This window comes from Paenibacillus sp. W2I17 (assembly GCF_030815985.1).
Lineage (GTDB): Bacteria > Bacillota > Bacilli > Paenibacillales > Paenibacillaceae > Paenibacillus.
Map to the genome: position 1 here is coordinate 4,957,581 of NZ_JAUSXM010000001.1, position 230,686 is coordinate 5,188,266.

A 230,686-nucleotide genomic window follows, 5' to 3' on the forward strand; every position below is an offset into this window, starting at 1 on the left:
CACCAGTTACGAATACATCTGAAGTAAAACAGGCAACGGATTCTCTGGTTGGCAAAGTAGATGCCTTCTACATTACGCTTGATAATTCTGTCGTGAGTGCGGTTGATACGATCATCCAAACGGCAAACAGTAATAAAATTCCGTTCTTCTCCAGTGATCGGGATACCGTTGAAAAAGGAGCTTTCGCAACGGTTGGCTTCAAATATTATGACCATGGATATCAGGTGGGTGAGATGGCCGCGGACATTCTGAAAAATGGTACGAATCCTGGTGATATGAAAGTCACCGTTCCGGACAAACTGGATCTGATCCTGAACCTAAAAGCGGCTGAAGCCCAAGGAATCACGGTTACGGATGAGATGAAAGCGGAAGTAAAAGACCAGGAAAACAACGTTATTCAATAATCTGACCGGAGTGTAATCCGGCTGTATGGATGCGAGGCGAACATGCAACGGGTTCGCCTCATTCTTTTCGATAGACAGGGAGGAAGTAGTGTGAGTATAAGCTGGAATTCAATTGAAGGGGCGATCGAGCTGGGGCTTCTATACGCACTGATGGCACTTGGTGTGTATATTACGTTCCGCATACTCGATTTTCCTGACCTTACCGTAGACGGAAGTTTTACAACAGGAGGCGCAATCGCGGCGGTTATGATCTCCAATGACTTCTCTCCTTGGCTTGCCTGTTTGGCGGCAATGGCTGGCGGCATGGTGGCTGGGGCTTGTACAGGTCTGCTTCATACCAAAGGCAAAATCAACGGATTATTATCCGGGATTTTGATGATGATCGCGCTCTACTCCATTAATATGCGTATTCTTGGCGCACCGAATAAATCCATTATGGGTATGGATAATCCATTCTCAGGTGAGCATGTCATGGTGTTAATTATCATCGTCGTGCTGGTGTTTAAAATTATGCTCGATCTGTTCATGAAAACAGATGTTGGACTGGCACTCCGCGCGACAGGTGATAACAAACGTATGATTCGCAGCTTTGGTGCAAATACGGATGTGACTACCATTGTAGGTGTCAGCCTATCCAATGGATTGGTCGCACTATCTGGTGCATTCATTGCACAGCAATCAGGTTTTGCAGACATCACGATGGGCATCGGTATGATCGTTATTGGACTGGCTTCCGTGATTATCGGTGAGGCCATTCTTGGAGCAAGAACGGTATTCTGGGCTACACTTGCAGCGATCGTTGGTTCAATCATTTACCGGATTGTGGTCGCACTTGCCCTACAGGTCGAATGGTTCGATACATCTGATCTGAAGTTGATCACCGCGGTGATCGTCATTATTGCTCTTGTATTCCCAACGATGCAGCGCTCCATGAAGCAGCGAAGTCTGGCTCGCAAACGAACGGAAGAGTTGATGCGATCCGGTGGTCAACAAGCGAAGGGAGGTATGTGATCATGCTGGAGATTACGCAAGTAACCAAGCTGTTCAATCCAGGCACAACGGATGAGAAGACCGCGCTGGTCGGTGTGAATCTGACAATGAATCCGGGAGACTTTGTGACAGTGATTGGCAGTAACGGAGCGGGTAAATCCACGCTGATGAACATCATTTCGGGTGTGATGAAGCCGGACATGGGTGATGTGCTGATCAATGACCGCTCCATTAAAAACCTGCCGGAGCATAAACGTAGCAGCTGGATTGGCCGGGTATTTCAGGACCCGATGGCAGGAACAGCACCACATATGTCCATTGAAGAAAACATGGCGATGGCATACAAACGTGGCAAAGGACGCGGACTGGGCTTCGGAGTTACCCGTGCCAGACGGGAGATTTTTAACACGCAACTGGAGAAGCTGGGAATTGGACTGGAAAAGCGGCCGAATGCAAAAGTGGGTCTCCTGTCTGGCGGGGAGCGGCAAGCACTCAGTCTGTTGATGGCTACCTTTACCCAGCCGCAGATTTTGCTATTGGATGAGCATACGGCGGCCCTTGACCCTTCACGTGCCGAACTGATCACGGAACTGACGGAGACACTTGTGCGTGAGATGAGACTTACTACATTGATGGTGACGCACAATATGGAGCAGGCCATTCGTCTGGGTAACCGTCTGATCATGATGGACAAAGGCCGAATTATTCTGGATGTCAGCGAAGAGCGCAAGCGTACGTTGACTGTACCTGAGTTGCTTGGTGAATTCGAACGGATTAGCGGCAAAAAAATGGCAGATGATCGTGTCGTGCTGGGTTAAGACAAGTGAATACTTGTTGGAAGAACAGATATACGTAGCGTGATCTATAATCTAAGCCAGCTATAAGATAGACGATAAAAACCTTTTGCGTTCTCGCAAAGGGTTTTTATGGTATGTTGAACACGTTGAAGAAAATGGAATGAATCTATACGATTTCGGATTAGCGAATTATACATAGTAGGAGGAACCAGGCATGTCTTTGCAATTGGATGAAGGGACATATACGGTCGCGCGGCGTACAGAGTCCATTCGCCTGCTCGCCAAGGAATTTGCACTGCTGCATTTTCTGTATGAAAACAAGGAAAAAGCCTTCACCCGCAGCCAACTGCTGGATCGGGTCTGGCCGCTTGAATATCCGGTTGAACGCACCGTGGACGATCATATCTATCGCCTGCGCAAGAAGCTGAAACGCTGGGATGAGATCCGTCTGGATACAGTACGGGGCTACGGTTATCGGCTTGCTGTACAAGAGAACAAGTCCGTTCTACCTTCTAGCCCTTCTGCTCAGGACCCAGAAATGCAGGAGGTCATTCACGGATTACTTCGTAAATATCATGTGTTTGGGCAGGGAAACGCCATACAGACCCTGGTTCAACAACAGGAAGCACTCGGTATTCAGATTGCCCCTTATTATCAGTTGTATATCCGTTTTATAGAGGGAGATCTGGAATGGCTGATTACAACGAAAGAAATTGCTTTTGAAGAGCGACTATATTGGCTACTGATTTTCGTGCACCCGCTGATCGAGCCAGCGGATAGTATTCAGTTGTATGAACAGGCGCTGAATTCAGCTGCATTGTCTGCCGATCAGCTTCGCGAACTCCGCATTCTGAATATCGTTGAAGTCTATGTAGAGGTGGGCCAATATCAACGGGCGAAAGAGCAGCTGGAAGAAACATATCGTGTAATAGACACAGATGAGCTCAAGAATTTCAGACTGCCTGTAGCACTTGCAGCGTTGTATGTGGAACTGTGGGGTGGCAGCGGTGAAGCTGTTGAGGCCCAGATGGCAGTTCTGCGGTTAGGATTGAAGGATGCCCCGTATCTGCGGGAGATCGGACGTTTTCAGGTGATGGAAGGATTATGGTTACTTCGGCAGGGACGGATTCGTGAGGCAGAGTTAAGAATGGATGACGGTCTGGATGTATTGAAAATGTCGCTGAACGTACCGCTATATCTGAATGCTGCATATCAGATTCTCCTATTCCTGGGTCATCATCGAATTGAAGGTAGAATTCGCAGTAAGTATCGTCAAGTGTATGTAGAGATCGGCAAAAGTTACGGTGTACCCGCATATGGACAACAAATTGTAGATGAAATACGTAACTTTTTATCTCCTACCTCCCCATCCTCTGATCTTCCTCTGATATAACTCCTTTATGATTACAGCCAAGGAACATACAGGCCACAAGCGGCTGTAATCAAGGGAGGAAGTACATGTATGACCGTCATTTCAAATGAACCCACATCCAATGAATCCACCGAATCACCCGCCTCATCTGCGGAATCTTCCAAAAGCTTATGGACCAACCTCCGGTTTGTCCGCATGTTTATCGCATACTCTCTGGCTACGTTTGGAGATTGGTTCGATGCACTCGCCATCCAGGTGATGGTGGCCTACCGCTGGGGCGCCGATCCGCTGATCATTGCACTTATTCCTGTATGTATGGCTGTCCCGGGCATACTGCTGGGCTCCTTTGCAGGTGCCCTGGCTGATCGACTGCACAAAGTAAAGATCATGATCCTTTGTGATGTGATCACCGTGGGATTAACCGTTGCTATTTTATTCGCACCAAGCCCGGCATGGTTGCTTCCACTGCTCGCTCTGCGTGCCATGATGGGAGTGTTCCATGTTCCGGCCCAGCAGGCGTTAACCCGTCAGGTGGTGGCAGAGGAGCATCTGTTTCAGGCATCGTCCCTAAACGGTTTTGTGAGCCAGTATTCTAAAGTGGCGGGACCACTTCTGGGTGCAGTCATTTTGGCCTTCTTTTCACCACAAATCTGTATTGTCATTAATGCCTGTACCCGCCTGTTGTCGGGTGCGGTATTATGGCCCTTGCGGCGTTTGATAGAAAAGTCGGAGTCCGTTGAATCAGACGGAAGTGCTGCAAGTGAAAAGGATGGATCGGAATCTTTGTTCTCCCAGTGGAAGCAAGGCTGGCGTTTTATACAGAGCAGTCGCACCGTGCTGAGTACGATTTTGTTCGGCTGTTTTGGACTCATGGCCATTCTGATGATTGATTATCAGTTTACGACCCTGTTTCGGGAGATCAAGCCAGGTAATGAATCACTGCTCGGATGGTTGGGGTCTTCGGCAGGAGCTGGGGCAGTCGTCACCATTTTGTTGTTAAATCGCTTGCCGAGAATTGGGTATGGGTGGGGACTGGGTGGAGGATATCTGTTCGTGGGTGCCGGAATCGCTGCGCTGGGGTGGATCGGCCCACAAACACCCGAAATTTGGGTTATTATCTGGGGCCTCTGCATTGGGCTGGGTAATGGGCTCTTTATGGTAACTCTGAATTATTTGCTGCAAAAGGAGACCCCTCCTGCCTATGTAGGGCGCGTCTTTGGCATTCAAAACTCGTTATCCAGTGTGGTGCTTGTTATTGCACCGATTGCCGGTGGTGCCCTGATTCGTGCCACAGGGGCGAGTCCTACTTTTCAGTATATTGGTCTCACTACGTTAGTCATTGGCTTGGCAGGCATAATGCTGCAGCGTATCTTGTGGGGAGTGAAGCAACCCTCCATGTCTGAAGCCAAAGAGATCATTCCGCAGGAATCGGCCTGACTGCTTTGACCCGATTCCTAACATCATTGTATCTACAGTCAGACAAACAGCGGCTTCCGGTAGTTACCGAAGGCGGCTGTTTGCTGTGCTGGAATGTTGGATATTGAGCAATCACACTTCCGCCTGCGGCACGCTCGCGCTGCTCGCCGGGCGGCAGAACCTGGCGGGTGAATGGGCCGAATCGGCCCAGCGGCAACCTACCGCCACAGGTCGCCCGGCGACGACAATCCCGCCGGGCCTGCAAACCCTGCTGCGCCTGACAGCACCCGGCGCAGCCTTTGCTGATGAATACACCAACCAGTGTAATCTTTAATCTTTAATCACTAATCACTAATCTCTGATTGCTAGTCTCTAGTCTCTAGTCCCCAACCCCCAATCCCTTTAATCCCGAACTGTTTCTCAATTGGTCTCCGATTGAAATTGCAAAAGCAACGGAGCTACCGGTAATCGGAGCATTGCCCGAACCGTGTATTGTTCCGTTGCTAATGGGTCGAGCCCTCAAGCCCTCAATTTTCCACTCTGCACTTAACTCAACGTAACCCAATTCGTCTCAACCTTTGCATATCACCGCTCGAAAACAGCGGATCGGCGTGCCGTACATGTCAGACCAGATGGCATCGTCTGGCTCTTTCACATTCAGCTTATCTTCAATGGTTAATCCGGTGACAGCCATGATTGTCTCCAGCAGATCAGGCCGCATCTCGGGCACATCGAAGGTAGCGATTAACTGTCCGTTTGGTTTCAGCACCCGAGCGAATTCACGAAACGCTCGCAGCATCGTGCCTGTATCCAGATGCTCCAGTACAGAGATACAGAACACCCGATCAAACTTACCCGACTCGTACGGAAGCTGGGCCAGATTAGCCTGTGCACGGTGCAATCGGACGAGAGTTGATTCCGGCAGATCCTGAGCGGCTTGCTCTCCAAAATCAGAAACAATATCCAGTCTTATCGCCTCTTCAGACAAAATACGTTCATCCCAGTCACAAGCGTGAACCTCGCGGCAGTGTTCTGCAAGCCAGAATTTGAACGGATGGGAGATGCCGCAGGCTGCATCAAGGACGACATCATCTGGACGTGCAAACCGCCGGGCCCATTCATATTCGTAGGGACGGCTCCACCATGCCGGATGCAGCGGGAAGACCAATGTGTCCGTTTTAGGATCACTTTGCCGAATGTATCTTGATTCCATGAATTCCGTTGCCTTGGGCATATCCATCATCCCCGAATTCCCTCCTTCAATCCTGTCTCTGCCAAAAAAGATTCCAACACCGTGCTCCAACGGCTCCGCCACCTGGCAAGATCATAGGACAGTGCGGTCTCGCGCGCATAGATTCCCAGTCGTTCTCGCTCGGCCCGATCCTGTACAAGACGTACCAGTGCGGCGGTTAGTTCCTGCTCGCCAGGAGGTACCAGTAGCCCATTAAAACCATCCTGAATCAGATCATTCAATCCGCCAACATTGGAGGCAATTACCGGAAGTCCACAGCTCATCGCTTCCAGACAGGCATAGGAGGTGCCTTCCGAGAACACAGTTGGAATCACAGCGATATCTGCCTGATGGTAGGCCTCCCGAATATCCCGGAAATCATACGTGCGCTGGTTAATTCGTTCCGCATGTGGATGAGTACGATGCCAGTAACGAAAGACTCTCCCGACCGTACTGCCTTCGACCAGTTCCCCGGCAAATTCAATCTCCAGATCCGGAAAGGCTCCAAGTAGTTTATCCGCCGCCAACATCATTGGAATAATACCCCGCTCCATGCTGATGCGGCGCGGATAGATAATGCGAATTGGGTGGGGAGAGGACACAAGGGCATCCACAGTTTTCTTTTCAACCTGTCCCTGAATCGGACCTTTAACCTGATACTCAGCATCTGCTTCTACTAGAATCTCCTTAGCCCAATCCGTTGAATTCCGGTGGTTATGAGCAAACCTATACGTTTCGCCATCTGCCTCGACTTCTTCCAGTTTCGATAAATTCAAATGGAAATCTACCGTTCCTTTCCCCTCTCGTTCTGGATCGCTATCTGTATCCCCACCTCCATCTCTGTTAGCCTTACCACTGTTCGCTCCAGCACCACTCGTTCCATCCTTGCCTTCTACAGCTTGCACTCCTGATATAACAGCACCAACATTTTCTTCATGACTTGCCAGATCATTCTTCCATGCGACAAGCCATTCGTCTTCCTGTTCTTGCTCAAAGGTTCGCGTTGGTGGGGCAGGTGTGAAATAGGACGTATCCACCGCATTGGGAATCAGGACAACCTGCCTTGGATCGGTATAGGTGCACGCAGCCCGGCAAAAGGTCTGGAAATGGGAATCCACGGATACAATGCACACGAGTCCATCCAGAGCCAGTTGAATATGTTCCGCGACTTGTTGTTTGGTCTCCAGTGGCAGTCCGGGACGATCCCAGTTAATGCCGTGACAGATGCCAAGACTGCCGGGTTTGTAGGTGATGGGTTGCCACAGACAGCTGGCATAAATCACTGGGCCGCGCGCTGCTGCTGCCATCCGGTCAAAGGCTTCCGGTACATTATCCATGTCGTACGAATAACCAAATACGTCAATCTGCTCCGTCCGAGTCTGGAATGCTTCAAAATAAGAGAGCTGATGAACTTCGGGAATATGCCCGAGTCCACGGATGACACTGCACAGATCCAGAATGTAGCGTTCCAGTCCACCCCCAAATACACGACCGAATTCCCGGTTGTACCCGTCGGTGAAACTATGCGTCAGAATACTCACCACGCCCATCTCACGGTCCCTCCTTCCAGGGGATCAGCCGAGGTTCCGGATCGAGAATAGACTCGTAATGTGCAAGATTGCCCCACTCACCGCTCGGATCAATACGTTTGTAGCGCAAATATTTACGAACCCGGTCCTCCAGACTGCCTGCCCAGCCGAGATGCTGAACCTTCAGTTCCGTGCTGACTCCAGGCAACACGGTGCAGGACAAGGGGAGGCGGGGAACATGATGATTCTGTTGTGGATAAAAATAAGGATATCCAGGCATATACCGTACAAGTGAAGCGGTATGCCGTTTGTGCAGACACCAGAGATCATCTTCCCGGTAGTGGGTCCGGCCACCCCACATATCGTAGAATCGAAATGCAAACCAGTCCGCATACTCCTGATTAATCAGAGTACGTATGGCTTTCTTGGCCTCTGTGCTGTACAGCTCATCCGCATCAACTGAGAGCAACCAGTCGGGACATGTTCCCGCCGCCGCTTGCCATAAGGTGTTGCGAAGCCGCCATTCCTCGGCGAACAGCGGTTTCTCCAATACCTCCAGACGGACCACCTTTGGATAGGCTTTGCATATGTCCGGGGTTCCGTCTGTGCTGGCATCGTCCACAATCACGATCTCATCTACGAACTCACTCAGATCATGCAATACTTCTTCAAGGTATCGGCCACGTTCATTGCGAACCTGGAGCATAGCTGTCAGCTTGTTGCCTTTGCTTTTGCGAACCCGACGAATGGAGAAGGGCTCTTTGAATACGCTCGTTTCCTCCTCTATGGAAGTAGTGTCCTGTTCGAATTGACCATGTGCGTCAGTCCAGAGATGCACTTGGCTTCGGGAGTCATGTGATGGTTGTGCATGATCCGGCGTGTGATCGCCATTTTCCAATAAGTTTATATGTGTCCTATCCACTGTTTCCGTTGGCGTGAAAGTGGTTTCGGTTCGGATATCCCTGTGCACCATTGGCCCATTCAACTGTTGTCTACGCTTCTTCGGGTCCAGCATCATGGCACCTCCCCAAGCAATTGCTGTACAGCATGATCCAACAGCTCCAGCTCGACAATCCGGGCTAGCGCATCTTCATCCTCCAGTGCTGTCTCAAGGAAATGTCGGACTGCCCCGTGTCGTTCCCCTCGCAGTGCCAGCGCACTGCCGGATAATTGCTGGTAATCCCGGCGACTGGCATCATCCTGAATATCGACTGCATGCACCAGAGCCAGTGCTTCTTCCACACGTCCAGTCTCCTGGTAAATGCGGAATTTCCAATGTCTCGCCGTTTCTCCGCCAAGTTCGTCCAGGATACGCAGGGCGTTTCCGTAATCATCATTCATACGCAGTAGTTCCGCTCGTACAAGTTGATCTTCTCCTGCCTCAAGCCAGCGACAGAGCTGTTCATAATGATGCCGTTCCTGTTCGTCGGCTGCACTGATTCCATACACCAGCAGGGCGTCCTCCAACTTGCCGGTCCGGGCATGAATGGCAGACAGGAATCTATAGTGTGAGACTACACAGTCACTGCGACCATTCAAGACCGCATGGGAGAATGCCTCTTGAAGTGAATTGATAGCCCGAGGATCTTCAAGCAAGTACTCATAGGCTGCCAGCAAAAAGGATATCGTCTCATGTGCACCTGCTTTGGCACGGAGCTGTTGGTAGAAGTCGGCACGTACACTGCATTGAAGCAGTGTGACGCTATCTGGAGTGCCTGACAGGATCTGCCGCAGCGCATGCAGGAAGAGCAGTTCGTAGTCCCGGAGGGGGACTTCGAGATCATCCTTTTGCATCGTCCCCGCAGGTGCAGGGTCTTCGCCGCCCAGCCAGATGGCACGTACGCCTTGGAATAACAGCTTCATATAACGTGTTTCGGAGGATGTGCCGACCAGATCGGCGATGCCGACGAGTTTGGAAATACTGCTCTCCCATAACGGAGATTCTGCTTCGTTTCCAGCAGGCTCAGGGAGCAGGGCAATACATAGCTCAGGCTCCAGCGAAGCTGTAGCCATTAGCCAGTAGGGATGGGCGACTACGGCTACGGTGCGAGGTTCCAGCAATAGCTGCTCGGCTTCAGGGAGGGAGATGACGGTAATGACCGGAGGTACATCTTCTGTTTGCGTCAGGCTGCTGACATAGTAGACCTCTCCCTCGATCGACAGCAGTGCAGCAATATCGGGATAGGGAAAGGATGACCAGCCTCCTTTGCGAGGGAAGAGAACATACCGGACAGGGGGCTGTGTTGTACTGGCCTTATCCAGGCTGACTTCGGAGTCTTCACCTGGTAGTGGTGCAGGTTTTTCCATAAATAGTTCACCTCACCTTGACTGTAATATGGTGCGTCATTCACTCTGCATGTACTTCATGCTTTCACTTCATATGTAAAGCCCTCACGGTACTTCGCATGATATGCCTGAGACTAACATATGGGCATTCCGTCCCAAACATGAGTATCTTCCATGAATAGATGCAGTTGGCAAGCTGTGATAATAGGCTGAATTTTATCTTTTATGTGACCAGGATCACTTTTTTTTGCGCTAGAGACGAAGATTGTGATAATTCTCACATGTATAAAATAGGTAATCTGGCACAATACGTTCATCAACGTATTTGGCGGACAGACAGCGAAGGTGCAGCTTCAATGCCAAATACGCATACTGCGAAGTGAACAGAAAGAAGGGGTAACGGTATGGATCCGATTATGTTATCGCGTATCCAATATGCACTTACAACGATTTTCCATTTCTTTTTTGTCCCGCTATCCATCGGTCTTGTACTGTTGGTTGCAATCATGGAGACGTTGTACGTTGTTAAGGGTAAGGAGATTTACAAAACGATGGCCAAGTTCTGGGGCAAGCTGTTCCTGATTAACTTTGCCGTCGGGGTTGTCACAGGTATTCTGCAAGAGTTCCAGTTTGGCATGAACTGGTCCGAGTACTCCCGATTTGTCGGAGATGTGTTCGGTGCGCCACTGGCTATTGAAGCGCTACTGGCGTTTTTTATGGAGTCTACATTTATTGGATTGTGGATATTCGGATGGGATCGTTTGTCCAAAAAAGTGCATCTAGCCTGCATCTGGCTGGTGTTTGTCGGCACATTCCTGTCCGCGCTGTGGATTCTGGCAGCCAATTCGTTTATGCAACATCCTGTTGGGTTTGAGATTAACAATGGCCGAGCCGAGATGAATGATTTTTTTGCACTCATCACAAATGGTCAGCTTCTCGTTGAGTTCCCACATACAATCTTTGGGGCATTGATGACAGGGGCCTTCGTTGTAACCGGGATCAGTGCCTACAAATTGATGAAAAAGCAGGATGTGGAGATCTTCCGCAAATCGTTTAATATCGCGATCATTATCGCTCTTGTTTCCTCATTTGGCGTCGCTTTCTCCGGGCACTTCCAGGCGCAATATCTGGTGGAGACACAGCCGATGAAGATGGCAGCCAGTGAGGGCACATGGACAACGACAGAAGATCCGGCACCATGGACGGTGGTCGCTTTTATTGATCCGGATAAACAGGAGAGTACGGGTGAGATCAAAATCCCTGGATTGCTCAGTTATCTGTCCTACAGCAAGTTCTCCGGTAGTGTCAAAGGCATGAAGGAGCTTCAAGCTGAGTATGAACAGATGTATGGACCGGGGGACTATATCCCGCCGGTACGGACAACATTCTGGAGTTTCCGCATCATGATCGCAGCGGGTGGTTTAATGATTGCACTGGCGCTATACGGTACGTTCCTAGCCATGCGTAAGAAGCTGGAGGTCGCTGGAAAGTGGTTTATGCGTCTGATGGTGTTCGCCATATCTTTGCCGTTTATCGCCAATACGTCAGGTTGGATTATGACCGAGGTAGGAAGACAGCCATGGACAGTATTTGGCTATATGACAACCGAAGCCGGGGTCTCGCCGAACGTATCCGCAGGAATGATCCTGTTCTCGACCATCGCTTTTACCGCTGCGTATACGGTTCTCGGAATCGTGATGGTATACCTGTTCGTACGTGAGATCAAAGCAGGACCGTTTGCGGTCGAGAACCCAGAAGATCACGATGAATCGGCCGATCCGTTCGGCGTGGATGGAGGTTATTCCGTTGTCACTAAGTGAGTTGTGGTTTTTGCTGATTGCCGTATTGTTTGTTGGTTTCTTCTTTTTGGAAGGTTTTGATTTTGGTGTGGGGATGTCTACAGGCATTATCGCCAAAACAGACCGTGAACGTCGGACTCTGATCAACTCGATCGGTCCGTTCTGGGATGGTAATGAAGTATGGCTGATTACGGCGGGGGGAGCAATGTTTGCTGCCTTCCCGCACTGGTATGCCACGTTGTTCAGTGGTTTTTACCTGCCACTTGTGGTGGTGTTACTCGCCTTGATTGGCCGTGGAGTTGCTTTCGAATTCCGCAGTAAAATGAAACAGCAGCGCTGGCGCAAAACATGGGACATCATCATTGTTGTCTCCAGCGCGCTCTTGCCTTTCCTGTTCGGAGTGGTCTTTGCCACGTTGATGAAAGGTCTGCCCATTGATGGGGAGATGCAATTGCGTGCAGGATTCCTCGATATTGTTAATCCGTACACCGTGATTGGCGGCTTGAGCGTAACCCTGTTATGTCTGGTGCATGGATTGCTGTTTGCCTCACTACGGACAGTAGGTGATCTCAGAGAGCGTGCCTTGAAGACAGCGCAAAAATTGATGCTGCCGCTGGCTGCACTACTCGCTGTTTACGCGTTAATGACGTATTTCATGACGGATGTGTTCGCCGTACGCGGCTGGGCTCTCTGGATCATGGTTGTACTTGGTGCAGTTTCGCTTGCACTTGCGGCATACTTTGTTCGTCAGAAGCGTGAAGGCTGGGCTTTTGGTATGACTGGAGCAGTTATTGCAATTGCCTTTGCCTCGGTCTTTATCGGACTTTTCCCAAGAGTGATGGTGAGTTCCTTTGGGGCGGCGTATGACCTGACTGTATACAATGCCGCATCGGGTGCGTATTCATTGAAAGTAATGACCATTGTAGCTTGCACATTGCTGCCGTTTGTTCTTGGCTATCAGATCTGGAGTTATTATATCTTCCGCAAACGTCTGAACGAGCAGCACCACCTGGAGTACTGATATGGGACGGGGGCTGCTGAAGCTGCCGGGCATCCGGCCTGTACTTGCGCTGGCATCAGCGCTGGTGTTGCTACAGGCGATGACGATCATTATGCAAGCCAAATGGCTGGCACAGGCCATCACGGCATTGTTTGAAGGTTCATCCGTAACGGAGCAGTACCCGGTACTGCTGCTGTTCCTGGCTGCTTTTGCCGCCCGCTACGCCCTATCCTTCTGGTTACAACTCGTGACTTCACGATATGCGGAGAAGACAGGGACTGATCTGCGCAGACAGATGGTGGAGCAGTGGTTCAGACTTGGACCGCGTTATGCCAAGACGGAGGGCACAGGACATCTGGTTACACTGGCACGTGAGGGAACAGCCCAATACAAGACGTATCTCGAACTATTCATTCCTCGCATGCTGGGCATAGCATTCACACCCATCGTCATTCTGCTGTATGTGTTCAAGCTGGATCTGATGTCCGGGGTTATTCTGATGCTGACACTCCCAATCCTGATCGTGTTCATGATTCTGATTGGCCTCGCTGCGCAGCGCAAGATAGACGGACAATTCAGATCCTACAAAGCACTCGCCAACCATTTTGTTGATACCCTGCGTGGGCTGGAGACGCTGAAAACATTGGGACAGAGCAAAACACACGAAGGGTCCATTCTGCGGGTCAGTCAGCGGTATCGGAAGGCAACGATGTCTACCCTGCGCATGGCTTTTCTTTCTTCGTTTGCACTCGATTTCTTCACCATGCTGTCCGTTGCTTCCGTAGCAGTTGGTCTGGGATTACGTCTGACGGAAGGGCATATGCTGCTTGGCCCTGCGCTGACAGTACTGATTCTGGCACCGGAATATTTCCTGCCTGTACGTATGCTCGGCGCTGATTATCATGCCACATTGGACGGTAAGGAAGCCGGAGCGGCCATTAATCAGGTGATTGAACGGGGGAAAGTCGCCGAACAGAAACAGAAAGAAGCCTATGCAAATGTTGTTGCACATCCGGTTACGTTAGAGGACGAAGTTGGATCTGTTGGATCTACATCATCATTATCTTCGGGTAAAAAGAAAGCTACTACTTCAGCCATACGCGTCGTGTTGAATGATAAAACGGCTGCGGGGCATCTTGCTCCTGATCCTGTTTCTACTACTCCTGAGCTTGTTTCTTCCTCTTCCTCAGTGTTCTCTTGGAATGAGAATAGTAGATTGGCTCTAACGGATGTACAGGTACGACACGATGATGAAGGTCCTTATTCGCTAAAGGATGTCACATTTCAGATCACAGGTCTTGGCAAAATCGGTATTATTGGCGCCAGCGGAGCAGGCAAGTCCACGTTGATTGACGTATTGGCTGGATTTCAGCTTCCTACTTCAGGCCAAGTATTAGCCAACGGACAGCCTGTGACACAGGATATGCTTGAATCCTGGCGAAGACAGATGGCAGCTATCCCGCAGCATCCGTATATTTTCAGTGGAAGCCTGGCCGATAACGTTCGTTTCTATATGCCGGAGGCTTCGGATGCGGAAGTGACCAAGGCCATTAGCGCAGCTGGATTAACCAAGCTACTGTCTTCATTATCCGGTGGGCTGCATGAGCTCATTGGGGCTGGTGGCAGACAGCTCAGTGGTGGGCAGGAGCAACGGGTGGCTCTGGCAAGAGCTTTGCTTAGTAAACGAAACATCCTGTTGCTTGATGAACCGACAGCTCATCTGGATGTGGAAACAGAGTATGAACTGAAACAGACGATGCTGCCACTGTTTGAAGGCAAACTTGTATTTTTGGCTACCCATCGTCTGCACTGGATGCCACATATGGATCAGATCATTGTCATGGATGGCGGCACGGTGGCAGAGACGGGAACACATCAGGAATTACTGGCACGACAAGGTGTATATTATCAGATGATTCAGGCCCAGATGGAGGCGATATAAAATGAAGTCCGGATATGAGCATATGGAGACCGTCCGTAACGGAAAAGAAAAAAATAGCTGGATTGCTCCGTATGTGGCACAGTACCGGTGGAGATTCATTGCAGTCATTGCGCTAGGTACATGCGCTGCCTTGTGTGCGGTACTGCTGTTGTTCACCTCCGGATTTCTGATCTCCAAGTCTGCGCTGCGTCCTGAAAATATTTTGATGGTGTATGTACCTATTGTTGGGGTACGTGCATTTGGGATATTCCGCGCCGTGTTTCGATATATCGAGCGATTGGCAGGACATGATGCCGTATTGCGGGTGTTGGCCGATCAACGGGTGAAGCTGTATCACATTCTGGAGCCACAGGCCCTGTTCCTGCGTTCTCGCATGCAGACCGGAGATGTGCTCGGAGCACTGGCCGATGATGTGGAGCGGCTGCAGGATATTTATCTGCGTACAGTCTTCCCCGCCGTTACCGCGCTTGTTATGTACGGTGGGGCTGTGATTGCCTTTGGCAGTGTTGATCTGGGATTTGCGGTGTGGATGGGCTTGTATATGTTATTTCTCGCTGCCGTGTTACCTGTAATCTCTCTGAAAGTGACGTGGAAATGGCGTGTGCGGCTGAAAAAGGAAAACAGCAGGTTGTATACCCGTCTGACCGACGGTGTACTTGGACTGGGAGATTGGCTTGCAAGTGGACGAGCAGCAGAATTTGTTCAGCAGCAGGAAGAAGCGGAGGAACAGGTCGACGCAGTTCGTCGCAAGTTGCGGCGTTGGACACGCTGGCGTGATCTGATGGCCCAGTGCGTCATTGGCCTGCTGGTGGTATCGGTTACGTTATGGGCCGGAAATGCCGCTTCTGTCGGACAATTGCCTGCCGTGATGATTGCTGCTTTTGTGCTGGTACTATTTCCGCTCACGGAAACACTCCTGCCTGTAGGGGATGCTGTGGAGCATCTTCCACAATACCGGGAATCGCTGGACCGCTTGAAACAGCTCGAAGAGAAAGAGCATCTTCCGTTGCAGAATGGAGCCGGTGATGCTGACGGAACGGGCGAATCGATCTCTGTAGTAAAAAACGGCAACGGATTGGCTGGACAGCCATCGGAGTCCTTGCCAGCTGCGAATGCTATTCTGGACAGACGAATTCGTCTTCGCATTCCACCCAAACTCAGAGCAGACATCGAGATTAATCGCGTAAGTTACCGTTATGCAGCGGATGATGCTTATGCCGTACAGGACGTCTCCCTTCATCTGCCACAAGGTAAACGATTAGCCATCCTTGGACGAAGTGGCGGCGGCAAATCGACCTTGTTGAAGCTGATACAGGGGGCTTTGCTGCCGTCTGCGGGGAAAGTTTTAATCAATAATATGTCTGTGCAGACCTTGGGTGAGAGTGTCACTGATGTCATTGCGGTGTTGAATCAGAGCCCACACCTGTTCGACACCACGGTAGCCAATAATTTGCGGATTGGTCGTCCACATGCAACAGATGAGCAGATTCGTCAGGTGGCCGCGCAAGTAGGGTTATCCGGTCTGATCGAATCCTTGCCGCAGGGATATGATACACCGATGCTGGAGACGGGGCTGCGTTTCTCCGGTGGGGAAAGGCAACGGATCGCTCTGGCCCGGGTACTGCTTCGGGAGACACCTGTTATTATATTGGATGAACCAACCGTAGGGCTTGATCCGGTGACGGAACGAGAGTTGATGCGCACCATTCTGGACAGCTTGCAAGGCAAAACGATGATCTGGGTCACCCATCACCTGATTGGTGCGGAACAGATGGACGAACTTATTTTTATGGAAAATGGAAAGATTGTCATGCAGGGTTCTCACGAACAATTGCTGGCTGGGGAAGAGCGATACCGCCGTCTCATTGAACTTGATCGGCCGGGGTGGTCTGACTTGCAGACAGTAGAGGGCAAGCTGCCTACTGCCGCTTCCAGATAGCAGGAACTTTCTCGGCAAATGGAAGCGAATAACGTGTCTCAGGTTCATTAAAACAAAATAAAACGAACAAGGGATGTCCCCTGTCATATTCATGACTTATGGGACATCCCCTTTTTGCTTTTTGGTGTGGAGTTTTATGAGAAATCGCTATGTCTATGATGTGAATTGATCTGCAGCAGCCAGTCCCAAAGACTTAACGCTCAGATCTCCTTTGCCAGCAGCATGGCTGTGCCACAGGATTGACGCACAACCAGTTCCGGCTCTACTTTAATGCAACGATTATCCATTTGTTTGTTCATCAGATCGAACAGAATCATGGCAGCAAGGCGTCCAATTTTATCCGTATCCTGCTTGACGGTTGTTAGCGGAGGATCGGTATAACGGCAGGCTTCGATGTCGTCACAACCTGCCACAGCTATATCTTCTGGAATGCGTAACCCCACTTCCTTAAAGGCGCGAATAGCTCCAAAGGCAAGTAGATCTGTGGCTGCAAACACGGCACGTGGCAGAGTTTTGCAGGCGAGCATTTTCTTGGCCGCTTCGTATCCATCCGCTGCGGCATAATCTTTGCTGTATACAACCCACGCGGGCTTTTCATCAAGACTAAACTGATTTAGTGAACGTTTGAAAGCCATCTCTCTCTGTTGCATCACAAGAGAGGCGCGCTCCAGCCCGATAAAACCAACATCTCGATAACCGTTCATATAAAATTGTTCTACAACTTTGGTTGAGATCTTATCGTTATCGGACATGATGTAACAGGAGCTTTGTCCTGTTAGCTCGATATCTATTCCGATACAAGGAATCGGGCTGGCATCCAGGTCGAATATGCTGCTCTCGACCTCATCCCCCGCAATAATAATACAGCCATCCACTTGAAAATACTTGGATCTCGCCAAGTAGTCCTCACCCTGATCCAGAAACTTCTCATTCGAGAAGAAGAGTAGGTCGTATCCAAGCAAGCCAATTTGTTTTTTAAACGCATTGATAACCTGTACGAAGAAAGGGTGGCTGAAATCCACGTTCAGCTTCCCTGCAAACACGACGCCAACGAGGCTGGATTTTTTGGTTGCCAGTGTTTTGGCTGAAGAAGATGGACGATAGCCTGTCTCTTCCATAATTTTAAGCACGCGCTGGCGCGTTTCCTCGCTAATATCTGGATAGTTATTGATAATCTTGGACACCGTGGCTACAGACACGCCGGCTAAACTTGCTATCGTTTTGATATTCATAAATATCCCTCGGATTCCTAAACTGGTTTCGTAAACTGGGGCTGTATCGGTTTTTTCGCTTTCTTGCAAGTATTCTATGCTACATAGACCGGAGAGTCAACAGAAGAAGGGGGGGATCACACTTGAAATAATATGCATCCATAGGTTTGAAGCGATCAAGGAGGTTTGTTGCGAAAATAAAGACTAATTTTAGCTCGTAATCTTAATTGTTTTACAGATTTTGAATCCATTTAAAGGGAATACCGGGTTATCTGGGGTTGTACATGAATTTATGTAATGTGCTGTGTTTCGTAACTTTCGTAAAGGTTACCTTGATTTCAACGTATACAGCAATAAATAAAGCTTTTATCAAGCGGGTTGGAGCATGGAAATCAAAAAAACAAAATGACTATTTACAAAATAAAGATCTGAAGTCATAATAAGGGTGGAATTAACGAAACTAATTTCGTAGATTTAATTCAAAAATATGGGGGACAACGAAAATGAAGAAAATGACTTTAGCCATTGTACTTGTAACCGCTTTATTATGTGTGCTCGCCGCTTGTAGTAGCAGCTCTTCGGAATCAGAAGGAACTCAGGCTACAGACAGCAGCAAAAAAGTTACCTTGAAGATCATTCACTGGCAGCAAGAGAATATTAACAACTACATCAAAGAGTTTAATACGAAATTTGAAGCGAAATATCCGGACGTAAAGGTGGAATATACTACGGTTCCGGCAGACGCGACTTACGATCAGTTGATGCAAACACGGATGAACGCCGGAAGTAATGGGGACGTAGATATCATTCCACTCAAATCAAGCTTTGTAGGCGCTCCGCAGGAATGGTCCAGTGGTGCTGCTGATCCGATGTGGAAGCAATGGATCGATGCCGGGTTAATCAGTGATCTGTCTGATCAATCTTTTATCAAAAACTACAATGAAGCGGATGTACAGAACGCAATGACGTATAACGATAAGGTGTACGGTGTAAACATGGGCAAGGTGGCATTCACAGGACTGTTCTACAATAAGGAACTCTTCGCAAAATATAATCTGGAGATCCCTACAACCTGGGATGAATTGCAACATGTTATCAAAGTGTTCAAAGACAATGGTGTCGAAGCGCTGGGTCTGGCGGGTAAAGATGTATGGCCAATAGGTCTTGCGGTGCAAGGGCTTCAGGCCTCTATTCATGATGATCAGCTTGCTTATATCAAAGGTCTATGGACTGGTGAAACCAAGCTGACTGATCCGGTTCAACTTGAAGTCTTGCAGAAATCTCAGGATCTGATGAACAATGCAATGCCTGGTTTCATGGGTATTGACTACGGAACATTGCCCAGTTTGTTCGCTACAGGCAAGGTGGCTATGATTGCTGACGGCACTTGGGATGCAACAACAATTCAAACGGCCAACCCTGATTTGAAGTTTGGATATTTCCCAATTCCAGGTAGCAATGATGCAGCCAAGAACAAAAATCTGGCGGGTAAATACGATATGACCTGGATGGTGGTGGATAACTCACCTAACAAGGATTACGCAATGAAATGGCTTGATATGTTATCGGAGAAAGAGAACTACACGGAATTTGTGAATGCAGCCGGATTCCTGCCAACACAGCCTGATGTGGAGATGACAAGTGAGTTTATCCAAGGCATTCAGCCTTACCTGGAGGACTTTAAACTTTCTTGGGATCAGTTGTTCATTAACCGTCAGAATGTAGGACAGTACATTTCTGAGGCCAGCGTTCACGCAGAGATGCTGAAGCCAGCCGGACCGATTGCAACACCGGAAGAGCTTGCAGGTAAATCCCAAGCGGACTGGGATGCTGCTGCTCCAAAGTAATTCATAATCATTCATATTCATGGCACAAGTTGGCCGCATGCGCCGGAATAGCGCTCGGGTCTGAGCCTTCAGGCCAGACAAGGCTGTTATTCCGGTTTTCTTATGTCTTAGTTTTACCCCATGAAAGGTGTGAGGACGATGTATCCGTTTGGGAAAGGTAAGGCAAGACTTATTCCTTATCTGTATTTGAGCATTCCGTTGTTACTTTATGTCGTGTTTGGCTTCGGTCCATCACTTGTGACGATACTGTTTTCGTTTACAGATGCTACTGGTGTTCGGGGCCAGGAATGGAGCTTTATCGGCTTTGAAAACTATAAAACATTTTTTGGTGCATCCAATGCTGGAGACCGAATGGATGCTATTGGGCGATCCTTATACTTTGCGTTTGCTGTTGTGATCATACAAAATGCAGTGGGTTTGTTTATAGCGATTTTGATCAATAAAAAGCTTAGAGGCGATAAATTATATCGCGCGGTATTCTTTTTGCCAGTGGTGCTGGGGGTTACTGTGTCTGGACTCATTTGGCAACTCGTTGCAAATCCGCTGGGCGGACCGGCCCAGTCCTTTCTGAATTTCTTTGGTACCAGTTCCAACTTTTTTGGCGATTATAATATCGCTTTTGAACTGATTATTTTTGTTCAGATCTGGATGTACATGGGTTACTCCATGACGATTTTTCTTGCAGGTCTGCAGTCCATTCCGAGCGATCTGTATGAGGCGGGTTACATGGATGGTGCTTCGGGGTGGAAAGCATTTACGAACATTACATTCCCCATGATTGCTCCTGCATTCACGGTTAACATGCTCTTGTCTATCATAGGGGCATTGCAAACCTTTGATATTATCTATGTACTTACAGGCGGCAAGTTCAATACAACGACGCTTGCGTTTGATGTTTATGCTACGGCATTTGGCACAGGAACGGCTGATTACGGTTTGGCTTCTGCTGTCGCGATGATTCAGTTCCTCTTTGTATTTACCATATCGATGGTCGCTTTATTTTACCTTCGCAGAAGAGAGGTGGAAGCGTAATGAAACAGAGCCAAACGTCCAGAATGGTCAGCTACGTTATCGTTCTGCTCATGCTTGCGTTGTACGTTTTCCCTCTATTCTATCTGTTCAATGTATCCATGAAGACACAGACAGAGTATCTGCTCGATCCTGTAGCTCTTACTGAAGGGATCCGGCTTGAGAACTTTTCCGAAGCATGGAACAAAGGGAACTTCTCTCAGTATATGTGGAACAGTGTGCTCTATACAGGGATGTCCACCCTGCTGACGTTGATTTTATCTATATTTGCTGCATTCCCGCTCGCACGCAGATATGTTAAATTCAGCACACTCATTTATATTTTCTTTCTGATTTCCATGTACCTTCCCAACCCGCTCATTCCGCAGTTTTCCCTGATCAATAATCTGGGTCTTTACAACACCCAAATCGGGTACATCTTATTGAAGACGACAGGTACGGGCATTGCCTTTCTCATGTTTGTGGGTTATATCAAATCAATATCGCGTGAACTGGATGAGGCCTCTGCCATGGACGGGTGCGGGTATACAAGGTATCTGTTCACCATCCTTGTTCCGTTAATGAAACCAATCCTGGCAACAGGTATTATTCTTACCGCGATTGGTGTATGGAACGATATTATCGGGCCGACCATTTATTTATCTGATCCGAATTATCAGCCGGTAACCAAAGGACTCTTTACATTTTATGGACAGTACATGAACAACTGGCCGCTGCTCGCCTGTGGCATTCTGATTGTTACCTTGCCACTGGTTGTCCTGTATGTTGCTTTGCAACGTTTCATTGTTGGAGGTGCTATGGCAGGGGCTGTTAAATCGTAAGTTAGAATCACTCCGCTTTAACTGAAACGAAAAAAAGTAAGCGATCCAAAAAAACATCATAAGAAAGCCACCCTCAACGCTATGAAGGTGGCTTCTATTATTTTCATCGTTATTTTGGTTTTATAACTCCACTAACATCAGAATAATGGAGGATAGACACAGACATGTGCTGACTAGATACAGCACACCCACCACCTGATTTTGATTCAATCCGGCACGCAGCAGTCGATAATGGGCTTGACTTGCATCGGCCTGATAGATCGCTTTACCTTGAATGAAACGTTTGATAACGACAAAGATGTTGTCGAAGATTGGCACACCCAGCGCCAGAATCGGAATGAAGATGGACAACATGGTTGCTTGTTTGAATGCACCATCCAGAGCGATAACCGCCAGAATGAAGCCAAGGAACGTAGCGCCTGCATCACCCATGAACACTTTGGCAGGAGCTTTGTTGTACTTCAGATAACCAATCGTTACACCGACCAGAATGATCGACATGAGTGCGGAATCACTTTGACCTTTGGCAAGTGCCACGATGAACAGGGTGATCGCCGAGATGGCCGATAATCCGCCAGCCAGTCCGTCCATGCCGTCCGAGAAGTTGATGACTGTTGTCACCCCGAAGATCCACAGGATCGTGAGAATGAATTGCAGCCAGATTGGAAGCATGACATATTCCGCGTTGAAGGGATTCACGAATCCGGTGAACGCAATGCCAGAAGCAAATACGAGTACTGCCGCAGAGACCTGTACGAGCATTTTGGGCAGGGCAGGAAAATCTTTGCCTTTTGTTTTGTACCAGTCGTCGACGGTACCAATCGTTAGCAGAAGCATACCACCAGCTACCAGAGCCGCTGTTTCCCATGTGATTTCTTTGGTCAGAGCAATGTATGTCAGGAAAAATCCAGTAAATATCGCGTAACTCGCCGTGAGCGGGATAGGTTGCCTGTGTAGCTTACGCTCCACATCTTCCCGAGGCTTGTCCACAAAATCGAGCCGGTGAGCCAATCGACCAAGCGGCGGAATAAGCAGAACCACGACAGCAAATGACACTATAAAAGCCAGTATGTATACCATAAACTCGCTTGTTTCACTCCCATCTACCAATTTCCCCTTATTATACGAGTTAAACAGGAAATCTGTCGATGTCATTATTGTAACCAGACGTACGCAAAGGTGAGCAAAAGTTCAGGTTTTATTGTATTTGAGGAAGATAGGAGCAGAAATAATGTTTTACGGCTTCTGCATGATATCCATCATCACCTTGCCAGGTTGCTGCAAAGACAAAATCACTGGAACCACCTTTGCGTTTTCTCGGTTTATCTCCAGGAGTCAGTATGCCGGCTGCCGCCCAGATTTCCAGCAGGGCATCTCGCTCCTGTTTGCTGGAAGGGAAGAGATCCTTCCACTTTTTCTCAAGTGAGCGAGCACTGTCTTTGGGGTCTTCCGTCTGAGCTGCTTCAAGCAGGTTGACCAGGATGGCTTGGTCTTCAGGAGTTACTTCATAGTTTGCATCGTTGTCCTGAAGCAGTAATTCCAGATCCATCAGGCAATAGAGAAGCCAGCCGTGACGCACGCCGCCCCACTTGATCCGTTCAAAATTAAGGACGTTTAAGTCGACGTTGAAATATTCCTTGTCTGACTGCAAACGCAGGAAGTTACAATCCCCACAGGCACTGGTGTTAGGGTGAAGGGCAGGGCGTTCCGCATAGGCGTGTAAAGGCATGTTCGATGTTAAAGCCCAGCTGGATAATGCGCTGCGTAGATAGACTTTTTTGGTGGACAGACTATGTAAAAAGGCCGAAATCACCCGTTCCTTAAACGAGTCATCCTGATGCATGTCGTATAGACGCTGGACAATCTCGTCATGCGTGATCGTGAGTGGATCGAACATGACACCTTTGCTTTTGGCATATTCAAATTCATCTCCGGAGAAGGGTAGAGAGGTTGTTTTCCAGCCACCACCTCCCCAGAAGGTGCTCAGCAGTATCTTTGCCGCTTTTTTGTCCATATGGTTAGCCTCCTTTATGGGAATTGCGATCATCATGAAAGTAGTTCTTCAATCTCAAACCTGCTTACTTTAATATACGTATTCCTCGGTTGAATTCAGAATCATCTCGACGAGGCCTGGAAAACGTGCGTTTAATTCTTCCTTTCGTAGGGAGTAAAAGTGCTGTTTACCTTCAATGCGTGGCTGGATCACGCCAGCTTCACGTAAAATTTTGATGTGATGGGACAACGTGGATTTGGAAATATGGTCTACTTCGAAGGCGGAACAGTTTTTCTCGCCAGAGCTGGCCAGACAGTGTGCAATTTTCATGCGGATCGGATCGCCCAATGCATTGCAGACCGTGGTCAGCTTCAATTCCGAAGCCATAGGTATCGTTGGAGTTCTCATATCTATGACGTTAGCATATTCGGCTGTACCTTTCAATGTTTGAAAAATTTCGAACTATCTCTTGCAGGCAGTATAAGAAGTATGATACATTTCTTTTCAATAGTTCGAAAATATTCGAACTGAAAGATTGGAAAACGGCTTTTTATTTTAGGAGGAATATAAATGAGTACTATGAGTACCACTACACTGTTGAACAACTATTTCCGTTTATTTGATGCTTCACGTACAGACGAGCGCGCCATGCAGGACTTATTGTCCCTGTTTACACCTGACGCAGAGATTGTGCTTAACGGCACCAGCCGAACAGGATTCGATGGTTTTATGAAAGCTTTCTACGAATACAATAAGGATGTTAAACATATGTGGGACGCGTGGGTGCAACAGCCTGACGGCAGCTACCAAACTAACTGGGCGGTGTGCGGACAAGCGGCAGACGGAACGGTATATGCCAAAGCAGGCATTGATATCGCGCGAGTAAATGATGCGGGGCAGATTGTGTATCTGGAGAATGTACAGGCCGATCAGAATGCGTTCAGCAAGTATAATCAGTAATTAAAATCTAGGATTTCAGTTCTATAGTTGTTAGAAATCTGAATCCATAAAAGATAGGAAACCTTAACTCCACCGTTTTTTCAAGCTGTGGGGTTTTGTTATGCTCAATCATTCTTTTTAGGGTAGGATTAGAGTATAGGGATGAACGTTATAATTCTTATTTGTTGGAATAAAGAGGAGTGAACTACATGAACGAAGTTGGGAAACGAAACGTCATGGAACCTTTAGAGGTCATACCCATGGTCGGCATTGGACCATTTAAGTTGGGAATGAGTAAACCAGAGGTAGAAGAGATCATCGAGCGCATCACCCCGGAGATTAGTCAGCTCTATAACCGATTGGAGTATAATTTGGAACATAAACTCTATTTCATTGAAGTAAGTAATCCACACGATTATCCACCTGATGAATCTGATGTTGTCCTTACATATGATAATATTGATGTTTTTCGAACAAAGGCTGATGATCTCGTTAAGCTAATAGATAGTAAGACACCATATACTCGAGACATCGATGCGGAGTTGGGATTTTCTTTTATTTTCAAAGACATCCAATTGGCTTTGTGGAGACCTAGCGTGATGACCGAAGAAATGTTGAATTCAGTTGAGTTTCTGACCGAGTTTTCGCCAGAGAATCAGGAACTGGAAAAGAGATTTTTCTATTTTAGGACGGTTGCTGTGGCGTCCCCTGGATACTTTAATAGAACATAAAAGGAAGCTCCAAGTATGCTGAGAGATATATTGATCCAATCTAAATAGAGTTTATATAGTCTGTGCATGAAAAAAAGCCCATCCCATATGGACATAACCATGGCGGGGTGGGCCTCTTTAACTTACGGCATCTCGTATTAATTCTAACGAACTGTACACACGCTATTGGAGGGTATTTGGAGAAAATAATTTTCTAACGAACCAGAAACACGTTATTAGGCTCCATTTTCAGTTCTTGTGCAGGTTTTTACCCTTGTAAGCTATATAAGGTGGCCCATGGACCTATGTCAAAAAAGTAGACACTACGCTGCGGATTTGTCCGTAAATTTCATCGCAAAACGAGCAGGGGAAAGATACCCTAGCGCGCCATGCATTCGCTTGCGGTTGTAATAGAACTCAATGTACTGGTAGATGGCAGTATAAGCCTCTTCCGGTGTCTTAAAACGAGGGTTGCAGTAAATGAGTTCCTTCTTTAAAATACTGTGCCACGACTCAATACAGGCGTTATCATAACAGTTTCCTCGTCGGCTCATGCTTGATTCCATTCCGTATGATTTTAGTTGCTCCACATATTCTTTTGACGTGTATTGAGAGCCCGCGATCCGAGTGATGGAGTAATCCCGGAGCAGGGCGTTTGGCCTTGTAAGCTTCCTCCAGTGCACCCATCACCAAACTGGTTTCCATATGGTTATATAGACGCCAGCCTACAATTTCACGTGTGCACAAATCCAGAACGCTGGCGAGATATAGGCGACCTCCTCGGCAAGGAATGTAGGTGATGTCGGTAACCCATACCGTATTCGGTTTGGACGTTTTAAATTGCTGATTCAGCGTATTTGGTGCAAGGGGATGGTCGTGTTTGGAATCCGTAGTCTGAACGCGATATTTGGGCATGACCACAGAACGTAGATTCATTTGACGCATGTATATACTGACGGTACGGGAAGAGATTCGCAACCCTTCTAAATGGAGCAGATACGTAATTTTAGGGCTTCCACACCGCATCTGGTGGTCGTAAAAATGATACCGAATACGCTTCATGACCTCGTCTTTGCGGTTCTGTCGCATGCTGGTTCGGTCCATTCGCCATTTGTAATATCCGCTCCGTGATACTTGAAAGGTACTGCACATCTTCTCCAAAGAAAACTCGGAGCGATGGTCTTCCACAAACTGAAATCTTAGCTCTTTGGTTTGCTGAAGATGTGCACTGCTTTTTTTACAATCGCCAGTTCTTCTTGTGTATCCGCAAGCGTGTGCTCTTTCTCTTGAAGCAACCGGCGCATCTCTTGGAGCTCTGCTTCCAGTTCCTTCACTCGATCTACACTGGCAACAGGCTCATGTTTTAGTTCGCGGTACTTACTCATCCATTGGTGCAACGTACTTTTTGGAATGTTGAGTTCTTCTGTCAAATCTCCAAGTGTCTTCGTCTGCTCTTGAATGAATTTGACCGTTTGTTTCTTGAATTCTTCGTTATATCGTTGCCGCTGTTCTCCCATGTGGACACCTCCGTTAGTCTTATTATCCTTCCGTCCGTTAACGGGTGTCCACTTTTTATTCTAGCTCCACCAGGTTCGTTAGATTTTGAAAACATGCTAAAAGCTTCAAATAAGACGTCTACGATTCGTTAGCCTATTCCGGTTCGACTTTTTGAATCTCCGACGTGAAACATCCCACGCCTTCCCTACCCCTGCATCGTCTTATTCTGAAAAGCAGCGATATCCGCATACTCCTCTTCAAACTTACGGGAGATGCGGATGAAGATCGGTAGCAGTTCTCGGTAGACGCGGACACTCTCCGGGTCAGGCTGGTGACGATGTGTTGATCCGATCATGCCGGAGACGGCGCTCAGGGAATCGATGCGGCCAAGGGCGTACAAGCCCAGTACGGCTGCGCCGAGACAGGAGCTTTCGATACTTTCAGGAATGATAACATCCTGATCGAAAATATCGGCCATCATCTGACGCCACAACTCAGAGCGGGCGAAGCCGCCTGTGGCTTGGATTTTTTTCGGCCGACCAATCTTTTCTTCAATCGCCAGCATGACCGTGTACAGGTTAAACAACACACCCTCAAGTGCAGCGCGAATCATATGTTCCTTCTTATGGTGCAGCGTCAGGCCGAAGAACGAGCCGCGTGCGTTCGGATTCCAGAGCGGAGCCCGCTCACCTGTCATGTACGGATGGAACAAGAGACCTTCCGAACCGGGAGGTACATTTTCGGCAACACGAGTGAGCACTTCATATGGATCGATGCCAAGTCGCTTGGCCGTTTCCACCTCGGAAGCCGCAAACTCGTCCCGAATCCAGCGGAAAATAACACCGCCGTTGTTCACTGGTCCACCAATCACCCAGGCATCCTCCGTGAGCGCATAACAGAAGAAACGTCCTTTTGGATCGGTCACCGGTTTGTCTACGACTGTACGAATTGCTCCACTGGTACCAATGGTTACGGCCACGACGCCTGGATCAATGGCGTTCACGCCCAGATTGGAGAGCACACCATCACTGGCCCCGATGACAAACGGTGTGGTGACCGCAATGCCCATCTCCTTGGCGTACTCCGGGTGCAATCCATGTTTCAGCACATGTGTGGTCGGTACCAATCGGGACAGATGTTCCGGGGTAATGCCCGCCACATGGAGCGCTTCTGCATCCCAGTCGAGTTTTTCCAGATTCATGAGTCCGGTGGCTGAGGCCATCGAGTGATCAATGACGTATTCAGAAAATAATTTGTAGAAGACATATTCTTTCATGGATATGAATTTGTATGTCTGTCTGAAAAGTTCTGGTTGATCCCGGGTGAGCCACATGATCTTGGTGAGTGGGGACATCGGATGAATCGGCGTACCTGTTCTCAGATAGATTTCGTGACCATTCATCTCCGATTTGAGTGATTCGGTCCACTCGGCACTACGATTATCTGCCCAAGTCATGGCCCGCATCAGCGGTTTGCCGCGTTGATCGACAGGCAGAATACTGTGCATGGCCGAACTGAACGATACAAACAGGATATCCTCTGGCTTCACTCCCGCTTTGGAAGTGGCCTGTTTAACTGACTCGATGACTGCTTTGAAAATATCTTCCGCATCCTGCTCCGCAATCGCAGGTGTGGGGGTGTGTAGCGGATAATCGGCACTGCCTTGAGCCACAATGGTTCCGTTCTGTTCGAACAAGACGGCCTTGGTGGAGGTCGTGCCGATATCTACGCCGATCATATAGGGTGAAGAAGCCATTTTGTCATCCCTCTTTCTTGAATATATAAGTGAAATGAATGCTGTTACACGTTAACACTTCGGGTACAGAAAGCCTTCCGATCGCGTAAATGCGAAGCATATGCTTTCGAAGTAGCTTTCCTCTGGAAAGCTTTTAACTCCATTTCTTCAGGCCCTTTCTGTCCCCTCCGCGCACGTGGCGCTATTCATCCAACTTATATGGCATCTGTTATTTCATATATAGATAAGAATATCAGACTTAAGGGATGGATCAAAATGCCACAATCTTAGTCCTTCACTGCCCCTGCCGCGATATCCGAGATAAACTGTCGGCTGATGAACAGGAACATAACGATGAGCGGAATGACGGCAAGCAACGTACCCGCGATAACCATGGCATAGTCTGTGTTATACAGTCCGTTTAATTGAGACAACGCAATCTGCAACGTATATTTGCGTTCATCCGTCAGGACGATCAAAGGCCACAGATAATCATTCCATACGCCGATGAAGGTGAACGCGCCGAGGAAAGCAAAGGCAGGTCGCAGAATAGGCAGCGCTACGTTCCAATAGAGTCGGAAGAAATTACAGCCGTCGATGCGGCCCGCATCCAGCAGATCGTTCGGAATTGACTCCGTGGCATATTGGCGAATCCAGAAGATACCGAAGGCGTTCACCATGCCGGGAATAATAAGGGCTTTGAAGGAACCGACCCAGCCGAACGTAGCCATCAGTACGAAGGAAGGCACCAGCGACAGCTGCGAAGGTACCATCATGGTGGCGAGCAGCAGGATGAAGAGCCACTTTTTGCCGGGAAATTCAAACTTCGCAAACGCAAACCCCGCCAGTGAGTCAAAAAACAGCACAAGAATCGTTACGAGGCCTGACACAAACAACGTATTTAGAAAAGCTCCCCAGAAATCAATCTGCTGCAACACCCGCGTGATGTTATTCCACAGTTCACCCCCGAACCAGAGCTGGGGCGGAAACTTGTAGATATCAGACGTTGTCCGGGTGGACATTACAATCAGCCAATAGAACGGGAACATGGATATGAGCATGCCCCCGATAAGACCGGTATACAACACCAGCGATTTGAGGTGTTTGGTCGCCATGTGCGCTCCCCCTTATCACATCAGGATGATTTGCCTTGAACAAGCTTCCAGTTCACAATCGAGAACAGGGCGATAATAAGGAACATGCCCCAACCAACGGCAGCGCCATATCCGAAGTAATTGTTAATGAAGGATTCACGGTAGAGGTACAATACAATCGTCATGCCTGCTGCACCTGCGCCACCATCATTACCTACCAATACTTGTGGCTCAGTGAACAGCTGCATACCGCCAATCGTTGATGTAATGACCGTAAACAGGATCACAGGACGCAGCATCGGAATTGTAATTCGGAAAAACGACTGTATCGCTGATGCGCCGTCAATCTTGGCTGCTTCGTATAATGTCTGCGGGATACTCTGTAATCCGGCCAGATAGATGACGGCGTTATATCCGGTCCAGCGCCAGACTACCATGGAGGAGATTGCGACTTTAATGCCCCATGGTGCATTAAGCCACTCCACAACCGGTAGCCCGACCGACTGTAACAGATAATTGAGAAATCCATAATTGTTGGCAAATAAGGCACCGAAGATAATGGCTACCGCCACGATGGACGTAACGTTTGGCAGGAAATAACCGACCCGAAATAATGTACGGAACTTCACAAATGGTGCATGCAGCAGAAATGCAATAATCAGGGCGAAGAAGAGCATCGGAATCGTCGAATAGATCCAGATCATGAACGTGTTACCTACGGCTTGCCAGAACTCGGCATCGGTCAGCATGTATTTGAAATTGTTGAGTCCGTTGTACGTCATGACACCGATGCCATCCCATTTATGAAAAGCCAGATAGAGTGAGAATCCGATCGGGAACAGGCCAAATACCGCAAACAGAATATAAAACGGCGATATCGCAACATAAAGTGCACGATGCTCCCACATTCTCGCCCATAGTGACTTCTGCCGATCCAGATCAGGTCTTGCATTTCCGGGATCGGGAGTAAGACGAGGTTCAGTTACAGCCATATGAATTCCTCCTTTGCGGATAACGAAACCACACGTTCTTCAGGTTAACGCTGCAATTCCCGCTCGACGCGGTGTACCGTATCCGTCCAGACCTGCTGTGGATCGGCATTTTGCTTCGCGACATCATTCAGCCGCCGGGTGATAATGTTGTGTACGGAGGGGTATCTTTCTCCAAAAAAAGCATCCGGCACTTGCTGTGCCGATTCGGCAAATACTGGTCCTGTCGCCTGTCCACCGAAGAAAGGTTCTTTTTCTTTCATGGCAGGATCATCAAACACACCTGGTGCAGAAGGGAACAGGTTCAATGTCTGATATTGCTCCAGTTGATTTTCGGGACTTTGCAGCCAGCGAACCAGTTCGAAGGCTTCCTGAGGATGTTCACTCGACTTCAGGATGGACAGGAATGATCCTCCGTTATTGCCATCTCCCCCCGGTGCCCGAGCGACCCGCCACTTCCCGGATGTATCCGGAGCGGCTTCCTGAAGAACTTGTTTCATCCAGACAGCACCTACAAAAGAGGCGATTTCACCATTATTCATCGCGGCGTTCCAGCCCGGAGTCCAGCCATCTGCATTGGCAAGTAGTCCCTTCTCTTTGAAAGCAACGGCCGTATCCCAGCTCTTGCCCACAATAGGGGAATCCATGCCGATAAAGGACCCGTCCGGCCGGAAATAACGCTCCGCAGACTGCGATATGACTTGGTTGTAAACGGTTGCAATATTGTCGGTTAGAAAAACCTTGCCTCCGAATTTTTCCTTGAGCTGTTCTCCGGCAGCAGCATATGCATCCCAGCTGTTGATCTGGCGTGTAACGTCCTCGGGATCAGATGGCAATCCGGCTTCCTTGAACAGATCTTCTCGGTAGAAGAGGGCTGTTGGCCCTGTATCCATCGGGAAACCGATCATCTGTCCGCTTGGCGTAACGCCTTGCTTCCATTTCCACGGCAGATACTGGTCTTCAATATCTCCAGCACCGAGATCATACAGATTATAGAAACGGTCCTCACTGGGGAATAGCTCCATGATCCAGTCGTTCAATGCCACAATGTCTGGTTCACCTGAGCGTGCAGCGAGTGTTGTTTTGAGCTTTGCTTTGAAATCACCGCCGATTTTCTGAGCTGTCAGTTCGATATTGGGGAACTTTTCCTTAGCCCTGGCAATCAACTTATCGTCGATGGAACGATTCCAGTACCATAATGTAAGCGCTACCTTTTTATTGCTCGCTGAATCGTCCTGTCCGGGCCAGATGGAGCATCCGCTTATGAGCAGGACGCAGACCATCAGTATGGCTGTCCAGCATGTTCTTTTCCGGCGGATCATGTGTATTACCCCCTCATCATTAAGTTCGAGGCATGAAGTGCTTTGGACTACAACATTAGTGTATGAGCAGTTTATAAACTCATACCCAATATTCCTGAAATGAAACACATATTTGTGTCGATTGCGTAACATAAATTGGGTAGTTACTTTAAAAATAAAAGTTACTTGACACATTATAATTTTTATTCTAAACTAACTTACATAAAGTAACTAATGATGATGAGAATAATATAGATACGTACTATATAACATCCAAGTGATCCAATTTCATGCTGGATGCGAATCAATCAACAGACAAGTTGGCCTAAACAGGAGGAACGACAATGATCAATTCACATATTATTCAACTGCTTGCCCCCAAAATTCAGACTTTTCCGAGTGGAAAAGAGTTCATATACCTGGTGGGGCCAATCAAACTCCCGGTTAACCTCGATGGGGAGACCAAGACATTCCAGTGGTATAGCTGGATGAAGTCAGACAAAGCAATGGAGAGCGGCGAGTTAATTGAATCTCTTGCTGAAGCTGAACTGGCAGAGCGTCAACAATCCAGTGTTCTGGTGTATGGTGACTTTGCCGACGCACAAGAAGCGCTGATTCGGATGCATAGCATCTGTCATACAGGCGACATCTTTGGCAGTAAACGCTGTGATTGCGGCTTCCAATTGGAGCAATCCATGAAAATGATCGCCGCTCATGGAGCGGGTGCACTGTTCTATCTTGCGAACCATGAGGGACGTGGCATTGGTCTGTTCAGCAAAGCCATGGCGTACATTTTGCAAGAAGAAGGTCTGGATACGGTAGATGCAAACTTGCAACTCGGATTCACAGACGATGCCCGCAATTATGACGATGCGATTGCCGTATTGCGTGCGCTTCGCTCCGCACCGGTTACATTGATCACCAACAATCCACGGAAGCTCGCTGCTTTGCAGGAAGCGGGATTGAATGTGGGCGGACGTGTGCCACTATGGGGAGATCGCTCTGCTTTCAACGAGAAATATCTGCAAACGAAAGTGAACCGTTCCGGTCATTTGGCAGAAAGTGATGGTTGGGCCGGGGCAGAGACGCTGCTTCCGCATGCGCAGGCTTAATCATTATTTATAGACGTATACGAATAGATGGCTAGCCGTTGATGTACTCTCTGTTATGGAGAAGTACAACAGCGGCTTTTTGCTATGGATGATAGGGTAGCGATCAGGTTTTCCTGATTCACGGAATGGCTTGCCGTTCCCGCAGTGCGGATTATACAATATAGTCATCTGATGAATGCGGGAGGAACCAAGGTGCCATTTGAGGGACAACGTATATTGCCGGCTGCAAAGAGCATGAAGCAGTTTGAAGCGATGATTGAAGGCCCTTATACCTATGGGGTGATGCTGGAAACGCATATTGCACAGCTTCAGAGTGTAATGGACGAGGGTCGGCGGTACGACAAAAAGATACTTTTGCATGCAGATCTGGTCCAAGGATTGAAGAATGATGAGTATGCGGCAGAGTATCTGTGTCAGCACATTCGCCCGGCAGGACTGATCTCTACGCGAGCGAGTGTCATTCAGAAGGCGAAGCAGAAAGGCATTACAGCGATTCAACGTATTTTTCTGCTGGATACCCATGCACTGGAGAAAAGTTATCTGCTGCTGGCCAAAACCCAACCTGATTATATTGAAGTATTACCTGGCGTCATTCCGCATATTATTGCGGAAGTATCTGTGCGTACAGGGATACCCATTATTGCAGGGGGATTGATCCGTTCACCGGAAGAGGTTGAACTTGCGCTTGGCGTCGGGGCTACGGCAGTGACCACATCCAACGCAGATCTGATCCGACACTTCGAGAAATCGCTTACACCTTAAAAAGAACCCACAACAGGAGGTTGGCTGTATGGAAAAATATATATTGGCTCTGGATCAGGGAACAACAAGCTCCCGAGCTATTCTATTTAACCGTGGCGGGGAGATTGTGCACATTGCACAGCAGGAATTCCCTCAATATTTCCCCAAACCGGGCTGGGTAGAGCAGAATGCCAACGAAATCTGGAGTTCCATTCTTGCCGTGATGGCTTCATGTCTGGCAGAGAGCGGAATCAAACCTATTCAGATTGCCGGAATTGGAATTACGAATCAACGTGAGACCGTTGTGGTATGGGACAAAGAAACAGGCAGACCCATCTATAATGCAGTGGTATGGCAATCCAGACAGACCGCAGATATCTGTGAAGAATTGAAGACGCAGGGTCTCGGGGACCTTTTCCGCCGTAAAACAGGATTACTGATCGATCCCTACTTCTCGGGAACAAAGGTGAAGTGGATTCTGGATCATGTCCCTGGTGCCCGGGAGCGGGCAGAGAAGGGTGAATTGCTATTTGGCACGATTGATAGCTGGCTGATCTGGAAACTGAGCGGGGGTACACATGTCACGGATATATCCAATGCCTCACGTACTTTGATCTATAACATCTATGATCTGCAATGGGATGACGAATTGCTGGATATCCTCGACATTCCTAAGGCTATGTTGCCAGAAGTGCGAGGTTCATCCGAGGTGTATGCACACACAACAGACTATCATTTCTTCGGTCATCGGATTCCGATTGCGGGAGCAGCAGGAGATCAACAGGCAGCGATGTTTGGTCAGGGCTGTTACACCAAGGGTAGTATGAAAAATACATATGGTACCGGTTGTTTCATGCTTATGAATACGGGAGAGAACCCGGTACAATCCAATCACGGACTGATTACCACGATTGCCTGGGGGATGAACGGCAAGGTTGAATATGCCCTCGAAGGCAGCATTTTTGTTGCAGGTTCAGCGGTTCAGTGGCTGCGTGATGGATTAAGAATGCTTCGCTCTTCAAAAGATAGCGAGGATTACGCCACACGCGTGCTTTCGACAGACGGCGTTTATATGGTACCTGCATTTGTGGGACTGGGCAGTCCGTATTGGGATAGTGAGGTTAAGGGTGCGGTGTTTGGCCTGACCCGAGGCACGACAAAGGAACACTTTATCCGTGCTACGCTTGAGGCGTTGGCGTATCAGACCAAAGATGTACTGGAGGCAATGGAATCCGACTCGGGTATTCCCGTGCATGCTCTGCGTGTGGATGGCGGGGCGGCGGCCAATGATTTTCTCATGCAGTTCCAGAGTGATATTCTGGGCATTCCTGTCGAACGCCCAACGGTGAACGAAACGACTGCATTGGGTGCGGCTTATCTGGCAGGATTGGCGGTTGGATATTGGACGAGTGCGGATGAATTGACGGATCATGAAAATACCGAACGTGTCTTCCAGCCTGTTATGGCTGAGCAACAACGAACAGAACTGTATGCAGGCTGGAAGCGTGCAGTGAACGCAGCAATGGCTTTTAAATAAGCATTTTGCATAAATCACCTGAGCGTCTTCCAATCAGCAAAATATAGATCGAAATGATTTTGTTCGTCTATATTTTGTACCCGTGAGCGGAATGATTCGAATTATGAAAAATGCTAAATAAAAGAAATGAATATTTCTTGGTGTGGGTATTTGTACTTTTTAACTAAACATATGTTATAAATGATATTTACTGGTGGAAAATGATGCATGATTTACAGGGTTATTCTTCCTGGAGGGGGCAAAATATATACCCACTATAAGGAAAAAAACAAGGTTAGTGGATTCATTTGAAATTCCATCCTTTGGCAGAACAACTTTTTGAATTTTTTTTGAATAATGTGTCATTTCAGGACTTCACGCCGTCAAAAATCTGTGATAGGATAAAGGCACAAGTTAAAAAATGATGTCTGGAGATCGGGAGGGACCACGTGCCGCTCAGCAATTGCTGAGCGAATGACGTGGTCCTTTTTTTGTTTTTTACGGAAATATTAAGGGGATAAATGGGAGGTTCAAGAATGACAGAAACGTTCTCGTCAGCACACCGGACCGAATATTTGCAAAATATGGCGAATGCACATTTTGACGTATTAATTATTGGCGGCGGGATTACAGGCGCAGGGATTGCATTGGACGCGGCTTCCCGTGGATTGAAGACAGCGCTTGTAGAAATGCAGGATTTTGCAGCAGGTACATCCAGTCGTTCGACCAAGCTTGTCCATGGCGGATTACGTTATTTGAAGCAATATGAAGTGAAGATGGTTGCTGAGGTAGGACGGGAGCGGGCTGTAGTTTATGAGAATGGGCCACATGTGACCACACCGGAACCGATGTTGTTACCGATCTATACGGCTGGCACGTTCGGCCGCTTCAGCACATCCATTGGACTGATGGTGTATGACCGGCTCGCCGGGGTGAAGCGCAGTGAACGGCGCCAAATGTTGAATGCTGGAGCGGTGTCAGACAGTGAACCTTTATTACGCAAACAGGGGTTGTTGGGTGGTGGACTCTATGTGGAGTACCGGACTGATGATGCCAGGCTCACCATAGAAGTTATGAAAGAAGCTGTCAAACGTGGGGCACAGGCAGTGAACTACGTTAAGGCGAAAGGTTTCCTGAAGGAAAATGGCAAGATCACAGGTATTGAAGCTATGGATCAGATCGGTGGTCAGACCTATACGCTGAAAGCAAGCAAGGTGATCAACGCTTCCGGTCCATGGGTGGACGGTCTGCGGGAATTGGACGGTTCGCGCCAGGGGAAAACGCTGCAGATGACCAAAGGCATTCATTTGGTCTTTGATGGTGAACGATTCCCATTAAGACAGGCCGTCTATTTTGATACACCAGATGGTCGAATGGTGTTTGCTGTCCCGCGTGATGGCAAAACCTATGTGGGGACAACCGACACCGTATATCAGGACGATCCTGCACACCCCCAAATTTCCGACTCCGACCGTGATTATGTCATTAATGCAGTCAATGGCATGTTTCCAGATGTACGGATTGGTACCGAGGATGTGGAATCTGGATGGGCGGGTGTACGACCACTAATTCATGAGGAAGGTAAGAATCCTTCCGAAATTTCACGTAAAGATGAAGTCTGGGTATCCGATTCCAACCTGATTACGATTGCCGGGGGCAAATTAACCGGATACCGTAAAATGGCCGAGATGGTCGTTGATCTCGTCGCACGCCAGATGGAGCAGGAGAGTGGGCATTCCATAGGCCCTTGTGTAACGAAAAAGATGCCCATCTCCGGCGGTGATGTAGGGGGATCGGCTGGATTTGTATCGTATGCGGAGCGCAAGATCAAGGACGGTGTTGCCCTCGGGCTTGCCCGACCTGCTGCGGAGCGGCTGGTTCGCACGTATGGTTCCAATGTGGAGGCACTGTATGAGCGAATGCCCGATCCACGAACCAAGTCCGAGCTTCATGGCATGCCACAGGAGCTATTGCTGATGCTGCGTTACGCGATTGATGAAGAGATGGCTGTAACCCCGTCTGACTTTTTGGTACGAAGGACAGGTGATTTATTCTTCCGTATTGATGAAGTTCGTCGCTATAAAGCAGCGGTTATCTCATACATGGCAGGTTGTTTGAACTGGTCTGAAGAGCAAGAGGTTAAACATACACAGGAACTGGATCAGCTGCTGCTGGAAGCATCCGGCAAAATCTGAGGCAGGATTTCAAGATCGAGAGTCGAATGGAACATGTAAGCGTGTAACATAGAGAGGGGATTACATCCATGACATTACAGATCGGAATCATTGGAACAGGCTGGTTCAGTAAGGTACACGCGGATATTCTCGCACGGATGGAAGGTGTTCGTGTTGCGAGTGTCTGTGGAACATCGCTCGAAAAGGCAGAGGCTATGGCCTCCGTTTATGATGCTGTTGGTTACGGGGAACTTGAACATATGCTGGATGGTGAGAAGCTGGATGCGGTGTATATCTGTGTGCCTCCGATGTCTCACGGGTCGATTGAGTCCGAATTAATCCGACGCGATATTCCATTCCTGGTGGAGAAACCGCTGAGTACCGGAATGGATGTTCCGCGTCAGGTGTTGGATCAGGTACAAAAGAGCGGATTGTTAACCTCTGTAGGATACCATTTCCGTTATCAGGAGGCCGCGCAGGTCCTGCAGCAAGCGATGAAAGAACAGACGGTCGGCATGGCTCTTGGTCGCTGGATGGGCGGAATGCCAGGGGTCGCCTGGTGGCGGCGTCAGGACGGTTCAGGAGGACAATTCGTAGAGCAGACTACACATATTGTAGACTTGCTTCGGTATTGTGCAGGAGAAGTTACGGAGGTATATGCTGTAGCAGCTCAGCGAAGCATGCATGAGAAGCATGAGCATGTGACCGTTGCCGATGTGGCAAATGTGACGCTCAAGTTGGAAAGTGGAGCGATTGCCAGTATCGCCAATACATGTCTGTTGCCAGACGGAGAGGGCGGCGCAGGACTCCAGTTCTACACGGATGCAGGTGTGTGGGATTGGACGCCAGAACGTTTGCTTCTGCCAAGTGCCGCAAAACATGCGATGGCAGGTCTGGAGATTCCGGCAGGACATAATCCATACGAGCGTGAGAATGAAGCGTTCATTCACGCCCTGCGTACGGGGGACCGTTCACGAATTCTGTCCGATTATGCGGATGCCTGCCGTACACAGGAGATTACGACGGCGGCGCTGGCATCAGCAGATTCCGGTCTGCCTGTACAGCTTCAGCCTTCTAAACATCTCTCTCATTAAAAGGTTGAAGGTAATATAAATACGCCTGAATCAGGGAATGATCCGCAGATCAGCCTGATTCAGGCGTATTTGTGTTGAGTAGAGATTATTGAGCAGCAATTCAACTACTCGGATTTCTGCTGTTTCAACCAGTCAGATGACCAACTGTAGATCTGATCAATGACAGGTTCAATGGCTCTGCCTTTCGGTGTCAATTCATACTCTACACGGGGAGGTATCTCGGGAAACATGTGTCGGGTTACGATACCTTCCGTCTCCATTTCCTTCAATCGCTCCGATAAAAGTCGTCCACTGATCGCCATCTCTGCTTCAAGCTCCGTAAACCGCTTGGGTCCAGACAACAGTTGGTACATGATTAACAGTACCCACTTCTTGCCTATGATGTCTATGGCTTGAGTGATCATACAGGGACTTGGTGATTTTACTTTTTTCAGCTTCAACGTGTTCACCTCGATTCATAATTATTTTCTTCAAAGTTGTATATGAAAGGACATGTTTTCTGCCGCTTTAAGAATATAGGACATCCAAGTAAATGAGGGTTACTACAAAATATACTGTAACATACCTTTTGTATGTATTATACATCATACAGTGAAAAATTACTTGTAGAAATTATATTATTATTATATACTAACTTCACAAAAGTAAGTTGGTGATAAATAATACGTATAATATGAACGCGTACTATTCTGAAAATTGAACTGGGCTGGACGGTTGAAAACAGAGTTACCTTCGGGGGACTTTTACATAGATTCTTTTTTTACTATTTATCGCAAAAATAATCATTACATAGTGGGAACATTCAATTCGCTTTAGGAGGATCTACATATGAACAAGATTTTGGGTTACGTTTTTTTGGTTGTGTTAGCAGGTGTCTTCGTCATGACGGGGTTTAATAAGATTAGTGGAGCAGACATGATGATTCAGACCTTCGAGAGTTTCTCTTATCCGACATGGACCATGTATCTGCTGGGTGCCGTGGAGTTGCTTAGTGCTGTAGGACTGCTGATTCCACGTACTCGCATCTTGGCTTCTGGCATACTGACATTCATTTTGATTGGGGCCGTGGGAAGTCATCTGATCTATGCACAATACGCTGCTGTTCCGTTCCCGGCTGTGTTGTTGGTAGCTAACATCATTGTCCTGGTTGTGGGCATGCGCAGATTGGAAGCGGAAGAAGAAGGCCAGATGGACGCGGTTCAGGCGTAAGTTAAAGATAAGAGGGAACGTTATTGGGCTGTTCATCGTGGAAAAGGTATTCCTGTCAAAAGGAATGTAAACGCGGATGCCTATGCAGAAGATGACCACTGCCAGTGAGCGGTGGTCATCTTTTTTTATGTAAGACTTCGCGTGGCACGTGTAACGATTCGCCGCGTATGTTTGGTATCCGACTGCTGAGTCCAAGTGGCACAGACCTGCCGCACCCACTCTGGATTGGTCTTGCTGGCGTCGTTCAGCCAGTTACTTACCGAATCCTGCACATACTTATGGGCATCGGATTTCACCGCGTCGAGCAAGGGAAGGGCCATGGCGGGGTTTTCTTTTAACTCCTGAATATGCTTGGCCCAGACGCCACGAGGTCTGATTGATTCTATGGCAAAGCGGCGGATCAGTGGATCAGGGTCAACGCTCCATGTGATTAACTGCTGCAGGGCTAAGGATAATTCGGCAGAAATGGACTCCCGTACAGCCATCCAGGCGATTTCTCTTACACCAAAGTGATGATCTGTTGCAAAGGGCCGAATATGCTCCAACTTTTCAGTCAGGTTCAGACCGGAATCCAGCCCAATGATATAAGCCGCCCAGCAGCGAACACTGTCTGAACGATGCTCTGCAATGGAACGAAAGAGATTCGTTTGTTCATTGACTGATGGACGTTTCAACAGATCAAGCCATTGCATGGCTATGGCCGGGATGATTTTCATGATCCGCTGCTCATCCATCTGTGTTAACTGCTCTGTAATTGCTCTGGTTTCGGCATCCATTCCCCATTCATGGGTAACCTTCTGAAAAAGAGAAACGTGATCTACAGCCAGCCATTCGGTCAGATTGACCGATTCGATATGTCCTGCTTGTAGCCAATTGCGGATATGCTCAGGGATTTCCGTTGCTTTACGGGCACCTTTGCGAAGAAAAATGTCTTCAGGGATAAATAGATCTGGCTTAGTATTCAACAGTATATGCCTCCTTGGTTGTATAGCGTCATGCGTTATACAATACAACTGGCTGGAGAACAGGGATGTAAGGCATCTTACAAGTGGGCCGTGATTTTCCGGAGGTTAGCGATTTCGTCACGATGAAGGGAGACTGATTTGAATCCGGTACGAATACGGCCTGCTCTTGCTAACTCTTGCATGACAATCGTAACCGATTCCCGTGTGGCTCCCGCCATCCAGGCAATCTCCTGATGGGTAAGCCCGAGTTGAATCCGGCAGTACTCATCTTCTTCGATCCATCCCATCTGTTCAGCCAGGCGGAAGAGATTATGTATCACCTTTTCATGCAGGTTTCCGAGTGCGAGCGTCTGTGTCAACTCGCTCATTCGTTTGATTCGCTCGCTTAGTACGTTCATCAGTCTCATCATAAATTCCGGATGTTCAATCAGAAACTGTTCAAAACGTTGTTTGTCCATCAGGCAAATATCACACTCCTCCATCGTTTCGATATAAACGGCACGTGTTCCGAGTGAGATTCCGTTCATTTCTCCAAACACGTTACCTTCCGTCAAAATATCGAGAGTGAACTGCTTGCCCTCCGGATTTAATGTATATAAACGAACCTTTCCCCGTTTTACAAAATAGAAACCTTCAGTAAACGTATCGGGTGTCTGGATCTGTCTGTTTTTGGGTATGGTCGTAATAGAAGTCATCCCATCCATTTCAATCAGGTCTGCCTCGGATAAGGAGGACATGAGGTCGAATTGTGATAAATACAGAATTTTATCCATAGAACTCCTTTCCATTACAATATGAATATAAAAAAAAGAAGAACCCACGAAAAACAACGGGTTCTCTTGCAGCGGGACTTCCTGATCGGAAGGTCTTCTGACTATAAATGATCAAATGCCATTTTGATTATAGTAACTTTTTTAATTGAGAGACGCGTCCTTGGCTGATGCCAAGCTTTTCCGCAATTTGCTGTTGAGCCAAACCGGGATTCTGTTCAACAATTTCTTTCATCTGTTGCAGCATGCGTGCCGTCTTCGGCCGCAGATCCGGGTATTCTTGGTTGTCAGCTGTGGTCCCTTCTTCCCTAGCGGGAGATGAGACTGGGGCGGATTTGGAAGCAGGACGCTCCACGGGTGCAGGAGCCTGTTTGTTCTGAGGTACGAACCAGTCGGGAGAGTCATCCGGGTGTTTTAATTGAATTGCACAAGTCCGGCAGATGAATTGTTCTTTGAAATACATTTCCGTATCTACATCACCGCAAAAAATACATAATGTTGATTTGTACTTTCTTAAAATCAACTCTTTCCCTTCAATGAAAAACTCAAGCGGATCGCCGATATGGATTTCCATCGTATCCCGCATTTCTTTGGGAAGGACAATTCGTCCAAGACGGTCCAGAGATCTCTTCATTCCGGTTCTTTTCATCGCATCTCCCCCGCAATATTCACAATTAAAAACCTGTCCTTATTGTAAGGAAGAAAGGGCTTTAATACAACAATAATATTTCAAAAAAGTGGGATAATGCCATCTATTATGGAAAAATAAGTTTGGAAAGGACGGGTGCAACCGCTAAAGTGAACAATGCAGCGAGCACCATGGAGATGCTGGAGATGGTACCGGTCAGGGAACTCAGTTCAAACGCCTTGGATGTCCCTGTGCCATGGGCACCGGTTCCAAACAGGGTGCCTCGTGCAATCTCCCCATCGATGCGCAGCATTTTGACAATCGAAGGTCCCATAATCACCCCTAGCAAACCGGTCATAATAACAAAAACAGCTGTCACTGCGGGTATGCCACCGATTGTGGCGGATACGTTCATGGCAATGGGTGTTGTAATGGATCTTGGGATCAGACTATGAATGAGACCGGAATCCAGGCGCAACCATTTGGCGAGCAGGGCAGAAGAGAGTACTGCAACGACCGAGCCGGTCATGACACTGAAGACAATCTCGGAAATATGTTTTTTGAGTACATGGAAAAAGGTATAGAGCGGTACAGCAAAAGCCACGGTGGCCGGTTGAAGAAGCAAACTCAGCCATTTGCCGCCACTGCTATAAGTGGCATAATCCGTTCCTGTTGCAAGCAATATGCCAACAACAAGCAGCGGCGTAATGAGCAGTGGAGACAGATATACTTTTGGCAGATTACGATACATTCGTTTGGCGACCCCATAGATACCGACGGTTAACAGCAGGCAGAGAAATCCAATCATCCGGTGTGACGCTCCTTTCGTTTGGCGATTCGTGTAGCCACCAGGCCTGTGCAGGACATGACCAGGAAAGTACTAAGTAGTACGATGAATAAAATCTGCAATCCGTCATGCTCCAGCATGGGCATATAGTTCATAATGCCAACGGCTGACGGGATAAAAAATAACAATAGTTCACCGAGCAACCAGGCAGCTCCAACTTCAATCCAGCGCAGCTTCACGACACGAGTCTGAAGCAGAATGAATAACACAACCATACCGAGTATGGAACCCGGTACAGGAAGATGGAGAGTACGGGCCAACAGGTCCATGAGCAGTGAAAAAACCATTAAGAGCGCAACCTGTGCAATACCAAGGCCCCATTTTTTCACTTCAATCCCTCCTTATATAATCAACGTAATCGTTTGAGTTATTATGAAAATGAATGGAAACGTTGCTTGATATCACAAATTTTACATGGCATTCTTTCATGAGTAAAATGCATATTAAGAATGTTTACTATTCCATTTATCTATGAGAGGTGGGGATCAACCGATGGATATCCGCCATTTGCAATATTTTCTGGAAGTTGCCCGGCAGCAGAGCTTCACAAAAGCCGCCGAAGTACTGTATATCACCCAGCCTACGATCAGCAAGACGGTCAAGAGTCTTGAAGAGGAATTGGGTATCACGTTGTTGGACCGTTATGGCAAAAAAGTGGAATTAACCGATGCAGGTCATGTGTTTTTTCGGCAGGCACTGGAGATTGAAAAATCATTCCGCAGTCTGTCGTCCGAATTGGACGATCTGATGAACTTGAAGAAAGGCCATCTGCGGATCGGCTTGCCGCCAATGGTAGGATCAAGCTTTTTCCCCATGATCATTGGTGAATTTCACAAAGCCTACCCGCAGGTGACCATTCAGCTGTTTGAGGATGGAGCCAAAAAAGTGGAGGCCGATGTGATCAGTGGTGCACTGGATATTGGCGTTGCCGTACTGCCAACCGTGGATGAGCTGTTGGATCATTTTGTGTTTGTGAAAGAGAAGCTGAACCTGCTTGTACACCCTTCACATCCACTTGCGGGGAAAGAGTCAGTTGCGCTGCATGAACTGGAAAACGACGCCTTTGTGCTGTTTCGGGAGGATTTTGCGCTGCATGACCGGATTATTGTGGCCTGTCAGCATGCTGGCTTCCAGCCCCGGGTGGTATATGAGAGCTCTCAGTGGGATCTGCTCAGCGCGATGGTTGCCGCCAATCTGGGGGTGGCCTTACTACCGGAGACGATCTGTCGTGAGGTGGACCATATGCGTGTACGCATTATACCCGTGGTGGAACCGGTGATTCCATGGCAGCTCGGCATGATCTGGCGGAAGGACCGCTATCTGTCTTTTGCCACGAGAGAGTGGATCGGATTCACACAGTCAATGCTGGGTGAGTAAGGGAAGCGATCGGAAGGTCGTTCTGACATTGTAATGCTCCGTGTAAATACTCTTTTGTTGACCCCGGATCGTTGTTACAATGGAAGCATAATCATGATGGAGGTGTACGAACATGAAACTGCGGGTATCCGCTGTACAATACCAATTGCACACAATCAGCTCGTTTGAGCAGTTCGCCGCTCAGGCTGAGCATTACATACGGACAGCGAGCGAATATGGAACCGAATTTGTGCTGTTCCCGGAATTTTTCACAACGCAATTAATGTCCATTGGGGACAAACAAGGCAATGCTCTGACAATTGAGGATTTGCCAAACTTTACGGAACAATATGAACAACTGTTCACTTCACTCGCTGCCAAGTACGGCATGCACGTCATCGGGGGAACCCACGTCATTCGCCGTGAAGGGAAGTTGTATAATACAGCCCACATGTTCTACCCAGATGGTCGCATCGCTCGCCAGGACAAGATTCACATTACACCAACCGAAGTCCAGGAATGGAACATGGCTCCCGGAGAGGGACTTGAGGTGTTCGACACCGATAAAGGCCGCATTGCCATGCTGACCTGTTACGATATTGAATTCCCGGAAATTGTACGGATGGCCAAAGCCAAAGGCGCAGACGTAATTTTCTGTCCTTCCTGCACGGACGATCGTCATGGATTCTACCGTGTGCGTTATACGAGTCATGCCCGTGCGGTAGAGAATCAGGTGTATGTTGTGTTAACCGGAACAGTGGGTAACCTGCCGACCTTTGATTTCATGCGTGCCAACTACGGACAGGCTGCAATTATTACGCCGAATGATATCCCGTTCCCGCCACGTGGCATTCTGGCCGAGGGTGAGATTAACAACGATATGATCGTGACCGCCGATCTGGATCTGGACTTGCTGTATGAGGTACGTGAACGTGGATCGGTAACGACCTGGCGTGACCGCCGTACTGATCTGTATACCGATTGGGAGTAGGCAACTACGTTTAAAACCGAAGCAAAACAGAGTTTTGAGTTCATTTGTCAGTGGAAAGGGGTGAACCGGCAACATGTATACCAAAGAAATGCTGATCACCGACCCGGAGCGAAGTGGCAAATGGGTAAAGGCTGTCGTCCGCAATTATGTCGCAGCCGACTTTGAGGAACTCATTCGTATTCAGGCGGAGAGTTTCCCTCCACCTTATCCGGAAGAGCTGCTCTGGAGTCACGAGCAGCTCACCAGTCATGTACAGCATTACCCGGAGGGTGCCATCTGTATTGAAGTGGATGGAGAATTGGCTGGCTCAATGACCTCACTGCGGATGCAGTGGGACCCCGAACATCCAGCAAGTCATACCTGGGCCCAAGTAACGGATGACGGCTATATTCGTAACCACCAGCCGGATGGCAACACGCTGTATATTGTCGATCTCTGTGTTCGTCCAAAGTATCGCAAATGGGGACTGGCTCAGCTTATGATGCAGGCGATGTACCACCTTGTCATCGCTCAGGGGATGGATCGGTTACTAGGTGCTGGCAGAATGCCCGGTTATCATCTGGTTGCAGACCAACTATCTGCGGAGGAATATCTGGATCAGGTAGCAGCGGGAGAGAGGCGTGACCCGGTGATATCGTTCCTGCTTCGCTGTGGCCGCATGCCTGTTGGTGTGACCGCAGACTATCTGGACGATGAGGAATCCTGCAACTATGCTGCCCTGATGGAGTGGCGGAATCCGTTCAAATAAAAAAATATCAAATGAAATACATCATCGATCGAGGAGGCATTAATCCATGGAATTCACGCGTATTACATCTATTAAAGATCCATTGTTTGCCCAAATGCACAAGTTGATGCAGGAGATTTTCCCGCGGGAAGAAGTGCTGGACTTCCCCCTGTGGGAAGAGCCGTTGGAAGATCCGGGTATTCGGGTGTTCGTGGCTGTGCATGAGGGACAGGTTGTTGGAGCGACGGAGTACCGTTATTACGAGGATTGGAACGTGGCCATGACCGACTTTACGATTATTGGGCGTGAAGGTCTGGGGATCGGCAGTTTCCTGGCGAATCACCGCAAGCGTGATCTGCAGAAGCTGGCTGCGGCAAACGGGAAAGAATTGTTCGGTATGTTTGCCGAAATCTATAATCCTTATCTGAGTCAGGATCACGAGTTTGGCGGCATCAAGCCGATGGACCCGTATGTACGTCGTGAAGTATTGTCCCATCTGGGGTACCAGCGTCTGGACTTCCCGTATGTTCATCCATCCTGGCAAGGTGACGGCGAAGCGGTTGGCGGATTGGATCTGTGCTTCATGCCAGGCGATGAGTCGCTTGGTGAACTACCAGCAAGCCTAGTGGCTGATTTCCTGAATCGATATTATACGGTTCTACCGAATAAACCACAAGAATGGCTTGCCATGGTAGAACAATTGACTGCTCGCAAGTCGGTTGCGCTACTGCCGTTGTAAACATATGAACGACCCGAGCCCGGACTAACAGGGTTCGGGTCATTTTTGTTATTTTTCAGAATGAACAAGATACTCTTTTCTTTTATATGGGATATGTTACCATAAATATGGAAGATATGTGTTTGTATTCATTTTTATTAAGGAGAGGATTAGATGAGAAAAAGCAGAATCTTGTTGATATGGATGCTCGCTTTATTTTTAACAGCCTGCAGTTCAAGTGACGATGCTTCACTACCAGATGTACAAGAGAGGGAACGCAAGGATGCCATAGATACCGAACAAATTCGGAAGGAAAATGAACTGCTGAAGGAACAGGTACGGAACAACCAGAAGGAAAAAGATGCAAAAGACGCAAAAGAGCAGGAAGAAGTAGAAATTTTAAGAGAAACGCTGAACATAACGTTTAAACTGATGGCGGCGATGCAATCCAATAACTATACATATCTTGAATCGGTGTCTTCTCCGAATATAGAAATATCGCAGCAGAATAATATCATTATTTCTAAACTGGAACAGGGGGATTACGAAGTCCCTTTTCTGCATAACGTTAGCCTGAATAATTTGGAGTACCGTGGATTTAATCCTCTGGATTCAGATCGTGTCATTTTACATATGGCTACAGTATGGTCTGATGGAAACGGTGCATTGGATTTCTATTTCATTCGTTCTGAGGAAGGCAACTGGCTCTTTGATGGTCTGCTCACGAATGGATAGGCCCCTAGTCTGGTTCTGAAAATAAATAGCGACCGTTCTCTCTATGTTAAAGAGGAAGGTCGCCGCATGGATGCGTTCGAGTGAAAAGATTCAATTATTTAACGTCCTTTCGGTCCGGTAACTGGCTTAAATAACTGTTGGACAAGTGTGCAAGATCCAATGCCCGATCATATTGTTCCTTCGTTATAAACCGTGAAGAAGACTGCCCACTGTTATTGGGTGTGGCGATAGTTGGAGATTCCTCTTCTCCTGAATTCTTCGGCATCTCTTCTGAAGGAACATTCATCTGCTGTTGCTCGGCATCTTGTCTGCCCGCATCAGCTAGGGAATAATGCGTCCCATCCCCGTATCCTTTCGCCGGAATGAAGAGAGAAGCATCGTTTAGCACCGACCCAGAAGGAAGGTAATAACGTTCGGGTAGGAGATTTCCACCTTCGTGTAACAAATCCTGTCCGAAGTGTAATTGGTCCTTCAGCGATACTCCGGTGAGTCCGGCAATCGTTGGCAGAATGTCCACCTGGCCTCCGATCTGTTCCAGTTGTACACCCGGGGTAATGCCCGGGGCCGAGATAATGAGAGGGATATTAATCATATCTGCTGATGTGTATTCCCGACCATACAACTCTTTCATAAGGACTATGTCATCCCGATCCAGTGAGTAGATGGGAAGCCCCAGGTGATCCCCGTACAAGACGAACAAGCTATTTTCCCATAATCCCCGTTCTTTCAATCCAGCAATCAACTGTCCAACTGCCTCATCCGCATAATGCTGTGATATCAGATAATCACCGGGCAACGTATCCTTGTAACGCTCTGGCAGCGTCAGCTTCACCTTGTTTTTAGGCAAAGTGTACGGGTGGTGGGCTGACATGGAGATGATATGGGCATATAAGGGCTTGCCCGAAGAATGCATGGATTCCAGCTTATCCAGTGTTTTGGAATACAGTACTTCATCCGAGGCCGAAAAGGCGATAGAGTCCTGTGTGCCGAAATAATTAATATCATAATACTGGTCAAATCCAAGTGCCTTGTATAACTGATCCCGATTCCAGAAACGAACATCATTTGTATGGAATGTGGCTGTCTGATATCCGTTTGCTGACATCAACTTGGGTAGACTCGGCAGAGCTTTATCCGCATATACGGTTGTTGCTGCCCCGTTCGGTGGGGTGTAAAACGATGTATTCACAACAAATTCTGCATCCGATGTATTTCCCTGTCCCACTTGCTGATAGAAGTTCGGAAAATACAGGCTCTGTCTAGCCAATTGATTCAGATTAGGCGTAATCTCTTGTCCATCTACCTCTAATCCAATCAGAAAGTTCTGAAACGATTCCAACTGGAGCATAATCACATTGCGTCCGCTCGCGGCACCCTGCTCCACAATCGCAGGAAGTTCGGTCGTTTGCTTCAGTTGGTCGATGTCAGTCTGATCAATGTGAGCAATGGGTACAAGTTTATCAGGTCGATCCAGGATGGTATACGCCTCGTAACCAAGGATGCCCATCTGTTCTGCTTGTGTAAGCTCACTCATGCTGGCCCGATTGGGATAGATGTTGAGCATGCACAGGATCATGGACAGGGTCAGTATGACCGAAGCAACCCGTCTTCTGGCACGTCGTTCAAGCGGAATGCGGTTCGGGCGTTCTGTACTCCCGAGCTTGATCCTGCGACGAATGAGTATCCCCCCAATGATCAGAACGTCTGCAAAAATAAACAAATAATAGGGGTCAAGCAAAGAGAACATGCTGCTCTTGACCGAGGTCACCTGATTCACCTGTGCCAACGCGTGATAGTTAACGATTACGCCATAGTATTTGTAGTACATGATGGCTGCAAAGAAAATCCCTGAGAGCAGCAAATTCATGGCAAGGTATATCCACATTCGCCGCTTGGCAGCAAACCACTCAATTAGACAGAAGCCGATCCAGATGAGCGGCAATTCGGTCAGCAGTGGTTTCCAGACAGGGATGTCATCGAAGATAACGATCCAGGCCAGTGAACTTTTGATCATCATAATAATGGTAAAGAATATAAACGGTCCGCTTAGAAATCGGGTGAGTGAACTGCGTGACAAGGTACCGCCTTCCCTTCCGAAGTTTCATTTAACAAGTATTATCCTATCTCTGCATGGCTGTGTCAAAAATGAGAGCCTTCTACAATTGACGGCAAAAAAACCTCTTCCATGCAGGAAGAGGTTTGAAAAAACATGGGCTACTGCGATAAAAGCCAGATGCGACCCAATTTTGTTATTCTATAGTGTACGTTGTGACGTAAGAAGGTCTGGGGAACATGGTGGGCTTCTGTGCAGTCAGCCCTTCGCTTGTACTGCGGTTACGGTGAGCGTGACTATAAGCTTGGGATTCCTGCCAGCCTTTGAAATGTTCTTCCGACTGCCAGAGTGTAAGTACGACATACGTGTCATCCTTCAGAGGACGAAGCACACGAATACCGACAAAGCCAGGCTCGTCTTCTACCTTGCGGGCACGGTTCTTAAACCGTTCTTCGAAATCGTTACGACCATCCTCTGTGACAGGGATATTGTTGAGAACAGCGTAACCACCGCCAGTCCAGGAGCCTGCGGCATCAAAAGCTTCATATGCGGCTACTTTATCATCAGACTCGATATTCATCAGGCGTTCTGCGGATTCAATAGCCAGACGCACGTGCTCTTCGCTTCGCAAAGTCAGATGCGGGTATGCAGCAAGTGCATCCGGAATCGGTGAAGGAACCAAATAGATATACATAGAAGCTGCCTCCTTATTTAACTTATATACCTCAACATAGCATATGGGAATGTGCGAGTCCAATCGGCGGATCAACTGGTTTGAGTACGTCTTTTCATGATAAAGTATAATCACTACAAACAGAACGGGTGATCGTATGACAACAACAATTCGGATATCGGTTAGACCTTTGGTGGAGTATGTGTACCGCAGTGGCAGCATACGTCCAGGGTTCCGGACCAATGCCTCGATGCAGGAGGGAACTCGAATTCACCAGCGGGTACAGAAGGAGTACACCGAAGAGGATCTGAAAGAGATTGTGCTCGAAGCTGAGATTCAACATGGGGATCTGACCTATGTGGTGGAGGGACGATGTGATGGCCTGATCCGGTTGGAGGGTCAGTTGACGGTGGATGAGATCAAATCAACTGCGGGCAATCTGGATGATCTGGGTGAGGGGCTTCCCGTGCATTGGGCGCAGGCCATGATGTATGCCTACATGTACGCCGTTCAGCAAGATGAACCACGTATGCAAGTGCAGTTGACGTATGTGCATTCGGTGACCCATGAAGAAAGACGGTTTCGCCGAATGGCAGAGAGACAGGAACTGGAGCAGTTTGCGGCAGAAGTGATTGCCGGTTATGCGCCATATGCAGAGATGATCGCTGCGTATGAAGAAAAGCGAGATATCAGTGTGAAAGAGCTGCCGTTTCCTTTTCGCAAATACAGGGAGGGACAGCGGAAGCTGGCAGGAGCCGTATACAAGACAATCCGTGAGGGTCAAGGATTGATGGCCAAAGCACCAACAGGCATTGGTAAAACGATGTCCGTACTGTTCCCCACGGTCAAAGCGATTGGCGAAGGCGAAGCCAGCCGATTGTTCTATCTGACCGCGAGGACGACGACACGGGTGGCGGCAGAAGAGGCTTTTGCCCGGATGCAATCGGAAGGATTGAAGATGCATGTGATCAGTCTGACCGCAAAGGACAAGATATGTTTTAAGGAAGAGGAAGCTTGTGATACGGGGCAGTGCGGCATGTGTGAAGGATATTATGACCGTATTAACGGGGCCGTGCTGGACATGCTGGAACATGAGACGTTGATGACACGTCCGGTCATCGAGCAGTATGCGCGCAAACATCGGGTGTGTCCGTTTGAGTTTTCCCTGGATGCGGCGTATGCAGCCGATGCGGTGATCTGCGATTATAACTATATTTTCGATCCACGGATCTCTCTGAAAAGAATGTTGGAGGAGCAGAAACGCAAGACGGTGTTACTGGTGGACGAGGCTCATAATTTGGTCGATCGTGGCCGAATGATGTTTTCCGCTGAGCTGGAGAAGGCTGTGTTCCTGGATGTGAAAAGAGAGTTCCAGTCGCTGGACAGCAGTGTGCCTGCTGCCAAAGCTATTGTTGACTACACCGGGGCCATTGATAAGTATCTGATTACCCTTCGGAAAAACGGTGGAGAAGAAGGGAAGATCATCCAGCAGGAAGCACCGGAGGAACTGATTGAACGGCTGGAGCCTTTTGTCATGGTCGCGGAGCAATGCCTTGTTGAAGGTGGCTCGGGGAATGCCGAGACGGATCAGCTGCTGTTGGATGCTTACTTCACGGCACAGAATTTCCTGCGTATTGCCAAGCTGTATGATGAACGTTTTATTACGTATGCAGAGTGTGTTCGAAGTGAAGTGAGAGTGAAGTTATTTTGTCTCGACCCTTCGGTACTGCTTCGTCAGACGGCCAAAGGATTCCGCTCCCTCATTCATTTTTCGGCTACCTTGTCACCTCTTCGCTATTATCGGGATATGCTGGGTGCAGAGGAAGAGGATTATACATTGCAGATTCCATCACCATTTCAGCGCGAACAATTGGATGTGAGACTCCTGCCCTTATCCGTGCGTTATAAGGACAGGGAACAGTCCCGGCGACCCATTGCGGAGATGCTGCAACAGCTGGTAAGTGAATGGCCGCGCAGCAATCTGATGGTCTTCTTCCCTTCCTACCCTTATATGCGCGAGATATACGAAACCTATGCACAGCTTCCAAGTGAAGCGGATACGGTCATACAAAAGCAAGGCATGAACGAACTGGAACGGGAGCAGTTTTTGGATGGTTTCCAACCCAATCCTGAACGAACAAGATTGGTATTTGCCGTAATGGGTGGCGTATTCTCGGAGGGTGTCGATCTGCCGGGAGACCGCTTGAATGGCGTTGTTGTGGTAGGTGCGGGGCTGCCGCAGATTGGTCTGGAGAACAACGTATTACGTGATTACTATGATCGGACAGGACGCAACGGATTCAATTATGCCTATATTTTTCCAGGTATGAATAAGGTGCTGCAGGCGGGTGGACGGCTGATTCGGACGGAGGAAGACAGGGGCGTGTTGGTGCTGGTCGACGATCGGTTCACGCAGGAACCATATCGTTCCCTGCTGCCCGAGGAGTGGCAGGATTATAAACGAATTTGAATATGATGCATCTCCACAGCAATTTCAATGGAATCAGGCAAATGCTGAACCAAGAAGTTTAACATTTTTCTCAGATTTCTTTCCTTTATATGATTGAAGGGTAGGGTGAAAGGGTTATAACTTGGTTAGCAACGAACGAACAACGGCGAATACCCTATCCGTTCCGCGGTCCGCTTCGAAAGCAATCAAGGAGGTCGGTTTGTAATGAAGAGAAATCATACCATGATGCAGTTTTTTGAATGGCACCTGGCTGCAGACGGAGATCATTGGAAGCGACTGGCTGAAATGGCCCCGGAATTGAAAGCCAAAGGCATTGATACGGTATGGGTGCCTCCTGTGACCAAAGCCGTATCAGCTGAGGATACAGGTTATGGTGTATATGATCTGTATGATTTGGGTGAATTTGACCAAAAGGGTACCGTGCGTACCAAATATGGCACCAAGCAGGAACTGATAGAGGCCATTGCCGAGTGTCAGAAGAACGGAATCGCCGTCTATGTGGATCTGGTCATGAATCACAAGGCTGGGGCAGATGAGACGGAAGTTTTTAAAGTGATTGAGGTTGATCCGAATGATCGAACGAAGGAAATTTCTGAGCCGTTTGAGATTGAGGGATGGACCAAATTCACATTCCCGGGTCGCGGGGATCAATACTCCTCTTTTAAATGGAACTCTGAACACTTCAATGGCACGGACTTTGATGCCAGGGAAGAACGAACAGGTGTATTCCGCATCGCAGGAGAGAATAAAAAATGGAATGAGAATGTCGATGATGAGTTTGGCAACTATGACTATCTGATGTTCGCCAATATAGATTATAACCACCCGGATGTAAGGCGCGAGATGATTGATTGGGGGAAATGGCTGATCGATACCCTTCAGTGTGGTGGGTTCCGGCTGGATGCAATTAAACATATCAACCACGAATTCATCAAGGAATTCGCAGCAGAGATGATCCGCAAACGCGGTCAGGATTTCTACATCGTAGGCGAGTTCTGGAATTCGAACCTGGATGCATGTCGTGAATTTCTTGATACGGTAGACTATCAGATCGACCTGTTTGATGTGTCTCTTCACTACAAGCTGCATGAGGCTTCGCTTGCAGGTAGAGACTTTGATCTCTCCAAAATTTTTGATGATACCTTGGTGCAGACACATCCTACCCATGCGGTAACCTTCGTAGATAACCATGACTCCCAACCTCATGAAGCGTTGGAATCATGGATTGGTGATTGGTTTAAGCCGAGCGCTTATGCGTTGACGCTATTACGTCGCGATGGTTATCCGGTTGTATTTTACGGGGATTATTATGGTATTGGTGGACCTGAACCTGTGGATGGCAAAAAAGAGATTTTGGACATTCTGCTGTCTGCCCGTTGCAACAAGGCATATGGAGAGCAGGAAGACTACTTCGATCACGCCAATACGATTGGCTGGGTACGTCGTGGCGTTGAGGAAATCGAAGGTTCCGGTTGTGCAGTAGTCATCTCCAACGGGGATGACGGTGAGAAGAGAATGTTCATCGGAGAGCATCGTGCTGGTGAAGTCTGGGTGGATCTGACGAACAGCTGTGAGGATCAGATTACTATTGAGAAAGACGGCTGGGCCACCTTCCATGTGTGCGGTGGAGGCGTCTCGGTATGGGCCCTTCCTGAACAGAATGAGGACTGCGCTGACGCTGAGTAACGGCATGTGCCAGGCAGGATAAGAAAAGGTACACCGATTAATATGACAACAGTATATGAATAGATCGTTAAACCATCTGAACAGGAGAGCATGCATGCCTGTGTTCAGGTGGTTTTTTTGCATTTTTCTTGGTGCAACTAAAACTCCATCCTAACGAACTCAGCACGCCTTATTTGCACTGAATTAGCGTTATTGGAATTCTAACGAATCTCAGTAACCTTATTACTCTCAAAAACGATTGATTTAGCGCCAATAGGAGCAAGATCACCAGATTAACGCGTCTAAGATTCGTTAGAATATTGAAAACTCGGATTTCAGCCGAATAAGGCCTCTCAGATTGCTAGCTAACGTGGGTTAAGTGTCGCCGCCATAGGCAAACGAATCACTGCTGCAAGTGAAAACATGAAATGAGAAAGAAACAGTTCGGTTCCACATCTTAATACATGGTACAATAATCCAAATATGGAGTGTTAGAAAACAAAATGAGAGAACGTAATAAGCGATATTCTTTACAGAGGATTGGAGAAGAGGAGGGATGACATGACTCCCAAAAGAGAGATGAACCGTTTCTTCCCGTTAGTCATGTATCTATTTGTAATAGCCGTGTGTATGGGGGCTTGCAGTTTGGTACCAAACCAGGGGCCAGCGGGTGAACCGAAGCGGAGCGATGAGTATACGTTGAATTCGGAGCGAAGAGATTTAAATGAGCGGGTTACGAAGAACCATGAGTCTTTTCAGACGAACTCGCCAGATGATTATAATTTGACTGCAACGGTGGATGTGAGTCATGAATCCGGAGTTCACCGAATTTCTTATGAGATTTTGGTGAATGAGGCTCGGGTGCCCATGGTTAATGTCATTCAGTCCTTCACCCTCGATCCCAACATGATAAATCGAATAGATGCCGGAGAGTTATTTCATTCCAATGTGAGCAATACACACGAGATTAGTTTAGAGTCTGACAAGGAACCGCTTGGATTGAGTCTGAGCAGAAGTTATGTCTTGAAGCCCAAGGCGGAGATCGACAGCAATATCCTCCAGCGTTATGCAGATATGTATATCAAAATTTCCTATGGCCCAAATAATCAGCGAACGGAAGATTATTTTTATATCCATGCCGAGCCCTCTCCGAGAACGATTAAGTATATGAAGTCATGGGAGAAAGAAAAATAGGAAAAAGCAACGCCCACCAGTTCCATCAGAGGAATTTGAGTAGACGTTGCCGGTTCATCTATTTGAGATAGTAAGGTTATTACTTTTCAAAATATTGATTCATCGTATCCCACATTCGATTGAACTCACTTCGTTCCATTGAAAATGCTCCAGGCTTCTCAGGTTTATGATGAGAAGTTGGCTCAAAGTTTAAGTATTCATGGTGTGTAGTACACTCATAGTTTTTGCTGTTAATAAGGAATTCAATTCTATCCTTAAAGGGTCTTTCCAGTAATTTAACCACCATGATGTCTCCACTACTGGTGCTTCTTGCAGGAGAATATATCAGAAAGTAACCTTGTTCAATTCGATATTCCATAGCAATGACCTCCATTAGAATATAGGTCCAAATACTATAATATCCGATGCCCTCTCTCCGTTTACCTACTCCAGTTCAAATGATTCCAACGTACCAACCATCCGTAGATCATGCGCGCGGTTGAACTGTTCCCGTTTGTCCGCATCCGCGTACTCATCATGATAATGCATCAGTACGGTTTTCTGTCTCACTTCCGCGGGTAACTGCTCCAGATCCTTCAATGAGGTATGGGATTTGATCACCAGATCGTGCATATGACATTCATGGAAAATCAGCTGCACATCAGCGGCAACCTGCTCCACCCGTTCCTGATCGAGTGTACTGTCTGCACTGTAAAAGAAGTAAGGCTTGGCGAGTAGCCCATTGCTGACCATACCGGGAACATGCTGCGTCCGAAACGTCTCAAACGTCACGCCGCCCAGTTCGAATGTGCCTCCATCTGGCAGGGGGACGACATCGTAGTAATCGCTCATGGTACGTTCACCATCCGTTGTGTAGCGCATGCCGGGGGATAGAATGTTCCAGAGTGGCTCTACCAATTGTTCGTGGATGAACAGACGGGGTTTGCGGTCGCCTACGATCTGTGCGTAATAACCCAGCATCTGTACACCATTAATATGATCTTCATGCAAATGGGTAATGAACACATTGTGGATATCGGTCATGGCGAATCCATATTCCTTGAGTGCTTTAGCATTTGATTCTGGGAAATCAATGACCAGATGCGTTCCTCCAAATTCGGCCAACATACTATTGTGGTGCTGCTCCATGCTGAACATATCTCCTGTGCCGAGAAAAGTGATTTTCAATTCATTTCATCTCCTTGTGTGATCTTCAGATCAGCATCCTTGCGTTAAATCCAGTATACCTTGTTCCCGAATATATGCCTAAATCAACCTTTTTTGATAACGCTATCATTTTATATTGAACTTTGATGATAAACAGTGTAGCGTAAAGATGGGAAGTGAACCCATATGAACGTAAACTCACCTAAAGGGAGCGTGCGAGGCGAATGAAATCTTTTCTGGATGAACAATTTTTACTGCACAATGAAACGGCGATCAAGTTATATGAGGATTATGCCAAAGACATGCCGATTATTGATTATCATTGCCACCTCAGTCCTCAGGAGATCTACGAGAACAAAACCTTTGGCAATCTTACAGAGGCTTGGTTATACGGTGATCACTATAAGTGGCGGCTCATGCGCGCAAACGGAATTGAAGAGCAATATGTGACCGGCGGCGAAGGAGTGACCGATTACGATCGTTTCCTGGCTTATGCCAAAACGGTCCCTATGATGATTGGTAATCCGCTGTATGCCTGGTCTCATCTGGAATTACAGCGATATTTCGGCGTCTACGAAGTATTGAATGAGACAAGCGCACCGGCCATCTGGGACAAAGTAAATGCCAAACTGAACAGTGACGGATTCGGTGCACGTGATCTGATTACCAAATCCAATGTCACTGTTGTGTGCACAACCGATGATCCAACGGATTCTCTGGAGTATCATCTGAAAATTCAGGAAATCGAAGGTTTTGATACGGCGGTATTACCTTCTTTCCGCCCGGATAAAGGTTTGGAATTGAACCGGGATACCTTCGTGGAATGGGTGGGCAAGCTGTCGCAGGCATCTGGCACTGCCATTTCAGATTATGAATCCTTCCTTGCTGCGCTGGAGTCACGTGTGGAATTTTTCCATTCCGTCGGCGGCAGAGTCTCTGACCATGCACTTGATTATGTTCCTTACGGCGTGGCTACACGCGAAGAAGCAGCTGCCATCTTTGCAAAGGTACTTGCGGGTCAGAAGGTAACTCGTGAGGAAGAGGACAAGTACAAGACGGTAACGCTGACGTTCCTTGGCAAACTGTATGCAGATCGGGGCTGGGTGATGCAGTTCCACATTAATGCAGCCCGTAACAACAACACACGGATGTTTGCCAAGCTTGGGCCGGATACTGGTTACGATGCCGTGAATGATACGCCGCTTTCCGCAGCGATGATTGGATTGCTCGACGCGTTGGAGCAGCAACAAGCACTGCCCAAAACGATTCTGTATTCTCTGAATCCAAGGGACAACGAGGTGCTCGCGGCGATCATCGGCAGCTTCCAAGGCGGAGGTATTCCAGGCAAAATCCAGCTTGGCGCAGCATGGTGGTTCAATGATACGAAGGACGGCATGCTTGCTCAGATGAAGGCACTGGCGAATGTTGGTTTGCTCAGCCGTTTTGTCGGCATGCTGACCGATTCACGCAGCTTCCTGTCCTACACCCGGCATGAGTATTTCCGTCGTCTGGTCTGCAACCTCATCGGTGAATGGGCCGAACAAGGGGAGGCACCGCAGGATCTGGAGCTGCTTGGTCAGATCGTACAGGGCATTGCCTACAACAATGCAAAAGAATATTTCCCGTTTGCCTCAGTGCCTAAAACAGTCTCTGCTTCACAGTCTTAATGAGTAACAAACGCATTTAATCATGCAAGTTATGCAACTTAGGAGATTCTCTAGTTTCTAATTTTCAATCGTAATAAAATGCTCCCATTTCTTACCCACGGGTCATCATCCACCGGAGTAAGGAATGGGAGCTTCTTTGTAAGTTGAATTTATGGAATGGCACATAATAAGTATAGCGGGCTCCAATGAATGCCAAATGACAAAACCCTAATCAAGCGCGTATAGGCTTTTGGTTATGGGTTTATATTGGTTATTTTTAGATGTTTGACATTCGTTTCTTACGATAATATACTTAGTACACCTAATTAATTGTGCATCTATTTAATTGTACTGCTATTTAATAGATGTCCTATGATGTTGGATGTCTATGGATTGATAAAGAAAGAAGGAGGGACCCATTATGACTGGCATAGATCCGGTCGCTCAGAAGCTTTTGTACTCCATTATGCAGTTTAATAAAGGCAAATGGAGGCAGCATAAACCTCATGGGCGCAATCACAATGAAATTATGGTGCTGGGTTGTTTACTCCACGGGATGCATCCGGGAGAACAATTGAACTGGCAGGACAATCCGCCTGATTTCAATGACACGATCGAATCCAATCATCCCGGGATGAAAGTCTCGGAAATCAGCGCATTGCTACGAGTGAAGTCACCGACCATTACACCTGTTATTCGTGGCCTTGAAGATGAGGGGCTGGTCAAACGGACGATGGACCCGGAAGATCGCCGTGCTGTCCGCATCACGATTACTGAAGCAGGTCGTGAAATTATTCGGGCTGCTCACCAAGAGCGCATGGAAATATTCAATAAGTTAGTTGAGCATTTGGGTGAACAAGACAGTACTCAGCTGGCTGAGTTGTTGACAAAGGTATACACCTTTTTTGATACATTAACTTCCTTGCAAAAGGATGATTCGACAAGAGGAGATGATACGCCATGATGAAACTGTTTCGCATGCTGAAGCCATACCGAATTCCGATTATTTTCATTCTGGTTTTGGTACTGTTTCAGTCGCTTGCTGAATTGTACCTGCCTACGTTAATGGCAGATATTGTGAATGACGGCATCATTAAAGGGGATATCCCGTATATCTGGCAGATTGGTGGATGGATGTTGGTCATTGCGATTGGCGGAACAGCGTGTTCGGTGATTGCAAGTTATCTCTCATCTCGAACAGCGGGTGGATTTGCCAAACAACTGCGGAGCAGAGTATTTCGCCATGTGGAGAACTTTTCTCTCCAGGAGTTCGATAAGATGGGTACTGCTTCACTGATTACGCGTACGACGAATGACATCACACAGGTACAGAATGTACTTACGATGATGCTGCGCATGATGATTATGGCTCCGCTCATGTGTATCGGGGGTATCTTCATGGCGGTATCTCAGGACGCCAAATTATCTACGATTTTCCTGGTCGTGCTTCCGGTACTGGGTGGAGCTATTGCGCTGATTGGTGCCAAGGGTTTACCTTTGTTCAAAACCATTCAGAAAAAGCTGGACCGACTCAATCTGGTGCTGCGTGAGCAGTTAACAGGGATTCGGGTTGTTCGTTCCTTTAACCGTGGGGAGCATGAGAAAGTGCGCTTTAACGGGGCCAATACAGAACTGAGAGATTCATCGATCAAAGTTAATGTGCTCATGGCGACCATCATGCCTGTGATGATGCTGGTTATGAACTTTTCGATGATTGCCATCCTTTATTTTGGTGGAATGCGGATCGACAGCGGCAATATGAACATCGGTGCGTTGATTGCCTTCATCCAATATGCAATGCAGATCATGTTCTCACTGATTATGGTTTCGATGATCTTTGTCATGATTCCTAGAGCTTCAGCATCGGCAGAACGGATCAACGAAGTGCTTGATATGCAGCCGGATCTTAGCAATCCCGAGCTGCCTCGTGGTATGAAATCCATGCAGGGTATGATTGAGTTTGATAATGTAACTTTCCGTTATCCGGGCGCAGAGAATCCAGCTTTGTCCGATATCTCCTTCACAGCTCGCTCAGGTGAGACGACAGCCATTATCGGCGGTACGGGTTCCGGGAAATCGACATTGCTGAGTCTTATTCCACGATTTTATGATGTGACCGAAGGCAGTGTCCGGGTAAATGGTACGGATGTGCGTGAAATTCGGCAGGAAGATCTGCGTGCCAAAATTGGCTTTGTACCACAAAAGGCAGTCCTCTTTACGGGTACGATTACGGAGAATATCCGTCACGGGAAAGACGATGCCACAATGGATGAAGTTGTTCATGCGGCCCGCACGGCTCAGGCGGAGAACTTCATTACCGAGATGAAAGAGGGATATGACAGCCTTATCGCTCAAGGTGGTAACAACGTATCTGGTGGACAAAAGCAACGTCTGTCCATCGCTCGCGCACTTGTTCGCCGGCCGGAAGTTTATATCTTTGATGACAGTTTCTCTGCTCTCGATTTCAAAACGGATGCTAAACTTCGTGCTGCACTGAAGTCCGAAACGACAGAAGCGGCTGTGCTGATTGTTGCGCAACGCGTAAGTACAGTAATGGATGCCGATCGCATTCTGGTTATGGATGAGGGCCGAATTGTCGGTTCAGGAACACATAAAGAGCTGCTGGAGCACAATGAAGTGTATCGGGAGATTGTATCCTCCCAGCTGACAGAGGAGGAGATCGCATGAGTGAACGTACAGAACGTAAGTCGCCTCGTCCCCATGGTGGGCCGGGTCCAGGTCCCGGAATGGGCATGCGACCTCCCGCTGAGAAAGCAAAAGATTTTAAAGGCACACTGCGTCGCTTGATTCGTTATCTCCAGCCCCATAGTTCTCGTCTGTTAGGTGTGCTGGTTGCAGCCATTTTGAGTACCGTATTCAGCATCATCAGTCCAAAAATCATGGCCGAAGGAACGGATATTCTCAGTAAAGGCGCCATTGCCATCCTTCAGGGTGTACAGGGAGCGGGGATTGATTTTCCTGCATTGATGAAAGTATTATACCTGCTGGGCGGACTCTATCTGTTCAGTGCTGCATTTATGTATGTTCAGCAATACCTGATGGCCGGTGTGGCCCAGCGTGTTGTATATGACATGCGTGAGCAGATCAGTGCGAAGGTTGGACGTCTTCCTTTGAAATATTTTGACTCCCGCACAACTGGGGAGACACTTAGCCGTGCAACGAATGACGTGGACAATATCAGTAACACACTTCAGCAAAGTTTGGCACAGTTCATTACTTCCATCGTCACAATTGTCGGCGTAATTATCATGATGTTGACGATTAGTCCATGGATGACGCTGATCACGATTTTGACGCTGCCACTCAGTGTGGTTGTTGTCATGCTGGTCGCATCCCGTTCGCAAAAACACTTTGCGGGTCAACAGAAATCCCTTGGGGAACTGAATGGTCATGTTGAAGAGATGTACACGGGACACAAGGTTGTCAAAGCCTTTGGACGTGAAGAACAATCCGTACAGCAATTTGAGAAGGTCAATGAAGAACTGTATGAATCTGGCTGGAAAGCCCAGTTTATCTCTGGTATTATTATGCCGCTCATGAGTTTCGTTGGTAACTTGGGTTATGTGCTGATCTGTGTGGTTGGTGGGATTTTTGTTACACGCGGATCTATCTCTATCGGGGATATTCTGGCCTTCACACAGTACTCCCGTCAATTCACACAACCGATTAACCAGATTGCAAATATCTCCAATATCATTCAATCAACGATTGCTTCGGCAGAACGGGTATTTGAGTTGCTGGATGAAGAGGAAGAAGTTCCGGAGTCCAAACAACCCGTGCAATTACAGCAGCCTAAAGGTGCGGTTGCATTCCAAGGTGTTAATTTTGGATATAAAGAAAATGAACTGCTCATTCATAACATGAATATTGATGTAAAACCGGGACAGACGGTAGCCATTGTTGGACCAACGGGAGCCGGTAAAACAACCCTGATCAACCTGTTAATGCGTTTCTACGAAATTCAGGATGGTCGGATTACGATTGACGGTGCCGACATTAAGGACATGGAGCGTGGCAAGCTGCGCAGTCTGTTCGGCATGGTGCTTCAGGATACCTGGTTGTTCAACGGAACGATTCGGGACAACATCGCCTATGGTCGAGAAGGTTCTACGGAAGAGGATGTAATCAAGGCAGCCGTTGCGGCACATGCGGATCACTTTATCCGTACACTGCCTGATGGTTATGATACGGTGCTGAATGAAGAGGCGTCGAACATCTCTCAAGGGCAGAAACAGTTGCTGACCATTGCACGAGCGATTCTGGCGAACCCGGCCATCCTCATTCTGGATGAAGCGACGAGTAGCGTGGATACACGGACTGAAGTATTTATCCAGAAAGCAATGAATGATCTTATGAAAGATCGCACAAGCTTTGTCATTGCACACCGTTTATCTACCATTCGCGGCGCCGATCTGATCCTGGTTATGGATCATGGTAACGTGATTGAACAGGGTAATCATGATGAATTGATGGCAAGTCAGGGCTTCTACGCGGATCTCTACAATAGTCAGTTTGCGGAGCAGCAACCGCAGGCGATCTGATTACAGATGTAACTAACAAGAATAGCCAGGAGTACCCCTAGGGATGCTCCCGGCTATTTGTCGTGTATCCAGAGGAGTCGATTCCAATGTGAAACTGATTGGATTCGTTTGGATACGATGGATCTATAAGATGTGATGGAACGTTGCATGGTAACTGGGTTAAGGTGCTCGTCAGCCTTTCAGTTGTTTGCGTGAGGTGGAGACAGACCAGGGGAGTCTTCAACTTTCGTCCATGCTAACGAATCGTAGACACCTTGTATGGAGGATTATCAAGCACTCCCAATTCTAACGAACTTGAGACATGTTATTTCTCGGTTAAGCAGCACAAAGCGGTAAAAGAAACCGCAGAATGAGGAAATAAAGTGTCTACGATTCGTTAGAATGCCGGAATTGTGGAATTGGGCCTATTAGAGTGTGCTGAGTTCGTTAAAATATTCTAGTAAACCTTAGTCATAATTGTCTTACATATGCCATACGTACAAAAGTAAAAACGGGACTAAGCGGTGTAACTACACTGCTTTGTCCCGTTTGTTTATATTTTGAATTCGTTGTACATCAATCTAGATACAAGCATACGAGCATAAGCTCACCGAGTGGGACATCCAGCTTGGTCATGAGATACTTTGTAAGCCTCTGTTTGAACAGGGCATGACCCGCATTTTACTGTTCCTTAGAATCGTTCGCAGGTTCATCAATGTCATTGCTAGAGACCGACTTTACTTCTGCCTTCACGTCGTCGCTGTTAGCTTCCTCCAGCGCAGACGGAGCGGGTTCACCCGGGATTAATTCGCGCTGCTCAATCATACGTTTGACGACTTCATAGCAGTCATCGACATGTTTGTTACCCACATAGCGCATGGCTGTGAAGCTGAGTGCGGCAGCCAATCCCTGTCCTGCAAAGGGAACAAATTTGGCGACGGATTTGGTGGCTACGCGTACGCCGACTCTTTTCAGAACCTGTACCACCAATTCCTTGGTGATCATACGACCGATGACTTTGCTTCCAATGGACATGACGAATCCATAGATCATGGACTTGGTCTCGGGGTCCATGCCGTCCAGCTGTTTTTGTGATAATCCGAATTTATTGTTAATGGCAGGCAACAACTGCATCAGCATCCCCACATCAGCCAGTACATCTGTACCGGGCAGCGGAACGAGTGTTGTACCGGCGGAAGCGGTAGCTCTTTTGCGAACCATGGTACGGCATTCCTTGCGAACTTGCTCCAATTGTTCCAACGTTGCCGGAATCATAGGGAATCCCTCCATTCGTATATGGTATAGATATAACCGTTTTGACTCGATTTGAATGGGTTCTCACCAGCAAAATTTACAGCCTTATGACATTAAAGTGCGGAGAAACCCTTTTTCTCATGCATACATCTGGTTAAACAAGGAAATGGTTTTATAAGATAAACGGGCCATCTAGTTATTACGAATGAATGAGGATTAGGATGCATACCTGATTGGGAAACCTATTTGGAATCATGATGAGTGCTTAACGAAGGGCTTGTTTACAGCTTCAACCTTTGTGGGTAAAGGGTAACAAGCATTGGAATGGAGGAAGAGGGATGGAGTTTAACAAAGCGTTGTTAATTCATCATCATCATTCGGGCAAGGCCAATCGTGAGAATACAGTGGGTCTTGTGGCTGGTGTGCTGGCTCCTGCTGTTCATGAACTCGTCATTGTACGCACAGATGAACCGGGTGAGGGAGAGAAGCTGTGTCGTGAGCGCGGGGAACAATTCGATGTGGTGTTTATCCTGGGTGGGGATGGCACGGTGCATGAATGCGTGAATGGACTGGCCGATCTGCACCATCCTCCGTTGATTGGTATATTGCCTGGAGGCACATGTAATGACTTTGCGCGTTCGCTCGGGATTTCACCGGATGCAGAGACTGCGGCACAAGAAATGCTGGCAGGTCGGGTGGCATCCATTGATGTTGGACGGGCTAATGATCGGGTGTTCACGAACTTTTTCGGTATTGGCTTGATCAGTGATGCTTCGCAGAATATCAACGAGAATCTGAAAGGCGCGCTGGGTAAGCTCAGTTATTTTATCAGCACCTTACAGACAATTAGTCATACAGAGCCGTTTCGATACCAACTGGAGGCGGATGGGAAAGAGATGGAAGGCGAAGCGGTGATGATCTACGCAGCCAATGGCCGTTTTCTGGGAACGAATGCCCTGCCCTTTGCACCGGATGCGTTGCAGGATGGCGAACTGGACGTGCTCATTATTCATGAGACAGGCATTCCGCTGCTGCGAGAGATTCTGTCACACAAGCCGGAGGGCGATTGGCAACCTCAGAGTGAGAGCATTTCATACTTCAAGGCATCTACGTTAAAAGTGAAGAACGATGCTCCGATGTCAGCTGACACGGACGGCGAATTGTATATGAAAACACCCGCCGAGCTTTCGGTGCTGACGGGTCATCTGAAGTTTCTAACCGGGGAGGGTTATTAGATCCCCCGGTTTTTTAGTTTGATTTTGACTGATCGAAAAATCAAACATTCCCTGCTTGATCTTTCATATGACGTTGTCTGAACTCATCCTCCAGCATGCTCATCTGAATCGCATCATGATATTGATGATTGTAGAACAAGACATCCCGCTTCACACCCTCGCGCTGGAATCCAAGCTTCTCATACGTGCGAATGGCTCGCTCGTTGAAGGCGTACACCTCAAGCTCGATTCGATGCAAGTTACAGATGCCGAAGCCGTAGTCCAGCATAAGTAGCAACGCCTCGCTACCGTAGCCTTTTCCTTGATGCTCGGCCTGATCGATGGCAACCCGAATATGTGCACTGCGATTCTTGGCATGCATGTCCATCAGGACGACATCTCCGATGATCTGGTCATTTTCCTGTAAAGCAATAAGTAGCATGAGTCTGGTGTCATCTTGTGCAGCGCTCTCAACATAACGTTCAACCTGAGCGCGTGTGAAACTGTTCTGTGTTCCCGTCAGCCTGCGCATCTCGGCGTCAAACAGGCCAGGGAAATAAGCATCCACATCTGTAATCTCGAAAGGGCGCAGGTATATGCGCGACGTTTCTAGCAGACGTGGGATACGTGGGGATGGTTTTGAATGTGACATGGTTATTTCCTCCTATAGGTTCCAGGCTAGTATTATTCATGTCATGTATCGTATTAATCAACGGGAAATAGATAATTAACAACACTTTACCATATTTTCTCATGCTTGTAGCTATAATGGTCGATATAAGTATTGTCGTGCTTGCTAAGTCGAAGAGAAACTTATTTTTGAGATTCGTATTACTCTGCTCGAATTACATATTTTGATTTGCTGTACTGTATACATAGCTGCGTTGTAGTAAACCAGACATTCATAGTCTTAAAGAGACGTATCAGTTTACCTTAGCAGGCCGATAGATTTTATATAATAGAAATGGGGATTTAACGAAATGCGAAAGTTAGAGAATTATTTGAAGTGGTTTACTGTTTTTTTAATTTTGGCTACACCGCTGTTTACTTCACCTGGACAGGTCTTAGCAGCGAAAAAAGAAATCTATATTACTCTTTCTGGTGAGAAACACAGATATGTGGGAGAAGTCAAAAATGGTGTTCCTAATGGTAAAGGAATATCCTACTTTCCAAATGGGAAGAAGAGCTTTGAAGGTAAGTTTGTAGCGGGAATGCCTCATGAAGGAAAAAGGTATAACGCAGATGGAAAGCTGTACTCGGATATTTCTAATGGACAGGGAAAGACTTATTACCCAAATGGAAAGTTTAATTATGTTGGTAAGGTGGATAAGGAAACATGGCTTCCTTCAGGTAAGGGTACCGAATATTATCCAGATGGAACGGTTAAATATAAGGGTGATTTTTTGAATGGTTCGTTTCATGGTCAAGGTAAATGGTATACAGTTAATGGTGAGATTTTCTATCAGGGCACATTTAAGAATGGGTTGCCACAGGGACAAGGAAAAGCATATCAATATGGAGAAATTGCCTATGTTGGTGCATTTGATAAAGGAGTACCCACGTATTCTGGCAAAATTAAATTGTACGAAGATGGTGTAATCATCTATGATGGGCAGGCTAAAAATGGAGCCATTACCGGCAAAGGTAAAGGGTACTTGAACGGTAAGTTAGTCTATGTGGGCATGTTTAAAAACGGAAGACCAACGGGTGAAGGTAAATTCTATACGGAGAATAGTAGTGATGGCCCTAATATATCTATTTATATCACTGTTGACTAAGTAACAGGTAAGTAATTACAGAATCAATTCAAAATTTTCAGGAGCAGAGTCCTATAATCATGATTAGATTTCAACAAATAAACCATCGGTAGGTGTGTTCATTGCATCGGTCCGATGGTTTTTTTGGCATAACTGCTTTTGAGATACAGCTATATATTTTAGTTCCGCTTAACCGCTCCATCCAGAAATAGCGCCACTAGTTCCTGCGCGAGTTCCTCAATGCTGCCGCCATTCATGTTGCGTACATCTTCGCGGTTCGCGAGCATGAGCAGTGACGTAAACGCATGGGCAAGCAGCATGGGGTTCCCGACCCGCAAATAACCATTGTCCATCTCCTTCTGAAAATGGGTGGCTAGTACTTCAAATATGCGAACCTCTGCTTCCCGAATCTGAGCGAGTTGCTCCGGGTCCAGATGTTTCTCGGCTTCTCGCATCATGGTCTCCGTTTCAATATGGGAGTGCTGCATCTTGGCTTCAGCAACCTTAACCAGACGTTCTTGCAATAGACCGGGTTCATCCAGACGAAGCGAAGTCTGCTGCATGCCCATCGCCATCATGCGGGTAATGGCAACGGTGAACAGATCGGCTTTGCTGGTGAAATGATAATAGATTGATGCTTTGGTCACATTACATAACGAAGCGATCTGCTGGAGAGAGACGGGTTCATACCCGTATTCCATAAATAGACGTGAAGCGGTCATCAATATGTTGGATTGCACAGATGCTTGATCCACACCTGCTTTGGGTCTACCCGGTGAACGGGGAATGTTTGTTTTTTTGCTCATAAGTACATACCTCTTTACGTATTTAATTGCTTGTTAGAAGTGTTCACAAAATTAGGCATTGCAAAATTAACCTTCCGGTATATATAATTAACTCGATTATACTATGACCCGTGGTTCATTACTACACCATCATATATATTAGGGCTTCATAGAAACAGAATAGGGAGATGAAGAGACAATGCAGGAAGGTTCGGGTTACGGCCGCTGGGTTGCCGGCAAACGAAGCAAATGGATTACGCTGTTGGTATGGATCATTATCGCCGTTGTGCTTGGCATGGTATGGCCTGCTGTAGGTGATCGTGAAACCAATAACGCACAGGATCTGAGTGAATCCAAACCATCGGTTCAGGCAGCTGCACTTGCCGAGAAGGAATTCCCTGGCGGTGAAGGATTGCCCGCGCTAATCGTATGGCGTCAAGCCGGCGGTCTGACGGATGAGCAGATTCAGAACATTCAGGCATTAACGGAGCGACTGGATCAAGATCCGGTAGAACAACAACAGTCCGTTGTGCCACTCTATCAATTACCACCACAGGCATTGAAAGGCCAGCTTTCGGAAGACGGAAGTACTTTGGTTATGCCACTTTTCTTCAATGAAGGTGCCGATTCAGAACAATTGAAGGAAGCTATTGAAGCACTTGAGCAAAAAACACAAGACATCTTCGGGGCAAATCCGTTCGATGTAGCCATAGATGATACAAATACACTGATTGCCCGTGTGACAGGGCCAGTAGGGATATCCATTGATGCGAGCGGGCTATTCTCCTCCGCCGATGTATCCTTGCTGATCGCTACGGTTGTACTGGTATTAGTACTGTTGCTGTTGATCTACCGCTCGCCTGTACTGGCAATTATTCCGATCATTGCCGTTGGTTTCGCGTATATGGTGACAAGCCCGATTCTGGGATTCATGGCGGATAAGGGCTGGATTACGGTAGACGCACAGTCGATCTCAATCATGACCGTGTTGTTATTTGGAGCAGGAACGGATTACTGTCTGTTTATGATCTCCAGATACCGCCAAATTCTCTATCATGAGCCGGACAAAAAGAAAGCCATTTTCCAGGCAATTACCGGATCTTCCGGCGCTATTGCCATGAGTGGATTCACGGTCGTTGCAGCACTACTCGTGTTGTTGCTGGCTGAATATGGTGCATATCATCGCTTTGCCGTACCATTCAGTCTGTCCATCTTTATCATGTTTATTGCAAGTCTGACACTGGTTCCGGCGCTTCTGGCGATCTTCGGTCGGGGTTCATTCTATCCGTTCGTACCACGTACACATGAGATGGAAGTGGAGCGTGCGAAGAAAAAAGGCAAACCGGTTCCTGCCCCGCGCAAAGTGAAGGAAAGCTGGATTGGCCGTGTTGTAGTAACAAAGCCATGGACCGTTCTTGCAATTACGTTGGTATTGCTGGGAGGACTGGCGGCATTCTCTACTCAGGTTAAATTCACGTATGATCTATTGTCTTCCTTCCCGGAGGATGTGCCTTCCCGCGAAGGTTTCACCGTCATCGGCGAACAATTCTCCCAAGGTGAGCTGGCTCCAGTGAAAGTGATCGTTGATGCCGAAGGCAAAGAAACTGATCTGAGGCAGCGTCTCGAATCGCTGGATTACATTAGCAAAGTAGGCGATGCTCAGCAGGGTGCCGAGAATGCCAACATTACCGCCTTTGACGTGGAATTCAATCTGAATCCATATTCCATGGAAGCAATGCAGCATATCCCGGATCTGCGGGCTACTGCCGAACAGGCGCTTCAAGATGCTGGTGTAGCTAATGTGGACAGTCAGGTCTGGATCGATGGTCAGACGGCTGAACAGTATGACATTGAAGTAACCGGAGAACGGGATGCCAAGATCATTATTCCAGTGGTCATCGGCATGATTACCTTGTTATTACTATTATATCTGCGTTCAGTTGTAGCTACGGCGTATCTGATTGCAACGGTTGTTCTGTCGTATTTCTCTGCACTGGGTCTGGGTTGGATCATCATTCACTACGGACTTGGCGCAGATGCCATTCAGGGAGCGATTCCGCTGTATTCCTTCGTATTCCTCGTGGCACTGGGTGAAGACTACAACATCTTCATGATCTCTAGCATCTGGCAGAAACGCAAAACGATGCCACTTCGTCAAGCAATTAGAGAAGGTGTTGGCGAGACAAGTTCGGTTATTACATCTGCAGGTCTGATCTTGGCAGGAACATTTGCGGTACTTGCTACATTACCAATTCAGGTTTTGGTGCAGTTTGGTATTATCACAGCCGTTGGTGTGATGTTGGATACTTTCCTGGTTCGTCCGTTCATGGTACCAGCTATCACCGTATTGCTGGGCAAATGGGCCTTCTGGCCAGGCAAGTATGTGCCGATTGCAGAGAAGGATGAGGAGAAACAAAACCAGTCCATGTAATGCATGGATTGGGTGAGATGGATGGCAGGGCTTCAAGCCTGCTGTCCATTTTTTTATTTTCTGAACGATATTGGCCTCTACCAGTTGTCCTCCTGAGATGGAATGGTGGAACTGTAAAATATCCGCAGGATGAGGCGTGATCCTTGTTTTCTTTGCATGGGGAAGGTTTACGTAGCCAAGGGTTATGGGACATAATAGAGAGAGCGTCGGCCTTGGGCAGACGGATGATCAACATCAATGGGACAACCAGGGGAAGGATGAAAGCAAGCATGACGAACCAACTTAATGTGTATTTTAACCATGACGGCGGCGTGGATGACCTCGTATCGCTGTTCATGCTTCTGCAAATGGACAATGTACATGTAACCGGCGTATCGGTTATTCCGGCAGACGGATATCTGGAGCCAGCAACAGATGCCAGCCGTAAAATTATCGATCGTTTCGGTACATATTCCGTAGAGGTATCCAAATCCAACTCCAGAGGGAAAAATCCATTTCCTGCGGCGTGGAGACTGCATTCCTTCTATGTAGATGCACTTCCTGTACTGAATGAATCCGGCAAAATGGAAGCACCACTCTCTGCCGTTCCGGCACACCAGCATCTAATCGAGAAAGTGCGCAATACCGAAGGCAAAACGTTGCTCCTGTTCACAGGCCCACTGACTGACCTTGCGCGTGCACTGGACGAAGCACCAGACATTGAAGAGAAAATCGACAAGCTGGTATGGATGGGTGGTACATTCGAGCGTGGTAACGTAGAAGAGCCTGAGCATGATGGCACAGCAGAGTGGAACGTATTCTGGGACCCGGAAGCGGCTTACCGTGTGTGGCAGAGTGGCATCCAGATCGATCTGGTTGCACTGGAAAGCACCAACAAAGTACCTCTGACTCCAGCCGTTCGTAACCGCTGGGCAGCAGAGCGTCGCTTCGAAGGCGTTGATTTCCTGGGTAACTGTTACGCAGGTTGTCCGCCACTGGTGTACAGTGAGACAAATTCCACATACTATCTGTGGGATGTGCTGACAACGGCTTCCGTTGGACGCGAGGACATCGTGAAGAAGAAAACCGTAAACTGTATTGTCATCCCGGATGGTCCTAGCCAGGGCCGCACGGTGGAGCAAGCAGACGGACGTCCAGTACAACTGGTGTATGATACCGATCCGGAAGCGTTCTTTACGTACATGACGGATTTGGGTAAAAAAGCTGCTCCGCAGCGCTACTAATTCAGGCAGCCTGAGGGCTTGCCAACATTCAAGGTACAACAAAAATAAAGCCGCAGGCAGTGGTCTGGGTATGGGGTTGAACCCCATGATCCCCTCCCTGCCGTGCGGCTATTTGTTTTGGGCTGATCTATATAAATTTTACTAATCATTTTACACGAGAACGTAGAGGACAGAAAAAAGCTGGAGAAGCGGAGCGTTCGCCTTTATCCTCAGATTTTCACCATTGTAAAATTGAATCAAAAAATCTGGGGATAACAGCGATCGGAAGGTTGTTCTGTCATCGAAGTGGCATGTGTGAATATTCTTTAGTTCAATCTATATAGCCGATCTATATAGTAATCTAGCTACCCGCATATTTTAAATCGACTAATCAATCCGTTCAGCTCACTGGACAATACCCGCAGAGATTCGGCAGATGCACTCATCTCATCCATGGATTGCAGTTGGCTTCCGGTAGCGTGCGATACCTTCTGGATACTTGAAGAGGATTCGCGTGAGATATGTTCCATATCCTCCACAGAAGCGGACACTTCTTCTGCACTGGCAGACAGCTGCTCAGATGCTGCGGATACTTCGTGCAGACGTTCATTCATCGTCTCAATCCCGGTATGAATGGATGTGAATGAACGGCCTGCCTCCTGAACAACAGCGAGACCGGATTGGACTGCTGATGTGCTGGCAGACATATGTTCTGACAACAGGGCAGTCTGGCGTGTCATCTCGGCGATCAGTTCGGTTACATGCTGGGAAGATTGCTCTGATTCCCCCGCAAGCTTGCGAACCTCTGAGGCAACCACGGCAAACCCGCTGCCATACTCTCCTGCACGAGCCGCTTCAATACTTGCATTAAGTGCGAGCAGATTGGTCTGTGAAGCGATGCCTTTCATCAGATGTGCTACCGACTCAATTTTACCTGAGTACTGCTCCAGCTGAGAGGTGGAGGCCACCATCTGCACATTTGCTTGATGAATTTTGTCCATGCTGTCAATCGCCGTGTTGATGTTGGCTTGACCTTGCACCGCGTTATTGGTCGTTTCCTGTGATACATCCGCGACCATAGAAGAAGAATTCGCAATGTGCTGCATGCTGCGTGTGATCTCTTCCATGGCTACCGTAACTTCGCCAGCACGAGCCACCTGTTCAGCAGCTCCACTGGCCGTATGATTGGTATGCTCGGCAATGCGCTGGCTGGCTTCAGCAGTCGCCTGTGAATGTTTCGATACTCCTTCTGCAGCTTGTAGCAGAGAGTCGGAGCTTTGACGGATGCCCGTCATGACATCACGGGTACCTGTAACCAGATGTTTGAACTCGGAAGCGAGCTGTCCAACCTCGTCCTTGCGACTAAGTTCAACGTTGACGGTCAGATCGCCTTTTCCTACCTGGGTGATTAACTTCTTCAACTTCACCAATGGTCGGGTCAAGTAATGGGCGAATCCATACACCAGCAAGACACTCAGCAGAACAATAGCCAAGGCTGTCCAGATCATGGTCATACGGTTGCGGGACATCAGTTCATAGACCGCAGTGGAATCAAGATCCGCACCGACCAATCCAAGTACTTTCCCGTCAGCCCCATGGATCGGCACATATGCTGTAATGGTAGCGCCATATTCATCCTGTGTGAGTTCGCCCCGAATAGGCTCATTCTGTTCAAAAGCTTGCAGCATTCCTTCATAATGGGTCTCTTCTGCGGAACCGTAAGAGGAGAAATCATCCTCTGCCACATCCGCAGCAGCCCCATCTACAACGTAGAAATATGTATCTGTTCCATTTTCTTCGCGTGTACCAAGGGTGTACAGATACTTGAGTCCATTGGCCTCGCGCAGCTGACTAAGCTGCTCACGCAATATGCCGTAATACGCTGTCTCGTCCTGTCCGGTACTGAGTGGTGCATACAGAGAGGTGTCAATTAATGCAGCTGCCCGTTCACCCACAGCCTGTGCCTGCATCCCCATGGATTGCTCGACCAGTTGGGCTGATGAACGGTACATGGTAATGCCAAGAACCGCACCCGCGGCCAGCATCAGACAGGAAAAAAATAAAAAGATCCTCATAAACAAACTGTTCATTGGTAAAAGTGTTCCCCCTTGATCTGTTAAATCAATCGTCTTTTTGTCCCTTTACTTGGTACTTGTCGTTCTTCTTTGGTTCGTATGTATTGTATATCAAATATACAGTTTTCTACTTGAAATATCGGCATCCGGTCCATAAAGAATTAGCCCCCGAGTCAATTTGATCCGGGAGCTAGTTTCGTTTCAATCCTATATTGACCATGCCCATCATTGGGACACACCTCATTGTTACTACTTAGAGGGGCTTCATATGACTGAGTGATTAAGTCATTACATCGTTCCGCCGCCCTGGCGAACAGAGGCAGGAATCTTTTCAGGTCCCTGATTAATATATTTATTGATAAAAGTACCTACCTTGGCATCGTCGAATTGGTCGAGCTTCATTGTTTTGGTCCATGCGGTCACCACGACTTCACTGCCTTCGGGAATATCCTTGTTGGGTACAGCCAGTATACCGGCTCCGGCTTTGCGGAATTTAGCGAGGTATTTCAGATGTTCCTTCAAATCCTCACTTGCGTTCTCACGATAATAGATGATGATATCCCCGTGCTCCAGATTGTGTACCAGGTAATTGTAGCCCGGGAAGTCGGTGTAAAATCCAAACTTGATATCATGCGGATTATGCGGCCCCGATGTTGGAATTGTCATCTCATACTGGATAGGGCCCTCCGTATGGTCAGCCCCATAATATTTATCGTCTGTAACATCGATGGTCGCGTTGGATGCCAGATCGGCTACATTATATGTTTTACCTGCTCCTTGCATGAAGAACAGGCCAAACATAATTATCGACACAGCTATCATTACATGTGCAGCCAGCCGAAGGGATCGACTTTTTTTCTGGATGTCCGCCCGTTCTTTCTTTTTCATGTGGCCCAGGATTTTGCCCTGTGTGCGTGATGCCCAGATATAGGCGGCGATGGAGAACAGCAATACGATTACACCTACGATGAGCCACAGGTAGGATGTACCTGCCTCGTGCTCCATTTGCATATGATTCATATGAGTCATGTCCATAGAGAGTTCCTCTGCTTTCTTTGTAAAATGAGTGATTAATACACTACATAGTGTAGTGTTAGTGGCAATGGTGAATCCACTCATTACGTAACGTGAGTTGCTTGTTCCGTGTTTGTTACGTAAATAAGAACATACCTGTTGCACTACACATTATAGTGTATGAAACATGCTCGGCGCAATGCTGCCTTAGAAAACCAAAAAAGACGTTCCCCGAGTGAGCAGGGAGCGCCTTAATATAAATCAAAAGAGTCAGGAAAATTTATATCTATTGGAATAATCATTTACACGAAAACGTAGAGGACAGAAAGAACCTGAAGAAGCGGAGCGTTCGCCTTTATCGCCAGATTTTCACTTTGCAAAAAGTGAATTAAAAAAATCTGGAGATAACAGCGATCGGAAGGTTGTTCTGTCATCGAAGTAACAAGTGTAAATAATCTTTAGTTCAACTTATATAATTCACAGACGACCAAACGGTGAAAGCATCATGCCAATCAGTCCAATGATAATCTCACCCAACAATCGATACACGATAAAGAACACGACCACATTGGCGATCAGCACGCTGTACATGCTGTCGATGGCTGCTTTGGTACGATTCAGTGGATACTGGAACAGCACCGAGTTCAGAGCAACAAAGATAATGATAAACGAGACAGCAAGCAATGAGATCGCGATGGAATACGAGATGATAATAAACAGATTCGCCAGAACAAGGGATACGACAGCAGGAACAAGCAATGTACCAAACTGGGCAACCAGTGTTTTGGGACGGAAGGGTTATTTTTTCAATCTTCAGAATAGCGTACATCAGTGCAATAGAGGCAATCAGGATAATGACGGTGAACAACAGTGGTCTTAAAAATCCACCAATGAACAAGCCGTCCATGCCTATGCGACTAAAGGTAATTAAGAAGTATGTAGAAGATAGAACTGCAATCAGCGCCATCGTTAGCCATCCGTTTAGTGAATGCTGGTCACCAACGGTTTTCATCGTCTGATAAGGACGGGCCAATACACTGAGGAAATAGGATAGATACTGTTTGCTTACTTCTTTGGCTTGCTGAACTTTCTCATTCTGCACAATATTATTCCACTGATTGGAGCTATTGTCTCCTGCAGAAGCATGGTCATTGGTACCTGTTGATTCTCTCGCCTGTTCCTTGTGGATGGAGACGGATGGTGTGTTGGATGGAACGGATGCCTCGGAAGAGGTAGCCTGCGTGCTGGACCAACGGGTATATTCGGGTTCAGAAGCAGCAGATTCCGGGTTCGGTACAGGAGTTGGTGATGAGGTTGTTTGCGTTAGATTAGAGCCGCACCTCTCGCAAAAATGGGCATCTCCATTTTCATGATTACATACTGGACATTTCATGGTATAAGCCTCCAATTTCTAGAAAATAAAAACATGTCAACATTGTGTCTCATTTTAACGGTTAATGACGAAGTTTGTCTATGTTTCGCAGGAATTAGTACCCATTTAGGGAAAGTAGAAACAAAGCCTCGAATCCTGTGTATGAAAACGGAGCGTAGAAGCAACAATAGTATAGGAATGACATGCAGGTATATTAATGTAAATTCACTGTGGTATAAGCCGAATTGTTTTCGGCGGTTAATGTCTTATCGTTCGCTTTTATGTGTTATTATCATGTTAACTATATCTTTTGGGTTGCCTATAATCGTATATTTATGTATAATCAATCGTGTTAACACGTCGAATGTACGGTAGTAAGAGATGTGGGTGAGTTCATGGAACTACTGGACAGCAATGAGAGCAAGAAGAAGATGTGCCAGTATTATAACGAAATTTCGAAGGAACTGTTCGGATTTGGCACCACTCTCCTGAGAGTGACCATTGACCAGAATATTGTGACCTTCTACGCGAAGCACCGACGTTCACCGCGCTCTGACGCCCTGGAAGGGGAGGCCCCCGGCTTAAAGCTGGAAGTGGACTTCCGCATGTCTGTCTTATATAAGAAGAAATTCCGGGAGAAGCTCGAGCAACACATGGGTTTGCCAATTGAAGCTATATTGCGGGATTATGATGCGTCCACTCAGTGGGCAATCACAAATGTGATTCTGGAACAAGCCTAAGGATGGATCGGCAGGATTGATTCTTGTTGATGTATACGGAGGTTATGGCCCGGATTCATGATCAGGTTCCGTACAATTTCATATGATGGCGTCTGTCTTTGGATTGATTCTGAAGCAGAAACCGATGATGTACCGGCAGCGGGTGTCGCTTTCCTTTGTTTACGAAGAAAAGTGTTCTTGTTTATACAAGAGCACTTTTCTTTTTGTTTTTTCATACACATCACACATATCAGGGGGAATAAGGATCATGATGAAAAAGTGGATTAGCGGTTTGGCAGCAGTGGCAATGACATCAGTATTACTTGCAGGTTGTGGCAGCAGCACGGATGATGCAACAGGCGGATCAGGCAGTGGGGGGACCGCAGCGAACAAACTGGTGATCTCCACTTGGGGCTTCTCCGAAGATTTCTTTAATGAAGAAGTATTTGGTCCCTTTGAAAAAGAACATAATGTAGACATCGTGCTCGAAGTCGGCAATAACGCTGAACGTCTGAATAAAATTCGTCAAGGTACATCAAATGTCGATGTCATCTACCTGTCTGATTATTATGCACAACAAGGTATTGATGAAGGTCTGTTCGAGAAAATCGATCGTTCCAAAATTCCAAATGTAAATGAAATTTATGATATTGCCAAAGCACCACTTGGTGAAGATTATGGCCCGGCCTACACGGTTGGACAGCTCGGTATCGCTTATAACCCGGATCTCGTATCCAAAGAAGTGACTTCATGGAGTGACCTGTGGGACCCGGCGTTCGAAGGTAACCTGACTATCCCGAATATTACAGCAACAGCAGGCCCAATGATTGTGGATGCAGCTTCTCGTGTAGCTGGAAACGATACGTTTAATGAAGATGCGGCATTTGCTGAACTGAAAAAACTAAGCGGGAATGTGGTGAAATTCTACAGCCAAACATCCGAATTCGTGAACATGTTCTCCCAAGAAGAGATTGCAGGCGGACCAATCATGGAAATGTATTTCAAAGATCTGAAAGCAGCCGTGCCTAATGCAAAGTTTGTTACACCTAGCGAAGGTGCATATGCCGTGATGAACACGATCAATGTCGTGAAAGGCAGCAAAAACAAAGAGCTGGCTGAAGAGTTCATCAACTGGCAGCTTAGCCAGGATGTACAAGCGAAATCTGCCAAAGCTAAAGTCGATTCCCCGGTTAACACAAAGGTTGAACTGACTGCTGAAGAAGCAGAAGGCGTAACATATGGCGCTGAAGTTGTTGAGAAGCTGAACAAGCTGGATATGGAATTCGTGAATCAACAGGTTAAAGGCTGGACAGATCGCTGGAATCGTGAGATTGCACAATAAACAAGTAACCGACTAAATAGTTATCTTTGATCTATATAGTTTAACTAAACTTTTTACACGAGAACGGAGAGGGCAGAAATAACGTGAAGAAGCGAAGCGTTCGCCTTTATCCCCGGATTTTCCCCTTGAAGAAGGGATTCAAAAAAATCTGGGGATAACAGCGATCGGAAGGTTATTCTGTCATCGGAGTGGTAAGTGTAAATATTCTTTAGTTCAACTTATCATTTGCAGCAAGCAACCATATCACCGTATAGGAGTTGAGAACGGATGAGTGAAGCGCAAAATCGCATCATTCTGGACGTGGACACGGGGATTGACGATGCACTGGCGATTTTGCTGGCGGTCAAAAGCCGGAAGCTGGACATCCTCGGCATCACCACAGTCTGTGGGAACGTATCACTCCAGCAGGCAACAGAGAATACGTGCAAAATTCTTGAACTCGCGGGTGCACCGACTATCCCGGTCATTGCCGGAGCAGCTGGTCCGCTCACTCGCAAGTCTCATTACGAACATCGGGTACATGGACAGGATGGATTGGGCGGTGCGCTGCCTGATCCGGCCGTGTCCAAGAAAGCCGAGGAAGGTTTTGCGCCAGACTTTATCGTGGATCAAGCCAAGCGATATCCAGGCGAACTGACATTAATCATGACCGCACCATTAACGAACTTGGCCCTCGCGCTGATGAAGTGTCCTGAACTGCCTTCTTTATTGAAGGAAGTCATCTTCATGGGTGGTGTTGTTCGCGGACATGGCAATATTACACCGACTGCCGAATACAACACCTACGCTGATCCGGAAGCAGCTCGCATCGTACTGCACGCAGGCATCGAGAAGCTTACTCAAGTCGGACTGGATGTGACGCGTCAAACATTGCTGAATGAAGCAACGATTGAGCGCCTCACAGATCCTGTAATACGTGCATACGTCGCTCAAAGCACAGAGATTTATATCAACCGATATGAACAAATGAACGGCGTCCGCGCTTGCGCGTTACATGATCCACTAGCCGTGGGCGTAGCCCTTGCCCCGGAACTGGTAGGACGCAAATCGTATTACGTCGATGTCGAAACCGCCAGCCGCCTGTGCGATGGTCAGATGGTATGCGACTTCCAAAACCGTTTGGGCGAGCCGCCCAACACCCTCGTCTGCGAAACCGTAGATGCGGAAGGCTTCCTTGAACTGTTTATCAACGCGTTAAACGCGTAGTTATGATCTTCACGGCATTGGGGTTCAGTCTAAAATCAATCCTTACGTATTCAGCTGGTAGTGTAGGGGACGAAATCGATTCTGAAGAAGCGAAGCGTTCGCCTAAAAGCTTTCTGAAAGAAAGCTGCTTCGGAAGCATACGCTATCCTTGGATTTTTCCTTCTATTAAGAAGGAGATCAAGAAAATCCAAGGATAACAGCGATCGTAAGAACGATTCGTAACCGGAACGGCTGGTGCGATAAACATGGACGTTTATTTTTGAAATGTGTGCCAGTGAAACGTGTGAATAAAACCATTTTACAAGTCAGGAGTATCGCGATGAAGAAATCAGTAATCTACTGGCTATTGCTGCCGGGGTTCGTGTTTTTGGCGGCATTTATGATCATTCCGATTGTCCTGACGATCGGGTCGACGTTTTTCCAAGAAAACTCCTTCACGTTTGAAGGATACATGCATTTTTTCAGAGACCCATACTTTTTGAAAATATTGCTTACGACGCTGCAAGTCAGCGTGGTCACCACCATCGTCTGTGTGGTGCTCGGATTCCCGACAGCTTATTATATTTCGCAGAAAGCGCCGCGTCGCAAAGGCATTTTGCTGGCACTGGCGATCTTCCCACTGCTGACGAGCCCGGTCGTGCGCTCGTTTAGCTGGATGATTATCCTTGGACGCAAAGGGCTGATCAACAACACCCTTGTTGGCCTGGGCATCGTGGACAAGCCGCTGGATATTCTGTACACACCGGCAGCGATGATGATCGGTCTGACGCACCTGTTCCTGCCACTGATGATTATCTCTCTGGTGGGAGTGCTTGAGAACATTGACGGTGACCTGCTCAAAGCAGCACAAAGTCTGGGTGCATCACGCATTACGGCATTCCGCCGGGTCGTGTTCCCACTGGCTGTGCCAGGACTTGTGATCGGAGCCGTGCTTGTCTTTGTCGGAAGCCTCACGGCGTATACCACACCTGCTCTCCTTGGAGGCAAGCAGCGTGTAATTGCTACGTTCCTGTATCAGAACGCCATGACTCTCAACGACTGGTATCTGGCCTCGGTTGTTGCCGCGATTATGATTGTGATTACATTTGTCGTGGTCGGTGTCATGAACAAAATGGCCAAAACTTTAAATCCGAAGGGGTAGACATATGCGGGAGAAACATATCGGGCTGGGCCTGTTCAGTCTGCTGGTCTTTATCTTTCTGCTGGGCCCGCTTCTGATCATATCGGTCACTTCGTTTGAACCGGGAACGGTACTCAAATTTCCGCCGGAAGGGTTCTCCTTCCGCTGGTATGAGAATATTTTCAACACAGGCGGATTCCTCCGCACATTCCAGACGTCCATCATCATTTCCCTGCTGGGGAACCTGTTGGCGCTGGTGCTCGGAGTTCCGGCTGCGTATGCACTCAGTCGTTACGATTTCAAAGGCAAGTCTGTGCTGAACGCACTGTTCCTGTCCCCGGTACTGATCCCGGGAATCGTGCTCGGTTTTACATTGATGAAATACCTGATCGTAATCTACCATCTGCCGATGTACCTCGGATTGTTGATCGGTCATACGATTATCATGCTTCCATTTATCATTCGGGTTATCGCGTCGAGTCTGTCGAGCTTTGACTTTGCAGTGGAAGAAGCTGCGCTGAGTCTTGGTGCGGGACGGGTAAGAACGTTCTTCACGATCGTGCTTCCCAACATCCGCTCAGGAATTATCGCTGCGGTGCTGATTGCCTTCTTGGAGTCCTTCAACAACGTGGACATCTCGGTGTTCATGACCGGACCAGGGGTAAGTACATTACCGATCCAGATGCTGACGTATGTGGAGAATTATTTTGACCCAACGATTGCAGCGATTTCCGTGCTGTTGATGGTACTGACCGGACTCTTAATGTTCGTGATCGAACGGATCATGGGCGGATTTTCATACTTTACTAAACGTTAATTGGAGGCGCAGAACGCTATGGCATTGCTGACATTAGACCACGTATCCGTGGCATACGATAAGCAGACAATCCTGAAGGATTTTCAGTTGGAGCTGGAAAAAGGTAAACTGCTCTCCCTGCTCGGACCGAGCGGTTGCGGCAAAACAACTACGCTGCGCCTCATCGCCGGATTTCTGGAAGCATCACAGGGCAAGTTTATGTTCGGCGGCAAGGATTATACGAAGGTTCCGGCGAACAAGCGGAACTTCGGATTTGTATTTCAGAGTTATGCGTTATTCCCGCATCTGTCTGTCTATGACAACGTGGCCTTTGGCCTGCGGATGCGTAAGGTAAAAGACAAGGATATTTCTTCCCGTGTAATGCGAATCTTGGAAGTCGTTAACCTGAATGGATTTGAGAAACGTTTTCCACAAGAACTGTCCGGTGGACAGCGTCAGCGTGTAGCCATTGCTCGTGCATTGGTCATTGAACCTGACCTGCTCTTGTTCGACGAACCGCTCAGTAACCTGGATGCCAACCTGCGCCTCAACATGCGGGTGGAAATTCGCCGGATTCAGCAAGAGCTGGGCATCACAACGCTGTATGTCTCTCATGACCAGGAAGAGTGCTTCTCGATCTCGGATCAGGTAGCGATTATGAACAAAGGCGTGGTTGAGCAGCTCGACCGCCCGGAAACCATTTTCAAATATCCGGCAACGGAGTTTGTAGCACGATTCATCGGGTTCCATAATTTCATTGAATTCGCGGAGCGCAGTGATGCAGGTGAATTAATCACACTGAGCGCAGGTGGACGCACATTTACAGCAACCGCACATCCTGGAACAGCACGTCCTGGTGCACGTAAAGGCGCGATTCGCCCGGATGATCTGATCGTTAGTGGAGATACTTCTGCGGATGTGGTGAACGCCTTGCCGGGCATTATCAAAGTCAGCACGTATCTGGGACGCAGTTATCAGTATGTAATTGAGACGGAACTGGGTGACTTTACAGCAAATCAGGAGATGGAAACACCATACCTTAGCGGGCAACGTGTTAGCCTGATCTTCCCACAGGACAAGCTTGTGCTGGTGGAGTAGTCGTGAATGTAAGTAACAGTAGTAAGAAATAAGAGCAGCAAAGAAGGCATTTCATGCGATGATTCCCGGACGATGGCAGTGGTGCGCAGTCATGTGCAGTACAGCAGATTAAAGTGCAGGTTCATTGTCCGGTTCGCATCGTGGTGAAATGCTTGTGAAGAAGGAGATTATGCCCCATGCGTGCAGATCAACTAATTGTGAATGTATATGTGTATAACAGTTATTATAAACGGTTTGAAATGAACAACGTTGCTGTGTTGGGCGGCAGATTCCTGTATGTTGGACCCGGTGGACCTGAGTTGATTCAGGCAGACGAAGTCATTGATGCGCGGGGAAGATACATGATTCCTGGCTTGATCGATATCCATCTGCATATCGAAAGTACGATGGTGACACCGGAAACCTTTTCTCATGGTCTGATTGGCTGCGGGGTAACATCCATTGTCGCAGAACCGCATGAGATGGCGAATGTATTCGGGCTGGAAGGTGTGCAGGAGATGATGGCTGTGAGTCGGGACACCACCGTGGATATGTTCTATGCGATCCCGAGTTCCGTTCCGGCAACCCCGATGGAGACAACAGGTGGTTCGATCGAGATCGAAGATATGGACGTGCTGCTCGCCACTGGCGAGATCATCTGTCTGGGCGAGATCATGAACTATGTCGATGTCATCCGTGATCCGGAATGCAAGACGAACCAGATTCTACAGCATATCCGCAAAAACTATCCCGATCTGGTGATCGAAGGTCATACACCGAAACTGCTTGGACTCGATCTGCATCGACTGATCTACGCAGGCATCGATTCCGACCATACCCATCAGAGCATTGAAGGATTACAGGCGCGGATTGCGGCAGGTATGTTTATTGAAATTCAGGAGAAATCGATGACACCTGAAGTCATGAAGTACCTGATTCAACATGATGTGGCACAGCATTTCTGCTTCGTAACAGATGATGTAATGCCGGATTCACTTGTGGAGCGTGGTCATCTGGATCATATCGTACGCAAAGCAATTCAGATGGGCATGCGTCCCGAAGACGCAATCTATGCAGCAACATCTACCCCTGCTTCCCGGATGAAAATGACCGATCGTGGCAGCGTAGCCCCAGGCAAAGTGGCCGATTATGTGTTGCTATCCAACCTGGAGGAGCTCGCTATTGATCAGGTGTACAAAAACGGCCGCAAAGCTTATGACGATTACGAACCGTATAAGCAGGAACGGATTACCGGGCAGTTTCCACCTCATTTCTATAAGAGTGTACAGTTGGAGAAGCTGGGCGTAACAGATTTTGCAATTCAGTTGTCAGACCCAAAAGTCAGTGGATCAGGTGTTGATCTCGCTAATGAAGGTGAGCACCAATGCCGTGTCATGATGGTCAAAGATGGTTCTACTTTTGTAGAAGAACATATTGCACCGGTTCAGTCATTGGATGGCGAATTGTTATGGGAAGAAAGCGGATATGCGCAGATCGCGACATTTGAACGTTATGGCGTGAATGGCAATCGTGCACATGGTCTGATCGGTGGAGACACCATCAAACGCGGCGCCATTGCAACGACATATTCACATGATAATCACAACCTGCTGGTTGTAGGACGTAATCGTGAAGATATGATATTGGCAGCTAACACAGTGATTTCGAGCCAGGGTGGCTTCTGTGTGGTGGAAGATGGCAAGGTGCTGTCCCATCTGGAACTTCCCGTAGGTGGCATTTTGACGGAAGAACCACTGGCAGTGGTGTCCCATCAAGTGAAGGAATTGCGAGCAGCGATGTTGTCTCTTGGATATGTGCATTACAATCCGATCATGTCGATTAGCACGCACTCCCTTGCGGTAAGTCCCGCGCTGAAGATTACGGATCACGGTCTGATTGATGTGAATGCAGGTAAGGTTGTATCGTTGATTGTAGAATAGAGTTTATTAAAAAATAGCGTCACCCCATTTCATGACCATGAGTTGTGAAATGGGGTGTTTTTATGTATAAGGATGACTATTTAATGCTTCTTTACCAGACAGAGGTCTTTGGCTATGGTTTAAGCTGGATAGGGCTGCAAGAAATCCTCCTTTGGATGGGACAAATGAATACATATATAGTAAGAAGAGAATGTTTGGACGCAGAAGCAGGAGGATAGACAACTATTATGAATGAAATAAATGATGCTAAAACTATATTTTTCGACGTAGATGATACCTTATATGATCACTTGCAGCCGCTTCGTGGCGCATTACAGGATGTTCTTGGCCTGCCAGATGATTTTCCTTATGCTGAGGCATATCACCGTTTTCGCTATTATAGTGACTGGTTGTCTGCACAAGAAGATCTATCCGCTGTACCGGAGCCGGATGCGGTGGAGCGAGTGCGCCGTCGGAGGTTTGAGCTGACGATGGAAGAGTTTGGACTCCCCTTACAGTTGGGACAGGCTGAAGAACTGCAAGCACAGTATCTGAGCAGACAGTTCGAGATTGTACCTTTTGAAGGAGCATACGAGCTGATTAGAAGGCTTCAGGCAGAAGGCCATACCGTTGGTCTAATCACCAATGGAGAAGGGCAGCATCAGCAGCGCAAGCTTGAAGCACTGGATGTGCTTAGTCTCGTGGACGAGCATCTGATTTTCATCTCCGGTACGACTGGTTATGCGAAGCCGGATCGCAGGTTGTTTGAATATGTGAGTAAGCAGTCCGGGACAGATGCCCGTTCCAGCTATTACATTGGAGACTCGTGGCGTAATGATGTGGTAGGTGCAGTGGATGCAGGGTGGACAGTCATCTGGTTCAACCATCGGGAGGCATTGCCGGAGTCCGATCATCAACCTCATTTTGTAGCACGGAGCTATGAAGAGATCAGTCGTATCCTGACTTTTGAGTTTGTTAAGCAATAAAATTGTACAGGTGGGTTCATGCAGTCCTATCATCTCGCGGAGATGAAGGGCTGTTTTTACGTTATTTGAACTGTGAGAATATTCGCAGTATGTGAGCGTAATTAAAGGTATAAATAAAAAGTGGGATCTGGTGCAGGCAGTACTACACACCCTCATTAATCAGCCGTGTGGGCAGTGTAACTCCACCTTTTATAATGATATAGGATGAAGCTGTACTTCATGGAATCTTCATGTACAAGACAGTGCAAAAGCCTTCCCAAACGGGATATGCGGTGTTATAATTAAAACAAGATTTAGATTAAGTCTAAATTAAAATGAACGAATCAAAGTAGTCCATAACAATCAATCAAATTCTATTTGTATATTCGAGAGGGGATAAATTCCATGAGCACAATCCAAACTAGAAACAACACTTTTACTAACAACGCCACAGCACTTCAAAATGTTTTGAACCGTCAGATCGCAGGTTGGTCCGTACTATACACGAAACTGCATAACTTCCACTGGTATGTCCAAGGACCACATTTCTTCACACTGCATGCCAAATTCGAAGAGTTGTACAACTTGGCTACGGCAAATATGGACGAAGTTGCAGAACGTTTGCTTGCTATTGGTGGACGTCCGGTGGCTACGATGACTGAACAGCTACGTCTTTCTCCAATTGAAGAGGCACAAGGACAGTTGTCTGCTGAGCGTATGGTAGAGTCGGTGGTTGCTGATTTGCACACGATGGTGGAAGTCATTCGTCAAGGCATTCACGAAGCAGGAGAAGCGGAAGATAACGCAACAGAAGATATGCTGATTGGATTCACCGCTGCGCTGGATAAAGAGGTCTGGATGTTAACCGCATTTCTGGGCAAATAAGCAAAGTCACCCTGCATCCTGACAACGATATGTAGAGTCCGTGAACAAAGTGTCCGTTCGCTTACAAATCCGGTGTGCTTGCCGTATAATGATGGCATTCAAGATGTACAGAATGGTGGAATGAACAATGCGGTCAGACCTGGAACAATTGCAGGAAGAAGCTGAACGGTTTATATATACATGTTATGAAGAGCTGGGCCATTCGCGTGAAGACGCAAAGGCCCGGCTTGTTGCCGTTATGGGCGAGATCGAAGTAACGGGGACCTATGTGCATACCACAGAGGAATTGGAGCAGGGTTGTAAAATGGCATGGCGTAACAGCAACCGCTGCATCGGGCGACTGTTTTGGGATAAATTGCGGATCGTGGACGCCCGTCACGCTGATACGGTAGGAACGGCAGCGGATGCTGTGCTGAATCATATCCATGTGGCATCCAACGGTGGCAAAGTAATCCCGATGATTACCATCCTTCCACCGGATGGGCCGAATGGAACTCCGGTACGTCTCTGGAATCATCAGCTCATTCGATATGCAGGATATGAGACGGAGCAAGGCATTATTGGAGATCCTGCTTCGGTGGAACTGACCAAGGCGGCGATGTCACTTGGCTGGCAGGGGGCAGGTAGCTCCTATGATGTGTTACCGCTCATTATTCAGGCAAAAGGACAAGCTCCAGAGTGGTATGTTATACCCGAAGAAGAGATTGTGGAAGTGATGATTGAACACCCGGAGCGAGCGGAGATTGCTGAGCTTGGCATGCGCTGGTACGGTGTGCCGATGATCGCCGATATGCGACTGGAGATTGGCGGTATATCTTATCCGACGGCGCCGTTCAATGGTTGGTATATGGGTACCGAGATCGGCGCCCGTAATCTGGCAGACACGTTCCGATATAACAAGCTGCCTGCGGTGGCGGCAGCATTTGGATTGAATACGTCGAGTGAAACGACATTGTGGAAGGACCGTGCGTTGGTAGAGCTGAATGTGGCTGTGCTGCATTCGTTCAAAAAAGCAGGCGTGAGCATTGTGGATCACCACACGGCAGCAGCGCAATTTGCTATGTTTGAACAGCGGGAAGAGAAGGCTGGACGTGAGCTGACCGGAGATTGGGTGTGGCTGATTCCGCCGGTATCTCCGGCGACAACGCATATTTTCCACAGCTCTTATCGTAATGAGATTGTGAAGCCGAACTTTTTCCGTCAGGATCAGGCGTATACCCTGAAAGATGGCGTGGCATCTGCCGCAGAGCTGCGAAGCAGCGAGCAGCAGAATGCACAGGTAGAGAATCACCAACCACAGGCTGGGGATACACCAATGAAATGCCCGTTTGCACATTAAATTGTGCAGACGGGTTATTTTTTTATGATCCTTTTTTATCAAACGAAGAACTTAAAATAGGAAAAAAAATGAAAATATTCTTTCTCTATATGGAAATATATAACACACCTATAATGAAGCCATGACTTTGACTTCACATAGGGGAGGGAACAATCCATGGGTTACATTGAAACGTTGCGAGGAATGGTTGGCAATGCTCCTGTTATTTTGGTGAGACCGAGTATATTGATCTTGAATAAGACGGGTGAAATTCTATTAGTTCGACATCTGGATGATACTTGGGGAGTACCGGGTGGATTTATGGAGCTCGGCGAATCAGTGGAAGAGTCTGCAATAAGAGAGGTCAGAGAAGAGATTGGGATAGAGATCAAGAAACTTCATCTTTACGGCGTCTTCTCAGGAAAAGAGTTATATACGAAATTAAGAAATGGGCATGAATACTACAATGTGGTCATTGGTTATATTTGCACGGAGTATGAGGGAGAACTGAAGCCAGATGGGATTGAAGTTCTTGAAGCGGAATTTTTCAAACCAACGGAATTGCCTGAAAGGACCGACCCTTACTTAAAAAGAAAAATCCAAGAAAATGCAGTGCACATAGCAACATTATTAGGAAAAGCATAATCGAGAGGTTGCCATCAAAATGGTATCTCTCACGAGTTGTAGAGCTAACGAATCGAGCGCGCCTTATAGGGCAGATTATTGTGGAATGATAAATCTAACGACCTTCAGAGGCGTTATTCCGGCATCTACCTGCCTGAAACCGATGCAGGAGCAACAGATCAAGGAAATAGCGTCTCTGTGATTCCTTAGACTATAGCCTTGTGGAAATTGAAGCGAATAACACTTGCATAGTTCGTTAGAAAATAATTACACCAATAAAGGGATGTCCTCCGTCATATTCATGACTTGTGGGACATCTCCTTTTGCGTTTACAACCGTTTTGTCTTGTACCGACTGCGCATCGCGGCCTGAACTACAATGGCAACAGCAATCAGCACCAGATTGAACACAAAGACGGAGTACAACGAGCCAACCTCCATAAGTAGTGCTGCAACCAATGGCGACACGATGGAGCCGATCTCGGCAGCAGAGACAATTTTGCCTATGACAGAACTTCGACTCTCGTCTGGTATGTGATCACCAATATGAGCAAAGAACGAATCCATGTAACATGCACCGCCAACCCCGCCAATCAACATGCCAACGTAGACCCATAGATGGGAGGACGTGCTTAGAAATACAACGACCTCAATTCCAATGAGGAACATGCCGAGCATACAAAGCAACAGACGATCGCCCATCCGGTCAGAGAGATAACCAACAAAGGGAGCAGCGGCTAGTGTAGAGATCCCGGAGACGGTGAAGGCAAGACTGGTGGCAAAGGGGTCCCAGTGCATGATGTGAACTGCATACAGTGCGAAATAGGTGAGGAATACCGCATAGGCACTCATCTCCAGAAAATGCACCGTACCGTAGCCAATCAGCTGTTGCCGCCGGGTGAGCTCTGTAGTTGGGCCAATCGTTGTTGATTCGGGAGCTTGATTGGATAGGGAGGTATACTCAACTTGAGAATGCTTTGCATCAGACCGTGATGAAGATAAAGGAGCAGCAGTTATAGTAGTATGAGGAGGGGAGTCAATAATAGTGTCATCATCTGAAACGTCATCCATGTAGAGCACTGAGTGTGTTAAGTTGTCCAGAGGTTCTTGTTTCACAGTAGTCGAAGGTTCTTCTAATTGATAATCACTTAACATATCCCCAGATTCATGACTAGCTCTAGCTTGTGCCGTCGTCTTCATCCCCATTGCAGCGACCACAGCCATCAGACAACATACGGTAACGAGCAGAAAAGGAACCGACAAGGGCCAGTGCAGCGCGAGCCAGCCACTTATGACCGGACCGAGTACCATACCGCCGCCCTCACTACTGCTAATATATCCATTGTACAGGCCGCGGTTGTCTACATTACCGCCATCTCCGATGATGGAACGCACGACCACGGTTAGGCCCGTGGAAGCGAGTCCTTGCAGCAGTCGGAGCAGGCCGAATAATACCGCAGCAGAAGACAATGCGAAGCCACCCATACAGACAGCGAGCAGGATCAGCATCAGGATGAGCGCATTTTTCGCTCCGAGCTTTTTATAGATTGCTGCTGCAGGAACGCCACCAATCACTTTCCCCACATAAAAAAGTGCAAAAATAACCCCCATCATCCAGCCGGACAGGCCGAATTCCTCGATAAACAAAGGAAACAGGGGCAAGATCATGAATCCGCCCATCTGACTTAGGAAACAAATGGTCATCAGCAAAGGCAGGTTACGACGAATATCCAAGAGCCAAGACTCCTCTCACACATAAAATGGAATCCTAAAAATCCTTCATTTACTCCATATGGGTACGTATTATCGACATTACCCGTAATGTATGCAGAATTTTTGAAAATAAGAAGAAATGACACGCGGTGTTTACATCAAAACCATTGCGGATATACCTGAATCATATATAATAGATGGGTTATCTATAAGGATGCATGAACGAAAGTGTACAGACTTAAGAGGTACCTCAAGTATAAGGGGGCGATGTGAAGCATGTCAGAACAACAACCGATTATCCGCTTCGAAGCGGTGACTCAGCAATACGATCAGGATGAAGCCGTATTGAAGGCAGTCAGCTTTGAAATTGAGCGGGGTAAATTTTATACGCTTCTTGGCCCATCGGGCTGCGGGAAAACAACGATATTGCGGCTGATTGCCGGTTTTGCGGAGCCGACACAGGGCAGTATTTATTTTAACGGTGCGCTTATCAACCGGGTGCCTGCCCACCAGCGGCAAGTGAATACCGTATTTCAGGATTACGCGTTATTTCCACATTTGAATGTATTTGAGAACGTAGCTTTTGGTTTGCGGATCAAAAAGATGAAAACGGCTGAAATTCGCAGCAAAGTGTTGGAAGCCCTCAAATTCGTCAATCTATCCGGGTATGAAAACCGTGAAATCGGCGAAATGTCTGGGGGACAACGACAACGTGTTGCGATTGCTCGCGCCATTGTGAACGAACCTGAAATTCTGCTGCTGGACGAGCCGCTCTCGGCACTTGATTTGAAGCTGCGGACCGAAATGCAGTATGAGCTGCGCGAGCTGCAACAGCGACTGGGCATTACGTTCATTTTTGTTACGCATGACCAGGAAGAGGCCTTGGCGATGTCCGATGAGATCTTTGTCCTGAATGGTGGCGTGATTCAACAAAGCGGTACACCGAATGATATCTATGATGAGCCGATTAACCGCTTTGTAGCAGACTTTATCGGGGAATCGAACATTGTATCGGGCAAAATGAAGCAGGACTTTGTGGTGGAGTTTGCTGGCGCACAGCACGAGTGTGTCGATCAGGGTCTCCAGCCGGACGAGCCGGTAGAGATTGTCATTCGCCCAGAGGATCTGGAGATTACAACCGAAGACCAAGGCAAGCTCAAGGTTAATGTGGACTCCCAGTTATTCCGCGGGGTGCATTACGAGATATCCACGTACGACGATGCGGGCAATGAGTGGCTTGTTCATTCAACCAAGAAAGCCGTTGTAGGCGCGCGGATAGGGCTCTATTTTGACCCGGAAGCGGTACACGTCATGCGCTTTAACGAGACCGAGGAAGAGTTCGACAAACGACTCGAAGCCTACCAAGAGGCCGCTCATGCAGACTAAGGCCAGCACACGCAATGCGTATCTGATTCCATATGTATTATGGATGGTGTTGTTCGTTGTGGCGCCGGTTCTGCTGGTCATCTATTATTCATTCTTCGATGTGGAGGGTAACTTCACGTTTGGCAACTACGCCCGGTTCTTCACACCGGTGTACTTGCAGATGACGCTCAGTTCGTTCTGGTATGCATTTCTGATTACGGCCTTCTCGCTGTTAATCTCGTACCCGACGGCTTATATGCTGACCCGGACGAAGCACAAGCAGCTATGGTTGCTACTGATCATTCTGCCAAGCTGGATCAATCTTTTGTTAAAAGCGTATGCCTTCATCGGCTTGTTCGGAACGTACGGTTTGACCAACTCCCTGCTTGAAGTCGTGGGTATTGGTACACAGCAGATTTTGTTCACCGACTTCAGTTTTATCTTTGTCTCGGTGTACATCTTCATTCCATTCATGATCCTGCCGATCTTCAATGCGCTGGAAGAGATGAATCCATCGTTGATCTATGCGGCGCGTGATCTGGGAGCCTCATCGTGGCTGACCTTCCGCCGGGTTATCTTTCCACTGACGATTAGTGGAGTAAAATCAGGCTGTCAGGCTGTATTTATTCCTGCGCTGTCTCTGTTCATGATTACCCGCCTTATTGCGGGGAACCGTGTAATTACGCTGGGTACAGCGATTGAACAGCATTTTCTCGTCACCCAGGACTGGGGGATGGGTTCTACGATTGCCGTCTTTTTGATTATTGCGATGGCGATTATTATGTTCCTGACTGGGTCAGGCAAGAAGGAGGTGCGTAATGGGAAGAAACGGAAAGCTGTCTAACGTCTATCTAGCCGTTGTATTCGCCATACTGTACGCACCGATTGCGTATCTGATCTTCTACTCCTTCAACAGCGGCGGTCACATGCGCAGCTTCGAAGGATTCACGCTTGAATGGTACAGAGAGGTGTTCGCTGATACTCGGCTGCTCATCATTGTGCTGAATACATTTATCATCGCGCTCTTGTCATCAGCGATCTCAACGATTCTTGGTGTAGCAGGAGCACTGGCGATCTACCATGTGCGTCGCAAACGGACCAAAAATACGCTGCTGTCACTCAATAACGTGCTCATCGTTAGTCCGGATGTCATCATTGGTGCGTCATTCCTGATTCTGTTCACCATGATTGGCATCAAATTGGGCTTCACTTCGGTCCTGTTGTCTCATATCGCATTCAGTGTACCGATCGTTGTAATCATGGTACTGCCGAAGCTGCAGGAGATGAGCCCAACACTGATGGATGCGGCACGCGATCTGGGCGCTGGTTCATGGCAGATTCTGACGCGTGTGGTGCTGCCATACGTGAAACCGGGTATTTTTGCCGGATTCTTCATGGCATTGACGTACTCGCTCGATGATTTTGCAGTAACATTCTTTGTCACGGGTAATGGATATTCCACACTCTCGGTAGAGATATACTCCAGAGCAAGGCAGGGCGTTTCGTTGTCCATCAATGCTTTGTCTACCCTGCTATTCCTGCTCACGGTGCTGCTGGTGGTCGGATATTACTTCATTAACCGCCGTGCAACACGGATACCTCCCGGAGGAAAGGGGCTGCGACCATGAAGCAACTGGTACGGACATTTGCGCTTGTTTTTGTGGCCGCGTTTGCCCTGATGATCCTGGCTTCGTATCTGAATAAGAGTCAGGGGTATTCTGGTGGCAACACGCTGACCATCTATAACTGGGGCGATTATATCGACCCCGATCTGCTCAAGGAGTTTGAGGACGAGACAGGTATTAAGGTTATCTATCAGACGTTTGATTCCAATGAAGCGATGCTGACCAAGATTGAGCAGGGCGGTACTACGTTTGATGTGGCGATTCCTTCCGAATATGCGATTAGCAAAATGAAAGAGGAAGACCTGCTCGTTCCAATTGATCACAGCAAATTGACTAACCTGAGCAACATCGATCCGCGGTTCTTGGACTTGTCCTTTGACGAAGGCAACAAGTACTCGATCCCTTATTTCTGGGGAACAGTGGGGGTTGTGTTCAATCCTGAGCTTGTGGATGGGTTGACGTTTGATAGCTGGAATGACCTGTGGGACCCACGTTTGAAAAATCAAATCCTGCTCCTTGATGGCGCACGCGAAGTCATTGGGATGGGGTTAAACAGTCTCGGGTATTCCCTGAACGATACCAACGAAGGCCATTTGCAAGAAGCGCTGAAGAAGCTGTCTACACTGACGCCAAACGTCAGAGCAATTGTCGGAGACGAGATCAAGATGCTGCTTGCGAACGAGGAGGCAGCGGTTGGACTCGTGTGGTCTGGGGATGCATCCGAGATTATGGATGAGAACGACAAGCTGGATTACATGGTGCCAGAAGAAGGCTCGAACCTCTGGTTCGATAACATGGTTATCCCGAAGACGGCGAGTAATATTGAAGGGGCACACCAGTTTATCAACTTCATGCTGGACCCGGATCATGCCGCTCGCAATGCGGAGTATGTCGGGTATTCCACACCGAACGCCGAGGCGCTTAAGCTACTGCCAGAGGACATCTCGGAGGATGAACGCTTCTATCCGGATGAGACACTGACAGGTAAGCTGGAGGTCTACGATAATCTGGGTAAAAAAATGCTCTCGCATTATAACGACCTGTTCCTGGAGTTTAAAATGCACAGCAAATAACCGCCAATAGCGTATGTACAGTTCGTTAGATTTGCAAAAAAACAAAAAGGGGTGCTGCTCGTCATATCAATTGATGACGAGCAGCACCCCTTTTTTATTACTTCAGAGCAATAGCGCTTGAAGTGCCATATAAGATGAACATTTAAGATCACACGTTAACGGAGGGGACAGAACAAACGAAGGAAGCGAAGCGGTCGCCTTTATCAACGGATTTTCCCATTGCTAGATGGGATTCAAAAAAATCTGGGGATAACAGCGATCCGAAGTTGTTTTGTCACCGCAGTGGCTCAGTTGATCCCACCTAATCATCTTATATGAATGACACTACATGCGCTTTTTGCGACCCACCATGATCCATGCCCCACCCATAATCAGCACAATCGCCACGAACGGTTGAATAAAGCTCAAGCTGCTCAGCATCGTGCCAATCGACATCACAGCGAAGAACAGCAACGATATAACTGTTAGAATGTTGATGGGGATCAGCAACCATTTATTCCGACCACCGAACCAATACAATTCGAACAAACCAACAGCTACAGCCAGAATGAAGCCCGGCCACATCGTACCCCAGTTGTTAAACAGCATGGCGATCTGACAGACGATACCAACCGTGAGCAGCAACCCACCAGGAACCAGAAGTCCAACCCCTCTGCCAATCATGGAGAAGTAGAGCCAGTGGAAGAACAGTCCTAGTGGAATCACGAATAACGTGGGCCAGAAGGTCGCAAAGATCGTACCCGGACCGAGTGAACCTCCTTGGTTCAGAATCAGGTACACGCCCAGCAAAATGAGAACAGGCGCAAGGATCGTACGTTTAGCCATAATATCTCTCCTTCTCAATACAAAATCAATTTTCCGAACGGTTGTATGTAGAGCAATTACTTTCGTTATTCACAGCATAGCATGAAATGGAAAAGTCTATCCTCCGTCTTTGGAGTTAAAGTGGACCTAGACCAAAGTCTAGGTAAGCATTTTGGGCAACTACCTCTCCCTAGATGAGGGTGTAGTTGAACATGCTAAAAACCCACTCTGTTGAAGAGTGGGTTCTTTCATTCTTTTTATCAAAAACGAAGCTCGTTATTTCACCACATCCGAATGTTTCTTGCCCCAGCTGTTCACACCGTCATCCTCAATAATGGAGATGGCAGCGTCGGCGATGTCGGGGTTTGTCATCAGTTTCTCCTGAATACGGAACTTGATGTCATCCGCATCAGCAAGACTGAGTCCTTTGGTCAGTTCAATCAGACCTTCGACATGATAATAACGGCCTTCCTGAATGATACGCATCATCTGAATATCGGCAACGTGTGTGTCTGCGAGAATGGTTTGGGATACTTTGTCCTCAATATCCTGCGGAGCCGCAACACCGATCAATCCGATCATATTATCGTAACCGACACGGAAAGCTACAGCGATCATCAGACATCCAATAATTGTTGTCACAATGCCATCGAGCAATGCAAAATTGGTCAATGCAATGACTACAACGGAGATCAAGGCGAGTGTCGCACCGAGTACTGCTACAACATCTTCGTAGAATACAAGACGGGTTGGTGGCGCAGCACGGCCTACATTTTTGATGGCAGCAGGGACCAAGGCAAATCCGGCGGCTTTGGGTGCGCGTGCTTCTTTGAGAATTTCCTTCATGGCTTTGATCAGAATGGCCCCGTCAATGACAATGTTCAGAACAAGCACTCCGATGTTAATCCAGAGACCGCCGGTATGACCAACAGGATGCTGCAACAGATGGATGCCTTCATGGATCGTCTCATAGGCCATAATCGTCACGACAATAACGGCGATCATGCAGAAAATGTTGATGACCCGTCCGAATCCGGTTGGGAAGCGGCGTGTAGGTTTTTTCTCGGACAACACACTTCCGACAAAGACAAACCCTTGGTTAATGGCATCAGCGAGTGAATGCATCGCCGAAGCGAACATGGCACCACTGCCACTGAATAGGAAGGCTCCCCCTTTGCACACAGCAAGTACGGCATTCCCTGCCATCGCTACGGCGGAGGATGTGTTTCCTTTTTTGACGAGAGACATAAAGCTCTCAGACTTCGGTTGTTCAGCCACTTCGTATGTTCCTCCCAGATCAATGTATTAGGTGTAGAAAAGGCAGTTTATCTATACAGCATGTGCATTTCCACTAAATGTTATTATAACCGCTTTGAAATATCCCAGCATTATGCAAAAAAGGTCATATCATCATGTGCAACTCAGTACTCGATAGCCTCCAAGGCACGTAAATTCCGATTGGATTGTTCCAACAGTTCCGTAAACGTCCCAGCGACATAATATACAAAATCCGGGTCATGCACGTACATAATAATCTGCCCAACTGTTCCTTGCTCTGTCGGATCAAAGTCGAACATCAGATACAAGGACCCGCCTCCAAGCTTGCCAAACGTAACCCATCTCTTTTGAAAAAGGTAGGGTTTGATTCGGGGATCAAGCTCACGGATCTCTTCGTCGGTAAAATAATCATCCATGCGGTTCTCCACCAGCGTGGACTGCTCCTTTTGAATCTTTTCCAGGGATAACAGGTAAAATGGCTCGGACTCTCGTCCTTCCTCAAGCCTTGGGTACAAGACGTGAAAGCCATAACCACTCCCGTTTTTACGTTTATAAAAGGCACGAAAATCAGCAGGTAATCGAATACCGTGCTCCTGCTCGAATGCGTCAAGCTGCTCATCTGTCACGCCTTCAAACTCGCGATATTCGTTGAGCAACTCCCGGTTCTCCTCATCCTGTACCTTCTCCTCCAGCAACATATCCAGTTCATCCATCAATTCATATATACGCTGTTCTGGCATCCAATTCCCCTCCGTATGAGCTATTCAGATAATATGGTGAGTGATGTCAGCAAACTGTGCCTGATTTCACCTCATATTATAGTTATAATCCGTAAAAGCACACAAGAAACCGGAGTCCTTGCTTACGTACTACAATGGTCTCATTATTTAAAGGCGGTTGTTGCATAATCAGCACACCTGGCTCCATCCTAATCAACATCTACAACCATCATGAAAGTCGCTCCTAACAACAAATAAAGCGTGGGTTACAGGGACAATCCTGTAACCCACGCTTATTTTTTATCTACTATATAAATGAAACTAATCTTTTACATAGTCCTCTTATTCAAACTTCCAACAGGACAAGCTCAGGTTACCATATTGGTAGGCTTTGAACAGGAGTGATGCCCGCTTGTTCTGATCTCCCGCACCCATGGCGAGTAACAGCGGTACAAAATGTTCCGGCGTAGGCACGGCGGCTTGAGCTGAAGGTGCCAGTTTATCATAGGAGAAGAGAGACTCCGTATCCCAGCTCACCAGCTTGTCATGTAGCCAGTTGTCGAACTCTGATGCCCACGGGTCAACGCCGTCACTTTCCCAGTTCAGTCGACGCAGATTGTGGACGGTTCCGCCGCTGCCAATGACGAGAATGTCCTGCTCACGCAAGGAAGTGAGTGCCTGTCCGACCTGATATTGCTGCTCACCTGTTAGATAGCGATTCACGGACAAGGCAACTACGGGAATATCCGCATCTGGGTAGAGCAGGCGTAGAACAACCCAAGCGCCATGATCCAGGCCACGAACGTCATCTGTCTGTACCGGAATCCCGGCTTCTGCAAATAAACGCTCCACCTCGGCTGTGGTCTCTGCCTGTCCTTGAGCCGGATACTTGATCTGATACAGCTCGGGCTGGAAACCGCCGAAATCGTAGATGGTTTCGTAATTGGCTACCGAGGATACAAGCTGGCTTGTGGATTCCCAGTGAGCAGAGAACAATACAATTGCTTTGGGTTTTGGCAGTTCCTGTCCTAGTTTTTGCAGAAATTCAGTGTACACATTCTCCTCCAGTGCCAGTGACGGGGCACCGTGAGCAATAAACAGAGATGGCATCATTATGAATTCAGTCCTTTCGGGTCTTCGGTAGTCAGATTTGCATCCGTCCGAAGCCAGTGTTGAAATTGTTGATATAGATCGGGTGTCACTTGGTGTCCACCGTTGTAAGGTACATATGTGACGTGATTGGTGTGTTGATGGAAGAAATTGGCGTTATCTTCGCCCAGTTGCAGCGGGAATAGATGATCCTGATCCCCATGCGAGATGAACACAGACAGCTTCGAATCGGGTTGTAGCTTGTAATCGTCTTTCACAAATTGCGGGATGTACCCACTCATCGCTACAATGCCTTTAATTGCATCTCCCATCACCAGCGATAAAGTCATTGCCATAATGGCGCCCTGGCTGAATCCGGCGATATAACGCCGCGTAGGATCAATAGCATATTTGGCGGACAGATCAACAATCAACTGTTGCAGTCCCAACACGGAGGCATCATACAATTCACGGATGGGGTTGCCAATGCTTTTAATCTGAAAATAAGCATAACCACTACCCTGAACGATAGGCCCACGGATGGCAACATTAATAAAATCAGACTGCATAGGCTCCATCAAACGAAGCATATCTTGCTCATCTGATCCCATACCATGTAAGGCGAAGATTACGGGATAACGCTGATCTGAATTGTAATGGGACGGTAATCGGACTTCATGTATATAAGGAGAATTCATTGAAAACACCACCTGATGAGGAATGAGTTAGATATATCGTTCTGACAACTAAGTTCACTAATATGAAATAAATATTCTTATTTATGAACAAAATTTATCATGGTTTCATTGTAGGGTCAATACTTTTTTTGTATGATGAATATATGTTTATTTATAAAAAATCTTGAATGGTTCTACAATAAATGCCGCTGCGCATGGTTCATATCTTATTCCCGAGGACGTGATCAGGATGTTAAAAAGTATCGTGCCTATTTTGAGAATATTTGATGAAAATAAAGCTAGAGAGTTCTACCTTGAATACCTGGGTTTCCAATTGGATTGGGAACATCGATTTGAGCAAGATATGCCCTTATATATGCAGATTTCACTTGATTCCATCGTGATTCATTTATCCGAACATCATGGAGATTGTACACCTGGAGCTGCCTTGCGCGTGGAGACGGATAACTTGGAAACATTCCATGGTGTACTTCGTCAGAAAAAGTACAAAAATGCGAGACCCGGTATAGAGGAGACCCCTTGGCAATCAAGAGAAATGACCGTGACAGATCCGTTTGGCAATCGGATTATATTTGTTGAGGCAAGCGCCGAATAGATAACCTGAAGAAGCGACGCGGACGTCTAGTGTTTAAAAATCAATAGAAGGGAGGGACGCGATATGGATATTGGCTTGGCTATTCGTACGATCCGCAAACAGAAACAGATTACGATCATGCAGATGTGTGAGGGAACGGGGTTGTCCAAAGGTTTTATCAGCAACGTAGAAAATAACAAAACGTCACCTTCCATTGCTACGCTTGAAAGTATTGCGGATTATCTGGAAGTGCCACTTCCTTATTTGCTGCTGACACCAGAGCAACGGATGAACGTGGTACGCAAAAACGAGCGTAAGGAAACGACGGCTGGAAGTGGACAGATTAAAGTGCAGCAGCTTACCGCCAAAGGTGCGATGCGTATGTCCATTGTGGAGTTACCGCCAGGTGCATCGACCGGGGTTAGCAAACATGCCGGGGAGGAAAGTCATCTGGTGTTGCAGGGCAAGATTCGTGCGGAGCAAAGCGAAGATGTGGAAGTTCTTGAAGTGGGTGATTCGTTTACCTGGAATGCGATCGTGCCCCATGAAGTGACCAATATCGGTGAGGAACCTGCGGTGGTGCTCATTGCGGTGTCCAAAGAATTGGGTCTGGATCATTTGTAAAATACAAAAAGGACGGCTCCCAAGTCATGAACATGCGAACCTGCATACATGTACAATGGGAAACGTCCTTTTATATTTCTAACGAACTGAGCGAACCCTATTAGATGATTCTAAGCAGATCTCGAGATGTAACGAATCTCAGACGCTTTATTTCACTCTTGTGTGTGTAATTTGACTGCACTCCACAGGCTTCTGGCGAAATAATGTCGCTGAGATTCGTTACGTTTCTCATTTCCTGCAAAAGAGCACAATAAGGTGCGAGAGATTCCTTAGAAAGGTCAGAGGGCCTCTGTCTATTGTGGATTAGTCGTCCAGATACCTGCTGCTTTAACGAAGACACGGTCGGACAGCTTGAGCGTTGCGAGTGCAAGTTCAGCTACATCTTCCGCTTGCATCATGCGATCTTCGTCGCCAATTTTCAGTCCGGCATTGGTCGCAAGCTCCGTATTAACGGTGCTTGGTGTCAGTGCGGTCACACGAATGTTGGACTTACGCACTTCCTGCATCAGAGATTCGGTCATGCCAAGCAATGCAAACTTGGATGCACAGTATGCCGAACCTGTAGCGAATCCGCGTTCACCTGCAGTGGAAGCAATATTGATAATGCTGCCGCTACTTTCCTTGATCATGCTCGGAAGGACAGCGCGTGTAACGTAATATGTACCCATAACGTTAACATGCAGGATGCGCTCCCACTCTTCCGGCTCCATCTCCATGAACGTCCCGAACTTTCCGATCCCCGCATTATTGATAAGGATATCCACAGCACCGAGTTCCATCTCGATGGCTGCTACAGCGGCTTCCGCCTGCGTACGATCCGAGATATCTGCTACAGCACTGGTTACTTTCACACCGTATTCTTGACTCAGAGACTGTTGCAGAGCCTGAAGATCCGAAGCGGTACGTGCGATAAGGCCGAGGTGCACTCCTTCTTTGGCAAGAGCTTCAGCGATCGCACGGCCGATACCTTTTCCGGCACCTGTGATGATCGCTGTTTTATTTTTAAGTTCCATGTGGGTAATTCCTCCTTAGAAATGGACTAGCATTCAATTATACTATTATTACCCACAGTTCGGAAATTGGCTTCATCACTATTTGGTAATCTCGATGCTGCCAGAAGAAGTACGGGCCTTGATCACTTCCCGGCTCACCATTGGCGATTCAGGTACATCGACACTTCCGGAAGTAGCTTTAGCGTCATAAATTCCGTCAAAATCAGGTGCAGCTTGAATGAAAATATCTCCTGATGTTCCCGACGCATTAATCGGGGCGGAATGGGACTGTTCAATATGAATGCTACCCGAAGTGAATTGAACATCAGCTGCGCCGTATAATTCAGTAATCTCAATATCTCCTGATTTAATCTTACTGTTTACATGACCTGCAATCTGATCTGCCGTGAAACTTCCGGATGTCTGTTTCACGGTCATGTCTCCATTAATCATGGAAGCGGTAATGTCACCCGAAGTTAGAGCCAGCTCAATATTGGGTACCTTGATGTTTTCCAGACGTATGGAACCTGAGGTATTATTCAGCTCAAGCTGATTGGCACTCAGATCCGTTAGATCCCAGTCACTTGAAGAGGATTCCAGCTTAACCTCATTTAATTGGTGTCCTTCAGGCAGAGCAACCGTTATTGTGGAGTCTTGTTCATTCCAATACAGGGTGAAAAATTGCAATCGGTCACGTTCTGTCTGAGACAGTTGGAATGTGCCGTTAGATAAAGTGGCTTGTTCGAAGCTTTTTACTACGGCAGGGTCCCATTTGCCATCCACTTCGATATAACCATTCGAATCCGGGCTTACAACAAATTCAATATCTGCACTGAAATTAGCATTCATGATAATGTTCTGCAATTCATCTTCTTTGAAATCCCATCGTTTAGAATAATGCTCCCGTTCATCCCCGAACTGAACGCCATAGATGGATGTCCCGAGCAAACCTATTCCGATACATATCACGGCAAGCGCAAGCCATTTTTTGGTACTCATGCGGAAACATCTCCTTTCATCGTGTTTTTATTCCATCTAATATATTGAAGAGTGACGATTTTGAAGGCTCTAAAGACATACTTCGATGCGATGGCAAACAAAATACCGACACCGAAGGCGCCAATCGCAACGAAAATCTCCGGTTTATCAAGTTGGCTCAGGAATAAGGAATCCACAACCGCTGCCACAGGAGCCAATACCAGCAAGGAAAGGCTGGCAATAACAAGCCATACCGACCACATCATGAGACCAAGAGGAATGCCAAGAATCAGATTCAGGAATAAAAGGCCGATGGCTGTGAAAAATTTGCGAGTGGCTCTGGTGTTGTTTCTAGGTGACCGCATTTCGCGATACGTCGGTGCATAGAACGCATCTGAACCCGGCGTATGCATGTCATAACGATCACCGAGTGCTTCCTTGGCGATTTCTTCCGGGTGTCCCAGTTCCCGAGCGATCTCTTCTTCCAGCCTGCCTTCTCGTAGTCCAAGCTCGAAATGTTGATCATAGTCGGCGAGCAACTCAGCCCGTTCGAATGGGTCCATCGGCCGTAGATGAATTTCCATGGCTTTCATAAATTGTTGTCTATTCATTAGGGGTTCCTTCCTCAATCAGATTTGCGACATTGCGCACAAATTCATTCCATTCTGTCGTCAGTGCCGTCATGTAGTCGCGACCTGTATCGGACAGTCGGTAATACTTGCGCGGCGGGCCTTCAGTTGATTCTTGAAGGTAGGTGGTGCAGTAACCGTCATTCACAAGCCGGCGAAGCAAGGGATACAGTGCACCTTCAGCAACTTCGATATGTTTGGAGACCGCCTGAGCCAGTTCGTAGCCATACCGATCCTGGCGGTTAATTAATACCAGGACGCACAGCTCCAATACTCCTTTTTTGAACTGGATGTTCACATTCACACAGGTTCCTCCTTCGTAGCTTCATTTATAGCTAGTGTATATTGTTCAGTAGTGGTGAAGTCATCATAGCATCCAGTACTGTTTAATGCAAGGTAGTGACTTTAAAATAGTTCCGTACCACGATTGATCGATAATAAGTTCGTTTAATGCGGATGCTTAGCCGAGGCTGTCTGTTTAGCTATATAATTCAGCATACGCAAAAACCGGATCGGTTGCTTCCGTCTGAAGGCTGATTCCGATCCGGTCTGTGAGATGAACTTTTGTTTCTTTTGTTTCTTTGGTTTACAGGTTAATCGCAAATGTCGGTTATTCTTGTGCATCCAGAACTTTAAGGTCTTCCACAGCAGGGCCCTCAATGACATGGCCTGCATAATCGAAGCGGGAACCATGGCATGGGCAATCCCACGAACGCTCGCCCTCGTTCCATTCGACTTCGCAACCCAGATGGGTGCAGGTGGTATCCACCAGAAACAGCTTGCCACTGGTGTCCTTGTAGGCACCAGCACGTTTGCCATTATGACGAACGACGGCTCCTTCGTCTTCGCCAATATCGCTAACGTTTTTGTGCACAATGCCTACTTTACCGGAGATTAATTCCTTGGCTACATTCATATTTTCCACAATAAAGTGTTTCATGCCAGGATCAGCTTTGAATCTTGCCGGATCGAATATGGCAGCATGAGGGTTGTCACGTCCAGTGATGCGATCCGCAAGAAGGTGTCCTGCCATCGTACCAGTCGTCATTCCCCATTTGGCAAACCCGGTCGCCACATAGACACGTTCATGTCTTCCGGTAATCGGTCCAATGTAAGGCACCTTGTCGATAGAGATCAGATCCTGGGCTGACCAGCGAAAAGGGATGTTGCGAATGCCAAATGTCTCAGCTGCGAACTGCTCCAGACGTTCATAGTGACCGAAGGTGCAGATGCCTTGTCCGGTTTTGTGGTTTTCGCCGCCAAAGAGGATAAGTTCCTTACCGTCATGTAAGACGGTACGCAAGGAGCGGTATGGTGTATCGTCCGAGATGTACATGCCGCCCGCATAGGGTTTCTCCGGTTCGACTAATACAGCGTAGGATCGTTCGGCGTGTAATCGTGTGAAATAAAATCCGGGATCATAGACGGGAAAATGAGAAGCCACAACAATATGTTCCGCTGTTACAGATGGGCCATCTCCATAAGTTCTGACATGTAGTGAAGCGTCTTCCTCTACATCCGTAACTGTCGTATGCTCGTAGATCTGTACCCCTTGTTTCACAGCGGAATCGAGCAAGTAGTGCAGGTAGGCCAGCGGATCAAAGCGTGCCTGACCCGGCATGCGGATACCCGCTCTGGCAGGAACTGGAATAGGGAGTGGATCTACCCACTCACCAGGGATATTGAGTTTGCCATAGGCGGTCAGCTCGATCTCCAGTTTTTTGATGTTTTCCTCGGACTGAATATAGACGTAGGCATCTTCCTCTGCCCACTGGCAATCAATCCGTTTTTCCTTCACCAGATTGCGCATCCAATTAGCGGCATCGGCATTGCCTTCATAGTACATCCGAGCCTGTTCTTGTCCGAAGTGATGCATAATTTCATCAAATATGACGCCGTGCTGTGCAGATACCTTGGCCGTGGTATGACCGGTCGTGCCATCCAATACTTTTCCAGCTTCCAGCACGACTACACGCATACCCGTCTGCGCGAGCAGATAGGCTGTAGTGATCCCGGCAATACCGGCACCAATAATCGCTACATCAGCGGTGATATCTTCGGTCAGTTTTGGATAGGCATCGAATTGATGCGTAGCACGCCACAGCGATTCGGGGACCGGGGGCAGACCCGTCTTGGGCTGCTGATTGTCGCTCATTTTTTTTCCTCCTTGATTATCTTCAATCTATCGCATGGGATGTTGTTCAGCGCACATCGTTGTACTCTTATTCATGATTGCCAGACTATGCCAGGAAAAAACGGTGTTGTTCAGATTTTGCAGAGGGGATGTTCACAATTTCCTGCACAGTACCTCTGTTTTTTTTGTTAAACATGCTATATGATAGGATTACCGAAATCGTTTTAGGTTTTGAAAAGGAGATCAAGTTTTACACCTGTAAACGTTGATTATAAAAGGATTAATCTATCCATCGGAAGAAAGATTTCATCCGAATTAATCCCCGTTTTTTCTTGATATATGTATTCGCTATCATTTTAATTTACTACCGATAACCAAAGGAGATTCTATATGACCACCAACCAAACGAAATATCCGTTTCAAGATACAGCACTAGAGTTAGACACCCGTGTGAAGGACCTTGTATCCCGCTTGACGGAAGATGAAAAAATTGAATCCATGCTGCAATATCAACCGGCAGTAGACCGTTTGGGTGTGCCTGCATACAAACACGGAACAGAAGCGGCCCACGGCTTGGCCTGGCTTGGAGAAGCAACATCTTTCCCACAACCGGTGGGGCTAGCATGCACATGGGATGCAGATCTGATGAAGGAGATTGGCTCCGTGCTTGGAGACGAGGCACGTGCATTTTATAAACGCAATCCGGCAGTGAACGGTCTTACGCTGTGGGCACCTACAGTGGATATGGAACGTGACCCGCGCTGGGGACGGAATGAAGAGGCGTATGGCGAAGATCCTGAACTGACAGCCGAGCTGACAACAGCATTGGTCAAAGGAATTCAAGGCGACCATCCGAAGTATTACAAAGCGGTCGCTACCTTGAAGCATTTCCTCGCCAACAATAACGAAGTGGATCGCGGAAGCGGTTCGTCCAGCATTGATCCGCGCAATATGCGTGAATATTATCTGAAAGCGTTCGAGAAGCCGTTTAAGGAAGGCGGCGCACAGTCCATGATGACGGCGTACAACTCCATTAATGGTACGCCAGCGTTGTTGCATCCTTTTGTGAACGAGATTGTCAAAGGCGAATGGGGCATGGATGGTTTCATTGTCAGTGATGCAGGTGACGTAATGGGCATCAAGAACGATCATAAATACTATGATTCCCACACACCAGGTACCGTAGAATCTGTGAAGGCAGGAATTGATAGCATCACCGATGATGCTGAGCTGTCCAAACAGGCACTGCGTGAAGGATTGGAACAAGGTACACTCACGATGGATGACATCGACAAAGCGTTGTTTAATACGTTCCGTGTGCGTTTCCGTCTGGGCGAGTTCGATCCGGAAGAAGGCAACCCGTACGCTGCTATTGGTGAAGAGTCCATGATGACAGAGAAAGCAAAAGAACTGTCGCTCAGAGCCGCAAGAGAACAAGTGGTATTGCTCAAAAACGACAAAGGCACGCTCCCGCTGGACAAAACAAAAGCTGGTAAAGTGGCTGTGATTGGTCAATTGGGCGGAACCGTCTATCGTGACTGGTATGCAGGCACCATGCCGTATAACGTATCCCCGCTTGAGGCGATCCGTGGCAAAGTAGGCAGCGATAAAGTATCGTTCAAGGATGGAAATGATCGCATTACGTTAACTTCCGTAGCCAATGGGAAGAAGATTGGACTAGCAGATGGTGAGAAATCACCTGTTGTTGCTTCGGGAGAAGCGGAGACGTTTATGGTGTCCGACTGGGGCTTCGGAAGTTATACCTTGCAGGCGGAAAGCAACGGCAAATATCTGACCACAGATGAAGAGACCGTAACGGCTTCCGCAGATGAAGTGTACGGCTGGTTCGTGAAGGAAGTATTCCACCTGTTGCCACAAGAGGACGGCAGTGTAGGTCTGACCACTTGGAATGGCAAAACGGTGACTGCACCTAATGGTGGAAACGATGCATTTGCGGTGTCCAAAGAACTGAAAACCTTTGGTGCCACAGAGACGTTCAAGCAGGATGTGGTTGTGAATGGACTTGAGGAAGCAGTAGAAGCTGCCAAGGCTGCAGAAACGGCAATTGTCTTTGTGGGTAATAATCCGCTTGTAAATGGTAAAGAAGAGATTGATCGTCCAAGTCTGGATCTGGCCGAATCCCAGCAACGTCTGGTTGAGGCGGTCTATGCCGCAAACCCGAACACGGTAGTCGTTATCGTGGGAAGTTATCCATTCACATCGAATTGGGTTCAGGAGAACATCCCGGCGGTATTGTACACTTCACACGCAGGACAGGAACTGGGTAATGCAGTAGCAGACGTACTCTATGGCGACTATGCGCCAGCAGGCCGTTTGAACATGACATGGGTACAATCAGCAGATCAACTGACCGACATCAAGGATTATGATATTATTCAATCCGGTCGGACATATCAATATTTTGAAGGTAATGTATTGTATCCGTTTGGACATGGTCTGACGTATGCAACATTTAAATACAGCAATTTGGAACTTAGCCCAACTCAAGTGGGTACAGAGGGCAACGTTACGGTAACTGTAGATGTGACTAATACCGGTACAATCGCCAGTGACGAAGTTGTACAGTTGTACGTTCGTGCAGGCAAATCCCGGGTGAAACGTCCACTCAAAACGTTAAAAGGATTCCGTCGTCTTCATGTCGAAGCGGGAGCTACAGCGAAAGTCAGCTTCACCTTGCCTGTTCAGGAACTGGCAATCTGGGATGTAACTCGTGATCGGTATGTCGTGGAAAGTGGAACTTACTCCATCATGGTTGCCAAGTCATCCTCTGATGTCCAACTGGTTGCAGACCTGACGGTAGAAGGAGAGACAATCCCTGCCCGTAATCTGGGTGTGGCTACTCGTGCCGAGAACTATGATGCTTACCTGGGTGTTGACCTGGATGAGAGCAAAGAGGGCGGAAGTGCTGTCCGTGTAATTGGAGAGCAAGGATGGATTGCTTTCAAGGATGCCGATCTGGGTAGTGGGGCAGTAGCAATTGAAGCTCGTGTATCCGCAGAACAAGCAGGCGCTGTGTTAGAAGTTCGACTCGGTTCACCAGACGGTACGTTCGCAGGACGTGTGGAACTGGCACAAGGTGAAGCTCAGCAGTGGTCTACCGTGAAGGCGGAACTCACAGGTGCATCAGGTGCGCAGGATGTATACATTGTGTTGTCAGCAGGTGTACGTATCAGTCACTTCGAGATCCGTTAAGTCAAATAGCTCATGAAAAAGCCTCCGAATGTATTCGGAGGCTTTGTTTGTTGTTTGCTATGAACCGTGCTTGTATTGTCCATTATACGTATTTTTACTTACCGTCAAACGTAATCATTTTTTGCACAAATTGCTTCAATTGTTTGTTGGTTTCATTCAGTTGCTCAATTGTACTCATAAAATTGTTTACGAGTTCAGCCTGCTCTTGGGAGCTTGCAGTGATCTCACCAAGTTCATTCTCCATGCCTTGAATGGATTGCCGAACTGAGAGAAGAGAATCTTCAATACGTGCCGTCGCTTCTTTGGTATCCACAGACAGTTTGCGAATTTCTTTGGCAACAACGCCGAAACCTGCACCTGCTTCACCTACACGAGCAGCTTCAATGGCTGCGTTCAAGCCGAGCAGATTGGTTTGTTCGGAGATTTCACGAATGAAGCTGGCGACTTGAGTGACATTGCCTGATTTCTGTACGGCTTGTTTGGAGTTATTCCGGATTTCTTCAGTTGTGGCACTGAGTTCCTCGGAGTGCGCAGCTACATGCTGTACACTGTCAATTAACTGGTTGGTCAGATTTTCGGTAGCGTCCATGAGCTGTTGCAGCTGGTTCTGGTCATCCATACTGTAGAGCAGGTTAAACAGGGCGATGACTTCACCTTGTTCATTTTTAATGGGAATAAAAGCTACGTCAAAAGGAACACCGAATAAATCTTTAGGGTAGTGATCGAATCGTTTGACTGTACCGCCGTTGAGATCAGCAAAATTTCGATTTCCATCCAATAGAGGGTCGCCGGGTTGATAATTCAGTTGTTTTAACGATTCCCCCGCTGAGAAATATAGGAACTTCTCATGATCAATAACGGAGAGGGTTACATCCTGACGAATCGTATCTCGAAAGAAAGGCATACATGTAATTAATGCTTGAACAATATCCATATAAAAGATGATTCCTCCCTGGTTACCTTATGTAAACGGTTAAATTTTAAATGCTAACTTAATAACTACCTATATTATATATCGTCATGCAATAGAGAAGAAAATAGAGAGAATGGATAAAACCTATTTCTTAAAGAAGACCGCTATACGCCAAAAAGACACGAGTCCGCTGGGGACCCGTGCCTTGTTAGTTGGTGAGGGGAGTAAAACCAATGTTTACCGCATACTGAGCTGCATTGTAACGATGGTTCGAGTGGCTAGTGTTGCACTGACATCAATCAAACGCTGATTCCGACTGCCGCGGAAGGGCAGGGAGACATCACGCTCCGCTTCAACGTATCGACCGTCAATAATCACATCGCATAACCGGGCAAGCTCCGCTCTTGCAGGGTCGGTAATCAGTTCTTCATATTCGAATCCCGTGTAGGCCCATACCGTCAGATCAGGACGTGCAGCGCGGAGCTGTCGGACCCAAGACGTACATTCTGCTGCCGAGAAAAAGGGGTCACCACCACACAATGTAACGCCATCCAGCAATGGATGGGTCGTCACTTCATGCAGAATCTGCTGCTGCCGCTCCTCGGTAAAGGGCTCACCCGCTCGAAAGCTCCATGAATCTGGACTGAAGCAGCCCGGACAGGCGTGACGACATCCGCTGATGAACAACACGGCACGCAGGCCTGTCCCTTCATTCACCGATTCCGGGATGTAACCATATAGATTCACCGGTGCTTCACCCGATCCCGCACTTCGGCCTGCTTCGCAGCATTGAAGCGTACTTTGTAATCTCCGGTCAGATAGCCGGTTACGCGGCGCAACCGCTGGAAGTGTACATGGTTCTCGTGGGCTTCACAGCTTGGGCATACATCCCCGATGACGCCTTCATAACCACATGCAGGGCAGCGATCAATCGGGTGATTAATGGAGAAATATCCGATATCCTGCGCCAGTGCATACTGTACAATTCGCAGGAAAGCTGTGGTGTTGGCCCGAACGTTTCCGTCAAGCTCCACATAGGAGATTGCACCCGCGTTACATAATGTATGGAACGGGGCCTCCAGTTCAATCTTCCGATAAGCTGGAAGAGTGTGGTATACCGGGATATGGAATGAGTTCGTATAATACTCCCGATCATTAACTCCAGGAATGAGACCATAATGCTCTCTGTCGATCTTCGTGAATTTGCCGGACAACCCTTCAGCAGGTGTGGCAAACAGTGTGATGTTTAAGTTATGCTGCTCGCTCATCCGGTCACAGAACTCTCTCATGGTCCGAATAATGTTGAGCGCTTCGCGGTGTACATGAGGGTCCTGCCCGTGATGACGCCCATAGAGAGCTGTCATACATTCAGCGAGGCCGATAAAACCAAGGGATAACGTGCCGTGTTTCAGCAGATCCGCAACGGGTTCATTGGGAGCGAGCTGCTCTCCACCTTCCCATACACCCTCCCGCATCATGAAATCGGATGCCTTCGCAGGTTGCGCGGTCTGGATTCGGTAGCGATGTAACAGACCGTTAGCAGCATTATGCATCACGGATTCCAGTGCGGTGTAGAATCCTGCCCGATCCGCAACGGCTCTGCTGCCTTGGCAGATACCAAACCGGATGCCGAGCTTGACGAGGTTAATGGTGTTGAAGGACAGATTACCTTTACCACTTTGACGATTGCGACCAAAGCGGTCAGCCAGTGTACGTGTGCGGCATCCCATAGTTGCGATGATCGTATCCGGATCTTCTGGATGATAGAAAGGCAGATTGAAAGAGGCATCCACATTGACAAAGTTGGGATACATCCGCCGGGATGAACAGGTGACTGCGAGCCGGAACAGATCATAGTTCGGCTCTCCTTGAGCCTGATTGATCCCCTGTTTACATTGGAAAATATGTTGAGGGAACACGGGAGTCTCCCCGTTGCCCAGGCCACGGATGGTTGCTTCCAGCAACGAGCGTGATACCAACCGACCTTCTGCTGATGTACATAATCCATAGTTCAGTGAAGTAAATGGAATCTGACCACCCGCCCGGCTGCTCATCGTATTCAGGTTATGAATCAGTGATTCAGCAGCTTGTCCTGTCTCCAATTCAGTCTCTTCATAGGCGAAGGCATATGCCCACGGACACTGATTCTTCGCTTCGATGCTGTCCAGATGAAGCTGTTCATCCTCGAGCAGGGCATGCTCACCAAAGAGCCGTTGCCCTTTGCGATAATGTTTGCGGAAGGATCGCTGTACATAAGGGGCCAAATCCCAGTCAATTTTATTGGCCGATACACCGCCATATTGACTGTTCTGCTGGGATTGGAAGATGATCGCAACCAGAGCCATGGCAGACATGATCGTCTGAGGTGTACGAACCGATCCGTTACCAGTGTTGAAACCCGCAGCGAGGAGACGGTCAAACGGGATAAAGATACAGTTGGTCGTTCCGAGTGCATACTGATCCAGATCGTGTACATACAGATCTCCGTTCTCCACAGCTTGAGCAAGCTCTTCCGGCAACACATGACGCAGAGCATGCCACTTGGCGGTCTCCGAACCGAGCCTGCTCATCTTACCGCTGAAGGAGTCTCCGTTCAGATTGGCATTTTCCCTCAGCGTATCGGCGTCTTCTGCGCCAATAATTCGTCTTCCCAGGTCGGATAATAGATCGGATGCCGGTGGAGTGGCATACTCAAGCATGTTCATATAAGGTTCCTCCTAAAATGATTTGGTTATCATTCAATTCACGTTAAATACTATATGTAGATTCGTATTATCCATTTATAAACTATATGTGGTTTTTTGGGTGTGATAATGGTCACACAACGTAGTGGGCAAAATGGACTTTCCTTTAATTGCTGCGGATAAAGGTTCCCAAAGTTTGAGTAGAAGCGTATAATTTCTAGTTATCCTGCAAGGATAATTATCCGAAGTCGGACAAGATAGACTTTAATCAAGCTGAAAAGGCGATTGCAATACATTTTCGGTCTTTAAACTATCAGTTCAAGACCTGCTTTTGTCCAAAAACGGGCTATCGGCAGGCAGTATGATTCTCTTTTACTTCTACGGTGTTAATCATATAAGTATAGATTGTGACAGCTATTCGGAATCTTGATGAACCCTTGTACGTGATTAAACATTCTGATATACAGATTAGAAAGTGCAGCTAAGACAAAAGGGGTGGATCATGGGGACGGCAGAAGGCATTACGAGAGGCTTCTATGAAGATATAAAGGAAGCTGCGGCCCATATCGTAGACGTATTAAGCGGTATATTGAAGGTCAATACCATCTTTGTTGCCACGAATGACGGGGTGACCAATGTCATTTTGGAGGCCTTTAATCGTACGGAAGAGTTAGTTGTTAAAGGCAGTGTACTTCCATTTACGGATTCATATTGCAGTCTGGTATTAAGAGACAACGGTAGCGTTCTTACGATTCCGGATACATGTGAACATCCGATGACACGATCCATGGGCGTTACGAGCGGACTTGGCAATCGCTTCTTCGTGGGCGTGCCTATTATGAGAAGATCGGGCGAAACATTTGGTACCATCTGTCTGATGGATGATCCTGGTTATGTGATCAGCGAAACCGATATGAAGACAATGAAGGCGATGGCTGTATTCCTGGGCTATGTTGACGATCTGGAGAGCACGTTGCATGTTCAAGAGCGGAAATTGAGTGATTCGGAACAAATGCAAGAACAGCTCCAGGCAGAGAAAGAACGTGCCGAATCTGAGGCCATGACCAAAACACAGATGTTGAAATTGATGAGTCACGAGATTCGCAATCCTTTGAACGGTATTTTGGGACTGACAGATCTGATGCGCACACCGGATATGCCCGAGGAGCAGTCTGAATATGTGAACATGATTGAGACGAGCGGTAATATTCTGCTTTCCTTGCTGAATAATATGATGAATTTCAACATTAATGAAGCAGGTAAAACGGTTATACATGATGATCCGTTTGATCTGGTAGGTACCATTGAGAATACCGTGTATCTCTATGCCGGGATTGCGACAGGCAAGAACATTGAGTTGGGATTAAATCTTGAACTGAATGTATCTCAAGTGTTCGTTGGTGATGAAGTCAAGATTGGACAGTTGCTTGCACACGTCATTCAATATGCTCTCGATTCAACGCGTGAAGGTTCGGTTCTGATCACAGCAGTGGTGAACGGAGAAGAATTGGAAGAGACCGGAACACTTCTGCTCAAGGTGAAGTACACGGGTCAGATGTTATCGGACAAGAAGACACAAACTTTTAACAGCCAAGATGAAAATTTGAATATCCAAAAACTGATTGGAAGCAATCTGGGTTTAGCTGTAAGCCAGAATCTTGCCATTCTCATGCATGGCCGTATTCAGGTGAGCAGTGTGAAGGAAAATGAGACGGAATTCAACATTTCCCTTCCGTTACGCAGATACTGGGAGTTACCTCAACTCGCAAGTGTTCAGCAGCGATTAAAAGGGAAAAAGGTGTTACTTGCCAAGGATCCTGACATTCTGCAAGGCGTCTCTTCCCTGATGCGTAGGTGGGAGATGGATGTACACATGACCTCGGGTTTGACATTAGCGCATGATTGGATCAAGGAAGGATTCATGCCGGATGTAGCCGTTGTGGATATGGGATTACTGGAAGGCGGCGCGGTTGATTTTGTACATGAACTGAAACAGCGACTGGAGAATCTGCCTGTCATTGTTCTTGTTCCTTATGGTATGCACATTGAATTGCATGAAGCAGAAGCCTTTGATGCTGTTCTGACCAAGCCAGTCAGACAGGCTGATCTGTTGAATGCATTGAGTATTACTTTGCCTTAAATCATAATCATAGATAAATCTTTATGCGGCGCACCCTATAGGTGCGTTTCTTTTCATTTTCCATTTTCTGAGCCAAAGCCCTTTTATTCCGAGCTGGTTACGTTACAATAGAAAGTGAACTTCATCTTTATAACCAACAGAGGAGGATATGCAATCAATGGATTATCGCAGATTAGGTGGAAGCGGACTGAAAGTAAGCGAGATCAGCCTGGGAAGCTGGCTGACGTACGGAGGGTATGTGGAACGTGAGAATGCGGTGAAATCAATTGAAACTGCATTTGATGAAGGAATTAACTTTTTTGATACTGCCAATGTATACGAACGGGGTGCAGCAGAAGAACTGCTGGGGCAGACGCTCAAAGCATATTCCCGTGACTCTTATGTACTTGCAACCAAAGTATTTGGCAAAATGGGTGATGGTCCGAATGACCAGGGGCTGTCTCGCAAACATATCAAGGAGCAATGTGAAGCCAGCTTGAAGCGCCTGGGCGTTGAATATGTGGATATCTATTACTGCCATCGTTATCATACCGAAACACCTATTGAAGAAACACTCCGCGCGCTCGATGATCTGGTACGCCAAGGCAAAGTGTTATATGTAGGTGTCAGCCAGTGGACTGCGGCTCAGATGGAAGCTGCGTTGGGTACAGCAGATCGTCTGCTCCTCGATCGTATCGTGGTCAATCAGCCGGTGTACAACATGTTTGACCGTTATATTGAAAATGAGATTATCCCGCTCGGCGAGCGTAAAGGCATCGGACAAGTTGTATACTCCCCGCTTGCTCAAGGTCTATTGACCGGGAAATATACGTCCGTTTCCGATATCCCAGAGAATAGCCGTGCTGCCAAGCTAGGATGGAACGAAGGAAAGATCAATGCGGATCGCATCGGGAAAGTTCGTCAACTGATTGAAGTGGCGGACAAGCTGGATCTGAAGGTTGGCCAACTGGCCCTTGCCTGGATTCTGCGCCAAAACAATGTATCCAGTGCACTTGTAGGGGCGAGTCGTCCCGAGCAGGTAAAAGAGAACGCGGCTGCATCTGGCGTGAAGCTGGATGCTGCCATTGTTGAGGAGATTGAGAGCATCCTTGCTTGATCTGCCTGTCAGTACACAAGCTGAGATGATATGCAATGATCTATAAAAAAAGGGATGTCCTGTACGCCTGAATGGGCGAACGAGACATCCCTTTTTTGGAGAACGTTGAAAGGTTATATCGTATTTTAAAGTGTAAGAGGCAAGGAACGATAAGTTAAGGCACACACACGGTTACGCCCTGTATTCTTGGCTTCATATAAAGCACGGTCGGCCTGTTCGAAGAAATCGTCATCATCATGATCATCACAATGATCCGGATATACGGCTACACCAATGGAGATGGTTAGACGTGTCGTGTGCCCGTCGGGCAGAGCAAAATGGTATTTCTCTACCGCCTGCCGGATAGATTCGGCGGTAGCAACGGCCTGACGGTGTCCACAGTCGAGCAAGAGAATGGCGAATTCTTCCCCACCGTTTCGTGACACGATATCAGCAGAACGTGCATGCTCAATGAGCAGTTGTCCAAGTTGCTTCAGGACCGCATCGCCAGCGGAATGACCATAGGTGTCGTTTACCTTTTTGAATCGGTCAATATCAATGGCAAGCAAGGAAAGCTTCTGTTGGTAATCTCGCGCACGCTGGAGTTCCAGTTGAAGTGATTTTTCGAACTGTCGTCGATTGCTCAGGTTGGTAAGATGATCGGTAGATGCTCTTTTTTCCAATAGAAATAACATTTCATTGGATTTATTAATGAATTCTGCGATGAAATAGATAAATAATCCACCGGCAAAGGAAATGGTCATTTGTAACGGATATATCTTCATTAATGAATTCATGCTGTCTGTATTCAACATAAGGATGATAAAGATTAATGTCATGCCAAGCAGATTCATTGTAATTATTTTGGTCAGTCTGGACCAGGGAGCATAGGCGAAGTATACACCGGACAGTCCGATCAGAGTCATGACAAAACCTGCATCTATGGCAGAGGATGATAAGCCGAACATCAGAATACGAAGGACCGAGATCATGAGTCCCGTAACAACCGAAGCCAATCCTCCCATATATACCGCTGCGGTAACGATGGCCAGATGCCGTAGATCTACAATTGTAGTCTCGTTCAGAGGGAAGGAATAGTTCATGAGTACTGTGCCATATATACCGAATAATAAGCCGCCGATCAACTGAACACGTAACGAGGGAAAAGGCAATCGGATACTATAGAACTTTGCGATGATCCCGGATACATACATAAACGTAATCATGACACAGATATTAATGAAAAAAGTGCTAAACAACCGACATTCCCCCTTTTTACGCACATCTCTATATTTTATCTGAAAAGTGGTGGTGTAGCGAACCATATTATCCCAAAATTATGAGGGGATTGCTGGGAAAGATGTTTTATTTGCATATACAGGATGTTAGAGTGATATTGACTTCAATATACAATGAGATTTATACTTAATCTAAGTCAAAATGTATTCCTTCTTTTTGGGAAGACCATCATAAGTAGAAGATCAGCGTCTGATTTCATATAAAATGGATCAATAATAAAGGAGAAATGGTTGTGAGAACTTTAAATCTGACGATACAACGGCAAGCGGTATATGATGTGGTGCGCCATTCAGAGGATCACCCGACAGCTGCTGATGTCATGAATCGACTCGTGGAACAAGGATATAATCTGGCCTATGGTACGGTGTATAATTCACTTCGTTATCTGACGGACAAAGAATTGATAAGGGAGCTTAAACTCGGAGAGACAGCAAGCCGGTACGATGCCCGTATGGATGATCATCAGCATATTATGTGTGAAGTGTGCGGCAAAGTGGACGAGGTGATGACAGAGGTTCCTCCACAATGGATGAAACAGGTAGCTGAAGAAACCGGATATGCAATCGATCATGCTCATGTGGTCTTTGGAGGTGTCTGCGGGGAATGCAGAAACAAACGGATCAAGTGAAAATAAAACTGCCTGGCCGCCGTTTACCCCTAAGGGTTAAACCAGCCTTGTCTGACTCAACACCACTTGTGGACAATTGTCCTGTTACACGGCGTGTTATTCTGATCAGCCCGATGCCGGGGCAGGTTCATGAACTGGTAAAGGCCTTAACGGATAGCTGCTTTGATGTACTGGTCTTCCATCGCTGGGAACCGGATCTGCATGAGCGTCTTGTCTTTGATCTGTTAATCTATGATCTGTCTGTTGCTGGAACTATCGATGCATTTGCCGGCATTAGCAGCCGATTGAATCGTGAGGCTGAGCATACAACCCCTTGTCTGTATCTGGTCGGTGAGAAGATGATTGGCAGCGCAAGTGGACCGATGCTTCAGGAGGAATTGCTGGTGTGGCCTGCACGCCCGCAGGAAGCACTTTACCGGGTGCAGCGCATGATTGGCAACAGCCCTGCTTTGCCCAACCGTGGTTTTTTGCCTGAGGAAGGGCACCGTATCGGGTTTAAGGATCTGTGGCTTGATCGTGAACGGATGAGTGTACAGCGCGATAATAACCGAATTCATCTAACCAAGACCGAATATGATCTGTTACTCAAGCTGATTGATGCCAAAGGTGCAGTCATTTCCCGTGAGGAGATGCTCAGCGATATCTGGGAAACGGACTTTACGGGTGGAAGCAATGTGGTCGATGTTCATATCAAAAGCTTGCGCAAAAAATTGGGCGATAACGCATCTTCGCCGCAATATATTGTCACTGTAAGAGGAGTGGGCTACCGCCTGGCGGATTAGTCCGCTTTTTTTTTTGCCTAATGTTATCGTTCCCCTCATGTATTTTCGGGTAAAACCTAATGGATATAGTAAATCCGGATCACTTCCTTAAAAGCATGTTCATAGTTCATTCATGAAGTGTTGAAGAACCTCATCTTAATCTCATGTGAACCTCATGCAAGAGTAGAGAGGGACATGTTAGAATCAATTTAACAGTTAGATCAAGTCTAAATGTATATTTAAACCGAAGCCGAATATGATCTTAATAGTAGATATATAACAGCCGTGAGACCCATTAGAGGAGGACGACATGATGACAGAACGTATGACTACGAATCAGGGAGCACCTGTAGGTGACAACCAGAATTCTCGCACAGCAGGCAGACGAGGGCCAACACTGCTTGAAGACTACCATCTCATTGAGAAAATAGCCCACTTTGACCGTGAACGTATTCCCGAAAGAGTTGTACATGCGAGAGGTGCTGGAGCCCATGGTGTATTCACGCTGGAGCAGAGCATGAAGGCTTATACAACAGCGGACTTCCTGCAAGATCCGGGTACGGAGACGGATGTGCTGGTTCGTTTTTCAACCGTTATTCACGGTACGGGATCACCAGAGACTGCACGAGACCCGCGTGGATTTGCCGTCAAATTCTATACACGTGAAGGCAACTATGATATCGTGGGCAACCATCTGCCCGTCTTCTTCATTCGTGATGCCATGAAGTTCCCTGACATGGTTCACTCCCTGAAGCCAGCTCCGGATACCAACATTCAGGACCCAGCTCGCTATTGGGACTTTATGACCCTCTCACCAGAATCGACACATATGATGACCTGGTTGTTCTCTGATCTGGGCACACCGGCGAGTTATCGGGAGATGGATGGATTCGGCGTACATGCTTTCAAATGGATTAATGCACAGGGGCACGTTCACTATGTGAAATATAAGTGGGAGTCTGCACAAGGGGTTCGAGGCTTCTCACGTCAGGAAGCTGCCGAAGTACAGGGCCAAGACTTTAACCATGCTACGCGTGATCTGCGTGAACATATCAAGAACGGGCAATACCCGCAGTGGAAGCTTCAGGTGCAACTGTTGAAGCCTGAACAGATGGATGATTTTGCTTTTGATCCACTCGACCCTACGAAGACCTGGCCTGAGGATGTACTCCCGTTCCATACGGTGGGAACCATGACCCTGAATCGTAATCCGCAAAACTTCTTTGCTGAAGTGGAGCAGGCTGCGTTTTCTCCTAGTGCGGTTGTACCTGGAATTGAGCCTTCTGAAGATAAGTTACTGCAAGGACGCTTATTCTCCTATCCAGATACACAACGTCACCGGCTTGGAACGAACTATTTGCAAATTCCGGTGAATTGCCCGTACGCACCCGTTCGTAATCATCAGCGTGATGGACTCATGAATGTGAATCAGGACCCATCCCCGGTGAACTATGAACCCAACAGTTCCGGGAACAGCCCGCAGGAAGATCCGGCATACCGGGACAGTCAGGTTCCGTTGCAAGGGTACGTTACAACAGAGAAAATCGAGAAGACGGATGATTATACACAGGCAGGGGAGCTCTTCCGTTCATTCACTCCTGTAGAGCAGCAGCATTTGCTGGATAATCTGATCAATGACCTTAAGGGTGTATCTGTTGATATTCAAATGCGTGCCCTGTGCCACTTCTTCCGAGCGGATGGACAGCTTGGCGGACGTTTGGCTCATGGACTCGGCGTGGATATTTCTGCACATATGCCGTCACCGGATGGAAAATAAAGTGCAGTTTGAACTTGTACTCACAACATCATACTGACTGATATTCGTTGAAGACCGGGAAAACCGCGAACGTGCGGAATTTCCCGGTCTTTAACCTTTTTTACTGAAATGGAAAACAAATTTACAAATCATTTACATAAAATAGCTGACATAGAGGTTGACTTCTCATTTGTTGGCACTACAATGGGTAGTGTGAGGGGTGTCAGAAAATGAGAATACACAATTTCAAAGTGGGTGAGCGTGGGCTCAACCGATTTTTCGGTCCGCTGGAGGCCAAGATCATGGACATTTTATGGGCTCGTCCTGGCAGCAGCATCCGTGAAGTGCAGACCGCACTTGAACAAGACAAAGACGTCAATTTTAATACAGTCATGACCGTGATGAACCGGCTCGTAGACAAGGGACTTCTCGGAAAGTCGCAAAAGGGCAGAACATCTTTGTACCAACCGGTACAGAGTAAGGAGGAGTTTATGAACGACCAATCCAAGGAACTGTCACATGAGTTGGTGGATGAATTCGGCGCTTTGGCATTGAATCATATGCTGGATGCGCTGGACGAAGCAGATGCGGGTCTGATTGAACGACTGGAACAGAAGATCAAACAATGGAAAAAGGATAGCGATTAAGATGTGGAAGACCCGCTCGAAACTTTTGTTTACCGTCGGGTTTGGCATTCCGTTACTCGTGTTCATGCAGATGTTCATGTACGCGATGTACAAAATTTTTGGCTGGGACATCCCGTTTAACCTGCTCTGGCTCTGCAATCATTGGATGAGTCGACTCGGTTGGTTATCCGTGGGACATTTCCTGCTGGCACTGGTATTGCTGACATTTGCGGGAACAGGCTGGTTGCTAATGGTGCGTATGATGAAAACCAGGGCAGCCGTACGTAAGCTTCGCTCCATGGAGGTGTGTGCATTGTCTCGCGAACTGGAGTCCAAGTATCACCATCTCGGACAGCCAGGATTCATTGTGGTGGACAAGCATTCTCCGGTTGCATTTACAATTGGTCTATGGAGACCTTGCATTGTACTCTCCACGGGACTTCTGACGATGCTGGATGCAGAAGAGGAGACGGCAGTTGTGTACCACGAAGTCCATCATCTGTGGCACCGTGACCCACTGAAGACGACACTGTTATCGGTATTTGCAATCATGATGCCGTATATTCCCGTATTGAAGCATACTTCGAAACATTACAATATTGTTAGAGAAATTCTGGCAGACAATGAGGCCATTGAGCGTACAGGCAACGTGGCAGGCATTGGCAGTGCTTTGCTCAAGCTGCTCCGTGCTTGTCCTGAACCTTGGGGAGCCAAAGAACTGACCGTTCAATCCTCATTTGCGGATACGTCGGTGAATGTCCGAATTTCACGTCTGTTGGACCCGGAACAGGACGTGACGCTGAGGTTGCCACGTTATGCTGTTCTGATGTCGGCTACTGTTTTTCTATTGCTGTCTATCTTGTTTGTTTGGTCCATCGGATAGATTAATTGGGCTAAATGTGAATTCGAATATAACGAGGAAGGAAGATGAACATGAATAATGTGTAGAGATTGGATTACTTTTCTCAAGGATTATGATCGGTTTGATTTTTGTATTGCACGGCTGGAGTAAATTCGAAGGTGGAATCAGCGGAACGGTAGGTTTTTTCGAAAGTATTGGTATTCCCGGATTTCTCGCATCGGTTGTAGCCATCATTGAGTTGGTAGGTGGTGCAGCGATGATTCTGGGTCTGGGAACACGTGTGTTTGCTGCCCTGTTTGCCATCGTGATGGTTGGCGTTCTGTTTACAGCCAAAGTGGGTGAGCCGTTCCTGAGTGGTACCGAGTTAGATTACCTGCTGCTGGCGGGTTCCCTGACACTGCTCTTCACAGGAAGCCGTCTCCTGGCCGTGGATTATCTGTTCTCCAGACAAGTGAACGCTCGCCAAAATGTGAGTGCTTGAATTGACTAACGATTGCTAAAAAATAATGAATTGCAGGATGAGTCCTGTAACGAGGTTCTTTATTGACCAGGCCGGTTCGGGAATTGATTTGCGAACCGGGCTGATCAGTAGAGAACTTTTTTCTAAATATAGGAAAGTATATCATTTCGCCATTCTTTATCTATATTTCTTCGGAATGAAACACGCTGAGCCGCCAGAGGACGGCGACAGCCGTTTCACCTTGTTTGGACGACATGCCTGAGGTTTGTTACAATGAGAATAAGTACGCTACTAAGAAAAAATAAGGAGGATGCATTTTATGATTAACGTCATTCCATCCGATGCCCGCTCCAGCTTCGATCGAGGCTGGCTCCGTGGTAGTCACAGCTTTTCATTCGGAGAATACCAAGACCCGGAGAATACGGCGTTTGGACCGATGCGGGTAGCGAACGACGATGTGATTGCGCCTGGTCGCGGTTTTGGAGCTCACCCGCATAGTGATATGGAGATTGTATCCATCGTACTGAACGGCAAGTTACGACATGAAGATAACCTGGGCAATGTAGCCGTTACAGGTTTCGGTGGTATTCAGCGAATGTCAGCAGGCAGTGGCATGATTCATACCGAACATAATGCATCCGATACCGAAGAAGTACGATTGCTTCAGCTCTGGTTCATGCCACAGACAAGAGGGTTGGAGCCCTCCTATGAGACCACATCATTTGATCCAGCGGCATTGGCAGGAGCACTCGTGCCGATTGTATCCCCAGATGGGGGGCCGAGAGTTGCGACCATTCATCAGGATATGACGATTTACCTTGGCCGATTAGCCAAAGACGAAACGTTAACCTTTAATCAGGATCCGGGCCGCCGAATGTACATTTTCTCCATCGAAGGCAAGCTGGGATTGGATGGAGAGTACCTGTTGAACGAAGGCGACACGGCTCGTGTGGAACAGCAGGATTCAATCGAACTGCAAGGAAACGAAGATACGTTCTATATGATTATTGATTTGCCGTAGATGGCTGATGAAATGAACTCCAAGATGAAGGAGGATATACACGTATGGCGCAACAGGAATGGTTTATGGTTAAACATGCGGTGACCGGGCGAGGATTAGCTAATAGCAAAACAGATTCCCTGTCCTATCGCTTCCAACAGGAGGGGACAGGCTTCATATTTACCGTTACGGGTCTGGACGAGCAGATTGTGGAACAGATTATGGAGCTTAGACAGGAACTGAACGTATTTCGCTTCGTCCAACGCAAGGACCAGCCCCTTTTGAAACACTGGTACTACGTAGATGGTGAACGGGTAGTGTACGACAGGGAGAGTCACACGCTAAACATCTATGCGAAGTCGGAGATTCGTTATGTGCCTGAAGATTATTTTGCGGATTAACGTGTAAGTAACGATAGAACTGGAACATCCCAGAGGTCTCTGTTAAATACAGAGGCCTTTTTGCTGTCTGAAAACTCAGAGAATTTAATCGTAATTTTGCAAAAAGACCACATAATTCCCAGCTGTCTGGCACAAGCTACCTTGTATAAAAACAAGAACGGAGGGGCGGCATATGGCGGACAAAACATCTGGGAAAGACAAGTCCCGACAACCGGGACGAGCTTCAGAAGAGAAAAAACATATCCCTTTGGGACTGCCGTCCCCGCCTTTTCTGCGGCAGCCGATTAGTGCAGTACATGAAACTCAGATTCAGGCGGTAAAGGAGATATTCTCCGATTGCTCGGATGTGGTTTTTCGCAACGTCATGATTACAGCTGAAGTGAAAGGACTTCTGGTCTACATCGAAGGCATTGTTAATTCGGCTGATATTCAGGAGCACATGCTGCGTCCGATTATTCGAGGTCTGGTGCAGCAGCGCACAGATGAACCCGATGTTCCGCTGGACGATACACGCGTAGAGCTGACGCAGGTGAAACGAGTTGAAACTTGGGCTGCTGCGACAGAAGGTGTGCTTGCATCCTCTGCACTTCTGGTGGTCGATGGAAGTGCCGAAGCCTGGATGTTCAATGTCAAAGGTGGCGTAAGACGCGGTGTGGAGGAACCTCAGACGGAATCGGTCATTCGGGGGCCACGAGAGGGGTTTACCGAAACGTTACGTGTGAATACGGCTTTGCTGCGGTTCAAGCTGAAAACACCTTCTCTCAAGATCGTGAGCATGACCCTTGGCACAGAAACCAAGACCGATATCGTTCTAACCTATCTGGAGGATATAGCTGATCCTAAAACGATTCAGGATGTCAAGAAACGTCTGGAAAAAATAAATATCGACGGCATCCTGGAGAGTGGGTATATCGAGGAGTTAATTGAGGATCATCCGTATTCTCCTTTTCCACAGATGCACTATTCGGAGCGTCCGGATACGGTAGCAGGCAATCTGTTGGAAGGGCGGTTTGCCATTATGGTAGATGGTACTCCCTTTGCGTTGATTGCTCCAGTCACGATGTGGCAGATGCTGCAAGCCAGCGAGGATTATTACGAACGATTCTTCATCAGTAATCTGGTGCGTTGGATTCGATTTTTGTTCGTAGCCATCGCTCTATTTCTGCCAGCGCTATACATCGCTATTACGACATTTCATCAGGACATGCTGCCAACCACATTGATACTGAGTATTGCCGGGGCACGGGAAGCTATTCCTTTTCCGGCACTGGTTGAAGCTCTCATCATGGAGCTATCCTTCGAGGCACTTCGTGAAGCAGGAGTCAGGTTACCGAAAACGGTAGGGCAGGCCGTCAGTATCTTGGGTGCCCTTGTAATTGGGCAGGCAGCCGTTCAGGCAGGGATTGTATCTGCACCGATGGTTATTATCGTATCCATGACAGGTATCGCTTCCTTTACGATTCCGCGGTTTAATTTTGCGATTACCGTTCGTCTATTGCGTTTTCCAATCATGTTACTGGCTGGCATGTTCGGACTGTATGGCATCGTGATCGGTCTGGTCCTGATTTCGGTACATCTGACCCAGATGACCTCATTTGGTGTGCCTTATCTGTCGGGTCTTAGCCCATACAGCAAAACGGATACCAAGGATATTCTCATTCGTGTGCCGTGGTGGAAAATGATCAATCGTCCATCTACCGTCCATGATAACCAGAAACGGATGAATGAGAAGATTAATGGTTCCCCCGAAGCAGAGGAAGGGTGGTAAACCCATGCAATTTATGTATAAATACCGGGCAGTTATAGCTCTGTTGTTATGTACCTCTCTCATTTCAGGTTGCTGGGATCGAGAGGAAATAAATGATGTTGCCTTTGTAATTGGTATCGCTGTGGATAAGGAGGAACAAAACTACAGATCCAGTCTGCAGATTGCTCTTCCAGGACAATCTGGTTCTTCGGGTAGTGAAGGAGGAGGAGGGGGCACAAGTGGTGATAAATCCTGGTTCATATTGTCCAATACAGCCAAAACCTTTCACGGAACATCTCTTGAAGGGCAAAAGGCGCTCTCACGCAGAATATATTACGCTCATCGGCGTACTCTGCTAATCGGTGAGGATTTGGCGAGGGAGGGCGTTGCCCCTATGCTGGATTTAATGACACGTTATCCGCTCAATCGTTTCTCAGCGTTGCCGGTTGTGACAAGAGGAGAAGCATATAAGGTCATGGATACTGATGCACCCATAGAAAAATTTCCATCTGAGATGGTACGGGAATTGTGTTTTTTAAATATGCGAAATCCCCGCTCGCTCAAGACGTTTATAGATTCCATTCTTAGCGAAGGCGTAGATCCTTTTCTGCCCATAGCTTCGGTTGTTGACACTGTGCCCCAGAACTGGAAGGACCCCAAAACGAACATCAAGATGGATGGATTGGCCATTTTCAAGAAAGACAAGCTGGTAGGCATGATCGATAAAGCACCGGCAGATGCACTGATTCTGGCCATGGGTGAGGCCAATGCACCAGAGGTTATGGTCGAGGCTCCAGGGGGAGAAGGAGATATATTCATTAAACTGAACGAGAACAATTCTTCGCTGCATCCCAGTGTCAAGAATGACAAGGTTAAGGTGAGCATTCAATTGTACGCCAAAGGAGTTATCGTCGATAACGAATCGAATTACGGTGACCGGCGGGAGGATGAGATATTAAAGATAAATGACGCCATCCACAAGAAAATAAAGTCAGATATTGAGGAAGGCATCCGATTGGTTCAGCAGAAGTATCGTGCCGATATTCTTGGAATCGGTCGATCTATCCATCAGCACTTGCCGGCGGAATGGGACAAGATGAAGGATCGATGGGAAGTCATTTATCCTGAAGTTGAGGTAACCGTTATTCCCCATGTCATTATTGAAAATGTAGGAGTGATCAATAAACCGATCGGTGTCGTGGAGGAGGAGGTCGTACATGATTAAACCGCTTTTGTTTACCTATCTGGGCATGGCAATTGTGGTGATCTTGATGGATTTCAGACATATGAAGCAGGCAGCAGCCATTAATCGCTGGATATCCTATGGTCTGATTGCAGTGGGAACGGTCATTTGGTTCTATGTCACTCACTTGAGTAAAACGCTTTATGTCACAGTATGGATAAGCCACGTTATTCAGCGATTTTTACCTTTACCATAGATTGCAGATTAACTTACGGAAAGGAGGTATTGTATGAATCAGAGTGTGACCCATCGGCAGGTTGTGCTGCTCGTGCTGATACTCAGTATTACAGGTACGCTGATTCAGCCCCACGCACAGGCCATTTTCTACGCGGAGCAGCATGCTTATCTCTCGTATTTGCCCGTTGTTTTTATGATGATAGTGTCTCTATGGTTAATAAGTCGGGTCCAGCGACGATTTCCCAATCAGGATCTGTTCGAATCCCTTGTTCAGCGATTCCCGTTTTTGGGGAGAGTAATGGGATTTCTGTACATTCTATTTTTTTTCTTCGTGTTTGCAAGAGACATCCGACTATCAGGTGACTATATAAGTATAACGCTATTGGAGAACACACCCATTTCCATCATTGTATTATCTCTGGTGGTCATGGGGGTCTTTATCGTTCGAGGCGGACTAGGTTCCTTAATCGGAATGGCGGAGTTGTATGTTACGCTGTTTCTGCTGATCTCGGTGATTATACCTTTCATGCTTATTCAGCAGGTAAATATGGATAATCTCATGCCTTATTTTCATGTTGATGTAGCCGGAGTAGGCAAGGGAAGTTGGTACATATTTTCGTTTTATGGAGAGATGATTGCATTGCCGTTTGTCATCAAGGGTAGTGATTTTCGTTTCAAGTCGGTTCTATGGGGAATTATCATCTCTGCACTCCTAATGATGCTTATCCTTGTGGAGACGATAACTGCGATCGGAGTCCCTATTGCTTCCAGACTCGTATACCCATCCTATGAGCTGGCAAGGCAGCTGCAAATCAGTGATTTTCTGGACCGGTTTGACCTTGCGCTGGCAGCAGCAACCATGCCAACCATGATTACGAAGATTGCATTTGATCTATACTTTGTCTGCTGGGGACTGAAGCGGATGATTCCGAAAGTGTCGGGAAAGATGATGACAGGCCCGGTGGCCTTGGTTGGATTCGTATGTACTTTCTGGTTCTTCCGAAACGCGATTCAGCTTAATCGTTTTACCCGGGAATGGACATGGATTGCGATTGTTTTTGAAGTGTTGTTCCCCATTGTGCTGTTTCTTTTCCTTCGTCCTCGCAAAAAGGATAAAAAAGAATCTACCCAACAGAGAGCGGGAGACCAGTCAAAGAAAGAGAAGCATGAGCCGGAACAAAAATCGGCTGATTCGGAGAAGGACGGAGAGAAAAGGCGGAAAGATTCTCATGGCGGAGAACTCCAGCCCTCCTGATGCATTCCATCAAAAATCCTTATAGATGAACGGGCAAAAAGAGGGAAAGCACAGTTTCCCTTCACAGAAGTACCCTGTATACTGTAGTCAGACTGATGAACATTCGGCTGAACTAACGGGGGGAACATGAATGGCTCAACATTTGGCAGGTGTGCGTGTAGCATTGACAGGACCACGAAAATCGAAAGAAATGTCCGTACTGGTTGAAAAAATGGGTGGAATACCGCTTGTGCGACCGGCACAGGGGACCGTATTCCTGGATGATCGGAGTATCAGGGATGGGCTGGTATCCTGGATCTCAGACCCGCCAGACTGGGCGGTATTAACTACGGGTATGGGATTGGATGCATTGTTTGAGATGGCTGAGGATATGGGAGTGGCAGGCCAATTGTTGGATGTATTATCGGAATCCTCAATTGCAGCACGGGGATACAAGACGGTGAATGCGCTCAAAAAGCGCAAGTTAACACCGCTGGTACGAGATGATGACGGTAGTACGGACGGGCTCATTCGAGAATTCGCCCCACATGACCTCGCAGGGAAAAAGGTCATGTTGCAGCTTCATGGGGAGACAGCTCCCAAACTCGTTGCATGGTTGGAAGAACAAGGTGCCATCGTCAGACAAGTGCTTCCTTACCGCCATGTACCGCCGGAAGAGACAGAGCTGGAACAGTTATTAAATGAAATTCTAAAGTTCGAGGTAGATGCTGTTGCGTTCACAAGTGGACCGCAGGTCAGATTTCTGACGCAATATGCGGCCTCCCAGGACAAGCTTGAGCCGATGCTTGCAGCCTTCAGAGAAGGCGTAATCCCTGCGTCTGTAGGTAAAGTAACAGCAAACTCCATGCGTGAAGAAGGCATTGAGGCACTGGTCATTCCGGAGGAAGAGAAGATGGGAGCACTCATCGTTGAGCTTGGACGTTACTTTGCAGCACGGCGTGCGGCCAAGATTAGAGATTAGTGGCCTGCTTTTAGATCAGTTCGACAAAAAGCTTTTGGCGTCGCTTCTTCAGGGTTTTTCTGTCCTCTCCGTTATTGTGTAAACATTCATTTCATGAATAGAGAGTGTGCATTAAGCTTAACCGCATCGCTATATGATGCGGTTTTGTTTAGATTAGATTATAGAATTTATACGTTACAACTAAAACACGAATGTACATCCTTGATAGTATTTCGATCAGAAGCTTTTCTTATCTCGAAGAAAAGGTGGAAATGACGATGACCATTTCAGATCGTAACACCAGACCCCGCCTGATCATTGCAGGCACCGGAAGTGGTGCAGGAAAAACGACAGTAACCTTGGGGCTAATGAGAGCACTCGCTCAGCGTGGCTTGAGTGTACAAGGGTTTAAATGCGGTCCGGACTATATTGATCCGACATACCATACCGCCGTTACCGGCAGACCGTCACGCAATCTGGATGCATGGATGACTTCTTCTGAGTATGTAAAGGATACGTTCGAGAAGGCCTCGGCAGGACATGATATTTCCATTATCGAAGGCGTTATGGGCCTCTACGATGGCAAAGATCCGCTCAGCAATACAGGCTCAACTGCAGAGATTGCGCTGGTCACGCAAACCCCTGTGATCCTGGTCGTCGATGTACGCAGCATGGCTCGCAGTGCGGCTGCGATTGTCATGGGTTTTCAACAGTTGGAGCCTGAATTACATATTGCCGGAGTGATTGTCAATCGGTGTGGAAGTGCGGGTCATTATACCATTGTGAAAAAAGCCATTGAGCAGATGTGCGGCATTCCGGTGGTTGGCTGGCTGAAGCGGGACGAGGACATGTCCATCCCCGAGAGACATCTGGGCCTGGTACCTGCCATCGAGCGCGGTGAGCTGGAGCCATTATTTCAGCGTGCAGCAGATGTGTTAATGGAAGGCACCGATCTGGATCTTCTGCTGGAGCTGGCAGCAAGCGCCCCGCCTTTGAATGCAGAAGAAGTGAGTCCTGCGACTACTACCCACATGGATTCAGCTAATACTGAACCAGGCTCGAATTACGACCCATCTTCCAATTCAGTGATCCACGTTAATAATCGACATGTATCATATGCGGTACAGCCTGTCATTGCCGTTGCGCGCGATGCGGCATTTAATTTCTATTATCCCGATAATCTGGAATTGCTCGAAGCAGCCGAGGCACGATTACAATACTTTAGTCCGCTCGCTGGCGAAGGTATTCCAACAGATGTGGATGGCATCTATTTGGGCGGCGGGTTTCCAGAGGAGTTTGCAGCAGAGATTGCCGGTAACCAAGGGTTCTTGGAAGGACTTCGACAGGCAGCACAATCCAACATGCCTTTATTCGCAGAATGTGGTGGTTACATGGTGCTCGGGGAAACGTTGACCGACCGTGAGGGCGTTACTTTCGATATGGCGGGCATTATCCCCGCACAGGTGCAGATGCAGAAGGAGCGCGCTGCGCTTGGCTACCGTGAAGCGAGTAGCGTTCAGGATTCCTTTTTGCTGAAAAAGGGTGAAGTGCTTCGGGGTCATGAATTTCATTATTCCACGATGACTTATCGTGATGAAGAAACGATTCCTTATGCGTATGAGACCAAGGGGATGCGTGGCTTGAAGCAAGAGGGATATGCCGCAGACAACATCGTGGCGGGGTATACGCACGTTCATCTGGGCTCTTATCCGGCAGCCGCTCGAAGATGGGTGGAGCATTGTCTAGCCTATCGGCAGGAGCGATATATGCAGGGATAATAGCAGCTATTTATAGCTCAAATAGATAGCTGAATTCAATAAGCAAAATGGCTCTAATCTTGCTTTTACCTCCTGAGTCTTTGGTCGTGAAGTTGGCGATCCCATTCTGAATTAAAGGTTTTAAGATGAATATGTGGAATGAATAAAAGACAGAATCATTATGCGAGGGAGGGACATCATGATGAGAACCGTATGTGTAACGGGAGCTGCTCGGGGATTGGGATTGGCTTTGACGGCACAGATGCTGAAGAGAGGGTATCTCGTGTATGCGGCCGGTCTGGACGTAGAGGATTCCGAGGGGATTCGAATGCTTGCAGAAGGATATCCTGACCATCTGCGCGCCATCGAACTGGATATCGCGGACGACCTGTCGGTAGCTCTGTTCACGGAGACATTGAAGCTGGATACGAATCATTTGGATATGCTGATCAATAATGCGGCTATACTAGGAAGTATTACGGATCATATCCGCGGGCCGTTGAATATGGCGGAGATGGCTGAAGTATTTAATGTGAACACCTTAGGTACACTGCGTGTGACTCATTCCCTATTACCCCTCCTTCTTCAAGGACAGGTCAAGCTGATTGTTGATATCTCTTCCGAGGCTGGAAGTATAGAGCAATGCAGTCGGGATGGGTGGTATGCCTATTGTATGTCCAAAGCTGCTTTGAACATGCAGGCCCGTCTTGTGCACAATGGTCTGAAGGATGAAGGCGGACAAGTGATGCTTGTGCATCCCGGTTGGGTACAGAGTTATATGCGGGGTGAACTGGATGTTTCTGCGGATCTCACGCCCGAGCAATCTGCACAGCATATTGCAGTCCTTATCGACCGCCATGAACAGTTTAAAGGAGATCAGCCCGCATATGTGGACTACAAGGGAGAGAAGCTCCCCTGGTAGTTGGTTTTATACAGTGAGGTGAACAAGAAAGGAGATTGATTGAATGGATCATCGTAAAAAAGCATTACTACTTGGCGATTATACACATCCGGATTGGCACCCGCTTCAGGGGGTGGATGCTGAGATTAGCCGAATTTTCCATGATACTATGACTGTGCAGTGCAGTGAGAATCGGAATATGCTGCTGCAAGAAAATATAACCGGGTTTGATGTATGTATCTCATACATGGACGATTGGAAGGGGAAAGTCTCTCCACAGCAGACAGCAGGTTTGTTGTCCTATGTAAGTAATGGAGGTGGACTGGTCATTATACATAACGGCATTTCGCTCCAAAATCGTTATGAGCTCAAACAGATGATCGGTGCCAAGTTCCTGCATCATCCGGCGTATGCACCGCTTGAATTTACTGTAACGGCGGAAAGCCATCCCGTGACGGAGGGCATTTCGAATTTCACAATGGAAGAAGAACCGTATCAGTTCGAATTTGGTTCTTTTGCCGAAACGAAAATATTGCTGGAATATCAATCCGAAGATGGACCAAAACCTGCGGTTTGGGCTCATCGATATGGTGTTGGACGTATCGTTTATCTGATGCCGGGTCACCATGTACCGTCTTTTGCACACGAAACGTATCGTAAATTACTTCTGCAAGCAGGCAAATGGGCTGCACGTTACGTCTGATCGGACAGCCATCTTTGCATGCAGAGTATAAGGGGTATAATATAGAGATCAACGAAGAGGAGGATGACAAAAATGAGCGATTTGTTCAAAAAGGCGATCTCGTTAGGGCTTGGTCTTACTGTTGTAAGCAAAGAAAAAATTGAGAAAACCGTGGATGATTTGGTCAAGCGCGGGGAACTTGCGCCCGGTGAATCCAAAGCTTTGGTTGAACGTCTGCTGGAACGGGGCGATGAAGAGCAGGGTCAGTTCAAGAGAATGATTCAGGAACAGGTCAAGCGAGTGCTTCAGGAAGCGGGTGTGGCATCCGAAAGTGATGTAACCAGTCTGGAACAGCGCGTTGCTGTCCTGGAGAAAAAACTTGCCGAACTGGGCCAATCACCACAGCTCCAACCTGATGAATCCCCGGCTCCACTTGAAGTTCCTCCTCCTCTCAAAGGAAACGAGATCGAGTAGATGGCAGTGCGAATCAAACATGTCGGCAGATACCGTGAAATTGCCATGGCGCTAGTGCGTCATGGCTTCGGTTATATGGTCGAGGAGCTGGGTTTGTTCCAGCTGCTGGCTCTGCCCAGACGGTGGATGTCGCGTGAAGCACATACCACCAAAACGCTGAGTGAACGCATCAGGCTTGTGCTGCAGGAGCTGGGGCCAGCTTTCGTTAAGCTGGGGCAACTCGCAAGTACAAGGGCAGATCTGCTGCCTGAGTCTGTCATTCGTGAGCTGGTGAAGTTACAGGATCAGGTCCCGCCGTTCTCTTCCGAGACGGCACGGGGTATTTTGGAACAGGAATTGGATACACCGCTGGAGGAGATCTTTTCCCGGTTCGAGGATACCCCTGTAGCTGCGGCCAGCATTGGACAGGTGCATCTGGGCAAACTTCGAAGCGGTGAGTCGGTAGCCATCAAGATTCAGCGGCCGGGTATATCGCGTATTGTGCAGCGTGACCTGGATATTTTGCGTGAGCTGACAGCCATGGCCGAGAAGCGCTGGGATTGGGTGAAGCAATATCAGATTCCGCAAATGGTCGAAGAATATGCTCAGGCGTTGATGGCCGAGCTGGATTATACGGTCGAAGGCCGCAATACGGAAAAGATTGCACAGCAATACCAACAGGACAACAAGGTGAAAATCCCGGCAATCTACTGGGATCAGACTTCATCCCGTGTACTCACGATGGAGTATATCGAAGGTATCAAACTCAATGATCGTGAAGAACTGGTCAGACGCGGCCATGATCTGAATAACATTGCCGAGCGGCTGGTGGATTCATTATTAAATCAGATTTTTATTCAGGGTTTCTTTCACGCTGATCCACATCCGGGCAATCTGATGGTATTGAAGGATGGACGTCTTGCCTTTATAGACTTCGGTATGGTGGGCAGTCTGAGTGATGAGATGAAACAGCAGCTTGCTTCGCTTATTATTGGATTAATGCGCAAAGATACGGACAGTATGATCCGGGCAATTGAGAAATTGGGCATGATGCCTGATGACATGGACCTGCGTGGTCTTCATGTGGATTTGGACAAGTTGCGTACCAAATATTACGATATTCCTTTTTCCAAGATTAGTGTGGGTCAGGCGTTGAATGACTTGTTCGGCGTAGCCCAGAGGCACCGGGTTGTGATGCCTGCCGATATTTTGCTGCTTGGTAAATCGTTGCTGACGATGGAAGGTGTAATCGAACATCTCGATCCTTCCCTGAGCATTGTAGATATGGCTGAACCCTTTGGCCGGAAGCTGATCAAGGAACGTTTTAGTGCCGGAAGAATCAAGAATCGGTTGTTCCGCAGTGCGGCTGATATGGCTGAGAGTGTCATTGGTCTGCCAGGGCAGTTAAGGCAATTATCATCCATTATTAGCAAAGGCAAGCTGAGGCTGGAGATCAGTGTCCCTGAACTGGATGCACTCATGCGCAGAATGGATCAGATCAGTAATCGGCTGTCCTTCAGTATCGTGCTGCTCGCCTTTTGTATCATCATGGTGGGCCTGATTATCGGTTCGTCGATCAGTCATCAATCCACGATGCTGTGGGATATTCCGGTCATTGAGATTGGTTTCTTGGTGGCGATTCTGATGGTGGCTTTCCTGCTCTATTCGATATTCAAATCAGGAAGATTCTAAAATAACAGCAAGACCCGCAAAGAGACCTTTTTAAAGGATCTTTGCGGGTCTTGCTTTAATTTCGCTAGTTTTTTGGAGAATGCCATATTCACAGTTAATGTTGTGGCCCTCTTGGGTGCTTATATCAATTTAAGAATCTTGCATTTGTGAACGGCATATGTTCTGGAGCTGACACTCAGCTTTTTATACACGCGCCCCAAATGATATTCGACATTTCGAGTAGACATGAAAAGAGACTCCGCAATTTGTTTATTGGTTTCGCCTTTAGCCACCTGTTGCAGCAATTTTATTTCGAACTCGGTCAGCATAGTTTCAGGCACATTAAAGGAGGCAGTCGGAGTAAAAATCGTTTTAAGGAAATCCAGGGAAAAGACCACCGCCTCTTCCATACACATGGAAATGCTTGTGAGCACTTGCTGAGCTGAAAAAGACTTGTCGATAAATCCGCGAATGCCTGCCTGTACCGACATTTGAAACAGCTGAATCATATCCTCCTGGGAATAGAAAAGCATGATTCTTGCATCAGGAATGATCTCCAGTGTTTTGGTTGCCAGTTCAATTCCGTTAAGGTCCGGCATAGACAAGTCATACAGGTAGAGGTCTATCGCATTGGCTTGTTCTTTTATGAAGTCTAGCGTTTCAAGGGCTGAATGAAGTACGGTTACCTTCATGTTGTTTTGTTCCAAAATGAGCTTCATTCCACAGGTGAATGCTTTATGATCGTCTACCAGAATTACGTTCAGCATGATATGCACCTCGTATGTATTATTTTCTTTCGGGCCGCAAAATAACCGTAACAAGTGGATTTGTGGAAACTTGGCGGGTTTTGGGGATTGCTTGCGGTTAAAACCCATTATTTCTATGATATATTAAAAATGTAATATATTTCAAGTTGAGAGGTGGTGAAATATATGCGTAAAGTTCAAGTGGCTCCTTTGAAGAGTTATGGTGCTTTCCTAACAGTAACTCTCTCCAAGAAAAGTAAGCCAGGAGATGGTAAAAACGGCCGTGGAGTAAAACGTGGTTAATTTCAAAGGCATTATATGTTCACCAGAGAGGGCCTTTCGGCTCTCTCTAGTCATTTCCATATACTACATATTACCTTGCAGAGAGGGGTTGCAGGCATGAAAATTGCCCGAAGCGAGGAAACCGCCACGACGTCATTAAGCGAGGAATGTATCGTGCTGGATATCAATAACGGCGAATATTTTGGACTTGAAGGCGCGTTGATGGAGCTGTGGCTGGAACTGGAGACTGGGACAAGGGAATTCGACCAAATTCTGAGTAAATGGAAAAGGGAATTTGATCAATCCGAGGCGGAATTAACCGATATTCTGCAGAACGCAATTCAGGAACTTTGGGCTAAAAATCTGGTCAAGGTCGATGCCTCATGAGCAAGGCCATCCCTGTCCATAACAAGGTTTATTTCACCACGGTCCATGCTTTTGTCCGCCTGTTACTGCTGGAGACGGATTTTGTAGATGCTTATGAAAAAATTGCAATACATATGTATCCGCTTCATGTAAGCGCAGGACGAAGGGAAGCGAATCGGATCGAGACGGCCGAATTGTGCAGACTTGGTCAGATGATGTATGAAATGGATGAAAATGATCATCTTATCACCTCGTGTGTTTCCATAGCTATGACAGTTCAGGCCATTTTGTTTAGTGCCGGCTATGAGAGTGACTTGTTGATCGGTGTGAAAAAGATAGATGAAAAATTGTTTTCTCATGCATGGGTGCGTTTGGGAGACGGTCGGACTATTGACCCCAATCATAAAGGAAATGATTTGAAGGTGTTGAAAACATATAATATGAGCGAATATGCCGAGAGGTGGGTGCTATCTCTGGGATGAAGATATGGATTGCTATGCAGGGCCAAAATCGAAATATTTGGTTAGAGTGGATGGATTCAATTAAAAGGTGGGCAAGGGTTACCGGTTTGGATGTATATACGGACGACACGTTCCATTTAGCAACGCTCTCCTATGGTTACGGACCGCAGGTTTCCAGTTCCTTCACGGATGTCCGTCTTGATTTTCCCATCATTCTGGATGGCTGGGCGAGCGGTGAGCTGCAAGCCCATGCCGACGATTTCCCGTCCCTTTCATCTCATCAGCAGGAGCAAGCTTACCGTCTGCTGCAAGAGAAACCTGAATATCAGCTAAGCAAGTCTCAAGGGGAATTTACACTGGTGTACTGGGACCAGAAACGAAGCAGCTTGATTGTTGCTACGGACAGCTATGCAACCCGACCCGTCTATTATTGGATAAGTCCAAGAAATGAATGGTTTGTTGCCAACGATCTACGAGTGCTTTTGCTGCTTCAGGATATTCCTTTTGAGGTTGATGAAGACGTATGCCGAATGTATCCGACTTCAGGCTTTGCTGTGGGGGAGAACGGACTGGAGGAGCGCACTTTTTTTAAAGGCATTCGCAAGCTGCCCACGGCCTCCATTGCCTGGTGGAACAATCATCAGGTGAAAGTGCAAAGCTACTGGGGAATGCGGGAACTGACAAGCAGGCCACAGCTCACGGAGGATGCTGTCCCTCAATTTCGTCAATTGCTGAAGCAGGTGACCCTGGAACGTTTTAATGGTAGCAAACGAATTGTTGAGCTGAGCGGAGGACTCGACTCGGCTGCGGTTGTAGCAGCCGCCATTGCCAGCGGGAACCGAGAGCAGGTTCTGGCTGTCAACATATCTTTTGCCGAGCCGGATATGATGCCAAGCCATGATAAGGATCTCGTCAAAAAAATGATGAAGGATCTGCGCATTCCCGGCCTGATTATTCATGCGGACGCAACGGCGAGAATACCAAATGCCGAAATTGGCAGGGACCCGCTATGGTTCGTGGATGGTCCAGATCCCCGAGCCAATTCGCTTGTGAACGAAACATTTACGGTGCTTGCTCGGCAATTTCGAACTGCTGCCGTTTTGACGGGTGAAGGCGGAGACTTCATATATAGCGGTGAGGCTGCTGTCATTGATTCCTATTTTCGGCAAAAGCGCTATCGGGAAGGCATTCGTCAGCTCCGAAAATGGACTGGCAATCGAGCGGGCCCCATGCTGAAAAGGGGCTTCCAATATGGTTTGGCGCCATTCATTCCTTATATTGGAGAAAAATTGTACTATAAGCTGTTATGGTCGGATACGGAGTACGACTTGCCAGAATTTTTTACAAACGAACATCTCTTGAGAGAACGGCAGATGAATGCGGGGGAGGTTCATCGATACCGAAAAAGCAGGCCACTAAATTACTGGGGAAAGCGTTATCATTTTGACTTTCTGTGGCCACGTGCAAGATACATGGACTCTGTAAGTGTTACCTTGCCTGCATATCATCCGTTTCTGGACCGTCGCATGATCGAATTTTCATTCTCGGTTCCGCCGGAGCAGCATTATGATCTCTTGAAGGGGGAGCAAGACAGCTATGCTGGTTCCAAGCTGCTGCTTCGAAAAGCATTCACAGATATCTTGCCTTCGTATGTCTATAACAGGTCGTCCAAAACAACCTATGCCCATATGGCCAGAAAAAGCTTTTTGAACGATCGCAAGAATATTTTGCAATTGTTCGCGAGCGGACAGCGTGTGCTTGTTACGGAACTGGGGATTATTGACCAGAAAACGTGGTGGAAACACCTGGTCGCCATGGCAATCCGTTCGGAGGACCCGAATAATGATCTGGGCATGGGTTACCAGTATATGCGCTCTGTCATCGACTTGGAAATCTGGCTGCAGGAGATGAGCCGGGGCAAAGAATATGTGCTCAACCGCTCCAGGCCGGCTCCGGCAAGGCTGCTCGGAGATATCGAGGAGGTCAATCTGAATGAGAAGAAACCCATGTATTTTCATGCCTGATTCAGGGCGATTTGAATCATAAAGGTGCAGACGAATGGAGAAATACATGCTTGATCAAGAAGAACGGTGCAGCAGAGTGCAACGAACACGGCAAACGACCCGTTTGCTCGTGCGAATGTTATGGCAATCCGGTCCGGTGTTAACCTTACTTATCGTTTTGTTCATATTCATTGAGGGGGCTGTTCCAGCACTTCAGCTCTATGCCTCCAAACAAATCATCGATGGCATTGCGCCAGACGGTTCAGGATCATACGCGGCGCAGTGGGCTATTGTCTATGCTTGCAGCCTGGTTTTGCTCAGCATCGTGAACGCCGCGCAAACCTGGCTTAAAATGCTGCTATCGGAGCGATCCATCATTACCGTGAACAGTGTTTTGCTGGACGCCTTCGAACGTATTCCCGGCATGCGCTTTTTTGAAGAGGAGGAGCACCGGAACCGGCTGGAGGCGCTGCGGGATCGCTCCAATTGGTTGCCAGCACAGCTCCTGAACTTCAGCGCGAATTTGTGCACATCTGTTTTTTCAGCTATTGGTATTATTATGCTGATTGCGGTGCTCTCTCCGATGCTGTCCATTATTCTGGTGCTGTCAACAGCTCCTTTTGCGTTCATGCAGAACCGGTACAACGAGATGGAATGGCAGTACGCCAAAGAATATGCAGTGATCAGAAGAAGATTGGATTACACTCGAAGCCTGATGATTAGTCGACGTGCCGCCAAGGAAATTCGCTTGTTTGGTTTGGGCAGCCATCTCCACAACATCTATCAACACACGTTTGCCCAGCTGTATGAACAGTTTCGAATGATCCAGGCCAAAAGCGCCAGAGGAACGGTTTTTACCGGTCTTTTTTCGGGTATGGTGGCAGGCGGAGCATATTTTTGGGTAGTAAGTCAATCTGGATCGGGCTCCATTTCGTTGGGGGATATTGCTCTGTATCTGGGGGCTGTGTTTCAATTGTCTGTTTCCTTAAGGGAGATTGCGAAGGAAGGGGCCGACACGGTTGATATCTGGAGAATGGGAAATGATTTCGTCATATTTATGAATGCGGAGGAAGATATCCAGACGCCTTCGCATCCCGTTCCAGTGAATACTGGCCCTCTATCTATAGAGTTCAAGGGAGTATGCTTCAAGTATCCTTATCAGCAACAGGAGAGTGCTGCTTCCGAGGAAAAAGCTGATGATTTCGACCTGGACAGTGAGGAAGCCGATGGAGAAAATGACGAAGTCTTCGACTATGCTGAGGACTTTCATGAGAATGAAGACAGACGCTCTCCCTGGGTCCTTGACCATATCAGTTTCAGCATATCGCCCGGGGAGCGCATCGCGATTGTCGGCGCCAATGGCTCGGGCAAAACGACCCTTGTCAAACTGCTGTGTCGCTTCTATGAGTTTTGCGAAGGCGAGATCAAAATCAACGGTGTGGATATTCGCTCGTTTGATGTCAGGGAGCTGAGAGAGCACATCTCGGTTGTTTTTCAGGAATTCGGAAAATACGAGTTATCCTTGCGCGAGAACATTATGATAGGCAGCCTGAATGCAAAACTGAGCGATAGGGAGATGAATCAGGCACTTCAAGATTCAAGGCTGGACCAGATCGTTTCGACGCTGCCTCAGGGAACCGAAACCCTCTTGGGCCCCGAATGGGGAGGGACTGATCTCTCGGGTGGACAATGGCAGCGTGTTGCTTTAGCCAGAGCGATGGTTCGCGAAGCAGGTCTGGTGATTCTGGATGAACCGGCGGCGTCTCTTGACATTCGGGCGGAATATGAGATTTTCAATCAGTTTCAAAAAATGACAGAAGGTAAAACGGTTATCATGATCTCTCATCGGTTCAGCACGGTTAAACTAGCAGATCGAATCCTTGTCCTGAAAAATGGTTGTATTGTGGAAGAAGGTAGCCATGAGGCCTTGATGCGCAAAAATGGGGAGTATGCCACCATGTTCCGGTTGCAAGGAAGATCTTTTCAAGGGGAGGAGCATATCCAGTGATAGCATTGCAACGAATCACAGCCAGGCGGCGACAGATGGCTTCCTCCGTTTTGTTTGGATTGTCCTTGCTATGGACATGCTCGCCATTAAAAGTGTGTACCGTTTTTGCAATCAAAGTGCTTGAGTCATTGCTTGGTCCGCTGCTTGTCTGGCTGAGTGCCCAAATCATTGACAGATTGGCAGTGCAGCCGTTTGTTCTTGCATCATGGGATGTGCTGACTTGGATGGTGCTCTTGTATATTGGGCTAACATTAGCTGTGGATGCCCTCCAACCCGTATCGGAGATGCACAAACGCCTGTTGACTGCAAAACTTCAAGCGCATATTGATGAGTTGTTGATCAGCAAAGCAATGTCGATTCCAGATATTGCTCCTTTTGAAAAGGCAGGCTTCCATACAAAAACTCGAGTTATTCAATATAACGAATACTTCGTTACAATGTGGTTAACGATTATTTCTCAGACCATCGGAGGACTAGTCGTGATTGCAGCCGGGAGTATCATGATCGGAACGATCGCTCCCTGGGCCCCGATTGTCTTGTTGGCGTTGGTCGTTCCCAAGCTGTATTGGGAAGCGAAGCTTAACAACGCGACCTTTGAAGGACGCGAGGAGGTCCAGGAATTAAGGCGGCGTGCCGAATATTACGCTGGTACGCCGCTCAGGCCTGAAACAGCCGGGGAGCTGAAGGTATTTGGCCTTGTTCCTTTTTTTAAGGAGAGATATCTGAGTACATCACGAGAGCTTCTGCTTACACTTTCAGCCGACCAACGGAAACTGGCCCTCCATCAATTATTGTGGTCTGTGCTCCAGTCGCTGGCCGCCGGCCTCATCATTATTTATCTAGTTGGACATGCGCTTTCCGGCCATTTCACAGCAGGTGACATCTTTTTATTCATTGGTGCCACTATTCAGTTAAATGAAGGAATGAATGAATTGTTTGCAGCTTTTGCGATCGGTCCCAGGGAAGCTCGGCATCTGGAGAAGATTCGTTCTTTTCTCTATAGCGAGAATGAAATGAAGTCAGGCTCATGCCCTCCGGCGGTGTCCGTCAAAGAGGGCTTCCGGCTGGAAGGGGTCCATTTCCGGTATGATGAAACCAAAGTTGTGCTGGATATCCCTGAGCTTATCATCCCTGCTGGAAAAGTGACCGTGCTGGTCGGTGAAAATGGGTCAGGGAAAAGCACGCTTGTCAAACTGCTCCTGCGCTTCTTTGATCCGAATGAAGGAGCGGTGTTTTACAACGGTATTCCGCTGAGAGAGTATGATATCGCTGCCTATCGAACACAGGCCACAGCGGTATTCCAGGATTTTGTGCGCTATGAAATGAATCTTCGGGACAATATTGGACTAGGTGACCTTGCGGCTGTTAACGAGCAAAGGATAGTCGAAAGAGCTGCCAAGCTGGGCGGAGTAGACGAATTTCTCCACAAGCTGGGGCAAAAATATGATACACAGCTAGGTAGGCTATTCGGAGGCAGAAGCCTTTCAGGAGGAGAATGGCAGCGGATTGCATTATCCCGTGCTTTTATGAGAGAGGATATTGCCGGATTGCTGATCATGGACGAACCTTCTTCTGCGCTTGATGTGTTCATGGAGGAAGACGTGTTCCAGCGAATGCGGGATTTAATGAAAAACAAGACGGTGGTCATCGTCTCGCATCGGTTAAGCACTGCACGACATGCAGATTATGTAGTCTATATGGAACAGGGCAGAATCATGGAGACGGGAACTCACGACCAATTACTGGAAAATGAAGCGGGGTATGCTGAACTTTACAATATGCAGGCTCAAAAATACAGATAAGAGGTGAGATGAAATGAGCGTGATTGACAATTTGCGACCGTTTACAGAGCGAGATTTGCCAATGCTGGAGGATTGGTTTAAGGATGCAGAGGTTCATCGGCGCTTGGAGGGAATGCTTCCTTTAGACGAGTGGTATCGGCACGTCGAGCAGCATCCCGGTTATAATGTGTGGGTCGCGTTCTCGCAGGACGAAGCCGTAGGTGTAATTATGATTGAGCGGGAGGAGCAGAATACGGGAAGCATTGCCATCGTTGTCCATCCGTCGATTCGGGGTAAGGGCTACGGCAGAGCAGTGGTTGGAAAAGCCATACAATTACCTGAGCTGGGAACGATCTATAAATGGTATGCCGGAATTGAAGCTGACAATGCTGCTTGTTTGAGGTGTTTTCAGTCTACTGGTTTTGTACTGGAGAACGAAGCTCCCGATGAAGACGGTTATTTCTCTTTATGGCATATCGCTAATATTAAAGTGTAGAGTGGAAACAAGGAGGGAAGGCAATGAAAAGAACAATACGGCTGCTTGTGTTCATTCTGCTGGTCTCGTTTCTTCCTGTATCTGAACTAAAAGCATCCGATCGGCAAGCCGATTACACCTTTCTCATCTATATGATTGGTTCAGACATGGAAAGTGATTTTCATATGGCAAGCGATGACTTGAAGGAAATGATGAGTGTCGGCTCTTCCGGCAATGTAAACGTTATCGTTCAGACAGGAGGCGCCCAAAGCTGGGACCATTCGTCCATCGAACCCGGTCTGAATCAACGATGGCGTGTGGAAAAGGGGAGGTTGGCCTTTCTGGATAACGCCGGCTCGCAAAATATGGATACATCCGATTCCCTTACAGATTTCATTCGCTGGGGAACCCGTGAATATCCAGCTCGGAAGCATGTGCTTATGTTCTGGGGGCACGGTCTTGGACCGATTGATGGATACGGTGGCGACGAGCACTACGGAAATAAAAAAATGAGCTTGACCGAACTTCAAAAAGGAATTGGACATGCTTATAACGAAACGGGAATTAAATTTGAACTCATCGGCTTCGATAATTGTAAAATGGCAAGTGTGGAGGTGGCCTACGCACTTAGGGATTACGGTAAGTATTTGCTTGCATCTGTTGACTACACGAATCAGAATGGCTGGGACTATACGAAAATGCTGAAGGCAGTTCAAGACAAACCCGGGATTTCCACTCTTAAGTTGGGCAGAATTATTGCTCAAGGATATCTGGAACAGTCGAAGGTAAACGGTGAAGAGGAGGACCTTCAGCAATCGATCATTCAACTGGATCAGATGGAAGAGGTTATGAAGGCAGTCGAGTCATTCAGCAAAAGGTTGTTAAAGCCCCAAGCTATGACAAAGGGTATGAATCAGTTGAGAAAAGCACGGGATCAAGCCGAGGATTATGCAGACGAAGCCGATTTGGTGGATCTTGCTGACTTGTTTACCTTGATCGGCAAAAGAATGAAAGCTGAGACTGAGGCGGACCGCGTCAAAAAGGCAATTCAAAAAGCGGTTGTTTATAACATGAAGTCTCCTGAGCATCCCAAGGGAAAAGGAATGAGCGTTTATTTTCCGAGCAGGGATGTTCATCGCTTTACCGAAAAGGCCAGTAAGTACCGAAAACTGGAATTTAGCTCGAGCTATAAGGCTTTCATTACTGAATACTCGACATTGTTGTCACGTCGGCCCCAAAATACTCCAAACAAAGAGTGAACATTGTTATATGCAACTGAAGTTAAGGAAGCAACGAAGCATGAATGACGATGCAAGCAATGGAGCCTGTGTGAAACCATCAGCACATAATCAGCGATGAAGCGGGAGAGCTTCTTCATACCTTTCTTGTTGGCATGGTTGGTGACTCTTCCATGTTACCAAACAAGCGAGGTTTTTTTGTTTATGGGATCTACAAGGGTGAATAACTAACATCCTCGCTGATATATCCTGCAATGGGAACTGCCTGGTATTACTTTGTTCAAAATAGAGTATTTTTGAGTAAATCAATGAAAAAATTAGAATTAAAGAGGTATGCTATTATTTTTTCAGCTTAATAGTGTTAGTACATATTACATCCTATAGTTATAATAATAGGTCAGTACATTAACGGACCCAGTTTTTCTGAGAGGGGAAAACTATAGGTGTCATGCTCTGTTCATGGCGCCCTGAAGGCAAGAAAAAGAAAACGGATTTGGACGGAAGCAAGCGGGACACATAGGAACGGATGGGGCATGTTCAGAAATAATGTTGGATAGCCTAACTCTCATGCTAAAAGATTCCGGATTCGCAATTTGAGGTACAGGCCAAGATCAATCTTGGGAACAGTGAAGTGCACGGAATTGATTATACTGTAGAAAGGATGTTATTTAACCACGATTAGATGAATTTTGCGAAAAGCATTCTGCTATTTGTGCTGTCTGTTGTAATGGGTCAGTGATGAACCGTATCGTTACCCATCAGGTGATAAGACAAATTGAGTTGATACACGTAGGAGGAACGGCAAGAACATATGAATACTTTAAAACAACAATGGTTTGGCAACATTCGCGGAGACGTGCTGGCAGGCATTACGGTAGCGCTGGCGTTAATTCCGGAAGCCATTGCGTTCTCCATCATTGCGGGTGTTGATCCGATGGTCGGGTTGTATGCTTCGATTACAATTGCAATTGTGATCTCGATTGCTGGTGGAAGACCAGGCATGATCTCGGCGGCAACAGGTGCCATGGCGGTACTAATGGTTGGACTCGTCAAGGATTATGGCGTGGAATATCTTTTTGCAGCAACGATTTTGACGGGCATTATCCAGTTTCTACTGGGCATATTTAAGGTTGGACGGTTTATTACGTTTGTGCCTCATTCGGTACTGACCGGATTTGTGAATGCACTGGCTATACTGATCTTTATGGCACAGTTAACCCACTTCACGGGAGCAAACTGGATTATGTATGCGATGGTGGCGGGAACGCTGGCGATCGTTTATATATTGCCAAGGTTTTTCAAAGGCGTTCCGGCTCCACTGATTGCAATTATCGTGATGACGATTATTACCGTGGTGTTTCATCTGGACGTAAGAACAGTCGGCCACATGGGGAATATAACGAGCACTCTGCCGATGTTCCACTTGCCGAATATTGCGTGGACTTGGGACACGCTGATGATTCTGCTGCCTTATTCATTCACCATGGCACTGGTTGGTTTGCTGGAGTCCTTGCTGACCGCAACCATCGTGGATGAGATGACCGAGACCAAGAGCAGCAAGAACCGTGAAGTGCGTGGTCAGGGTATCGCGAATTTTGTTAACGGTTTGTTTGGCGGCATGGGCGGCTGTGCAATGATTGGGCAGTCGGTCATTAATGTGAAGTCTGGCGGACGTGGAAGATTGTCTACGTTTACTGCAGGTGCGTTTCTCGCGATCCTGTTGCTGCTGTTTAGCGGTGTGGTGAAACAAGTACCGATGGGGGCGCTCGTCGGTGTAATGTTTATGGTGTGTATCGGAACATTCGACTGGAGTTCTATCAAAAATATTGCTCGCGTGCCGCGCGCGGAAGCCTTTGTCATGATCGTGACGGTGGCAATTGTGGTCTATACCCACGATCTATCGATCGGGGTTATGGTCGGCGTTGTGCTCAGTGTACTGCATTTTGGCTGGAAACAGACCAAGATTCGCGTACAGGCGAGCCAGGAACAAGGGCAGAAAGTATACCGGGTTCATGGACCATTTTTCTTTGGCTCTTCGTCCCGATTCGTGGATGAGTTCGATGCAGAGGCCGATCCGAAGGAGATCACGATTGATTTCGGAGGTTCACATATCTGGGATAATACCGCGGTTGTGGCTATTGGCAAAGTGAAATTCAAAATACGCGAAGCTGGGCAAAACCGTGCACCTTCGCGGGTTGAACGAGGAGAGCTCTCGCATTCTTGAACGGAGTGGATTTGCCACAGCGAGCGGGCACGGTTCGTAACTTGGTTGGAACGAAGTAAACAACGAATAGGTAACATAAAAAGATGCATTTTAATCAGTGTCGCACTTTTTCCGGATTTAATCGGGGAGAGGGCGTCGCTGTTTTTTTATTAGAGCCTGAGGCATGCTAGGTCATTTCCACATCATCAGCAACCTGAAGGCAGATCTAGAGTCACTTGGTCGATACAAGTTACGGTGATCTTGGGATTTTGTGCTACAAGTTGGGGGTGTAACACTGTATCCCCTTTTGTTTTGCTTGACTAACGTGTAAACTACAGGGTATGGAGAAGAAGAGCAACGAGTGGATTGCTTTTTAAAAAATTCATTTCATAATCATGATTGATATAAGGAAAACTAGTCTTGATGGCATATACTGATACTAAGGTCATTATGAAATGGACTTATCTAAATGAATATACAGAGGTGTAACGATTGGCAAACTTTGAACAACTGGGCATTCGCCCGGAATGGTGCGAGATCCTGAAACATCAGGGCATCGCCGTGCCGACTCCGGTACAGGAGCGTTCGATTCCGGTACTGCTGGGTGGACGCGATATTATCGCCGAGGCACAGACAGGAACAGGGAAAACGCTGGCATTTTTGCTGCCGATTATTCAGAAAATTAACGTATCGGACCGTTCGCCACAAGCGTTGATTATTGCGCCTACGCGTGAGCTTGCGCTGCAAATTACGGAAGAAGCGAAGAAACTCACGGCAAACGACGATAAACTGCACGTGCTTGCCGTATACGGCGGGCAGGATGTGGACAAGCAACTGCGTAAATTGCAGAACGGTACCCAGATCGTTATTGGTACACCAGGTCGTCTCCTGGATCACCTGCGCCGTGGCACGTTGAAGCTTGATAATGTGAAAAAACTGGTGCTGGATGAAGCCGACCAAATGTTGCACATGGGCTTCCTGGACGATGTGGAAACGATTCTTAGTGAACTGCCACACAAACGTCAGACAATGCTGTTCTCAGCAACGATGCCAAAGGGCATTCGCAACCTGGCGAAGACCTACATGAAAGATCCGGAAGATGTAAAAGTATCTTCCCAATCTGTTATCCCGATCAAACAAATTCGCCAGCAAGTGCTGGAATGTACGGATCGTGGTAAATTAGAAGCACTTCGCGGCATGATTGATACGTATCGCCCATACTTGGCGATTATTTTCTGCCGGACCAAGCGTCGTGCATCCAAGCTGAACCAAGATCTGCGTGAAGCAGGTTATGCAAGTGATGAACTTCATGGGGACCTGTCCCAATCCAAGCGTGAGAACGTAATGAAAGCGTTCCGCGATGCCAAACTGCAGGTGCTCGTTGCTACAGATGTAGCTGCACGTGGACTTGATGTTGAAGGTGTTACGCATGTATTTAACTACGATATGCCGCATGATGCGGAAAGTTATATTCACCGGATTGGTCGTACGGGCCGTGCAGGCGGTACAGGTCTTGCTGTAACGTTTGCAACAGAGCATGACAGACCGGAACTTGCACGTATTGAACAAGGGATCGACCAGAAGCTGTCCCGTATCCAGTGGACAAGCGAAGGACCAATTGCTTCGACTGGAGCAGCTAGACGTTCCATCAACAGTCAAGGGGATGACGAACGTTCAGGCGGACGCTCTTCCGGAACTGGTAGTGCCCGTCGCGGTGCAGGCCGTAACGATCGCAGAGATGGCGGACGTGGGGGGCGTGGTTCGCGCGGCGGCGAAGGTGGACGTAGTGAAGGCGGACGCAGTGGTGGTCGTAGCGGTGGCCGCAGCAGCGACAGCAGTCGCGGAGCAGCAGGTCAAGGTGGACGCGGTGCAGGTCGCAGTGGCGACGAGCGCAGCGCAGGTCGTGGTTCCGCGCGCAGCAGCGACAGCAGTCGCGGTGCAGCGGGCCAAGGCGGACGCGGTGCAACTAGCAGCGGCTGGGCTGGCCGTAGCGCCGACAAGCGCAGCTCCGGGCGCAGCAGTGAAGGCTCTCGCCGTCCGGAATCCGCAGGACGCGGACCGGCGAAGGGCGACCGTCGCGATTCTCGTCGCGGACGGTAAAGCCTTGGCGCAAGCGGCAATATAGCCGCACATGCGCAGGCACCATGCCATGCCACAGTGATTGGCATGGCATATATGAGAGGGTTCGGGTACAGATGTACCGAACCCTCAGATCAAGGGTCGCGACGGAACCACGTCGCGGCCCTTTTTTCACCAGTACAGATGCTCATTTCCGCTTATTCTTTTTGTCATCTGCTAGTACCTGTTTGCGCGCCTGCTTGATCCATGGAAGATGCCATTTAGGTATTCCCCATCTAGTTTTTCTTTCTGTCCGTGTACTGCGTATAGCACTTGGCAGACTTCCATAAAATTCAAAACACCTCATCCTAGACCTAAGGATGGGGTGTTTTTGGATTAATTCTTATATCATTAGAATCATAACCTTCGATCTGTGGTGCTGACGCGCATGCAGGGATGGATGAAATTGCATTCGTCTATATACAGGGAGTGAGTTTGCACTAAACCACGTTTTTCATTCCCAATATATCATCTCTACAGCTGAACATCTGCGTATTGATCCCGATATTTCTCGTTATACACCCGACCTACCGACTCTGCCAATCCCCCTCGTGCCTTGCTCGGATAGCGTTCAATCGTGTGATAGAGCCGCATGAATCGATCCTTGGGCATAAAGCGGGCGTAGCGGGTAATAAGACTAGGGAATAACTCAATATATTTGCTCTTGCGCACGGCAGCAGCAGCTACCGCTGTAAGTATCTGAATTCCATTGTGGAGCTGTAAAATGTTCACTTCATAGGTCGCGATATAACGAATCGCATCTTCACGGATCAAATCCGGCTTAAGTCGTGCGATCTCACCGATATATTCAGCCAGCAGCCGCTCGAAGCTGCGTAACAGCAAGGGCTTGAGCTGCAGATCCATATCACTGCGCAGGACAAAGGATTGTAGCAGCGCAACCTGCTGCAGTCGAATCCGGTCATTGTAGACGAGTGAGCCGATCTCGCGGAGCATCTCATAGGCAAGTGCTTCATCCTGCTTTCGAGCTTCGGCGACCAGAGCCCAGTTGCGGTTAATGCCCTGGCGGATGAGTTCCTCATCCTGTTGCAACGTGCGCTTCAACTCGCGCTGCTGCTCTACCTCGAACGAACGTTTCTGCATGAAGATCAGTAAGGCCAGAAGCAGCAGGGAAACGCTGGCTGCCGCCATGGTCTGATCTATGGTTTCACCAAAATAGGTGGCAGCTGCACCGAACAATATGGTAATGAACAGGTCGCGTGCAATGCGGCGTTTCACACGGGAAGTCGCCTTCGACTGAACGGAGTTCAGGGTACCCCGGCCACAGGCCGTGCACTCCTCTTCCCACAGGCAGGTGTACTGTCCACAACGTGAGCAGACTTGCAACTTTTCATAGGCATAGGTCGTTCGATGAAATGGTCGTATGGATACAACTAGTTTAGTACTCATGCTTAATCACGCTCACCATTCAGAATAGTGTAGAGGGTACGATCCGTGTCTTCGCGGGAGACCGGTTTCCGCCGATGAAGCTGGAGTGCAATTACCTTTATCATGACAAAAAGAAACAATATGGCGAGGCATCCGTATGTAACCATAATCCGTTCCCTTCTATGGCTTGGTGAACAAGCGCTGTTATATTGCAGTTTGCTGGCAATAACTATATCATATTTCCATAGTTGGTACTTTTGTGCCAGTTACAGGCGTGAAATCGTCGATTTTTGTCAGTCATTACAAAACTGTAACTCAAGATAGGGGTGCTTTTCAGAATTTATTAGTAGACTGTTAAGATTTCCTTAAGGCTTGACGCCTATAATAAACTATTCCCATTTTAATCTCAAACGTGAAGGAGTACACCCAATGCTGCGGACACGCAAAATACGCTGGCTCAGTGGAACGATGGTTCTGCTGGCAATTCTAACGCTACTGCTACCTCAAGCGTTGCTGCCACAAGCTGCAGCGGCTCAGGCACAGACGAGCGGAATCGATGCGGTACTTGTAGCCGATGTAAGTAACTCGATGAATACAAGTGACCGTGACAAGATTAGTAATGAAGCCATGAAAATGTTTGTTGATATGCTGCCGGTCCAGGGGGACAAGGTAGGAATTGTTGCATATACCGATCAGGTGGAGCGGGAAAAGGCTATGCTGGAGATTCAGTCCGATGCGGACAAGAGTAGCCTGAAGGATTTTATTGATCAACTCGGCCGAGGCCCATATACCGATGTCTCAGTTGGTGTCGCTGAAGCCGTAAACATACTGAATCATGGTGCAGACCCATCCCACTCGCCGATGATCGTGCTGCTGGCGGATGGTAACAATGACTTTAACAAAACCAAAGGCCGTACACAGGCACAATCCGACGCTGATCTGGCGAAAGCCGTGAAGGAAGCACAGGATCAAGGTATTCCGGTGTATACGATTGGACTGAACGCGGATGGCAAGCTGAACAAGAATGCACTCGCAGACCTGGCTCAGCAGACCGGAGGCAAGTCATTCATTACCGATACGCCGGATGATCTGCCACAGATTCTGAGTGAGATCTTCGCCGATCATGCCAAACTGAATGTGGTGAAACTGCCCTCTGTAACGGGAAACGGCAGTTATCAGGAAGTTAACGTGAATGTACCGAACGATAGTGTATTGGAAGCAAATATTTCGATCATGTCCTCGAAGCCGGTGGAAGTGCAATTGACGGATCCATCCGGACAAGCCGTGGATCTGAACTCGGATGCAGCCAAGCTCTCGACGTCGAAGAGTTATTCACTCGTGAAGCTGTTGAAACCCCAAGAAGGAGACTGGAAACTTCGGGTAAAAGGGGCTCCGAAAGACAACATCGATATCAACCTGTTGTTCAACTACGATCTTCAGCTTGTTGTGGACCAAATTAAGACCAAGTCCTATACCAAAGGGGACAAGGTTGATCTTGCAGCCAAACTGGAGAATGGCGGTCAGCCGCTTCAGGATAATGATCTGTATACAGATATGAAGGCCACGCTGGTTGTGAAAGATGTAGATACAGGTAAAAGCGAGGAACAACCGCTGGAAAACACAGGTTCTGGTTTTGCCGGAACATTTGAAGTACCAGACAATCATAACTATGAATTGGTCATCCGTGCGGAAGAAGACAGCTTCTACCGTGAAAGTGAGCCAATTACGATCAACGCGAGCGGAGCAGCTGGAAGTGGATCTCAACCAACTACGTCAGGCGGTGAACAGGATAAGCCATTTCCTTGGTTACCTGTCATTCTGGGTGTTATAGCTCTGATTGTGGTTGGTGTTGGTGCATGGTTCCTGATGGGCTGGCTGAAACGCAAAAACCGGGGATTTGTCGGCCAGATGGTTGTGGAGATTCGTGATGAGAACACGGGAGACAAGTCATATCCGCAATATAAAAAGCTGGTATCCTTCCGCGGCAGATTCCATCTGCATCAGTTGTTGCAACTGGACCCTGAGCTGAAGGAAACCGAAAAATATGTATTTACGCCCAGCAATGGGGATCGAATTATAATCCGTAACACCGCAGGCGGTACGCTGGAGAAATCCGGTCGTGCAGTTGATGCAAGCTCAGGTGTTGAACTGAAGAACGGTGACCGACTGAGCATCCCGCTGCAACAGGCGGACAAAACCATTTTAATTGAGTATCTGGTGTAAGTTGATTGTTTGGTTTAAAAGGAATGCAAATTTAAGTTGGATATAATTGTTTACACGAGAACGGAGAGGACAGAGAAAACCTGAAGAAGCGAAGCGTTCGCCTTTATCCCCGGATTTTCACCTTTATAAAATAAATCAAAAAATCAGGGGATAACAGCGATCGGAAGGTTGTTCTGTCATCGGAGTGGCAAGTGTAATTATGTTGAAGTTCCGACTGCGTTAACTAAAGGGAGGACATGGAATGAAACCGATTGTTAGAGAACATATTCAGCAACTGGATGTATCACTTGGCGGAGGTATTGTCAGTGAGAAGATCAGAGTTGATACAATTGATAACCCCATTCTGATTATTGGTCTGGGAGGAACGGGAATTGATGCGTTGCTGCGTCTCAAATATCAGATCAACCGTCGTTTCAAGCTGCCACAGGACCCGGTATCCAAGAAAAAAATGGACAAGCCGGACAATGTGGAGTTTCTGGCTTTTGAGACAAACGAACAGGATCGTGCCAAAAAGTATAAAGGAATCGGACTCGATCCGATCAATGAATTCGTTTTGCTGTCCAATGCCGAGATTGGCGGACTTCTGCAGAACCGCAGCGTGCTGGAGCCGTACATTACGGACTGGCTGTCTCCGGAACTGAGCATCACGGACGGCATGAACGGCGCCGCAGGTGTGCGTCAGGCTGGACGTCTGCTCCTGTTCACCAAGATTAATCAGGTGGTACAGGCCATCGACAAAAAGATCAAAACCTTATCCGTAGGCACCAACAAAAAACTGATGGTGTTCCTGCTGACAGGTCTGTCCGGCGGTACAGGCAGCGGCTGTTTCCTCGATATTTCCTATATCGTGCGCGGCATTATCGAGCGAGATCACGGCTCTGCCGGGATTGACCGCGTGAATACGCTGGGCTACCTGTTCACACCAGACGTGAACCTGTCCAACAAAAGCTTGAGCGAACACACTCGCGAATACATTCGTAAGAACGGATATGCTGCGCTCAAAGAGCTGGATTACTGGATGAACGTGGATAGCCGCGGTGAGCGGTTTACACAGAAGTACGGCAATATTTTAACAGTCAACTCACCACTACCGCCATTTAACCTGTGTCACCTGATCTCTGCGACGAATACAGAGGGCAAATTGCTGGAGAACGCCTACGACTACTGCATGAACGTCACGGCCGAGAACATTACCAACTTCATGGCAAGTGAGGAGAAGCAGTCGGGTGAGGAGTTTGCGATCCATGACTATATCAGCAACATTCGCACCAACATTGCACAGATGAATAAGGTGTACCCGGCGAACTATGATTACAACATCATCGGTGCCTCTTCGGCTGTACTGCCAATCGAAGAGATGACCACCTATCTGGCGTATCGAATGTTCGACAAAATGAACACGATGTTCTCCAAAGCACCGAACCAGGAGGATACCGAGAAGTTTGCCCGCAAGCTGGGCATTGATCTCGAAAGTGTGGTCAAGTCCTTTGAAGCGCGCGTGCCAGAGCCGCTGCCTGGTTATCAGAACAGTGAGCGTTTATCCTATGGCAACGTGGTGAAATCACAGGTTGTGAATATGGACACTGAACTGGAACAGAACTTCCTGGCGCGTGCCCGTGAAGAATATATCAAAGCGAAGAAACAACTGCCGGGTGAGATTGCGGGTCAGTTCACTGAACAGATCCGGCGTATGTTTTTGCATCCCGAACAAGGTCCGTTCTATGTCTCCCGTCTGATTTATACGGAAAAAGGTTTCTGTGTACTGAAGATGATTCAGTCGTACATCGAAACCCTGCGTGAGAATGCCTTCCGCATTCCGCGTGATATTGAAGCGGCTCAGGAGCAGTCCGAAGAGAAGCTGGGCGATGCGAAGAGTGCTTTTGTCTCCAAAGAGAAGAAAAAGAATGCTTATATTGAAGCAAAAATTCATGAGTACTGGCTGCATGCCGACGTGGAACGCAACGATCAGATGATCGAGTTCTATGAAGATCTGTATGAGTTGCTGAACCAGGAAAACAGCCGCATTTATAACGTATTTACCGAGACGCTGAACGCCCTTAGCTCGATATTCGCCAAGAACGGTGACCTGCTGACACGCGGCGAAGAACAAGCCGATCACAAAGGCAACAAAACATATTACTGGAACGTCGTAAGTGTACCGGATATCGTCAGTGTGGTGGACGGGCTATTGGATAAACGTGATACAGATGATCTGATCCGTGACTTCTCTCGTGAATTGCTGGAAAACTCCAGCCAGTGGGTGAAAGAAAACGAGATTGATATCGTCAGCTCCATCTCCGACTTCCTGAGTGAGAAATTCGGTGATCTGATTACCCGCTCCATGGAAGATTTCCTGGTGATCAAATACGGTCAGGATGAGTCAGTCGAGAAATTCGTGGAACGTTTCATTGCTGGCAAGTTGGATGATGAGGCTGTTCCGGTGTTCAATCTGAGCAACAGTACAGGCAGTCTGCATTTCCCTTCATGGGGATTTGTATCGGTACCGGCACAGGCACCAGGCATTCTGAAAGGGATTCGCAATTATCAGAACAATGCCGTGGGCAAGTCACATTTTACCGTTAAGGAAAGTGAAGTGCGTAACCGGATTTTCTGGCTGAATACCCGCAACGGGGTACCACTCTTTGTGTATACACCGCTTAAGGTATATGAGGAAAGTTATGAACGTACCATTTTGGACAAAGAAGGCATTGGTCGCCACTTGGTGCAAACGGAGAAAAACAACTGGACCTATCTGCCATCTCCGATTCCGGAGAAATCATGGGGAGATGTGTACGAGAATGCCCGCGTGAAGCAGTATAACGCCCGTGTGCGTAACGAATTCGAGCAGGCGCTTGGATACAACATCGTGACAGCCAAATCCATTGATGAGAATACAAGCAACCGGTATGCGATTGTGACAACAGAAGCGTTTGACCTGTCTGCTAAACTGGGGGCCTACGACATGCGTCTGACGTCCACCACGCCGAACCTGGGCGAAGTGAAGCGGGCGGTGATCGAGCTGAAACGTCTGCAATCCGAAGGGTTGCCACGTGTGGGAGTTAAGGATATTTTCGGCAGTATTAATGAAGATATGGCCAAAGAAAACCTGGTACGCTCTCCGCAGCTGATCGCGCGTGTACGTGAGGAACTGGCGAAGATGAATGCCATCTCGGCCAAAGTCGCGGAACTCGAAGGCATTCTTGCCCAGTACCAGGACGAAGAGCAGTGGTATGATCGCTTCATCGAAGCGTTATATACCGACACCATCGTCAAAAAAGGTGCGCTCTACGTCTATGACCGTGATCCGGAAGAAGACGCATGGGAGCCATTCGCGAACCTGATGAAGAGCCGTAACTTTGCCGAGTATGAAGTGTTTGGTAACTTCCGCGGCCTGGCGGAAAAAGACCGTAGTACACTGCTGCGTAAAGCCTCCCGTCGGGATAATGATCTGACGGCTTCAGAAGATATCACCCCATTGCTGACGAAGCTGGATGATCTGGCTGCGCTGTTCATGGAATCACGTGATCGTCTGGAGTATGAACGAGTAGAACTGGCTAACGGAGAAGACATCTATCAGTTCTACAGAACGATGTCGTCGAAGCTGAACGACATTCGCAGAAGGCTGAAGTAAGATGGCGGCCGGGATGGAGTTGGGCTCGAACAACACCCTGAAGCGTGATCTGGAGAAGTACGCGGTACAGTACGCAACAGAGCAGGAGCACCAAGGCAGCCTGGGTGATGGACGCAGCAGCATCCATTACCCAGCCTTGTTTCTGTTCGTGGGTGATCAGGTTGCACCTGCCGTGTCTGCGGTGAGGGAGATTAACCGGTTGAAATGGGATAATGGAGACGGTGTGGTCTACGTTCAGATTGGGACAGAAGATCAGGAAGCAGATCCGGGTGAAACGAGGAATGATGGCTCATCCTATGACGACGGGCAGGTAACTCTGCACCGCTTGCCACTGTCCACTGGGCAGAAGGAGCGACCGTCCAACACACGGCGTAAGGATGTGCACCGCAGTTTCCATGAATCGGATCAGGCGCTCTACGATCTGAATCGTACGCTTCGGCGGGTCAGTAACCGAATTGCCGAATATGGACGGTTATACTCGTCATTTGATCGGATTTACGTTACGGTGGTAACCAGAGCGGATGATCCGCTGAATGTATTGTTGCCAGAGCTCACCAAGCTGACGGAGACCATTTTGTCCCAAGCCTTCAAGTCGGTGCAGACGGATCTGCATGTATTGGTCAGTGAGATGGAACAGGTGGATTCCTTCGGGTATGCCAGCGCAGCAGGGCTTGCTTTTCTGCGGGAACTGGATTATATGCAATCCTTGGATTACACGTTCAGCGGTAAACTGTTGGTGACGGAAGATGGGATCTCCATTCCGGTTACACATCCTGCATCACCTTTATTCGATCTCGTCTATATATTGTCGGACAAAAATGAGCGTGGAACTGGCGTCCCCGGTGGCTGGATCGAAAATGCCGAGATTATCTGCCGGATCTGCCTGCTGAAGAACCGGAAGCAGGATACGGATCACTCGGGTACCGTCTCAAGCACAGGAGCGAACACGTACAACAATACATCCTTTAAAAACAATATTCGTACCACCTCTGATCAGCACGGTTATGCAAGCGCGGGTTTTGCTGAGATCAGGCGGCCCAACAAACCGATTGCGCTGACGGTGTTATACCACCTGTATCAGTATCTGCTCGCACGTATGCGGCAGGAGCCGGATTGGAGCATCAAGGACAAGCTCGCTTTCTTCGGACTGGATGCGGCCTCGGTGGAACGCAAAGTCGAAGGTCTGCTGCCCGATGAAGATCTGGTTAGTGGCATGAGCGGCATCATGACGCATAACGTTGGTTTCTCTGAGCTGAAGCCGCTCTCCCTACGTGAAGCGGAGAGAGCGTTGTTCGGACAAGGAGCCGAGTCATACTTCCGCGATAACGTAGTCCGACTTGTGGAGGAACGTGTGCGCGAGCGCAGCTCTAGCGGTTCCCTGCGCCGACAGGCCGAACAGTCCCGAGTGCAGCATCCAGAGGTTGGTTATTTCCAATGGGCGGTCTGGAGTGGCAGTGAGCCTGGCAGTGTACGTGAGGCACTGCTCGGACTGATTCGGGATAAATCGATGCAGCTTGAATCCGCACGTGCTCTGCTGGAGCAACGTCAGCAAGAGCGTGTGGAAGATCAGTCCTTCAAACGAGCATTGTTCCGTGATAAGCAGAATGTACGCAATCTGATTGATTGCATGCTGGAGCGGGTGTATATACCGAAGGTGGAATTACTGCGACTGGAAAATGAATTACATCTACTGCGTATCTACGATACGGAGATGGAAGAGCTTCACCGTTTCAGTCGCCACATCACAGCAGCACTTGAAGCGCTGGAACGCACACTGCGAGAGACAGCTGCCCAAAGTATCGCCGCTGCCGATGAATACATCGGGCAGAACGTGATGGAATACTACGGCAAAGTGACAGAAGAGCTAATCACCGAGTTGGAAGCCAAGCGTGGACGGGATGTATGGTTTGAGGACCGTTACATGGGAGACATGAACCGACTCGCAACGGAAGGCGATGATCGGTTGTTGAAACGTCTGATGGAGGTATGTCACTCGTTGCTGCTTACAGCCGAGCCGCTGCAATTGCCATTTGAAGAAGAGCTGTTGCAGCGGGCCAATGTGACGATTGCCTACGGAGACAAAGACGTATTGACCCGGGATGATCTGTTCCGCAGGTTGTACCACACGCTGGAGGATCAGGCCGTCGTAAGGGTGCGGGTCTTCGATTATACACAGGAACATCGGTATGAAGAGAAGTATTTCTTTGGTGACCATCATAGTGCTTTCATGGACTACGCGGCACATGCCGAAGAGACGTCACGCATCTACAAGCTGGGTGTGGTGTACGAAGAACGCAGCAGTGGTGTGGAGAAGCTGAATCTGATGGGCGGTTTTCATCTGGAGGATCTCATGGTGTATCGGAACGGTAAGGTATATTATGATTCCTATACGGAGAATGGCTATGAACTTCACCCCGCAGGTCTGGTGGAGAAGTTGTCGCCCATGCGTTAAGGCGCCGAGGGTGTCATGACACCCTGCTACAATTTTGTATTAACTCAGCCTGCTTACGGCTGGTATGGAAAGGATGCATGTAGACATGCAGCGAAAAATCAATCTTCTCCTGGTCCTGTTCAGCCTGATTGGCGGGGCAGTGGGCTTTGCGGCAGGAGAAATCATGCTGCGTCAATGGCTTGGGGAGATGCCGCGTCTGTTGCTGATGGGATTATACTTTGGCGTACTGGCGCTGAGCGTTGGGTTGTTCTGTTTAATCGCAGAGATGATCTCACCCAAGCTGAATGGTGCTTCATGGAAGCTCCGGTATCTGGGACTGTCGTGGAAATTGCTTGTTCCGGCAACACTGGCTTTATTGTTTGTTGTTGGACTCGCCCTTCAATTGTTGTACCAGATCAATCCAGGCGGTGTGAAGCAAGTGAAAGACATCGTACTGATGATTGATAACTCGGGCAGCATGAGCGAGACAGATCCGGATAACGGACGCTTTGAAGCAGCCAAGACTCTGATCAGCCAAATGGAGAGCGACAAACAGGTAGCTGTCATTACGTTTGATGACCAACCGCAGTTGTTACAGCCGTTTATTGCGCTGGATAGTGAAGCGGCCAAGAATGAGGTTTATGGCAAAATCGATGGCATTGTAACGACTTCGGGCGGCACCAATTTTGATGCCGTGCTGCGGGAAGGCATGGAGCAGATTCAGGGCAAACAGGACCCGAAACGCGGTACCGTCGTCATCTTGTTATCCGATGGCTTCAGTGAAGCAGACACGACCGATATTTTGTCCCAATATAACAACGAACAGATTTCCATTAATACAGTCGGCCTCAGTCTGGTGGACCCATCAGGAACGGATTTGCTGCGTAATATTGCCCAGCAAACGGGTGGCATGTACTATGATGTACCGGATTCCGGTGGTCTGAATCTGGCATTCCAGCAGATCTACGATACGATTGATGAACGGACGCTGGTAACGGAGCGTACAGGCATGATGGAACATAGCGTTTATCTGGCGATTTTCCGTGTAGCAGCCGTGTTACTAATCGGCGTGGCGCTGGGTGTGTCACTCGGACTCGTGTTTGATAATCGTCATCTCGCGCTCAGCTTCGGCATTGGTGGTGCGGTGTCTGGTCTACTGGCAGGGCTTCTGCTGGAATGGGGCCTCGACGGTTCGAACGTGGGTGATACATTTGTACGACTCGGTGCGATGCTCATCTTGTCTGGTGTACTGACCCTCTTCTCCTGGATTGTTCCGATCAAAGAGAACACGCCGCGGAAGAGCAGGGGTCGTCGTGAAGCTGGCGGCGGAACTTCTTCAGCCGAAGGGTTTGGCCAGAGAGCAAGAGATACACGGAGCAAAGGATTCTAACGTCGGGAGGTCAATGGAAATGCGGTTTACGGATGCAGACCCTTCGACACCCTTGATTCGAAAACTGACACTTGCGGTGGACGAAGGACGTTGTACACTTCGCTGGCTCTGGCCGGAACGGGTAGAAGCTGTGTATGTGGAACGGCTAGAGCTGGATATGATGAGCGATGATCGTACTGGGGAAGAGCCTGCACAGGGCAAGCTGAAGCTGTACACGAGAGAGGAATACAAGGCGAGCAATGGTTACACGGATCGGATCACGGGTTTTGGTGCCATCAAGTACACGGTGTATGTGTGTCAGATGGAGGACGACGGGCCTGTGCTGATTCGTCAACGAGACGAGGGCAACATGGTGATTGCAAGCGCAGGGAAGGCGGATATCCGCTTCTCCATTCGCTACAAGAGCGGTTTTTTTCAGAAACGAAAAAGTGTGTTGATCACCGTCACAGCGGAAGTACCTGTTCCAAAGGAAGCACTCTGTTATGTTCGCAAGCAGGGCGGGGTTCCGCTGAACAAGGAAGATGGTACGGTGTATCCTTTTGTGAGTGATTTTGCTCCCGGAAGAAATGAGATGCCGCCCGTTGAAGTTGCCAAGGATGATTATGTGAGATTATTCTTCACGGACGGACCGAAATATGGAGCCGCCTATAGGCTTATATCAGACTAGATAGTTGGACTAGCGATTGGAAGGTTACTCTGTCATCGTAGTGCAAGTGTAAATTGTCTTAGTCTGACTGATCAGGGGAGGGGAGTGGCTATGAGCTTTTTTAGTCGGTTTTTGAAGAGACAACAGCCGGAGGAACGTCCGCTGTTTTACGATATTGTATGCCCTTATTGTTTCAGCAAGTTTTCACCGGAAGAGGTTGTGTTCCGCGCCGCCCATCACCGTGATGATGATGAGGACTACGCACTCGGGGAAGATGCGAAGTTGAATCGGTATCGCGAAAGGTTTGGACTCGATACGGTATTTGATATGGAGGCCGTATTGGCTCCGCATGATGTACCGGAGGAACATCGCATTTATTCCGATAACATCGTGATGGGCCTGAACGATCGGTACGGTGTCGTTACACGTCGCCGGTTGTGCCCGCAGTGTCACAATGAGCTGCCTGTCACGGCAGGTAAAGCACCGAGTAACATCATTTCCATTATTGGTGCATCCCAGGTAGGGAAATCCGTCTACATGACTTCATTAATTCATACATTGCAGCATTATACCGCCGATCATTTTGACGCGGCTTGCATGCCATTGAATGCGGAGATCAGCCGCCGGTTCCGTGCGGATTATGAAGAACCGTTGTTCGAACGTGGCGATCTGCTGGATTCCACGCAGAAGGAGAAGTTGCAGGAGCCGTTTATCTTTCAATTTGTATTCAAGGACGAAGATAAAGCACCGCTGACTCTGGTGTTCTTTGACGTCGCAGGTGAAGGCATGGTGGAGCAGGATTATCTCGGACTTCATGGGCAGCACATCAAGAACTCGGCAGGTATCCTATTCATGGTGGACCCGCTTCAGATTCGTTCGATTCGGGACAAAATCCGCATTAACCTTGGCAATGAGCCGGGAGAGTGGACACCACGATACGATGAGCCACGTGACGTGGTGCTGACGATGTTCGGAGATTTTATTGCGTATCAGGACAAAGCCAAGACCAATATTCCAACAGCCGTTGTGCTCACCAAAAGCGACATGCTGCATTCCCTCAAGGATGAAGAGGGCGATTACATCAAATCTAACAGCAATGTCTTCCGCAACATGGTGCACCGCGATTGGTTCGACTTAACCGAGTTCGAGAATATCGACGGGGAGATCCGGCGTTTTATCGAGAAGGTGGATCGTCCGTTCAAGGGCACGATGGATGTGTACTTCAAGGATACAGCCTATTTCGCAGTCTCTGCGCTGGGCAGCAATCCGGTGGATATGAAATTGCAGGGTGTGGTTAGTCCGATTCGCGTGGATGAACCCTTCTTATGGCTATTGTACAAGCTGAAGTACATTGAGGGGAGAGTGGGATGATGCGTTCTTCCGTAACCCCGCCCATTGAACAACAGTTGTATACCCGAGAGCGGCGCGGGGTGTTTCGCACAACAGAGGGGTTTGATACGGTTGCGGCATCGCCGGGACTGGACCCTTCTTTTATCAAAAAAGTGCTTCACCCCTACTGTGTCTATGACGCTCCAGCGGAGCTCACAGGCCGTAGCGAGAAGGACGAGACGAAGTTTCCGGCTTCCATTCACCTGCTTCATCTGGAGAGTGGAGAGACGATTCTTGGGCAAAATGTGTACCAGTCTGCGGATTTCACCGGGCTGCGCAGTGCCTTTTTTGCACATAATTACGTCTTGTCTCCCGAGCGCTCGGAAGAGCAGATGAAACAAGGCGGCTGGCTGGATGCCGTGTTCGCCACGTCCTATGACATCGAACAAGGTACAGTTCTGCCAGCACTTGCTGAATTGCCTAAATCACCTAGGAGCGGACAGGGTGGGGCGACCGATGCTGGCGTAGGATCACCCACCCAAGTGCTGAGCACCTTGAAAATGAACGAAGTGCTGTTCAAGCGCCTGCTCTATGCGGTAATGCAGTCTATAGCGACACGTAGAAAAGTATACATTGCGCTGGATCTTCCCGCAGAGGAAGTGACCGCAGGGGCCAAAGGATTGCTACGTTTGCTATACACGGCTTTACCATACGCATTCCGGCGGCAGCTGGGATTCATGACGTTTGCCAAGGAGCCACAGGCCAAGAAGGGCATTCACGTCCAGTTTGTAGAGCGAGGAACGTTACGTCCGAAAGACCGCAATACGGAGAAGGATTTCACCTTTGATCTGGTATCCGGCAGAGTGACACATGCGGATGCATCTGTGGCGAAGTTACCTTATGCGGAATTCGCTTGGGCCTTATTGCAGGAACCTGGTGCGGCGGATGCGTTCTATACGTTTGCGGATGAAATGTTGTCCGGCATGGAACCTGGGCGGGAACTTTCCATTGAAGCATATGGCGAACTTGCGGTGTTCTATGGTCTTGAACAAGGCATGGAAGACCTGTATTTGGATAACAAAAGTCATGTCCTGAGTGGCTTGCTGACCTATTTGAAGCCGGATGGTGGATCGCAGCAACGTTCCCGTCTGAACGAGCTGTTCCTGACCTTGCTCAGTAGGGAACTGGACAGTGTGAAGCGTGAGAACGTACCCGAAGAAGACGTCGCAGCTCGCATTGGCGAATATTTCAGTGTTGCCGCGTCCGTGGTGCAATCCCGGATTGTGGACTATTTCATCTACGGTGTAAATAATGCCCGCGCCCAGAAGCGTATGCGTGCTGTGCAGGAATTGTATGCTGTGCTGGATCGGGATCCGCAGCTGAATCGAGCTTTCTTTGATAAAGTGCTGGCCAATGAATCGCTTACCAAGTTGTTGTTCGAGCCTTATCTGGACAATCAGCTGAAACGCACGGAATCAGCAGCGAACGTTGTGGAAGTGATCCGAAGATGGGTTACGTCCCATCCATCTGCGATCCACTACAGCTTCTTGCAGGAGCGGACAGCCAATGAGCTGCGTGAACGGTTATGTTCTGCGCCTAATCCGGTACAATCTGCGAATGAAGCACTCCAGCGGGTTAGCAGACTCGATAGGGTATCTGTGGAAGGTACGTATGATACAGGCATTACGGCACGAATTGGTCAATCTGAAGCTACAGCCCGCCCTAATCGCAAAGGGGGATCTCCGTCTGCCAGTCAAGATCCGGCATATCAGGAGGAGTTAACCCGCCTTGCAGACAAGCTTGCTTATGTTATTAACCTGTTTATGATTCAGGATCTCGATCTGGATCGGGTTAACCGTGAACAGCTATTAAGCATTGATATTTTGCAGCATGGCAATGAGGTTCGGGATTGGGCGGCACGTCAGGGCTCTGATGTATCGGCTCGAACGAACACGATGCTGGCTGCGAGAGTGTGGCTTAGTGGCGAGGAGAATGAAGAAGAGGCATTGGAGGCACTTTCCCTGGCAGAACGCAATGAACTTCAACGCTGGACGCGTCGCTGGCTTGCCGGAGAGCTGCAGGCTCATCCGGGGATCGCGGCATATGAAGCTTTGCCGATGGCTTTTTATCGGGGAGGAAGCGGCAGCAATCGGTTGGATTATCCTGGCCTGATTGAATTCATCCGCACCAATGCAAGTCGTGCTGAAGGGCTGTATCCATTCTTCGAATGGTCAGGTGATCATCGGATGTTTGTCCGGGGTTCCAATGCGCATAAAGGATATGCGGATGCCATCGTGGCGTATTTCAAAGCCCATGACCGTGAAGCTTTCAAGTCGAAGTCAGCTTTCAAACCGTATTATGCGAGAGCAAGCAAGACAATGAAGCCGGTCTATGATCGTGCGAAGACGGAATTGTCCTCTCCACTGGTGCGGATGCTAACGGGTAAAAGGAAAAATCTGTTCGGATTAATCCTCTTGATCCTGGTTCTTGGTATTGCTGGCGGTACATATGCATGGATGAAAGATTCTGTAGAGCCGCCAGCGGCATCCCCTCCATCTACCCAGGAGCCTGTCATACCGGCTGAACCTGAGGTGCAACTCGCGGAGCAGATTGCTTATATGATTCCTGCGAGTGAACAGGAGGGTACGCAATCACCTGCTCAACTGGTGATCCGTTTCAGGAACGATATGGGAAGCACTGAGTTTGAGCAAGGCAAACTTCAATTGACGATGAAGGATGATAGCACTCAGGAGTTGGATACTACAGGCAAGTGGGAGAGTTTTAATCGGAATGAAGAGCCTGATACCCAAGATACCTCCGATGGTGGCTCAGGAAGTACTTCCGAGGGAAGCACGGATAGTTCTTCAGCGGGGAACACAGAGCAGACGGAGGATGGCGATCAGCAGGCCGATCCTTCAACATCGGGTGATTCCACTTCAGATCCTGCTACCGATACAACAATGGATACAGGGACGAATGCATCGTCTAATGCTGCGAGTGGAGACACGGATCAAGGTACGGATGCAGATCAAGCTACTGGTTCCACATCACCTGACACATCTGTATCCAATGAACAGGATGCGGATGCGACCACTCCTGCACAGATGTCTATTGGAGAGGTGGATCGCCTCTATCCGTATGGATTGCAGATCGATCTTCCAGCGAATATGGATGCCGAGAGCATTGTCAGTGTGAAGAGTACGCAGGGCGAGATGACTATAATCCAATTGATGCCGCAGCCTAAGCTCTAAGTTATTTTATATGAACATGTTGCATAGATTCATTAAGTGTCTTTTGATCCAATAATGAAAAAAGCTGACTTCATACCATAACAAATGAGAGTATGTTAGATGACCTTGAACTTTAGATTTCAAGGTCATCTTTTTTTTATTTGATATGGCGGCTGAATAGATTGAACTAACATTTACACAAAAACGGAGAGGGCAGAAATAACCTGAAGAAGTGAAACGTTCGCCTTTATCCCCGGATTTACCCCCTAAAAAGGATAAAAAAATCTGGGGATAACAGCGATCGGAAGGTTGTTCTGTCATCGGAGTGGCCACATTCACAATTCAGACACAAAATTTGCGATTCAAGAGTTTGAAAGACAGTGAGAAGTGATAAAGTGCGCGGAATGAATGAGAAAAGATCTCATGTGTACTTGGGAAAAGAGCGGGATTTCTGCTACAGAAAGACCAAATAAAGCACGAAAAGAGAAGAAAATTTGGTTTTTTATGTTGACAAATGATAATGATTATCAGTATCTTTAGTGTAGAAGATATTTGCGTCGGAAATCACAGAATTACAATTTCGTTTTTGTTGTCATAGCCGGATTACATAACCGGGATAAATGAGAGAGGGATGATCGCATGTTTCGTCTGGAGACGACCAAGCTGGATATCGCTTATGAGGAAAGACTAATTGTAGAGGATCTGAATATTCAGATTCCCCAAGGAAAAATTACAGCACTTGTTGGAGCCAATGGTTCAGGGAAGTCAACCATCCTGAAAACGATGGCACGTATTATGGCTCCAAAAGCAGGTAATGTATTGCTCGACGGGAAGTCCATCCATAAACAGTCCACGCGTGAAGTTGCCAAGCAGCTTGCGATTTTGCCACAGAATCCAACAGCCCCTGAAGGTCTTACCGTTACTGAACTGGTATCGTATGGTCGCTTTCCTTATCAAAAAGGATTTGGATCCATGCGTGCGGAAGATAAACGTATGATTGAATGGGCTATCGAAGTGACAGCCATGACTGAATTCCATGATCGTCCGATTGATCAACTGTCCGGTGGACAGCGTCAACGTGCCTGGATTGCTATGGCACTTGCACAAGAAACAGATATCCTTTTCCTGGACGAGCCGACTACGTTCCTGGATATGGCTCACCAGCTTGAAGTACTGCAACTGTTAGAGCAGCTGAATGCCACAGCTAACCGTACCATTGTTATGGTTGTGCATGACTTGAATCATGCTTCCCGCTACGCACATCACATGATTGGTATCAAAAAAGGTAAAGCCATCGCTCATGGTTCACCTGTGGAAGTTATGAACTCAGATGTACTTCGTGAAGTATTCAACATTGAAGCAGATATCGTGATTGATCCGCGTTCCGGTGTACCGCTCTGCTTGCCTTACGCTCTTGCAGGCGAACGCCAGCAATCGAAGACGCCAGAGCAGCTGGTCATGAACAGTGCGATGGTTCATGCTGGAGGACGGACAGAACCACGTGTTCAAGCGACAGGAAGTTAACGAAATGGGCCATATGTGGTCCTTACATTATAGAATGAAGCCGCTGTGCGCTATCGCAGGCGGCTCTTTTGCATTCATGGGGAATTTGCAACGCATGGGAGCAATGGAATATGGGCAGACCCGGGATTTGGTAATCGCATCGGATCAGGTCTATAATAATAAGACAGGCTGTGAGTTCATTGGTTATGCCAACGTGCTCGCAACAGCCCAAACCAACATATGTCATGGGAGGAATCAGTCATGTCCGTATATTCATATCAGGCGGTAACCACCGCGAACCAAGAAGTCTCACTGGATCTGTATCAAGGTAAGGTATTGGTCATTGCCAATACAGCCAGCAAGTGTGGGCTGACCCCGCAATACGGTGAATTGCAAAAGCTTTATGATCGTTATCGCGATCAAGGCTTGGTTGTACTGGGTTTCCCTTGTAACCAGTTTGGAGGGCAGGAGCCAGGTACAAGTGAGGAAGCGGAATCATTTTGCCAGATTAACTATGGTGTGAATTTCCCGGTGTTTGCCAAGGTAGATGTGAATGGTGAGGACACTCATCCCCTGTTCCAATACCTGAAGGAGCAACAACCTGGCGTAGGTGAAACAAGCGACATCCAATGGAACTTCACCAAGTTCCTTGTTAACCGTGAAGGTGAAGTGGTAGGTCGTGTTGAACCGAAAGAATCTCCGGAGACAATGATTGCAGATATCGAGAAATTGCTCGGTTAATACATGAACGTTTAAGAAGCCTGTCCTTGCATAAGCAAGGATAGGCTTCTTTGATTATTTTATATACGTGGCTTTATTCTCTTCACAGGTAGGAGTTGGCCCCATAGACGCCTCTCTCTTTATGCGCCGATACAGGGATCGCGGAAGCCATTACATAGCATAATCCGATCCAAATCCGGGGACAATGAAATCAATACAATGAGGGGAAAAAGGCTTAAAATACAGGGAATGACCTCCTTCGACAAACTTTTTTTGCTCAACCTATTGCAATGTGAAAAATATCACATTATAATGAGTGTATAAAGTGAAATAAATCACATACACAGTTTCGAACAAGAAGTGAAATGTTTCACAACCATAACAACCCTATATTCAAACTCATTTATATATTTCGAGGAGGAACTCTTAATGAAAATCGCAGTTATCGGATGTACACACGCAGGGACCGCAGCCATCGTAAATACCGCCAAATTATACCCGGATGCTACCATCACCGTGTATGAGCGCAATGACAATATCTCCTTCCTATCTTGTGGCATTGCGCTCTACGTAGGTGGAGTTGTGAAAGACCCTGACGGTTTGTTCTATTCTTCGCCTAATCAACTGGCAGAGCTTGGTGTTGAGACCAAGATGCTTCATGAAGTAACAGCAGTCGATGCCGAGGGTCATACCCTTCAGGCTAAAAACCTGCAAACCGGGGAAGAATTTGAAGATACGTTTGACAAACTGATCGTGACAACGGGTTCATGGCCTGTCGTTCCAAAGCTTGAAGGCATCGAGATGGATAACATTTTACTTTGTAAAAACTACAATCACTCCAACACGATTATTGAAAAAGCCAAAGATGCCAAACGTGTTACTGTTGTAGGTGCAGGATATATCGGCGTAGAGCTGGTGGAAGCTTTCCAAATGAATGGCAAGGAAGTTACCCTGATCGACAGTGTGGACCGTATTTTGAACAAATACCTGGACCCTGAATTCACGGATGCGATCGAAGATACGTTGACTGGACGCGGCATCAAGCTAGCTCTCGGTCAAACGGTACAGAAGTTTACTGGAGAGAATGGCAAAGTGACTAAGGTGATCACGTCCAAAGGAGAGTTTGAAACCGATCTGGTTATTCTGTGCATTGGTTTCCGTCCAAATACAGAGCTGCTCAAAGGCCAAGTGGATATGCTGCCAAACGGCGCAATCATCGTGGATAAATATATGCAAACGAGTCAAAAAGACGTCTTCGCTGCGGGTGACAGCTGTGCTATTCATTACAACCCAACAGGCAAAGCATCTTACATTCCACTGGCAACCAACGCCGTACGGATGGGTACACTTGTAGCCCGCAACCTGGTTCGTCCTACGACACCGTATATGGGTACACAAGGAACATCGGGTATCAAGATTTATGAGCAAAATATCGCGGGTACCGGGATGACGGAAACGTCTGCTGCTGACGAAGGTCTGATTGTTGAATCTGTCGTACTGGAAGACAGCTACCGTCCGGAGTTCATGCCAACGGCTGAGAAACTGTTGCTTAAAGTGGTGTATGAGCAGGCTACTCGTCGGATCGTTGGAGCACAGGTGATGTCTCAGGTTGATCTGACCCAATCGATTAATACGATCTCGGTCTGCATCCAAAACAACATGACCGTAGATGAGCTGGCCTTCATCGACTTTTTCTTCCAGCCACATTACAACAAACCATGGAACTTCCTGAACACGGCGGGTCTGCAAGCACTGCCTCCAATAGAAGTGAAAGCACCAGCAATGGTGTAAGGGAGCAGAATAGATGGTTGAACAGAGAGCATGATAAACGCCATACGAAGATAAGTCATGCTTATGCGTAAATATGAGGTGTAAAATAACTGCCAGGATTACGAAACAAGGCGGATGATTATAAAGGATAAAGAAGACTGGCGATTATATCGTCAGTCTTTTTTGTGATTTTTAGCTACAAAGGGCCTTACTATACTCTTCTGTCATAACTATTCCAAGATACTCTTAAGTATCTTTTTAAACAACATTGTGATAATTTGCACAAAGTTATGTTTAGGACCGAGATACAATTAGGATATGGTATTCAACGCATAACTAATGAATTTCAGATGGTTTTATCCAATGATGAACAATGAAGGAGAGGATGAATGATATGGCAGCAAAAACACCTCTTGAGGTTGCACAATATACGGCGCAAACTGGCATGAAGAAGGCTCAATATCCGGTATCTTCTGTACTGGTGCTCAGTTTTCTGGCAGGGGCTTTTATTGCGCTGGGTTTTCTATTGGATATTCGGGTGATTGCTTCTGCGCCGGCAGAGTGGGGAAGTCTCGTCAATCTGATTGGAGCAGCAGTGTTCCCGGTTGGATTAATCTTGGTACTCATAGGTGGTGGTGAGTTGCTGACGGGAAACATGATGGCCGTTCCACTTGCAACGATTGCACGGAAATTATCCGTGGGTAGCATGCTGAAAAATCTAACCTTAGTGACGATTGGTAATTTTGTTGGAGCTTTGTTTGTCGCGTACGCGTTTGGACATGTGCTGGGTCTGACCGGAGAGGGTGTATATCTGGCGAAAGTAGTGGATATGGCTGGGCATAAGCTGCATGACGGTTTCCTGCAAGCTTTCATCTCTGGCATCGGCTGTAACTGGCTGGTGGCACTTGCCGTGTGGCTATCTTATGCTTCGGATACGATGAGTGGCAAGGTACTGGGCATTTGGTTTCCAACGATGGCATTTGTGGCGATTGGATTCCAGCACGTTGTGGCCAATATGTTCCTCATCCCGGCGGCAATCTTCGAAGGACATTATTCGTGGGGTCAATATGTGATGAATTTCATTCCGGTATGGCTCGGGAATCTGACTGGAGGTGCTCTGTTTGTAGCTGCAGCCTATTGGGTGGTGTACCTGCGCCAAGCTGAGCCGAAAGTGAAACCGGAGGTAGCAACGTCGATCGAACCTATGGAGACGGAGGCTAGAGTGATGTTGAGCAAACAAGCATAGTGGGCACAGCGAGGTATGGATACACGTATATTAGAAGTGAAGACGATTCTGATCTTGCTCGGTTCATGGCGAATATGCTGTGACGGAACAGGGCGGGATCGTTTTTTGTATGGGTTCTTGTTGGAGTTTAACGCAAAATAAATTCGCCATGACAAGGTTCGGGGGAACGAAACCTGTTCATGGCGAATTTCGGGAGTGGTCCATGATATGGCATGAGGAGGAAGTGGGGAAACACTAGCCTAATGCCTTATTTTTAATTTACCCCTGAATTCTGAAGTTGAATCAAACTCAAAAACATTTTTTTGAAAATAATTTAAAGCCGCTATAGCGGCGAATATGAAGTAAAAACATACTGTTCTCTTTACGCGATAACCTCGAAGAAGATATGATAGAGGGATAGCTTTTATAGAGGGGAGCCTTACGATGATCGATCAGGAGAATGGTATATTTGCGGCGGTGTGCCCGCTCGACTGTCCGGACACTTGTGGTCTGTTATTACATAAAGAGAACGGCAAAATTGTGAAGGTGGCAGGCAATCCGGATCATCCGATAACCAAGGGTGCCATCTGTAATAAAGTTAGGAATATGACTGAGCGGGTGTATCACCCCGAGCGTCTACAATATCCGATGAAACGTGTAGGAGCCAAAGGTGAAGGCAAGTTCGAACGAATTAGTTGGGATGAAGCGATTCGCGAGATTACGACCAAATTCACTGCATTGTCCGAAACCTACGGCCCGGAGAGCATCCTGCCCTACAGCTTTTACGGTAACATGGGCATTCTCGGCGTAGACGGTATGGATCGGCGTTTCTTCAATGCGCTAGGTGCGAGTGTACTGGAGCAGACGATCTGTAACTCCGCTGGAAATACCGGCTGGAAATATACGATGGGTGCCAATCGGGGAACGGTGCCGGAAGATACGGAGCATGCAGATCTCATCCTGGTGTGGGGTGGTAATATCGTCAGTACCAATATGCACCAGGTCGTTTTGGCGGAGAAAGCACGCAAGAAAGGCGCCAAGATCGTCGTCATCGACGTTCACCGCAATCGTACCGCACAGTGGGGCGACTGGTTTATTCCGCTGTATCCGGGCACGGACAGTGCACTGGCGCTAGGATTGATGTATGTGTTGTTCGAACGGGGACTAACGGATGAAGCGTTTATGCAAAAGTATACGATAGGTCATGAGGCGCTGCGTGATCATGTCCGTAGTTACACCCCTGAACGTGTTGCACGCATTACTGGCGTACCGGAGGAAACCATTGTGGAGCTGGCCGAACTATACGGCAACGCACAGGCAGCCCATATTCACATCGGCAATGGCCTCCAGCACCATGATAATGGGGGCATGAATGTACGTAGCGTTGCATGTCTGCCCGCCATTACAGGGCAATGGCTGAAGCAAGGCGGCGGTGCCGTTCGCACCAACAGCTACGCGAGCACGAATAGCGACGCGCTGGAGCGTCCGGAACTGCGGCAGAATCCTGAGCCGCGGGTGGTGAACATGAACCGGATTGGTGAAGCGCTGCTGGAAGCGGAGCAGCCGATCCGGGCCATGATGGTCTACTGCAGCAACCCACTGGTGGTGGCACCGGATACTGAACGAGTGGAGCGAGGTTTTGCACGGGAAGATCTATTCACGGTTGTACATGATCTGTTCATGACGGATACGGCGAAATATGCAGATATCATCTTGCCAGCCACATCTTCATTTGAAGCGACGGACCTGTACACCTCTTATTGGCATCAGTACGTTCATCTGCAAGAGCCGGTGATTGCACCGATTGGGGAGAGCAAGAGCAATGTGGAACTGTTCTCACTGCTTGGGCAGGCTATGGGGTACGATTCTGCAATCTTCGGAGAAACACCGGAACAGATGATTGAGGACGCACTTCAGGGCACAGGCAACCCCTACATGAATGGGGTCACGTTGGAAGGACTGAAGGAACATCGATTCGTGAAGCTGGATATGACGCCACATGCTACATATCTGGATCAGCTGCCCACACCTTCAGGCAAAATTGAATTATATTCGGAGACGATGGAACAGAGAGGGCTTCCGCCGCTCCCTACCTATAGTGCTTTGGTTGAAGGATACGATGGGGAGAATCCGGCTGGACCTGCCGATACGTATCCATTGATGTTCCTGTCGCCGCCAAACCATAATTTCCTGAACTCCACCTTTGGTAATTCAGCCAAACATCAGCGTTTGGAAAAGATGCCTCTATTGCAGATACACCCCGAGGACGCCATCCGTAGAAACCTGGAAGATGGAGATGCAGTGGTCGTATGGAATGATCGTGGGCGCATTGAACTTACCGCCAAGGTGAGTGAAGCCATGCTGCCGGGAACAGTGATTAGCCAAGGCTTATGGTGGGATGGTGACGGGAAGAAGCAGCGGGCGAATTCACTGACGTCCAATCGGTTGTCGGACATGGGGAACGGGGCTACCTTCTTCTCGGCCACTGTTGAAGTGAAGCGTCAATGAGTGTGCTTGCAGCGTCAATTTTTTGAGGTAAGATGAAATAAAGGGTCGAACTTGAGCAGGATCTAAAGAGCAATAGATGTAACACTTCCAAAGTCCTTCGCTCTGGCTGGTTATGCCGTCAGGGCAAAGGCTTTTTTGGTATGTTAATACGTTTTTATGGTACTAAGGAGAATGGATTAGAGATGATGAGATGGCTGGATAACTATCCAAAAGAAGTGAGAATATTTTTATTAGCAAGTCTGGTTAACGCAACAGGCAGTGCCTTGATGTGGCCGCTGACCACCATGTATGTGTTTGATGAGCTTGGACGGACGATGGCCAACGCGGGTTTTGTGATCCTCATTCAGTCCCTGGGTGGCATCTTCGGACAGTTGCTCGGAGGTTCGTTGTATCACCGGGTGGGCGTAAAGAAGCTGATTATTGGCTCACTAGCGCTTAATGCGTTAGGTTTGTTTGCGCTGCCCTGGATTAGTGCGTATTGGGTCGTATTTATATGTGCGATGGGCTGGATTGGTCTGTTCAGTTCGTTGTCGCTGCCAGCGATTCAGGCCTTTATTGGCTTCCGGTTTGCGGAGCGACGCGGTGAATTATTCAATATTATCTATGTGGCGAACAATATCGGGGTGGCGATTGGTACAGCGCTGAGTGGTTTTCTGGCTGACTTTTCCTATCACCTCAGCTTTGTACTGAACGGGGTGACCTCAGCCGGGTTCGCGATTTTCTTCTGGTATTATCTGTCCCGCGTTGAACCGGATCAGGGGGAAGTACATCTGACGAAACGCAAACCCGTTCCCGATGGGCCGGGCGTCTGGGCACTGCTGGGCAATACCCGATTATATCTGTTTATGAGCTTGGGCGTGCTGTTCCTGTTATTCGGCAATTCCATCTGGAACACAGGTGTGTCCCCGTATATCATTTCTGAGGGGATGGAAAAAAGAATGTACGGTCTGCTCTGGACCCTGAACGGGGTGCTGATCTTTGTGGGCCAACCGTTTACCAGCTGGGTGAAACGGACCATGGCCCGTACCTCCACTGCCCAGATGACCGCGAGTGCGGTATTCTATGGCATGGCCTACATTGTCATGATTACCATGTACAGCTATCCAGGCATGGTGCTCGCAATGGTACTTGCCACGTTTGGAGAGATGTTGATCTCCCCTGCAACACCTGCGTTTATCTCGGAGCATGCGGGCAGGGCGGCACCTTTTTACATCGGGATATCGGGTGGAATCGGTGCTGTTGGACGGGTTATTGGCCCCTATGCGATGGGGGTCATGTATGACAAACAGGGACTTATTCCTGTAGCGTGGCTGGCAACAGGCACAGCGGCGATTGCGGTACTTGGTTTTGTATTGCACGCAGTGTTGAACCGTAATCGTGAAGTGAAGGAGTATGGGATGGACGCCTAATAGATCTAATTGGGTTGGATAGGATGCGGAAGGGAAAACGAGTTGAAGTGGACGGTAAATCCACTGTAATGTGTCTGCTCATCCGTAAATTGTATTTGACAAAAAAATATATTTATGCTATAATTTACATACAAAAACATTCCGTATATAATAAGATTCTCCTGGCCAGGGGAATCTTATTTTTGATTGTACGGGAGGAATAAGTATGAAGCAAAATGAATCCAGTATCACATCATTGATTTCGACTTTTGGCCGAGCCTATCACAGCCAATATGACACACCCCTCATTTTCGATGATTTTATGGCGAGATTGCTGATCTCTCCTCAAGAGTTTTCAGATATCAGCAATAACATGGTTAGAGGCATTCATTTTTTCAACCCGGATATGGCTCAACAGCTCAAGGACGACCCGGAAAAGGTTCTAAAATGGATTACCCAGGTACAGTTATCTCCAATAACTCTGGCTCGGGCCGCTTACTGTGAGCATGTACTTTTGCATGAAGTTGCGTTGGGATTAAAGCAGGTAGTCATTCTTGGCGCCGGGATGGATACGTTTGCTTTGAGGCATCCGGAATTGGAGGACACGCTGGATATCATTGAAGTGGATTATCCGGCTACACAGCAATTCAAGAAGGAGCGGCTGAATCAGGCCGAGCTGACTATTCCGAACAATCTTCACTTTGTACCCATGGATTTTACGCGCGAGCTTTCGAATGACAGCTTGACTCTTGAAGGGTTGAAGAAACGGAAGACGGTGGCTAGCCTCTTGGGTGTTTCGTATTATTTGCCTAAAAATGATCTGTTTAACGTGATTCGTCATGTGTTTGCGAACCTGCCATCCGGAAGCTCTATAGTTCTGGATTATGCAGATGAGCACCTTTTTGAGGAAAAAGGAATGTTTAATCGGGTTGAAAATATGATTAAATTGGCTGCAATGGGTGGTGAGCCGATGCAATCCGGCTACGCATATGTGGAGATGGAGGCCTTGCTTGATGAAGCAGGGCTGCTTATTTATGAGCATCTGACTCCCGAGGCGATTCAGGAACAGTTTTTCCAGGATCGAATCGATCATCTAAGGGCATTTGAAACGATACATTTCATTCACGCAGTAAAAAAATAAATCGATCCGGGCATGTATGGTCACCTATATAGCCCGCATTTGCATAGCAGCGGCAAACCTTCACCCTGTGGCAGGGTGAAGGTTGTTTGGTTTGATCAAAGGACCAGCACAAACCATGATTCTGTAACCAATAACATCACACGTGATACAAATGTTCAGAAATCAGGCTTGTTATAGTTCAATTCCATGTCATTCAACGTCCTCCCCTCTATTTGTGCATAATGCCCATATAATAGAATGGAACTGGTTAAAGGCAGGAGGATGCATACGATGTACAAGGTTTTGTTGGTCGATGATGAATTTATGATTTCGGACGGGATCTCCAGTGTGGTGAACTGGTCCCGATTAGGAACAGAACTGATTGGCATTGCTCAAGATGGATTGGAAGCGCTTGCTTCAATCGAGCGGCAACGCCCGGATATCATCATCTCGGACATCCGCATGCCGGGAATGGATGGGTTACAGCTGGTTGAAGCTGTGGCAGAGAAGTATCAGGATATCTCATTCATCATGCTCACGGGTTTTACGGAGTTTGAATATGCGAAGACCGCCATGCAGTATGGGGTGAAGCACTACTTGCTCAAGCCCTGCAGTGAAGAGCATCTTGTACAGGCTATTAGTGAATTGGTCAGTGAGAAGCGAGAGTTGACCGATCAGGAGCGTTTTGTGCAGTCGATCCAATATAATCTGGAGCGTGTACTGCCACATGCCAAGGAATATTTTCTGAAAGAATTGGTGACCAACAGAACATATGGGGTCAAGGAATGGAAGTATTTCGAGGAATTATTCGATGTACAGTTTCAGGATCAACGTGTGCGGTTGCTGCTGGTAGAGATCGAGGGGGATCATGAGTATTTGCACTTGTTCGCGGTGAAGAACATTGCCGAGGATATTTTTCACAATCCCATCTTAAGTGCCACGGTTGGAAGGCATGTGCTACTAATTATGGAGGACAAGTTGTCTGAAACGCAGTTGTTCCATAATATCGATGAGATTCGCGCCACATTTACCCGATATTATCATGACGATCTCACGATTGCGCTGAGCGAGCCAGGAGATCTTTCGCAGGCACGCCATTTGTACATGCAGACGCTAGTGTATCTCAATTACCGCTTTTACCTCGGTGAGGGCAGTCTCATTATGGAGCGGGATATTTACTCTCCCGGAGAGCGCATTCTTCCTGAGTTCGAATACGATCCGGAGCGGATGGTTACTGCAATCAAGGCGGGACACTGGCAGGAAGTCGGATCAGAGCTGAACCGGATGTTTCAGATGCTTGCCAGCTTGCGATACGATATATCCCAAACGAAGTCCTATCTTATTCAGATGTTTATGGAGATGATTCGACTCAGCGGCTCTGCCGAGATGAAAAGGTATATGGACCAGTTGCCAGGCATGATTGAATCCAGCACGCTGCATTCTTTTCAACAGTTTTTGCTTGCCGTCGCCAAGGAAATCACGCTGCGTCGCTATGAACAACATCGCTCCAGACAATCGCAGATGGTAGGTAGTGTGAAACAGTTGGTAGAGAAACGCTACAGGGACGAGACACTGACACTCCAGTCCATCGCCGGGGAAATATATATGAATCCAGACTACATCGGCAAAATGTTCAAAAAAGAAACCGGTGAGAAATTTACGAACTATGTGTTAAGCTACCGCATCCGTAAAGCGTTGGAGCTTCTGGATCAGGACGGGAACTGCACTGTATCCTCGCTTGCCGAGCAGACAGGGTTTGGTGCCAACTGGCCGTATTTCAGCAAAATGTTCAAGAAATACACGGGTTTCTCCCCTTCCGAGTATAAAAAAGTACCTTAAGACAGCGTTGCTACCGGCTTTTACATAGCTAATCTATATATCCGATCTACATCTAATCTGTGATCGGGCCCTGTATGCCATTCATCGGCAGCAGGGTCTTTTTTTGTCGGACAGAACTCGGTTTTGAACATCCATTTATCGGAAATGAGCATGGGAAGAAAAGGCGCTCGATTCTATCATTAGAAGTGTCATGTTAGTGAATGAACATCGAGAGTGGAGGTTGAGTGGATGGAGCTGAATCGAAGCCGGGGGATTGGACCTGGGCGTTTGAAGCCAGCTGGCAAATGGAGTTCGGTGAAAAAGGAACTTGTCCGCAACAGATACGTTTATCTGATGCTCGTTCCTGTGGTAGCCTACTATCTGATTTTCAGCTATGGGCCAATGTACGGGCTACTGATGGCATTTCAGGAATCCTACAACCCGATCAAAGGAATCTTGGCGGGTGAATGGGTTGGGTTTGACAACTTCACCATGTTTTTTGAAAGTTATTATTTCTGGCGACTGATTAAGAACACACTGATTTTGAGTTTTTACAGTATTGTGTTTGGTTTCCCGGCTCCGATTCTACTAGCACTGTTGCTGAATGAAGTCCGGAAAAAGTGGTTCAGAGGCGCAGTACAGACCATTAGTTATATGCCGCATTTCATCTCGGTTGTCGTTGTGGTTGGAATGTTGAAAACGTTCTCATCTCTGGACGGTGGGTTATTTAACGTCATTCGTGACTTTTTCGATCTGCAGCCAATTATGTTTTTGGCGGAAAAAGATATGTTCCGTCCGATGTACATCCTGTCCAACATATGGCAGGGAGCAGGCTGGGCCTCGATTATCTTTTTGGCAGCACTAAGTGGTATTGATCCACAGCTATATGAGGCTTCCAAAATCGACGGTGCAGGTCGCTGGAGACAGTTGCTACATATTACACTGCCGGGCATCATGCCCACGATAGTGATCATGTTAATTCTGCGTATGGGTGCGGTCATGAATGCAGATTTTCAGAAAATATTGCTGATGCAAACGGCACCGACCTATGAGACATCGGATGTCATATCCACCTTTGTTTATCGATCCGGTATTTTGGAGGGGAACTATACGTATTCAACCGCCATCGGACTATTTAACGGCGTCATTAATTTCGCGCTGCTCATTATCGCAAACGCGATCAGCAGAAAGCTTAACTCAACCAGTCTATGGTAATCGGAAGGTGAAGCGATGAAACAGTCTATAGGGGAACGACTTTTTGATGTATTTAATACACTGCTGCTCTTGGTGATCATGGTTTTATGCTTTTACCCGATGCTGTACGTGTTCAATTCTTCAATCAGCGACCCGGACCAGATGCTGCGTTCCCGTTCACTGATGCTCATTCCTGAAGGTTTTCAGCTGGGAGCGTACAAGTCGGTATTTCAGGATACTCGCATCTATACGGGATATATGAACACCTTGTTCTATGTTGTGGTGGGTACCGCCATTAATCTGCTCATGACTTCACTGGCTGCATATGGGCTGTCACGCGGTGATCTGATGGGCAGAAAAACGCTGATGAAATTAATTACGTTCACGATGTTCTTCGGTGGGGGTATGATTCCAACTTTTCTGCTGATTCAGAATCTGGGCATGGTGGATACCCGTTTTGCGCTTATTATTCCGGGTGCCATCAGCACGTTTTATTTCCTCATTATGAAAACAAACTTTGAGGGCATTCCGATCAGTCTGATCGAATCGGCGAAGCTTGATGGTGCCAATGACTTTCTGATTTTGTTCCGAATTGTACTGCCTTTGTCAAAGCCAATCCTGGCGGTCATGATGTTGTATTATGCGGTTGACCATTGGAATGATTATGTCGGACCGATGCTCTACCTGCGCAGTCAGGAACTGTATCCGATCCAGATTATTATGCGTGATATTCTGATCAGCAGCAGTACAGAGGCCATGGGCGCGGGCGCTGATACCGGCTTTGCCATTGGGGAGAACATCAAATATGCGACTATTATTATCTCCACACTGCCGATTATGCTGGTATATCCGTTCATCCAACGTTATTTTGTTCAGGGTGCTCTAATCGGCGCTGTGAAACAATAAAAAATGTATCCTATGGAGGCGAATTACGTGAAAAAAAGAATGGGGTCCATCTTGTTGTCATCGCTACTTACCATATCTTTACTGGCGGGCTGTACGGGTGATAATGAACCAGGTAACGCAGAACCAGCAGAAGGAACAGAACCTGCGGTTCAGGCATTAACCGAGATTCCGCTACCGATTACAAGTGAGCCATTTACCATTGACTACTGGCGCGCCAATGATGCCAAATTGACAGCTTCCTTGAACAATTTTGGCGATATGGCGGCTTATAAGGAAAAGGAGAAGCTGACAGGCATCAAAGTGAAATTCACACATCCTCCGCTTGGACAACAGCGAGACCAGTTCAATCTGCTGATCTCCACGAAGGAGCTGCCGGACGTCATTTATTATAACTGGGCGGATGCCGTTGGCGGACCGGAAAAAATGATCAAGGACGGCCGGATCATCCGGTTGAATGAATTGATCGACAGTTATGCACCGAACTTAAAGCGAATTATTGAATCCGATCCGGATGTGAAAAAGCAGATTGCACTCGACGATGGCACGATCTATATGTTCCCGCTGCTGAAGCTGGATGCATTGAAGCTGAATGCCACTTCTGGTTTAATTATGCGCCAGGATTGGCTTGATGCATTAAATCTCAAGGTACCTACCAACATCGATGAGTGGTATACGGTGCTTAAGGCATTCAAGGAACAGGACCCCAACGGAAACGGCAAGTCTGATGAGCTACCATTCACCGGAAACTGGGGACCGGGTAATCTGACCAAGCTTCATGATTTTGCCGCGGCCTTTGGTGTCATTGGTGGCTTCCAGATGAATGGAGACAAGGTGGAGTTTGGACCGATTCAGCCGGGCTACCGTGATTTCTTGGAGACCATGGCCAAGTGGTACAAGGAAGGGCTGATTGATCCCGAGATCATGACCAATGACGGCAAAGCGTTCGACTATAAGGTCACCAGCAATCTGGCAGGCGCATATCAGGGTGGCGTGTTCAGCGGCATGGGGAAATACTTCAATCTGATGAGAGATACGGATCCGAACTTTAACGTGACGGGTGTACCGTGGCCTGTATCTCCGGATGGAACTTCGTATGCAACATTTAATCTGGACGCTAAAGTGTTGACTTATGGTGAGGCTATTACAGCTTCCGCAGACGAAGACAAATTGAAATATATCGTTCAGTGGATGGACTACAACTATAGCGAAGAGGGTAGTGATCTGTTCAACTTTGGTATCGAAAATGACAGCTATGTTCGTGACGGGGAAGGTGTCAAATTCACAGATACCATCATTAATAATCCGAACGGTCTGACGTATGATCAGGCACTGGCTTCCTATGCCTTATCCATTATGGACGGTCCGATCAATCAGGATAGTCGTTATCTGGATGCATTATTATTTGACGATGGACAGCGTGCGGCAAATGCGGAATGGATGAAAGCAAGCTCAGCATTAACGCTTCCTCCAATTCGTTTGTCAACAGATGAGGTGACCACAAGTACGTCCATCATGAGCCAGGTGAATACGTATTTGAATGAAACGATGACTGCCATTATTAGCGGACAGAAACCGATCACCGAATTTGACACCATGGCCGAAACAATCAAGAGCATGGACATTGACCGGGCGATTGAGGTTCATCAGGCTGCGTATGATCGATATCAGTCCAAATAATACGTGAGAAATCGAGCGCTAAAACTTTGGGAAAACCTTCCTGTATGTGATATACCTAGTAGTATCACGTGGTTCAAAGGAGCGCTTTGGTCATGACAGCCTACCGCAAACTGAGCATCAAAATGAAAATGTTTCTGATGATTATGTTCATGATGGCGTTTATCATCATCCTGGCGTTTGGGTCCTTGTACTATACGTACTCGGTGTATGACAAACAGCTGTTTGATAAGTCGTCCCGACTGCTGAACCTTTCTTCGTCTACAGTGGATGTTGAACTTCAGAAGTTGGAAGCGTTATCATTAAACATGATCTCCGATACTCAGATTCAAAGAGCTTTGAAGTCGTTGCTGGATGACGATAGCGCATATTCAAGCTTTATTGAACGAAAGAAGATCACCGATCGGTTATGGGAGCATATTAGTGGGGCTGCACGTTATGTGCAGTCCGTTCATCTGATTGATTCCAGGGGAAGAGTCAATAAATATGGCGAGACACTAACCGTATCCCAGGAAAAATATGATCGGATGATTGCGGCAGCGGAGCAGGCCAATGGTGCAGTGCGCTGGCTATACCCGGATGACGATGACCCGATGCTGGTTATGGTGCGTCAAGTGCGAGCCTATGAACCGATGACCCTGGAACCGGTAGGCATACTGTTTCTGCGTATTAATATCGAGCGACTCGTTGAGGAGTATGCGGGCATCGATAGCCAGGACAGTGACATTATTTTAAAAGCAGGCAGTGAAGTTGTCTATCCATATCGCCAGCTAACGGAAGCGGTGTCCGCCGGACTGAATCCACTTCCAGGCAGTGGGGGATATGAGATCAAGAAGCTGGATGGGAGGGAGATATTTCTTTCCCAGAAGAAATCCGCCTACACCGGCTGGGTTTACTATAATATGGCCTCTTATGATGAAATTTTTGAACGTATTATATGGTTGAAAAATATACTGATCGTCGTTTATCTTATCGCCATTCTGGTTGTTCTCGCGCTTGGTATGGTGTTCGCACGAAGTCTGACGAGGCCGATCAGGCAGCTCATCAGTCAGATGAAGGAAGTACAGTATGGGGATCTGGAGAATATGGATGCCAATCTGACCATTCCAACACATCAGCACATGGATGAACTGGGGTTATTACAGCGTACGTATCGACTGATGATTACACATATTAATACATTGATCAAAGAAAATTATGCAAGCCAGTTGGTCATTAAAGAAACGGAGTTCAAGGCGCTGCAGGCGCAGATCAATCCCCACTTTTTGTATAATGCGCTGGATTCGATCCATTGGCTCGCCAAAAAGAACAGGCAGGAGCAAATCTCCAGTATGGTGCTATCACTCGGATATTTGCTGCGTTCCTCCATCAGCTTCAAGCAAAATATCATTACGATTGCTGAAGAACTGGAGATCGTCAATCATTACATCACCATTCAGACCTACCGTTTCCGGCAACGGCTGGATTTCCGTATGGATGTGCCTGCTCCCTATCTGGGGTGTGCCATTCCTAAATTGACCCTACAGCCCCTACTGGAGAATGCCATTCAATACGGTTTGGAACCACAGGTTGGATCATGTCTGATTCGAGTGTATGCCGAGATATCAGGTGGCAAGCTAGCCCTTATCGTGGAGGATCACGGTCCCGGCATGGAACCCGAATATGTGGAACAGGTGCTGCGCGGTGAAGTGAAAACCAGAGGCACAGGTATTGGTCTACTGAATATCAGGGAGCGGGTACGTCTGGCTTTTGGAGAAGAATATGATGTTCTGCTGGAGAGCAAGCCGGGGCATGGAACGAGAGTAACGGTGCTGCTGCCACCCCCATCACCAGGTAAGGAGGAGAAGCTATGGGAAGATGGATGCGAATGATAGGCATGCTCTGCCTTATGCTGACTCTTCCTGGCTGCGTGAACCAGTTGGATCAAAGGCCAGGCATGATTGTGGAAGAAGAGCCGATAACGCTGCGCATCGCTTGGTGGGGTGGGGAGTTCCGCAACAATGCAACGATAGCTGTTATCGACCTGTATGAGAAGTTGAATCCACATGTGAACATCGAATACGAATACAGCAGTTTCAATGAATACTGGAGAAAACTTGCCCCACACGCAGCAGGCAATGCGTTGCCCGACATTATCCAGATGGACATCTCCTATCTGTCCCAGTACAGTTCGCTGCAACTGTTGGAGGATATGACGCCGTACATGCAGAGCGGGCTGATTGACACGACAGATATTGAGAAGGAACAGCTGGAGAGTGGTAGCCTGAATGGAAAAACCTATGGTCTCAGTTTGGGGGTTAACGCCATGCTCAGCATCTATGATCCGGAAGTGTTGAAGGCCAATGATATTGAATTGCCAACGGATACGTGGACATGGGCGGATTTTGACCGGATGGGCGAGCAATTGCTCGGGAAAGGCATCTATCTGGGAACCTATTTCACGCCGGAACAGTTTTTCGCGTATTATTTGAGACAGTACGGTTCCAAGCTGTACGCCGAGGATGGCAAGAGATTGGGGTATGAGGATGATGGGTTGTTTATTGATTACTTTGGCAGGATGCAGCAGCTCGCGGAGAAGAAACTTATTTTTGCACCGGATATCTGGACGTCAGATATTGGCCAGCCTGATAACGACCCGTTTTATCTGGGAGAGGCTTTGTTTAGCTGGGGGTATTCCAACCAATTTATCAGCACCGCTCAGCGTTATGGCAAACCCTTAACCATCTCCCCAATGCCAGGGCCAAACAGCCAGGATGGATTGTTCTTGAAGCCAGGCATGTTTTTCTCCATGGCGGGTAATTCCAGACATAAGGAGGAAGCGGCCAAGTTCATCAGCTTTTTTGTGAATGATTTGGATGCCAATCTGCTGCTCAAAGGGGAGCGGGGTGTGCCTGTCTCATCCAGTGTCAAAGAGCGGATGAAGCTGGTGGTTGAACCGGAGCTGGCGCAGGTGTTTGATTATATTGATTGGGTTGCGGATAACAGCACTCAGATGGATCCGCCTGATCCTGTAGGTGCGCCAGAGGTCACTGCGGTATTGCGTGAATTGTATGATCTCCTACTGTTTGGCAAAATTACGCCTGAGCAGGCGGCGGTGGAATTTCGTGAACGGGCGAACGAAATACTGGGTGGGAAGTTATAACGAATAGTAAATATAAGAACAACCTTCACCTCTAGTACAGAGGGAAGGTTGTTTTGCTGTTGTTATAGTGACTTATTTGTACAACTCATATATTGAACTTAAAGCGTTTAAGCCCTGCCTTTAACCAAACTGGGCTTGATGCAGTCGGCTGTATGAGCCTTTACGCGCGAGCAGTTCTTCATGACTTCCTTGTTCAGCGACACTGCCGTTCTCCACGACCACGATGCGATCCGCGTGTCTTATGGTTGCCAGTCGATGGGCAATCACCAATGTTGTACGTCCCTGAGCCAGCTCGGACAAGGCCAGTTGAATGGCAGCTTCCGTCTCGGTATCGAGAGCGGATGTAGCTTCATCCAGAATGAGAATTGGCGGGTTTTTCAGGATCATTCTGGCGATGGACAAACGTTGCTTCTGTCCGCCGGACAATTTCACGCCACGTTCACCGATCATGGTGTCCAGTCCATCTGGCTGGGATTGTACCAGCTCTTCCAATTGGGCCCGGCGAATGGCTTGCCAGATTTCCTCATCGGAAGCATTCAGTTTGCCGTATGCAATATTTTCTCGAATCGTTCCATCAAACAGGAAAATATCCTGCTGCACAATCCCGATATGGGAGCGCAGTGATTCCAGTGTCATGTCCTTCACCGGAATGCCATCAATGGAGATATGTCCTGCATCCACATCGTAGAAACGTGGGATCAGACTGCATAACGTCGTTTTACCTCCGCCCGAAGGTCCAACCAGAGCAACCGTCTGGCCTGCCTGGATATCCAGATTGACCTGAGACAGCGTAGGTTTGTGTTCTCCATAAGAAAAGGTAACGTTATGGAAAGCAATATCACCTTTGACATCCGGAATCGGTTTTGCCTGTGGTGTATCTTCTACATCAGGTACAGCCTCAAGCAACTCCAGGTAACGTCTGAATCCAGCGATGCCTTTGGGATACGTCTCGATGACGGAGTTAATCTTCTCGATCGGTCCAAGGAATACATTGGATAACATCACAAAAGCGATGAATTCCCCGTAGGTCATACTGCCTTGAATGACAAACCAGGTTCCACATACCAGTACAAACAGCGATACAAATTTCATCAGAATGAAGCTGAGTGAAGAGTTCCAGGCCATAATACGGTAGGTGATTAGTTTTGTAAGCCGGAAACGTTCGTTGTTCTCAACGAAACGTCCTACTTCATGTTTTTCATTGGCAAAAGCTTGTACCACACGGATGCCGCTCACATTGTTCTCTACTCGTGCATTATAATCGGCGATATCCGCAAACATACGCTTGAACGCCTTGGACATTTTGCGACTGAAATACAGTGACAGGTAGATCATCAGCGGCACAATGATGAACGTCATCACAGCAAGCTGCCAGTTGATCCCCAGCATAATCCCGAAAGCTCCGGCGAGTGTCATGAGGGCAATGAATAGATCCTCGGGTCCGTGATGCGCGATCTCACCAATATCCATCAGATCGTTGGTCATGCGGGAGACCAGATGCCCGGTCTTATTGTTATCGAAGAAGCGGAAGGACTGTTTCTGTACACGCTGGAACAGTTCACGCCGCATATCGGATTCGATGTTAATACCAAGCTTGTGGCCCCAATAGGTGACTGCATAATGGAAAAAGGAACTGAGCAGGTAGATACCGAGTAGTCCGACACATGCCGCTAAGATCATGGACCAATTGCCAGCCGGAAGCAGTTGATCGACCACCCGGTTAACGGCGAGTGGAAAGGCCAGCTCCAGCAGCGCGGCGGCGATGGCACAGGAGAAGTCCAATATAAAGAGCCTTTTGTAAGGACGATAATAAGACATAAAACGGCGAAGCATATGTAAGTCCTCCTCGATATGACACAAATGCCCGAGCAGGCTCATTAGCCTGTCCGGACACCTGTATTCATGCTTATGTTATTTGCGGTTTTGCTCGGCACGTTCTACGATCATATCGGCGAATTCTTCAGCCTGACCTTGAATCGCAATCGGGTCGAAGTACCAGTAACGGTCTTCCAGCAACTCATACACCTGATTGTTTTTCACAGCCGGCAGGGATTGCCAGATAGAGTCACCTTGGTAATTTTTATTGTTCTCTCCAACGGTTAAGAAGATATGATCCCCTGCATAATCACCAACTACTTCACGCGAAATTTCTTTCCATTGGGTATCACCCATCAGTTCTTTTTTGGTGATTTCGAGTGGGGCAAGTTGCAAAGCACTGTAGACCGCTTGTCCTCCTCGACCAAAATTATCTCCATATCCATAATAACTTTTGTCGGATACCTCAAGGATGGAGAAGGTTTCCTCCGGTTTGATGACTGTTTTCACCTTGGCACGAGCGGCTTCAATCCGTTCATCGTACGTTTTCAGCCATGCTTCGGCTTCTTCGGATTTGTTCATCAGCTCTCCGAATCCCTGGATTTCGTCATGTACATTGGTGAATGTACCGTACGGAATGACCACAGTTGGTGCGATTTTTTTATAACTTTCAATCTCTTCGGCTTGATCAGAGTAGGTAATGATCAGATCCGGGTTCAAGGCAATAACCTTCTCCATGGATACCGCTGCCCGATCACCGATACTTTCGATGCCCGCCACCTGATCTGCATAGAACGGGTTTTCCAAATAATATTGAACAGCCCCAACGGGTTTCACACCCAGTGCGAGCAGATCACTTACGTACATATCCGTGACGATTCGTTTCGGTTCAGCCGGAATCTCAACATCTCCGCTTAATGACTTGTAGATCCGTGTAGCATTTGAATTGTCTGAAACGGACGACGTGTCTGTGTTCGTCTCAGAAGAGGCTGTTGTCGTTTCGGTTCCCGCTGCCGATGTCTGTTCAGTGGCAGTCGAGCCTGTTCCGCTGCTACATGCAGCCAGAATCATAATGATGGCGAGCATAAGTAGCAAGCCCGAGAAGCGTTTTTTTGCAGCAAACATATTTTTGTTCCCCCTGTGTATAATCAATAATGATTATTATTCTCATTAATAACATAGAGGAAGATGTGATATTTGTACATGGACAACTATGATCACTACTGTATGGACAATTATGATGTGAGGTGACGCATGATATGCTGCAACTGCTCCATAACGGACAGGGGATCAAATCCATAGAACATGTCGGCATCAATCTCGTATACACGTCCTTCACGAACGGCAGAGAGGGTGCCCCAGGATTCCTCATTCAGCAGGTTATCCAGCATTTCTCGTTCGGTAGGTTCCTCAGGGTAGGCGATAAACATGTGATCTGCTGCATACAAGTGAATCTCAGACAACGGAACATGAACGTATCCCGTGAGTAACTGCCCATCCTGCTCCATACGTGAGGGTGGAGTGAAGCCCAGCGATTGATACAGCACATGAGAAGCTCTGCCCCAGCCATGACCATAGATATAAGCCCCGTCCTCTCCAATCATAAACATGCAAACGGCGGACCCTCGTGTTCCTTCCATCTGTTGGTCCAACGTATGATTGGCTTCTTGCTCAAGTTGATGATATTGATCTAACAACGCTTGTGCATTGGACTCAAGCCTGGTAATTCGGCCCAAAAGGAGAAGCTGCTCCTGCCAATCAATTTCCTCAAAGGGCATCAGAATGGTCGGTGCGATCAGACGTAGTTCATCGGAAGCGGGATGCGGTGCATATCCGACAATGACATCGGGCTGAGCGTTTGCAATCAGATCCGTATGTTTAACCAGCTCATATTCGGAATGTTGCTCAAATTGCTCATGACCATGTTCCCCCAGTTTTTCTTCCATCCAGCTGGCGACGGCGCCCATGTGGGGAGTGTGGCCCAATGCCAAAAGTGAGGCCGTATAGTTGTAAGTCAAAGATACAATCTTCTTGGGCATTTTCCGGTAGTGTGTTGGTGCTGATCCAACCATCTGTTTGAATTTGCGGCTCAGATAGAAAGTGTCCCTGTAGCCTGTCAGTTGTGCAATCTCCTGTAGCGTAGGATTCGCGAACAACATATGCTCCTGAGCCATCCTGATTCTGAGACGAGTCACATATTCAACAAACGTAAGACCTGTATGTTTCTTGAACTCCCGTGAAAAATGCTCAGGGCTCACATTTGCATCCCGTGCCAATTGTTCGCGGGTTAACGGATGGGTATACATCTGATGGATATGTCTGAGCACGGCATCGAGCCAGGAGTGATCTTCATGAGCAGAATGAGCCGCATGATCCCGCAAAATATCCAGTAACTCATAGAAAAGCATATGTGGCCTGAATGGACTGGAATCATGGCCCTTTGAACTTGCTTGAACCAGCTCTACTGCCCTATCGGTGAGCGTACGACTCGCAATGGGAGCTGGTATCCCGAAAGGCCAGAACAGCTGTTCATTTTCAATGGAATCAAAAGCAATAGCAATGCCCTGTACTGGCGACAGGGAGCCGCGCTTGTTCTCGTGCTGAAGCAGGGTTCCAGCTTGTCGAACGACTGCAGAGCCCGCATTTAATGTTAGTTTACCCTCTGCACTGATCAGCCTGGCTTGGCCAGCAGTAATGACGTATAGCACATGAAGAGTGCTCCACATCTCATCTATGCGGGAGAATACGTCGCGGTCGTGAAGCTGCACCAGATGGCACAGCTTGAAGAGGGCAACAGGTACGGACTGAATCTTCTGCAAGGAAATGAGACGGGACAGCGATTTTTTATGATAAATGGGCTTGGAAATATTCATTAGATAACTGCCTCCTTACATAAGTCAGCAGGGACAGTATTCGTCTCATGCCCCTGGTGTACTGGCGTAATTCTCGGATCTCGACTATTATGCAGTATATACTATAAACGGAGTGACGTGGATGGACAGATTGAACAAATCAACTTTTTATTTGAAAAATAGATAAAGTGGTTGAAATCGCTATCAACACCGACTATAATGAAAATGTCGAAACGTTTCAATCTGGCGTTTACTGCCAGTTTCATTGTATTAGGCACGAACTGTTTATAGAGCGCCAGATTGAAAGACGTGTCATGACCATCACTAATGGTATGGATTGGAACGGGACGCATTCAACCGTGGCCCCATAAGGATAGGAACGAGGGTTTTTTTTGAGAACACCTCGAAACGTTTCGATTGACATCCATCGCTATGATATGTACAAAGATTAATAAACGATAATGCAGGATTTAGTGGCTGTTCTAACCATGTATCGTATAGAATGTAGATAACCTTGAATTTGTTTTAGTTTAGAAGGAGCGAACGTGGAATGGCAACGATTAAGGATGTGGCAAAGCTGGCAGGTGTAGCACTCTCGACTGCTTCCTATGCGCTGAGCGGGGATAGCAAGGTTAGTGCCAAGACCAAGGCTAAAGTGCTTGAGGCAGCACGAGAACTGAATTACCGCAAGAACGGCTTTGCCATGGACCTGAAACGGAGCCGGACGAACACGATCGCTTTGATCCTGACCGATCTGTCGGGCCCGTATTACTCGGAGTTGATCCGTAGTGTACAGGATGTAGCCCTCGCGAACGGGTATGACCTGATTGCTTGTAGCTCCATGGGTGGACGGGATTCAACGGCAGTACGATTTTTGCGTGAAAAAAGAGTAGATGGAGCCATCATCCTGGCGCATAACATTCATGATGATATTCTGGTGGAATCTGCCGGTCATCGTTTTCCGATCATTGTGATGGATCGTCAGCTGTCGAGTGACCATTTGGTCAACGTGCTGGTGGATGGAGAGCAGGGCGGTTACCTTGCTACCCGCCACCTGATTCAGGCAGGACATCAGAAGATTGCTTATATCAGTGGCCCATCCAACTCGTATGACAACGCGCTCCGTTACCAAGGGTATCTGCGGGCGATGCGGGAAGCGGGACTTGAAGAAAAGTCCAAATGGCGTCTGAACGGTAACTTTGTGCGTGAGGGCGGATACAGTGCAACCAAAATGATGATCATGCAGGGCGATCTTCCCTCAGCGGTATTTTACGGTAACGATGAGATGGCGATTGGTGGCCTGAAGGCATTGGAAGAGCGTGGTGTATCGGTGCCGGATGATATTTCCGTGATCGGTTTTGACGATATTCAGTTGTCCGAATATGTGCATCCACCACTGACAACGATACGCCAGCCGAAGCATGAAGCTGGGTCGCTCGCCGGACATCTGTTATTCCAGATGCTCAATGGCGAAGCGGTTGACCCTTCATATACGTTAACGATTAATATGATCGAGCGCAGCTCTGTACGTTCGGTTTAGACCGAGTCTGAACAACAAAGAACTGCCCGCATGCTGAAGTAAAAGTTTAATGATGGGGTTATCGTCCGGACGGGCTTTAAAAAGCCGGTTTGAAGAGGCCCCTATTCTTTTTCAGATTCATCGAAACGTTTCGATTTTAACTAATTCAAGGAGTGAACCTTATGACAACGATGATTAATGAACCGATCCGGTTGAGTGCCGGAGAGTTATCCTTTACCTTTTTGAACAGTGGCGACCTATACCAGGCTACATCCGGTACAACGATGTTGAACCAGTTGCTCAGCAACCAGATTGATGGATCTTTGAACAACCTGTACCTGCGTGTACACGAGGGAGAGAATATTAGCTCGTTCCCGTTGCTCGGTGTACGTTCGAACAGCAAGGTGATTACAAGCAAAGCACAGTCCAGCAACCAGTTGATCTGGGAGGGTACAGTCCAGCTCGAAGGCAGTGAACAGGGCATTGGCTACCAAGTTGTATTTACGGCTACCCCGCAAGGTGTCTGGTTCTGGGATGTGAAGCTTACAGGACAACAACATAACGTAGACGTGGTATATGGACAGGATATAGGTCTTGCTGATCCAGGTGCGGTACGAAGCAATGAGGCTTATCTGTCACAATACATTGACCATACGGTGTTTGAAGATGAAGCGAAAGGTTATGTGGTGTGTTCCCGTCAAAACCAGCCTCAGGGCGGTGCATTTCCTTATATGCAACAAGGTTCCCTGACGAAAGCAATCGGTTACTCCACAGATGGATTCCAATTCTTCGGTCTGTCGTACAAGGAAACGAATCAACCAGAGAGCTTGAATCGCCCAATGTTGGCGAATGAGACGTATCAGTATGAATTTGCCTACACGGCGCTGCAATCTGAACTGCTGAATCTAAACGGAGAAGCTCAGGTGGTCTTCTATGGACTGGCGAAGCCTAATCATGCCGAAGGAATCTCTGCACTGGAATTCGGAGATGAAGTTACCGCAGCATGGAATGAAGTACAGGCTCTGACTGTGGAAAACGGCGATACGTTAGAACAGGTAAAACTCTCCTCCTTCCTGGGTGAACCACTGGTTACACTTGATCTGACACAAGATGAGATTCATGATCTGTTCCCTGATCGTCATCAGGAAGAGCACAGCGGTGAGGAACTGTTATCCTTCTTCACAGGCAGCTATGAACATATCGTTCTGAAAGCAAAAGAATTGCTCGTAGAGCGTCCGCACGGTCACATTCTGATGAGTGGTGGCAACGTGCAACTTGGGGCACAGGTTATTACGACAACGTCGTATATGTACGGTATTTTCAACTCTCAGCTCGTTATTGGTAACACCAATTTTAATAAAATGATCAGTAATGCCCGCAATGCATTGAATGTGCCGAAGACGGCTGGACAACGCATCTATGTGGAAGTGGACGGACAATATCGTCTGCTGACGATGCCTTCCTTGTTTGAGATTGGCTTCAACTATGTACGTTGGATCTACAAAACGGCATCCGATACGATCATCGTGACCAACTATACAGGGGCACATACTACGGAAGTAAGTATGAATGTGCGTTCCACAAGTGGTAAGGCGTACCGTTACCTGGTAACAAACCAGATTACGATGAATGTGAATGAATACGAGTATCCGCTGCATATGACGCAGGATGGCGATACTTTGATCTTCAAGGCTGATCCACAAGCGATTAGTGCTGGAACGTATCCAGATCTGCAATACCGCATGTCGGTGGACGGCGCAGCTGTGAATGTAGGGGACGAAACGTTGCTGGCAAGTGGTATCCGCAGTGGTTCCGCATCACTGGTTACGCTTAGTCTGGAAGCAAGTGCTGAATGGACGCTGAAGGTACAAGGGGGATTGGAAGGCCAAGCAGGCAGCGGAATGGTGGCAGGTTCAAGCCTGACGTTTGAAGAGGAAGTGCAGGCATACCGCGAGTTCTTCGCAGGTGTGATGAACGGATTCCGTTTGTCCCGTGGCGAAGGTCAGAGTGCTGAGGATCTGTTCAAAGTAAATGCGCTTGCTTGGTGGTACACCCACAATATGCTGGTTCACTACTCCGTGCCCCACGGTTTGGAGCAGTACGGCGGTGCAGCTTGGGGTACGCGGGATGTGTGCCAAGGTCCGGTAGAGTACTTTATGGCTACGCAAAAATATGAGCAAGTTCGCGATATCATCAAAATGGTCTACACTCACCAATACGAAGATGATGGCAACTGGCCGCAATGGTTCATGTTTGATAAATACTTTGCGATTCAACAGGAAGAAAGCCATGGCGACATCATCGTATGGCCGTTGAAAGTGCTGGCGGATTACCTGACAGCGACTCGCGACTATGCAATCCTGGATGAGAAAGTACCTTATACCGTGAAACATAGCTTCGGGTTCACGGAAGAGACGGCAACGGTGCTGGATCACGCGAAAAAAGAGATCGAATATATCCGTTCGCACTTCCTGCACGATACGTTCCTGTCTTCCTATGGAGATGGCGACTGGGATGATACGCTCCAACCAGCCAATGCACAGCTGAAGCAATACATGGTGAGCAGTTGGACGGTGGCATTGACGTATCAGTCCGTGAATGTGCTCTCGCAAGCGCTGAAATTCAAGGATGCAGACTTTGCACAGGAGCTTGACGTGTTGGCTCAAGGCATTCGTGAGGACTTTAACCGTTACATGCTGGGCACAGATGTGATTCCAGGCTTTGTATACATGGAAGAAGCGGACCAAGCGAAGCTGATGCTTCATCCAACAGACACAGAGACAGGCATTCAATATCGCCTGTTGCCAATGACGCGCAGCATGATCGGTGAATTGCTGAATGCGGAGCAAGCAGAATCGCATTACGCATTGATCCGTGAACAGTTCCTATGCCCGGATGGCGTGCGTCTGATGAATCGTCCAGCTCAATATGCTGGTGGTGTAAGCACACACTTCAAACGTGCAGAGCAAGCATCCAACTTCGGTCGTGAGATTGGTTTGCAATATGTACACGCCCATATCCGTTACGTAGAAGCGATGGCGAAGCTCGGTAAGACAGATCAGGTGTGGAATGGTCTCGCGATGATCAACCCGGTTGGTATCGGCGAGGTTGTACCTAACGCGGAGATTCGTCAAGCGAACTCGTACTTCAGCAGTTCAGACGGCAAGTTTAATACACGTTACGAGGCGCAGGAGCATTTTGACCAACTTCGTAAAGGGACTGTACAAGTGAAAGGCGGATGGAGAATCTACTCCAGCGGCCCTGGAATCTACATGAACCAGCTGATCTCCAATGCACTTGGTATTCGTCAAGAGGGCGGCGATCTGGTCATTGACCCGGTATTGCCAGCTGAGCTGAACGGTATGCAATTCGAATTCGAGTATGCGGGTGAGCCGGTGACGTTCATCTATCACTTGAATGAAGGTGCTGTGAGCCGTGTAGCGGTGAACGGCAAGGACATTCGTACCGAGCGTACAGCGAACCGTTACCGTCAGGGCGGTGTAAGCATCTCGCTTGATGAGTTCAGACAAGCACGCAGTGCAACTGAGCGTACGGTTGTTGATATCTATATGTAATTTCATAGCATGATGTACACCAAGGTCATCCTCCTTTATTCAAGGCGGGATGGCCTTTTTGGCATATGCTCATGATTGCTCACCGCAGCGGAACTGCCAGCAACGTATGCAATAGCTCATTATGCCGCATATGCTTGGTTACGTAGCCCTGTTGCTCCAGCCAGCTGCATAGCTCACTCAACAGAGGGAAGTGACGCTCGCGCAAGGCGCGCAGCTGTTCCTCGTGTCCTGTGGTTTCTGCCTGCCGAATATAGGAATCACGGTGAGTCACATCAACAAACATCAGATCGGTTAGGCCGATACGTCCGCGCGAGGTTAATACCCGCTGCATCTCCTGTAAGGCCAATAGTTGTTGATCTGGACTCAGATGATGGAAAGCAAAGCTGGATACAACAAAATCGAAGGAATGATCGGCAAAAGGCAGCGCCAGGAAATTACCAAGTTTCACATGCATCTCAGGATATTTGGTACGACATCTGCGTAGCATCTCCCGGGATTGGTCGATTGCAGTCATGTCTGCGCCGTGCTGTAGCAGTTTCCTAGCCAGATTACCTGTGCCTGTACCAATATCGAGTCCTTTCTCACCAAGGGCGGGAGAGATCCAATGAGCTGTCTGTTCGAGCGCTTCGTCATAGTTGTGATACAGATAAAAGGAACACTGTACCGTATCATTGGAATCGCTCGGCGTGGAATGATCTGTATCCTGATATGGATGTGAAACTTCAATCTCATTGCTTATAGGCGAGGTGTTGTCCGAATGATGCCTGCCCTCTGAATTGGGATATTCAGTACTGATTCTGCCTTCTGCCTGCACTCGCTGATCATGGATGGCTGCCTGCGTGTCATAATTCCACCGATCATGCCAGTTCTGCCGGGCTTCGCGCAGGCGACGGGCACTGTCCGCGAGATCGTGTAGATGGCTGACATCCAACGGACCATCCTGACGATTCAGGTCAATCATGCGCTGAGTTGTATCCATCATACGTTTGAGCTCAATCCACTGGGCATACATGACGGCCTGTTGCAGTTCCAGATATTCTTCCAGCCGCTGCTGGTTTCCTTGATCAATCTCTCCGAGCGCATGTGTAATATCCTGTAGCGACATGCCAATCTCACGCAGCGCAGCAATGGTCTGAAGCCGCCAGATATCATTCTCAGTGTATGTGCGATAACCGTTACTGGACTGTTTGGTGGGTAGAATTAATCCTTTTTCCTCATAAAAGCGAATGGCTCTTGCCGATATACCTAGCCTGCCTGCTGCCTCTTTGATGTTCATCATGCATCCCCCTCCTTATCGAATCAGTATAAACTATGACGTAACGGTAAGGTTAAGTGTTTATTTCATTTTGCGAAAAGGTCCAATACTGAGTGGAATTTTAGTCAAAGCTGAGGCTATGCTACAATATATAGAACAATAAACTTAAATAGTGAAGTAAACGAACAATGTCTTCCTATTCCTAAGTTTCTCAACGTTCTTAACTCTCTTAACTTTCCCGACGTTGTAGCGCACAGCGTTGTCGACTATAGCACGAAAGGTTGAATCATTATGCTTACCAGCCATACATTTACGATTCGTCCATCCGAGATTAAAGATGCTGCCCAGCTAATGGAGTTGGATGCCCTGGTATGGGACAAATACACCTCTCCTGCACCGATGCATTGGCGCTCCAGACAGCAATATCTGCAGCATTGCCCGCCAGGCAGTCAATTGATTGCGGTGCAGGGAGAGCGGGTATGTGGTTATGTGGGCTTTCAGCCAGCCACAGGTATGCCGGTCAACCGTCATGTCTACGAGATTCATATTGCAGTTCACCCTCATGATCGGCGTTGTGGCATTGCTACAGCTTTGATGGATGCCATCAAGCAGCATGCGGCCCAACATGGCGTTCTCAAGCTCAGGCTGCGCGTTCTCTCCAGCAATCCGGGAGCCATCACGTTTTATACACAGTGTGGATTTGTGACGGAAGGCAGGTTGGTGTCTGAGTTTTATATCGGAGACAAGTATGTGGACGATATTCTTATGGGTTATTTTATCCAGACCAAATAGAAACTAGCTGAGGAGGAGGAACAACGATGGACATGGGACTTCAAGGTAAAAAAGCACTGGTGCTGGCTTCCAGTCGAGGGCTGGGCAAAGCGGTAGCCGCTCAACTGGCAGCAGAAGGTGCTGACGTCATGCTTGCCAGCCGAAGCGAAGAAAAGCTCGCAGCAGTGAAGCAGGAGCTTCTGGCGCTTGGTGGTGGCGGACGTGTGGAATATTGTGCAACCGATGTGACACGTAAGGAAGACATTGAGGCTCTGATTCACAAGACAGCGGAGCTGTTTGGGCAGATTGATATTCTGGTGAACAATTCGGGTGGCCCGCCATCGGGTTCATTTGAGTCACTAACCGATGAAGATTGGGAGCGTGCATTTGAATTAAATGTACTCAGTTATGTAAGACTGATTCGCGGTGCTCTTCCTTATATGAAAGAAAGTGGAGGACACATTGTCAATATCGCTTCAACTTCGGTGAAACAGCCCATTCCGGGTCTGGTGCTGTCCAACACGTTCCGTACCGGCGTGTTTGGATTGGCGAAGACGTTATCCCAGGAGCTGGCTCCATACGGAATTTTGATCAACACGGTGGCGCCAGGACGTATTGCAACAGACCGTATACGTGAGCTGGATGCAGCACGGGCTGAGCAGAATGGAATCAGTGAGGAAGAGGTATCTGACCAGTTCCGTAAAGAGATTCCACTAGGACGTTATGGTCAACCGGAGGAGTTTGCCAAAGCGGTGGTGTTCCTGTTATCCGGGGCCAATACGTACATTACCGGAACCTCATTGATTGTGGATGGTGGCATGGTCCGAGCACTCTAAAAGTCATGGATGCAATAAAATACCCTCTGTCACCACATTCCGTGGAGATCGAGGGTATTCGTGTTGATCTATTATGTTGGGAGAGATCACTCCCGATTCATTATGTAAGCGAATTAGCGCAAGAGTTCCCATTCATGCTGAAGCATGCCGTACACCGCATGGTTCACGTAACCTTTAGGCAGTTTCTCTGCCTGACGAATGACACCCTCGAGAACAAATCCGAGTCTTTCAGGGATAGCGCGACTCCGTTTGTTATTCGTTGCCGAGCGAATCTCGACGCGATTCAGATCCAGGGTCACCAGAGCATAATCGACTAGAACGCGACAAGCACTTGTCATCAAGCCCTGACCTTCAAAGCCTTTTCCCAGCCAATATCCGATGCTTACCGAGCGGTTGGTCCAGTTAATTTCGTGGAATCCGATGACGCCTGCGAGATCGCCTTTTAACCACACGCCTGCGGTGAAGCCGCCATTTTCAGCACCTTGTTTTAATGCGTTAGTAATGAAGTTTGAGGTGTGTTCCACTTCTGTCACATGATCCACCCACGGCAACCAATGTCTCAATTGATCCCGCGAACGATCCGTCAGTTCAAACAGCGGTTTGGTATGTTCCATGGCCAGTGGCCGGAGTTCGGTATATTCATCCAATGAATAGGTAAACATGAATGCAACCTTCTTTCTTTATTAGTATAGGTTTGTTTGTAGTGGATTAACGGGAAGTCTTGGGCAACTTTTGCTCCAGTGCAAACAGGTCTTCTTCCATTGAGGCCATGCGTTGATTGACCGTTGTGCGCGCGTCACGGAGTGCCTGATTATATATGTAGGGAGCCAGCTGTGTCATGAACAGGTCGAGGACACCCCAAGCGGCCAGATCGCCGAGCTCTTCGCCACGTTCCTCTTCGAAATACGACTGAATGGTGCGAATGGCTTCATCCTGCTGTTCTTTGGTCAGTTTAAGCGAGTTCAATGGAATGGGAAACCCTCCCTTTAATTTGATTTTACTATCATGCTACATGATTCGAGCGAACCCGTCAAAATGGTTTTGGGCCTATTTATGCATGGCTGATCCTGACTTTGGTGCCGTTCTTTATTGAACTCCTCCCCCGTTAAAGGTATATTTAAATGAAACGCGTACGAAACTTTCCAAGAAAATAGATTTTTTCAGGAAATGACTTCGTTATTAAGGAATTATAGCCGGAATTGCTGCAATTCCCTAAGGCTCCAATCCATTCATGAAAGGTTTGATACCTGTGGACAATCGTACAACCCCACCTAACTTTATCAAAAATATTATTACCGAAGATCTCCGGTCTGGGAAAGTCCAGGAAGTTATTACCCGTTTTCCTCCGGAACCGAACGGTTATCTGCATATCGGCCATGCCAAGGCGATCTGGATTAACTTTACGCTGGGCGGCGAATTTGGCGGCAAAACGAATCTGCGCTTTGATGACACGAACCCGGTCAAGGAAGATGTAGAGTACGTTCAATCGATTCAGGAAGACGTGAAATGGCTCGGATACGAGTGGAACGAGAAACGTTTTGCCTCGGATTATTTTGACGAGATGTACAACCGTGCTGTCTTGTTGATTAAAAAAGGTAAAGCCTACATCGACGATCAAAGCGCCGACGAAATCCGTGAAATGCGCGGAACGCTGACGGAGCCGGGTAAGAACAGCCCGTACCGTGATCGTTCAGTGGAAGAGAATCTCGACCTGTTCACACGTATGCGTGCAGGTGAATTCAAGAACGGAGAGAAAGTGCTGCGTGCCAAGATCGATATGTCTGCACCGAATATCAATCTGCGCGATCCGGTTATTTACCGGATTTCTCATGCACATCATCATAACACGGGCGACAAATGGTGTATCTATCCGATGTACGCCTTTGCTCACCCGCTTGAAGATGCAATTGAAGGTGTAACGCATTCCCTCTGTTCCTTGGAGTTTGAGGATCAACGTCCATTCTACGATTGGGTTATTGCCGAGTGTGAGATGGAGAACCAACCGCATCAATATGAATTTGGTCGCCTGAATCTGTCCCAGATGGTAACAAGCAAGCGGAAGCTGAAACTGCTCGTAGATGAAGGACATGTGGATGGATGGGATGATCCGCGCATGCCAACGATTTCCGGTCTGCGCCGCCGGGGTTATACACCGGAAGCTATTCGTGATTTTGTATATGAGACAGGCATTTCCAAAAACTATGGAGTTATCGACCTGCAAACGCTGGAGCACTTTGTACGTGAAGACTTGAAACTGAAAGCTCCACGCACGATGGCTGTCCTGCACCCACTCAAAGTGGTCATCACCAACTATCCTGAAGGACAAGTGGAATGGCTTGAAGCAGAGAACAATGTGGAGAACCCGGAGATGGGTAATCGCCAAATTCCGTTCTCCCGTGAGATTTATATTGAACAAGACGATTTCATGGAGAATCCACCGAACAAATATTTCCGTTTGTTCCCTGGCAACGAAGTTCGTCTGAAACATGCGTACTTCATCAAATGTAACGATGTGATCAAAGATGCAGAAGGTAATGTAACTGAGATTCATTGTACCTATGATGTAGAGACGAAGAGCGGCAGTGGATTCACTGGCCGTAAAGTCAAAGGAACAATCCACTGGGTAGAAGCGACTCAAGCGGTACCTGCTGAATTCCGTCTGTACGAGCCGTTGATCCTGGATGAAGCACCGGAAGCAGAGGTCGAAGTGGCAGTAGCTGGGGCTGAAACTGAGGTTGTGGAAGAGCAACCGGAGAAAACGTTCCTGGATCAACTGAACCCGAACTCTCTTGAGATTGTTAATGGGTATGTGGAACAAGAGATGAAGGAAGCGAACGCTCAGGATAAATTCCAATTCTTCCGTCACGGTTACTTCAGTGTAGATCCAAAACATTCCGAGCCAGGACGTCCGGTATTTAACCGGGTCGTATCCCTGAAAAGCTCATTCCAACTGCCGAAGGCATAATGTGAACATAGGTAGGACGATAGGTTAGCAGTAAACTTAAATCTATGAACGTAAAAGGCGTCTCCAGGGCAATAAGCCAATGGAGACGCCTTTTTCTTGTGCGCCTGCAATTGATAAAGAAGGTTGTACTAATACAAGTCCTGGTTCTGCGTGGATACACAAAAAATAATTATTAATACAACGGGATACTTAAATGAACATTTTTCCAACTTTCGGCGTTTAAGTTAATGTGAACAATAATTTCAAGGAGGAATCAAGATGAAGCGATTTGTTTCTTTATTGTTGATGTTAACTTTAGCTGTCTGCGTAGGCTCTGTTGCCTCTGCTGCTTTGGACCAATCCCTAATGGATCTACCTTTTAAGGAACGTGCGGCGAATGTGTACAATTCATCACTAAAAAAAGTTGAACTAAGTGTCATAAAGGAAGGAAAGGCAACAAAAACAACTTATAATTCCATTTATATCCCAGTGAAAGATGTTTTTAAACGATCCGGAGCAACGTTTAAATGGGATGGAAAGAAAAAAATCACCACGATTAAAAATGAAGGACAAGAACTGATTCTTAATTTCTCTGGCAAAGAAATCACAGCGGGTAACAATCAAGTTGTGCTCCCTCAAGAGTGGGTACAATTGAAAAACGGGGTCTCGAGTATGGATGCATTTGTCTTAGCATATATTTTTGAACTCTCGACTGATGACTCTGATCAAGAAAGGGTGGACTGGAAAGAGAAACTGAATTTCTTGGATATCAAAGGTACAACCGGTTTTCCAGGATTAGATAAGTATATGCATGTGTTTGTTCAGTTTAATGATTAGTTAAAATCTATAGAGAAACTAGCATCGTATTCAATTATGATAGAACGAACTACAGCTCCGCTTTATCCCCGGATTGTACCCCTTTGAAAAGGGAATCAAAAAAATCTGGGGATAACAGCGATCGAATGATTGTTCTGTCCTCGTAGTGCTCCAGTGGAAATCTTTCAACTTTTTCTAACAAAAGATTATCGGTCCTCATCCATATTACCCATCTCCGTCAATACAACTGGCTGATAGCCGTTACGTCGATTCGATAACCACATGATGCCGAATCCAACAGCGCCGATGAGCGAGAAGAATACGCCGATGCTATACATGATTTCCGCACCGAAGCTCTGGAACAACCAGCCGCCGAACAGACCGGCAATGACGCCGGAGAGACCGCCCCAGGCCATCGTGTAGACAGCTTGACCGGAAGAACGATAAGGTCTTGGGATAAACAGCATAGTCAGCTGTGTACCCACATAGAAGTACCCACCGAACGTAATGGAGTGCATCAACTGAATGAATACAATCTCCAGTGGGTTGTTAGCCAGTGCCATGAGCTGCCAGCGAAGTGCAAACAGCACACTGATCAGGATAAGGGATGCCAGGAGCATGCTCATTTTGCGTTTGAGCAAGCGATCTAGCAGCAGGAATACGCCGACTTCGAGAATGGATGAGGTGAAGATGGCCCAGCCGACCATCTGTTTGTCGCCACCCATTTCTACAATATATAGTGACATAAACGTACTGTTCATCGCATTAGGCACCGATACGAGTACACCCAGGCCGATAAATGCCATAAAATACGGATTGAACATGACTTTGCCAAACCGCCGAAAAGTAACCACGGGTGTATCCGAAGCGATCGGCTGTCTGGGTAAAAATACGGATAATACAAAGGCGGTGGCAATCATGCACGCAAATATAATGGATACACTGCCGATGCCAAAACGGTCAATGAGCGGTCCGGCTGCGACGGCAGTCAGCGCCCAACCGAGTGAACCCCAGAGCCGGAATGATCCAAATTTCTGGGTTGTACCATCGATATATCCGAGAATCAGGCTATTGGTTTGAGCAAATAATGGACTTTGAAAAAAATAAAAGAAAATCATGGCTACATAGATCCAGGTATACGTGGGCGCATAGAATACACCCTGGGCGAGCACAAATGTGCCTCCCATCATAATCATCAGAATGATGCGAATGTTGCGAGATTTATCGCTCCAAAAACCCCAGAACGGGTTGGCAAACAAGGATACAAAGGGTCCAATCGCCATCAGACTGCCAATCTCTAGTTTGGTCATACCAATCTCTTGCAGGTAAAGCTGCAGGAATCCGGCGAAGATCGAGATGGCTCCATATATGAAAAAGTTATATAGTTTCAGAGAAACCAATGAGGGATTGCCTCTTGAAGGTGCAGGTCTGTCCAATTAAGCCATTCCTTTCAAATGCATATTGTTCAATGTATCATTTGTTGAAAGGGGATTCAATGCATAGCGAACGTTTTGAAATTGATGCATTCAAACACATATCGTGATCTGAGGGAGGATAACAACATGAATACGCGTGAATGGACAGGCATCATATTGGCAGGAGGTTTATCCAGTCGCATGGGGACCAACAAGGCCATGCTGGAACTGAACGGTTCCGTTGTACTGCAACATGTCACAAAGGCCATGAGACCCGCAGTATCCCGTATCATCGTGGCAGCTGGACCCAATGTGACAACCTACAGTGCAATGGGCTACGACTGCGTTCAGGATCACTATCCGCGGAAGGGGCCACTGGCGGGTCTTCACGCGGCGCTGGAAGCTTCCGATACAGACTGGAATCTGGTAGGCGCCTGCGATATGCCGCTCCTGCAAACGTCTTTTTTTGATGGAATAAAAAAACTGGTCGAATCGCATAACTCTTATTCTGCTATCGTTCCACGCGTGGATGGACATGTCCACCCTCTTGCAGGGGCTTACCACAAACGAGTGCTCCTTGATCTGGAGCAGCGTCTGGTACAGGATCATCTTCGAGTCATGCGATGGCTTGAAGAGATCGGTTGCCTCTATGTTGAAACGGAAGAGCTTGAGAGAGCGGGTGTTCACCAAGTAGCGATGCAAATGAGTAATATGAACACGCCGGAAGAGTACGAACGTATCCGTAATCAAGATTGTGGACTCGATTCGGATCTGTAGGATACAGGATCACCTGATGTATCTGCATGATGATTGCGATATTGCAGCGGGCTTTGGCCTGTCCAACGTTTGAATTGTCTGCTGAAATGGGACAGATGGGTGTAACCTAGCTTCCAAGCAATTTCCCCGAGCGACAGCTCTGGCTGTTCGATCAGCACTTTGGCTTCCTGCAACTTCAAGCTGGACAAGTAAGCCCTGGGCGATCGCCCGTACACCTTGCGAAAGACCTGTAGACCATATCCCGGGCTGATGCCAAACGAGGATATAATCTGCTCTACTTTGACAGTGGATATACTGCTTTCCTTGGTTCGAAGCTGGGCATGGAATGCCTGCTTGATCGCCTCCGCTATAGCTCCCGCATAATGCATGGCTGTTGGAGCTGGTGCATGTGAAGCAGCAACGGAAGTGGTCGACTCCGGTTCATTGTCAGCGGCTTGGGACAACAGGGCGAACAGTTCAAACATGCGTGCCTGCATGATCATTTTGTCAGTGGACGTGTAGGCTTCAGATACGTTAATCATCCCCATCCAACTCTCCAGCACAACGCGCATTTTCCTATTATCAGCCGTACCTGCTGCGTAGATTCGGCTGTGCTGTGACATCAGCTTCAGGGTGAAGACCGGATCATCCACATTAAAGTGAGCGCTAAAATAAGTCATGCCTTCCGTGGATACACATTGATTTGTATGTTTGAACCCAGGAGGAATGAGAAGAATGGAACCTTCCTCCACGGTATAGGTATAACCATGAATCACACTCTCCTGCGTACCTTCGATGATCAACATAATCTCAAAGCCCGGATGTGATTCCTCAGGCATCGCCCATCCATAGGGTACTTGTTGGCTGTGAGCACCATAGAATTTGATGTTACAGTCGATAATAGGCAGCCAGTGGGCCAGCGTATGGTGAGGCATTTCTCGGAGCTGTGATCGGATATCCATTATATTCACCTCGGAAAAGGGTAAAAACAACTTGCCTTATACAATCGGCACCCGTAGTATACTTCATTATAATTAGTTTAACGCAAGCATGGATAATCCATGGAACACATCAGCGTTTGAAGTGGTTGCTGAACAATGCAAGTTCTTCAACTGATAATAATGTAAACGCTAACATTATAGATTGGCATATGTCAACTCTTGCACACGTCAAGATCATTATATTTTCCACCTAAAAAAGGAGATTAAATCATGGACAAATTATTATATGGTGTAGCCTACTATGATGAATATATGCCTTACGAAAGATTGGACAAGGACATTCAGATGATGAAGGATGCAGGGATCAACGTGGTCCGTATTGCAGAATCAACCTGGAGTACCCATGAACCACAGAATGGCGTATTTGACTTCTCTTCCGTAGACCGTGTGCTGGATGCCATGCATGAAGCGGGAATTCAGGTCATCGTTGGGACACCAACGTATGCTGTTCCAACGTGGATGGTCAAGGAACATCCGGACGTGCTGGCCACCACCTCGCAGGGACCTGGTAAATACGGCGCAAGACAGATCATGGATATTACACACCCAACCTATCTATTCTATGCCGAGCGGATCATCCGCAAGCTGATCTCTCGGGTAAGCACACATCCAGCGGTCATCGGTTATCAGACAGATAACGAGACGAAGCATTACAATACGGCCGGAGATAATGTACAACTGCAATTCGTCAAATACATGCGGAACAAGTTCAGCTCCCTGGATGAGCTCAACAAGGAATTTGGCCTCGATTACTGGAGTAATCGGATCAATAGCTGGGAGGACTTCCCCTCTGTTGTAGGGACGATCAACGGCAGTCTGGGTGCTGAATTTGCCAAGTTCCAGCGGCAGCTGGTAACCAACTTTTTGGCTTGGCAAGTGGGGATCGTGAATGAATACAAACAGGAAGGACAGTTTGTTACCCAGAACTTTGACTTCGATTGGCGTGGATATTCCTACGGCATTCAAGGGGATGTGGACCATTTTGCCGCATCGAAACCTTTTGACATCACCAGTGTGGACATCTACCATCCTTCCCAGGATGATCTGACCGGCATTGAAATTTCATTCGGCGGGGATGTGGCACGTTCCACCAAACAATCGAACTATCTGGTACTGGAGACTGAAGCGCAGGCGTTCTGGCATTGGGTTCCGTATCCGGGACAACTGCGTTTGCAGGCATTCAGTCATCTGGCATCAGGAGCGAACATGGTCGCCTACTGGCACTGGCATTCGTTGCACAATTCGTTTGAGACGTACTGGAAAGGACTGCTCAGTCATGACTTTGAACCGAATCCGGTGTATAACGAAGCGAAGACCATTGGCAGGGATTTTGCCCGTCTCAGTCCAAAGCTCGTTAATTTGAAGAAAAAAAATCGGGTGGCGGTGCTTTTTAGCAATGAGGCTCTGACATCCATCAAGTGGTTTGGGTTTAACTTCACCAGTGACAAGAACTACAATGACGTGGTGCGCTGGATGTACGATGAATTGTATAAAATGAACATTGGCTGTGACCTCATCGACCCATCGGTTGAGAGTTATGCGGAGTATGACGTGCTCGTTGTACCTGCTCTGTATGCTGCTTCGGATGCATTGCTGGAAAAATTAAATCAATTCGTACAGGATGGCGGACATATCGTCTATTCGTTCAAAAGCGGATTCACAAATGAGCATATCAAGGTACGCTCTACCCGCCAGCCCGGCCTGATCAGTGAGGCATGCGGGATCAGTTATAACCTTTTTGTAGAGCCCAAACATGTCTCGCTGCGCGATGATCCATTCGAGGTTGGTGAGGAGCAGAACCAGGTTCACACCTGGATGGAACTAATTACACCAACAACGGCTGAAGTACTCGCTTGGTATGATCATCCACATTGGGGCGAATATGCGGCAATTACCCAGAATGCCTATGGAAAAGGCAAAGCAACCTATGTCGGCTGTTACACCAGTACTGCGGTGATCCGTAAGGTGTTGGAGCGAGTCATGAAGGAAGCGGGCGTATGGGGAGCCGATCAGGAGCTGGCTTTTCCCATCATTGTGAAGACAGGTGTGAACGATCAGGGGAACACGATTCGCTACTATTTCAATTATGCAGATGAGGCAACATCCTTCGTGAATGCTTATGGAAAAGGAACTGAACTTCTGGCAGGAACCCCGATTGCTGCGGGAGAGAAGATCGAACTGGAACCATGGGGCATACGGATTATCGAACAATAATAGGAAATAATAAATATAGGTATATAAGTTGAATTTAATATGTACACGTTAACGGAGAGGGCAGAAATAACCTGAGGAAGCGGAGCGTTCGCCTTTATCAACGGATTTTCCCCTTAGATAAGGGAATCAAAAAAATCCGGTGATAACAGCGATCAGAGGGTTGTTCTGACCACGTAGTGATCTCGTGTAACCATTCATTCTATTGTATAACGTGATATTTTAACATTTCCAAACGAATACAAAGACCAAAGCGCCCTCAGCTTCCATGCTGGGGCGTTTGTCTATTTTAGCTCAGGAGTGGATGCGCTGTGTTTACCGAATGTTATCGGAAGCTGATAGATCCTTTCAAACGCAGCATTCGCAATAAGTTGATTCTTACCATGACGCTGCTGGCTGTTCTACCCGTCATTGCCATGACCGCTATGGCTGCTGAGAATACCCGCTCTTCCATGGAAGAGGAGATTATGGAGACCAACCGAGCCAATATGAACTGGGCCTCCATCTATCTAGGTGAACAGTTCGCCCGCATGAACAATATTATCTATTCGATTCAGATCAGTGACGAATTGCATCAATATCTGGCGTTGAACGAAGAAGCGCCGGCAGCCAGTCGGTTCGATGAACAGAAGGCCATGTTCAATATGCTGAACAGTGTATACTATTCTGCTGGCAATTATGTATTTGGTGTTGAACTCTATCTGAAGGAATTGGACACCCTGTTCACCTTCAACTCCATGGATTCTCGCATCAAAGCGGTATCGGAAATACCGGAAGGGTATCATGAGCTTTTTGCACAACATAAAGATTTTACGATTATCAATGATCCGGACGATCCGCAAAAGTTTCACATGACCCGCAGCATGAACCGCTTCGAGGATCAGGCACAGATCGGTGCCATCAGTCTGGAGGTCAAGTGGGCTGAGTTCAATCAGACGCTGGAGCTGCTGGATAGCCGGGGTGACTATGGGGTATACATTGCTGACAGCACGGGCAGTCCGGTCTATCAGCCGAACCAAGAGATTCAGCCGTCTGCGGAAGCAATGGAGAAATTGGCAGGCACAAAAGAAAGTTCGGGCTTCATCCGGACAGCCAAGGAATATGTATTCTTTCACTCCATCGAGCCGTCAGGACTGCGTGTGGTCAAGATTGTACCTGCCCATATCGTTAACGAAAGTGCTTTGGACACGATGAAATACGGACTGGTCGTGGGTGGCCTGGCCACCGTCATATCTGTGGGACTAGCTGCGCTGGTGGCCTGGCGCACATCGAAGCCCATTGTCAGACTGGCGAATTCCATGAAGGGTATTCAGCTGATCAAGGACAGGGAAGTGGTACGAAGCGGCCGGGTAGATGAGATTGGTCTGCTGGAGAAAAATCTGCACGGTATGGCTAGTCGTATTCGGGAACATATTCGCGACAATTACCTGATGAATCTGGAGAAGCAAACGGCCGAGCTCAAAGCACTGCAATCTCAGATCCATCCGCATTTCCTGCAAAATACACTGCAGATGATCGGTGGCATGGTCTACTCGCAAAAACCGGCAGACAGTTACAAAGTCATTCGAGCCTTGAGCGAGATGTTTCGTTATATTGTGCGAGCGCCGGATGGACTTGTACCCCTACAGTCTGAACTGGACCAGCTGGAGCATTATATGCTGATTCAGAAGCAGCGTTTTGCCGGCAGGCTTGAATATACACTGGAGATCACCGGAGAACTTCGGGCGTGTTATATCCCCAAGTTGTCTTTGCAACCCATTGTGGAGAATGCATTTTTGCATGGTCTGGAGAAGAAGCAGGGTGAATGGAAACTGGGCATTGAGGTCGTCTGTGAACCTACAGATGTAACCATTCTAATTTGTGATAACGGCGTGGGTATGGATGCTGAGAGACTAACGGAGATGCAGTCCAGACTGGAGCGGCTTACCCGGCAGGCAGATCGGGTGTGGAGTTCAGGTACAAGTATTGGACTGGTCAATGCGGCCTCACGGATGGTAATGCATTTTGGACCTGAATATGGGATGAGCATAGAAAGTGAATACGGACAGGGGACAAGCGTTACGGTACGAATTCCCTGCAATACAGGAGGCGAAGCCTTGTGAACAAGGAACTGTACAGAGTGCTGCTGGTGGACGATGAACCGTGGAACCGGGATATTTTGCGCAACCTAGGAGATTGGAATGAACTTGGCATGACTGTTGCAGGTGAGGCAGAGGATGGCGAGCAGGCCATACAACTGGTCAAGCAGCATCAGCCTCACATTATCATTACGGATATGCGAATGCCCGGCAAAGACGGTGTGGAGCTGTTACAGACACTGAGCGGACAGTACCCCACAGATCAAGGTGATCGTGGTGAGCGGATATGACGACTTCAATTATGCAAAACATGCGATCCGCCATCGGGCTGCAGATTATCTGCTCAAACCGGTGAATCCGGATGAACTGAATGGTGTGTTGGCCAAATGTGCACGAGAATTGGAGAAGGCTGAATCAGCGCCTGAATCATGGGAGTCGTACCCATCTTCGTTCGCAGGTGAGTTCTCCCTGTTTCAACAGCAGGCCCGTCTGCGGTTTAATGACCTGAACGGTCAGAGTCTGCGGGGTTGGTTCCAGCAATTACAGCAGAAGCTGGAACGATGCGAGATTAACAGACCCCGGCAGCTTGGGCGGGTGGCTTATGAATTACAGGCTTTGCTGGATGAACTGTGCGTCTCCAATGGCTTGTACGAGCGGCCCGAAGCAACGGCGCTACCTCCTTCAACAGCGCTGGCTTCCATCGAATCCACGATCACATGGATTTCGAGTCCGTACTATCAGGCTTTGGAGCAGCTGATTGCGCAGCGCAAATTTAAGAACAAGCTGAACCTGGACGAGGTGAAGCAATACATTGAGCAACACTGTATGGAGATGATTACGCTGGAGCAGCTCGCCCAGATCTTTTTTGTCAGCAAGGAATATCTCAGCAAGGTATTCAAGAAAGAGTATGAGGTGAATGTGACCGACTATGTTGTCCAGTTGCGTATGACGCGAGCGAAGGAATGGGTGATGGATGAGCAGATTCCATTCAAGCATGTTGCCGAGATGGCGGGTTATGAGGATGTGTCCTACTTCTATCGAGTGTTTAAGAAGCATTTCGGAATATCTCCAGGGGAGATGCGGAAGGGACAACCTCGTATATCAGGCAATTCAAGCAGTAGCACGGAATGAGTCGTTCGAGAGAGCATTCACGGCAGGATTAAGGTTTAAAATAATCCAATACACAAGTCTAATTTTGTCCAATGAAGCGCTTTCATTATCTGATATATAATGAGCCTATGAAAGACAAACCAGTTACACACCGGGAGGTCATAAGAGATGAAAGTATGGAAAAGCGTAGCAAGTGCGGTACTGGTCAGTGTTCTGCTCGCAGGTTGCGGTTCCAATGCAGGAACGGACAATGGGCAGGAGGAATCGGCATCAGGCAGCACGGTATCACTCAAAGTATTCGTTGCACAACCTCGGCTGAAAGAACATTACGATAAATATATAGAACAGTTCAAAGCCAAGGAGAAAGCAGAGAAAAACATTGAAGTGAACGTGCAACTGGAGATGCCGCCAGCGGACAATGCCCCTCAGATTCTGAAGACTCGTCTCGCCTCCAATGATGCACCGGATGTGTTCGCCCTGCATGCAGTCAATGAGATTCCACCATTCAGCAAAGCTGGTTATCTGGAAGACCTGTCGGGCCAACCTTTTGTCGATAAGCTGCTGGATTCGGTTAAACCTTCCATAACGGATGCGGAGGGCAAAATCGTAGCTATTCCATTGGAAACAGTATCATGGGGCTATCTGTACAATAAAGATATTTTCAAAGAGCAAGGGCTGGAAGTGCCAACGACGTTAACAGAAATGAAAGCGGTCGTGGAGAAACTCAAAGCAGCCAACATTACACCGTTTGAACTATCCTACAAAGAAGCCTGGATTCCGCAATTATTCCTGCCACTTACCGTGGGTGCATTAACTCAGTCTGAGCACAAAGACTTCGTGGAGAAGATGAATCAGGATCAGGGCTCCTTCTCCGATATGAAAGCATTGTTTGATATCTTCGATCTGGTTAATGCCAATGGAACGGACAAAGCGCTGGAAGTGGGCGGAGACGATGGTTCAGCAGCCTTCGCATCAGGAAGCGCCGCGATGTGGATTCAGGGACCATGGTTTGCCGAAACCATTCTAAAGTCCAACCCGGACTTGAACTTTGGTGTAGCACCAATGCCGATCAATGACAATCCGGATGATACCAAAATCAATCTGAGCACCTCCACTTCACTGGCAGTATCGTCATCTAGCAAAAACAAAGAAGTGGCACTCGATTTCGTGAACTACATTCTCGATGACAAGGATTCAAGTGCATTCTTCGAAGCACTCAAGTTCAATCCGATTGCCAAGATCCATGACTTCAAGAGCTTCCCATGGGTAGACGATGCCCAGAAATATGTGAGTGAAGGTAAAGCTTATGAGGACCCATCCCTCCCTCAAGCGGTGAAAGACGAGTCAGGCAAAGCGTTGCAAGGCTACTACTCTGGGCAATTAAATCAACAGCAGGTTATCGATGCGCTTGACAAGGCGTGGAAATCCTACAACAAAGTCAACAAGTAAGGAGCTGTGAGGAATGGAGTATCCGCTTTTGTTGGCAATCTCAACGGTTTGAGAGTTTTGTCAACAAATGAGCGGTACTTTATTTCGTCACAGTCTCCAAGCAGATGATACGGCAGGCAGAACGTTCTTCGTTCCCTCGTTTACAATCATCCGCTTCGAGTGAAAAGGGGGAGAACCAATGGCTACGAATGTGTTCAAGAAGTATCTGTCACTGCTCGCGTTCACTGCGCCTGCCTTTGTCATCTATGCGATTTTCCTGCTGTATCCCACGTTTAGTGGCATGTTCTATAGTCTGACGGATTGGAACGGACTCAATCAGGATTACAGCTTTATCGGTCTGGGCAACTTCATGGAATTGTTCAAAGAAGATCCCGACTTTCTGAATTCCCTGTGGTTCACGATGAAATATGTAATATTTATGCTGATTCTGCAAAATGGAATTGCCTTGCTGCTCGCTGTGTTGATTGAATCACGGACGCGCAGCAAGGGGCTCTTCCGGACCCTGTTCTTCATGCCTAACATGATCAGTACAATCATCAGTGCTTTCATGTGGACCTTCATCTTCTCTCAGGTGCTGCCTCAGCTCGCAGAGAAACTGGCTTTTTCGTTCCTCGACCAGCAATGGTTGGGTGATCCGAAGTTTTCATTTTACTCTATCCTGATCGTATCGCTCTGGAACGGTGTAGGGTATATGATGATCATCTATCTGGCTGCTCTCCAGGGTGTGCCGAAAAGTCTCAAAGAAGCGGCTGTTATTGATGGGGCCAACGCATTCCAGGTGCTGCGCAATGTGGTGTTGCCGATGATTACTCATGCCGTGACCATCTGTTTCTTCCTGACATTGAACGGAGCATTCAAAGTGTTTGAAGTGGTGTATGGACTGACTGGTGGTGGACCGGGCCGGGCCACGCAGGTGATCACGATGAACATTTATGAAGAAGCGTTCTCCAATAACTTCAGATACGGCTATGCGAGTGCCAAATCGGTTGTGCTGTTCATCATCGTACTCATCTTTACACTCATCCAGATCACCGTCATGAAGAAGAAAGAGGTGGAAGCATGAGGATGCAACGACTGAACAGTTATCTGATTCGACTGCTGCTGATTCTGGGCTCTCTCGTCGCTATGCTGCCGATCTACATGGCGGTGGTGAACTCTTTCAAAACGCAAGGTGAGATGTTCCAATCTTTTATCGCGCTGCCGACAACGCTTCACTGGGAGAATTATTCGGACGCGTTTAACAAAATCAATCTGTTGGGCAGTTCGATGAACTCGACGATTGTATCCTTTCTGGGGATCGGGGGAATCGTCTTCTGTGCCTCACTTGCGGGATACAAGCTGTCACGTACCTCCGGCCGGTTGAGCAACCTGATCTTCTTCCTGTTTGTTGCTTCCATGCTGGTACCGTTCCACTCGATCATGATTCCGCTGACACGGGTAGCCAAAGGCATGGGTGTACAGGGAAGTACGTACGGATTGGCCCTAATCTATATTGGGCTTGGTGTGAACATGGCGATCTTCCTCTATCACGGGTTTGTGAAGTCTATTCCGCGTGAATTGGAGGAATCGGCTCAGATGGACGGATGTAATGAGTTCCAGACGTTCTTCCAGATTATTTTCCCGCTCTTACTTCCCATCACAGTCACCATCGCGATTCTGGACTTCCTGTGGATCTGGAATGACTTTTTGTTGCCACTACTCATGCTGACCGATGTGAATCGTTATACGCTGATTCTGTCCACGAACATGCTGTTTGGTGAATATAACAAGGAATGGCCGTTGATTCTGTCCTCCCTGGTACTGACTGCGATCCCGGTTATTCTGATCTATGCGTTCTTCCAGAAGTTCATCATGGAGGGCATTGCTGAGGGTGCTGTAAAGGGGTAAAAGATTCGAGGGAATCCCGTAACTTCACTGGTAGCTACGCGCCTTTGGTATTCGAACACACTTACGAAACTTACGCAAATAGCCTTGATCTGAAGGACATGGTCCTTCCAGGTCAAGGCTGTTTTTTGGTTGTGAAATCAGGAAACAACATTCGTCGAAGTCAGGAGCCAGAATCCATATGCCTGTGGACAGCCTCTGCGAGGCATTGTAGTCCACGCTCCATCTCATCAGGGGAAGCATAGGCGTAAGACAGCCGAATGTGACTCGCATCCAGCCTGTCATACAGATAGCCCGGGTGGATTAGTACATCCTGCTCCAGACAGGTATGGAACAATTGGCGGATAGAAAGAGGTTCAACCGTGAATTGCAGCCAGATGTAAAACCCACCAGCAGGTATCTTCCACTCCGCAATCCCATGAAAGTGACGTTGAAGCAGCTCCAGCATGATATCTCTGCGTCTTCGTAGTTCAGGGCGAAGGCGTTCCATATGTCCAGCGTGATGTCCTTCGGCGAACCACAGGGCAGCAGCTTCTTGGGCGAGTGAACTGGTACCATAATCGGTCTGCATCTTGATATCTGCGAGACGGCGAATGACCGGCTCTGGCCCAACCAGCCATCCGAGGCGCAGACCGGGACTGACTGCCTTTGACAGGGTGCCCATATGCAGCACCCGTCCTTCCTGGTCGCGCGCCTTTAGTGATGGCGGCGGAGGTGTATCCAACCACAGATCACTGTAGGCGGCATCCTCCAGTATGGAGATGCCTAGTGTTCGAGCGGTGGTCATCAGTTCTTCCCGGCGGTGATCACTCATCACAGAGCCGGTGGGATTGTGAAAGCTCGGGATCGTGTAGAGAAGCGAGATGTGATCTTGATCTTTTACATGCTGCGCCGCGTCCTCCAGACGAGCAATGTGCAATCCTTCGTCATCCATCGGGATACCACTCATTTTCAACCCTGCCGACTGAAAGGCGTGAATGGAATAGAGATACGACGGTTTTTCCAGCAGAACTGCTGATCCGCGAGGGAGCAGTCCGACCGAAATCAAATGCAGTGCCTGAAGAGAGCCGGATACGATCAGTATGGAATCTGGAGAGGCTTGAATGCCAGTCGTCTGCAAATGGACGGATAAAGCCTCACGAAGCTCCAGGCTTCCTTGAGGTTCCAGGTAGTTGAGTGTACGAGAACGATGGGACAGGGCATACAGAATGTCGTTAAAAGCATCCTGAGGCATTAGCTCCGGGGCAAGCTCCCCTGTACCAAGACGTATGATGCCAGGCCGGAATTCAGCCTGATTAATCTGCTGGATCTCGGGCAGGTTGGGATAATACCAACCCTCCTCGATGGCTTCGTTCCAATTGGGCATCGCTCCGTGAGCCATACCATGCCAACCGGAGCCGGAAATATAAGTTCCTCCGCCATGTCTGCCTTCAATCAGACCAGCCGAGGCCAGATTATCCAGGGCAGTGACCAATGTACTGCGGTTCACCCCCATGGACTCAGCCCACATTCGTTGTGAGGGGAGACGATATCCTGCTGACCATTCGCCTGTTGTGATTTTCTGCCGGACATAGGCTTCAATCTGGCGATACAAAGGCAAGTCGAGAGAAGGGTTCGGCTTCCACCCTAAGTTTAGCCGAGAATCAGAACGTTCCATGACAGGCAGAATCACCTCCGTTTGAATTTACACTTGGTACTTCGATGGCAGAACAACCTTCCGATCGCTGTTATCCCCAGATTTTTAAATTTGTTTTTATAAAGGTGAAAATCTGGGGATAAAGGCGAACGCTTCGCTTCTTCAGGTTATTTCTGCCCTCTCCGTTTACGTGTAATTTTTTATATAGATAACTTCTGAAATGACACTTTGTAACAAACACTATATCATTTGGTTGGGTCTGATGCCATCCAAGTGGTTGGTTACGTCAGTTATCATCTGCCCTAATATGGAGGACAGAGATAAGGGGGAAGAATGATGGAGGTTGTTATTCACGCAGTGATTCTGGCGTTTGGCCTGATCTTGCCACTGGGTGTGCAGAATGTATTTATTTTTAACCAGGGCATGAGCCAGAGGCGTTATATACATGCACTGCCTGCTGTTATAACGGCAGGGGTCAGTGATACGTTGTTGATCGGAGCAGCCGTTGGAGGGGTGTCACTCATTTTGCTGCAATGGCCAGTTCTGGCGAATGTGTTGTATGCAGTAGGAAGCCTGTTTCTGCTATATATGGCATGGAGTATTTGGAGGTCGTCCGAATCTGTGCAAGGTTCGCAGACGGTAATGTCAGCAGGACGACAAATTGCGTTCGCCGCATCGGTATCTTTACTCAATCCCCATGCGCTGCTGGACACGGTTGCCGTGATTGGCACCAGTTCACTTCAGTATGAAGGGGTGGAGCGCATGTATTTTGCCCTGACAGCCGCGGCTGTATCTTGGATATGGTTCATGGGACTTGCAGGCGCAGGCAGGGTGATTGGCAGAACGGATCGTACTGGACGCATCAGTCTGGTGTTCAATCGATTGTCTGCTCTAGTCATGGTCGGTCTGGCATGTATGATGCTGTGGAAGCTCATTTATTCATAGAAGGACCGTGATGTGGCTGGCACAACTTGTTAAAATAAAAAAACTCCCCGTGACGTTAATCGCACGGAGAGTTCAATGTGGATGCTGAATTTGGTAATCAGCATAGCCTGTTGAATTAGTTATTGAGTAGGAATATGTAGTGCTCGATAATGCATCGATGTTGTGTCTCCCATATATGGCGGGTCATTTGAGTTATGGAGATCATAATCGGATCTATTCCGCCTTCAGCAGCATGGATTCAATAAACACTTTCAGATCACGGCTTACACTGTTCAACTGATCAATGACCTCGCTGAACTCGGTTACCAGCACCGCTTGTTGGTTGCTAGACTGTGAGATGGATGTGATCTCCTGCTCCATCTGCTGAATGGAATGCTGAACATCCTTCAAGGAACGTTCGATATTCACCGTAGCTTCTTTGGTGCCTGTAGAAAGTTTACGCACTTCAGATGCAACGACGCTGAATCCGGCGCCTGCTTCACCTGCTCGGGCCGCTTCGATGGCTGCATTCAGGCCTAGCAGATTGGTCTGTTCTGAGATTTCACGGATGAATGCGGCGACCTTGTTGACTTCGCCTGAGTTCTGCACAGCCATGCGGGTATTATCCAAAATCTGCGTGGAAGATGCCGTCAATTGCTCGGATTGGGCGGCTACCGTCTGCACCATATCTGTTAATTTTCCGCTGATACCGCCGATCAATTCAGTGAAGTACTCCAGTTTTTCCTCGTTCTGAAGAGAGAAACCAATGGCAAGTGTGCCCACGATATTTCCTTGTTCATCCCGAAGTGGGGTGGCCGCCGAGTTGATTGATGTGCCATAGAATTTTGCATCAATACGGTTCGCTGAAGTTTCTCCATGTATAAGTGCCCGGCGGAGTGTAGGGTCATCGAGGGAAACGGGGTCTCCTGCCTTGATGCCCAGATCGAGTTCGTTGCTGGGAACATAATACCAGAACTTCTCCGTATCGGTTACCGCAATCATGATATCGTGTTCTTTCAGCATAATTTTAAAATATGGACTTGCTGCAACGAGTGCTTCAACGATGTTCAATAAGGTTCAGCTCCTATAATGTATATGTATCATCTAGATGTATTGTATACATCGTCAGAATGAGATTAATCTTGAAGACCTGATAAGGGCATAACGTATATTAATTAAATTTTCAACAAATGAAACAGGAGAATTGATGATTTTCAGGAATTTATGAAAACATAACGAAAAAGCAGACAAGAACATCATGTTCTTGTCTGCTTTGGCTATCCACCTATGCCTTATGACATGCTCCACTTCACGTTATGAATGCTGATTCACGTAAGGGTTCACCACACCAGTGTTACCCCATCTGTTGTGTGAAGAGGTCATCCTGACGGTACAAATAAGTACCCGTACGAAGGAATACGCGGTTGTGTTATATGCGTACTGTTGCTATCCGCCAATCTGGGACATGCGGCGTACCGTCGGCGTATGAGATTGCATTTTTTGTTCCAAAGCCAGAGCCATCTCATGATTCTTCGGTTTCGTACCCAGCGCTTTGAGGAAAAGCGCCGCCATGGCATTCGGATCATCCACAAAGCGGCGAACATTATACTCATCTGACCAGTAGAGGCAGGCTTTGATATGTCCGTCAGCGGTTAGCCGAAGTCGGTTGCAATTGTCACAGAAATGATCACTCACGGGATGAATCAATCCAAATGTGCCTTCGGAGCCCGCAATTTTCATATTACGTGATGGGCCATTGCCCGCAGGGCCTGTTGTATTTTCTACCGTCCAGCCTGCTTCAGCACATACATCTGTCACGGCTTCCAGCGGCAAATAGGATTTGCGCCATGAATCCGAGGCCTGTCCAATCGGCATATATTCAATAAAACGCACATGAAGAGGTTGATCAATCGTCATTGCAATAAAATCCTTGATCTCATCATCGTTAATACCCTTCATCAGCACAACATTCAGCTTGATCGGAGCAAGGCCAGCGGCAGTTGCAGCTTCAATGCCTTTCAGCACCTTATTCACGTCTCCGCCGCGGGTAATCATGGAGAAGCGATCAGCACGCAGGGAATCCAGACTGATGTTAATCCGGTTCAACCCAGCATCTTTTAACGCCTGAGCTTGTTTGTCCAGCAGAAGAGCGTTGGTAGTCAGGGCAATATCGTCAATCCCGTCAATTGCCGAGATCATGCTGACGAGCTTGTGCAGATCCTTGCGTACCAACGGTTCGCCCCCGGTGAGTCGGACTTTGCGCATGCCCATCGGGGCAAGTACCTTCAGCACCTGTGCTATTTCTTCGTAGCTCATAATCTCATCATGTGGAGCAAACTCCATGCCCTCTGCAGGCATGCAGTACACACAGCGTAAATTACAGCGGTCCGTAACAGAAATACGGATGTAGTCATGTATCCGGCCAAATGAATCCTGAAGCAGTTCCATGCAGACCACCCTTTCATCGGTTCAGATTGGAAATCTTCTATTATAAATGATACGACAATTTCAAAAGGAACAGTTGCATCAAATTTTAGCTATTTCTCCAATCCGCGTCAACGATGACGTCAGATGACAGCATTTTTGGCGGGGTGATTCAGATGGAATTGTCCCACGAGTTGTTGCAGAAAGACCGTAATGGCTTCCACGTTATGCGAAGAATGCTGAACCTGCAACATATCATGGATCAGCTCCATCATTTCTGCTTCTACCTCGGCAGAAGTCGCCCGATTTTGATGGCTGATTGCAGCAATATTCTCCATCAGCATGACCACTTGATCCACGACTTGTGTGCGCTCAGGTTCTTCAGCGGTAGCATTTTGCAGAAGTTGCGAAGCGGCCTGAACCAGTGTTGTTCCTTCAGCCAGCACCTGATCTCCCTCTGTGATTAATTGAGATGCAGCTCCTGCTGCCGTTGAGATTCGGTCCAGAATCTGATGGATATTTTCAGTAGAAGAGCGGGATAACTCGGCTAACTTGCGAATTTCCCCTGCCACGACCGAGAAGCCTTGGCCATGTTCGCCCACGCGTGCGGCTTCAATGGTAGCATTCAGAGCGAGCAGGTTGGTCTGAGCTGAAATCTCATCAATGACAGCCAGAGCACGGTAAATCTCTTTCATGGTATCCATGAAGGACAGGATGGTACGGTTGGTATCGGATACCGCTCCTGAGATTTGGGTCATTTTGTCGCCGATTCGTTCCACTTCCTGCTGAGCCACGCTGATCTGTTCGGTAGCAGAGGTCTCCAGTTGTTGCAGCGTTATGCGCATGTGATCAGCAGCGATCTTGGCCTGGTCGAGATCTTCCAGTTGGGTGCGAATGGCCTGAATCATCGAACCAAGCTTGTAGTTCACACGCTCAGTCGTACCTTGGGTTGTCTCTGTTGAAGTTCGCATCTGATACTGATTATCCATAACGTCTACCGTGGCAAGTTGTACCTTCAGCATAATGCCTTCCAGAGAATCAATCATGTTGTTGATCCACTTCGCCAGTTCACCTGATTCATCTTGGGCAAAAGCAGACGTGTCCAGGCGCTGGGTCAGATCCCCCCTGCCTTCGGCGTTAATTCGAATAAATCGGCTGATACGACGCAAGTCTTCATGAACTCGTCGATATTGGCTGCGATGCATCTGTAATGCAGAGAAGAATCCGAATAACAAATTAAAAGCTGCCATTGCTGCCGCGCTCCAACCACTACCAGTGAAGGCATAGACAAGGGCGGCTCCTGCAGCGCCTGACAAAAGCGTGAAGAGACTGTGCTGCTTGAACTGGCGCCAGCCGATGCTTCGTATCCGATACACTTCCTCCAGATCCCCTTCACACATCATGCCCCAGCGATCAGGACAGTGTGGCAGCTGGAAGGTGATGCCTTTGCCGATTACAGAAATATGGCGGTAATCCGAGTAGCCGGGAAAGGCTACGAACAGATTGGAACCATTCTGAATGGTGTTTGCTACTCCGGGGTGTAGTTCTCCGGTCGATGGATCAGTGAACATGAGTTCCAGTTCGGTATGCTCTTTGACGGAAACGATACCCCATTCGGTGGTGACGCCATCTTTGAGATTTTCCCCATGCGTAAAGGTACGGTCTTCGAAGCGGCTTCGGGATAAGGCGGTGCCGGGTTGCAGATGGGGCCGTAATTTCGACTCAGCCATAAAGAGGTAATTGTCACCAGAATCGGGATAGATATGACCTGATTCTCGTTGGATCAGGTTACCCAGTACATCCCCGGGAACACGGCTGCATAATGAACCGACATATCGACCTTCCTGCAGGATTGGGGAGATAAACAGCAAGGTGACATCATCGTGAAAAGCGGACGAGCGTGGACCAATATCCAACGTCAGTGGATCAGAATATGGACCATACAAGCATTTTTTGCCATGACGATCTGCTCTGGAGTATTTCAATCCTGGTCCAATTAAAGCTTCGTAATCTTCATAGATCTGTCCAATATGTTTCTTATATGTAGAGAATACCACCTGATTCTGTTCGTTCAGCATGAATAGCTCCGTACTGTCTACGGCTCTAATATAACTGGATTGAAACCATGCATCTAGTTTGCTTAGTTGCTGTGAACCTTGTAATACATCCTGTAATTGGACCGACTGTATCTGTTGAAGCAAACGATCCAGGTGGTTCCATTGTTCATCTGCCCAGTCCATCATAAGCTGCCGTCTCGTTTCGGCAATTCCCTCAAAGATCTGTTCGACATCTTCCTTCATATGTGCGTTCAACCGATACGATCGCCACAGCGGCAATCCTTTTCTCCATCCCAGCCAATCAAACATCATGACCACCCCGATTTCTGGATTTGAAAGCTTCGTTCTACTGATCTTTGGATAGACCTATATATGTGGTTTTCAAAGTGATATATGACAGAGGAATCCAACCTGTCTATTCAATCTTTATACAAGAAAACGAGCAAGAATACGAGGGCATATGTCATATTTTCCGAATATTTAATCAATAAATACAAATGATCGTGCGCTTGTTGTTAGGTGAAATGTATGTTAGCTATCTACGAAGAAAACTCACATGTATGTATCTGAGAATCCGTCTCATTTTACATTGTGTAACATGAACAGGCCCATACTCAAAACACACTGTATAATGTAATCCCCGCCCAAAGCGATATAGTATTATCTAACAAGCAAAACCTGTTACGTTCGTGTATATAAACCTCCCATTCAGCCTTGGTGTGCAATGAAAACAACTTCCCACAAAGGAGAATGCCCATGTCCTCCATATCCTCAGCCACAGTCCCCGAAGCCTGCCATATTGATCTAGATCATGTGTCCGTTGTTTTTGGTACAGGTACACAACAAGTCACTGCCTTGTCGGATGTTACATTCCAGATCCAGTCTAATGAGTTTGTCTCTCTGCTGGGCCCTTCCGGCTGTGGCAAGTCGACCTTGCTCCGGCTGGTGGGTGATTTACTTCAACCTACCTCAGGCACCGTACGCATTGCAGGCCAGGAGCCTGAGCGGGCTCGGCTACAGCGGCAGTTCGGCATTGTCTTCCAGACCCCCGCCTTGTTCGATTGGCGCACCGTTCGTCACAATGTGGAATTGCCCTTGGAACTGCTCGGTACCCGCCGTAAGGAGTGCCGCCGCATTAGCGGTGAACTGCTTGAAATGGTAGGGCTAACCCGCTTCGCCGACCATTATCCATGGCAACTCAGTGGAGGGATGCAGCAACGTGTATCCATTGCGCGTGCACTTGCGCTTGATCCGCCATTGCTGCTCATGGATGAACCCTTCTCTGCCTTGGATGAATTCACGAAAGAAAAGCTTCAATTGGAGCTGCTTGAGATCAAGCGCTCAACAGGCAAGACCTTCCTCTTTGTCACACACAGCATCCCCGAAGCCGTGTTTCTGTCCGACCGGATCATCGTGCTCTCGGCACATCCGGGGCAAGTGCATTCCATTCATTCCGTCAATCTGCCTTTCAAACGTCATAGTGAACTGAGAGAAACGGAAGCCTTCTACCACATGATCACAACCATTCGCAACTGCTTCTACGAGGAGCGTGATGAATCTCATGTCCCTGCGGTTCTTTAAACCGGGATATCGATCCTGGGTCGTCATCTGGATTATGGCCATATTGGTGCTATGGGAAGGAATCGCCTGGATACTCCAACTGTTCTTGTCACCCCAGCAGGCGGCGTCTCGGCTTCCTTATCTGCACGAAGTCCTTGCAGCCTTGTTTCGTTACTCGAGTACGCTCGCAGAGCAGGGGGCTGTCACGTTTGGCAATGCAGCCATTGGTTTTGCAGGGGGAACGTTGCTGGGTCTGGGTTTGGCGCTGCTCATGAGTGCGGCTGTCTGGCTGGAGCGCACGTTATCGCCATATGTTGTCTCCTCACAGATGGTTCCGGTTATTGGTCTCGCACCAATTGTGTACGGCATCATTCACAACGCGGAGTGGGCCCGAATTGTTATGGCGGCGTATGTCACTTTCTTCCCGATCATCATCCATACGTTAAAAGGATTGAAAAGTGCAGCACCAGAGCACCTGGAACTGATGCGTTCCTGTGGAGCTTCACTGACTGCACGATATATCAAATGTCTGCTGCCCTCAGCACTGCCGGGACTATTTTCCGGTATGAAAATAGCTGCTCCGCTCACGGTGACTTCCTCCATCGTTGTGGAATTGATGGGCGCTCCCGATGGACTCGGCGTCCTGATGGTCAGTTCGTTATATTACGGCCATGCCCAAGTTGGCATGTTCTGGGCCACCATCATGCTTAGCATTGGCATTGGCCTGATCTCATTTCTGGCCATCAGTCTGGCTGAACGTTGGCTAACCCCTTGGCAGCCTGAATTCAGGGCCAAAGGAGGAGATGCCACATGAGTGAAGGTAGCGTGTTGAGCCGAAAAAGTGATGAAGGTGTGTCGATTGCTGCTGTAACTGGCGCGGCTACGACCCTCAATGGTTCACAGACGGCAGCTGTCCCAGGATCGGAAATTCATGGACAACGGGGACAAGCCGGAAAGGCTAGATCGGGCTCTGGCGTTCGCGGACGATCGGTTGCACTGAGTATGCTTCCTTGGGTTGCGGGTGTGTTGTTTCTCGCCCTCTGGCAGCTCAGGTTGTTTCATTGGATATTCTCGCTGGAAAGCTACCAGCTGCCTGTGCCTTCCGCGATTGCGGCATCCATACAGGAAAATGCCAATATGCTCTTTCGTTACGCGATGTACAGCGGAACCGAAATGCTGGGTGGGTTCCTGCTCGGTTCCCTGCTAGGCGCTATGGCGGCAGCGGGTGCATCGTTCTTTCCCACAAGCGGCAGGGCGGCGGTTACGGTTTTGTCTGCACTGAACGCGGTCCCCATCGTGGCCCTTGCCCCGATTATGAACAATTGGTTCGGTGACGGGATCTGGTCTCGTATTGCTGTTGTCACGGTGATTACGATGGCAACCATGGCTGTCAGCCTGTTCAAAGGGCTGACTTCAATTCAACCGCAGTACAGTGATCTGCTGAGTGGCCTTGCCGCGAGCAGGATGCAGTTTTTTTGGAAGCTGAGACTGCCTCACGCCATGCCTTCCCTCTTTGCCGGTCTAAAGATCAATATGTCGACCAGTATTATTGGGGCCATTGTGGGTGAATTTTTCATCGCGTCCCAGGGGCTCGGATACTTGCTCTCGGATCAGATTCGACTGGCGAACATGCCTTTGGCCTGGTCCTGCATTGTCATCGCCGCGGGGCTCGGCATTGTGTTGTATGAAGCGGTTGTTCTGGCGGAAAAACGACTCACTCCGTGGAATCGTGCACGCACAGATCACTAACATACATCAGGGTATCAACCATCCATAGATCGTAATACGTGATTGAGGTTGTTCAAAAAGTCCACGGTATTGAAAAGCAGACTTTTTGAACACGGACTGATGCTTGAAAAGTCGTATATAAACAGGGGGTTGTTCTGTACATGTACAAAATGTTGAAGCCGGGTTTGCTGGTATTGGTCCTGTTGGTTGTTACGATGCTGGGCGCATGTTCTACGAAGTCTGAGCCGGCGGCTGAGCCTGTCGCTGCGAGTTCAGGAGGGGCGGGGGAAGCAGATCAACCCTTAACCAAAGTGAAAATTCAGCTAAAATGGGTGCCGCAGGCGCAGTTTGCCGGGATCTATGCAGCGAAGGAGAAAGGTTTTTTTGCAGATGAAGGCATTGATGCCGAGATTATTCCGGGTGGTCCGGATATTGTGATTGAGCAGCAGGTGGTCAATGGTGCGGCCGATGTGGGGATCACGGGAGTAGACAGTCTACTGGTCAGCCGGGATAACGGCTTGCCGCTCGTTTCGCTCGCCCAGATCTCGCAGAAGAGTAGTTATCGCTTGATTGCCAAGAAGTCCTTGGGCATTACTGATCCGGCTCAGATGAAAGGCAAGAAGGTCAGTACCTGGTTTGGCAGTCAGCAGTTTCAGGTGCTCGCGTTCATGGAGAAGAATGGCCTAGATCCGAAGAAAGATATTGAACTGGTGAAGCAAGGGTTCACAATGGATCAGTTTTTCAATGATCAGGTAGATGTGGCGACGGCAACGATCTATAACGAATATCACGTGGTGCTGGAAAGTGGAATGAAAGAATCCGATCTGGATGTATTCAATATTGAAGATGCTGGTGTTGGGATGTTGGAGGACACGCTGATTGCCAAGAAGGATTGGGTAGACAACAACCGTGAGCTTGCGGTCAAAGTGACCCGTGCCATTTTGAAAGGCTGGAACTACGCCATTGATCAACAGGATGAAACGGTGGATATCGTGATGAGTAATGTGACGGATGGCAGCACCACCCGCGAGCATCAGGTCACGATGCTCGAAGAGATTGCAAAGCTGATTCGCCCCGAAGGATTTACGGAACAGCAAGTCGGCAACTTTGTGGATGAGTCCTTTGCCCGAACTGCGGATATTGCACTGAACTATGGCCTGATCAAAAAAGCCGCAAATCTGGATGAAGCGCTCGAGAAAAGCATCTATGAAGAAGCGGTGAAATAAGCGTGTGGAGGAGGATGACGAATGAGTTCTGTAGATCAGCAGCCTCAGCCGCTTGGCGGTACGAAGGAAGAATGGTTGGAGAAGGATCGCAAATACGTATGGCATCACATCTCACCTCATAACGATCATCCAATGATTGCGGTAAGTGGGGAGGGCAGTTGGATCACCGATCAGGATGGTACGCGTTATCTGGATGCGATGTCTGGACTGTGGTGTGTGAATGTGGGGCATGGTCGTGAGGAGATTGCGAGAAGTGCCTATGAACAGATGAAAGCACTCGCTTATGTACCGATGACACAGAGTCACGAACCAGCGATTTTGCTGGCGGAGAAGCTGAATGATTGGCTGGAGGGGGAGTATCGAATATTCTTCTCCAACTCAGGTTCAGATGCAAATGAGGTGGCTTTCAAAATAGCCCGTCAGTATCACCATCAGAATGGTGAGCCTACTCGGCACAAATTCATTTCCCGTCACCGTGCTTATCACGGTAACTCTATGGGAGCGCTGGGCGCCACCGGGCAAGCCGCCCGCAAGATCAAATACGAGCCGCTTGGCGTGGGTTTTTCTCATGTTCCGCCACCATATTGTTACCGATGTCCGTTTGGACGAAATAAGAATGGATGCGCACTTGAATGTGCAACCATCTATGAAGAGGTGATTCGTTGGGAAGGTCCAGAGACGGTTGCGGCAGTAATTATGGAGCCGGTAATCACAGGAGGCGGCATGATTGTACCCCCGCCGGATTATATGCGTACCGTGCAAGAGATCTGTCAGCGCTATGGTGTGTTGCTCATTGTAGATGAGGTAATCTGTGGTTTTGGCCGCTCTGGGCAGAAATTTGGTCATCAGAACTATGGCGTACAGCCTGATATTGTGACAATGGCAAAAGGCATGACCAGTGCCTATTCGCCGCTATCAGCAACGGCGGTGCGAGCCGATCTGTATGAGACGTTCCGGGAACCCGGACCGGATGCCCATTTTCGCCATGTGAATACCTTTGGTGGGAATCCCGTGTCCTGCCGGGTGGCACTCGCGAATCTGGAGATTCTGGAACGAGAGAATCTGGTCAGCCGGGCGGAAGAACTGGGACAACTGCTTCGTGAGAAGCTGGTGCCATTGCTGGAGCTGTCCATTGTGGGGGATATCCGTTCATTCGGATTCGCCTGTGGCATTGAATTGATTGAAGCAGACGGATCTCCTGCGGAGGCGGACAAAGTGATGAAAGTACTCGCCAGTTGTAAAAGGGATGGCATCCTGATTGGCAAGAACGGCGATACCGTACCGGGGTTTGCAAACATTTTGACGATCTCTCCGCCATTTGTCACCACCGAGGAAGAGCTGGATCTGATCGCTGGAAGTTTGCTCGTTGCGCTGCGTAGTCTGGACGCAGGTTAGTTGCCATACACAGGTACGACAGACGTTTACGGTTTAGCAAGCGAGATGGAGATTTTCATATCATTACGCGATAAATAAGCGCAAGGAGGCGAGGCAGGATGCAGACCACAACAGGCAAAATCATTAATCAGCTGCGGCTGAATGAACGAATTGAGCAGTTGTCACAGATTGGCCGAATCGCGGAGACGGGTGTCTGCCGACTTGCCCTGACCCCGGAAGATATGGACGGCATCATTCAGGTTCGTCTCTGGATGGAAAAGGCCGGTCTGACGACACGACTTGATCCGTTTGGCAATCTGATTGGTCGTCTGGAAGGTGCGGATCAGGCGCTGCCGATCCTCATGATTGGTTCCCATATCGACTCTCAGCCCTACGGCGGTCGATATGATGGTGCGATTGGCGTACTCGGCGCGCTCGAAGCAGTGCAATGCCTGATCGAAAATGGCATTCAGCCCCGAATGCCGATTGAGGTGATTGCCTTTTGCGATGAAGAGGGTTCCCGCTTTAACAAAGGTCTGTTCGGCTCGCGTGGTATAACTGGTCAGTTGGAAGAAGGCGAACTGGAGCGGCAGGATAAAAACGGAGTGACCCGCCGGGAGGCGCTGGAAGCCTTTGGTTGTTCTCCTTCAGATTTTGAAGAAGCGATCTATCCGCCAGGTTCCATTGGCAGTTATCTGGAGCTGCATATTGAGCAGGGACCGGTGCTGGAAGCGCTGAATGCTCCGATAGGTCTGGTGGCGGGCATCTCGGGCCCGCTGTGGCTTACGGTGACGATGAAAGGCATGGCGGGTCATGCGGGCTCTGTTCCGATGGGGATGCGGCATGATGCTTTGGTAGGCAGCGCCAAAGTCATTGCGGCTTTTGATGACATGGTGAGAGAAGACCCGGAAGCTCCAACCGTAGGTACGGTGGGAAGTCTGAGGGTGTTTCCAGACTCGCGTAACATCATCCCGGAGGAAGTCAGCTTCACGGTTGATTTACGAGACATGGAGATGGAGCGCAGGAACCGGCTTGAAGCCCGATTGATGAACATTTTGGATGACGTGAGTTTCCGATATGGTCTAACCTACTCGCTGACAGAGGATACGAATAGTGAGCCGCGGTATTGTGCAGAGCCAATCAAGTCGGTGATTCGTTCATCCGCGGAAGAGATCGGGGTTACTTTGCCAGAACTGATGAGTGGTCCGTTCCATGATGCGTTGGCCCTTTCGCTTGTGTGTGATTATGGCATGATCTTTGTCCGCAGCAAGGACGGCATCAGTCATCATCCCAGCGAATATTCCTCCCCGGAGGATATTGGACTTGGCACGGAAGTGTTGTATCGCACCATTCGGAGGATGTGCAGTGGAATGAACCAACCAATCATTTTACCTGAGGAGGCGTTGTGACGTTATGAGCAAAGTCAGCATCGGATTAATCCAGGCTTCACATGGGATTGAGGGTTCGGCTCCCGTTGAGGTGCACAAAGAGGCTGCGGTTCAGAAGCACATTGCGCTGGTCCGTGAAGCTGCTGCAAGAGGGGCCAAGATCATCGGGCTGCAGGAAGTATTCTATGGCCCGTATTTTTGCACAGAGCAGAATCCCAAATGGTATGCATCTGCTGAACCGGTGCCGGAAGGACCAACGACCAGACGTTTTCAGGAGCTGGCGAAGGAGCTTGCGGTGGTGATTATTTTACCCGTGTACGAGGTGGAGGGCATTGCTTCGTATTACAATACGGCAGCCGTCATTGATGCGGATGGTTCATATCTGGGCAAATATCGCAAACATCATATCCCGCATGTGGAGGCGGGTGAGGGTACGAATGGGTTCTGGGAAAAGTATTATTTCAAACCAGGCAACCTCGGCTATCCGGTATTTGATACGGCCTACGCCAGAGTCGGCGTGTACATCTGTTATGATCGTCATTTTCCGGAAGGTGCACGATTGCTCGGGCTCGCGGGGGCAGAAATTGTGTTCAATCCGTCCGCAACAGTTGCGGGTACATCGGAATATCTGTGGAAACTGGAACAGCCTGCTCACGCGGTAGCTAACGGCTATTATGTAGCGGCCATCAACCGGGTCGGTGTGGAAGCGCCATGGAATATGGGTGAATTTTACGGACAGTCGTACCTGGTCGACCCGCGAGGCAGAATGGTAGCGATAGGCAGCCGGGATCAGGATGAGGTCGTTATTGGCGAGGTGGATACGGAGATGATTCGTGAGGTGCGTAATGTGTGGCAATTCTACCGGGATCGCAGGCCGGAAACGTACGAACATCTGGTTCGTCTGTGAAGTAGCTGGAAGCTAGCCCGGATCAAACTTCAGGAGGTGCATGACATTGATGAACAGCTCAGGAACAACGTTATCCGATTATGGGTGGGAGAGTCGTTTTGCCGAGATGAAACCCGCCATGACAGGCAAGGAAGCGATGGAGGAGTCGAACCGCTGTCTGTACTGTTACGATGCACCTTGTATCAAGGCTTGCCCAACTGACATTAATATCCCTTCTTTTATTAGCAAAATATCGACAGGGCACCTGAAAGGATCGGCCCGCACCATTATGGATGCGAATCCGGTTGGAGCCAGCTGCGCACGTGTATGCCCCACAGAAGAGTTATGTGAAGGCGCATGTGTACTAAACGAATCGTCGAAGCCGATTCGAATAGGTGACTTACAACGTTACGCCACTGATTGGGCACGAGCGAAGAACGAGCCGTTATTCCAGGCAGCACCTGCCAATGGGAGAAACGTTGCTGTTGTGGGAGCGGGTCCTGCGGGACTTTCTGCGGCACGTGAACTGGGGCGGGCAGGGTATGAGGTGACGATCTACGAAGCCAAACCCAAAGGCGGCGGGCTGAATACGTACGGCATCGTATCTTTCCGTTTGCCCGAATCGGTTGCGCTATGGGAAGTGGAGCAGGTAGAAGCTCTTGGTGTGCAGATCCGTTATGGGGTGCGCATCGGTGTGGATATTCCTGCTACGCAGTTGCTGGAGCAACATGAAGCGGTCATTCTGGCATGTGGCATGGGTTCAGTACCTATGCTGGGCATTGAAGGAGAGACACTGGAAGGGGTCTATGATGCCATTGAATTGGTGGAGTCTACAAAGCAAGGTGTTCCACCCGCGTTGAATGGTCTGAAGGTCGCCGTTATTGGCGCGGGCAACACGGCGGTAGATGCAGCGACCTGTTCGGTACGTCTTGGTGCCGAGCGGGTGCAGATGTTATATCGGCGCGGGGAAAGCCAGATGACGGCGTATGCGTTTGAATATACGTTTGCCAAGCAGGAGGGTGTGGAGTTCCGCTGGTTTACCCTGCCGAAGCGTATTATTGGAGACGAGAACGGTCGGGTTCAGGCTGTGGAATGCGTGAAAATGGAGCTAATTACCCCGCCTGGTGGTGGGCGCGCGTTGCCTGTGCCTGTAGAAGGATCGGAGTTCATGATTGAATGTGATACGGTCATCCGGGCGATTGGGCAGCATCGTTTATTACCATTAATCGAAGCGTTTGGGCTTCGTCACCACTGGGGCGTCGTCGAGATCGAGCCGGATACGTACCGTACCTCGCATCCTCAAATCTATGCGGCAGGAGACGTTATTTTTGGTCAAGGGCAGGGTGAGGCGATGGTTGTCTCGGCTGCACAGCAGGGTAAGCTGGCTGCCGCCGCTGTCATGAAGGCGTTGCCTGGACAGGTGGAAGAGACGGCGTGAGTTGTGAGGGAGACAAGGGAAAGTGGAGCGTGCACGGAAAGCGTGGAATGGAAGCATGCAAGGAGAGAGTACGGGGGGGAGGGCGCAAGGGACTGCTAGAGTGTTGAAAGTGTAGATTTGAGCAAGAGGTCTGGTGTGCATCGAAACCCTGTGTCCCTTATGCGCTAACCAACCCTACACATCTTATAGTGGCAATAATGGAGGATTGAAAAATCTAAAGAATCTCACACGTCTTATGTTGACGAACACCTGTTGAAATGAAGCCGAAATGAGCGAATACAGCCATATAAGCTTTCTACGAATCGTTAGATTTTGAAATTGCCCCATAGGTCCCGAATAAGAGATGTACGGTTCGTTAGAATTTAGGTGCTATCCAGAACCAATTACTACGCATAAATCCTGAGCGCGACCAAATGTCCAGTGTAACTAGTAAGTTCAAACAACACCAAGGAGGGATCGTTATGGCTGACTTATCCATTAATCTGGCAGGTATTCGATCACCCAATCCATTCTGGCTGGCTTCTGCACCACCGACCAATACGGGGTATCAGGTTCAGCGTGCGTTCGAGGCGGGCTGGGGTGGTGCGGTGTGGAAGACGCTGGGTGAGCCAATTATCAATACATCCTCCCGTTTCGCGGCGGTCCATTTTGGCGGACAGCGTGTAGCGGGGTTTAACAATATTGAATTGATATCCGATCGTCCGCTGGAAGTGAACCTGCGGGAGATTGCCGAGACCAAGAAACGCTTCCCGGATCGCGCGGTTGTCGCTTCACTGATGGTGGAACCTACGCGGGAGAAGTGGCATGAGATTGTGAAAAAGGTGGAAGCCGTCGGTGTCGACGGCCTGGAGCTGAACTTTGGCTGCCCGCATGGCATGGCTGAGCGTGGCATGGGAGCTGCCTCCGGTCAGCAGCCGGATCTGGTAGAACTCCAGACGATGTGGGTGAAGGAAGTGGCGACCACACCAGTGATTGTGAAGCTCACGCCGAATATCACGGATATTACGGCGACTGCCCGGGCAGCTGTCCGCGGTGGCGCAGATGCGATCTCTCTGATCAATACGATTAACTCCCTGGCAGGTGTGGATCTGGATTCATGGAATACCGTGCCGCATGTGGGCGGCAAAGGAGCGCATGGCGGATACTGTGGCCCAGCGGTGAAGCCAATTGCACTGAACATGGTTGCTGAGTGTGCGCGTAATCCAGAGGTAGGTGTACCGATCTCAGGGATTGGTGGCATATCTGATTGGCGGGATACCGCAGAGTTTCTGCTTATGGGCGCTACAGGGGTTCAGGTATGTACCGCAGCGATGCATCATGGATTCCGTATAGTGGAGGACATGATTGATGGCCTGAACGATTATTTGGATGAAAAGGGTCTGAGCAGCGTTGCAGAACTGGTAGGTCAGACGGTCCCACGTTACTCGGATTGGGGCAATCTCGATCTGAACTACAAAGTGGTCGCCCGCATCAACCGCGATGTCTGCATCAATTGCAACAAATGCCATATTGCTTGTGAGGACACCTCGCATCAGTGTATTGATATGTTGACCGACCCGTCTGGCTCCTATCTGGAAGTGGTGGAAGAGGACTGTGTTGGCTGTAATCTGTGTTCGATCGTTTGCCCGGTGGATGGGGCGATTGAGATGGTTGAACTTGTACCTGAACAGGAACCTGTAACCTGGAATGAACGTCAGTCTGCGATTGCGATGCTGCAATCCGTTAGAGATCAATCAACCAAGGAGGCGATATCATGAGTACCCGCAAATTGATTCGTAATGGTGTGTTGGTCACAGCGTCGGATACCTTTGAAGCAGATATATTGATCGAAAAGGGTAAAATCACACAGATTGGTATCGGACTGGTGCCTGACGAACGAACGGAGATTGTGGATGCAGCGGGCTGTTACGTCATTCCGGGCGGTATAGACCCGCATACGCATCTGGATATGCCCTTCGGTGGAACGGTAACGGCGGATGATTTTTCGACAGGAACAACAGCAGCAGCCTTTGGCGGTACAACAACGATCATTGATTTCTGTCTGACACAAAAAGGCCGTCCATTAGTCGAATCCCTCCAAGAGTGGCACGCCAAAGCCGAGGGTAAAGCCGCCATCGACTACGGTTTCCATCTCATGATTGGGGAGATGAATGATCAGGTGCTGGAAGAGTTACCGCAGATCATTGAAGAAGAGGGCGTATCATCCTTCAAGGTGTTCATGGCGTATAAAAACCAGTTTCAGGCCGATGACGGGATTCTCTTCCAGACGCTGCAAAAGGCAAAAGAGTACGGCGCACTCGTCATGGTTCATGCCGAGAACGGGGATGTCATTGATCTGCTGGTACGACAGGCGCTGGCCGAAGGGCGCACCGAGCCGATTCATCATGCGTTGACTCGTCCATCCATGCTGGAGGGAGAAGCAACAGGGCGTGCGGCACGTCTGGCTGCACTTGCGGATTCACAGCTGTATGTGGTGCATGTGACCTGTGCGGAGGCTGTGGAGCAGATCGCGCGTATGCGTGAAATGGGCTATCGAATCTGGGGGGAGACCTGTCCTCAGTATTTGACGTTGGATCAGTCGATCTTGGATCAGCCGGACTTTGAAGGTGCAAAGTATGTTTGGTCACCACCGTTGCGGGAAGCAGCGCATCAGGAAGTACTCTGGAACGCACTAAAAAGTGGCCAGTTGCAGACGATTGGCTCCGATCATTGTTCGTTTAATTTCAAAGGGCAGAAGGATCTGGGTAAGGATGATTTCAGTAAAATTCCGAACGGGGGGCCTGTCATCGAAGATCGCCTCAGTATTCTGTATTCGGAAGGTGTAGTCAAGGGGCGGATTACGCTCAATCAGTGGGTCGATCTGTGTTCGACAAGAGCGAGCAAGTTATTTGGATTATTTCCGCAGAAAGGGACTCTGGCTGTCGGGACAGATGCGGATATCGTTATTTTTGACCCCTCTGTAAACAGGGTGATCTCGGCAGATACGCATCATATGAATGTGGATTACAGTGCATTTGAAGGTATGCAGGTACAGGGATGTCCGGTGACGGTGTTGTGCCGCGGGGAGTATGTCATTCGAGATCGGCAATTCGCAGGATTGGCAGGAGCAGGCCAATATGTGAAGCGCAACAAGTATGATGCAGGTGCACCCATACCGGTGAAACAGCCTGTGACGGCAGTGAATGGAGGGAGAAGCTGATGTCAGATCATGATGTGTTTGAGGCCGAGAGGATCGCCATAGAGCGAATGGTTGCACAGGGTTATCGGATCTATGCGGTACGGGAACATCTGGAGGGTGCTCACGTCATATGGGGGCACCCGGATCTTCCCGAAGAGAAACAAGAGCAATACGTGGGCACGGCGTCTGGACGGAAGTGGTTCAGTCACATTTTGATTCGCCAGCTTCAGGCGCAGCGGGGAGCTTAGACGATGCTGGAGTTCTTCATGCGATTGGCCCATGAACGTACTCATAGGCGTAGATGGCAAGTTCGATCGCAACCCTTTTCTCGGGGAGGATATAGTCTTCTCCCAAAAGGGCTTCGATTTTGTCCAAACGGTGATACAGTGTCTGTCTGACGATATATAGAGCGGTGGCCGTCTCTTGCTTGGAGCAGCACAGGACCAAATATTGCTTGAGGGTCCGCAGCAGTTGACCTCCTTTCTCCACATCGTAACGAATGAGCGGCCCCAAATATTCTTGGATGAAATCATCCAGATTACCGCTCTGCTTCATGCTGGCAATGATACGGTAACAATGAAGGTTACTGTAAAAGGGCTGCTGCATCACACCGATGTCCTTCTGAATTCGCAGTGTCTCCTTCGCGGATTCCAGACTATCCTTGAGACGGGAGAGGTCTGTGCAGTTATGACTGATACCGATCAAGCCTGAGAAGAGGCAGTGGGTCTGTTCCTGCTCGTGCTGCTGCAGCTGTTCGATGCAGCGCCAGAGACTGCTTTTGCGCTGAGATCCAGGTAGTGGGTCGAGAAT

Annotated in this window: 193 protein-coding genes and 1 pseudogene (2 of these 194 only partly in view); 132 read left to right on the plus strand and 62 right to left on the minus strand. The window is 48.1% G+C overall.

Features of this window, described 5'->3' with window-relative positions:
* The 6 genes from QF041_RS22250 to QF041_RS22275 all read left to right on the plus strand — a co-directional run.
* Positions 1-404, plus strand: the 3' end of a protein-coding gene (locus QF041_RS22250; protein WP_307415707.1) for an ABC transporter substrate-binding protein. 646 nt of this gene lie to the left of the window's left edge; 404 of the gene's 1,050 nt are visible here — the last part of the coding sequence; its start codon lies beyond the left edge, outside the window; the stop codon is at positions 402-404.
* A gap of 150 nt (positions 405-554) precedes the next feature.
* Positions 555-1,415 (plus strand): ABC transporter permease, encoded by an 861-nt coding sequence (locus QF041_RS22255; RefSeq protein ID WP_047841071.1) that lies wholly within the window; start codon positions 555-557, stop codon positions 1,413-1,415.
* Positions 1,416-1,417: 2 nt separating this feature from the next.
* Complete coding sequence (locus QF041_RS22260; protein ID WP_036606660.1) at positions 1,418-2,212, plus strand: ABC transporter ATP-binding protein; 795 nt, start codon at positions 1,418-1,420, stop codon at positions 2,210-2,212.
* Between the two features lie 193 nt (positions 2,213-2,405).
* Positions 2,406-3,584, plus strand: a complete 1,179-nt coding sequence (locus QF041_RS22265; RefSeq protein ID WP_307415708.1) for a winged helix-turn-helix domain-containing protein — start codon at positions 2,406-2,408, stop codon at positions 3,582-3,584.
* A 69-nt stretch (positions 3,585-3,653) separates the two neighbouring features.
* Entirely contained in the window at positions 3,654-5,000 is a 1,347-nt protein-coding gene (locus tag QF041_RS22270; protein ID WP_307415709.1) for an MFS transporter, read from the plus strand.
* 85 nt (positions 5,001-5,085) lie between these two features.
* Positions 5,086-5,313 carry a hypothetical protein gene (locus QF041_RS22275; protein WP_307415710.1) on the plus strand — a complete coding sequence of 76 codons (228 nt, stop codon included), beginning with the start codon at positions 5,086-5,088 and terminating at the stop codon, positions 5,311-5,313.
* 237 nt (positions 5,314-5,550) lie between these two features.
* Here QF041_RS22275 and QF041_RS22280 read toward each other — a convergent pair whose 3' ends face one another.
* From QF041_RS22280 to QF041_RS22295, 4 genes are read right to left on the minus strand one after another with little or no spacing between them, the layout of a single operon-like run.
* Complete coding sequence (locus tag QF041_RS22280) at positions 5,551-6,222, minus strand: class I SAM-dependent methyltransferase (RefSeq protein WP_307415711.1); 672 nt, start codon at positions 6,220-6,222, stop codon at positions 5,551-5,553.
* On the minus strand, positions 6,219-7,760 hold the full coding sequence (locus QF041_RS22285) for a glycosyltransferase family 4 protein (RefSeq protein WP_307415712.1): 1,542 nt from the start codon (positions 7,758-7,760) through the stop codon (positions 6,219-6,221). The genes QF041_RS22280 and QF041_RS22285 overlap by 4 nt, the downstream gene beginning before the upstream one ends.
* A 1-nt stretch (position 7,761) precedes the next feature.
* Positions 7,762-8,757: a glycosyltransferase gene (locus QF041_RS22290; RefSeq protein WP_307415713.1), complete on the minus strand. Its 996-nt coding sequence runs from the start codon at positions 8,755-8,757 to the stop codon at positions 7,762-7,764.
* Positions 8,754-10,046 carry a tetratricopeptide repeat protein gene (locus QF041_RS22295; protein ID WP_307415714.1) on the minus strand — a complete coding sequence of 431 codons (1,293 nt, stop codon included), beginning with the start codon at positions 10,044-10,046 and terminating at the stop codon, positions 8,754-8,756. The genes QF041_RS22290 and QF041_RS22295 overlap by 4 nt, the downstream gene beginning before the upstream one ends.
* A gap of 383 nt (positions 10,047-10,429) precedes the next feature.
* Between QF041_RS22295 and QF041_RS22300 the strand changes: the two genes are divergently transcribed.
* From QF041_RS22300 to cydC, 4 genes are read left to right on the plus strand one after another with little or no spacing between them, the layout of a single operon-like run.
* Entirely contained in the window at positions 10,430-11,845 is a 1,416-nt protein-coding gene (locus tag QF041_RS22300) for a cytochrome ubiquinol oxidase subunit I (protein WP_307415715.1), read from the plus strand.
* On the plus strand, positions 11,790-12,845 hold the full coding sequence (gene cydB / locus QF041_RS22305) for a cytochrome d ubiquinol oxidase subunit II (protein ID WP_244898245.1): 1,056 nt from the start codon (positions 11,790-11,792) through the stop codon (positions 12,843-12,845). The genes QF041_RS22300 and cydB overlap by 56 nt, the downstream gene beginning before the upstream one ends.
* Before the next feature lies 1 nt (position 12,846).
* Positions 12,847-14,766, plus strand: coding sequence for a thiol reductant ABC exporter subunit CydD (gene cydD / locus QF041_RS22310; protein WP_307415716.1), 1,920 nt, complete (start codon positions 12,847-12,849; stop codon positions 14,764-14,766).
* Position 14,767: 1 nt separating this feature from the next.
* The gene (cydC, locus tag QF041_RS22315) at positions 14,768-16,705 is read left to right on the plus strand and encodes a thiol reductant ABC exporter subunit CydC (protein ID WP_307415717.1); all 1,938 of its coding nucleotides are present in this window, start codon (positions 14,768-14,770) and stop codon (positions 16,703-16,705) included.
* Positions 16,706-16,905: 200 nt separating this feature from the next.
* Here cydC and QF041_RS22320 read toward each other — a convergent pair whose 3' ends face one another.
* Positions 16,906-17,937 (minus strand): LacI family DNA-binding transcriptional regulator, encoded by a 1,032-nt coding sequence (locus QF041_RS22320; RefSeq protein ID WP_307415718.1) that lies wholly within the window; start codon positions 17,935-17,937, stop codon positions 16,906-16,908.
* Between the two features lie 482 nt (positions 17,938-18,419).
* On the opposite strand from QF041_RS22320, the gene QF041_RS22325 reads away from it, so the two are divergent.
* From QF041_RS22325 to QF041_RS22335, 3 genes are all read left to right on the plus strand, one after another.
* A complete protein-coding gene (locus QF041_RS22325) occupies positions 18,420-19,763 on the plus strand; it encodes an ABC transporter substrate-binding protein (RefSeq protein WP_307415719.1) in 1,344 nt (447 codons plus the stop codon).
* Positions 19,764-19,901: 138 nt separating this feature from the next.
* Positions 19,902-20,795 carry a carbohydrate ABC transporter permease gene (locus tag QF041_RS22330; protein ID WP_076320327.1) on the plus strand — a complete coding sequence of 298 codons (894 nt, stop codon included), beginning with the start codon at positions 19,902-19,904 and terminating at the stop codon, positions 20,793-20,795.
* Positions 20,795-21,613, plus strand: coding sequence for a carbohydrate ABC transporter permease (locus QF041_RS22335; protein WP_074092669.1), 819 nt, complete (start codon positions 20,795-20,797; stop codon positions 21,611-21,613). The genes QF041_RS22330 and QF041_RS22335 overlap by 1 nt, the downstream gene beginning before the upstream one ends.
* Positions 21,614-21,733: 120 nt before the next feature.
* On the opposite strand, the gene QF041_RS22340 is transcribed toward QF041_RS22335, so the two are convergent.
* The 3 genes from QF041_RS22340 to QF041_RS22350 all read right to left on the minus strand — a co-directional run bounded on the left by QF041_RS22340 (position 21,734) and on the right by QF041_RS22350 (position 24,014).
* Positions 21,734-22,693, minus strand: coding sequence for an MraY family glycosyltransferase (locus QF041_RS22340; protein ID WP_036613004.1), 960 nt, complete (start codon positions 22,691-22,693; stop codon positions 21,734-21,736).
* Between the two features lie 118 nt (positions 22,694-22,811).
* A complete protein-coding gene (locus QF041_RS22345; RefSeq protein ID WP_307415720.1) occupies positions 22,812-23,627 on the minus strand; it encodes a hypothetical protein in 816 nt (271 codons plus the stop codon).
* Between the two features lie 69 nt (positions 23,628-23,696).
* Positions 23,697-24,014: an ArsR/SmtB family transcription factor gene (locus QF041_RS22350; RefSeq protein WP_307415722.1), complete on the minus strand. Its 318-nt coding sequence runs from the start codon at positions 24,012-24,014 to the stop codon at positions 23,697-23,699.
* 162 nt (positions 24,015-24,176) lie between these two features.
* Between QF041_RS22350 and QF041_RS22355 the strand changes: the two genes are divergently transcribed.
* Positions 24,177-24,566: a nuclear transport factor 2 family protein gene (locus QF041_RS22355; RefSeq protein WP_047840828.1), complete on the plus strand. Its 390-nt coding sequence runs from the start codon at positions 24,177-24,179 to the stop codon at positions 24,564-24,566.
* Positions 24,567-24,754: 188 nt separating this feature from the next.
* Complete coding sequence (locus QF041_RS22360) at positions 24,755-25,276, plus strand: hypothetical protein (RefSeq protein ID WP_307415723.1); 522 nt, start codon at positions 24,755-24,757, stop codon at positions 25,274-25,276.
* A gap of 302 nt (positions 25,277-25,578) precedes the next feature.
* Here QF041_RS22360 and QF041_RS31300 read toward each other — a convergent pair whose 3' ends face one another.
* The 7 genes from QF041_RS31300 to QF041_RS22390 form a co-directional block, all read right to left on the minus strand.
* On the minus strand, positions 25,579-25,821 hold the full coding sequence (locus QF041_RS31300) for an integrase core domain-containing protein (RefSeq protein WP_083679636.1): 243 nt from the start codon (positions 25,819-25,821) through the stop codon (positions 25,579-25,581).
* Complete coding sequence (locus tag QF041_RS22365) at positions 25,784-26,443, minus strand: IS3 family transposase (protein WP_307415724.1); 660 nt, start codon at positions 26,441-26,443, stop codon at positions 25,784-25,786. The genes QF041_RS31300 and QF041_RS22365 overlap by 38 nt, the downstream gene beginning before the upstream one ends.
* A gap of 11 nt (positions 26,444-26,454) precedes the next feature.
* Positions 26,455-26,772, minus strand: a complete 318-nt coding sequence (locus QF041_RS22370) for a transposase (RefSeq protein ID WP_307412675.1) — start codon at positions 26,770-26,772, stop codon at positions 26,455-26,457.
* A gap of 185 nt (positions 26,773-26,957) precedes the next feature.
* On the minus strand, positions 26,958-28,508 hold the full coding sequence (gene gntK / locus QF041_RS22375; protein ID WP_307415725.1) for a gluconokinase: 1,551 nt from the start codon (positions 28,506-28,508) through the stop codon (positions 26,958-26,960).
* A gap of 266 nt (positions 28,509-28,774) precedes the next feature.
* Entirely contained in the window at positions 28,775-29,602 is an 828-nt protein-coding gene (locus tag QF041_RS22380) for a carbohydrate ABC transporter permease (RefSeq protein WP_036612996.1), read from the minus strand.
* 20 nt (positions 29,603-29,622) lie between these two features.
* The gene (locus tag QF041_RS22385) at positions 29,623-30,489 is read right to left on the minus strand and encodes a carbohydrate ABC transporter permease (RefSeq protein ID WP_062837111.1); all 867 of its coding nucleotides are present in this window, start codon (positions 30,487-30,489) and stop codon (positions 29,623-29,625) included.
* Positions 30,490-30,617: 128 nt separating this feature from the next.
* Positions 30,618-31,892, minus strand: coding sequence for an ABC transporter substrate-binding protein (locus QF041_RS22390; protein ID WP_307415726.1), 1,275 nt, complete (start codon positions 31,890-31,892; stop codon positions 30,618-30,620).
* 323 nt (positions 31,893-32,215) lie between these two features.
* On the opposite strand from QF041_RS22390, the gene QF041_RS22395 reads away from it, so the two are divergent.
* From QF041_RS22395 to QF041_RS22415, 5 genes are all read left to right on the plus strand, one after another.
* Positions 32,216-32,983, plus strand: a complete 768-nt coding sequence (locus QF041_RS22395) for a GTP cyclohydrolase II (protein ID WP_076329272.1) — start codon at positions 32,216-32,218, stop codon at positions 32,981-32,983.
* Between the two features lie 192 nt (positions 32,984-33,175).
* On the plus strand, positions 33,176-33,745 hold the full coding sequence (locus QF041_RS22400) for a glycerol-3-phosphate responsive antiterminator (RefSeq protein WP_307415727.1): 570 nt from the start codon (positions 33,176-33,178) through the stop codon (positions 33,743-33,745).
* 28 nt (positions 33,746-33,773) lie between these two features.
* On the plus strand, positions 33,774-35,261 hold the full coding sequence (gene glpK, locus QF041_RS22405; RefSeq protein ID WP_307415728.1) for a glycerol kinase GlpK: 1,488 nt from the start codon (positions 33,774-33,776) through the stop codon (positions 35,259-35,261).
* Positions 35,262-35,776: 515 nt separating this feature from the next.
* Positions 35,777-37,435 carry a glycerol-3-phosphate dehydrogenase/oxidase gene (locus QF041_RS22410; protein WP_307415729.1) on the plus strand — a complete coding sequence of 553 codons (1,659 nt, stop codon included), beginning with the start codon at positions 35,777-35,779 and terminating at the stop codon, positions 37,433-37,435.
* A 68-nt stretch (positions 37,436-37,503) separates the two neighbouring features.
* The gene (locus QF041_RS22415) at positions 37,504-38,508 is read left to right on the plus strand and encodes a Gfo/Idh/MocA family protein (RefSeq protein WP_307415730.1); all 1,005 of its coding nucleotides are present in this window, start codon (positions 37,504-37,506) and stop codon (positions 38,506-38,508) included.
* A 104-nt stretch (positions 38,509-38,612) separates the two neighbouring features.
* Here the strand turns inward: QF041_RS22415 and QF041_RS22420 are convergent, their stop codons facing one another.
* Positions 38,613-38,912: a winged helix-turn-helix transcriptional regulator gene (locus QF041_RS22420; protein ID WP_026081419.1), complete on the minus strand. Its 300-nt coding sequence runs from the start codon at positions 38,910-38,912 to the stop codon at positions 38,613-38,615.
* A 424-nt stretch (positions 38,913-39,336) separates the two neighbouring features.
* On the opposite strand from QF041_RS22420, the gene QF041_RS22425 reads away from it, so the two are divergent.
* Positions 39,337-39,717, plus strand: a complete 381-nt coding sequence (locus QF041_RS22425) for a DoxX family protein (protein ID WP_237177222.1) — start codon at positions 39,337-39,339, stop codon at positions 39,715-39,717.
* Between the two features lie 125 nt (positions 39,718-39,842).
* Here QF041_RS22425 and QF041_RS22430 read toward each other — a convergent pair whose 3' ends face one another.
* The 5 genes from QF041_RS22430 to QF041_RS22450 form a co-directional block, all read right to left on the minus strand.
* Entirely contained in the window at positions 39,843-40,682 is an 840-nt protein-coding gene (locus QF041_RS22430) for a DNA alkylation repair protein (RefSeq protein ID WP_307415731.1), read from the minus strand.
* Positions 40,683-40,759: 77 nt separating this feature from the next.
* On the minus strand, positions 40,760-41,455 hold the full coding sequence (locus QF041_RS22435) for a Crp/Fnr family transcriptional regulator (RefSeq protein WP_307415732.1): 696 nt from the start codon (positions 41,453-41,455) through the stop codon (positions 40,760-40,762).
* A gap of 127 nt (positions 41,456-41,582) precedes the next feature.
* A complete protein-coding gene (locus QF041_RS22440; protein WP_047840820.1) occupies positions 41,583-42,101 on the minus strand; it encodes an AbrB/MazE/SpoVT family DNA-binding domain-containing protein in 519 nt (172 codons plus the stop codon).
* Positions 42,102-42,207: 106 nt separating this feature from the next.
* The gene (locus tag QF041_RS22445; protein WP_047840819.1) at positions 42,208-42,888 is read right to left on the minus strand and encodes an LrgB family protein; all 681 of its coding nucleotides are present in this window, start codon (positions 42,886-42,888) and stop codon (positions 42,208-42,210) included.
* Entirely contained in the window at positions 42,885-43,256 is a 372-nt protein-coding gene (locus QF041_RS22450) for a CidA/LrgA family protein (protein ID WP_017691758.1), read from the minus strand. Before QF041_RS22450 ends, QF041_RS22445 begins: the two co-directional genes overlap by 4 nt.
* Positions 43,257-43,419: 163 nt before the next feature.
* Here QF041_RS22450 and cidR point away from each other — a divergent pair, with 163 nt between their 5' ends.
* The 5 genes from cidR (at position 43,420) to QF041_RS22475 (ending at position 47,454) form a co-directional block, all read left to right on the plus strand.
* Positions 43,420-44,304, plus strand: coding sequence for a cidABC operon transcriptional activator CidR (cidR, locus tag QF041_RS22455; RefSeq protein WP_047840818.1), 885 nt, complete (start codon positions 43,420-43,422; stop codon positions 44,302-44,304).
* 112 nt (positions 44,305-44,416) lie between these two features.
* Positions 44,417-45,274: a carbon-nitrogen hydrolase family protein gene (locus QF041_RS22460; RefSeq protein ID WP_307415734.1), complete on the plus strand. Its 858-nt coding sequence runs from the start codon at positions 44,417-44,419 to the stop codon at positions 45,272-45,274.
* A gap of 73 nt (positions 45,275-45,347) precedes the next feature.
* Complete coding sequence (locus tag QF041_RS22465; protein ID WP_307415736.1) at positions 45,348-46,022, plus strand: GNAT family N-acetyltransferase; 675 nt, start codon at positions 45,348-45,350, stop codon at positions 46,020-46,022.
* A gap of 46 nt (positions 46,023-46,068) precedes the next feature.
* Positions 46,069-46,740, plus strand: coding sequence for a GNAT family N-acetyltransferase (locus tag QF041_RS22470; RefSeq protein ID WP_307415737.1), 672 nt, complete (start codon positions 46,069-46,071; stop codon positions 46,738-46,740).
* A 153-nt stretch (positions 46,741-46,893) separates the two neighbouring features.
* Positions 46,894-47,454 carry a hypothetical protein gene (locus QF041_RS22475; RefSeq protein WP_307415738.1) on the plus strand — a complete coding sequence of 187 codons (561 nt, stop codon included), beginning with the start codon at positions 46,894-46,896 and terminating at the stop codon, positions 47,452-47,454.
* A gap of 94 nt (positions 47,455-47,548) precedes the next feature.
* Here the strand turns inward: QF041_RS22475 and QF041_RS22480 are convergent, their stop codons facing one another.
* The gene (locus tag QF041_RS22480; protein ID WP_307415739.1) at positions 47,549-49,531 is read right to left on the minus strand and encodes an LTA synthase family protein; all 1,983 of its coding nucleotides are present in this window, start codon (positions 49,529-49,531) and stop codon (positions 47,549-47,551) included.
* 172 nt (positions 49,532-49,703) lie between these two features.
* Positions 49,704-50,201: an antibiotic biosynthesis monooxygenase family protein gene (locus QF041_RS22485; RefSeq protein ID WP_036612926.1), complete on the minus strand. Its 498-nt coding sequence runs from the start codon at positions 50,199-50,201 to the stop codon at positions 49,704-49,706.
* A 136-nt stretch (positions 50,202-50,337) separates the two neighbouring features.
* Here QF041_RS22485 and QF041_RS22490 point away from each other — a divergent pair, with 136 nt between their 5' ends.
* The 3 genes from QF041_RS22490 (at position 50,338) to QF041_RS22500 (ending at position 55,509) form a co-directional block, all read left to right on the plus strand.
* On the plus strand, positions 50,338-52,650 hold the full coding sequence (locus tag QF041_RS22490) for an ATP-dependent DNA helicase (protein WP_307415740.1): 2,313 nt from the start codon (positions 50,338-50,340) through the stop codon (positions 52,648-52,650).
* Positions 52,651-52,854: 204 nt separating this feature from the next.
* On the plus strand, positions 52,855-54,336 hold the full coding sequence (locus tag QF041_RS22495; protein WP_307415741.1) for an alpha-amylase: 1,482 nt from the start codon (positions 52,855-52,857) through the stop codon (positions 54,334-54,336).
* A 540-nt stretch (positions 54,337-54,876) separates the two neighbouring features.
* Complete coding sequence (locus QF041_RS22500) at positions 54,877-55,509, plus strand: hypothetical protein (RefSeq protein ID WP_307415742.1); 633 nt, start codon at positions 54,877-54,879, stop codon at positions 55,507-55,509.
* 79 nt (positions 55,510-55,588) lie between these two features.
* Here the strand turns inward: QF041_RS22500 and QF041_RS22505 are convergent, their stop codons facing one another.
* On the minus strand, positions 55,589-55,867 hold the full coding sequence (locus tag QF041_RS22505; protein WP_036612914.1) for a hypothetical protein: 279 nt from the start codon (positions 55,865-55,867) through the stop codon (positions 55,589-55,591).
* A 65-nt stretch (positions 55,868-55,932) separates the two neighbouring features.
* Complete coding sequence (locus QF041_RS22510) at positions 55,933-56,676, minus strand: MBL fold metallo-hydrolase (RefSeq protein WP_307415743.1); 744 nt, start codon at positions 56,674-56,676, stop codon at positions 55,933-55,935.
* A gap of 203 nt (positions 56,677-56,879) precedes the next feature.
* Here QF041_RS22510 and uxaC point away from each other — a divergent pair, with 203 nt between their 5' ends.
* The 4 genes from uxaC to QF041_RS22530 all read left to right on the plus strand — a co-directional run bounded on the left by uxaC (position 56,880) and on the right by QF041_RS22530 (position 62,863).
* The gene (gene uxaC / locus QF041_RS22515; protein WP_307415744.1) at positions 56,880-58,322 is read left to right on the plus strand and encodes a glucuronate isomerase; all 1,443 of its coding nucleotides are present in this window, start codon (positions 56,880-56,882) and stop codon (positions 58,320-58,322) included.
* A gap of 400 nt (positions 58,323-58,722) precedes the next feature.
* Positions 58,723-59,265, plus strand: coding sequence for a MarR family winged helix-turn-helix transcriptional regulator (locus QF041_RS22520; RefSeq protein ID WP_074092645.1), 543 nt, complete (start codon positions 58,723-58,725; stop codon positions 59,263-59,265).
* Positions 59,262-60,989 carry an ABC transporter ATP-binding protein gene (locus QF041_RS22525; RefSeq protein WP_307415745.1) on the plus strand — a complete coding sequence of 576 codons (1,728 nt, stop codon included), beginning with the start codon at positions 59,262-59,264 and terminating at the stop codon, positions 60,987-60,989. The genes QF041_RS22520 and QF041_RS22525 overlap by 4 nt, the downstream gene beginning before the upstream one ends.
* Positions 60,986-62,863 carry an ABC transporter ATP-binding protein gene (locus QF041_RS22530; RefSeq protein ID WP_307415746.1) on the plus strand — a complete coding sequence of 626 codons (1,878 nt, stop codon included), beginning with the start codon at positions 60,986-60,988 and terminating at the stop codon, positions 62,861-62,863. The genes QF041_RS22525 and QF041_RS22530 overlap by 4 nt, the downstream gene beginning before the upstream one ends.
* Positions 62,864-63,523: 660 nt before the next feature.
* Here the strand turns inward: QF041_RS22530 and QF041_RS22535 are convergent.
* Positions 63,524-64,117, minus strand: coding sequence for a hypothetical protein (locus QF041_RS22535; protein WP_307415747.1), 594 nt, complete (start codon positions 64,115-64,117; stop codon positions 63,524-63,526).
* A 317-nt stretch (positions 64,118-64,434) separates the two neighbouring features.
* Between QF041_RS22535 and QF041_RS22540 the strand changes: the two genes are divergently transcribed.
* Complete coding sequence (locus tag QF041_RS22540) at positions 64,435-65,331, plus strand: diacylglycerol/lipid kinase family protein (RefSeq protein WP_307415748.1); 897 nt, start codon at positions 64,435-64,437, stop codon at positions 65,329-65,331.
* A 40-nt stretch (positions 65,332-65,371) separates the two neighbouring features.
* On the opposite strand, the gene QF041_RS22545 is transcribed toward QF041_RS22540, so the two are convergent.
* The gene (locus QF041_RS22545) at positions 65,372-65,962 is read right to left on the minus strand and encodes a GNAT family N-acetyltransferase (protein ID WP_307415749.1); all 591 of its coding nucleotides are present in this window, start codon (positions 65,960-65,962) and stop codon (positions 65,372-65,374) included.
* 328 nt (positions 65,963-66,290) lie between these two features.
* Here QF041_RS22545 and QF041_RS22550 point away from each other — a divergent pair, with 328 nt between their 5' ends.
* Positions 66,291-67,088: an MORN repeat-containing protein gene (locus tag QF041_RS22550; protein WP_307415750.1), complete on the plus strand. Its 798-nt coding sequence runs from the start codon at positions 66,291-66,293 to the stop codon at positions 67,086-67,088.
* A 158-nt stretch (positions 67,089-67,246) separates the two neighbouring features.
* Here the strand turns inward: QF041_RS22550 and QF041_RS22555 are convergent, their stop codons facing one another.
* Entirely contained in the window at positions 67,247-67,873 is a 627-nt protein-coding gene (locus QF041_RS22555) for a TetR/AcrR family transcriptional regulator (protein WP_307415751.1), read from the minus strand.
* Between the two features lie 178 nt (positions 67,874-68,051).
* Here QF041_RS22555 and QF041_RS22560 point away from each other — a divergent pair, with 178 nt between their 5' ends.
* Together QF041_RS22560 and QF041_RS22565 are read left to right on the plus strand one after the other, a co-directional pair.
* Entirely contained in the window at positions 68,052-70,283 is a 2,232-nt protein-coding gene (locus QF041_RS22560; protein ID WP_307415752.1) for an MMPL family transporter, read from the plus strand.
* Positions 70,284-70,552: 269 nt separating this feature from the next.
* Positions 70,553-71,506 carry a nucleoside hydrolase gene (locus tag QF041_RS22565; RefSeq protein ID WP_017691781.1) on the plus strand — a complete coding sequence of 318 codons (954 nt, stop codon included), beginning with the start codon at positions 70,553-70,555 and terminating at the stop codon, positions 71,504-71,506.
* Between the two features lie 344 nt (positions 71,507-71,850).
* On the opposite strand, the gene QF041_RS22570 is transcribed toward QF041_RS22565, so the two are convergent.
* The 3 genes from QF041_RS22570 to QF041_RS22580 form a co-directional block, all read right to left on the minus strand.
* Complete coding sequence (locus tag QF041_RS22570; RefSeq protein ID WP_307415753.1) at positions 71,851-73,575, minus strand: methyl-accepting chemotaxis protein; 1,725 nt, start codon at positions 73,573-73,575, stop codon at positions 71,851-71,853.
* Positions 73,576-73,848: 273 nt separating this feature from the next.
* Positions 73,849-74,595 (minus strand): DUF3105 domain-containing protein, encoded by a 747-nt coding sequence (locus tag QF041_RS22575; RefSeq protein WP_307415754.1) that lies wholly within the window; start codon positions 74,593-74,595, stop codon positions 73,849-73,851.
* Between the two features lie 508 nt (positions 74,596-75,103).
* The gene (locus QF041_RS22580; protein ID WP_307415756.1) at positions 75,104-75,967 is read right to left on the minus strand and encodes a hypothetical protein; all 864 of its coding nucleotides are present in this window, start codon (positions 75,965-75,967) and stop codon (positions 75,104-75,106) included.
* Positions 75,968-76,341: 374 nt separating this feature from the next.
* Between QF041_RS22580 and QF041_RS22585 the strand changes: the two genes are divergently transcribed.
* From QF041_RS22585 to QF041_RS22635, 11 genes are all read left to right on the plus strand, one after another.
* Positions 76,342-76,686 carry a Na-translocating system protein MpsC family protein gene (locus QF041_RS22585; RefSeq protein WP_017691786.1) on the plus strand — a complete coding sequence of 115 codons (345 nt, stop codon included), beginning with the start codon at positions 76,342-76,344 and terminating at the stop codon, positions 76,684-76,686.
* A 250-nt stretch (positions 76,687-76,936) separates the two neighbouring features.
* Entirely contained in the window at positions 76,937-78,007 is a 1,071-nt protein-coding gene (locus tag QF041_RS22590; RefSeq protein ID WP_307417035.1) for an ABC transporter substrate-binding protein, read from the plus strand.
* 267 nt (positions 78,008-78,274) lie between these two features.
* Complete coding sequence (locus QF041_RS22595) at positions 78,275-79,213, plus strand: nucleoside hydrolase (RefSeq protein WP_307415757.1); 939 nt, start codon at positions 78,275-78,277, stop codon at positions 79,211-79,213.
* A gap of 319 nt (positions 79,214-79,532) precedes the next feature.
* Positions 79,533-80,354, plus strand: coding sequence for an ABC transporter permease (locus QF041_RS22600; protein WP_036612869.1), 822 nt, complete (start codon positions 79,533-79,535; stop codon positions 80,352-80,354).
* Between the two features lie 4 nt (positions 80,355-80,358).
* On the plus strand, positions 80,359-81,150 hold the full coding sequence (locus tag QF041_RS22605) for an ABC transporter permease (protein WP_017691790.1): 792 nt from the start codon (positions 80,359-80,361) through the stop codon (positions 81,148-81,150).
* Between the two features lie 18 nt (positions 81,151-81,168).
* A complete protein-coding gene (locus tag QF041_RS22610; RefSeq protein WP_036612866.1) occupies positions 81,169-82,227 on the plus strand; it encodes an ABC transporter ATP-binding protein in 1,059 nt (352 codons plus the stop codon).
* 176 nt (positions 82,228-82,403) lie between these two features.
* A complete protein-coding gene (locus QF041_RS22615; protein ID WP_307415758.1) occupies positions 82,404-84,146 on the plus strand; it encodes an adenine deaminase C-terminal domain-containing protein in 1,743 nt (580 codons plus the stop codon).
* Between the two features lie 227 nt (positions 84,147-84,373).
* The gene (locus tag QF041_RS22620) at positions 84,374-85,111 is read left to right on the plus strand and encodes an HAD family hydrolase (protein ID WP_307415759.1); all 738 of its coding nucleotides are present in this window, start codon (positions 84,374-84,376) and stop codon (positions 85,109-85,111) included.
* Between the two features lie 384 nt (positions 85,112-85,495).
* Positions 85,496-85,975, plus strand: coding sequence for a Dps family protein (locus QF041_RS22625; RefSeq protein ID WP_307415760.1), 480 nt, complete (start codon positions 85,496-85,498; stop codon positions 85,973-85,975).
* A 127-nt stretch (positions 85,976-86,102) separates the two neighbouring features.
* Positions 86,103-87,314 carry a nitric oxide synthase oxygenase gene (locus QF041_RS22630; RefSeq protein WP_307415761.1) on the plus strand — a complete coding sequence of 404 codons (1,212 nt, stop codon included), beginning with the start codon at positions 86,103-86,105 and terminating at the stop codon, positions 87,312-87,314.
* A gap of 156 nt (positions 87,315-87,470) precedes the next feature.
* Positions 87,471-87,938 (plus strand): NUDIX hydrolase, encoded by a 468-nt coding sequence (locus QF041_RS22635; protein ID WP_307415762.1) that lies wholly within the window; start codon positions 87,471-87,473, stop codon positions 87,936-87,938.
* Positions 87,939-88,246: 308 nt separating this feature from the next.
* Here the strand turns inward: QF041_RS22635 and QF041_RS22640 are convergent, their stop codons facing one another.
* Complete coding sequence (locus QF041_RS22640; protein WP_307415763.1) at positions 88,247-89,650, minus strand: MFS transporter; 1,404 nt, start codon at positions 89,648-89,650, stop codon at positions 88,247-88,249.
* 255 nt (positions 89,651-89,905) lie between these two features.
* Between QF041_RS22640 and QF041_RS22645 the strand changes: the two genes are divergently transcribed.
* The 4 genes from QF041_RS22645 to QF041_RS22660 are packed head-to-tail and all read left to right on the plus strand — an operon-like array spanning position 89,906 to position 93,692.
* Complete coding sequence (locus QF041_RS22645; RefSeq protein ID WP_076332432.1) at positions 89,906-91,015, plus strand: ABC transporter ATP-binding protein; 1,110 nt, start codon at positions 89,906-89,908, stop codon at positions 91,013-91,015.
* A complete protein-coding gene (locus QF041_RS22650; protein WP_017691799.1) occupies positions 91,005-91,838 on the plus strand; it encodes an ABC transporter permease in 834 nt (277 codons plus the stop codon). The genes QF041_RS22645 and QF041_RS22650 overlap by 11 nt, the downstream gene beginning before the upstream one ends.
* A complete protein-coding gene (locus QF041_RS22655; RefSeq protein WP_062836831.1) occupies positions 91,813-92,622 on the plus strand; it encodes an ABC transporter permease in 810 nt (269 codons plus the stop codon). Before QF041_RS22650 ends, QF041_RS22655 begins: the two co-directional genes overlap by 26 nt.
* The gene (locus tag QF041_RS22660; protein ID WP_307415764.1) at positions 92,619-93,692 is read left to right on the plus strand and encodes an ABC transporter substrate-binding protein; all 1,074 of its coding nucleotides are present in this window, start codon (positions 92,619-92,621) and stop codon (positions 93,690-93,692) included. Before QF041_RS22655 ends, QF041_RS22660 begins: the two co-directional genes overlap by 4 nt.
* Before the next feature lie 324 nt (positions 93,693-94,016).
* On the opposite strand, the gene QF041_RS22665 is transcribed toward QF041_RS22660, so the two are convergent.
* The 5 genes from QF041_RS22665 to QF041_RS22685 all read right to left on the minus strand — a co-directional run bounded on the left by QF041_RS22665 (position 94,017) and on the right by QF041_RS22685 (position 98,280).
* On the minus strand, positions 94,017-94,517 hold the full coding sequence (locus tag QF041_RS22665) for a hypothetical protein (RefSeq protein ID WP_017691802.1): 501 nt from the start codon (positions 94,515-94,517) through the stop codon (positions 94,017-94,019).
* A 255-nt stretch (positions 94,518-94,772) separates the two neighbouring features.
* On the minus strand, positions 94,773-95,774 hold the full coding sequence (locus QF041_RS22670) for a cation diffusion facilitator family transporter (protein ID WP_091036009.1): 1,002 nt from the start codon (positions 95,772-95,774) through the stop codon (positions 94,773-94,775).
* Between the two features lie 143 nt (positions 95,775-95,917).
* Positions 95,918-96,514 (minus strand): SMI1/KNR4 family protein, encoded by a 597-nt coding sequence (locus tag QF041_RS22675; RefSeq protein ID WP_307415765.1) that lies wholly within the window; start codon positions 96,512-96,514, stop codon positions 95,918-95,920.
* 321 nt (positions 96,515-96,835) lie between these two features.
* Positions 96,836-97,606, minus strand: coding sequence for a DODA-type extradiol aromatic ring-opening family dioxygenase (locus QF041_RS22680; protein WP_307415767.1), 771 nt, complete (start codon positions 97,604-97,606; stop codon positions 96,836-96,838).
* Positions 97,606-98,280 (minus strand): alpha/beta hydrolase, encoded by a 675-nt coding sequence (locus QF041_RS22685; protein ID WP_307415768.1) that lies wholly within the window; start codon positions 98,278-98,280, stop codon positions 97,606-97,608. Before QF041_RS22685 ends, QF041_RS22680 begins: the two co-directional genes overlap by 1 nt.
* Before the next feature lie 229 nt (positions 98,281-98,509).
* Here QF041_RS22685 and QF041_RS22690 point away from each other — a divergent pair, with 229 nt between their 5' ends.
* Entirely contained in the window at positions 98,510-98,875 is a 366-nt protein-coding gene (locus QF041_RS22690) for a glyoxalase superfamily protein (protein WP_307415769.1), read from the plus strand.
* A 63-nt stretch (positions 98,876-98,938) separates the two neighbouring features.
* Positions 98,939-99,478 carry a helix-turn-helix domain-containing protein gene (locus QF041_RS22695; protein WP_036612829.1) on the plus strand — a complete coding sequence of 180 codons (540 nt, stop codon included), beginning with the start codon at positions 98,939-98,941 and terminating at the stop codon, positions 99,476-99,478.
* Positions 99,479-99,771: 293 nt separating this feature from the next.
* On the opposite strand, the gene QF041_RS22700 is transcribed toward QF041_RS22695, so the two are convergent.
* The 5 genes from QF041_RS22700 to QF041_RS22720 all read right to left on the minus strand — a co-directional run bounded on the left by QF041_RS22700 (position 99,772) and on the right by QF041_RS22720 (position 104,232).
* The gene (locus QF041_RS22700; RefSeq protein WP_017691809.1) at positions 99,772-100,491 is read right to left on the minus strand and encodes a 3-ketoacyl-ACP reductase; all 720 of its coding nucleotides are present in this window, start codon (positions 100,489-100,491) and stop codon (positions 99,772-99,774) included.
* 78 nt (positions 100,492-100,569) lie between these two features.
* Complete coding sequence (locus tag QF041_RS22705) at positions 100,570-101,469, minus strand: DUF4097 family beta strand repeat-containing protein (protein WP_307415770.1); 900 nt, start codon at positions 101,467-101,469, stop codon at positions 100,570-100,572.
* Complete coding sequence (locus QF041_RS22710) at positions 101,466-102,059, minus strand: HAAS signaling domain-containing protein (RefSeq protein ID WP_307415772.1); 594 nt, start codon at positions 102,057-102,059, stop codon at positions 101,466-101,468. Before QF041_RS22710 ends, QF041_RS22705 begins: the two co-directional genes overlap by 4 nt.
* The gene (locus QF041_RS22715) at positions 102,052-102,381 is read right to left on the minus strand and encodes a PadR family transcriptional regulator (protein ID WP_091036026.1); all 330 of its coding nucleotides are present in this window, start codon (positions 102,379-102,381) and stop codon (positions 102,052-102,054) included. The genes QF041_RS22710 and QF041_RS22715 overlap by 8 nt, the downstream gene beginning before the upstream one ends.
* Before the next feature lie 306 nt (positions 102,382-102,687).
* Positions 102,688-104,232: an FAD-dependent oxidoreductase gene (locus QF041_RS22720; protein ID WP_307415773.1), complete on the minus strand. Its 1,545-nt coding sequence runs from the start codon at positions 104,230-104,232 to the stop codon at positions 102,688-102,690.
* A 369-nt stretch (positions 104,233-104,601) separates the two neighbouring features.
* Between QF041_RS22720 and QF041_RS22725 the strand changes: the two genes are divergently transcribed.
* The gene (locus QF041_RS22725; RefSeq protein WP_307415774.1) at positions 104,602-107,424 is read left to right on the plus strand and encodes a glycoside hydrolase family 3 C-terminal domain-containing protein; all 2,823 of its coding nucleotides are present in this window, start codon (positions 104,602-104,604) and stop codon (positions 107,422-107,424) included.
* Between the two features lie 94 nt (positions 107,425-107,518).
* Here QF041_RS22725 and QF041_RS22730 read toward each other — a convergent pair whose 3' ends face one another.
* The 3 genes from QF041_RS22730 to QF041_RS22740 form a co-directional block, all read right to left on the minus strand.
* A complete protein-coding gene (locus QF041_RS22730) occupies positions 107,519-108,358 on the minus strand; it encodes a methyl-accepting chemotaxis protein (RefSeq protein ID WP_307415775.1) in 840 nt (279 codons plus the stop codon).
* A gap of 216 nt (positions 108,359-108,574) precedes the next feature.
* A complete protein-coding gene (gene nrdG / locus QF041_RS22735; RefSeq protein ID WP_307415777.1) occupies positions 108,575-109,084 on the minus strand; it encodes an anaerobic ribonucleoside-triphosphate reductase activating protein in 510 nt (169 codons plus the stop codon).
* Positions 109,081-111,042 (minus strand): anaerobic ribonucleoside triphosphate reductase, encoded by a 1,962-nt coding sequence (locus QF041_RS22740; protein WP_307415778.1) that lies wholly within the window; start codon positions 111,040-111,042, stop codon positions 109,081-109,083. Before QF041_RS22740 ends, nrdG begins: the two co-directional genes overlap by 4 nt.
* 481 nt (positions 111,043-111,523) lie before the next feature.
* On the opposite strand from QF041_RS22740, the gene QF041_RS22745 reads away from it, so the two are divergent.
* The gene (locus tag QF041_RS22745; protein ID WP_307415779.1) at positions 111,524-113,161 is read left to right on the plus strand and encodes an ATP-binding response regulator; all 1,638 of its coding nucleotides are present in this window, start codon (positions 111,524-111,526) and stop codon (positions 113,159-113,161) included.
* A gap of 157 nt (positions 113,162-113,318) precedes the next feature.
* Complete coding sequence (locus tag QF041_RS22750; protein ID WP_307415780.1) at positions 113,319-114,257, plus strand: aldo/keto reductase family protein; 939 nt, start codon at positions 113,319-113,321, stop codon at positions 114,255-114,257.
* Positions 114,258-114,382: 125 nt separating this feature from the next.
* Here QF041_RS22750 and QF041_RS22755 read toward each other — a convergent pair whose 3' ends face one another.
* On the minus strand, positions 114,383-115,495 hold the full coding sequence (locus QF041_RS22755; protein WP_307415781.1) for a GGDEF domain-containing protein: 1,113 nt from the start codon (positions 115,493-115,495) through the stop codon (positions 114,383-114,385).
* 272 nt (positions 115,496-115,767) lie between these two features.
* On the opposite strand from QF041_RS22755, the gene QF041_RS22760 reads away from it, so the two are divergent.
* The 18 genes from QF041_RS22760 to QF041_RS22845 all read left to right on the plus strand — a co-directional run bounded on the left by QF041_RS22760 (position 115,768) and on the right by QF041_RS22845 (position 132,876).
* A complete protein-coding gene (locus tag QF041_RS22760; RefSeq protein ID WP_036612807.1) occupies positions 115,768-116,163 on the plus strand; it encodes a Fur family transcriptional regulator in 396 nt (131 codons plus the stop codon).
* Positions 116,139-116,945 (plus strand): winged helix-turn-helix transcriptional regulator, encoded by an 807-nt coding sequence (locus tag QF041_RS22765; RefSeq protein ID WP_036612804.1) that lies wholly within the window; start codon positions 116,139-116,141, stop codon positions 116,943-116,945. Before QF041_RS22760 ends, QF041_RS22765 begins: the two co-directional genes overlap by 25 nt.
* Before the next feature lie 292 nt (positions 116,946-117,237).
* The gene (locus QF041_RS22770) at positions 117,238-118,701 is read left to right on the plus strand and encodes a catalase (RefSeq protein ID WP_307417037.1); all 1,464 of its coding nucleotides are present in this window, start codon (positions 117,238-117,240) and stop codon (positions 118,699-118,701) included.
* 209 nt (positions 118,702-118,910) lie between these two features.
* Positions 118,911-119,327 (plus strand): BlaI/MecI/CopY family transcriptional regulator, encoded by a 417-nt coding sequence (locus QF041_RS22775; protein ID WP_017691824.1) that lies wholly within the window; start codon positions 118,911-118,913, stop codon positions 119,325-119,327.
* Position 119,328: 1 nt separating this feature from the next.
* Positions 119,329-120,189 (plus strand): M56 family metallopeptidase, encoded by an 861-nt coding sequence (locus QF041_RS22780; RefSeq protein ID WP_307415782.1) that lies wholly within the window; start codon positions 119,329-119,331, stop codon positions 120,187-120,189.
* A gap of 67 nt (positions 120,190-120,256) precedes the next feature.
* The gene (locus QF041_RS22785) at positions 120,257-120,649 is read left to right on the plus strand and encodes a DoxX family protein (RefSeq protein WP_307417038.1); all 393 of its coding nucleotides are present in this window, start codon (positions 120,257-120,259) and stop codon (positions 120,647-120,649) included.
* Positions 120,650-120,947: 298 nt separating this feature from the next.
* Positions 120,948-121,649 carry a pirin family protein gene (locus QF041_RS22790; protein WP_307415783.1) on the plus strand — a complete coding sequence of 234 codons (702 nt, stop codon included), beginning with the start codon at positions 120,948-120,950 and terminating at the stop codon, positions 121,647-121,649.
* A 44-nt stretch (positions 121,650-121,693) separates the two neighbouring features.
* The gene (locus tag QF041_RS22795) at positions 121,694-122,029 is read left to right on the plus strand and encodes a hypothetical protein (RefSeq protein ID WP_307415784.1); all 336 of its coding nucleotides are present in this window, start codon (positions 121,694-121,696) and stop codon (positions 122,027-122,029) included.
* A gap of 172 nt (positions 122,030-122,201) precedes the next feature.
* Positions 122,202-123,797 carry a spore germination protein gene (locus QF041_RS22800; protein WP_307415785.1) on the plus strand — a complete coding sequence of 532 codons (1,596 nt, stop codon included), beginning with the start codon at positions 122,202-122,204 and terminating at the stop codon, positions 123,795-123,797.
* 4 nt (positions 123,798-123,801) lie between these two features.
* The gene (locus tag QF041_RS22805) at positions 123,802-125,001 is read left to right on the plus strand and encodes a Ger(x)C family spore germination protein (RefSeq protein ID WP_307415786.1); all 1,200 of its coding nucleotides are present in this window, start codon (positions 123,802-123,804) and stop codon (positions 124,999-125,001) included.
* The gene (locus QF041_RS22810) at positions 124,994-125,215 is read left to right on the plus strand and encodes a hypothetical protein (protein WP_307415788.1); all 222 of its coding nucleotides are present in this window, start codon (positions 124,994-124,996) and stop codon (positions 125,213-125,215) included. The genes QF041_RS22805 and QF041_RS22810 overlap by 8 nt, the downstream gene beginning before the upstream one ends.
* A 33-nt stretch (positions 125,216-125,248) precedes the next feature.
* A complete protein-coding gene (locus QF041_RS22815; protein ID WP_307415789.1) occupies positions 125,249-126,451 on the plus strand; it encodes a GerAB/ArcD/ProY family transporter in 1,203 nt (400 codons plus the stop codon).
* A 130-nt stretch (positions 126,452-126,581) separates the two neighbouring features.
* Complete coding sequence (locus QF041_RS22820) at positions 126,582-127,412, plus strand: uroporphyrinogen-III synthase (RefSeq protein WP_307415791.1); 831 nt, start codon at positions 126,582-126,584, stop codon at positions 127,410-127,412.
* Positions 127,413-127,669: 257 nt separating this feature from the next.
* Positions 127,670-129,169, plus strand: a complete 1,500-nt coding sequence (locus QF041_RS22825; RefSeq protein WP_307415793.1) for a cobyrinic acid a,c-diamide synthase CobB — start codon at positions 127,670-127,672, stop codon at positions 129,167-129,169.
* Positions 129,170-129,347: 178 nt separating this feature from the next.
* Entirely contained in the window at positions 129,348-130,070 is a 723-nt protein-coding gene (locus tag QF041_RS22830; protein ID WP_260633050.1) for an SDR family oxidoreductase, read from the plus strand.
* Between the two features lie 43 nt (positions 130,071-130,113).
* The gene (locus QF041_RS22835; RefSeq protein WP_074092596.1) at positions 130,114-130,752 is read left to right on the plus strand and encodes a ThuA domain-containing protein; all 639 of its coding nucleotides are present in this window, start codon (positions 130,114-130,116) and stop codon (positions 130,750-130,752) included.
* 72 nt (positions 130,753-130,824) lie between these two features.
* Entirely contained in the window at positions 130,825-131,205 is a 381-nt protein-coding gene (locus QF041_RS22840; protein ID WP_091036091.1) for a phasin family protein, read from the plus strand.
* Positions 131,206-132,876 carry an ABC1 kinase family protein gene (locus tag QF041_RS22845; RefSeq protein WP_221825539.1) on the plus strand — a complete coding sequence of 557 codons (1,671 nt, stop codon included), beginning with the start codon at positions 131,206-131,208 and terminating at the stop codon, positions 132,874-132,876.
* Positions 132,877-132,995: 119 nt separating this feature from the next.
* On the opposite strand, the gene QF041_RS22850 is transcribed toward QF041_RS22845, so the two are convergent.
* Entirely contained in the window at positions 132,996-133,622 is a 627-nt protein-coding gene (locus tag QF041_RS22850) for a response regulator transcription factor (protein ID WP_307415795.1), read from the minus strand.
* Between the two features lie 165 nt (positions 133,623-133,787).
* Between QF041_RS22850 and QF041_RS31340 the strand changes: the two genes are divergently transcribed.
* The 10 genes and pseudogenes from QF041_RS31340 (at position 133,788) to QF041_RS22895 (ending at position 146,518) form a co-directional block, all read left to right on the plus strand.
* Positions 133,788-133,904, plus strand: coding sequence for a lariocidin family lasso peptide (locus QF041_RS31340; RefSeq protein ID WP_433748117.1), 117 nt, complete (start codon positions 133,788-133,790; stop codon positions 133,902-133,904).
* A gap of 96 nt (positions 133,905-134,000) precedes the next feature.
* Complete coding sequence (locus QF041_RS22855) at positions 134,001-134,270, plus strand: PqqD family peptide modification chaperone (protein ID WP_307415796.1); 270 nt, start codon at positions 134,001-134,003, stop codon at positions 134,268-134,270.
* Positions 134,267-134,731 carry a lasso peptide biosynthesis B2 protein gene (locus QF041_RS22860; protein WP_307415797.1) on the plus strand — a complete coding sequence of 155 codons (465 nt, stop codon included), beginning with the start codon at positions 134,267-134,269 and terminating at the stop codon, positions 134,729-134,731. Before QF041_RS22855 ends, QF041_RS22860 begins: the two co-directional genes overlap by 4 nt.
* Entirely contained in the window at positions 134,728-136,734 is a 2,007-nt protein-coding gene (locus QF041_RS22865) for an asparagine synthase-related protein (protein WP_307415798.1), read from the plus strand. Before QF041_RS22860 ends, QF041_RS22865 begins: the two co-directional genes overlap by 4 nt.
* 46 nt (positions 136,735-136,780) lie before the next feature.
* The gene (locus QF041_RS22870) at positions 136,781-138,721 is read left to right on the plus strand and encodes an ABC transporter ATP-binding protein (RefSeq protein ID WP_307415799.1); all 1,941 of its coding nucleotides are present in this window, start codon (positions 136,781-136,783) and stop codon (positions 138,719-138,721) included.
* On the plus strand, positions 138,718-140,523 hold the full coding sequence (locus tag QF041_RS22875) for an ABC transporter ATP-binding protein (RefSeq protein ID WP_307415800.1): 1,806 nt from the start codon (positions 138,718-138,720) through the stop codon (positions 140,521-140,523). Before QF041_RS22870 ends, QF041_RS22875 begins: the two co-directional genes overlap by 4 nt.
* Before the next feature lie 13 nt (positions 140,524-140,536).
* Positions 140,537-140,998: a GNAT family N-acetyltransferase gene (locus tag QF041_RS22880; RefSeq protein WP_307415802.1), complete on the plus strand. Its 462-nt coding sequence runs from the start codon at positions 140,537-140,539 to the stop codon at positions 140,996-140,998.
* Positions 140,999-141,021: 23 nt separating this feature from the next.
* Positions 141,022-142,236, plus strand: coding sequence for a clostripain-related cysteine peptidase (locus tag QF041_RS22885; RefSeq protein WP_307415803.1), 1,215 nt, complete (start codon positions 141,022-141,024; stop codon positions 142,234-142,236).
* 790 nt (positions 142,237-143,026) lie between these two features.
* Positions 143,027-144,479 (plus strand): annotated as a pseudogene (locus tag QF041_RS22890) (SulP family inorganic anion transporter).
* A 431-nt stretch (positions 144,480-144,910) separates the two neighbouring features.
* Positions 144,911-146,518, plus strand: coding sequence for a DEAD/DEAH box helicase (locus QF041_RS22895; RefSeq protein WP_307415804.1), 1,608 nt, complete (start codon positions 144,911-144,913; stop codon positions 146,516-146,518).
* A gap of 492 nt (positions 146,519-147,010) precedes the next feature.
* On the opposite strand, the gene QF041_RS22900 is transcribed toward QF041_RS22895, so the two are convergent.
* A complete protein-coding gene (locus QF041_RS22900) occupies positions 147,011-147,943 on the minus strand; it encodes a hypothetical protein (protein ID WP_076209727.1) in 933 nt (310 codons plus the stop codon).
* Between the two features lie 2 nt (positions 147,944-147,945).
* Positions 147,946-148,089, minus strand: a complete 144-nt coding sequence (locus QF041_RS22905) for a hypothetical protein (RefSeq protein ID WP_307415805.1) — start codon at positions 148,087-148,089, stop codon at positions 147,946-147,948.
* A 262-nt stretch (positions 148,090-148,351) separates the two neighbouring features.
* On the opposite strand from QF041_RS22905, the gene QF041_RS22910 reads away from it, so the two are divergent.
* The 21 genes from QF041_RS22910 to QF041_RS23010 all read left to right on the plus strand — a co-directional run bounded on the left by QF041_RS22910 (position 148,352) and on the right by QF041_RS23010 (position 181,770).
* Positions 148,352-150,145, plus strand: coding sequence for a vWA domain-containing protein (locus tag QF041_RS22910; protein WP_307415806.1), 1,794 nt, complete (start codon positions 148,352-148,354; stop codon positions 150,143-150,145).
* A 241-nt stretch (positions 150,146-150,386) separates the two neighbouring features.
* Positions 150,387-153,776: a tubulin-like doman-containing protein gene (locus QF041_RS22915; protein WP_091036105.1), complete on the plus strand. Its 3,390-nt coding sequence runs from the start codon at positions 150,387-150,389 to the stop codon at positions 153,774-153,776.
* A gap of 1 nt (position 153,777) precedes the next feature.
* A complete protein-coding gene (locus QF041_RS22920) occupies positions 153,778-156,228 on the plus strand; it encodes a transcription initiation factor TFIID (RefSeq protein ID WP_307415807.1) in 2,451 nt (816 codons plus the stop codon).
* Positions 156,229-156,313: 85 nt separating this feature from the next.
* Positions 156,314-157,597: a vWA domain-containing protein gene (locus tag QF041_RS22925; RefSeq protein WP_307415808.1), complete on the plus strand. Its 1,284-nt coding sequence runs from the start codon at positions 156,314-156,316 to the stop codon at positions 157,595-157,597.
* A gap of 19 nt (positions 157,598-157,616) precedes the next feature.
* Positions 157,617-158,264, plus strand: a complete 648-nt coding sequence (locus QF041_RS22930) for a beta-mannanase (protein ID WP_307415809.1) — start codon at positions 157,617-157,619, stop codon at positions 158,262-158,264.
* Between the two features lie 90 nt (positions 158,265-158,354).
* Positions 158,355-159,614, plus strand: coding sequence for a TRAFAC clade GTPase domain-containing protein (locus QF041_RS22935; RefSeq protein ID WP_024632789.1), 1,260 nt, complete (start codon positions 158,355-158,357; stop codon positions 159,612-159,614).
* Entirely contained in the window at positions 159,611-162,823 is a 3,213-nt protein-coding gene (locus QF041_RS22940) for a GAP1-N2 domain-containing protein (protein ID WP_307415810.1), read from the plus strand. Before QF041_RS22935 ends, QF041_RS22940 begins: the two co-directional genes overlap by 4 nt.
* A 618-nt stretch (positions 162,824-163,441) precedes the next feature.
* Positions 163,442-164,326 carry an ABC transporter ATP-binding protein gene (locus QF041_RS22945; RefSeq protein WP_036667819.1) on the plus strand — a complete coding sequence of 295 codons (885 nt, stop codon included), beginning with the start codon at positions 163,442-163,444 and terminating at the stop codon, positions 164,324-164,326.
* A 4-nt stretch (positions 164,327-164,330) separates the two neighbouring features.
* Complete coding sequence (locus QF041_RS22950) at positions 164,331-164,594, plus strand: hypothetical protein (RefSeq protein ID WP_307415811.1); 264 nt, start codon at positions 164,331-164,333, stop codon at positions 164,592-164,594.
* A complete protein-coding gene (locus QF041_RS22955) occupies positions 164,567-165,046 on the plus strand; it encodes a glutathione peroxidase (RefSeq protein ID WP_047840764.1) in 480 nt (159 codons plus the stop codon). The genes QF041_RS22950 and QF041_RS22955 overlap by 28 nt, the downstream gene beginning before the upstream one ends.
* A gap of 408 nt (positions 165,047-165,454) precedes the next feature.
* Positions 165,455-166,816 carry an FAD-dependent oxidoreductase gene (locus QF041_RS22960; RefSeq protein WP_307415812.1) on the plus strand — a complete coding sequence of 454 codons (1,362 nt, stop codon included), beginning with the start codon at positions 165,455-165,457 and terminating at the stop codon, positions 166,814-166,816.
* 373 nt (positions 166,817-167,189) lie between these two features.
* A complete protein-coding gene (locus QF041_RS22965; RefSeq protein ID WP_307415813.1) occupies positions 167,190-168,041 on the plus strand; it encodes a formate/nitrite transporter family protein in 852 nt (283 codons plus the stop codon).
* A 423-nt stretch (positions 168,042-168,464) separates the two neighbouring features.
* Positions 168,465-170,528: a molybdopterin-containing oxidoreductase family protein gene (locus QF041_RS22970; RefSeq protein ID WP_307415814.1), complete on the plus strand. Its 2,064-nt coding sequence runs from the start codon at positions 168,465-168,467 to the stop codon at positions 170,526-170,528.
* A gap of 185 nt (positions 170,529-170,713) precedes the next feature.
* Positions 170,714-171,937 (plus strand): MFS transporter, encoded by a 1,224-nt coding sequence (locus QF041_RS22975; protein WP_307417039.1) that lies wholly within the window; start codon positions 170,714-170,716, stop codon positions 171,935-171,937.
* 205 nt (positions 171,938-172,142) lie between these two features.
* Positions 172,143-173,057: a class I SAM-dependent methyltransferase gene (locus QF041_RS22980; protein ID WP_307415815.1), complete on the plus strand. Its 915-nt coding sequence runs from the start codon at positions 172,143-172,145 to the stop codon at positions 173,055-173,057.
* 270 nt (positions 173,058-173,327) lie between these two features.
* Positions 173,328-174,875: a response regulator gene (locus QF041_RS22985; RefSeq protein WP_307415816.1), complete on the plus strand. Its 1,548-nt coding sequence runs from the start codon at positions 173,328-173,330 to the stop codon at positions 174,873-174,875.
* A 333-nt stretch (positions 174,876-175,208) separates the two neighbouring features.
* Positions 175,209-176,069, plus strand: coding sequence for an ABC transporter permease (locus QF041_RS22990; RefSeq protein ID WP_235193717.1), 861 nt, complete (start codon positions 175,209-175,211; stop codon positions 176,067-176,069).
* Between the two features lie 15 nt (positions 176,070-176,084).
* The gene (locus tag QF041_RS22995) at positions 176,085-176,954 is read left to right on the plus strand and encodes a carbohydrate ABC transporter permease (RefSeq protein WP_076209737.1); all 870 of its coding nucleotides are present in this window, start codon (positions 176,085-176,087) and stop codon (positions 176,952-176,954) included.
* A 27-nt stretch (positions 176,955-176,981) separates the two neighbouring features.
* Entirely contained in the window at positions 176,982-178,631 is a 1,650-nt protein-coding gene (locus QF041_RS23000; protein WP_307415820.1) for a type 2 periplasmic-binding domain-containing protein, read from the plus strand.
* A 92-nt stretch (positions 178,632-178,723) separates the two neighbouring features.
* On the plus strand, positions 178,724-180,499 hold the full coding sequence (locus tag QF041_RS23005; RefSeq protein ID WP_307415821.1) for a sensor histidine kinase: 1,776 nt from the start codon (positions 178,724-178,726) through the stop codon (positions 180,497-180,499).
* The gene (locus tag QF041_RS23010) at positions 180,478-181,770 is read left to right on the plus strand and encodes an ABC transporter substrate-binding protein (RefSeq protein WP_307415823.1); all 1,293 of its coding nucleotides are present in this window, start codon (positions 180,478-180,480) and stop codon (positions 181,768-181,770) included. Before QF041_RS23005 ends, QF041_RS23010 begins: the two co-directional genes overlap by 22 nt.
* Before the next feature lie 120 nt (positions 181,771-181,890).
* On the opposite strand, the gene QF041_RS23015 is transcribed toward QF041_RS23010, so the two are convergent.
* From QF041_RS23015 to QF041_RS23025, 3 genes are all read right to left on the minus strand, one after another.
* Entirely contained in the window at positions 181,891-183,603 is a 1,713-nt protein-coding gene (locus QF041_RS23015) for an ABC transporter ATP-binding protein (protein WP_036612711.1), read from the minus strand.
* Positions 183,604-183,681: 78 nt separating this feature from the next.
* Complete coding sequence (locus QF041_RS23020) at positions 183,682-184,710, minus strand: iron-hydroxamate ABC transporter substrate-binding protein (protein ID WP_307415824.1); 1,029 nt, start codon at positions 184,708-184,710, stop codon at positions 183,682-183,684.
* A 110-nt stretch (positions 184,711-184,820) separates the two neighbouring features.
* A complete protein-coding gene (locus tag QF041_RS23025) occupies positions 184,821-186,458 on the minus strand; it encodes an AraC family transcriptional regulator (RefSeq protein WP_307415825.1) in 1,638 nt (545 codons plus the stop codon).
* 529 nt (positions 186,459-186,987) lie between these two features.
* Between QF041_RS23025 and QF041_RS23030 the strand changes: the two genes are divergently transcribed.
* Both QF041_RS23030 and QF041_RS23035 read left to right on the plus strand, forming a co-directional pair.
* Positions 186,988-187,977, plus strand: coding sequence for a LacI family DNA-binding transcriptional regulator (locus QF041_RS23030; RefSeq protein ID WP_100528357.1), 990 nt, complete (start codon positions 186,988-186,990; stop codon positions 187,975-187,977).
* Between the two features lie 161 nt (positions 187,978-188,138).
* The gene (locus QF041_RS23035; RefSeq protein ID WP_307415826.1) at positions 188,139-191,531 is read left to right on the plus strand and encodes a GH36-type glycosyl hydrolase domain-containing protein; all 3,393 of its coding nucleotides are present in this window, start codon (positions 188,139-188,141) and stop codon (positions 191,529-191,531) included.
* A 79-nt stretch (positions 191,532-191,610) separates the two neighbouring features.
* Here the strand turns inward: QF041_RS23035 and QF041_RS23040 are convergent, their stop codons facing one another.
* Positions 191,611-192,810: a methyltransferase domain-containing protein gene (locus tag QF041_RS23040; RefSeq protein WP_307415827.1), complete on the minus strand. Its 1,200-nt coding sequence runs from the start codon at positions 192,808-192,810 to the stop codon at positions 191,611-191,613.
* Between the two features lie 267 nt (positions 192,811-193,077).
* Between QF041_RS23040 and QF041_RS23045 the strand changes: the two genes are divergently transcribed.
* Positions 193,078-193,578: a GNAT family N-acetyltransferase gene (locus tag QF041_RS23045; protein ID WP_307415828.1), complete on the plus strand. Its 501-nt coding sequence runs from the start codon at positions 193,078-193,080 to the stop codon at positions 193,576-193,578.
* A gap of 26 nt (positions 193,579-193,604) precedes the next feature.
* On the plus strand, positions 193,605-194,393 hold the full coding sequence (locus QF041_RS23050) for an SDR family oxidoreductase (protein WP_047840749.1): 789 nt from the start codon (positions 193,605-193,607) through the stop codon (positions 194,391-194,393).
* A 113-nt stretch (positions 194,394-194,506) separates the two neighbouring features.
* Here QF041_RS23050 and QF041_RS23055 read toward each other — a convergent pair whose 3' ends face one another.
* Entirely contained in the window at positions 194,507-195,055 is a 549-nt protein-coding gene (locus QF041_RS23055; RefSeq protein WP_124116580.1) for a GNAT family N-acetyltransferase, read from the minus strand.
* 46 nt (positions 195,056-195,101) lie between these two features.
* The gene (locus QF041_RS23060) at positions 195,102-195,359 is read right to left on the minus strand and encodes a DUF2164 domain-containing protein (protein WP_091012850.1); all 258 of its coding nucleotides are present in this window, start codon (positions 195,357-195,359) and stop codon (positions 195,102-195,104) included.
* Positions 195,360-195,624: 265 nt separating this feature from the next.
* Here QF041_RS23060 and QF041_RS23065 point away from each other — a divergent pair, with 265 nt between their 5' ends.
* Together QF041_RS23065 and QF041_RS23070 are read left to right on the plus strand one after the other, a co-directional pair.
* Positions 195,625-197,358, plus strand: a complete 1,734-nt coding sequence (locus QF041_RS23065) for a glutamine--tRNA ligase/YqeY domain fusion protein (protein WP_307415829.1) — start codon at positions 195,625-195,627, stop codon at positions 197,356-197,358.
* A 258-nt stretch (positions 197,359-197,616) separates the two neighbouring features.
* A complete protein-coding gene (locus tag QF041_RS23070; RefSeq protein WP_307415830.1) occupies positions 197,617-198,174 on the plus strand; it encodes a stalk domain-containing protein in 558 nt (185 codons plus the stop codon).
* Between the two features lie 185 nt (positions 198,175-198,359).
* Here the strand turns inward: QF041_RS23070 and QF041_RS23075 are convergent, their stop codons facing one another.
* Complete coding sequence (locus tag QF041_RS23075; RefSeq protein WP_307415831.1) at positions 198,360-199,553, minus strand: MFS transporter; 1,194 nt, start codon at positions 199,551-199,553, stop codon at positions 198,360-198,362.
* A 162-nt stretch (positions 199,554-199,715) separates the two neighbouring features.
* Here QF041_RS23075 and mobA point away from each other — a divergent pair, with 162 nt between their 5' ends.
* A complete protein-coding gene (gene mobA / locus QF041_RS23080; RefSeq protein ID WP_307415832.1) occupies positions 199,716-200,345 on the plus strand; it encodes a molybdenum cofactor guanylyltransferase in 630 nt (209 codons plus the stop codon).
* On the opposite strand, the gene QF041_RS23085 is transcribed toward mobA, so the two are convergent.
* Positions 200,315-201,286, minus strand: coding sequence for an AraC family transcriptional regulator (locus tag QF041_RS23085; protein WP_307415833.1), 972 nt, complete (start codon positions 201,284-201,286; stop codon positions 200,315-200,317). The genes mobA and QF041_RS23085 overlap by 31 nt on opposite strands.
* Positions 201,287-201,535: 249 nt before the next feature.
* Here QF041_RS23085 and QF041_RS23090 point away from each other — a divergent pair, with 249 nt between their 5' ends.
* From QF041_RS23090 to QF041_RS23120, 7 genes are all read left to right on the plus strand, one after another.
* Complete coding sequence (locus QF041_RS23090; RefSeq protein WP_307415834.1) at positions 201,536-203,539, plus strand: beta-galactosidase; 2,004 nt, start codon at positions 201,536-201,538, stop codon at positions 203,537-203,539.
* A gap of 308 nt (positions 203,540-203,847) precedes the next feature.
* Positions 203,848-205,638 (plus strand): sensor histidine kinase, encoded by a 1,791-nt coding sequence (locus QF041_RS23095; protein ID WP_307415835.1) that lies wholly within the window; start codon positions 203,848-203,850, stop codon positions 205,636-205,638.
* Positions 205,635-205,904 (plus strand): response regulator, encoded by a 270-nt coding sequence (locus QF041_RS23100; RefSeq protein ID WP_307415836.1) that lies wholly within the window; start codon positions 205,635-205,637, stop codon positions 205,902-205,904. Before QF041_RS23095 ends, QF041_RS23100 begins: the two co-directional genes overlap by 4 nt.
* Complete coding sequence (locus tag QF041_RS23105) at positions 205,891-206,745, plus strand: response regulator transcription factor (protein WP_307415837.1); 855 nt, start codon at positions 205,891-205,893, stop codon at positions 206,743-206,745. Before QF041_RS23100 ends, QF041_RS23105 begins: the two co-directional genes overlap by 14 nt.
* Positions 206,746-206,892: 147 nt before the next feature.
* Positions 206,893-208,173: an ABC transporter substrate-binding protein gene (locus QF041_RS23110; protein WP_100528365.1), complete on the plus strand. Its 1,281-nt coding sequence runs from the start codon at positions 206,893-206,895 to the stop codon at positions 208,171-208,173.
* A 178-nt stretch (positions 208,174-208,351) separates the two neighbouring features.
* On the plus strand, positions 208,352-209,236 hold the full coding sequence (locus QF041_RS23115; RefSeq protein ID WP_307415838.1) for a carbohydrate ABC transporter permease: 885 nt from the start codon (positions 208,352-208,354) through the stop codon (positions 209,234-209,236).
* Complete coding sequence (locus QF041_RS23120) at positions 209,233-210,060, plus strand: carbohydrate ABC transporter permease (RefSeq protein ID WP_307415839.1); 828 nt, start codon at positions 209,233-209,235, stop codon at positions 210,058-210,060. The genes QF041_RS23115 and QF041_RS23120 overlap by 4 nt, the downstream gene beginning before the upstream one ends.
* A 160-nt stretch (positions 210,061-210,220) precedes the next feature.
* Here QF041_RS23120 and QF041_RS23125 read toward each other — a convergent pair whose 3' ends face one another.
* Positions 210,221-211,714, minus strand: a complete 1,494-nt coding sequence (locus QF041_RS23125; protein ID WP_307415840.1) for an aminotransferase-like domain-containing protein — start codon at positions 211,712-211,714, stop codon at positions 210,221-210,223.
* A gap of 312 nt (positions 211,715-212,026) precedes the next feature.
* Here QF041_RS23125 and QF041_RS23130 point away from each other — a divergent pair, with 312 nt between their 5' ends.
* Complete coding sequence (locus QF041_RS23130; protein ID WP_307415841.1) at positions 212,027-212,638, plus strand: LysE/ArgO family amino acid transporter; 612 nt, start codon at positions 212,027-212,029, stop codon at positions 212,636-212,638.
* Between the two features lie 213 nt (positions 212,639-212,851).
* Here QF041_RS23130 and QF041_RS23135 read toward each other — a convergent pair whose 3' ends face one another.
* From QF041_RS23135 to QF041_RS23145, 3 genes are all read right to left on the minus strand, one after another.
* A complete protein-coding gene (locus QF041_RS23135) occupies positions 212,852-213,688 on the minus strand; it encodes a methyl-accepting chemotaxis protein (protein ID WP_036612668.1) in 837 nt (278 codons plus the stop codon).
* Between the two features lie 375 nt (positions 213,689-214,063).
* A complete protein-coding gene (gene moaA / locus QF041_RS23140) occupies positions 214,064-215,065 on the minus strand; it encodes a GTP 3',8-cyclase MoaA (RefSeq protein WP_100528370.1) in 1,002 nt (333 codons plus the stop codon).
* Positions 215,066-215,184: 119 nt separating this feature from the next.
* A complete protein-coding gene (locus QF041_RS23145; RefSeq protein WP_307415842.1) occupies positions 215,185-217,410 on the minus strand; it encodes a methyl-accepting chemotaxis protein in 2,226 nt (741 codons plus the stop codon).
* A gap of 444 nt (positions 217,411-217,854) precedes the next feature.
* Between QF041_RS23145 and QF041_RS23150 the strand changes: the two genes are divergently transcribed.
* The 11 genes from QF041_RS23150 to QF041_RS23200 all read left to right on the plus strand — a co-directional run bounded on the left by QF041_RS23150 (position 217,855) and on the right by QF041_RS23200 (position 230,124).
* Positions 217,855-218,679, plus strand: a complete 825-nt coding sequence (locus QF041_RS23150; protein ID WP_307415843.1) for an ABC transporter ATP-binding protein — start codon at positions 217,855-217,857, stop codon at positions 218,677-218,679.
* The gene (locus QF041_RS23155) at positions 218,660-219,472 is read left to right on the plus strand and encodes an ABC transporter permease (RefSeq protein ID WP_307415844.1); all 813 of its coding nucleotides are present in this window, start codon (positions 218,660-218,662) and stop codon (positions 219,470-219,472) included. Before QF041_RS23150 ends, QF041_RS23155 begins: the two co-directional genes overlap by 20 nt.
* Positions 219,469-220,407, plus strand: coding sequence for an ABC transporter permease (locus QF041_RS23160; protein WP_307415845.1), 939 nt, complete (start codon positions 219,469-219,471; stop codon positions 220,405-220,407). The genes QF041_RS23155 and QF041_RS23160 overlap by 4 nt, the downstream gene beginning before the upstream one ends.
* Positions 220,408-220,547: 140 nt before the next feature.
* The gene (locus QF041_RS23165) at positions 220,548-221,612 is read left to right on the plus strand and encodes an ABC transporter substrate-binding protein (protein WP_307415846.1); all 1,065 of its coding nucleotides are present in this window, start codon (positions 220,548-220,550) and stop codon (positions 221,610-221,612) included.
* Between the two features lie 21 nt (positions 221,613-221,633).
* Positions 221,634-223,007 (plus strand): aspartate aminotransferase family protein, encoded by a 1,374-nt coding sequence (locus QF041_RS23170; RefSeq protein WP_307415847.1) that lies wholly within the window; start codon positions 221,634-221,636, stop codon positions 223,005-223,007.
* A gap of 98 nt (positions 223,008-223,105) precedes the next feature.
* On the plus strand, positions 223,106-224,395 hold the full coding sequence (locus QF041_RS23175) for a M20 family metallo-hydrolase (protein ID WP_307415848.1): 1,290 nt from the start codon (positions 223,106-223,108) through the stop codon (positions 224,393-224,395).
* A gap of 4 nt (positions 224,396-224,399) precedes the next feature.
* Positions 224,400-225,281: a nitrilase-related carbon-nitrogen hydrolase gene (locus tag QF041_RS23180; protein WP_307415849.1), complete on the plus strand. Its 882-nt coding sequence runs from the start codon at positions 224,400-224,402 to the stop codon at positions 225,279-225,281.
* 49 nt (positions 225,282-225,330) lie between these two features.
* Entirely contained in the window at positions 225,331-226,698 is a 1,368-nt protein-coding gene (locus tag QF041_RS23185; RefSeq protein ID WP_307417040.1) for an NAD(P)-dependent oxidoreductase, read from the plus strand.
* Between the two features lie 461 nt (positions 226,699-227,159).
* Positions 227,160-228,455 carry an NAD-dependent dihydropyrimidine dehydrogenase subunit PreA gene (preA, locus tag QF041_RS23190; RefSeq protein ID WP_062836927.1) on the plus strand — a complete coding sequence of 432 codons (1,296 nt, stop codon included), beginning with the start codon at positions 227,160-227,162 and terminating at the stop codon, positions 228,453-228,455.
* On the plus strand, positions 228,452-229,897 hold the full coding sequence (gene hydA, locus QF041_RS23195) for a dihydropyrimidinase (protein ID WP_307415850.1): 1,446 nt from the start codon (positions 228,452-228,454) through the stop codon (positions 229,895-229,897). Before preA ends, hydA begins: the two co-directional genes overlap by 4 nt.
* Positions 229,897-230,124, plus strand: coding sequence for a hypothetical protein (locus QF041_RS23200; protein ID WP_307415851.1), 228 nt, complete (start codon positions 229,897-229,899; stop codon positions 230,122-230,124). The genes hydA and QF041_RS23200 overlap by 1 nt, the downstream gene beginning before the upstream one ends.
* 16 nt (positions 230,125-230,140) lie before the next feature.
* On the opposite strand, the gene QF041_RS23205 is transcribed toward QF041_RS23200, so the two are convergent.
* Positions 230,141-230,686, minus strand: the final stretch of a protein-coding gene (locus QF041_RS23205; protein ID WP_307415852.1) for a PucR family transcriptional regulator. The gene runs 1,131 nt beyond the window's last position; the window shows 546 of its 1,677 coding nt (coding positions 1,132-1,677); its start codon lies off the right edge, out of view; its stop codon occupies positions 230,141-230,143.

Coding starts and splice junctions, on each gene's coding strand:
- QF041_RS22255 (WP_047841071.1), top strand. CDS start 555: ATGGCACTTGGTGTGTATATTACGTTCCGCATACTCGATTTTCCTGAC.
- QF041_RS22260 (WP_036606660.1), top strand. CDS start 1,418: ATGCTGGAGATTACGCAAGTAACCAAGCTGTTCAATCCAGGCACAACG.
- QF041_RS22265 (WP_307415708.1), top strand. CDS start 2,406: ATGTCTTTGCAATTGGATGAAGGGACATATACGGTCGCGCGGCGTACA.
- QF041_RS22270 (WP_307415709.1), top strand. CDS start 3,654: ATGACCGTCATTTCAAATGAACCCACATCCAATGAATCCACCGAATCA.
- QF041_RS22280 (WP_307415711.1), bottom strand. CDS start 6,222: ATGATGGATATGCCCAAGGCAACGGAATTCATGGAATCAAGATACATT.
- QF041_RS22285 (WP_307415712.1), bottom strand. CDS start 7,760: ATGGGCGTGGTGAGTATTCTGACGCATAGTTTCACCGACGGGTACAAC.
- QF041_RS22290 (WP_307415713.1), bottom strand. CDS start 8,757: ATGATGCTGGACCCGAAGAAGCGTAGACAACAGTTGAATGGGCCAATG.
- QF041_RS22295 (WP_307415714.1), bottom strand. CDS start 10,046: ATGGAAAAACCTGCACCACTACCAGGTGAAGACTCCGAAGTCAGCCTG.
- QF041_RS22300 (WP_307415715.1), top strand. CDS start 10,430: ATGGATCCGATTATGTTATCGCGTATCCAATATGCACTTACAACGATT.
- cydB (WP_244898245.1), top strand. CDS start 11,790: ATGAATCGGCCGATCCGTTCGGCGTGGATGGAGGTTATTCCGTTGTCA.
- cydD (WP_307415716.1), top strand. CDS start 12,847: ATGGGACGGGGGCTGCTGAAGCTGCCGGGCATCCGGCCTGTACTTGCG.
- cydC (WP_307415717.1), top strand. CDS start 14,768: ATGAAGTCCGGATATGAGCATATGGAGACCGTCCGTAACGGAAAAGAA.
- QF041_RS22320 (WP_307415718.1), bottom strand. CDS start 17,937: ATGAATATCAAAACGATAGCAAGTTTAGCCGGCGTGTCTGTAGCCACG.
- QF041_RS22325 (WP_307415719.1), top strand. CDS start 18,420: ATGAAGAAAATGACTTTAGCCATTGTACTTGTAACCGCTTTATTATGT.
- QF041_RS22330 (WP_076320327.1), top strand. CDS start 19,902: ATGTATCCGTTTGGGAAAGGTAAGGCAAGACTTATTCCTTATCTGTAT.
- QF041_RS22335 (WP_074092669.1), top strand. CDS start 20,795: ATGAAACAGAGCCAAACGTCCAGAATGGTCAGCTACGTTATCGTTCTG.
- QF041_RS22340 (WP_036613004.1), bottom strand. CDS start 22,693: ATGGTATACATACTGGCTTTTATAGTGTCATTTGCTGTCGTGGTTCTG.
- QF041_RS22345 (WP_307415720.1), bottom strand. CDS start 23,627: ATGGACAAAAAAGCGGCAAAGATACTGCTGAGCACCTTCTGGGGAGGT.
- QF041_RS22350 (WP_307415722.1), bottom strand. CDS start 24,014: ATGAGAACTCCAACGATACCTATGGCTTCGGAATTGAAGCTGACCACG.
- QF041_RS22355 (WP_047840828.1), top strand. CDS start 24,177: ATGAGTACTATGAGTACCACTACACTGTTGAACAACTATTTCCGTTTA.
- QF041_RS22360 (WP_307415723.1), top strand. CDS start 24,755: ATGAACGAAGTTGGGAAACGAAACGTCATGGAACCTTTAGAGGTCATA.
- QF041_RS31300 (WP_083679636.1), bottom strand. CDS start 25,821: ATGGAATCAAGCATGAGCCGACGAGGAAACTGTTATGATAACGCCTGT.
- QF041_RS22370 (WP_307412675.1), bottom strand. CDS start 26,772: ATGGGAGAACAGCGGCAACGATATAACGAAGAATTCAAGAAACAAACG.
- gntK (WP_307415725.1), bottom strand. CDS start 28,508: ATGGCTTCTTCACCCTATATGATCGGCGTAGATATCGGCACGACCTCC.
- QF041_RS22380 (WP_036612996.1), bottom strand. CDS start 29,602: ATGGCGACCAAACACCTCAAATCGCTGGTGTTGTATACCGGTCTTATC.
- QF041_RS22385 (WP_062837111.1), bottom strand. CDS start 30,489: ATGTGGGAGCATCGTGCACTTTATGTTGCGATATCGCCGTTTTATATT.
- QF041_RS22390 (WP_307415726.1), bottom strand. CDS start 31,892: ATGATCCGCCGGAAAAGAACATGCTGGACAGCCATACTGATGGTCTGC.
- QF041_RS22395 (WP_076329272.1), top strand. CDS start 32,216: ATGATCAATTCACATATTATTCAACTGCTTGCCCCCAAAATTCAGACT.
- glpK (WP_307415728.1), top strand. CDS start 33,774: ATGGAAAAATATATATTGGCTCTGGATCAGGGAACAACAAGCTCCCGA.
- QF041_RS22410 (WP_307415729.1), top strand. CDS start 35,777: ATGACAGAAACGTTCTCGTCAGCACACCGGACCGAATATTTGCAAAAT.
- QF041_RS22415 (WP_307415730.1), top strand. CDS start 37,504: ATGACATTACAGATCGGAATCATTGGAACAGGCTGGTTCAGTAAGGTA.
- QF041_RS22420 (WP_026081419.1), bottom strand. CDS start 38,912: ATGATCACTCAAGCCATAGACATCATAGGCAAGAAGTGGGTACTGTTA.
- QF041_RS22425 (WP_237177222.1), top strand. CDS start 39,337: ATGAACAAGATTTTGGGTTACGTTTTTTTGGTTGTGTTAGCAGGTGTC.
- QF041_RS22435 (WP_307415732.1), bottom strand. CDS start 41,455: ATGGATAAAATTCTGTATTTATCACAATTCGACCTCATGTCCTCCTTA.
- QF041_RS22440 (WP_047840820.1), bottom strand. CDS start 42,101: ATGAAAAGAACCGGAATGAAGAGATCTCTGGACCGTCTTGGACGAATT.
- QF041_RS22445 (WP_047840819.1), bottom strand. CDS start 42,888: ATGATTGGATTTCTCTGCCTGCTGTTAACCGTCGGTATCTATGGGGTC.
- cidR (WP_047840818.1), top strand. CDS start 43,420: ATGGATATCCGCCATTTGCAATATTTTCTGGAAGTTGCCCGGCAGCAG.
- QF041_RS22460 (WP_307415734.1), top strand. CDS start 44,417: ATGAAACTGCGGGTATCCGCTGTACAATACCAATTGCACACAATCAGC.
- QF041_RS22465 (WP_307415736.1), top strand. CDS start 45,348: ATGTATACCAAAGAAATGCTGATCACCGACCCGGAGCGAAGTGGCAAA.
- QF041_RS22470 (WP_307415737.1), top strand. CDS start 46,069: ATGGAATTCACGCGTATTACATCTATTAAAGATCCATTGTTTGCCCAA.
- QF041_RS22475 (WP_307415738.1), top strand. CDS start 46,894: ATGAGAAAAAGCAGAATCTTGTTGATATGGATGCTCGCTTTATTTTTA.
- QF041_RS22485 (WP_036612926.1), bottom strand. CDS start 50,201: ATGTATATCTATTTGGTTCCTTCACCGATTCCGGATGCACTTGCTGCA.
- QF041_RS22490 (WP_307415740.1), top strand. CDS start 50,338: ATGACAACAACAATTCGGATATCGGTTAGACCTTTGGTGGAGTATGTG.
- QF041_RS22495 (WP_307415741.1), top strand. CDS start 52,855: ATGAAGAGAAATCATACCATGATGCAGTTTTTTGAATGGCACCTGGCT.
- QF041_RS22500 (WP_307415742.1), top strand. CDS start 54,877: ATGACTCCCAAAAGAGAGATGAACCGTTTCTTCCCGTTAGTCATGTAT.
- QF041_RS22505 (WP_036612914.1), bottom strand. CDS start 55,867: ATGGAATATCGAATTGAACAAGGTTACTTTCTGATATATTCTCCTGCA.
- uxaC (WP_307415744.1), top strand. CDS start 56,880: ATGAAATCTTTTCTGGATGAACAATTTTTACTGCACAATGAAACGGCG.
- QF041_RS22520 (WP_074092645.1), top strand. CDS start 58,723: ATGACTGGCATAGATCCGGTCGCTCAGAAGCTTTTGTACTCCATTATG.
- QF041_RS22525 (WP_307415745.1), top strand. CDS start 59,262: ATGATGAAACTGTTTCGCATGCTGAAGCCATACCGAATTCCGATTATT.
- QF041_RS22530 (WP_307415746.1), top strand. CDS start 60,986: ATGAGTGAACGTACAGAACGTAAGTCGCCTCGTCCCCATGGTGGGCCG.
- QF041_RS22535 (WP_307415747.1), bottom strand. CDS start 64,117: ATGATTCCGGCAACGTTGGAACAATTGGAGCAAGTTCGCAAGGAATGC.
- QF041_RS22540 (WP_307415748.1), top strand. CDS start 64,435: ATGGAGTTTAACAAAGCGTTGTTAATTCATCATCATCATTCGGGCAAG.
- QF041_RS22545 (WP_307415749.1), bottom strand. CDS start 65,962: ATGTCACATTCAAAACCATCCCCACGTATCCCACGTCTGCTAGAAACG.
- QF041_RS22550 (WP_307415750.1), top strand. CDS start 66,291: ATGCGAAAGTTAGAGAATTATTTGAAGTGGTTTACTGTTTTTTTAATT.
- QF041_RS22555 (WP_307415751.1), bottom strand. CDS start 67,873: ATGAGCAAAAAAACAAACATTCCCCGTTCACCGGGTAGACCCAAAGCA.
- QF041_RS22560 (WP_307415752.1), top strand. CDS start 68,052: ATGCAGGAAGGTTCGGGTTACGGCCGCTGGGTTGCCGGCAAACGAAGC.
- QF041_RS22565 (WP_017691781.1), top strand. CDS start 70,553: ATGACGAACCAACTTAATGTGTATTTTAACCATGACGGCGGCGTGGAT.
- QF041_RS22570 (WP_307415753.1), bottom strand. CDS start 73,575: ATGAACAGTTTGTTTATGAGGATCTTTTTATTTTTTTCCTGTCTGATG.
- QF041_RS22575 (WP_307415754.1), bottom strand. CDS start 74,595: ATGGACATGACTCATATGAATCATATGCAAATGGAGCACGAGGCAGGT.
- QF041_RS22580 (WP_307415756.1), bottom strand. CDS start 75,967: ATGAAATGTCCAGTATGTAATCATGAAAATGGAGATGCCCATTTTTGC.
- QF041_RS22585 (WP_017691786.1), top strand. CDS start 76,342: ATGGAACTACTGGACAGCAATGAGAGCAAGAAGAAGATGTGCCAGTAT.
- QF041_RS22590 (WP_307417035.1), top strand. CDS start 76,937: ATGAAAAAGTGGATTAGCGGTTTGGCAGCAGTGGCAATGACATCAGTA.
- QF041_RS22595 (WP_307415757.1), top strand. CDS start 78,275: ATGAGTGAAGCGCAAAATCGCATCATTCTGGACGTGGACACGGGGATT.
- QF041_RS22600 (WP_036612869.1), top strand. CDS start 79,533: ATGAAGAAATCAGTAATCTACTGGCTATTGCTGCCGGGGTTCGTGTTT.
- QF041_RS22605 (WP_017691790.1), top strand. CDS start 80,359: ATGCGGGAGAAACATATCGGGCTGGGCCTGTTCAGTCTGCTGGTCTTT.
- QF041_RS22610 (WP_036612866.1), top strand. CDS start 81,169: ATGGCATTGCTGACATTAGACCACGTATCCGTGGCATACGATAAGCAG.
- QF041_RS22615 (WP_307415758.1), top strand. CDS start 82,404: ATGCGTGCAGATCAACTAATTGTGAATGTATATGTGTATAACAGTTAT.
- QF041_RS22620 (WP_307415759.1), top strand. CDS start 84,374: ATGAATGAAATAAATGATGCTAAAACTATATTTTTCGACGTAGATGAT.
- QF041_RS22625 (WP_307415760.1), top strand. CDS start 85,496: ATGAGCACAATCCAAACTAGAAACAACACTTTTACTAACAACGCCACA.
- QF041_RS22630 (WP_307415761.1), top strand. CDS start 86,103: ATGCGGTCAGACCTGGAACAATTGCAGGAAGAAGCTGAACGGTTTATA.
- QF041_RS22635 (WP_307415762.1), top strand. CDS start 87,471: ATGGGTTACATTGAAACGTTGCGAGGAATGGTTGGCAATGCTCCTGTT.
- QF041_RS22645 (WP_076332432.1), top strand. CDS start 89,906: ATGTCAGAACAACAACCGATTATCCGCTTCGAAGCGGTGACTCAGCAA.
- QF041_RS22650 (WP_017691799.1), top strand. CDS start 91,005: ATGCAGACTAAGGCCAGCACACGCAATGCGTATCTGATTCCATATGTA.
- QF041_RS22655 (WP_062836831.1), top strand. CDS start 91,813: ATGGGAAGAAACGGAAAGCTGTCTAACGTCTATCTAGCCGTTGTATTC.
- QF041_RS22660 (WP_307415764.1), top strand. CDS start 92,619: ATGAAGCAACTGGTACGGACATTTGCGCTTGTTTTTGTGGCCGCGTTT.
- QF041_RS22665 (WP_017691802.1), bottom strand. CDS start 94,517: ATGGCTAAACGTACGATCCTTGCGCCTGTTCTCATTTTGCTGGGCGTG.
- QF041_RS22675 (WP_307415765.1), bottom strand. CDS start 96,514: ATGCCAGAACAGCGTATATATGAATTGATGGATGAACTGGATATGTTG.
- QF041_RS22680 (WP_307415767.1), bottom strand. CDS start 97,606: ATGATGCCATCTCTGTTTATTGCTCACGGTGCCCCGTCACTGGCACTG.
- QF041_RS22685 (WP_307415768.1), bottom strand. CDS start 98,280: ATGAATTCTCCTTATATACATGAAGTCCGATTACCGTCCCATTACAAT.
- QF041_RS22690 (WP_307415769.1), top strand. CDS start 98,510: ATGTTAAAAAGTATCGTGCCTATTTTGAGAATATTTGATGAAAATAAA.
- QF041_RS22695 (WP_036612829.1), top strand. CDS start 98,939: ATGGATATTGGCTTGGCTATTCGTACGATCCGCAAACAGAAACAGATT.
- QF041_RS22700 (WP_017691809.1), bottom strand. CDS start 100,491: ATGGAACTTAAAAATAAAACAGCGATCATCACAGGTGCCGGAAAAGGT.
- QF041_RS22705 (WP_307415770.1), bottom strand. CDS start 101,469: ATGAGTACCAAAAAATGGCTTGCGCTTGCCGTGATATGTATCGGAATA.
- QF041_RS22710 (WP_307415772.1), bottom strand. CDS start 102,059: ATGAATAGACAACAATTTATGAAAGCCATGGAAATTCATCTACGGCCG.
- QF041_RS22720 (WP_307415773.1), bottom strand. CDS start 104,232: ATGAGCGACAATCAGCAGCCCAAGACGGGTCTGCCCCCGGTCCCCGAA.
- QF041_RS22725 (WP_307415774.1), top strand. CDS start 104,602: ATGACCACCAACCAAACGAAATATCCGTTTCAAGATACAGCACTAGAG.
- QF041_RS22730 (WP_307415775.1), bottom strand. CDS start 108,358: ATGGATATTGTTCAAGCATTAATTACATGTATGCCTTTCTTTCGAGAT.
- QF041_RS22740 (WP_307415778.1), bottom strand. CDS start 111,042: ATGAACATGCTTGAGTATGCCACTCCACCGGCATCCGATCTATTATCC.
- QF041_RS22745 (WP_307415779.1), top strand. CDS start 111,524: ATGGGGACGGCAGAAGGCATTACGAGAGGCTTCTATGAAGATATAAAG.
- QF041_RS22750 (WP_307415780.1), top strand. CDS start 113,319: ATGGATTATCGCAGATTAGGTGGAAGCGGACTGAAAGTAAGCGAGATC.
- QF041_RS22765 (WP_036612804.1), top strand. CDS start 116,139: ATGCAGAAACAAACGGATCAAGTGAAAATAAAACTGCCTGGCCGCCGT.
- QF041_RS22770 (WP_307417037.1), top strand. CDS start 117,238: ATGACAGAACGTATGACTACGAATCAGGGAGCACCTGTAGGTGACAAC.
- QF041_RS22775 (WP_017691824.1), top strand. CDS start 118,911: ATGAGAATACACAATTTCAAAGTGGGTGAGCGTGGGCTCAACCGATTT.
- QF041_RS22780 (WP_307415782.1), top strand. CDS start 119,329: ATGTGGAAGACCCGCTCGAAACTTTTGTTTACCGTCGGGTTTGGCATT.
- QF041_RS22790 (WP_307415783.1), top strand. CDS start 120,948: ATGATTAACGTCATTCCATCCGATGCCCGCTCCAGCTTCGATCGAGGC.
- QF041_RS22795 (WP_307415784.1), top strand. CDS start 121,694: ATGGCGCAACAGGAATGGTTTATGGTTAAACATGCGGTGACCGGGCGA.
- QF041_RS22800 (WP_307415785.1), top strand. CDS start 122,202: ATGGCGGACAAAACATCTGGGAAAGACAAGTCCCGACAACCGGGACGA.
- QF041_RS22805 (WP_307415786.1), top strand. CDS start 123,802: ATGCAATTTATGTATAAATACCGGGCAGTTATAGCTCTGTTGTTATGT.
- QF041_RS22810 (WP_307415788.1), top strand. CDS start 124,994: ATGATTAAACCGCTTTTGTTTACCTATCTGGGCATGGCAATTGTGGTG.
- QF041_RS22815 (WP_307415789.1), top strand. CDS start 125,249: ATGAATCAGAGTGTGACCCATCGGCAGGTTGTGCTGCTCGTGCTGATA.
- QF041_RS22820 (WP_307415791.1), top strand. CDS start 126,582: ATGGCTCAACATTTGGCAGGTGTGCGTGTAGCATTGACAGGACCACGA.
- QF041_RS22825 (WP_307415793.1), top strand. CDS start 127,670: ATGACCATTTCAGATCGTAACACCAGACCCCGCCTGATCATTGCAGGC.
- QF041_RS22830 (WP_260633050.1), top strand. CDS start 129,348: ATGATGAGAACCGTATGTGTAACGGGAGCTGCTCGGGGATTGGGATTG.
- QF041_RS22835 (WP_074092596.1), top strand. CDS start 130,114: ATGGATCATCGTAAAAAAGCATTACTACTTGGCGATTATACACATCCG.
- QF041_RS22840 (WP_091036091.1), top strand. CDS start 130,825: ATGAGCGATTTGTTCAAAAAGGCGATCTCGTTAGGGCTTGGTCTTACT.
- QF041_RS22845 (WP_221825539.1), top strand. CDS start 131,206: ATGGCAGTGCGAATCAAACATGTCGGCAGATACCGTGAAATTGCCATG.
- QF041_RS22850 (WP_307415795.1), bottom strand. CDS start 133,622: ATGCTGAACGTAATTCTGGTAGACGATCATAAAGCATTCACCTGTGGA.
- QF041_RS31340 (WP_433748117.1), top strand. CDS start 133,788: ATGCGTAAAGTTCAAGTGGCTCCTTTGAAGAGTTATGGTGCTTTCCTA.
- QF041_RS22855 (WP_307415796.1), top strand. CDS start 134,001: ATGAAAATTGCCCGAAGCGAGGAAACCGCCACGACGTCATTAAGCGAG.
- QF041_RS22860 (WP_307415797.1), top strand. CDS start 134,267: ATGAGCAAGGCCATCCCTGTCCATAACAAGGTTTATTTCACCACGGTC.
- QF041_RS22865 (WP_307415798.1), top strand. CDS start 134,728: ATGAAGATATGGATTGCTATGCAGGGCCAAAATCGAAATATTTGGTTA.
- QF041_RS22870 (WP_307415799.1), top strand. CDS start 136,781: ATGCTTGATCAAGAAGAACGGTGCAGCAGAGTGCAACGAACACGGCAA.
- QF041_RS22880 (WP_307415802.1), top strand. CDS start 140,537: ATGAGCGTGATTGACAATTTGCGACCGTTTACAGAGCGAGATTTGCCA.
- QF041_RS22885 (WP_307415803.1), top strand. CDS start 141,022: ATGAAAAGAACAATACGGCTGCTTGTGTTCATTCTGCTGGTCTCGTTT.
- QF041_RS22900 (WP_076209727.1), bottom strand. CDS start 147,943: ATGAGTACTAAACTAGTTGTATCCATACGACCATTTCATCGAACGACC.
- QF041_RS22905 (WP_307415805.1), bottom strand. CDS start 148,089: ATGGTTACATACGGATGCCTCGCCATATTGTTTCTTTTTGTCATGATA.
- QF041_RS22910 (WP_307415806.1), top strand. CDS start 148,352: ATGCTGCGGACACGCAAAATACGCTGGCTCAGTGGAACGATGGTTCTG.
- QF041_RS22915 (WP_091036105.1), top strand. CDS start 150,387: ATGAAACCGATTGTTAGAGAACATATTCAGCAACTGGATGTATCACTT.
- QF041_RS22920 (WP_307415807.1), top strand. CDS start 153,778: ATGGCGGCCGGGATGGAGTTGGGCTCGAACAACACCCTGAAGCGTGAT.
- QF041_RS22925 (WP_307415808.1), top strand. CDS start 156,314: ATGCAGCGAAAAATCAATCTTCTCCTGGTCCTGTTCAGCCTGATTGGC.
- QF041_RS22930 (WP_307415809.1), top strand. CDS start 157,617: ATGCGGTTTACGGATGCAGACCCTTCGACACCCTTGATTCGAAAACTG.
- QF041_RS22935 (WP_024632789.1), top strand. CDS start 158,355: ATGAGCTTTTTTAGTCGGTTTTTGAAGAGACAACAGCCGGAGGAACGT.
- QF041_RS22940 (WP_307415810.1), top strand. CDS start 159,611: ATGATGCGTTCTTCCGTAACCCCGCCCATTGAACAACAGTTGTATACC.
- QF041_RS22945 (WP_036667819.1), top strand. CDS start 163,442: ATGTTTCGTCTGGAGACGACCAAGCTGGATATCGCTTATGAGGAAAGA.
- QF041_RS22950 (WP_307415811.1), top strand. CDS start 164,331: ATGGGCCATATGTGGTCCTTACATTATAGAATGAAGCCGCTGTGCGCT.
- QF041_RS22955 (WP_047840764.1), top strand. CDS start 164,567: ATGTCCGTATATTCATATCAGGCGGTAACCACCGCGAACCAAGAAGTC.
- QF041_RS22960 (WP_307415812.1), top strand. CDS start 165,455: ATGAAAATCGCAGTTATCGGATGTACACACGCAGGGACCGCAGCCATC.
- QF041_RS22965 (WP_307415813.1), top strand. CDS start 167,190: ATGGCAGCAAAAACACCTCTTGAGGTTGCACAATATACGGCGCAAACT.
- QF041_RS22970 (WP_307415814.1), top strand. CDS start 168,465: ATGATCGATCAGGAGAATGGTATATTTGCGGCGGTGTGCCCGCTCGAC.
- QF041_RS22975 (WP_307417039.1), top strand. CDS start 170,714: ATGAGATGGCTGGATAACTATCCAAAAGAAGTGAGAATATTTTTATTA.
- QF041_RS22980 (WP_307415815.1), top strand. CDS start 172,143: ATGAAGCAAAATGAATCCAGTATCACATCATTGATTTCGACTTTTGGC.
- QF041_RS22985 (WP_307415816.1), top strand. CDS start 173,328: ATGTACAAGGTTTTGTTGGTCGATGATGAATTTATGATTTCGGACGGG.
- QF041_RS22990 (WP_235193717.1), top strand. CDS start 175,209: ATGCTCGTTCCTGTGGTAGCCTACTATCTGATTTTCAGCTATGGGCCA.
- QF041_RS22995 (WP_076209737.1), top strand. CDS start 176,085: ATGAAACAGTCTATAGGGGAACGACTTTTTGATGTATTTAATACACTG.
- QF041_RS23005 (WP_307415821.1), top strand. CDS start 178,724: ATGACAGCCTACCGCAAACTGAGCATCAAAATGAAAATGTTTCTGATG.
- QF041_RS23010 (WP_307415823.1), top strand. CDS start 180,478: ATGGGAAGATGGATGCGAATGATAGGCATGCTCTGCCTTATGCTGACT.
- QF041_RS23015 (WP_036612711.1), bottom strand. CDS start 183,603: ATGCTTCGCCGTTTTATGTCTTATTATCGTCCTTACAAAAGGCTCTTT.
- QF041_RS23020 (WP_307415824.1), bottom strand. CDS start 184,710: ATGTTTGCTGCAAAAAAACGCTTCTCGGGCTTGCTACTTATGCTCGCC.
- QF041_RS23025 (WP_307415825.1), bottom strand. CDS start 186,458: ATGAATATTTCCAAGCCCATTTATCATAAAAAATCGCTGTCCCGTCTC.
- QF041_RS23030 (WP_100528357.1), top strand. CDS start 186,988: ATGGCAACGATTAAGGATGTGGCAAAGCTGGCAGGTGTAGCACTCTCG.
- QF041_RS23035 (WP_307415826.1), top strand. CDS start 188,139: ATGACAACGATGATTAATGAACCGATCCGGTTGAGTGCCGGAGAGTTA.
- QF041_RS23040 (WP_307415827.1), bottom strand. CDS start 192,810: ATGATGAACATCAAAGAGGCAGCAGGCAGGCTAGGTATATCGGCAAGA.
- QF041_RS23045 (WP_307415828.1), top strand. CDS start 193,078: ATGCTTACCAGCCATACATTTACGATTCGTCCATCCGAGATTAAAGAT.
- QF041_RS23050 (WP_047840749.1), top strand. CDS start 193,605: ATGGACATGGGACTTCAAGGTAAAAAAGCACTGGTGCTGGCTTCCAGT.
- QF041_RS23055 (WP_124116580.1), bottom strand. CDS start 195,055: ATGTTTACCTATTCATTGGATGAATATACCGAACTCCGGCCACTGGCC.
- QF041_RS23065 (WP_307415829.1), top strand. CDS start 195,625: ATGAAAGGTTTGATACCTGTGGACAATCGTACAACCCCACCTAACTTT.
- QF041_RS23070 (WP_307415830.1), top strand. CDS start 197,617: ATGAAGCGATTTGTTTCTTTATTGTTGATGTTAACTTTAGCTGTCTGC.
- mobA (WP_307415832.1), top strand. CDS start 199,716: ATGAATACGCGTGAATGGACAGGCATCATATTGGCAGGAGGTTTATCC.
- QF041_RS23085 (WP_307415833.1), bottom strand. CDS start 201,286: ATGGATATCCGATCACAGCTCCGAGAAATGCCTCACCATACGCTGGCC.
- QF041_RS23090 (WP_307415834.1), top strand. CDS start 201,536: ATGGACAAATTATTATATGGTGTAGCCTACTATGATGAATATATGCCT.
- QF041_RS23110 (WP_100528365.1), top strand. CDS start 206,893: ATGAAAGTATGGAAAAGCGTAGCAAGTGCGGTACTGGTCAGTGTTCTG.
- QF041_RS23115 (WP_307415838.1), top strand. CDS start 208,352: ATGGCTACGAATGTGTTCAAGAAGTATCTGTCACTGCTCGCGTTCACT.
- QF041_RS23120 (WP_307415839.1), top strand. CDS start 209,233: ATGAGGATGCAACGACTGAACAGTTATCTGATTCGACTGCTGCTGATT.
- QF041_RS23125 (WP_307415840.1), bottom strand. CDS start 211,714: ATGGAACGTTCTGATTCTCGGCTAAACTTAGGGTGGAAGCCGAACCCT.
- QF041_RS23130 (WP_307415841.1), top strand. CDS start 212,027: ATGATGGAGGTTGTTATTCACGCAGTGATTCTGGCGTTTGGCCTGATC.
- moaA (WP_100528370.1), bottom strand. CDS start 215,065: ATGGAACTGCTTCAGGATTCATTTGGCCGGATACATGACTACATCCGT.
- QF041_RS23145 (WP_307415842.1), bottom strand. CDS start 217,410: ATGATGTTTGATTGGCTGGGATGGAGAAAAGGATTGCCGCTGTGGCGA.
- QF041_RS23150 (WP_307415843.1), top strand. CDS start 217,855: ATGTCCTCCATATCCTCAGCCACAGTCCCCGAAGCCTGCCATATTGAT.
- QF041_RS23155 (WP_307415844.1), top strand. CDS start 218,660: ATGTCCCTGCGGTTCTTTAAACCGGGATATCGATCCTGGGTCGTCATC.
- QF041_RS23160 (WP_307415845.1), top strand. CDS start 219,469: ATGAGTGAAGGTAGCGTGTTGAGCCGAAAAAGTGATGAAGGTGTGTCG.
- QF041_RS23165 (WP_307415846.1), top strand. CDS start 220,548: ATGTACAAAATGTTGAAGCCGGGTTTGCTGGTATTGGTCCTGTTGGTT.
- QF041_RS23170 (WP_307415847.1), top strand. CDS start 221,634: ATGAGTTCTGTAGATCAGCAGCCTCAGCCGCTTGGCGGTACGAAGGAA.
- QF041_RS23175 (WP_307415848.1), top strand. CDS start 223,106: ATGCAGACCACAACAGGCAAAATCATTAATCAGCTGCGGCTGAATGAA.
- QF041_RS23180 (WP_307415849.1), top strand. CDS start 224,400: ATGAGCAAAGTCAGCATCGGATTAATCCAGGCTTCACATGGGATTGAG.
- QF041_RS23185 (WP_307417040.1), top strand. CDS start 225,331: ATGAACAGCTCAGGAACAACGTTATCCGATTATGGGTGGGAGAGTCGT.
- preA (WP_062836927.1), top strand. CDS start 227,160: ATGGCTGACTTATCCATTAATCTGGCAGGTATTCGATCACCCAATCCA.
- hydA (WP_307415850.1), top strand. CDS start 228,452: ATGAGTACCCGCAAATTGATTCGTAATGGTGTGTTGGTCACAGCGTCG.
- QF041_RS23200 (WP_307415851.1), top strand. CDS start 229,897: ATGTCAGATCATGATGTGTTTGAGGCCGAGAGGATCGCCATAGAGCGA.